This is a genomic window from Pantoea sp. JKS000250 (assembly GCF_003201065.1).
GTDB classification, from domain to species: Bacteria; Pseudomonadota; Gammaproteobacteria; order Enterobacterales; family Enterobacteriaceae; genus Pantoea; species Pantoea vagans.
Genome location: NZ_QICZ01000001.1, coordinates 1,312,093 through 1,542,778 on the forward strand (window position 1 = coordinate 1,312,093; position 230,686 = coordinate 1,542,778).

At 56.0% G+C, this 230,686-nt stretch carries 202 protein-coding genes, 9 tRNA genes, 3 rRNA genes, 1 other RNA gene and 1 other annotated feature (2 of these 216 running past the window's edge); of the genes, 80 read left to right on the forward strand and 135 right to left on the reverse strand.

Annotation, left to right across the window (positions count from 1 at the left end; translation table 11 throughout):
- The 5 genes from BY447_RS06280 to BY447_RS06300 all read left to right on the forward strand — a co-directional run.
- Positions 1-736, forward strand: the 3' portion of a protein-coding gene (locus BY447_RS06280) for a transglutaminase family protein (protein ID WP_110330783.1). The gene continues 47 nt to the left of window position 1, outside the view; only the last 736 of its 783 coding nucleotides appear in the window; its start codon lies off the left edge, out of view; the stop codon is at positions 734-736.
- 73 nt (positions 737-809) lie between these two features.
- Positions 810-1,538 (forward strand): proteasome-type protease, encoded by a 729-nt coding sequence (locus tag BY447_RS06285; protein ID WP_110330784.1) that lies wholly within the window; start codon positions 810-812, stop codon positions 1,536-1,538.
- Positions 1,539-1,652: 114 nt separating this feature from the next.
- On the forward strand, positions 1,653-1,898 hold the full coding sequence (locus BY447_RS06290; protein WP_013358782.1) for a DUF2543 family protein: 246 nt from the start codon (positions 1,653-1,655) through the stop codon (positions 1,896-1,898).
- Between the two features lie 194 nt (positions 1,899-2,092).
- Positions 2,093-2,581, forward strand: a complete 489-nt coding sequence (locus BY447_RS06295) for a cold-shock protein (protein ID WP_013358783.1) — start codon at positions 2,093-2,095, stop codon at positions 2,579-2,581.
- Between the two features lie 316 nt (positions 2,582-2,897).
- Positions 2,898-3,752, forward strand: a complete 855-nt coding sequence (locus tag BY447_RS06300; RefSeq protein WP_110330785.1) for a PA4780 family RIO1-like protein kinase — start codon at positions 2,898-2,900, stop codon at positions 3,750-3,752.
- 56 nt (positions 3,753-3,808) lie between these two features.
- Here the strand turns inward: BY447_RS06300 and mgtU are convergent, their stop codons facing one another.
- Both mgtU and mgtA read right to left on the reverse strand, forming a co-directional pair.
- Positions 3,809-3,895: a magnesium transporter protection protein MgtU gene (mgtU, locus tag BY447_RS23635; protein WP_368668636.1), complete on the reverse strand. Its 87-nt coding sequence runs from the start codon at positions 3,893-3,895 to the stop codon at positions 3,809-3,811.
- Positions 3,896-3,905: 10 nt separating this feature from the next.
- Positions 3,906-6,608 (reverse strand): magnesium-translocating P-type ATPase, encoded by a 2,703-nt coding sequence (mgtA, locus tag BY447_RS06305; RefSeq protein WP_110330786.1) that lies wholly within the window; start codon positions 6,606-6,608, stop codon positions 3,906-3,908.
- Positions 6,609-7,266: 658 nt separating this feature from the next.
- Here mgtA and BY447_RS06310 point away from each other — a divergent pair.
- From BY447_RS06310 to speG, 6 genes are all read left to right on the forward strand, one after another.
- Entirely contained in the window at positions 7,267-8,835 is a 1,569-nt protein-coding gene (locus tag BY447_RS06310) for an ABC transporter substrate-binding protein (RefSeq protein WP_110330787.1), read from the forward strand.
- On the forward strand, positions 8,835-9,887 hold the full coding sequence (locus BY447_RS06315) for an ABC transporter permease (protein WP_110330788.1): 1,053 nt from the start codon (positions 8,835-8,837) through the stop codon (positions 9,885-9,887). Before BY447_RS06310 ends, BY447_RS06315 begins: the two co-directional genes overlap by 1 nt.
- Positions 9,884-10,741 carry an ABC transporter permease gene (locus BY447_RS06320; RefSeq protein WP_033733571.1) on the forward strand — a complete coding sequence of 286 codons (858 nt, stop codon included), beginning with the start codon at positions 9,884-9,886 and terminating at the stop codon, positions 10,739-10,741. The genes BY447_RS06315 and BY447_RS06320 overlap by 4 nt, the downstream gene beginning before the upstream one ends.
- Positions 10,731-11,561 carry an ABC transporter ATP-binding protein gene (locus BY447_RS06325; protein ID WP_061063185.1) on the forward strand — a complete coding sequence of 277 codons (831 nt, stop codon included), beginning with the start codon at positions 10,731-10,733 and terminating at the stop codon, positions 11,559-11,561. The genes BY447_RS06320 and BY447_RS06325 overlap by 11 nt, the downstream gene beginning before the upstream one ends.
- On the forward strand, positions 11,554-12,231 hold the full coding sequence (locus tag BY447_RS06330) for an ABC transporter ATP-binding protein (protein ID WP_013358790.1): 678 nt from the start codon (positions 11,554-11,556) through the stop codon (positions 12,229-12,231). The genes BY447_RS06325 and BY447_RS06330 overlap by 8 nt, the downstream gene beginning before the upstream one ends.
- A 212-nt stretch (positions 12,232-12,443) precedes the next feature.
- Positions 12,444-12,989 (forward strand): spermidine N1-acetyltransferase, encoded by a 546-nt coding sequence (gene speG / locus BY447_RS06335; RefSeq protein WP_003850356.1) that lies wholly within the window; start codon positions 12,444-12,446, stop codon positions 12,987-12,989.
- On the opposite strand, the gene BY447_RS06340 is transcribed toward speG, so the two are convergent.
- The 4 genes from BY447_RS06340 to BY447_RS06355 all read right to left on the reverse strand — a co-directional run bounded on the left by BY447_RS06340 (position 12,990) and on the right by BY447_RS06355 (position 16,301).
- Positions 12,990-13,409, reverse strand: a complete 420-nt coding sequence (locus BY447_RS06340; RefSeq protein WP_003850357.1) for a hypothetical protein — start codon at positions 13,407-13,409, stop codon at positions 12,990-12,992. It lies immediately after the preceding gene.
- Between the two features lie 85 nt (positions 13,410-13,494).
- Positions 13,495-14,430, reverse strand: a complete 936-nt coding sequence (gene mmuM, locus BY447_RS06345; protein ID WP_110330789.1) for a homocysteine S-methyltransferase — start codon at positions 14,428-14,430, stop codon at positions 13,495-13,497.
- On the reverse strand, positions 14,420-15,829 hold the full coding sequence (mmuP, locus tag BY447_RS06350; RefSeq protein WP_033783938.1) for an S-methylmethionine permease: 1,410 nt from the start codon (positions 15,827-15,829) through the stop codon (positions 14,420-14,422). The genes mmuM and mmuP overlap by 11 nt, the downstream gene beginning before the upstream one ends.
- 136 nt (positions 15,830-15,965) lie before the next feature.
- A complete protein-coding gene (locus BY447_RS06355) occupies positions 15,966-16,301 on the reverse strand; it encodes a DUF2002 family protein (RefSeq protein WP_003850360.1) in 336 nt (111 codons plus the stop codon).
- Positions 16,302-16,455: 154 nt separating this feature from the next.
- Between BY447_RS06355 and BY447_RS06360 the strand changes: the two genes are divergently transcribed.
- The 9 genes from BY447_RS06360 to emrB all read left to right on the forward strand — a co-directional run bounded on the left by BY447_RS06360 (position 16,456) and on the right by emrB (position 25,998).
- Complete coding sequence (locus BY447_RS06360; RefSeq protein WP_110330790.1) at positions 16,456-16,773, forward strand: DUF883 family protein; 318 nt, start codon at positions 16,456-16,458, stop codon at positions 16,771-16,773.
- A 296-nt stretch (positions 16,774-17,069) separates the two neighbouring features.
- On the forward strand, positions 17,070-17,312 hold the full coding sequence (nrdH, locus tag BY447_RS06365) for a glutaredoxin-like protein NrdH (RefSeq protein ID WP_033783939.1): 243 nt from the start codon (positions 17,070-17,072) through the stop codon (positions 17,310-17,312).
- 4 nt (positions 17,313-17,316) lie between these two features.
- Positions 17,317-17,730, forward strand: coding sequence for a class Ib ribonucleoside-diphosphate reductase assembly flavoprotein NrdI (nrdI, locus tag BY447_RS06370; protein WP_013358795.1), 414 nt, complete (start codon positions 17,317-17,319; stop codon positions 17,728-17,730).
- On the forward strand, positions 17,700-19,838 hold the full coding sequence (gene nrdE, locus BY447_RS06375; protein WP_110330791.1) for a class 1b ribonucleoside-diphosphate reductase subunit alpha: 2,139 nt from the start codon (positions 17,700-17,702) through the stop codon (positions 19,836-19,838). Before nrdI ends, nrdE begins: the two co-directional genes overlap by 31 nt.
- A 9-nt stretch (positions 19,839-19,847) precedes the next feature.
- On the forward strand, positions 19,848-20,807 hold the full coding sequence (gene nrdF, locus BY447_RS06380) for a class 1b ribonucleoside-diphosphate reductase subunit beta (RefSeq protein ID WP_110330792.1): 960 nt from the start codon (positions 19,848-19,850) through the stop codon (positions 20,805-20,807).
- Positions 20,808-21,101: 294 nt separating this feature from the next.
- Complete coding sequence (locus tag BY447_RS06385) at positions 21,102-22,289, forward strand: MFS transporter (protein WP_041457253.1); 1,188 nt, start codon at positions 21,102-21,104, stop codon at positions 22,287-22,289.
- Between the two features lie 303 nt (positions 22,290-22,592).
- On the forward strand, positions 22,593-23,123 hold the full coding sequence (mprA, locus tag BY447_RS06390; protein ID WP_003850381.1) for a transcriptional repressor MprA: 531 nt from the start codon (positions 22,593-22,595) through the stop codon (positions 23,121-23,123).
- 150 nt (positions 23,124-23,273) lie between these two features.
- The gene (gene emrA / locus BY447_RS06395) at positions 23,274-24,446 is read left to right on the forward strand and encodes a multidrug efflux MFS transporter periplasmic adaptor subunit EmrA (RefSeq protein WP_110331919.1); all 1,173 of its coding nucleotides are present in this window, start codon (positions 23,274-23,276) and stop codon (positions 24,444-24,446) included.
- A 16-nt stretch (positions 24,447-24,462) separates the two neighbouring features.
- Positions 24,463-25,998 carry a multidrug efflux MFS transporter permease subunit EmrB gene (gene emrB, locus BY447_RS06400; protein ID WP_033783940.1) on the forward strand — a complete coding sequence of 512 codons (1,536 nt, stop codon included), beginning with the start codon at positions 24,463-24,465 and terminating at the stop codon, positions 25,996-25,998.
- Between the two features lie 36 nt (positions 25,999-26,034).
- Here the strand turns inward: emrB and BY447_RS06405 are convergent, their stop codons facing one another.
- Positions 26,035-27,219 carry a tRNA/rRNA methyltransferase gene (locus BY447_RS06405; RefSeq protein ID WP_110330793.1) on the reverse strand — a complete coding sequence of 395 codons (1,185 nt, stop codon included), beginning with the start codon at positions 27,217-27,219 and terminating at the stop codon, positions 26,035-26,037.
- Positions 27,220-27,378: 159 nt separating this feature from the next.
- On the opposite strand from BY447_RS06405, the gene trxC reads away from it, so the two are divergent.
- The 4 genes from trxC to pssA all read left to right on the forward strand — a co-directional run bounded on the left by trxC (position 27,379) and on the right by pssA (position 32,827).
- Complete coding sequence (gene trxC / locus BY447_RS06410; RefSeq protein WP_013358802.1) at positions 27,379-27,798, forward strand: thioredoxin TrxC; 420 nt, start codon at positions 27,379-27,381, stop codon at positions 27,796-27,798.
- A gap of 81 nt (positions 27,799-27,879) precedes the next feature.
- Positions 27,880-28,557 (forward strand): tRNA-uridine aminocarboxypropyltransferase, encoded by a 678-nt coding sequence (locus tag BY447_RS06415; protein ID WP_110330794.1) that lies wholly within the window; start codon positions 27,880-27,882, stop codon positions 28,555-28,557.
- A gap of 139 nt (positions 28,558-28,696) precedes the next feature.
- On the forward strand, positions 28,697-31,354 hold the full coding sequence (locus BY447_RS06420; RefSeq protein WP_110330795.1) for a GNAT family N-acetyltransferase: 2,658 nt from the start codon (positions 28,697-28,699) through the stop codon (positions 31,352-31,354).
- A 117-nt stretch (positions 31,355-31,471) separates the two neighbouring features.
- On the forward strand, positions 31,472-32,827 hold the full coding sequence (gene pssA / locus BY447_RS06425) for a CDP-diacylglycerol--serine O-phosphatidyltransferase (protein ID WP_110330796.1): 1,356 nt from the start codon (positions 31,472-31,474) through the stop codon (positions 32,825-32,827).
- Between the two features lie 331 nt (positions 32,828-33,158).
- On the opposite strand, the gene BY447_RS06435 is transcribed toward pssA, so the two are convergent.
- The 9 genes from BY447_RS06435 to rluD all read right to left on the reverse strand — a co-directional run bounded on the left by BY447_RS06435 (position 33,159) and on the right by rluD (position 44,959).
- Positions 33,159-34,448 (reverse strand): MFS family transporter, encoded by a 1,290-nt coding sequence (locus BY447_RS06435; protein ID WP_110330797.1) that lies wholly within the window; start codon positions 34,446-34,448, stop codon positions 33,159-33,161.
- Positions 34,449-34,725: 277 nt separating this feature from the next.
- Positions 34,726-34,841: ribosomal RNA gene (gene rrf, locus BY447_RS06440) — 5S ribosomal RNA — on the reverse strand.
- Between the two features lie 213 nt (positions 34,842-35,054).
- Positions 35,055-37,964, reverse strand: a 23S ribosomal RNA gene (locus tag BY447_RS06445).
- A gap of 207 nt (positions 37,965-38,171) precedes the next feature.
- Positions 38,172-38,247, reverse strand: a tRNA-Ala gene (locus BY447_RS06450).
- 141 nt (positions 38,248-38,388) lie between these two features.
- Positions 38,389-38,465: transfer RNA gene (locus tag BY447_RS06455), tRNA-Ile, on the reverse strand.
- 73 nt (positions 38,466-38,538) lie between these two features.
- Positions 38,539-40,080 (reverse strand): 16S ribosomal RNA (locus BY447_RS06460).
- The 16S, 23S and 5S rRNA genes sit together here with 2 tRNA genes alongside, the layout of an rRNA operon.
- A gap of 473 nt (positions 40,081-40,553) precedes the next feature.
- Entirely contained in the window at positions 40,554-43,139 is a 2,586-nt protein-coding gene (gene clpB, locus BY447_RS06465; protein ID WP_199226924.1) for an ATP-dependent chaperone ClpB, read from the reverse strand.
- A gap of 114 nt (positions 43,140-43,253) precedes the next feature.
- Entirely contained in the window at positions 43,254-43,982 is a 729-nt protein-coding gene (yfiH, locus tag BY447_RS06470; RefSeq protein WP_110330799.1) for a purine nucleoside phosphorylase YfiH, read from the reverse strand.
- Complete coding sequence (gene rluD / locus BY447_RS06475; protein WP_013358810.1) at positions 43,982-44,959, reverse strand: 23S rRNA pseudouridine(1911/1915/1917) synthase RluD; 978 nt, start codon at positions 44,957-44,959, stop codon at positions 43,982-43,984. The genes yfiH and rluD overlap by 1 nt, the downstream gene beginning before the upstream one ends.
- Before the next feature lie 129 nt (positions 44,960-45,088).
- Between rluD and bamD the strand changes: the two genes are divergently transcribed.
- From bamD to pheA, 4 genes are all read left to right on the forward strand, one after another.
- Complete coding sequence (gene bamD / locus BY447_RS06480; RefSeq protein ID WP_009086788.1) at positions 45,089-45,820, forward strand: outer membrane protein assembly factor BamD; 732 nt, start codon at positions 45,089-45,091, stop codon at positions 45,818-45,820.
- 281 nt (positions 45,821-46,101) lie between these two features.
- A complete protein-coding gene (raiA, locus tag BY447_RS06485) occupies positions 46,102-46,437 on the forward strand; it encodes a ribosome-associated translation inhibitor RaiA (RefSeq protein WP_013358812.1) in 336 nt (111 codons plus the stop codon).
- 88 nt (positions 46,438-46,525) lie between these two features.
- Positions 46,526-46,650, forward strand: a sequence feature (Phe leader region).
- Positions 46,527-46,574 carry a pheA operon leader peptide PheL gene (gene pheL / locus BY447_RS23365; RefSeq protein ID WP_187507180.1) on the forward strand — a complete coding sequence of 16 codons (48 nt, stop codon included), beginning with the start codon at positions 46,527-46,529 and terminating at the stop codon, positions 46,572-46,574. It overlaps the preceding feature by 48 nt.
- A gap of 22 nt (positions 46,651-46,672) precedes the next feature.
- On the forward strand, positions 46,673-47,836 hold the full coding sequence (gene pheA / locus BY447_RS06490; RefSeq protein WP_013358813.1) for a bifunctional chorismate mutase/prephenate dehydratase: 1,164 nt from the start codon (positions 46,673-46,675) through the stop codon (positions 47,834-47,836).
- A 62-nt stretch (positions 47,837-47,898) separates the two neighbouring features.
- On the opposite strand, the gene tyrA is transcribed toward pheA, so the two are convergent.
- Positions 47,899-49,020, reverse strand: a complete 1,122-nt coding sequence (tyrA, locus tag BY447_RS06495) for a bifunctional chorismate mutase/prephenate dehydrogenase (RefSeq protein ID WP_013358814.1) — start codon at positions 49,018-49,020, stop codon at positions 47,899-47,901.
- Between the two features lie 5 nt (positions 49,021-49,025).
- A complete protein-coding gene (locus BY447_RS06500; protein WP_033783948.1) occupies positions 49,026-50,105 on the reverse strand; it encodes a 3-deoxy-7-phosphoheptulonate synthase in 1,080 nt (359 codons plus the stop codon).
- A 288-nt stretch (positions 50,106-50,393) separates the two neighbouring features.
- On the opposite strand from BY447_RS06500, the gene BY447_RS06505 reads away from it, so the two are divergent.
- The gene (locus BY447_RS06505; protein WP_110330800.1) at positions 50,394-50,930 is read left to right on the forward strand and encodes a GNAT family N-acetyltransferase; all 537 of its coding nucleotides are present in this window, start codon (positions 50,394-50,396) and stop codon (positions 50,928-50,930) included.
- A 96-nt stretch (positions 50,931-51,026) separates the two neighbouring features.
- Here BY447_RS06505 and rplS read toward each other — a convergent pair whose 3' ends face one another.
- The 5 genes from rplS to ffh form a co-directional block, all read right to left on the reverse strand.
- Positions 51,027-51,374: a 50S ribosomal protein L19 gene (gene rplS, locus BY447_RS06510; protein ID WP_003849035.1), complete on the reverse strand. Its 348-nt coding sequence runs from the start codon at positions 51,372-51,374 to the stop codon at positions 51,027-51,029.
- A gap of 42 nt (positions 51,375-51,416) precedes the next feature.
- Complete coding sequence (gene trmD / locus BY447_RS06515) at positions 51,417-52,181, reverse strand: tRNA (guanosine(37)-N1)-methyltransferase TrmD (RefSeq protein ID WP_013358817.1); 765 nt, start codon at positions 52,179-52,181, stop codon at positions 51,417-51,419.
- A gap of 35 nt (positions 52,182-52,216) precedes the next feature.
- Positions 52,217-52,765: a ribosome maturation factor RimM gene (rimM, locus tag BY447_RS06520; protein WP_013358818.1), complete on the reverse strand. Its 549-nt coding sequence runs from the start codon at positions 52,763-52,765 to the stop codon at positions 52,217-52,219.
- 18 nt (positions 52,766-52,783) lie between these two features.
- Positions 52,784-53,032, reverse strand: coding sequence for a 30S ribosomal protein S16 (rpsP, locus tag BY447_RS06525; RefSeq protein WP_003849041.1), 249 nt, complete (start codon positions 53,030-53,032; stop codon positions 52,784-52,786).
- Between the two features lie 141 nt (positions 53,033-53,173).
- Positions 53,174-54,535: a signal recognition particle protein gene (gene ffh, locus BY447_RS06530; RefSeq protein ID WP_013358819.1), complete on the reverse strand. Its 1,362-nt coding sequence runs from the start codon at positions 54,533-54,535 to the stop codon at positions 53,174-53,176.
- Between the two features lie 165 nt (positions 54,536-54,700).
- Here ffh and BY447_RS06535 point away from each other — a divergent pair, with 165 nt between their 5' ends.
- Positions 54,701-55,501 carry a cytochrome C assembly family protein gene (locus BY447_RS06535; RefSeq protein WP_013358820.1) on the forward strand — a complete coding sequence of 267 codons (801 nt, stop codon included), beginning with the start codon at positions 54,701-54,703 and terminating at the stop codon, positions 55,499-55,501.
- Between the two features lie 15 nt (positions 55,502-55,516).
- Positions 55,517-56,803 carry an HlyC/CorC family transporter gene (locus BY447_RS06540; protein ID WP_013358821.1) on the forward strand — a complete coding sequence of 429 codons (1,287 nt, stop codon included), beginning with the start codon at positions 55,517-55,519 and terminating at the stop codon, positions 56,801-56,803.
- A gap of 61 nt (positions 56,804-56,864) precedes the next feature.
- On the opposite strand, the gene luxS is transcribed toward BY447_RS06540, so the two are convergent.
- The 14 genes from luxS to tam form a co-directional block, all read right to left on the reverse strand.
- The gene (gene luxS / locus BY447_RS06545; RefSeq protein WP_003849049.1) at positions 56,865-57,380 is read right to left on the reverse strand and encodes an S-ribosylhomocysteine lyase; all 516 of its coding nucleotides are present in this window, start codon (positions 57,378-57,380) and stop codon (positions 56,865-56,867) included.
- A 150-nt stretch (positions 57,381-57,530) separates the two neighbouring features.
- On the reverse strand, positions 57,531-59,138 hold the full coding sequence (gene gshA, locus BY447_RS06555) for a glutamate--cysteine ligase (RefSeq protein ID WP_110330802.1): 1,608 nt from the start codon (positions 59,136-59,138) through the stop codon (positions 57,531-57,533).
- A gap of 31 nt (positions 59,139-59,169) precedes the next feature.
- The gene (locus tag BY447_RS06560) at positions 59,170-59,598 is read right to left on the reverse strand and encodes a YqaA family protein (RefSeq protein ID WP_033783952.1); all 429 of its coding nucleotides are present in this window, start codon (positions 59,596-59,598) and stop codon (positions 59,170-59,172) included.
- Positions 59,595-60,161 carry a fructose-1-phosphate/6-phosphogluconate phosphatase gene (yqaB, locus tag BY447_RS06565; RefSeq protein ID WP_110330803.1) on the reverse strand — a complete coding sequence of 189 codons (567 nt, stop codon included), beginning with the start codon at positions 60,159-60,161 and terminating at the stop codon, positions 59,595-59,597. Before yqaB ends, BY447_RS06560 begins: the two co-directional genes overlap by 4 nt.
- A 591-nt stretch (positions 60,162-60,752) precedes the next feature.
- Positions 60,753-60,829 (reverse strand) — tRNA-Arg (locus tag BY447_RS06570).
- A gap of 219 nt (positions 60,830-61,048) precedes the next feature.
- Positions 61,049-61,125, reverse strand: a tRNA-Arg gene (locus BY447_RS06575).
- Between the two features lie 211 nt (positions 61,126-61,336).
- A tRNA-Arg gene (locus tag BY447_RS06580) sits at positions 61,337-61,413 on the reverse strand.
- Between the two features lie 8 nt (positions 61,414-61,421).
- Positions 61,422-61,514 (reverse strand) — tRNA-Ser (locus tag BY447_RS06585).
- 282 nt (positions 61,515-61,796) lie between these two features.
- Positions 61,797-61,982, reverse strand: coding sequence for a carbon storage regulator CsrA (csrA, locus tag BY447_RS06590; RefSeq protein ID WP_008927091.1), 186 nt, complete (start codon positions 61,980-61,982; stop codon positions 61,797-61,799).
- Between the two features lie 250 nt (positions 61,983-62,232).
- Positions 62,233-64,860, reverse strand: a complete 2,628-nt coding sequence (alaS, locus tag BY447_RS06595) for an alanine--tRNA ligase (protein WP_110330804.1) — start codon at positions 64,858-64,860, stop codon at positions 62,233-62,235.
- Between the two features lie 133 nt (positions 64,861-64,993).
- Complete coding sequence (locus tag BY447_RS06600) at positions 64,994-65,512, reverse strand: regulatory protein RecX (protein WP_013358827.1); 519 nt, start codon at positions 65,510-65,512, stop codon at positions 64,994-64,996.
- A gap of 121 nt (positions 65,513-65,633) precedes the next feature.
- Positions 65,634-66,704 (reverse strand): recombinase RecA, encoded by a 1,071-nt coding sequence (gene recA / locus BY447_RS06605; protein ID WP_013358828.1) that lies wholly within the window; start codon positions 66,702-66,704, stop codon positions 65,634-65,636.
- Between the two features lie 95 nt (positions 66,705-66,799).
- Positions 66,800-67,294 carry a nicotinamide-nucleotide amidase gene (gene pncC / locus BY447_RS06610; RefSeq protein WP_110330805.1) on the reverse strand — a complete coding sequence of 165 codons (495 nt, stop codon included), beginning with the start codon at positions 67,292-67,294 and terminating at the stop codon, positions 66,800-66,802.
- Between the two features lie 105 nt (positions 67,295-67,399).
- The gene (gene tam, locus BY447_RS06615) at positions 67,400-68,176 is read right to left on the reverse strand and encodes a trans-aconitate 2-methyltransferase (protein ID WP_041457043.1); all 777 of its coding nucleotides are present in this window, start codon (positions 68,174-68,176) and stop codon (positions 67,400-67,402) included.
- A 165-nt stretch (positions 68,177-68,341) separates the two neighbouring features.
- Between tam and BY447_RS06620 the strand changes: the two genes are divergently transcribed.
- Positions 68,342-69,229: a dihydrodipicolinate synthase family protein gene (locus tag BY447_RS06620; RefSeq protein ID WP_110330806.1), complete on the forward strand. Its 888-nt coding sequence runs from the start codon at positions 68,342-68,344 to the stop codon at positions 69,227-69,229.
- Positions 69,230-69,262: 33 nt separating this feature from the next.
- Here BY447_RS06620 and BY447_RS06625 read toward each other — a convergent pair whose 3' ends face one another.
- The 7 genes from BY447_RS06625 to BY447_RS06655 all read right to left on the reverse strand — a co-directional run bounded on the left by BY447_RS06625 (position 69,263) and on the right by BY447_RS06655 (position 79,106).
- A complete protein-coding gene (locus BY447_RS06625) occupies positions 69,263-69,598 on the reverse strand; it encodes a zinc ribbon domain-containing protein YjdM (protein ID WP_110330807.1) in 336 nt (111 codons plus the stop codon).
- 80 nt (positions 69,599-69,678) lie between these two features.
- Positions 69,679-70,761 (reverse strand): lytic murein transglycosylase B, encoded by a 1,083-nt coding sequence (mltB, locus tag BY447_RS06630; RefSeq protein WP_033733598.1) that lies wholly within the window; start codon positions 70,759-70,761, stop codon positions 69,679-69,681.
- A gap of 150 nt (positions 70,762-70,911) precedes the next feature.
- A complete protein-coding gene (narI, locus tag BY447_RS06635; RefSeq protein WP_110330808.1) occupies positions 70,912-71,589 on the reverse strand; it encodes a respiratory nitrate reductase subunit gamma in 678 nt (225 codons plus the stop codon).
- On the reverse strand, positions 71,586-72,314 hold the full coding sequence (narJ, locus tag BY447_RS06640) for a nitrate reductase molybdenum cofactor assembly chaperone (protein WP_110330809.1): 729 nt from the start codon (positions 72,312-72,314) through the stop codon (positions 71,586-71,588). Before narJ ends, narI begins: the two co-directional genes overlap by 4 nt.
- Positions 72,311-73,855 carry a nitrate reductase subunit beta gene (narH, locus tag BY447_RS06645; protein ID WP_110330810.1) on the reverse strand — a complete coding sequence of 515 codons (1,545 nt, stop codon included), beginning with the start codon at positions 73,853-73,855 and terminating at the stop codon, positions 72,311-72,313. Before narH ends, narJ begins: the two co-directional genes overlap by 4 nt.
- Entirely contained in the window at positions 73,852-77,613 is a 3,762-nt protein-coding gene (locus tag BY447_RS06650; RefSeq protein WP_110330811.1) for a nitrate reductase subunit alpha, read from the reverse strand. Before BY447_RS06650 ends, narH begins: the two co-directional genes overlap by 4 nt.
- A gap of 101 nt (positions 77,614-77,714) precedes the next feature.
- Entirely contained in the window at positions 77,715-79,106 is a 1,392-nt protein-coding gene (locus BY447_RS06655; RefSeq protein WP_110330812.1) for a NarK family nitrate/nitrite MFS transporter, read from the reverse strand.
- A gap of 311 nt (positions 79,107-79,417) precedes the next feature.
- Here BY447_RS06655 and narL point away from each other — a divergent pair, with 311 nt between their 5' ends.
- Together narL and mutS are read left to right on the forward strand one after the other, a co-directional pair.
- Complete coding sequence (gene narL, locus BY447_RS06660; protein ID WP_110330813.1) at positions 79,418-80,065, forward strand: two-component system response regulator NarL; 648 nt, start codon at positions 79,418-79,420, stop codon at positions 80,063-80,065.
- A 305-nt stretch (positions 80,066-80,370) separates the two neighbouring features.
- Positions 80,371-82,932 carry a DNA mismatch repair protein MutS gene (gene mutS / locus BY447_RS06665; RefSeq protein ID WP_110330814.1) on the forward strand — a complete coding sequence of 854 codons (2,562 nt, stop codon included), beginning with the start codon at positions 80,371-80,373 and terminating at the stop codon, positions 82,930-82,932.
- 133 nt (positions 82,933-83,065) lie between these two features.
- Here the strand turns inward: mutS and rpoS are convergent, their stop codons facing one another.
- The 13 genes from rpoS to cysG all read right to left on the reverse strand — a co-directional run bounded on the left by rpoS (position 83,066) and on the right by cysG (position 94,427).
- Complete coding sequence (rpoS, locus tag BY447_RS06670) at positions 83,066-84,058, reverse strand: RNA polymerase sigma factor RpoS (RefSeq protein ID WP_009086923.1); 993 nt, start codon at positions 84,056-84,058, stop codon at positions 83,066-83,068.
- A gap of 57 nt (positions 84,059-84,115) precedes the next feature.
- Positions 84,116-85,216, reverse strand: a complete 1,101-nt coding sequence (gene nlpD, locus BY447_RS06675; RefSeq protein ID WP_013358860.1) for a murein hydrolase activator NlpD — start codon at positions 85,214-85,216, stop codon at positions 84,116-84,118.
- A 162-nt stretch (positions 85,217-85,378) separates the two neighbouring features.
- On the reverse strand, positions 85,379-86,005 hold the full coding sequence (locus BY447_RS06680) for a protein-L-isoaspartate(D-aspartate) O-methyltransferase (RefSeq protein ID WP_013358862.1): 627 nt from the start codon (positions 86,003-86,005) through the stop codon (positions 85,379-85,381).
- Positions 85,999-86,760 carry a 5'/3'-nucleotidase SurE gene (gene surE, locus BY447_RS06685; protein WP_110330815.1) on the reverse strand — a complete coding sequence of 254 codons (762 nt, stop codon included), beginning with the start codon at positions 86,758-86,760 and terminating at the stop codon, positions 85,999-86,001. The genes BY447_RS06680 and surE overlap by 7 nt, the downstream gene beginning before the upstream one ends.
- Before the next feature lie 191 nt (positions 86,761-86,951).
- Positions 86,952-87,992 (reverse strand): tRNA pseudouridine(13) synthase TruD, encoded by a 1,041-nt coding sequence (gene truD, locus BY447_RS06690; protein ID WP_110330816.1) that lies wholly within the window; start codon positions 87,990-87,992, stop codon positions 86,952-86,954.
- Positions 87,989-88,471 carry a 2-C-methyl-D-erythritol 2,4-cyclodiphosphate synthase gene (gene ispF, locus BY447_RS06695; protein ID WP_110331920.1) on the reverse strand — a complete coding sequence of 161 codons (483 nt, stop codon included), beginning with the start codon at positions 88,469-88,471 and terminating at the stop codon, positions 87,989-87,991. Before ispF ends, truD begins: the two co-directional genes overlap by 4 nt.
- On the reverse strand, positions 88,471-89,187 hold the full coding sequence (gene ispD, locus BY447_RS06700) for a 2-C-methyl-D-erythritol 4-phosphate cytidylyltransferase (protein ID WP_033783964.1): 717 nt from the start codon (positions 89,185-89,187) through the stop codon (positions 88,471-88,473). Before ispD ends, ispF begins: the two co-directional genes overlap by 1 nt.
- Before the next feature lie 3 nt (positions 89,188-89,190).
- A complete protein-coding gene (gene ftsB / locus BY447_RS06705) occupies positions 89,191-89,508 on the reverse strand; it encodes a cell division protein FtsB (RefSeq protein ID WP_013358867.1) in 318 nt (105 codons plus the stop codon).
- A gap of 168 nt (positions 89,509-89,676) precedes the next feature.
- Complete coding sequence (locus tag BY447_RS06710; protein WP_013358868.1) at positions 89,677-89,997, reverse strand: DUF3561 family protein; 321 nt, start codon at positions 89,995-89,997, stop codon at positions 89,677-89,679.
- A gap of 52 nt (positions 89,998-90,049) precedes the next feature.
- Positions 90,050-90,655: an adenylyl-sulfate kinase gene (cysC, locus tag BY447_RS06715; protein WP_013358869.1), complete on the reverse strand. Its 606-nt coding sequence runs from the start codon at positions 90,653-90,655 to the stop codon at positions 90,050-90,052.
- The gene (gene cysN, locus BY447_RS06720) at positions 90,655-92,082 is read right to left on the reverse strand and encodes a sulfate adenylyltransferase subunit CysN (RefSeq protein WP_033783965.1); all 1,428 of its coding nucleotides are present in this window, start codon (positions 92,080-92,082) and stop codon (positions 90,655-90,657) included. Before cysN ends, cysC begins: the two co-directional genes overlap by 1 nt.
- 11 nt (positions 92,083-92,093) lie before the next feature.
- Positions 92,094-93,002 (reverse strand): sulfate adenylyltransferase subunit CysD, encoded by a 909-nt coding sequence (gene cysD, locus BY447_RS06725; protein WP_013358871.1) that lies wholly within the window; start codon positions 93,000-93,002, stop codon positions 92,094-92,096.
- Positions 93,003-93,011: 9 nt separating this feature from the next.
- Positions 93,012-94,427 carry a siroheme synthase CysG gene (cysG, locus tag BY447_RS06730; protein WP_013358872.1) on the reverse strand — a complete coding sequence of 472 codons (1,416 nt, stop codon included), beginning with the start codon at positions 94,425-94,427 and terminating at the stop codon, positions 93,012-93,014.
- A 365-nt stretch (positions 94,428-94,792) separates the two neighbouring features.
- Between cysG and BY447_RS06735 the strand changes: the two genes are divergently transcribed.
- Together BY447_RS06735 and BY447_RS06740 are read left to right on the forward strand one after the other, a co-directional pair.
- Positions 94,793-95,806 (forward strand): aminopeptidase, encoded by a 1,014-nt coding sequence (locus BY447_RS06735; RefSeq protein ID WP_110330817.1) that lies wholly within the window; start codon positions 94,793-94,795, stop codon positions 95,804-95,806.
- A gap of 9 nt (positions 95,807-95,815) precedes the next feature.
- A complete protein-coding gene (locus BY447_RS06740) occupies positions 95,816-96,100 on the forward strand; it encodes a YciI family protein (protein ID WP_013358874.1) in 285 nt (94 codons plus the stop codon).
- 59 nt (positions 96,101-96,159) lie between these two features.
- Here the strand turns inward: BY447_RS06740 and BY447_RS06745 are convergent, their stop codons facing one another.
- The 3 genes from BY447_RS06745 to cysJ are packed head-to-tail and all read right to left on the reverse strand — an operon-like array spanning position 96,160 to position 100,423.
- On the reverse strand, positions 96,160-96,894 hold the full coding sequence (locus BY447_RS06745) for a phosphoadenylyl-sulfate reductase (protein ID WP_004571209.1): 735 nt from the start codon (positions 96,892-96,894) through the stop codon (positions 96,160-96,162).
- The gene (gene cysI / locus BY447_RS06750) at positions 96,891-98,612 is read right to left on the reverse strand and encodes an assimilatory sulfite reductase (NADPH) hemoprotein subunit (protein ID WP_110330818.1); all 1,722 of its coding nucleotides are present in this window, start codon (positions 98,610-98,612) and stop codon (positions 96,891-96,893) included. Before cysI ends, BY447_RS06745 begins: the two co-directional genes overlap by 4 nt.
- Positions 98,612-100,423: an NADPH-dependent assimilatory sulfite reductase flavoprotein subunit gene (gene cysJ, locus BY447_RS06755; protein WP_110330819.1), complete on the reverse strand. Its 1,812-nt coding sequence runs from the start codon at positions 100,421-100,423 to the stop codon at positions 98,612-98,614. Before cysJ ends, cysI begins: the two co-directional genes overlap by 1 nt.
- Positions 100,424-100,721: 298 nt before the next feature.
- Between cysJ and queD the strand changes: the two genes are divergently transcribed.
- Positions 100,722-101,081 carry a 6-carboxytetrahydropterin synthase QueD gene (gene queD / locus BY447_RS06760; RefSeq protein ID WP_013358878.1) on the forward strand — a complete coding sequence of 120 codons (360 nt, stop codon included), beginning with the start codon at positions 100,722-100,724 and terminating at the stop codon, positions 101,079-101,081.
- 90 nt (positions 101,082-101,171) lie between these two features.
- Here the strand turns inward: queD and queE are convergent, their stop codons facing one another.
- The 6 genes from queE to rlmD all read right to left on the reverse strand — a co-directional run bounded on the left by queE (position 101,172) and on the right by rlmD (position 109,748).
- Positions 101,172-101,843, reverse strand: coding sequence for a 7-carboxy-7-deazaguanine synthase QueE (queE, locus tag BY447_RS06765; RefSeq protein WP_110330820.1), 672 nt, complete (start codon positions 101,841-101,843; stop codon positions 101,172-101,174).
- A gap of 149 nt (positions 101,844-101,992) precedes the next feature.
- Positions 101,993-103,288 carry a phosphopyruvate hydratase gene (gene eno / locus BY447_RS06770; RefSeq protein ID WP_013358880.1) on the reverse strand — a complete coding sequence of 432 codons (1,296 nt, stop codon included), beginning with the start codon at positions 103,286-103,288 and terminating at the stop codon, positions 101,993-101,995.
- A gap of 76 nt (positions 103,289-103,364) precedes the next feature.
- Positions 103,365-105,002, reverse strand: a complete 1,638-nt coding sequence (pyrG, locus tag BY447_RS06775) for a glutamine hydrolyzing CTP synthase (protein ID WP_013358881.1) — start codon at positions 105,000-105,002, stop codon at positions 103,365-103,367.
- Between the two features lie 230 nt (positions 105,003-105,232).
- A complete protein-coding gene (gene mazG / locus BY447_RS06780) occupies positions 105,233-106,021 on the reverse strand; it encodes a nucleoside triphosphate pyrophosphohydrolase (RefSeq protein ID WP_033783970.1) in 789 nt (262 codons plus the stop codon).
- A 149-nt stretch (positions 106,022-106,170) separates the two neighbouring features.
- Complete coding sequence (gene relA, locus BY447_RS06785; RefSeq protein ID WP_013358883.1) at positions 106,171-108,402, reverse strand: GTP diphosphokinase; 2,232 nt, start codon at positions 108,400-108,402, stop codon at positions 106,171-106,173.
- A 29-nt stretch (positions 108,403-108,431) separates the two neighbouring features.
- Positions 108,432-109,748, reverse strand: a complete 1,317-nt coding sequence (gene rlmD, locus BY447_RS06790; RefSeq protein ID WP_110330821.1) for a 23S rRNA (uracil(1939)-C(5))-methyltransferase RlmD — start codon at positions 109,746-109,748, stop codon at positions 108,432-108,434.
- A gap of 93 nt (positions 109,749-109,841) precedes the next feature.
- On the opposite strand from rlmD, the gene barA reads away from it, so the two are divergent.
- A complete protein-coding gene (barA, locus tag BY447_RS06795; protein WP_013358885.1) occupies positions 109,842-112,577 on the forward strand; it encodes a two-component sensor histidine kinase BarA in 2,736 nt (911 codons plus the stop codon).
- Between the two features lie 173 nt (positions 112,578-112,750).
- On the opposite strand, the gene BY447_RS06800 is transcribed toward barA, so the two are convergent.
- The 6 genes from BY447_RS06800 to BY447_RS06825 form a co-directional block, all read right to left on the reverse strand.
- Entirely contained in the window at positions 112,751-113,890 is a 1,140-nt protein-coding gene (locus tag BY447_RS06800; RefSeq protein ID WP_110330822.1) for a glycerate kinase, read from the reverse strand.
- 73 nt (positions 113,891-113,963) lie between these two features.
- Positions 113,964-114,848 carry a 2-hydroxy-3-oxopropionate reductase gene (garR, locus tag BY447_RS06805; RefSeq protein ID WP_013358887.1) on the reverse strand — a complete coding sequence of 295 codons (885 nt, stop codon included), beginning with the start codon at positions 114,846-114,848 and terminating at the stop codon, positions 113,964-113,966.
- A gap of 19 nt (positions 114,849-114,867) precedes the next feature.
- A complete protein-coding gene (gene garL, locus BY447_RS06810; protein WP_013358888.1) occupies positions 114,868-115,638 on the reverse strand; it encodes a 2-dehydro-3-deoxyglucarate aldolase in 771 nt (256 codons plus the stop codon).
- A 45-nt stretch (positions 115,639-115,683) separates the two neighbouring features.
- Entirely contained in the window at positions 115,684-117,015 is a 1,332-nt protein-coding gene (gene gudD / locus BY447_RS06815) for a glucarate dehydratase (RefSeq protein WP_110330823.1), read from the reverse strand.
- 10 nt (positions 117,016-117,025) lie between these two features.
- Positions 117,026-118,372, reverse strand: a complete 1,347-nt coding sequence (locus BY447_RS06820) for an enolase C-terminal domain-like protein (RefSeq protein ID WP_110330824.1) — start codon at positions 118,370-118,372, stop codon at positions 117,026-117,028.
- Positions 118,369-119,730 (reverse strand): MFS transporter, encoded by a 1,362-nt coding sequence (locus tag BY447_RS06825; RefSeq protein ID WP_110330825.1) that lies wholly within the window; start codon positions 119,728-119,730, stop codon positions 118,369-118,371. Before BY447_RS06825 ends, BY447_RS06820 begins: the two co-directional genes overlap by 4 nt.
- Positions 119,731-120,295: 565 nt before the next feature.
- On the opposite strand from BY447_RS06825, the gene garD reads away from it, so the two are divergent.
- Positions 120,296-121,855 carry a galactarate dehydratase gene (gene garD / locus BY447_RS06830; protein ID WP_013358892.1) on the forward strand — a complete coding sequence of 520 codons (1,560 nt, stop codon included), beginning with the start codon at positions 120,296-120,298 and terminating at the stop codon, positions 121,853-121,855.
- 49 nt (positions 121,856-121,904) lie between these two features.
- Here garD and BY447_RS06835 read toward each other — a convergent pair whose 3' ends face one another.
- From BY447_RS06835 to syd, 4 genes are all read right to left on the reverse strand, one after another.
- Entirely contained in the window at positions 121,905-122,351 is a 447-nt protein-coding gene (locus tag BY447_RS06835) for a flavodoxin (RefSeq protein ID WP_013358893.1), read from the reverse strand.
- A gap of 12 nt (positions 122,352-122,363) precedes the next feature.
- Complete coding sequence (gene truC / locus BY447_RS06840; RefSeq protein ID WP_110330826.1) at positions 122,364-123,143, reverse strand: tRNA pseudouridine(65) synthase TruC; 780 nt, start codon at positions 123,141-123,143, stop codon at positions 122,364-122,366.
- The gene (locus tag BY447_RS06845; RefSeq protein ID WP_110330827.1) at positions 123,143-123,472 is read right to left on the reverse strand and encodes a YqcC family protein; all 330 of its coding nucleotides are present in this window, start codon (positions 123,470-123,472) and stop codon (positions 123,143-123,145) included. Before BY447_RS06845 ends, truC begins: the two co-directional genes overlap by 1 nt.
- 588 nt (positions 123,473-124,060) lie before the next feature.
- Positions 124,061-124,609, reverse strand: coding sequence for a SecY-interacting protein (gene syd / locus BY447_RS06855; protein WP_110330828.1), 549 nt, complete (start codon positions 124,607-124,609; stop codon positions 124,061-124,063).
- Between the two features lie 62 nt (positions 124,610-124,671).
- On the opposite strand from syd, the gene queF reads away from it, so the two are divergent.
- The 3 genes from queF to xni all read left to right on the forward strand — a co-directional run bounded on the left by queF (position 124,672) and on the right by xni (position 127,841).
- Positions 124,672-125,517, forward strand: a complete 846-nt coding sequence (gene queF / locus BY447_RS06860; RefSeq protein WP_013358897.1) for an NADPH-dependent 7-cyano-7-deazaguanine reductase QueF — start codon at positions 124,672-124,674, stop codon at positions 125,515-125,517.
- 169 nt (positions 125,518-125,686) lie between these two features.
- Positions 125,687-127,051 (forward strand): nucleotide 5'-monophosphate nucleosidase PpnN, encoded by a 1,365-nt coding sequence (ppnN, locus tag BY447_RS06865; protein WP_013358898.1) that lies wholly within the window; start codon positions 125,687-125,689, stop codon positions 127,049-127,051.
- A 34-nt stretch (positions 127,052-127,085) separates the two neighbouring features.
- Positions 127,086-127,841 (forward strand): flap endonuclease Xni, encoded by a 756-nt coding sequence (gene xni / locus BY447_RS06870; RefSeq protein ID WP_110330829.1) that lies wholly within the window; start codon positions 127,086-127,088, stop codon positions 127,839-127,841.
- 24 nt (positions 127,842-127,865) lie between these two features.
- On the opposite strand, the gene rlmM is transcribed toward xni, so the two are convergent.
- The 4 genes from rlmM to BY447_RS06890 all read right to left on the reverse strand — a co-directional run bounded on the left by rlmM (position 127,866) and on the right by BY447_RS06890 (position 130,878).
- Complete coding sequence (gene rlmM / locus BY447_RS06875) at positions 127,866-128,966, reverse strand: 23S rRNA (cytidine(2498)-2'-O)-methyltransferase RlmM (RefSeq protein ID WP_110330830.1); 1,101 nt, start codon at positions 128,964-128,966, stop codon at positions 127,866-127,868.
- Positions 128,959-129,354, reverse strand: coding sequence for a DUF423 domain-containing protein (locus tag BY447_RS06880; RefSeq protein ID WP_110330831.1), 396 nt, complete (start codon positions 129,352-129,354; stop codon positions 128,959-128,961). The genes rlmM and BY447_RS06880 overlap by 8 nt, the downstream gene beginning before the upstream one ends.
- A 50-nt stretch (positions 129,355-129,404) precedes the next feature.
- Positions 129,405-130,322 (reverse strand): transcriptional regulator GcvA, encoded by a 918-nt coding sequence (locus BY447_RS06885; RefSeq protein ID WP_003854641.1) that lies wholly within the window; start codon positions 130,320-130,322, stop codon positions 129,405-129,407.
- Positions 130,323-130,656: 334 nt separating this feature from the next.
- Complete coding sequence (locus BY447_RS06890) at positions 130,657-130,878, reverse strand: YgdI/YgdR family lipoprotein (RefSeq protein WP_003854643.1); 222 nt, start codon at positions 130,876-130,878, stop codon at positions 130,657-130,659.
- A gap of 209 nt (positions 130,879-131,087) precedes the next feature.
- Here BY447_RS06890 and csdA point away from each other — a divergent pair, with 209 nt between their 5' ends.
- Both csdA and csdE read left to right on the forward strand, forming a co-directional pair.
- Positions 131,088-132,296 carry a cysteine desulfurase CsdA gene (csdA, locus tag BY447_RS06895; protein ID WP_110330832.1) on the forward strand — a complete coding sequence of 403 codons (1,209 nt, stop codon included), beginning with the start codon at positions 131,088-131,090 and terminating at the stop codon, positions 132,294-132,296.
- A 2-nt stretch (positions 132,297-132,298) separates the two neighbouring features.
- A complete protein-coding gene (gene csdE / locus BY447_RS06900; RefSeq protein WP_095706740.1) occupies positions 132,299-132,754 on the forward strand; it encodes a cysteine desulfurase sulfur acceptor subunit CsdE in 456 nt (151 codons plus the stop codon).
- Here csdE and tcdA read toward each other — a convergent pair.
- Together tcdA and mltA are read right to left on the reverse strand one after the other, a co-directional pair.
- Entirely contained in the window at positions 132,733-133,545 is an 813-nt protein-coding gene (tcdA, locus tag BY447_RS06905; RefSeq protein ID WP_013358904.1) for a tRNA cyclic N6-threonylcarbamoyladenosine(37) synthase TcdA, read from the reverse strand. The two genes, csdE and tcdA, sit on opposite strands and share 22 nt — an antisense overlap.
- Positions 133,546-133,593: 48 nt before the next feature.
- On the reverse strand, positions 133,594-134,742 hold the full coding sequence (mltA, locus tag BY447_RS06910; RefSeq protein ID WP_110330833.1) for a murein transglycosylase A: 1,149 nt from the start codon (positions 134,740-134,742) through the stop codon (positions 133,594-133,596).
- A 203-nt stretch (positions 134,743-134,945) separates the two neighbouring features.
- Between mltA and BY447_RS06915 the strand changes: the two genes are divergently transcribed.
- From BY447_RS06915 to BY447_RS06925, 3 genes are all read left to right on the forward strand, one after another.
- A tRNA-Met gene (locus tag BY447_RS06915) sits at positions 134,946-135,022 on the forward strand.
- Between the two features lie 65 nt (positions 135,023-135,087).
- Positions 135,088-135,164, forward strand: a tRNA-Met gene (locus tag BY447_RS06920).
- A 54-nt stretch (positions 135,165-135,218) separates the two neighbouring features.
- A tRNA-Met gene (locus BY447_RS06925) sits at positions 135,219-135,295 on the forward strand.
- A 110-nt stretch (positions 135,296-135,405) separates the two neighbouring features.
- Here the strand turns inward: BY447_RS06925 and amiC are convergent.
- Positions 135,406-136,650, reverse strand: a complete 1,245-nt coding sequence (gene amiC / locus BY447_RS06930) for an N-acetylmuramoyl-L-alanine amidase AmiC (RefSeq protein WP_013358906.1) — start codon at positions 136,648-136,650, stop codon at positions 135,406-135,408.
- Positions 136,651-136,882: 232 nt separating this feature from the next.
- On the opposite strand from amiC, the gene argA reads away from it, so the two are divergent.
- Positions 136,883-138,211 carry an amino-acid N-acetyltransferase gene (gene argA, locus BY447_RS06935; RefSeq protein WP_013358908.1) on the forward strand — a complete coding sequence of 443 codons (1,329 nt, stop codon included), beginning with the start codon at positions 136,883-136,885 and terminating at the stop codon, positions 138,209-138,211.
- A 49-nt stretch (positions 138,212-138,260) separates the two neighbouring features.
- Here the strand turns inward: argA and recD are convergent, their stop codons facing one another.
- From recD to rppH, 12 genes are all read right to left on the reverse strand, one after another.
- A complete protein-coding gene (recD, locus tag BY447_RS06940; RefSeq protein ID WP_095706739.1) occupies positions 138,261-140,102 on the reverse strand; it encodes an exodeoxyribonuclease V subunit alpha in 1,842 nt (613 codons plus the stop codon).
- Positions 140,099-143,638, reverse strand: a complete 3,540-nt coding sequence (gene recB / locus BY447_RS06945; protein WP_110330834.1) for an exodeoxyribonuclease V subunit beta — start codon at positions 143,636-143,638, stop codon at positions 140,099-140,101. The genes recD and recB overlap by 4 nt, the downstream gene beginning before the upstream one ends.
- A complete protein-coding gene (gene ptrA / locus BY447_RS06950) occupies positions 143,635-146,526 on the reverse strand; it encodes a pitrilysin (RefSeq protein WP_110330835.1) in 2,892 nt (963 codons plus the stop codon). Before ptrA ends, recB begins: the two co-directional genes overlap by 4 nt.
- Before the next feature lie 108 nt (positions 146,527-146,634).
- Positions 146,635-150,012, reverse strand: a complete 3,378-nt coding sequence (gene recC, locus BY447_RS06955; RefSeq protein WP_110330836.1) for an exodeoxyribonuclease V subunit gamma — start codon at positions 150,010-150,012, stop codon at positions 146,635-146,637.
- 101 nt (positions 150,013-150,113) lie between these two features.
- Positions 150,114-150,353: a prepilin-type N-terminal cleavage/methylation domain-containing protein gene (locus BY447_RS06960; protein ID WP_033733820.1), complete on the reverse strand. Its 240-nt coding sequence runs from the start codon at positions 150,351-150,353 to the stop codon at positions 150,114-150,116.
- Positions 150,354-150,399: 46 nt separating this feature from the next.
- The gene (locus tag BY447_RS06965) at positions 150,400-150,804 is read right to left on the reverse strand and encodes a DUF2509 family protein (protein WP_013358914.1); all 405 of its coding nucleotides are present in this window, start codon (positions 150,802-150,804) and stop codon (positions 150,400-150,402) included.
- Entirely contained in the window at positions 150,801-151,328 is a 528-nt protein-coding gene (locus BY447_RS06970; RefSeq protein WP_110330837.1) for a prepilin peptidase-dependent protein, read from the reverse strand. The genes BY447_RS06965 and BY447_RS06970 overlap by 4 nt, the downstream gene beginning before the upstream one ends.
- Complete coding sequence (locus tag BY447_RS06975) at positions 151,325-151,795, reverse strand: prepilin-type N-terminal cleavage/methylation domain-containing protein (RefSeq protein WP_110330838.1); 471 nt, start codon at positions 151,793-151,795, stop codon at positions 151,325-151,327. The genes BY447_RS06970 and BY447_RS06975 overlap by 4 nt, the downstream gene beginning before the upstream one ends.
- A gap of 188 nt (positions 151,796-151,983) precedes the next feature.
- Positions 151,984-152,778 carry a thymidylate synthase gene (thyA, locus tag BY447_RS06980; protein WP_110330839.1) on the reverse strand — a complete coding sequence of 265 codons (795 nt, stop codon included), beginning with the start codon at positions 152,776-152,778 and terminating at the stop codon, positions 151,984-151,986.
- Positions 152,775-153,656, reverse strand: a complete 882-nt coding sequence (lgt, locus tag BY447_RS06985; RefSeq protein WP_033733822.1) for a prolipoprotein diacylglyceryl transferase — start codon at positions 153,654-153,656, stop codon at positions 152,775-152,777. Before lgt ends, thyA begins: the two co-directional genes overlap by 4 nt.
- Positions 153,657-153,794: 138 nt before the next feature.
- Entirely contained in the window at positions 153,795-156,041 is a 2,247-nt protein-coding gene (gene ptsP / locus BY447_RS06990) for a phosphoenolpyruvate--protein phosphotransferase (RefSeq protein WP_033783993.1), read from the reverse strand.
- A 12-nt stretch (positions 156,042-156,053) separates the two neighbouring features.
- Positions 156,054-156,581 carry an RNA pyrophosphohydrolase gene (rppH, locus tag BY447_RS06995; protein WP_009087042.1) on the reverse strand — a complete coding sequence of 176 codons (528 nt, stop codon included), beginning with the start codon at positions 156,579-156,581 and terminating at the stop codon, positions 156,054-156,056.
- 684 nt (positions 156,582-157,265) lie between these two features.
- Here rppH and mutH point away from each other — a divergent pair.
- The 4 genes from mutH (at position 157,266) to BY447_RS07020 (ending at position 160,271) form a co-directional block, all read left to right on the forward strand.
- Entirely contained in the window at positions 157,266-157,943 is a 678-nt protein-coding gene (mutH, locus tag BY447_RS07005; protein ID WP_110330840.1) for a DNA mismatch repair endonuclease MutH, read from the forward strand.
- Positions 157,944-158,043: 100 nt separating this feature from the next.
- Entirely contained in the window at positions 158,044-158,754 is a 711-nt protein-coding gene (locus BY447_RS07010) for a TerC family protein (RefSeq protein WP_003853954.1), read from the forward strand.
- A 118-nt stretch (positions 158,755-158,872) separates the two neighbouring features.
- The gene (locus BY447_RS07015) at positions 158,873-159,091 is read left to right on the forward strand and encodes a YgdI/YgdR family lipoprotein (RefSeq protein WP_013358922.1); all 219 of its coding nucleotides are present in this window, start codon (positions 158,873-158,875) and stop codon (positions 159,089-159,091) included.
- A gap of 139 nt (positions 159,092-159,230) precedes the next feature.
- Positions 159,231-160,271, forward strand: a complete 1,041-nt coding sequence (locus BY447_RS07020) for an NADP(H)-dependent aldo-keto reductase (RefSeq protein ID WP_013358923.1) — start codon at positions 159,231-159,233, stop codon at positions 160,269-160,271.
- Positions 160,272-160,310: 39 nt separating this feature from the next.
- On the opposite strand, the gene BY447_RS07025 is transcribed toward BY447_RS07020, so the two are convergent.
- Together BY447_RS07025 and lysA are read right to left on the reverse strand one after the other, a co-directional pair.
- Positions 160,311-160,760 (reverse strand): GNAT family N-acetyltransferase, encoded by a 450-nt coding sequence (locus BY447_RS07025; RefSeq protein ID WP_095706730.1) that lies wholly within the window; start codon positions 160,758-160,760, stop codon positions 160,311-160,313.
- A 3-nt stretch (positions 160,761-160,763) separates the two neighbouring features.
- Positions 160,764-162,020, reverse strand: a complete 1,257-nt coding sequence (gene lysA, locus BY447_RS07030) for a diaminopimelate decarboxylase (protein WP_110330841.1) — start codon at positions 162,018-162,020, stop codon at positions 160,764-160,766.
- Between the two features lie 102 nt (positions 162,021-162,122).
- Here lysA and BY447_RS07035 point away from each other — a divergent pair, with 102 nt between their 5' ends.
- Positions 162,123-163,043, forward strand: coding sequence for a LysR family transcriptional regulator (locus tag BY447_RS07035; protein WP_110330842.1), 921 nt, complete (start codon positions 162,123-162,125; stop codon positions 163,041-163,043).
- Here BY447_RS07035 and BY447_RS07040 read toward each other — a convergent pair.
- A complete protein-coding gene (locus tag BY447_RS07040; RefSeq protein WP_033783996.1) occupies positions 163,040-164,203 on the reverse strand; it encodes an MFS transporter in 1,164 nt (387 codons plus the stop codon). The genes BY447_RS07035 and BY447_RS07040 overlap by 4 nt on opposite strands.
- A 361-nt stretch (positions 164,204-164,564) precedes the next feature.
- On the opposite strand from BY447_RS07040, the gene BY447_RS07045 reads away from it, so the two are divergent.
- Entirely contained in the window at positions 164,565-165,191 is a 627-nt protein-coding gene (locus BY447_RS07045; protein WP_013358928.1) for a serine protease, read from the forward strand.
- Here the strand turns inward: BY447_RS07045 and BY447_RS07050 are convergent.
- The 6 genes from BY447_RS07050 to xerD all read right to left on the reverse strand — a co-directional run bounded on the left by BY447_RS07050 (position 165,188) and on the right by xerD (position 172,028).
- Positions 165,188-165,682, reverse strand: coding sequence for a cupin domain-containing protein (locus BY447_RS07050; RefSeq protein WP_110330843.1), 495 nt, complete (start codon positions 165,680-165,682; stop codon positions 165,188-165,190). The two genes, BY447_RS07045 and BY447_RS07050, sit on opposite strands and share 4 nt — an antisense overlap.
- A 123-nt stretch (positions 165,683-165,805) precedes the next feature.
- Positions 165,806-167,326 carry a lysine--tRNA ligase gene (gene lysS / locus BY447_RS07055; RefSeq protein WP_013358930.1) on the reverse strand — a complete coding sequence of 507 codons (1,521 nt, stop codon included), beginning with the start codon at positions 167,324-167,326 and terminating at the stop codon, positions 165,806-165,808.
- 2 nt (positions 167,327-167,328) lie between these two features.
- Positions 167,329-168,427 (reverse strand): peptide chain release factor 2 gene (gene prfB / locus BY447_RS07060; RefSeq protein ID WP_098052461.1). Its coding sequence is split into 2 segments (ribosomal slippage): positions 167,329-168,351 and positions 168,353-168,427, totalling 1,098 coding nucleotides; the frame shifts between segments, so codons are not numbered across the junction.
- A gap of 232 nt (positions 168,428-168,659) precedes the next feature.
- Positions 168,660-170,396 carry a single-stranded-DNA-specific exonuclease RecJ gene (gene recJ, locus BY447_RS07065; protein ID WP_107320073.1) on the reverse strand — a complete coding sequence of 579 codons (1,737 nt, stop codon included), beginning with the start codon at positions 170,394-170,396 and terminating at the stop codon, positions 168,660-168,662.
- A 3-nt stretch (positions 170,397-170,399) separates the two neighbouring features.
- Positions 170,400-171,113: a bifunctional protein-disulfide isomerase/oxidoreductase DsbC gene (gene dsbC / locus BY447_RS07070; RefSeq protein WP_013358933.1), complete on the reverse strand. Its 714-nt coding sequence runs from the start codon at positions 171,111-171,113 to the stop codon at positions 170,400-170,402.
- Between the two features lie 21 nt (positions 171,114-171,134).
- Positions 171,135-172,028, reverse strand: a complete 894-nt coding sequence (gene xerD, locus BY447_RS07075) for a site-specific tyrosine recombinase XerD (protein ID WP_013358934.1) — start codon at positions 172,026-172,028, stop codon at positions 171,135-171,137.
- Between the two features lie 102 nt (positions 172,029-172,130).
- Between xerD and fldB the strand changes: the two genes are divergently transcribed.
- A complete protein-coding gene (gene fldB / locus BY447_RS07080; RefSeq protein ID WP_110331921.1) occupies positions 172,131-172,649 on the forward strand; it encodes a flavodoxin FldB in 519 nt (172 codons plus the stop codon).
- A 72-nt stretch (positions 172,650-172,721) separates the two neighbouring features.
- On the opposite strand, the gene BY447_RS07085 is transcribed toward fldB, so the two are convergent.
- A complete protein-coding gene (locus tag BY447_RS07085) occupies positions 172,722-173,132 on the reverse strand; it encodes a protein YgfX (RefSeq protein ID WP_095706727.1) in 411 nt (136 codons plus the stop codon).
- The gene (gene sdhE, locus BY447_RS07090) at positions 173,107-173,373 is read right to left on the reverse strand and encodes an FAD assembly factor SdhE (RefSeq protein ID WP_013358937.1); all 267 of its coding nucleotides are present in this window, start codon (positions 173,371-173,373) and stop codon (positions 173,107-173,109) included. The genes BY447_RS07085 and sdhE overlap by 26 nt, the downstream gene beginning before the upstream one ends.
- A gap of 226 nt (positions 173,374-173,599) precedes the next feature.
- On the opposite strand from sdhE, the gene ygfZ reads away from it, so the two are divergent.
- Entirely contained in the window at positions 173,600-174,586 is a 987-nt protein-coding gene (gene ygfZ, locus BY447_RS07095; RefSeq protein ID WP_110330844.1) for a tRNA-modifying protein YgfZ, read from the forward strand.
- A gap of 49 nt (positions 174,587-174,635) precedes the next feature.
- On the opposite strand, the gene trhA is transcribed toward ygfZ, so the two are convergent.
- The gene (gene trhA, locus BY447_RS07100; RefSeq protein WP_013358939.1) at positions 174,636-175,301 is read right to left on the reverse strand and encodes a PAQR family membrane homeostasis protein TrhA; all 666 of its coding nucleotides are present in this window, start codon (positions 175,299-175,301) and stop codon (positions 174,636-174,638) included.
- 170 nt (positions 175,302-175,471) lie between these two features.
- Here trhA and BY447_RS07105 point away from each other — a divergent pair, with 170 nt between their 5' ends.
- Both BY447_RS07105 and BY447_RS07110 read left to right on the forward strand, forming a co-directional pair.
- Positions 175,472-176,191: a MurR/RpiR family transcriptional regulator gene (locus BY447_RS07105; RefSeq protein ID WP_013358940.1), complete on the forward strand. Its 720-nt coding sequence runs from the start codon at positions 175,472-175,474 to the stop codon at positions 176,189-176,191.
- A 115-nt stretch (positions 176,192-176,306) separates the two neighbouring features.
- A complete protein-coding gene (locus tag BY447_RS07110; protein WP_110330845.1) occupies positions 176,307-177,746 on the forward strand; it encodes a 6-phospho-beta-glucosidase in 1,440 nt (479 codons plus the stop codon).
- An 18-nt stretch (positions 177,747-177,764) separates the two neighbouring features.
- Here BY447_RS07110 and BY447_RS07115 read toward each other — a convergent pair whose 3' ends face one another.
- The 8 genes from BY447_RS07115 to BY447_RS07150 form a co-directional block, all read right to left on the reverse strand.
- The gene (locus BY447_RS07115; protein ID WP_033784003.1) at positions 177,765-178,508 is read right to left on the reverse strand and encodes an SDR family oxidoreductase; all 744 of its coding nucleotides are present in this window, start codon (positions 178,506-178,508) and stop codon (positions 177,765-177,767) included.
- 66 nt (positions 178,509-178,574) lie between these two features.
- A complete protein-coding gene (gene gcvP / locus BY447_RS07120; protein WP_110330846.1) occupies positions 178,575-181,448 on the reverse strand; it encodes an aminomethyl-transferring glycine dehydrogenase in 2,874 nt (957 codons plus the stop codon).
- A gap of 80 nt (positions 181,449-181,528) precedes the next feature.
- Positions 181,529-181,915 (reverse strand): glycine cleavage system protein GcvH, encoded by a 387-nt coding sequence (gcvH, locus tag BY447_RS07125; protein ID WP_033733675.1) that lies wholly within the window; start codon positions 181,913-181,915, stop codon positions 181,529-181,531.
- Between the two features lie 23 nt (positions 181,916-181,938).
- Entirely contained in the window at positions 181,939-183,036 is a 1,098-nt protein-coding gene (gcvT, locus tag BY447_RS07130; protein ID WP_033784006.1) for a glycine cleavage system aminomethyltransferase GcvT, read from the reverse strand.
- A 432-nt stretch (positions 183,037-183,468) separates the two neighbouring features.
- A complete protein-coding gene (ubiI, locus tag BY447_RS07135; RefSeq protein WP_033733677.1) occupies positions 183,469-184,671 on the reverse strand; it encodes an FAD-dependent 2-octaprenylphenol hydroxylase in 1,203 nt (400 codons plus the stop codon).
- A gap of 13 nt (positions 184,672-184,684) precedes the next feature.
- Complete coding sequence (ubiH, locus tag BY447_RS07140; RefSeq protein WP_110330847.1) at positions 184,685-185,863, reverse strand: 2-octaprenyl-6-methoxyphenyl hydroxylase; 1,179 nt, start codon at positions 185,861-185,863, stop codon at positions 184,685-184,687.
- The gene (gene pepP, locus BY447_RS07145; protein WP_110330848.1) at positions 185,860-187,182 is read right to left on the reverse strand and encodes a Xaa-Pro aminopeptidase; all 1,323 of its coding nucleotides are present in this window, start codon (positions 187,180-187,182) and stop codon (positions 185,860-185,862) included. The genes ubiH and pepP overlap by 4 nt, the downstream gene beginning before the upstream one ends.
- A gap of 46 nt (positions 187,183-187,228) precedes the next feature.
- Positions 187,229-187,807 (reverse strand): YecA family protein, encoded by a 579-nt coding sequence (locus BY447_RS07150; RefSeq protein ID WP_033733679.1) that lies wholly within the window; start codon positions 187,805-187,807, stop codon positions 187,229-187,231.
- Positions 187,808-187,977: 170 nt separating this feature from the next.
- Here BY447_RS07150 and zapA point away from each other — a divergent pair, with 170 nt between their 5' ends.
- From zapA to BY447_RS07165, 3 genes are all read left to right on the forward strand, one after another.
- Positions 187,978-188,307 (forward strand): cell division protein ZapA, encoded by a 330-nt coding sequence (gene zapA, locus BY447_RS07155; RefSeq protein ID WP_008925677.1) that lies wholly within the window; start codon positions 187,978-187,980, stop codon positions 188,305-188,307.
- Between the two features lie 40 nt (positions 188,308-188,347).
- Positions 188,348-188,531, forward strand: a non-coding RNA gene (ssrS, locus tag BY447_RS07160) — 6S RNA.
- A gap of 92 nt (positions 188,532-188,623) precedes the next feature.
- Positions 188,624-189,217 carry a 5-formyltetrahydrofolate cyclo-ligase gene (locus BY447_RS07165; RefSeq protein WP_110331922.1) on the forward strand — a complete coding sequence of 198 codons (594 nt, stop codon included), beginning with the start codon at positions 188,624-188,626 and terminating at the stop codon, positions 189,215-189,217.
- Positions 189,218-189,568: 351 nt separating this feature from the next.
- Here the strand turns inward: BY447_RS07165 and serA are convergent, their stop codons facing one another.
- Both serA and rpiA read right to left on the reverse strand, forming a co-directional pair.
- Entirely contained in the window at positions 189,569-190,807 is a 1,239-nt protein-coding gene (serA, locus tag BY447_RS07170; RefSeq protein ID WP_033733680.1) for a phosphoglycerate dehydrogenase, read from the reverse strand.
- A 279-nt stretch (positions 190,808-191,086) separates the two neighbouring features.
- Positions 191,087-191,746 carry a ribose-5-phosphate isomerase RpiA gene (gene rpiA, locus BY447_RS07175; RefSeq protein WP_013358954.1) on the reverse strand — a complete coding sequence of 220 codons (660 nt, stop codon included), beginning with the start codon at positions 191,744-191,746 and terminating at the stop codon, positions 191,087-191,089.
- Positions 191,747-191,928: 182 nt separating this feature from the next.
- On the opposite strand from rpiA, the gene BY447_RS07180 reads away from it, so the two are divergent.
- Positions 191,929-192,834 (forward strand): LysR family transcriptional regulator ArgP, encoded by a 906-nt coding sequence (locus tag BY447_RS07180; protein WP_010248822.1) that lies wholly within the window; start codon positions 191,929-191,931, stop codon positions 192,832-192,834.
- A 344-nt stretch (positions 192,835-193,178) separates the two neighbouring features.
- Here BY447_RS07180 and BY447_RS07190 read toward each other — a convergent pair whose 3' ends face one another.
- From BY447_RS07190 to tkt, 7 genes are all read right to left on the reverse strand, one after another.
- Complete coding sequence (locus BY447_RS07190) at positions 193,179-193,901, reverse strand: oxidative stress defense protein (RefSeq protein WP_110330850.1); 723 nt, start codon at positions 193,899-193,901, stop codon at positions 193,179-193,181.
- A gap of 144 nt (positions 193,902-194,045) precedes the next feature.
- The gene (argO, locus tag BY447_RS07195) at positions 194,046-194,669 is read right to left on the reverse strand and encodes an arginine exporter ArgO (protein WP_095706716.1); all 624 of its coding nucleotides are present in this window, start codon (positions 194,667-194,669) and stop codon (positions 194,046-194,048) included.
- A gap of 133 nt (positions 194,670-194,802) precedes the next feature.
- Complete coding sequence (mscS, locus tag BY447_RS07200; protein WP_033784011.1) at positions 194,803-195,678, reverse strand: small-conductance mechanosensitive channel MscS; 876 nt, start codon at positions 195,676-195,678, stop codon at positions 194,803-194,805.
- 190 nt (positions 195,679-195,868) lie between these two features.
- Positions 195,869-196,948, reverse strand: a complete 1,080-nt coding sequence (fbaA, locus tag BY447_RS07205) for a class II fructose-bisphosphate aldolase (RefSeq protein ID WP_013358958.1) — start codon at positions 196,946-196,948, stop codon at positions 195,869-195,871.
- Positions 196,949-197,053: 105 nt separating this feature from the next.
- The gene (gene pgk, locus BY447_RS07210; RefSeq protein WP_110330851.1) at positions 197,054-198,217 is read right to left on the reverse strand and encodes a phosphoglycerate kinase; all 1,164 of its coding nucleotides are present in this window, start codon (positions 198,215-198,217) and stop codon (positions 197,054-197,056) included.
- 51 nt (positions 198,218-198,268) lie between these two features.
- Entirely contained in the window at positions 198,269-199,288 is a 1,020-nt protein-coding gene (gene epd / locus BY447_RS07215; protein WP_033733686.1) for an erythrose-4-phosphate dehydrogenase, read from the reverse strand.
- Between the two features lie 313 nt (positions 199,289-199,601).
- Entirely contained in the window at positions 199,602-201,596 is a 1,995-nt protein-coding gene (gene tkt, locus BY447_RS07220; protein ID WP_013358962.1) for a transketolase, read from the reverse strand.
- A gap of 271 nt (positions 201,597-201,867) precedes the next feature.
- Between tkt and BY447_RS07225 the strand changes: the two genes are divergently transcribed.
- A complete protein-coding gene (locus BY447_RS07225) occupies positions 201,868-202,623 on the forward strand; it encodes a M48 family metallopeptidase (RefSeq protein ID WP_013358963.1) in 756 nt (251 codons plus the stop codon).
- Positions 202,624-202,687: 64 nt separating this feature from the next.
- Here the strand turns inward: BY447_RS07225 and BY447_RS07230 are convergent, their stop codons facing one another.
- The 3 genes from BY447_RS07230 to speA form a co-directional block, all read right to left on the reverse strand.
- The gene (locus BY447_RS07230; protein WP_033733689.1) at positions 202,688-203,098 is read right to left on the reverse strand and encodes a YidB family protein; all 411 of its coding nucleotides are present in this window, start codon (positions 203,096-203,098) and stop codon (positions 202,688-202,690) included.
- A gap of 194 nt (positions 203,099-203,292) precedes the next feature.
- The gene (speB, locus tag BY447_RS07235) at positions 203,293-204,213 is read right to left on the reverse strand and encodes an agmatinase (RefSeq protein WP_110330852.1); all 921 of its coding nucleotides are present in this window, start codon (positions 204,211-204,213) and stop codon (positions 203,293-203,295) included.
- 170 nt (positions 204,214-204,383) lie between these two features.
- Positions 204,384-206,360 carry a biosynthetic arginine decarboxylase gene (speA, locus tag BY447_RS07240; RefSeq protein WP_071242808.1) on the reverse strand — a complete coding sequence of 659 codons (1,977 nt, stop codon included), beginning with the start codon at positions 206,358-206,360 and terminating at the stop codon, positions 204,384-204,386.
- 840 nt (positions 206,361-207,200) lie between these two features.
- Between speA and metK the strand changes: the two genes are divergently transcribed.
- Together metK and BY447_RS07250 are read left to right on the forward strand one after the other, a co-directional pair.
- Complete coding sequence (metK, locus tag BY447_RS07245; protein WP_010248851.1) at positions 207,201-208,352, forward strand: methionine adenosyltransferase; 1,152 nt, start codon at positions 207,201-207,203, stop codon at positions 208,350-208,352.
- Between the two features lie 533 nt (positions 208,353-208,885).
- Positions 208,886-210,283 carry a sugar porter family MFS transporter gene (locus BY447_RS07250; protein ID WP_013358968.1) on the forward strand — a complete coding sequence of 466 codons (1,398 nt, stop codon included), beginning with the start codon at positions 208,886-208,888 and terminating at the stop codon, positions 210,281-210,283.
- 81 nt (positions 210,284-210,364) lie between these two features.
- On the opposite strand, the gene BY447_RS07255 is transcribed toward BY447_RS07250, so the two are convergent.
- Complete coding sequence (locus tag BY447_RS07255; RefSeq protein WP_323859484.1) at positions 210,365-211,633, reverse strand: O-antigen ligase family protein; 1,269 nt, start codon at positions 211,631-211,633, stop codon at positions 210,365-210,367.
- Positions 211,623-212,768: a glycosyltransferase gene (locus BY447_RS07260; RefSeq protein ID WP_095706712.1), complete on the reverse strand. Its 1,146-nt coding sequence runs from the start codon at positions 212,766-212,768 to the stop codon at positions 211,623-211,625. The genes BY447_RS07255 and BY447_RS07260 overlap by 11 nt, the downstream gene beginning before the upstream one ends.
- A gap of 209 nt (positions 212,769-212,977) precedes the next feature.
- Between BY447_RS07260 and BY447_RS07265 the strand changes: the two genes are divergently transcribed.
- From BY447_RS07265 to ruvX, 6 genes are all read left to right on the forward strand, one after another.
- The gene (locus BY447_RS07265; protein ID WP_051926533.1) at positions 212,978-213,490 is read left to right on the forward strand and encodes a SprT family zinc-dependent metalloprotease; all 513 of its coding nucleotides are present in this window, start codon (positions 212,978-212,980) and stop codon (positions 213,488-213,490) included.
- A 76-nt stretch (positions 213,491-213,566) separates the two neighbouring features.
- The gene (gene endA / locus BY447_RS07270) at positions 213,567-214,271 is read left to right on the forward strand and encodes a deoxyribonuclease I (protein ID WP_107320079.1); all 705 of its coding nucleotides are present in this window, start codon (positions 213,567-213,569) and stop codon (positions 214,269-214,271) included.
- 71 nt (positions 214,272-214,342) lie between these two features.
- Positions 214,343-215,074 carry a 16S rRNA (uracil(1498)-N(3))-methyltransferase gene (gene rsmE, locus BY447_RS07275; protein ID WP_110330854.1) on the forward strand — a complete coding sequence of 244 codons (732 nt, stop codon included), beginning with the start codon at positions 214,343-214,345 and terminating at the stop codon, positions 215,072-215,074.
- 106 nt (positions 215,075-215,180) lie between these two features.
- Positions 215,181-216,125, forward strand: a complete 945-nt coding sequence (gshB, locus tag BY447_RS07280; protein WP_110330855.1) for a glutathione synthase — start codon at positions 215,181-215,183, stop codon at positions 216,123-216,125.
- Positions 216,126-216,212: 87 nt separating this feature from the next.
- Positions 216,213-216,776: a YqgE/AlgH family protein gene (locus BY447_RS07285; protein WP_013358975.1), complete on the forward strand. Its 564-nt coding sequence runs from the start codon at positions 216,213-216,215 to the stop codon at positions 216,774-216,776.
- A complete protein-coding gene (gene ruvX / locus BY447_RS07290; protein ID WP_013358976.1) occupies positions 216,776-217,195 on the forward strand; it encodes a Holliday junction resolvase RuvX in 420 nt (139 codons plus the stop codon). Before BY447_RS07285 ends, ruvX begins: the two co-directional genes overlap by 1 nt.
- Before the next feature lie 5 nt (positions 217,196-217,200).
- On the opposite strand, the gene BY447_RS07295 is transcribed toward ruvX, so the two are convergent.
- Entirely contained in the window at positions 217,201-218,196 is a 996-nt protein-coding gene (locus BY447_RS07295) for a type IV pilus twitching motility protein PilT (RefSeq protein WP_110330856.1), read from the reverse strand.
- A gap of 14 nt (positions 218,197-218,210) precedes the next feature.
- Here BY447_RS07295 and BY447_RS07300 point away from each other — a divergent pair, with 14 nt between their 5' ends.
- The 4 genes from BY447_RS07300 to hemW are packed head-to-tail and all read left to right on the forward strand — an operon-like array spanning position 218,211 to position 221,232.
- Entirely contained in the window at positions 218,211-218,918 is a 708-nt protein-coding gene (locus BY447_RS07300) for a YggS family pyridoxal phosphate-dependent enzyme (protein WP_095706708.1), read from the forward strand.
- A 12-nt stretch (positions 218,919-218,930) separates the two neighbouring features.
- Complete coding sequence (locus BY447_RS07305; RefSeq protein WP_013358979.1) at positions 218,931-219,485, forward strand: YggT family protein; 555 nt, start codon at positions 218,931-218,933, stop codon at positions 219,483-219,485.
- A gap of 21 nt (positions 219,486-219,506) precedes the next feature.
- Entirely contained in the window at positions 219,507-220,100 is a 594-nt protein-coding gene (locus BY447_RS07310) for an XTP/dITP diphosphatase (protein WP_110330857.1), read from the forward strand.
- Entirely contained in the window at positions 220,093-221,232 is a 1,140-nt protein-coding gene (hemW, locus tag BY447_RS07315) for a radical SAM family heme chaperone HemW (RefSeq protein WP_110330858.1), read from the forward strand. The genes BY447_RS07310 and hemW overlap by 8 nt, the downstream gene beginning before the upstream one ends.
- A gap of 49 nt (positions 221,233-221,281) precedes the next feature.
- Here the strand turns inward: hemW and BY447_RS07320 are convergent, their stop codons facing one another.
- The 3 genes from BY447_RS07320 to trmB form a co-directional block, all read right to left on the reverse strand.
- Complete coding sequence (locus tag BY447_RS07320; protein ID WP_013358982.1) at positions 221,282-221,998, reverse strand: DUF2884 domain-containing protein; 717 nt, start codon at positions 221,996-221,998, stop codon at positions 221,282-221,284.
- A gap of 65 nt (positions 221,999-222,063) precedes the next feature.
- Positions 222,064-222,390 (reverse strand): YggL family protein, encoded by a 327-nt coding sequence (locus BY447_RS07325; RefSeq protein WP_003853403.1) that lies wholly within the window; start codon positions 222,388-222,390, stop codon positions 222,064-222,066.
- A complete protein-coding gene (trmB, locus tag BY447_RS07330) occupies positions 222,390-223,109 on the reverse strand; it encodes a tRNA (guanosine(46)-N7)-methyltransferase TrmB (RefSeq protein ID WP_010248887.1) in 720 nt (239 codons plus the stop codon). Before trmB ends, BY447_RS07325 begins: the two co-directional genes overlap by 1 nt.
- Before the next feature lie 154 nt (positions 223,110-223,263).
- Between trmB and mutY the strand changes: the two genes are divergently transcribed.
- The 4 genes from mutY to BY447_RS23370 all read left to right on the forward strand — a co-directional run bounded on the left by mutY (position 223,264) and on the right by BY447_RS23370 (position 226,298).
- The gene (gene mutY / locus BY447_RS07335) at positions 223,264-224,349 is read left to right on the forward strand and encodes an A/G-specific adenine glycosylase (protein ID WP_110330859.1); all 1,086 of its coding nucleotides are present in this window, start codon (positions 223,264-223,266) and stop codon (positions 224,347-224,349) included.
- A complete protein-coding gene (locus tag BY447_RS07340) occupies positions 224,349-224,621 on the forward strand; it encodes an oxidative damage protection protein (RefSeq protein WP_003853409.1) in 273 nt (90 codons plus the stop codon). Before mutY ends, BY447_RS07340 begins: the two co-directional genes overlap by 1 nt.
- Before the next feature lie 54 nt (positions 224,622-224,675).
- Positions 224,676-225,755 carry a membrane-bound lytic murein transglycosylase MltC gene (mltC, locus tag BY447_RS07345; protein WP_013358985.1) on the forward strand — a complete coding sequence of 360 codons (1,080 nt, stop codon included), beginning with the start codon at positions 224,676-224,678 and terminating at the stop codon, positions 225,753-225,755.
- 384 nt (positions 225,756-226,139) lie between these two features.
- On the forward strand, positions 226,140-226,298 hold the full coding sequence (locus BY447_RS23370) for a hypothetical protein (protein ID WP_199226926.1): 159 nt from the start codon (positions 226,140-226,142) through the stop codon (positions 226,296-226,298).
- Positions 226,299-226,702: 404 nt separating this feature from the next.
- Here BY447_RS23370 and BY447_RS07355 read toward each other — a convergent pair whose 3' ends face one another.
- The gene (locus BY447_RS07355) at positions 226,703-228,856 is read right to left on the reverse strand and encodes an ornithine decarboxylase (protein WP_110330861.1); all 2,154 of its coding nucleotides are present in this window, start codon (positions 228,854-228,856) and stop codon (positions 226,703-226,705) included.
- A gap of 564 nt (positions 228,857-229,420) precedes the next feature.
- On the opposite strand from BY447_RS07355, the gene BY447_RS07360 reads away from it, so the two are divergent.
- Positions 229,421-230,404: an MDR family oxidoreductase gene (locus BY447_RS07360; protein WP_013358989.1), complete on the forward strand. Its 984-nt coding sequence runs from the start codon at positions 229,421-229,423 to the stop codon at positions 230,402-230,404.
- Positions 230,405-230,435: 31 nt separating this feature from the next.
- Here BY447_RS07360 and BY447_RS07365 read toward each other — a convergent pair whose 3' ends face one another.
- Positions 230,436-230,686 carry the 3' portion of a CinA family protein gene (locus BY447_RS07365; RefSeq protein ID WP_110330862.1) on the reverse strand. 247 nt of this gene lie beyond the right edge of the window, so 251 of the gene's 498 nt are visible here — the last part of the coding sequence; its start codon lies off the right edge, out of view; its stop codon occupies positions 230,436-230,438.

Below are 230,686 nucleotides of genomic sequence, written 5' to 3' on the forward strand. Positions count from 1 at the left end.
AGTGCAACGGAGTATCCAGTACCTGCGTCTGACGCCTCAAGAATCGCCTCATCAACGCATACTTTCCTGGCAACTGACCTTGCCGGAGAAGGCGGTCTGCACCACGGATGCCTTCGGCAACATCATGCATGTTCTGACACTCGATGAACCGCATGAGTCCATCACCATTCAGGTACATGGCGTGGTAGAGATTGAACACGGCATTGAAGATCAGGCTCAGGGACATCTGTCGCCGCTGGTTTTCCTGCGCCACAGTCCGCTGACCCAGCCCGATGCGGCGATTCAGGCGTTTGCCCTGCGTTATCATCAGCCTCAGGCGATACTGGCCGCCCTGGAAAACCTGATGGGAGACCTGCTGCTCAGGATGCCTTACACCCCAGGTTCTACCCTTGTGACCGACAGTGCCGCGGAGGCTTTCGCCGCCCGTACCGGCGTCTGCCAGGATCATACGCATGTCTTTCTGAGCTGCTGTCGTAGCCTGAATATACCGGCCCGCTACGTCAGCGGTTACCTGCACAGCAAAGATTCTACCCATGTCGCGACCCATGCCTGGGCCGAAGTCTGGGTGGAAGACCGCTGGCACTGCTTTGACGTCACCAACAATACTCGCATGCCTGATCAACATCTTAAGCTTGCCGTCGGCATTGATTACCTGGATGCCTGTCCGGTGCGCGGTTTACGGATTGGCGGTGGATACGAAGATATGTGCGCGATTGCTGCCGTACAAATGATGTAAATCGCGACTTGCTGATGGTGAAAACTTCATGCACGCTGATGGCGTGCAAATCTTTTTTTGAAGGAAGTGTGGTATGACCTATTGTGTGGCCATGCGCCTGTCATCCGGGCTGGTCTTTGCATCCGATTCACGGACTAATGCTGGCGTGGATCATATTTCCACCTTCCGTAAACTGCACGTGTTTCATCAGGACGGCGATCGTACGCTGGTGCTTCAGACTGCCGGTAATCTGGCGACCACGCAAAGTATCATCAGCTTGCTGCGACACCGCAGCAGGAATGCCGATTGTCCCAATCTGCTGAATGTCTCCAGCCTCTACGAGGCCGCGTCGCTGATAGGCGAAACGGTTCGTGAGGTGATCCAGCGTGACAGTGAGGCGCAACAGAATGGCAGCACGACAGACTTCAGTTGCAACCTTCTGCTCGGCGGGCAAATCAACGGGGATGATATTGGCCTGTTCCATATTTATCCTCAGGGTAATTTCATCGAAGCCACCCGCGATACGCCCTATTTCCAGATTGGTGAAAGCAAGTACGGCAAACCGATTATTGACCGGGTGCTGCACTACGACATGTCTCTGGAGCAGGCGATGCAATGCGCGCTGATTTCACTGGATTCGACCCTGCGCAGCAATCTGTCCGTTGGTCTGCCGCTCGACGTGATGATCTACCCGTGTGACAGCTACAGCGATGCCCGGCAATACCGCATTACCGAAGACCACCCGTACTTCAGTACTATCCGTAAAGGCTGGGGAGAAGGCTTAGTCAACACCTTCAGACAGCTACCGCCGCTGGTTCTCTAGTCAGAACCAGGCATCCTGTTCCCCTTTACAGCCCCAACCCAAACACGAAATAATACCTCCACAAGCCGGGTCAGAATCCGGTCGCTACTTACTTTCAACTCTGCGGATCCCCTTATGAACAACGAAATTTCTCTCAAATATTATGATGTCGCAGACGAGTACGCGACGGAGGCGGCTAAGTCGGTCAGCGAAGCAGAGCGTACTCCGCTGGCGCATTACTTCCAGCTGCTGATTACCCGTCTGATGAACAACGAAGAGATCAGTGAAGAGTCGCAGCAGGATATGGCGCGCGAAGCGGGTATCGATGAGCAGCGTATTGATGATATCGCCGAGTTCCTGAACCGCTGGGGCAACGAGTAAGAGATATGCACCGGCAGACGAGCGTTGCGCCGTCCGCCGGTTAACCTTTCTGACTACCGCATTCACCTCCGCGTCGGGCATCCGCCCCAGCCTCTTGCCCGGCCGTAAATTATCATCCAGACTTATATAGTCTGCGCAGGCATTGTGTTTTACACTGCGCGCTGTAAAAAACTGAGTAGATTAAGCAGGCAAAAATGGCGATGAACGGAACGATCACAACCTGGTTTGAAGATAAAGGTTTTGGCTTTATCAAAGATGAAAACGGTGATAACCGCTATTTTCATGTGATTAAAGTCGCCAATCCTGATCTGATTAAGAAAGATGCGGCGGTGACATTTGAACCCACCACCAACAACAAAGGCTTATCCGCCTATGCGGTGAAGGTCGCGCCGACCAGCAAATACATCTATATCGCAGGTGAGCGGCTGAAGATCACTTCGATTAAGTCTTACCTGGTTTACAACGAAGACGTCCCGGTTGATGCTGGTGTCGATAAAGAGAACGCGGTGCTTTCAGTGGGCCTGTTGCTGAATAATATCCGTCCGAAGTCTGACCCGAACGCCAGTGAGATGCGCTCGCTGAAAAAGCTGGCGGTGACCACTTTCCAGGGAACGACGCTGATCTTCTCCGAAGATGAGATCGACATCGAAAGCACGGTTAAAGTGCTTAAAGGTCTGAAGTAATCCCGCAGGCAGGCCGGGATTCTGTGAGCAGGATTTCGGCCTTTATGCCCGCATCCGCCTGCCATTCAGGCACATCTCTCTGACATGATGCTGCCCGGTGCCGTGAAAAAGCGAATCTCTGGCAGATAAAACCGCCCTGCTCTCCCGCCTAATCCGTTGTTTATGATAAAACAAAGGTCAAAAGCACAACACATCAAGGTTCATCCCCACAACACGTCTTTCCAGGGTAGAATCAGATACTTTGTTCAGTCATTGCCAATGTTTTCCATCATCGCAAAGTGATACGAAAAGCGGGTGAAATAAGGTATAAAGCCGCATGAAAATCCCAAACAGAATCCAGCCCCTGGTCGATGACGGCCTCATTGACGATGTGCTGCAGCGGCTGAAAAGCGGCAAAGAAGCAGACGTCTATACCGTGCTTTGCGGCGGTAAAGTGCAGTGCGCCAAAGTTTATAAAGAAGCGACCCAGCGTAGCTTCAAGCAGGCGGTGCAGTATCAGGAAGGACGTAAAACCCGCAACAGCCGTAACGCCCGCGCCATGCAGAAAGGCACGAAGTTTGGCCGTAAGCAGCAGGAGGAGTCCTGGCAGACTGCCGAAGTAGACGCCCTGTTCCGCCTGGCTAATGCCGGTGTTCGCGTGCCCCAGCCTTATCTCTGCATTGACGGCGTGTTACTGATGGAGCTGGTGATCGACGCCAATGGCTCTGTCGCGCCGCGCCTCAGCGACGTCACGCTTTCCGAAGAAGAGGCGATCACCGACTTCCACACCATGATTCGCAACATCGTGCGTATGCTCTGTGCCGGTATCGTCCATGGTGACTTATCCGAATTCAACGTGCTGCTGGACGAGCAGGGACCGGTGATTATCGACCTGCCACAGGCGGTCGATGCGGCAGCCAATAACCATGCTGAGTCGATGTTCGAACGTGACGTAGACAACATTACCTCCTACTACGGTCAGTTCGCTCCGGCGCTGCTGAAGACGCGCTATGCCAAAGAGATCTGGCAGCTTTATGAAGATGGCAAGCTGACCCCGGAAACACCGCTGACCGGACAGTTTGTTGAAGAGGAGCGCGTGGTGGATATGGATTCGCTGATGGATGAGATCATCACCGCAGAAGATGAATACTACGAGCGCCAGCGCGCCAGCCGTGAGCGCGACGAAGATTAGAAAAAAGGCAGCGAGTTGTCTCGCTGCCTCTGTGCTACCGCACTATCACAATCCTTTCATCTAACGACGACCGTCAGCGCAATCAGAGTTAAGCCGATGATCATCACGCCGACAAATACCGTATCAAGCCTGCCTTTTTTCATCTTTGCCTCCCTAGAACCACTGACCAAACCGACGGATATAGAAACGTTTCATGCCCTGCGCCACCAGACAGTAGCTGAACAGCGTCAGCACCAGCCACGGGAAATATTGCCATGGCAGCGGCACCAGACCGACCATTGCACCCAGCGGTGAGAACGGGATCAGGATGCCCAGCGCTATCACCGCCAGCGTGGTCAGCATCACCGGTAAAGTGGCACGACTCTGGATAAACGGAATCTTCCGGGTACGCAGCATATGTACCACCAGCGTCTGTGACAGCAGTCCCTCGATAAACCAGCCAGACTGGAACAGCGACTGCACGCCTGCATGGTTAGCGCCGAAAACGAACCACATCAGCGCAAAGGTGGTGACGTCAAAAATTGATGACGTCGGACCCATCCACAGCATGAAGCGTTTAATGTTGCCGGCATCCCATTTACGCGGCTTATTCAGAAACTCACGGTCAACCTTGTCCCACGGCAGCGCCAGCTGGGAGACGTCATACATCAGGTTCTGAATCAGCAGATGAATCGACAGCATCGGCAGAAACGGAATAAAGGCACTGGCCACCAGCAGCGAGAACACGTTGCCGAAGTTGGAGCTGGCGGTCATGTTGAGATATTTGATGATGTTGCCAAAGGTCTCGCGTCCTTTGAGTACCCCCTCATTCAGCACCTGAAGATCTTTCTCCAGCAGGATGATGTCCGATGAGGCTTTCGCCACATCCGCCGCGCTGTCCACAGAAATACCGGTGTCAGCCGCCCGCAGGGCAGGCGCGTCATTGATACCATCGCCGAGGAATCCGACAGTGTGACCGTTCTGCTGCATCAGGCGCACCAGACGTGATTTCTGCAACGGCGTCAGCTGGGCAAACAGGGTGCAGCGCTCTGCTTCCAGTGCCAGCTCATCATCGTTCATCGCCTCAATCTGATCGCCGGTCAGCATGGCCGGATCGGTCAGCCCGACATCGGCACAGACCCGCAGCGTCACCAGCGGATTGTCACCGGTCAGTACTTTCACCGTTACACCACTGTCGCGCAGGGCTTTAATCGCCTTACCGGCACTGGCTTTTGGTGGATCGCGGAAGGTCAGCATGCCCTGGATAACCAGATCGCGCTCATCACTATCGCTGAGCGGCGCGTGCAGCTCGCCATCACGGGTTGCCACCAGCAGCACGCGATAACCCTGCTGATGATAGCGTTCAGTCTGCGCCAGCAACGCCGCACGCTGTGCCGCATCCAGTGCAACGACCGCATCACCCTGCCGCACGGCAACGCTGACTGCCAGCATCTCTTCAACTGCGCCTTTGCAGATCAGTTGCGAGCGATGATGAGTCAGATTTTCCACCAGCACCGACACGCGACGGCGGGTAAAATCAAACGGCAGCTCATCAACCAGCTGATACTGACTGCGCTGAGTCTGTGAAATGACTTTATCGCCTGCGCAGAGCACGGCGCGATCCATCAGGTTTTTTGCGCCACTCTGGCTGCCACTGTTAAGCCAGGCCAGCAGCAGGACCTGCTCATCTTCACTGCCCTGCGCATCCAGATGATGCGCCAGCAGGATAGTGTCTTGAGTGAGCGTGCCGGTTTTATCGGTGCAGAGCACATCCATCGCGCCAAGATTCTGAATGGCGTTGAGCTTTTTGACGATCACTTTGCGCCGGGACATCGCAATGGCGCCTTTGGCCAGATTAGCGCTGACAATCATCGGCAGCATTTCCGGGGTCAGCCCGACCGCGACCGCCAGAGCAAACAGCGTGGCATCCATCCAGTCCCCTTTGGTGAAGCCGTTAATTATCAGCACCACAGGAACCATCACCAGCATAAAGCGGATCAGCAGTTTACTGACGCTGTTCACCCCACGGTCAAACGCAGTCTGTGGACGACTTCCGGTCAGCGATGAGGCCAGTGAACCAAACCAGGTTTCGCCTCCGGTCGCAACGATGACGGCGCTGGCTGTGCCGCTGGCCACGCTGGTGCCCATCAGGCAGATGTTCGGTGACGCCAGCAGCTCCTGGGCAGTCTGCTCTTCAGCATCAATACCCGCATCGCTGCTGTGTTTCTCGACCGGCAGCGACTCGCCAGTCAGCACCGCTTCACTGATAAACAGATTGCGGGAACTCAGCAGACGCACATCGGCAGGCACCTGATCGCCGGTGCTGAGCAGAATAATGTCGCCCGGCACCAGCTCACTCATATCCACATCCTGACGCTGCGCGGTTTCACTGCCCGCTTCCCGCCGCAGCACGGTGACCTGGCTGCGAACCAGTGACTGCAGCGCCTGCGCCGCACAGTTGGTGCGAAACTCCTGCCAGAAGCGCAGCAGCCCGCTCAGCATCACCATGGTGCAGATGATGATGACGCCGGAGAGATCGGTCTCCTGACCGGCGCGCAGCGGCAATATATAGTCGGTAAAGAAGCTCACCAGCGCCAGGACCAGCAGGACGTAGATAAACGGGTTATTAAACGCCATCAGCAGCTGAATCAGCGCCGGTGGTGCTTTCTCATGTGCCACTTCATTGCGGCCATACAGAGCCAGTCGTTTCGCCGCTTCAGCCTGAGTCAGACCCTGACGCTGACTGCGCAGGTTCGCCAGCGTCATCTCAACGTGCTGGCCTGCCTGCTGTGCGACAGCAAATATTTTTTTACTTTTTTTATCGTTACGGTTGCCGGATGAGGTGATCGCAACCTGTTCCAGTTTCATGTCGCTCATTTCGACATCTCCCTGATTTAAAGCAATAGTTGTCCTGCACGCAAAATAAGGTGCATGGATAAAACCTGGCGTGGCCGGGTTATTTAATAAGGTGACCTTTGGGAATAATGACGTTATTCCGCCTGCGTGAAAAATAATGACGCGCGCAGGATGACGTAACGCCTGTTAAGCGCTGCGTTTTAAAGGTCTGATATCGGCGTTCGGGCGCAGCCTGAGCTACGCCAGTCGGGGTGGAGGAAAAAGGGCTAGGATAAACAGCAGCATAACGTGCACTCCTGTAGCTGACAGGATTAAAAACAAGGAGCGCGATCGTTAATTAAAGCGGGGATCGCTGCTCGCCGGTTGGCAAGCAGCAGAGAAAATTCAGCTTGCCAGAATTAAAATTAATCTAGGGTGACTGTCCAACTGAATTCTCCTGAAGTTATTTGCCGCTATTATAGAGAGAGGAATATTGGGGTAAAGCGATTCAGAAATAAATAACCGCTTCGTTGAGGATTTGTTTCTGCTCAGGTTGCCGCTTCGGTTACAACATGGCGATCTTCTTATAACCACAACCTAATACTTATAACCTTTTGGCATATGGTTAGCCTATATTAGACTATTCTTCGCATCGGCGCTTTCGTAAACTCGCGTAACTTTTTAGAGGCAAGGAAATTTCATGAAAACTATAATTCCATCACTGCTGGCGCTGACGCTGGCTGCCGCCTTCACAGCACAGGCCGCAACACCAAAAGATACGCTGGTGATTGCCCAATCTACCGACGACGCCGACAGCTTCGACCCGGCCAAAGGGTTTGAACTGACCAGCGTTCAGGCTTTTACGAATATCTATCAGCGTCTGGTACAGTCTGACCCGCATAATCCGGTGGACCTGAAACCGACACTGGCCACTTCGTGGCAGCCCGGCAGCGATAACCGCAGCCTGACCTTTGAACTGCGCAAAGATGCGAAATTCTCCACCGGTAACCCGCTGCGTCCGGAAGATGTGATCTTCTCCCTGGGCCGCGTGGTGAAACTGAATCTCGATCCCTCTTTCATCCTGACGCAGCTCGGCTGGACCAAAGATAACGTCGATGGCTTCCTGAAGAAGGTTGACGACAATCATGTGCAGATCAGCTGGACCGCTAACGTCAGCCCGACTTACGTACTGAGCCTGCTCTCTGCGCCGGTCTCGTCCATTGTCGATGAAAAAACGGCGATGGCGAATGCGAAGAACGGCGACTTCGGTAACGCCTGGCTGGCAACCCACTCAGCGGGCAGTGGTCCGTATCAGATCCGCAAAGTGGTGATGCATCAGGTGGTGCTGCTCAGCGCCAACCCGACCTCACCGGCGGGCGCACCAAAAATGAAGAACATCCTGATCAAGAACGTACCGGAACCGGCGGCGCGTCGTCTGCTACTGGAACAGGGTGATGCCGATATCGCCCGTAACCTGGGTGCCGATCAGATTGCTGCGCTAAACGGCAAACCTGGCGTGAAGACAGAAGCGATTCCAATGGCGTCGCTCTACTACATCCAGTTCAACATCGGCGCGAACGACACGATGAAGAACCCGGCCTTCTGGGAAGCGGCACGCTACCTGTGGGATTACAAAGGTATTGCTAATGAGCTGCTGAAAGGTCAGTTCGACGTGCATCAGAGCTTCCTGCCGAAGGGCTTCCTGGGCGCAATCAACGACACGCCATACAGCTACGACCCGGAAAAAGCCAAAGCGATTCTGAAGAAAGCGGGCCTGAACAACGTCACCTTCAAGCTCTCCACCAGCAACCAGCCGCCTTATCTGGATATTGCGCAGGCGCTGCAGGGCAGCTTCGCCAAAGCGGGCGTGAAAGTGGAAGTGGTGCCCGGCCTGAGCTCCGAAGTCTCAACCAACGTTAAAGCGCATAAATATGAAGCGACGCTGAACGCCTGGGGCTCCGACTACTTCGATCCCAACACCAACGCCGCCTCGTTTGCTTACAACCCGGAAGATGGCAGCAAAACCATCGCTTACCGCTCAGACTGGCACATTCCTGAGCTGAACAAGCAGGTAATTGCGGCGACGGCGGAAAGCGATCCGAAGAAGCGCATCGCGCTGTATGAAGCGATGCAGCGTGAAGTCATGAAGAACTCCCCTTACGTGATTGGCATGCAGGCGAAGAACCTGATCGCCGTGCGCGACAACCTGAAAGGCTATGTCCAGGGCATTAACCCTGACATGGTGTATTACTCGCAGGTCACTAAGTAATGGCACAGTCTGTTTCTTCAGCCGGGTTCGCCCGGCTTTTTTGGCAGCGTGGCGGACGGCTGATCGGTAGCGTGTTGTCGCTGCTGGTCACGCTGCTTGGCCTGCTCGCCTTCACCTTTATGCTGTCGCATCTCTCGCCGATTGATCCGGTGCAGCAGATCGCTGGCGATCACGCCAGTGAAGCAACCTATCAACAGGTACGTCACGACCTGGGGCTCGATCAGCCGGTGCTGATGCAGTTCTGGCGCTACATCGAACATCTGGCGCAGGGCGATCTGGGTGTCTCCCGTCTGACCAATCAGTCGGTGAGTGGCGACCTGATGACCACCTTCCCCGCTACCATTGAGCTGGCGACCTGCGCGATGATCTTCGCGGTGGTGTTCGGTGTCACGCTGGCGCTGCTGGCGGCATGGAAACCGGGCAGCTGGATCGACAACCTCGCCCGCTTTATCTCGCTGCTGGGCTACTCGGTGCCGGTGTTCTGGCTCGGCCTGCTGGGCCTGCTGCTCTTTTATGCGGTGCTGCACTGGTCCGCCGGACCGGGACGGCTGGATGATATCTGGGTTTATACCCTGGAGCCGAAGACCGGCTTTGTGCTGATCGACAGCTGGCTGTCGGGTGAACCGGAGATGTTCCGCAATGCGATTGCGCACCTCTGGCTGCCGGTGGTGATCCTCGGCCTGCTGGCGATGGCGGGCATTACCCGCCTGCTGCGTGCTGCGCTGCTGGAAGAGAGCAGCAAAGAGTATGTGGTGCTGGCGCGTGCCAAAGGCGCGGGTCGGGTGCGCATCCTGCTGCGCCATATCTTCCCTAACGTGCTGGGCACGCTGGTCACGGTGATCGCCCTCTCCTACGCCACCCTGCTGGAAGGCTCGGTGCTGACTGAAACCGTCTTCGCCTGGCCGGGTGTGGGTCGCTACATGACCAATGCGCTGTTCTCCGGCGATGTACCGGCGATTCTGGGCTCCACCCTGTTGATCGGCAGCTGCTTTATTCTGATTAACGCCCTGGCGGATGTTTTAACCTGGTTAACCGATCCGAGAACCCGATGACGCAACAACTTTCTGAACTCGAAACGCTGCGACCACGCCGTCGCCGTCAACGCGTGACCTCGTTAACCGTTGGGCTGACGCTGGTGGCGATTCTTATCCTGATGGCGCTGCTGGCACCGCTGATTGCGCCATTCGATCCGAATATGCAGACCATGTCGAGCCGCCTGCTGGCACCGTCGGCGCAGCACTGGTTTGGCACCGACGGCTTTGGCCGCGATCTGTTGTCGCGCGTGATTTACGGCGCACGTCCTACGCTGCTGCTGGTGTCGCTGATTCTGGTGCTGACCATTCCGGCCGGGCTGCTGATCGGCATCACCGCCGGTTACGTTGGCGGCTGGACTGAACGCCTGCTGATGCGCATTACCGATATCTTCCTGTCGCTGCCGAACCTGGTGATCGCGCTGGCGCTGGTGGCGATTCTCGGCCCTGGCCTGATGAACGGTGCGCTGGCACTGGCGCTGACCAGCTGGCCGCCGTTTGCCCGTCAGGCGCGCGCTGAAACGCTGGCACTGCGCCGCAGCGACTACCTTGCCGCTGCGCGGATGCAGGGGATTACGGGCTTTCGCCTGATGTTTGGTCATATCCTGCCGCTCTGTATGCCGACTGCGGTGGTCCGCGCCGCGCTGAGCCTGGGCGGGATTATCCTGGCCGCGGCCGGTCTTGGCTTCCTCGGCATGGGCGTTCAGCCGCCGACGGCGGAATGGGGTTCAATGGTCGCCGAAGGCAGTAAAGTGATCTTCGATCAGTGGTGGGTTGCTGCCGCACCGGGCGCGGCCATTCTGTTTGCCAGCCTGGCCTTTAACCTGACAGGCGATGGCCTGCGCGACCGACTGGATACCCGTCATGCAAAATAATCTGCTCCATGCCGAAGGGCTGACCATTCGCAGCGATGATGCGCTGCTGGTCGATAACATCAGTTTTTCCGTGGGCCGCGAGCGTGTGGCGCTGGTGGGTGAGTCCGGTTCCGGCAAGTCACTCACTGCCCGCAGCCTGATGGGCTTGCTCTCGCCCGCGCTGCATCTGCAGGCCAGCCAGCTTCAGGTCGCCGGTGAGAATGTGCTGACGCTGAGTGAGCGCCACTGGAACCAGCTGCGCGGTAACCGCGTGGCGATGGTAATGCAGGACCCAAAGTATGCCCTTAATCCGACGCGTACGATTGGCTGGCAGGTAGAAGAGCCGCTGATCCTGCATCGCCGTCTGAGCCGTGCCGAGCGCAAAGAGAAGGTGTGCGAGATGCTGGATGCGGTCGGCCTGCCCGATCCGCGTCGTCTGATGCAGCACTATCCGCATCAGCTCTCTGGCGGTATGGGCCAGCGTGTGATGCTGGCGATCGCACTGATCACCGATCCGGACTTCCTGATCGCCGATGAACCGACCTCCGCACTGGATCACGCCATGCGCGATCAGGTGCTGGCGCTGATCCGCGGTCTGGTGGAAGCGCGCAACATGGGTCTGCTGCTGATCAGCCATGATTTGCAGCAGGTCTCGGAACATTGCGAGCGGGTGATGGTGATGTACAAAGGCCGGTTGCTGGATACGCTGCCCGCCGCCGATCTGCCGCGCGCGACCCATCCCTATACCCGCACGCTGTGGGCCTGCCGCCCGGGCAAAGCGACTCACGGACAGGCTTTACCGGTGCTGGATCGCGCTGCGCTGGAGGCGAATTATGATTGAGTTACACAATCTCAGCGTCGCCCATAAACAGGGTTACGAACTGCGCACCGTGGTGCATGAGGTCAACCTGAAGGTTAACGCTGGCGAGTGTTTTGGTCTGGTAGGACCTTCAGGCTGCGGCAAATCGTCGCTGCTGTGGGTGCTGGCAGGTCTCAATCCACACTGGCAGGGCCAGATGCAGCTTGCCGGTCACGAGGTTCAGCCGGGCAAAGCCTTTACCGGCGCACTGCGTCAGGAAGTGCAGATGGTGTTTCAGGATCCTTATGCCTCGCTGCATCCACGTCACCGCCTGCGTCGCACGCTGGCGGAGCCGCTGAAGCTGCTGAAACGCGACAATATCAACGATCGTATCGATCAGGGCTTCCGTCACGTCGGACTCGATCCTGCGCTGGCAGATCGCTATCCGCATCAGCTCTCCGGCGGTCAGCGTCAGCGCGTCGCTATCGTGCGTGCCCTGCTGCTGCAGCCGAAGATCCTGCTGCTGGATGAGCCGACGTCAGCGCTGGATATGTCAGTGCAGGCCGAGATCCTTAATCTGCTCAACGATCTGAAACGACAGGATGGTCTGACGATGGTGCTGGTCAGCCACGATCCCGATGTTATCGATCACATGTGCGATCGCGCGGTGCGTATGGCGCAGGGTCGCATCATCGAGCAGATCTCTGCCTGAACTCAGGCCGGACGGCGTTCACCTGCCGTCCGGCGCTATTGTTTTCTCCCGCCTGTCTTAACACGCCTCTATGCCCGCCGTTAACCTCTCTTCTCCCCTGCCGGAACGGCGCACTGTTCGCTGAAGCCAGCAACCGTATGCGACTGCGCAAATCGCAGCACCAGGCTGATGCGGTATACTCGCCGCAGTTTCTTTAAAAAAGGAGTCAGGTAATGACGGTAAAACTGCGTCCGCTGGAGCGGGAAGATCTGCACTTTGTCCATCAGCTGGATAACAACGCCAGCGTGATGCGCTACTGGTTCGAGGAGCCTTATGAGGCATTTGTGGAGCTGTCCGATCTCTATAATAAACACATTCACGATCAGACCGAGCGCCGCTTTGTGGTGGAACACAGCGGGCAAAAAGCGGGATTAGTGGAACTGGTCGAGATTAACCATGTGCACCGCCGCGCTGAGTTTCAGATCATTATCGATCCGGCGCATCAGGGCAAAGGGCTGGCCACGCAGGCGGCAAAGCTTGCGATGGATTATGGCTTTTCAGTGCTGAATCTTTATAAGCTCTACCTGATTGTCGATCAGGAAAACGAAAAAGCGATCCACATCTACACCAAGCTCGGCTTCGAGATCGAAGGCGTGCTTAAGCATGAGTTTTTCATTAACGGGGAGTACCGCAACACCATCCGCATGTGCATTTTCCAGCATCAGTATCTGGAACGCCATAAAACGCCAGGCGGAATGGTGAAGCCAACCGCGCAGTAATCAGCCGCGCGCGCCAACCGGGTTCATAAAGGGACGCGGATGTTCCGGCTTGAGGTCGTACATGCCGCCATAGAAAGGATCGACCAGCAGCCAGCCGGGGAATCCACCCAGCGGAATGTTGCCCAGCAGATACCAGAGGTTAGCGCGCGCCTCAATCGGCACCGTGACCGGCACGTAGCCCGGGCTTTCCAGCATCAGCAGGTAGTGCTTTTTGCCGAAGTAGCGACCGGTCGATTTAGCCAGCTCAACGGTCTGCGGCGTGAAACCCTGCGCCACTGCATAGCCACGCTCATCCTGCACGGTAAAGCGCGCGCCCTGCGGCAGAGAGTCGATGCGTACCATCTGGGTTTCAGTGCCGACAATGGTGGCACAGCCGCTAAGCAGCAGTGCGGCGGCCAGAGCCAGAATTCGCTGTTTCATGAAGGGGTCCACAGAGTGATCAATGATCAGAGTGTAGACCGCCCTTTCAGACTCAATCGGGCTATCATCGCCCGATTCAGCCAGCTTATTGCGGTTGACAAGCGCGGGCGATAGCCGCGATGTCGTTGGGAGAGGTACGGCAGCAGCCGCCAATCAGCTTCGCGCCCGCCTGTTGCCACTCGTCCAGCTTGTCATGCAGCGTGCAGCCCGAGGGCGCTGAATGCCAGGTTTTGCTGTCGGCATCATACTGTTCGCCGGAGTTGGGATAGACCACCAGCGGTTTGTCGGTCAGCCTCTGCAACTGGTGTAGCGCAGGCGTCACGCTCTCAAGTGCCACGCAGTTGATTCCCATGGCCACCACCTGTGGCTGCTGATTCAGCCAGCTCACCACCTCTGACAGCGGCGTGCCGTCGCTGATGTGTCCGGCATCACGCAGGGTAAACGTAAACCAGGCGCGGCTTTCAGGAAATTCAGCCAGCAGCTTCACCAGCGCCTGCGCTTCAGCAAAGGAAGGCAGGGTTTCACAGGCCAGCAGATCGGCACCCGCCGCCAGCAGCGCCTGCACGCGCGGGCGGTGAAACGCCATCATCTCCGCTTCAGGCAACGCGTAGTCGCCGCGATATTCCGAACCATCCGCCAGGAAGGCACCATACGGCCCCACCGATCCCGCCACCAGCAGCGTTTTCGCATCGGGCCGTACCGCCAGGTAATCGTGACGGGCGCGGCGCGCCAGTTCGACGCTCTGGGCGATCAACGCCAGTGACTGCGCCTCATCGAGACCGCGTGTGGCAAAGCCCTGCGGCGTCGCCTGGTAGCTGGCAGTGATGGCACAGCGCGCCCCGGCAACAAAATAATCGTAGTGAACCTGGTAGATCAGCTCAGGATTTTCCATCAGCACTTTCGCTGACCAGAGCGCATCGGCCAGATGGCAGCCGCGGGCTTCCAGCTCGGTGGCCAGCGCGCCATCCAGAATCAGCAATGGCGACTCCGTTAAAGCCTGCGCGACAGGGTTATGCGACATCTTTGGCCTCCTCAGGCTTCGGGGATGATTTGTGGGTCAGATGGTAAGCGGCATAGCAGAACAGCACAAACGGGATGCCACACCACAGCGCGATACGCTGGGTCGGATCAAACGCCAGCCCGAGACAGGCCAGCAGGCAGAGCAGAAAGCCCAGAACCGGCGTCAGCGGATAGAGCGGCGCACGGTAGCCCAGCTCTGCCAGCGATTTGCCCTGCTGAAGATGACGGCGACGGAAAACAAAATGCGAGGCGCAGATGCTGAGCCAGACCGCGACCACCGCAAAGCCGGAGATGGCCGACAGCGCCACAAATACCGTGTCCGGTGCGACCACGCTGGAGACCAGCGCCAGTAAGCCACCGATCATGCTGACGGTGATGGCCAGCAGAGGCACGCCGCGCTTGTTGACGCTGGCAAAGGCGCGCGGCAGTGTATTTTCATTAGCCAGCGACCAGAGCATGCGCCCGGAGGCATACAGGCCCGAGTTGGCCGCAGAGAGGATAGCGGTCAGGATCACAAAGTTAATGATGTCAGCCGCATAAGGAATGCCGATCTTTTCAAACACCAGCACAAACGGGCTTTTCACAATCCCCGCCTGATCCATCGGGATCAGCGCCGCCAGCACAAATACGGTGCCGATAAAGAAAATAATCAGTCGGGCCACCGTCGTGCGGATCGCCAGCGGCAGCACTTTCTCCGGCTGCTGAGTTTCACCGGCAGCAATCCCGATCAGCTCGGTGCCGGAAAAGGCGAAGTTCACCGCTACCATCGTCATCAGAATCGGCAGTACGCCATTGGGCAGCCAGCCGTGCGCGGTGAGATTGCTCAGGCCCGGCGCGGGCGTGCCATCTTTCATCGGGATAAAGCCAAACATTGCCGCGCCGCCCAGCACGATAAAGGCGACAATCGTGACGACTTTTATCAGTGAGAACCAGAACTCTCCTTCCGCGAAGAAGCGGGTTGAGATGACGTTGAGCAGATAGATGGCGCAGCAGAAGACCAGGCACCAGATCCACACCGGGATCTGCGGGAACCAGTACTGCATACAGAAACCTGCCGCCGTCAGGCTGGAGCCAAGCGCCACCGTCCAGGTCAGCCAGTAGAGCCAGGCCACGGTGTAGCCGGTTGCCGGGCTGAGATAACGCGCGGCGTAGACGTGGAACGCGCCGGTTTCCGGCATCGCTACGGAGAGTTCGCCCAGGCAGACCATCACCAGCCAGACCACCAGCGCGCCAATCAGATAGGCGAGCAGCGTTCCCGCCGCGCCGGTGGTTGAAATGATATAGCCGGTGTTAAAAAACAGGCCGGTGCCGATCACGCCGCCCAGCGATAACATCACCAGATGGCGCACTTTCATGGTGCGTTTAAATTGTTCCTGCGAGGGAGTTGGCTGTTCGCTCATCACTTTTATCCGTATGGACGTCTAAACATCTATAAGGGACAAATTTATACGCGTCACAGCCGGTAATTGCAACGGCAGGGTAAACAGGGAGGATGGTCAGGTGGTTCAGTGCCCCGTCGCGGCGGGGCCTGATGCGTTAGCCGAAAACGCTTTGAATATAGCGTTCCAGCGCCATGCGGGAACTGAATCCGTGCGGGATGCCGTAATGTTCCTGTGAATCACCCGCCAGGTAGAGAGGGAATTGGGTGTAGTGATCGCAGGTCTTCATTTCTGAAGCAGGTTCAGCGAACGGCTGGCTTTTCTCTTTCAGCGTCGGGTGAATCACTAAAGCCATGCGCCCCATGCGCGCTTCGCGATTCACATAAACGTAGTTTTCACCACGGCGATAGCCATAGGCCCGTGGGGTAATTTCATCGACTTCGAAACCCGCTTTTTCCAGTACGCGCGCTACCTCATCTGGTCGTAAATACATGCTCGATCCTCTCCTCTTTCAAAAGCTTCGCAACCTTACATCAGCATGACAGAGTGGGCATTCGGAATTTTCCCTAAAGAACACTCCCGCGTCTCGTTTATCAAAAAGGTCGTCTACACTAGTATTACGTTTTTAAATCAAAGGGAGCTAAAAAATGTTTAATCGCACTGTAAAAAACGATGACATTGATATCAATCAGGATGTGAATGAGCTGGCCGATTCACTCGAAGCGCTGTTGAAATCTTATGGCAGTGACGCCAAAGACGAAGTGGATTCTGCCCGCAGTCAGGCAGAAAAACTGCTGAAGCAGACCCGCTCTAAACTGAACGGTGGCAGCAACCGCGTATCTCAGGTTGCACGTGATGCTGGTGCACAGGTTGATTCCTACGTGCATGACAAACCATGGCACGGTGTCGGTGTCGGCGCCGCGTTTGGTATCGTAGTGGGTATACTGCTGGCTTCACGCCGCTAAGTACAAAAAATCCCCGAGCCCTGCCCCGTGCGGGGCTTTTTTTTGCCCTTTTTCCGGCCTGCGACATTTACAAAATAATTTTCCAGGCGGCAGGGCGCATCCCTGCTGGCTTTGCCTGAGTTGCGCAAATGCAAATCATAAAACCCTATATCTGGTGGGCTTGACCCCTCAAACCACTACATCTAGTATTTACCTCATCAGCACGAAACCACATGCCCGCCCGAATGAAGGCCGCAACAGGCTGCATCAGCTTTATTTCCGGGCATCAGAACCGTATACAGAGGGAAATACGAATCATGCGCATTATTATTTACACTAAAGATAACTGTGTCCAGTGCACGGCGACCAAAAATGCCATGGACCGCCAGGGTCTCGCCTATCAGCTCATCAATCTCGACAGCCAGCCGGATGCGATCGATAACCTGAAAACACTGGGCTACCGCCAGGTACCGGTCGTGATGGCGGATAACGATCACTGGAGCGGCTTCCGCCCGGACAAGATCGCCACGCTGCGCCAGCTTGCCGCTGTCGGAGGCTAACCGCATGTTCCCGCTGGTCTATTTTTCCAGCCAGTCGGAAAACACCCACCGGTTTGTGACACGTCTCGGCCTGCCCGCCCGGCGCATCCCGCTGGATGCGCGGGAGGCGCTGCATATCGACCAGCCCTATATTCTGGTGGTGCCCAGCTACGGCGGTGGCAGCAGTCGCGGTGCGGTGCCCCGTCAGGTGATTCAGTTTCTTAATGATGAGGCGAACCGGCGCGGTATTCGTGGCGTGATCGCGGCCGGCAACCGTAACTTCGGTGCCGGTTACTGCCTGGCGGGCAGCATCATTGCAAAAAAATGTCAGGTTCCCTGCCTCTACCGCTTCGAGCTGATGGGAACGCCTGACGATATTGCGAAAGTTAAAGCGGGAGTAACCCAATTTTGGCAACAACAGATACCCTCAACGGCGTGACGCTCGATTATCACGCCCTTAATGCCATGCTGAACCTCTATGACGCGGATGGCCGCATCCAGTTCGACAAGGATCGCGAAGCGACACGTCAGTTTTATCTGCAGCATGTACAGCCCAATACGGTTTCCTTCGCCAGCAACGCTGAGCGTTTACGCTATCTGGTGGCAGAGAGCTATTACGAAGCGGACATGCTGAACCAGTACGATTTTGATTTCCTGCTTGCGCTGCATGAGGTGGCGGAGAACCGGGGATTTGAGTTCAAAACCTTTCTCGGTGCCTGGAAGTACTACACCAGCTATACGCTGAAGACCTTTGATGGCAAACGCTATCTGGAAACCTTCGAGCAGCGCGCCTGTATGGTGGCGCTGACGCTGGCCCAGGGCGATGAAACGCTGGCGCGGGCGCTGCTGGAGGAGATCCTCAGCGGCCGTTTCCAGCCCGCCACCCCCACCTTTCTGAACTGCGGCAAACAGCAGCGCGGTGAGCTGGTCTCCTGCTTCCTGCTGCGTATCGAAGACAATATGGAGTCGATTGGTCGCGCCGTGAACTCGGCACTGCAGCTGTCAAAACGGGGCGGCGGCGTCGCCTTTTTACTGTCCAATCTGCGAGAGTCCGGCGCGCCGATCAAGCGCATAGAAAATCAGTCGTCGGGCGTGATTCCGGTAATGAAAATGCTGGAAGATGCCTTCTCTTATGCGAATCAGCTTGGCGCACGTCAGGGCGCTGGCGCGGTGTGGCTCAATGCGCACCATCCCGATATTTTTCGCTTTCTGGATACCAAGCGCGAAAATGCCGACGAGAAGATCCGCATCAAAACCCTGTCGCTGGGCGTGGTGATCCCCGATATCACTTTCCAGCTGGCGAAAGAGAATAAACCGATGGCGCTGTTCTCGCCCTACGACGTGGAGCGGATCTACGGTCAGGCCTTTGGTGATATCAGCATCAGCGAAAAGTATGACGAGATGCTGGCGGACGATCGCATCCGAAAAACCTATATTCAGCCGCGTGATTTTTTCCAGACGCTGGCCGAAATTCAGTTTGAGTCGGGCTATCCCTACATCATGTATGAGGACAGTGTGAACCGCAGCAACCCGATTGCCGGTCGCATCAATATGAGCAACCTCTGCTCTGAGATCCTGCAGGTAAACAGCGCCAGCGAGTACAACGACGATCTCAGCTATCGCCGCGTCGGCAAAGATATCTCGTGTAATCTCGGCTCACTGAATATTGCGCACGCCATGGATTCGCGCGATCTGGCGCGCACCGTGGATGTGGCCGTTCGCGCCCTGACGTCGGTGTCGATGATGAGCGAGATCGGCTCGGTGCCTTCCATCGCCGAAGGCAATCGCCGCTCGCACGCCATTGGCCTGGGTCAGATGAACCTGCACGGCTATCTGGCGCGTGAAGGCATCGCCTACGGTTCGCCGGAAGCGCTGGATTTCACCAATCTCTACTTCTATTGCATCACCTACTATGCGCTGCGTACCTCTAATCAGCTGGCGCAGGAGCATCAGCAGACTTTCGACGGCTTTGCGGATTCGGACTACGCCAGCGGCGTTTATTTCGATAAGTATCTGCAGCGCGCGTGGCTGCCGCGTACTGAACGGGTAGCTCAACTGTTTGCCGATGCCGGACTGACGCTGCCCACGCAGGCAGACTGGCAGGCGCTGCGTGATGCGGTGATGCAGCACGGGTTGTTTAATCAGAACCTGCAGGCGATCCCGCCGACCGGTTCGATCTCCTACATCAACCACGCCACCTCCAGCATCCATCCGATTGTCTCCCCTATCGAGATCCGCAAAGAGGGCAAAACCGGCCGCGTCTACTATCCCGCGCCATTTATGACCAATGAGAATCTTCACCTCTATCAGGATGCGTATCAGATTGGGCCGGAAGCAATTATTGATACCTACGCAGAAGCAACGCAGCACGTCGATCAGGGACTGTCGCTGACGCTGTTCTTCCGCGATGACGTCACCACCCGTGACATCAACAAAGCGCAGATTTACGCGTGGAAAAAAGGCATCAAAACGCTCTATTACATTCGACTGCGTCAGATGGCGCTTCAGGGCACGGAGGTTCAGGGCTGCGTTTCCTGCTCCCTGTAATGAAAAACGATGAAACTTAAACAGATTCAGGCCATTAACTGGAACCGCATTCAGGATGATAAAGATCTTGAGGTGTGGAATCGCCTTACCAGCAACTTCTGGCTGCCGGAAAAGGTGCCACTCTCCAACGATCTGCCCGGCTGGCAGACGCTGGATAAACAGCAGCAGCAGCTGACTATCCGGGTCTTTACCGGCCTGACGCTGCTCGACACCATTCAGAACGTGATCGGCGCGCCGGGACTGATGGAGGATGCGATTACCCCACACGAAGAGGCTGTGCTGTCGAATATCAGCTTTATGGAAGCGGTACATGCCCGCTCCTACAGTTCGATCTTCTCAACCCTGTGCAACACGCAGGATGTGGATGCCGCCTACCAGTGGAGCGAAGAGAATGGGCCGCTGCAGAACAAGGCGCGCATTATCCTGGAGCACTACCGGGCAGATGATCCGCTGAAGAAGAAGATCGCCAGCGTCTTCCTGGAGTCGTTCCTGTTCTATTCCGGCTTCTGGCTGCCGATGTACTGGTCAAGCCGGGGCAAGCTGACCAATACCGCAGACCTGATTCGCCTGATTATTCGCGATGAAGCGGTGCACGGTTACTACATTGGCTATAAATATCAGCAGGCGCTGGCCAGCGCTGACGATCTGCGTCGCGAAGAGCTGCAGCAGTTCGCTTATGATCTGCTGCTGGCGCTGTATGAAAACGAAGTGGCTTACACCGAAGCGCTTTATGCCGATGTCGGCTGGGTGGAAGAGGTAAAAACTTTCCTGCACTACAATGCCAACAAAGCATTGATGAATCTGGGCTATGAGGCACTATTCCCGGCGGAGCTGACGGCCGTCAATCCGGCGATTCTGTCGGCACTGTCACCCAACGCTGACGAGAACCACGACTTCTTCTCGGGTTCAGGCTCCTCCTATGTGATGGGCAAAGCGGTCGAAACTGAAGACGAAGACTGGAATTTCTGATAGTCGGGCAGGTCGTCCTGATCTGAAAGCGTTTCTTCATTCAGACGGCACCAAAACTTAAAGCGATGGGAACATACGCCTGTAGCAAAGCATAGCGGGCCATGGATGGCATCTTTCACGTCTTTGCGAAAGGCGTATGCTTCCTGAGCCTGTTCGCATAACGTCACCCGTAAATCCTCTACCGTGGTTTAAACCTCTTGTTATGACTGGTATGGCCTGTTAATAAACATGCGTGTGAAATAGTTTTTTGAGTTATTATTAACCTCAAATGATTATTAGCGACCGATGCTGTTTATGAATGCGACTCGCCAGGGTCTGACGCCTGCTTTAGTAATGCTGATGTCGGTAGCTACCGGCCTCTGTGTAGCCAGTAATTACTACGTTCAGCCACTGCTCAATACCATCGCCCAACAGTTTGATCTCTCTGTGAGCCTTGCCGGGTTTATTGTCACCACGGCGCAACTCGGCTACGCCTGCGGTCTGCTGTTGCTGGTGCCGCTGGGCGATCGCTTTGAACGACGCAGCCTGATTGTGACGATGATCCTGCTGGCTGCGACGGGCATGGTGATTATCGCCCTGTCGCACACGTTCCTCTTTTTACTGCTGGGCACGGTCATGACCGGCCTGTTTTCGGTCGCCGCACAAATTCTGGTGCCGCTGGCCGCCACGCTGGCTGAGCCGGAGCGACGCGGTAAAATTGTCGGAACGGTAATGAGCGGTCTGCTGCTGGGAATTCTGCTGGCGCGTACCGTGGCAGGCGGCCTGGCACAGCTTGGCGGCTGGCGCACCGTCTACTGGACCGCCAGCCTGCTGATGGTGATTATGGCGCTGGCACTGTGGCGCTCGCTGCCACGCGTGAAACAATCCGTGCCCATGAGCTATCCGCAACTGCTGGCGTCCATCTTTCGTCTGTATGCAGGCAATCGGGTGATCCGCACTCGTGCCTGGACCGGCTGTCTCTCCTTTGCCAATTTCAGTCTGCTCTGGACCTCGATGGCGTTTCTGCTCTCCGGCGCGCCCTATCACTTCTCAGAAGGCAAAATTGGCTTGCTGGGCCTGGTCGGTGCCGCGGGTGCGCTGGCCGCACGTCAGGCGGGTTCACTGGCCGACAAAGGTAAAGCGAAGCTGACGACCCGACTGGGCCTGCTGCTGATGCTGCTGTCGTGGGCCGCCATCGCGTGGGGTGCAGAGCAGCTTGTGCCGCTGATCGTCGGCATCCTGCTGCTGGATCTGGCGGTGCAGGCTGTACATATCACCAATCAGAGCGTGATTTATGCGCAGATGCCGGAGGCGCGTAACCGTCTGAATGCCGGTTACATGACCAGCTACTTTATCGGCGGTGCGGCGGGCTCGCTGCTCTCCGCTACCGCTTACCATCTTGCGGGCTGGTATGGTGTCTGTATCGCTGGCGCGTTACTGACTTTGGTAAATCTGCTGATCTGGGCGGGCGGATCGCGCTTTGAGCCGGAAAAAATTAACTGAAGGCTGTCCGGACAGTGCATTGGTCTGGTCACAAATGGTTAGGTTTGTTATGGTTAGTAACAAACCTATTCACTTCAGTTATTTTTCCTCGCGATATTATTAAATTTGCCCCCTTTTTGATAACGTCCCGGCACTGCGGCTGCCGCCGGGCGTACGGGTTTTTGACCCAGGGCCAGGGAATGGCCTGGAATACCTTTGATGGTGCAGCGTGCGAGTCTGTCAGCGACCACCTGCCAAAAAGTGACTACGCTTAGCCTGTCACCATAGTTATTATACAAGTTGCAATTAGTGAGGTTTTTTTTAATGGAAAGTTCGTTTACTCCCATTGAGCAGATGCTAAACATCCGTGCCAATCGCCATAAGGATTTTCCGTTGCAGGAAATTATTCTGACGCGTCTCTGTATGCATATGCAGGGTAAACTGCTGGACAATCGCAATAAGATGCTGAAAGCACAGGGTATTAATGAGACCCTGTTTATGGCGTTGATTACACTGGATGCGCAGGAAAATCACAGCATTCAGCCTTCTGAGCTCAGCTCTGCCCTTGGCTCTTCACGCACCAATGCCACGCGCATTGCTGATGAGCTGGAAAAGCGCGGCTGGATTGAGCGCCGCGAAAGCGATCACGATCGTCGTTGTCTGCACCTGCATCTGACCGATAAAGGGATGGAGTTCCTGCGTCAGTTGCTGCCACCTCAGCATCAGAGCCTGCAGTACCTCTGGTCGTCGCTGTCAGTCGATGAGAAGTCTCAGCTCGAAGGCATTACCCGTAAGTTGCTTAATCGTCTTGATAAAATGGATGAAGATCAGCTGATCGCCTCGCTGTCCCGCTAATAGCAATAAGTGCGACACAATCACCTGTCGAAATCGTTATTTTAATTTCCTTTTTTATCTGGCCAGCGCTCAGTCGCTGGCTTTTTCGACTCGGGCGCTGGCAGAAAAGGATTTCTGCCGCCCGACTAAATGGAAAACGTGGAGAAAGTCATGAGTGCAACGGCAGAAGCACAAAGCCCGCAACCGTCAGCCAGCAAAAAGAAGAAGCGCAAAAGCGTGCTCATTGTGCTGGCGCTGATCTTTGTGCTGATTGGTATTGCCTGGGGCGTTTACTGGTTCCTGGTCCTGCGCCATTTTCAGGAAACCGATGACGCCTACGTTGCAGGTAATCAGGTGCAGGTGATGGCCCAGGTCTCCGGTAGCGTGAATAAAGTCTGGTTTGAAGATACCGATTTCGTCAAAAAAGGCGATGTGCTGGTGTCGCTCGATAAGACCGATGCCGAGCAGGCGTTTGAAAAAGCGCAGACGGCTCTGGCCACCAGCGTGCGTCAGACGCATCAGCTGATGATTAATGGCAAACAGTATCAGGCCAGCATTACGCTGCAGCAGACCGCGCTGGCGCAGGCAGAAGCCGACCTGAAACGTCGTGAGCCATTAGGTGCGGCTAACCTGATTGGCCGTGAAGAGTTGCAGCACGCCCGTGACGCCGTGGCAACGGCCAAAGCGCAGCTGGACGTAGCCATTCAGCAATACAATGCGAATCAGGCTATGATCCTCAACACCTCGCTGGAGAATCAGCCTGCCGTGCAACAGAGCGCGGCTGAGCTGCGTGACGCCTGGCTGGCGCTGCAGCGCACCGAAATCCGCAGCCCGATGGATGGCTTTATCTCCCGTCGCAGCGTACAGGTCGGTTCGCAAATCTCTACCAGCACCCCGCTGCTGGCTGTCGTACCTGCCACCAATCTGTGGGTCGATGCGAATTTCAAAGAGACGCAGCTGGCAGGCGTCCGTATCGGTCAGCCTGCCACCGTGGTCGCCGATATCTACGGTGACGAAGTGGTTTATCAGGGCAAAGTCGTGGGGCTGGATATGGGCACCGGCAGCGCCTTCTCTCTGCTGCCCGCACAGAACGCCACCGGTAACTGGATTAAAGTGGTTCAGCGTCTGCCGGTTCGTATCGAACTGAATCAGGACGATATCGCCAGGCATCCGCTGCGCATCGGCCTCTCCACGCTGGTTAAAATCGATACCACCAGCAAAGAGGGTAGCGCGCTCGCCACCAGCGCCCGTCAGCAGGCCGCTTACAGCAGCAACGCGCTGGCGATTGACCTTGCGCCGGTCAATCAGCTGATCACCGATATCGTCCGCGCCAACGCCGGATGAGAACGCGGAGTCTGTAATGGCACAAAAACCGCTTGAAGGGATGCCGCTGGTCCTGATGACCATTGCGCTGTCGCTGGCGACGTTCATGCAGGTTCTGGACTCGACCATCGCCAACGTGGCTATCCCCACCATTGCCGGGAACCTGGGGGCGTCGAACTCTCAGGGCACATGGGTGATCACTTCGTTTGGCGTCGCCAATGCGATCTCGATCCCCCTGACCGGCTGGCTGGCAAAACGCATCGGTGAAGTGAAGCTCTTCACCTGGTCGACCATTCTGTTTGCTATCGCCTCCTGGGCATGTGGCATGTCAGATAGCCTGGAGATGCTGATCTTTTTCCGCGTCATTCAGGGGATCGTCGCGGGTCCGTTGATTCCGCTGTCGCAAAGTCTTCTTCTCAACAACTATCCCCCGGCCAAGCGGAGTGTTGCGCTGTCGCTGTGGGCGATGACAGTGATTGTTGCGCCGATCTGTGGCCCGATACTGGGTGGCTGGATCAGCGATAACTACCACTGGGGCTGGATCTTCTTTATCAACGTGCCCATTGGTGTGGCAGTAGTCATACTGACGCTGCAGACCCTGCGTGGCCGGGAAACCAAAACAGAAATCCGGCCGATCGATATGGTCGGTCTGGTGCTGCTGGTGGTGGGGATCGGCTGTCTGCAGGTGATGCTGGACCGCGGAAAGGAGCTTGACTGGTTTAACTCGTCCGAGATTATCGTGCTCGGGGTCGTGGCGGTGATTGCGCTGTCAGTGCTGCTGGTGTGGGAGCTGACGGACGATCACCCTATCATCGACCTGTCGCTGTTTAAATCGCGCAACTTCACCATTGGCTGCCTGTCGATCAGTCTGGCTTATATGCTTTACTTCGGCTCGATAGTCCTGTTGCCGCAACTGCTGCAGGAGGTCTACGGCTACACCGCAACCTGGGCGGGTCTGGCATCTGCGCCGGTGGGGATTTTGCCGGTAATCCTGTCGCCGATTATTGGTCGCTTTGCGCATAAGCTCGACATGCGACGGCTGGTCACGTTCAGCTTCATTATGTATGCCGTCTGCTTCTACTGGCGCGCGTATACGTTTGAACCGGGCATGGACTTTGGTGCCTCAGCCTGGCCGCAGTTTATTCAGGGCTTTGCCGTGGCCTGCTTCTTTATGCCGCTGACCACCATTACGCTGTCGGGACTGCCGCCGGAGCGCATGGCCGCCGCATCCAGCCTGTCGAACTTTATGCGAACCTTTGCCGGTTCAGTGGGAACGTCGATTACCACCACCATGTGGACGAACCGCGAGTCGATGCATCATAGCTATCTGACGGAGTCGATTACCCCGTATAACGTCAATTCACAGCAGATGTATAGCCAGCTGGAGAGCATGGGGATGACGCAGCAGCAGGCGTCAGCTTATATCGCGCAGCAGATTACCAATCAGGGACTGATTATTTCAGCGAATGAGATCTTCTGGGCATCGGCAGGAGTATTTTTGATCCTGCTGGTGCTGATCTGGTTTGCCCGTCCGCCGTTTGGGGCAGGCGGTGGTGGTGGTGGCGCGCACTGATGTCACACAGCAAAACGGGCCTTTCGGCCCGTTTTTTTATGCGTTCTGACGCCACCATTCGGCAAGCAGTACGCCGGTTGCGACCGAGACATTGAGGCTTTCCACGTTACCGGTGCCGCCAATCGACAGGCTCATATCACCCTGCTTGAACGCGGTGTCAGAAAGACCTTCACGCTCCTGACCTAACACCAGCACCATTTTCTCCGGCAGCTGAGCCTGCGCCAGCGGCGTACCCTGATGGCTGGAGGTGGTCACGATGGTGTAACCCGCTTTACGGAACGCTTCCAGACCTTCGCTGAAGGTTGCGCCGCTGATCGCCTGCACATGCTCAGCGCCGCCTTCTGCGGTACGCACGGCTGCACCTGACTCCAGCAGTGAAGCGTCATTCACCAGCAAACCTTTTACGCCAAAGTGCGCGCAGCTGCGCATAATTGCGCCGAGGTTATGCGGGTTGCTGACATCTTCCAGTGCCAGTACGCAATCTTTGGTATTTGCCTGGCTCAGCCATTCAGATACCGCCATGCCCATACGCTTTTTGATCAGGAAGCAGACGCCGCCATGATGCTCAGTACCTGACGCTTTGGTGATCTCAGCATCTTCTACCACGTGATAGGCTTTGCGGTTAGCCGCCAGCCAGCGCAGCGCTTCGCGGAAACGCGGTGTGACTTCCTGCACGAACCAGGCGCGAACAATCGCTTCCGGACGGCTCTGGAACAGCGCCTGACAGGCGTTCTCGCCATAGACGCGGGTCTCTTCATTACGCTGACGGCGGATCTGCTCAGGATCGACGAAGCTCTTGCCGCTGATGCCGCCGTGATCCGGCTTATCGCTCTCAGGGGATGACGCACGATCGGCGAATGGTGCGCGTGACACGGTGCGCCACGGGGAATCGCTGCTGCCATAGGCGCCGCGGCTGTCATCACCACGATCGTTGCGGCGACCTGCGCCATCGTCTGAACGGCGTGGTGCGCCACGTCCGCCTTCATCACGACGTGGTGAACTGCTGCGACCGGTGTCGTCACTACGACGACCAGCGGAGCGACCGCCTTCCTGAGTGCGTTCAGTGCGGGGGCCAGATGAACGACGATTATCATCCTGGCGGGCAGCAGAGTGACCACCTTTGCCTGTACGAGGATTCGGCGCGCGCGCGCTTTTATCGTCCTCGCCACGCACGTACATCACCTTAACTTTGCCGCTCTTGCCTTTATATTCGTCGTTCATGTCTTCCTCCTGCATTTAGAGCGCGCAGATTACCTGATGTGCTGACGCTTAGCTATCAACTATTGAACCTATAGAGCAATCCAGATTGAGCGAAAATCCGTCCCCTTTCATAATGGACAACTATTACCAGACTGACACTTTTCAACATCAGAGGTTCCTATGAATACGGTATGCGCTTCATGTCAGGCAACCAATCGCGTTCCTGACGAACGCCTTGCCGACGTGGCGAAATGTGGTCGCTGTGGAAATGAGCTGTTCGATGGCGAAGTGGTGAATGCCACCAGCGCCAACTTTGACAAATATCTGCAGGATGATCTGCCGGTAGTGATCGATTTCTGGGCGCCCTGGTGCGGCCCCTGCGTCAATTTTGCGCCGGTGTTTAAAGATGTCGCTAGTGAACGCAGCGGCAAGGTCCGCTTTATTAAAGTGAATACCGAAGCGGAGCCCGCCCTGAGCGCCCGTTTCAACATTCGCAGCATCCCGACCATCATGCTGTTTAAAAATGGCGAGCGGGTCGACATGCTGAACGGAGCTATGCCCAAAGCGCCATTTAACGAATGGCTCGACGAATCACTTTAAACTTCAAAGGCCAGCCAGTCTGGCCTTTTCCTTTTCATCTGCGCTTCGATTACACTGACGTTTTTCCTGCCCTGAATACTCATGTCTGATAATGCCGTTTTGCGCTTGCGCACCCAACGCCTGGCCCGTGCCACCCGTCCTTTCCTCGCGCGCGGAAATCGGGTCATTCGCTGCCAGGGCTGCCTGCTGCCAGAGGCCAACTGCCTCTGCAGTCAGATCGTGCCGCAGTCTGCCCGCAGTCGCTTCTGCCTGGTGATGTTTGATACCGAGCCAATGAAGCCGAGTAACACCGGTCGTCTGATTGCCGATATTCTGCCGGATACCCAGGCATTTGGCTGGTCACGCACCGAACCGGATCCGCTGCTGCTGGTGGCCGTGCGCAATTCCGATTATCAGCCGCTGGTCGTCTTCCCGGCTTCCTATGCCGATCCCGGTCGCGAGGTGCTGACAACGCCGCCCATCAGCGGCAAGCCGCCGCTGTTTATTATGCTGGATGGCACCTGGACCGAAGCGCGCAAGATGTTTCGCAAAAGTCCCTGGCTCGATGCCCTGCCGGTGATGTCGCTGGATGTCAGCACGCCTTCGCGCTATACGCTGCGTGAGGCCCACGGTGAAGGTCAGCACTGTACCGCTGAAGTGGCAGCGGCACTGCTGGCACAGGCGGGCGATCGGCGGGCGGCAGAGGCGTTATCTCACCATTTCGATCGGTTCCGCACGGCTTACCTGGCAGGAAAGCCGCATCACGCCGGGCAGGCTTAACCGCATCCCTCTCTGGCTGGCAGGCATGAGCCTGCCCTGACAGTTTGCAGGATCCGGATGTTCAGCCTGCGATCTGCCCGGAAGCACGGTCAGCAAAAAGCGTTTACAATCACGCAAATCCCGATCTCTGGAGGGCGAGATGAGCCAACGCGGACTGGAAGCGCTGTTACGACCTAAATCAATTGCGGTGATTGGTGCCTCGGTCACGCCCGGGCGTGCCGGCTACTTTATGATGCGTAACCTGCTGGCTGGCGGTTTTAGCGGACCGGTGCTGCCGGTGACGCCAAAATACAAAGCGGTCAGCGGCGTGCTCGCCTGGCCCACTATCGACAGCTTACCTTTCGCGCCTGACCTGGCGGTGATCTGCACCCACTCAAAACGTAACCTCGAATTGCTGCAACAGCTCGGCGAGAAAGGCTGCAAGGCCTGTATTATTCTCTCTGCGCCTGCCAGCCAGTCGGCGGAACTTAAAGCCTGCGCCAGCCAGTGGCAGATACGTCTGCTGGGACCGAACAGTCTTGGTCTGCTGGCCCCCTGGCAGGGACTCAATGCCAGCTTCTCGCCGGTACCCATAGAGAAAGGCCGTATCGCGTTTATCTCCCAGTCCGCCGCCGTGTCGAATACCATTCTCGACTGGGCGCAGCAGCGTAATCTCGGTTTTTCGTGGTTTATCGCGCTGGGTGACAGCCTGGACACCGATGTTGATGACCTGCTCGACTTCCTGGCTCGCGACGGTAAAACCAGTGCCATCCTCCTTTATCTGGAGCACCTCAGTGACGCACGTCGCTTTGTTTCCGCCTCACGCAGCGCCTCCCGTAATAAACCGATTCTGGTGATCAAGAGTGGTCGCAGCCGTGAAGCGCAGGCGCTGCTTGGCACCCACAGTGGTCTGGACGCGGCCTGGGATGCGGCCATTCAGCGCGCCGGATTGCTGCGGGTTCAGGATACCCATGAGCTGTTTTCCGCCGTTGAATCGCTGAGTCATATGCGGCCACTGCGCGGTGACAGGCTGATGATCATCAGTAATGGTGCGGCGCCCGCCGCGCTGGCGCTGGATGAGCTTTACGCCCGCAACGGGAAACTGGCGCAGCTCAGCGATGAAACGCGTCAGCAGCTTGAGGCTATTTTGCCTGCTGGTGCGGGTCGCGGTAATCCGCTGGATTTAAAAGATGACGCCACCGCTGAGCGCTACGCTGCCTGTGTGGAGATCCTCCTCGACAGCCATGAACTTGATGCCTTAATGATCATTCATGCGCCAAGCGCGGTCGCGCCTGCGACTGAAACAGCCGCTCATCTGATCGATACCGTGGCCCGCCACCCGCGCGGCAAGCTGGTGACGCTGCTGACCAACTGGAGCGGCGAGTTCTCTTCACAGGCTGCGCGTCGTGCCTTTACGCAGGCGGGTATACCGACCTGGCGCACGCCGGAAGGCACTGTCACCGCTTTTATGCATCAGGTTGAGTACCGGCGTAATCAGAAGCAGCTGCGCGAAACGCCTGCCCTGCCCGCCACGCTGAACCAGGATAGTGCACATGCTCACCAGCTGCTGTCACAGGCGCTGGCGCGCGGCATTACCTCACTGGATACTCACGAAGTGCAGCCGGTGCTGCAGGCTTATGGGCTGGCCACGCTGCCAACCTGGATCGCCAGTGACAGTGCGGCAGCGGTAGCCATTGCCGACCAGATTGGCTACCCGGTGGCGCTGAAGCTGCGTTCACCCGATATCGCCCATAAGTCAGAGGTTCAGGGTGTGATGCTCTACCTGCGCAATGCCAGTGAAGTGGAGCATGCCGCCGAAGCTATTTTTGATCGGGTAAAGCAGACGCTGCCGCAGGCACGTATTGAGGGGCTGCTGGTTCAGAGCATGGCAAGCCGTGCGGGCGCGCAGGAACTGCGGGTTGTGGTCGAACAGGATGCACTGTTTGGCCCAATTATTATGCTGGGTGAAGGCGGAGTTGAATGGCAGACTGATAAACAGGCTGCCGTTGCCCTCCCCCCGCTGAATATGACGCTGGCACGCTATCTGGTAATCCAGGCGATCAAGAGCGGAAAAATCCGCAGCCGCAGCGCCCTGAATCCGCTGGATATCCCCGGCCTGAGTCAGCTGCTGGTGCAGGTCTCTGATCTGGTCGTGGATTGCCCGGAGATCCAGCGACTGGATATTCATCCGCTGCTGGCGGCGGGCAATGACTTTACCCTGCTGGACGTGACCCTGACGCTGGCCCCGTTCCACGGCGATAACGAAACACGACTGGCCATTCGCCCTTATCCGCAGCATCTGGAAGAGCAGGTAGAGTTAAAAGATGGGCAATTCTGCCTGTTCCGCCCGATTCTGCCAGAGGATGAGCCTTTACTGCGCGATTTTATTAGTCAGGTTACCAAAGAGGATCTCTACTACCGCTACTTCAGTGAGATCAACGAGTTCACGCATGATGACCTCGCCAATATGACTCAGATCGATTATGACCGAGAGATGGCGATTGTGGCGGTCCGTCAGCATCAGGGGCGCCCCGAAATCATTGGCGTCACCCGCGCCATATCTGACGCTGATAACATTGATGCAGAGTTTTCAGTGCTGGTCCGTTCGGACCTGAAAGGGTTAGGTATGGGCCGTCGTCTGCTGGAAAAGATGATCCGCTATACCCGACATCACGGCTTGCAACAATTGAACGGTATCACCATGCCCCATAACCGCGGCATGATTACCCTGGCCCGAAAACTCAATTTTCATGTTGATATTCAACTGGATGACGGTATTGTCAGCCTGAAATTGTCTTTACAGAATGAGATCAGCTAACCTTGTAGAGAAAGGTAAAAAACGTTCGAATCAACGAAGTTGATGTTATTATTTATGGTTATAACCCTGATTTGATGGCAAAAGGCCATGCAATGAACAGAGAAGAAGTGCACTGTGATGTTGTCTAAATTTAAACGTAATAAACACCAACAACACCTCGCAGAGCTGCCGAAACTGTCACAATCCGTTGCGGATATGTCGACACTTTACTCGCCGGCCGAATTTCGTCAGACGTTGCTGGAGAAGATTGCGGCAGCGCAGACCCGCATCTGTATCGTTGCGCTCTATCTGGAAAACGATGACGCCGGACGTGCCGTCATGGATGCGCTTTATCATGCGAAGCAGGCGCGACCGGAGCTGGATATCTCAATTCTAGTAGACTGGCATCGTGCGCAGCGTGGGCGAATTGGGGCAGCGCGAGGCGTAACCAATGCCGACTGGTATTGCGAAATGGCGACGCGTTATGCCGATATTGCCATCCCGGTGTATGGTATTCCGGTTAATACCCGCGAAGCCCTGGGTGTACTCCATCTTAAAGGTTTCATTATTGATGATACGCTGCTCTACAGCGGCGCCAGCATCAATGATGTTTACCTGCATCAGCATGACAAGTATCGCTACGATCGCTACCAGGTTATCCGCAATTCGCAGCTGACCGATACCATGTATGACTGGATCACGCTCAATCTGAAGCCAGCAGAAGCGGTTAACCGGCTCGATTTTGCTGAGCGCCCTTCCAGCCCTGAAATTAAAAATGAGACGCGCCAGTTCCGTCAGGATCTGCGTGGCTTCAATTATCAGTTTGAAGGGAATGCCGGCAACGATGAACTGGCGGTCACGCCGCTGGTCGGTCTGGGTAAGCATAGCCTGCTTAATAAAACCATTTTTCACCTGATGCCCTGTGCAGAACAGAAGCTGATTATCTGTACACCCTACTTCAACCTGCCCGCCTTGCTGGTGCGTAATATCATTAACCTGCTGCGCCAGGGAAAACAGGTAGAGATTATCGTCGGTGATAAAACAGCCAATGATTTCTATATCGCGCCCGATCAACCGTTCAAAATTATCGGCGCGCTGCCATACCTGTATGAAATCAATCTGCGCCGTTTCCTTAGCCGGTTGCACTACTACGTTACGACCGGCCAGTTGGTCGTAAGACTGTGGAAGGATGGCGAGAACAGTTATCACCTTAAAGGGATGTGGGTCGATGATGAATGGCAGCTGATTACCGGCAATAACCTCAATCCACGTGCATGGCGGCTCGACCTGGAAAATGCGGTGCTGATCCACGATCCTCATCAGCAGTTAGCAGCGCAGCGTGAAAAAGAGCTGACGCTAATCCGTCAGCACACCACGGTAGTGACGCATTTCCGTGAGCTTGAAAGTATTGCTGATTATCCGGCCAAGGTGCGGAAACTGATTCGTCGTCTGCGCCGGATACGTATCGATCGTCTGATCAGCCGTATTCTTTAATCCCTGCGGCCATGAAGGCATCCATTATGCGAAGCGTGCTGCCTGCTTTGCTGTTGTGTAGTGGAAGTGCCCATATGGCGGAAGATCAATGAACAGGACGGGATAAAGCAGAACACGTTGTCGCCTCCGGCAGTGAATATGGACATCGCCAGCACCTTTCTGGCCAGCAAAGCAGGTCTGTCAGCATTCTGTTTTCTTTAAGCCCTGGGGCGGGAAAAGAGCTGTATGACAGCCGCCCGAATGGCAGCGGCTGGAGCTGGAAAGATTTCGCCTGGGATGCCGCCGGTGCAGCCAGCGGCATTGCCCTGTGGAATCTGAGTCAGTAGCTGTTTTAAAGCTTAATCCCCTTACCACGCTTGTGCAGCAACAGCGACACCAGAAACGCCACCGCACCCATCGCTGAGACATACCAGAAAAAGATGGTCTCAATCCCCTGCTTCTTCATCAGCAACGCGACATACTCTGCCGAACCACCGAAGATGGCATTCGCAACAGCGTAGGAGAGCCCGACACCCAGTGCGCGCACCTGCGGCGGAAACATTTCGGCTTTAAGGATTCCGCTGATAGCCGTGTAGAAGCTGGTAATCAGCAATGCCAGCATAATTAACAGGAAAGCCACGCCGGGACTCTGCACATTTTGGAGCAGCGTCAGAACTGGCACGGTACAGATAGCCGCGCCCGCACCAAAGATCATCATCGAGGTGCGACGACCGATTTTATCTGACAATGCACCAATAATCGGCTGAATCAGCATAAAGACCAGCAGCGCACCGGTCATCAGCCCGCTGGCCGTTTTAGGATCCATACCCGATGTATTAACCAGATACTTCTGCATGTAGGTGGTGAAGGTATAAAAACTCAGGGAACCGCCTGCGGTGAAACCCAGCACCATCAGGAAAGGACGGGTATGGTTGCGCAACAATCCAATTACGCTTCCCGCATCGCGATGTTCGCGGCTGGTCTTGTCTGACGTTTCTTCCAGAGAGCGCCGTAACCATAATGCGACAACCGAGAGCAGTGCGCCGAGGAAGAAGGGGATTCGCCAGCCCCATCTGCGTAGCTCCGCGTCAGTGAGCAGAAATTGCAGCACCACCACCGTCAGTACCGCCGCTAACTGGCCACCGATCAGCGTGACATACTGAAATGAGGCGTAGAATCCTTTGCGCCCTTCCAGTGCCACTTCGCTCATGTAGGTTGCGCTGGTCCCATATTCCCCACCCACCGATAATCCCTGAAACATACGCGCCAGCAGCAGAATGACGGGAGCCGCTACGCCTATCGTTGCGTAACCAGGCAGGCAGGCAATGACCAGCGACCCGAAACACATCATACAGACCGAAACCAGCATCGAATTTTTTCGGCCATGTTTGTCGCCGATATAGCCGAACAGCCAGCCACCAATCGGACGCATCAGAAATCCTGCCGCAAAAACGCCCGCAGTCTGTAACAACTGCGTGGTGGTATCGCCCTGCGGAAAGAAGATGTGCGCAAAGTAGAGCGAGAAGAATGAATAGACATAGAAGTCGAACCATTCAACCAGGTTGCCCGATGACGCGCCGACGATAGCCCAGATGCGTTTCCTTGTATCATCCGGCTGAATTTTATTATTTGTTGTTGTCATGCCTTACCTCTGTTCCTTGCTGATCAACAGCGTTTAAAGGATTGAGTAAAGCATTTAAGTCTACTGAAGGTAAAGGCGGGGTAATCTGAGATTAATATTGTGAGCCATATCGCCAATTAGCGAAAAATCAGCGAGTTGCTGGTGATTCTTGAGAGAAGCATGGGGGTTGCGAGGGCTGCTGGAAATGGAATTGCGGTCACTATTTCTACTTAATGTCGCAAAATCTGGACGTAAAAAAGCCCCGCACTCGCGTGCGGGGCTTCTTCACTTATTTGATGCCTGGCAGTTCCCTACTCTCGCATGGGGAGACCCCACACTACCATCGGCGCTACGGCGTTTCACTTCTGAGTTCGGCATGGGGTCAGGTGGGACCACCGCGCTACAGCCGCCAGGCAAATTCTTTGTGCTCTGTCCTGTGTCTTCTGTGCTGATGCTGCGTTGGCCGCCCTCGCGCTGCTCAGTCACATACGTCAGTATGCTCCTTCACATCGGTCGGTTGCCGCCTTGCCTCAGCGCAGAATCCTTCGGACTTCAGTCCGCAGGATACAACTATTATCCGGTAACAAAGCTGAAAATCGTGTCTCTCAAAAACGCCTCTGGCGTTGTAAGGTTAAGCCTCACGGGTCATTAGTACCGGTTAGCTCAACGCATCGCTGCGCTTACACACCCGGCCTATCAACGTCGTAGTCTTCAACGTCCCTTCAGGACCCTCAAGGGGTCAGGGAGAACTCATCTCGGGGCAAGTTTCGTGCTTAGATGCTTTCAGCACTTATCTTTTCCGCACTTAGCTACCGGGCAATGCCATTGGCATGACAACCCGAACACCAGTGGTGCGTTCACTCCGGTCCTCTCGTACTAGGAGCAACCCCCCTCAATTCTCCAGCGCCCACGGCAGATAGGGACCGAACTGTCTCACGACGTTCTAAACCCAGCTCGCGTACCACTTTAAACGGCGAACAGCCGTACCCTTGGGACCTACTTCAGCCCCAGGATGTGATGAGCCGACATCGAGGTGCCAAACACCGCCGTCGATATGAACTCTTGGGCGGTATCAGCCTGTTATCCCCGGAGTACCTTTTATCCGTTGAGCGATGGCCCTTCCATTCAGAACCACCGGATCACTATGACCTGCTTTCGCACCTGCTCGAGCCGTCACTCTCGCAGTCAAGCCAGCTTATGCCATTGCACTAACCTCACGATGTCCGACCGTGATTAGCTGACCTTCGTGCTCCTCCGTTACTCTTTAGGAGGAGACCGCCCCAGTCAAACTACCCACCAGACACTGTCCGCAGCCCGGATCACGGGCCTACGTTAGAACATCAAACATTAAAGGGTGGTATTTCAAGGTTGGCTCCACGCAGACTGGCGTCCGCGCTTCAAAGCCTCCCACCTATCCTACACATCAAGGCTCAATGTTCAGTGTCAAGCTGTAGTAAAGGTTCACGGGGTCTTTCCGTCTTGCCGCGGGTACACTGCATCTTCACAGCGAGTTCAATTTCACTGAGTCTCGGGTGGAGACAGCCTGGCCATCATTACGCCATTCGTGCAGGTCGGAACTTACCCGACAAGGAATTTCGCTACCTTAGGACCGTTATAGTTACGGCCGCCGTTTACCGGGGCTTCGATCAAGAGCTTCTCCTTGCGGATAACCCCATCAATTAACCTTCCGGCACCGGGCAGGCGTCACACCGTATACGTCCACTTTCGTGTTTGCACAGTGCTGTGTTTTTAATAAACAGTTGCAGCCAGCTGGTATCTTCGACTGGCTTCGGCTCGGGGAGTAAATCCCTCCACCTACGCGCCAGCGTGCCTTCTCCCGAAGTTACGGCACCATTTTGCCTAGTTCCTTCACCCGAGTTCTCTCAAGCGCCTTGGTATTCTCTACCTGACCACCTGTGTCGGTTTGGGGTACGATTCTGTGTTACCTGATGCTTAGAGGCTTTTCCTGGAAGCAGGGCATTTATCACTTCAGCACCGTAGTGCCTCGTCGTCACGCCTCAGCGTTAATAAGGGACCGGATTTACCTGGACCCTCCGCCTACACGCTTAAACCGGGACAACCGTCGCCCGGCTGATATAGCCTTCTCCGTCCCCCCTTCGCAGTAACACCGAGTACAGGAATATTAACCTGTTTCCCATCGACTACGCCTTTCGGCCTCGCCTTAGGGGTCGACTCACCCTGCTCCGATTAACGTTGAACAGGAACCCTTGGTCTTCCGGCGAGCGGGCTTTTCACCCGCTTTATCGTTACTTATGTCAGCATTCGCACTTCTGATACCTCCAGCATGCCTCACAGCACACCTTCGACGGCTTACAGAACGCTCCCCTACCCAACAACGCATAAGCGTCGCTGCCGCAGCTTCGGTGCATGGTTTAGCCCCGTTACATCTTCCGCGCAGGCCGACTCGACCAGTGAGCTATTACGCTTTCTTTAAATGATGGCTGCTTCTAAGCCAACATCCTGGCTGTCTGTGCCTTCCCACATCGTTTCCCACTTAACCATGACTTTGGGACCTTAGCTGGCGGTCTGGGTTGTTTCCCTCTTCACGACGGACGTTAGCACCCGCCGTGTGTCTCCCGTGATAACATTCCTCGGTATTCGCAGTTTGCATCGGGTTGGTAAGCCGGGATGGCCCCCTAGCCGAAACAGTGCTCTACCCCCGAGGATGAGTTCACGAGGCGCTACCTAAATAGCTTTCGGGGAGAACCAGCTATCTCCCGGTTTGATTGGCCTTTCACCCCCAGCCACAGGTCATCCGCTAATTTTTCAACATTAGTCGGTTCGGTCCTCCAGTTAGTGTTACCCAACCTTCAACCTGCCCATGGCTAGATCACCGGGTTTCGGGTCTATACCCTGCAACTTAACGCCCAGTTAAGACTCGGTTTCCCTGCGGCTCCCCTATACGGTTAACCTTGCTACAGAATATAAGTCGCTGACCCATTATACAAAAGGTACGCAGTCACCCTGATAAATCAAGGCTCCCACTGCTTGTACGTACACGGTTTCAGGTTCTGTTTCACTCCCCTCGCCGGGGTTCTTTTCGCCTTTCCCTCACGGTACTGGTTCACTATCGGTCAGTCAGGAGTATTTAGCCTTGGAGGATGGTCCCCCCATATTCAGACAGGATACCACGTGTCCCGCCTTACTCATCGAGCTCACAGCACGTGTGCTTTTGTGTACGGGAGTATCACCCTGTACCCTGCGACTTTCCAGACGCTTCCACTAACACACATGCTGATTCAGGCTCTGGGCTGCTCCCCGTTCGCTCGCCGCTACTGGGGGAATCTCGGTTGATTTCTTTTCCTCGGGGTACTTAGATGTTTCAGTTCCCCCGGTTCGCCTTGCAGCACTATGTATTCATGCTGCAATGATGCACAGAGTGCACCGGGTTTCCCCATTCGGACATCGACGGCTGTAGCGGTTCATATCACCTTACCGTCGCTTTACGCAGATTAGCACGTCCTTCATCGCCTCTGACTGCCTGGGCATCCACCGTGTACGCTTAGTCGCTTAACCTCACAACCCACAGGCGTTTTTCAACGCTGCGAGCTGCAAGCATTTGAGAGACTCGGACGCATCGTATTTTTCATTCTTATTACGGAGAATGAAAACGACACGTCGTTTCAATTTTCAGCTTGTTCCGGATTGTTAAAGAGCATAATACTTCGCAGCACACCGTTGCCGGTACGCTCTGAAGTATTCAGAAAAACAGTTAAAACGGTATGGTGGAGCTAAGCGGGATCGAACCGCTGACCTCCTGCGTGCAAGGCAGGCGCTCTCCCAGCTGAGCTATAGCCCCATACAGTTACTGCAGAGACCACTACTACCAGGAGTAACATTCTTTATGTAAAGAATGCGATTTTTTCTCAGGCAGGGCGTGTCGATGCGAAGCATAGTGAACTATGCGAGCCGTCGACACAACGCAGCATGAGGACAAATCTGGTAGGCCTGAGTGGACTTGAACCACCGACCTCACCCTTATCAGGGGTGCGCTCTAACCACCTGAGCTACAAGCCTGTAGAGGTTTTTTCTGCTCGTTACTTTTTATCAGACAATCTGTGTGGACACTGCGCGGGAAGGTATCTTCAGGTAAGGAGGTGATCCAACCGCAGGTTCCCCTACGGTTACCTTGTTACGACTTCACCCCAGTCATGAATCACAAAGTGGTAAGCGCCCTCCCGAAGGTTAAGCTACCTACTTCTTTTGCAACCCACTCCCATGGTGTGACGGGCGGTGTGTACAAGGCCCGGGAACGTATTCACCGTGGCATTCTGATCCACGATTACTAGCGATTCCGACTTCACGGAGTCGAGTTGCAGACTCCGATCCGGACTACGACGCACTTTGTGAGGTCCGCTTGCTCTCGCGAGGTCGCTTCTCTTTGTATGCGCCATTGTAGCACGTGTGTAGCCCTACTCGTAAGGGCCATGATGACTTGACGTCATCCCCACCTTCCTCCGGTTTATCACCGGCAGTCTCCTTTGAGTTCCCGACCGAATCGCTGGCAACAAAGGATAAGGGTTGCGCTCGTTGCGGGACTTAACCCAACATTTCACAACACGAGCTGACGACAGCCATGCAGCACCTGTCTCAGAGTTCCCGAAGGCACCAAAGCATCTCTGCTAAGTTCTCTGGATGTCAAGAGTAGGTAAGGTTCTTCGCGTTGCATCGAATTAAACCACATGCTCCACCGCTTGTGCGGGCCCCCGTCAATTCATTTGAGTTTTAACCTTGCGGCCGTACTCCCCAGGCGGTCGACTTAACGCGTTAGCTCCGGAAGCCACTCCTCAAGGGAACAACCTCCAAGTCGACATCGTTTACGGCGTGGACTACCAGGGTATCTAATCCTGTTTGCTCCCCACGCTTTCGCACCTGAGCGTCAGTCTTTGTCCAGGGGGCCGCCTTCGCCACCGGTATTCCTCCAGATCTCTACGCATTTCACCGCTACACCTGGAATTCTACCCCCCTCTACAAGACTCAAGCCTGCCAGTTTCAAATGCAGTTCCCAGGTTAAGCCCGGGGATTTCACATCTGACTTAACAGACCGCCTGCGTGCGCTTTACGCCCAGTAATTCCGATTAACGCTTGCACCCTCCGTATTACCGCGGCTGCTGGCACGGAGTTAGCCGGTGCTTCTTCTGCGGGTAACGTCAATCGACGCGGTTATTAACCACATCGCCTTCCTCCCCGCTGAAAGTACTTTACAACCCGAAGGCCTTCTTCATACACGCGGCATGGCTGCATCAGGCTTGCGCCCATTGTGCAATATTCCCCACTGCTGCCTCCCGTAGGAGTCTGGACCGTGTCTCAGTTCCAGTGTGGCTGGTCATCCTCTCAGACCAGCTAGGGATCGTCGCCTAGGTGGGCCATTACCCCGCCTACTAGCTAATCCCATCTGGGTTCATCCGATAGTGAGAGGCCCGAAGGTCCCCCTCTTTGGTCTTGCGACGTTATGCGGTATTAGCCACCGTTTCCAGTGGTTATCCCCCTCTATCGGGCAGATCCCCAGACATTACTCACCCGTCCGCCACTCGTCACCCAAGGAGCAAGCTCCTCTGTGCTACCGTCCGACTTGCATGTGTTAGGCCTGCCGCCAGCGTTCAATCTGAGCCATGATCAAACTCTTCAATTTAAGTTTGATTTGCTTAAACAAGTTAAGCGGTGCTCATCTGTAAAACGTCATAATGAATTTCATTATGTGTTCACTCGTGAGGCTTTGATATTTTGTTGCGTCCTAAGACGCTGATATCAATCCTGCGAGTGCCCACACAGATTGTCTGATAAATTGTTAAAGAGCAGTGCGAACAGTGCGTTAGCGTCCTGTCGCGAGGTGGCGTATATTACGCTTTCCTCCTGCAGAGTCAACCTCTTTCTCAGAAGTTTTTCTCCGGCGGCGCAGTCTCCTGTGCCTCTCAGCCCGTTTCCCGTTGCCGGTGTTCCGTGTCGATGGAGGCGCATTATAGGGAACGGCTCAGATAGCGCAAGTGCAAATGATAACTTTTTTACTGACCGTTCAATTTGCACTCAAAAGGTATACTAAATAAGCAAAAACCCCGCAAAAGGGCAAAAAAAACGGGCCAGCGGCCCGTTTTTCGACTCACATCATTACTGATGTGCAGTAATGACGTCGTTTTCCACATCCATTTCGATGGTTTTGCCTGGCACCAGCGAACCGGCAAGGATCTGCTGAGCCAGCGGGTTCTCAATCTGCTGCTGTATCGCACGTTTGAGAGGTCGTGCACCATAGACCGGGTCATACCCGTTCTCGGCCAGCAGTTTGATTGCATCATCGGAGATGTGCAGCTGATAGCCACGTTCATCCAGACGTTTGTACAACCGCTGGAGCTGAATTTGCGCAATTGAAGCAATGTGTTTCTCAGCCAGCGGATGGAACACCACCACTTCATCAATACGGTTGACGAATTCCGGACGGAAATGCTGTCCGACCACACCCATCACAATATCTTTCATTTCCGGGTAGCTGAGATTGCCGAACCGTTCCTGGATTAAATCTGATCCCAGGTTAGAGGTCATGATCACCACGCTGTTACGGAAATCAACAGTGCGTCCCTGTCCATCCGTCAGACGCCCATCATCCAGCACCTGCAGCAGAATGTTGAAGACATCAGGATGCGCCTTCTCAACTTCATCCAGCAGAATGACCGAATAAGGACGACGGCGTACCGCTTCGGTCAGATAACCGCCCTCTTCATAGCCGACATAGCCCGGAGGTGCGCCCACCAGCCGCGACACCGAATGTTTTTCCATAAATTCGGACATGTCGATACGCACCATCGCATCGTCACTGTCGAACAGGAAGTTAGCCAGCGACTTACACAGTTCGGTCTTACCTACCCCGGTCGGTCCCAGGAACAGGAAAGAACCAATAGGCCGGTTAGGATCTGACAGGCCAGCACGACTACGGCGAATCGCATTGGATACCGCTTCAACCGCTTCATCCTGTCCGATGACCCGGCCATGCAGATCCTGTTCCATGCGCAGTAACTTATCGCGCTCACCTTCCATCATTCGTGCTACCGGTATACCGGTCCAGCGCGCCAGCACATCGGCAATCTCCACATCCGTTACGCGGTTGCGCAGTAGCTTCATGGTTTTGCCTTCCGCCTGGGTCGCTGCGGCTAGCTGTTTTTCCAGTTCCGGAATTTTACCGTACTGCAGTTCTGACATCTGAGCGAGGTCGCCCTGACGACGAGCCTGCTCTAAGTTCAGACGCGCCTGCTCAAGTTCAGCTTTAATATTCTGCGTGCCCGACAGCGAAGCTTTCTCAGTCTTCCACTCATCTTCCAGCTCGGCATATTCGCGCTCTTTCTGGTTCAGCTCAGTTTCCAGCATCTCCAGACGTTTGATACTGGCATCATCCGCCTCTTTCTTCAGCGCCTGCTGCTCCAGCTTCAGCTGAATGATGCGGCGCTCAAGACGATCCAGTGACTCCGGCTTCGAGTCCATCTGCATACGAATGCTGGATGCCGCCTCATCAATCAGGTCAATCGCTTTATCCGGCAACTGGCGATCAGCAATGTAACGATGAGACAGCGTCGCCGCTGCGACAATCGCCGGGTCAGTAATCTGCACATGGTGATGCAGTTCGTAACGCTCTTTCAGGCCACGCAGAATAGCGATGGTGTCTTCCACACTCGGCTCAGCCACAAAGACTTTCTGGAAACGACGCTCCAGCGCAGCATCTTTTTCAATGTACTGACGGTACTCATCAAGTGTGGTGGCGCCCACGCAGTGCAGTTCACCGCGCGCCAGCGCAGGCTTAAGCATGTTACCGGCGTCCATTGCACCGTCCGCTTTACCGGCGCCTACCATGGTATGAAGTTCGTCAATAAACAGAATGACGTTGCCTTCCTGCTTCGACAGGTCACTCAGCACGCCTTTCAGACGCTCTTCGAATTCACCGCGATATTTCGCCCCGGCCACAAGCGCACCCATATCCAGCGCCAGTACCCTGCGGCCTTTCAGACCTTCAGGGACTTCGCCGTTGATGATGCGCTGCGCCAGCCCTTCGACAATCGCGGTTTTACCCACGCCAGGCTCACCAATCAGCACCGGGTTATTTTTAGTACGGCGCTGCAGAACCTGAATGGTGCGGCGAATCTCTTCGTCGCGGCCGATGACCGGATCGAGTTTGCCCTTCTCGGCACGCTCGGTCAGATCAATAGTGTATTTCTTCAATGCCTGGCGCTGATCTTCAGCCCCCTGATCGTTCACGTTGTCTCCTCCCCGCATCTGTTCAATCGCACTGGTGATTTTTTCGCGCGTTGCGCCCGCTGCTTTAAGCAGATCGGCCAGTGAACCACGAGATTCAAGGGCGGCCAGAACAAATAATTCGGATGAAATAAAGTTATCGTTGCGCTTCTGCGCCAGCTTGTCACACAGGTTTAATACCCGGACGAGGTCAGATGAGGGTTGTACATCCCCTTCGCTGCCTTCAACTTGTGGCAGGCGATCGATGGCCTGCTCAACCTGAACGCGTAAGGGGGTAACGTTGACACCCGCAGAAGTCAGTAAAGGTGAAACCGATCCGCCCTCCTGTTTGAGCAACGCGCTCATCAGGTGCAGAGGTTCAATGAATTGGTTGTCGTGTCCCAGAGCCAGGGACTGCGCGTCGGCGAGAGCCAGCTGAAATTTGTTAGTAAGACGATCCAGACGCATAATTCCTCCCATTACAGGTCAAAATGCTACTGGAGATTAAATGAGGTCATCCCTCAAAAATTTCAAGGTTAATGACCTGAGATTTGAGTAAAAAATACGCTAACTGGACCGTCTTATGGCGTAAGGTTATAACAGCCAGATCAAAGTTGCCATACGCCCGGTGATCCCATCGCGGCGGAAGGAGAAGAAATCGTCGCGCTGCGTAAAGGTACAACGGCTGTCGGCACTGATTGATTTCACGCCCGCAGCCTGCAGTCGCCTGCGCGCCAGCAGCCAGATATCAGCGTAAAATTTCTCGCCTGAGGGGCGGAAAGCCTGCACGGCGCGAGGATCCTGAGCCATAAAGGCCTCACGTACTTCTGCACCGACCTCAAATGCATCGGGCCCGATTGCCGGACCCAGCCAGGCATGGATCTGATCCGATGGCGATCGAAACTGCGCCAGGGTATTTTCCAGTACACCCGCACACAGTCCGCGCCAGCCTGCATGTGCTGCCGCCACTTCCGTCCCATCCTGCGAACAGAACAGAACCGGCAGGCAGTCAGCGGTCATGATGGCGCAGACGACGCCGGGCTGATCGGTGATACAGGCATCGGCACGTAATGGCGTACCTTCTCCTGCAGCCAGACGCACAACATCAGTGCCATGAACCTGATCCAGCCACTGCGGCATCGCAGGCAAGCCCGCCTCTTCCACCAGCAACTGCCGGTTACGCGTTACCGTATCCGGAATATCCCCCACGTGCCCGCCGAGATTCAGTGCATCCCAGGGCGATGTGCTGATGCCACCCTGTCGCTGCGTCGAGCAGGCCCGAACGCGTGACGGAGCGGGCCATTGAGGCGTAATCAGATTCATCACCAGTTCATCTGGTCTTTAAATTCTTCGGTGTCTGCTTTTAACGCCGCGATCAGATCAACCATGTCCTGCGGAAGCGCCGCATGGAATTCCATTTCAATCCCGCTGATAGGGTGATAAAGACGCAGCATGGTGGCGTGCAGAGCCTGACGATCGAAACCGCGCAGCGTAGTGATAAATGCCTCTGATGCGCCTTTTGGCGGACGCGGACGGCCACCATAAAGCGGATCGCCCACCAGCGGATGGCTGATGTGAGACATATGCACACGGATCTGGTGAGTACGACCCGTTTCCAGGCGCAGACGCAGACGGGTATGCGCGCGGAAGTGCTCCATGATGCGGTAATGCGTCACCGCCGGCTTACCCATCGGGTGAACCGCCATGTGGGTGCGTTTGGTTGAGTGGCGGCTGATAGGCTGCTCAACCGTGCCGCCCGCCGTCATATTACCAATCGCGACCGCTTCATATTCACGAGTGATTTCGCGACGTTGCAGCGAGTCCACCAGATGCGTCTGAGCCGGAACGGTTTTCGCCACCACCATTAAACCGGTGGTGTCTTTATCCAGGCGGTGTACGATGCCCGCGCGTGGCACATCCATAATCGCCGGATAGTGATGAAGTAAGGCGTTGAGTACCGTGCCATCCGGATTACCGGCGCCAGGGTGAACCACAAAGTCGCGTGGTTTGTTGATGACAATAATGTCTTCATCTTCATAAACGATGTCGAGTGGCAGATTTTGCGGTTCCCAGCGCTGTGCCTCTTCGATCTCAGCGTCAATCGCGACCAGCTCGCCGCCCAGCACTTTTTCTTTAGGGGTATCGACCATGACGCCGTTTACTGTTACGCGACGGTCGAGGATCCACTCTTTTATGCGGGAACGTGAATAATCAGGGAACAATTCCGCCAAAGTCTGATCTAAGCGTTGTCCGAGTTGTGATTCGGATACCGTTGCGGTGAGTTGAACTTGTTGTGCCATATACAGCTTCTTCGTTAACGTTGGGTTTTCACGGCGATGCCGTTTAATATAATGTGCTATCGTACCTGGTCATTACCGGGAGCTATACGGACAGCTTCCGCCATAACATTTGAGGATAATCACTTCGTCATGACGCGTATGAAACATCTGGTGGCTGCTGCCACACTGAGCCTGGCACTTGTTGGTTGTTCCGGCTCAAATGACGCGGTACCGGACAGCCCGCCTTCTGAAATCTATGCTACAGCGCAGCAAAAGCTGCAGGACGGTAACTTTAAAGCCGCGATTAAGCAACTGGAAGCGCTGGATAATCGTTATCCGTTCGGTCCTTATTCGCAGCAGGTGCAGCTGGATTTAATCTACGCGTACTATAAAAATGCCGATCTGCCCCTGGCGCAGGCTGCCATTGCCCGCTTTATGCGTCTTAACCCCACACATCCGAACATTGACTATGTCATCTATATGAAAGGTCTGACGGACATGGCGCTGGATGACTCAGCACTGCAGGGCTTCTTTGGTATCGATCGTTCTGACCGCGATCCGACGCACGCTCGTGATGCCTTCCGCGACTTCTCCCAGCTGCTGCGCAGTTACCCGAACAGCCAGTATGCGGCTGATGCTCAGAAACGCCTGGTCTATCTGAAAGACCGCCTGGCGAAATATGAGCTGTCAGTGGCGCAATTCTATACTAAGCGTGAGGCGTATGTCGCGGTTGTTAACCGTGTCGAAGGTATGATGCGCGATTATCCGGATACTCAGGCAACACACGATGCGCTGCCGCTGATGGAAAATGCTTACCGCAATCTGCAGCTCAACGCTGAAGCAGACAAAGTGGCCAAAATCATTGCAGCGAACAACAGCTGATAGCCCGATAGTTTTTCAGCCATAAAAAAAGCAGCCTGCGATGGCTGCTTTTTTTTGCTCAAAGAACAGTCAGAAGTGGATCTGATGCCAGCGAGCTAACTCATCAAGCATGCCGTGTTAATCGTTTCGCTTCAAGCCATTTCAGCCAGTTTCTCAGCCTTTCTCACAGAATGTCGTGACTGACAAAAAGTGACATTTTTTCGTGATCGAAATCGCACATTCAACGCTTTTTCACGCTATGCTGAAAAGACCAAGACGGAAATGACAGAGAGGTAAGAACGATGATTCTGAACATTACCAGTAAACAAATGGAAATTACTCCGGCAATCCGAAGCCATGTTGAAGACCGTCTCGCCAAGCTCGAAAAATGGCAAACTGACCTGATTAACCCGCATATTGTCCTGTCCAAAGAGCCCAAAGAATTCGTGGCTGACGCCACCATTAACACACCTAACGGGACTCTGGTGGCCAGCGCCAAGCATGATGATATGTACACCGCGATCAACGATTTGATTGCGAAGCTCGAACGTCAGCTGAATAAAGTTCAGCATAAGTCTGAAGCACGCCGCGCCAGTGCCAGCGTAAAAGATATTATCCCCGCCGACGAAGAGTCCTGAGTTTGTTAACGCGCCTTCGGGCGCGTTTTTTATTGACAGCTTTTAAGCAGTACGGTTACTCTCAGGTCACTCTCTTTTCGGACATTCCCATGAAACTTGATCTGTTTTTCTTCGCTTTCTTTTTTACCTTCCCCTGAACGGGAGGCCATTCGTCGTGTGAAAATGAAAGCGAAGACGAACAACGAAGCCTCCCAACCGGGAGGCTTTTTTATTGGATAGCATACAGGTGAGCCCTATGAATCCCGACAATCCATTGCTGGCGCTACGCGACAAGATCAGCGCAGTGGATAAAAAACTTCTGACGCTGCTGGCCGAGCGTCGTCTGCTGGCAGTGGAAGTCGCGCAAGCGAAACTGGCAACGCATCGCCCGATTCGCGATGTGGAGCGCGAACGTGCGCTGCTGGAGAATCTGATTGTGCTGGGTAAAGCGCACAAACTGGATGCGCACTATATCACCCGCCTGTTCCAGCTGGTCATCGAAGATTCCGTGCTGACTCAGCAGGCACTGCTGCAGAAAAACCTCAACCATCCCCATGCGCATGCTGCCCGCATCGCTTTCCTTGGTCCGAAAGGCTCTTACTCACATCTTGCCGCACGCAACTACGCATCGCGCCATTTCGATAGCATGGTGGAATGTGGCTGCCTGAAGTTTCACGACATCATCAAACAGGTCGAGAATGGCGTGGCTGATTACGCCGTAATGCCGATTGAGAATACCAGTTCGGGCTCTATTAACGACGTCTACGATCTGCTGCAACAGACCAGCCTCTCTATCGTGGGCGAGCTGACATTACCTATCGACCACTGCGTACTGGTAAATGGTCCCACCGATCTGCAGCAGATTGAGACGGTGTACAGCCATCCTCAACCCTTCCAGCAGTGCAGCCAGTTCATTAACCGCTTCCCGCACTGGAAAATCGAATATACCGAGAGTACCGCAGCAGCGATGGAGAAAGTGGCTGCGCTCAACTCACCTAAGGTGGCAGCGCTGGGAAGTGAAGCAGGCGGCGAGCTCTATCAGTTGCAGGTGCTGGAACGTAATCTGGCCAATCAGCAGCAGAACCATACCCGCTTTATCGTGCTGGCCCGCAAACCAATTGAGGTGTCGGACCAGGTCCCGGCAAAAACCACGCTGATCATGGCAACCGGCCAGCAGGCGGGTGCGCTGGTCGATGCGCTGCTGGTTCTGCGTCAGCACAATCTGATTATGAGCAAGCTGGAGTCCCGCCCGATTAATGGCAATCCGTGGGAAGAGATGTTTTACATTGATGTGCAGGGCAATCTGCAGTCAGAGCGGATGCAGCAGGCGCTTCAGGAACTGCAAACCATGACACGCTCGCTGAAGGTGCTGGGCTGCTATCCCAGCGAGAATGTGGTGCCAGTTGACCCTGGCGAATAACCAGTTGACCCTTGCGAATAAAAAGAAAAGAAAAAAGGCATCCGATTGGATGCCTTCTTCATTTATGGACGGCTATCATTGGCCGAACGCAACAGACTGCGGCTTTCAACCAGGAAGCGTTTCGCGTGATCGCCAAACCATTGCTCTACCCGGTTAAAGCTGGCAATAAACGCCTGCTTGTCACCCTGCTCCAGCAGGGCTATTGCTTCGCCAAACCGCTGGTAATAGCGTTTGATCAGCGCCAGATTGCTCTCTGAGGACATGATGATATCCGCATAAAGCTGCGGATCCTGCGCGAACAATCGTCCCACCATCGCCAGTTCCAGCCGGTAAATCGGCGACGAGAGCGCCAATAGCTGATCGAGATTGACGTTCTCTTCAGCTAAATGCAGGCCATAGGCAAAGGTGGCAAAGTGACGGAGCGCCTGAATGAAGGCCATGTTCTGGTCATGCTCAACCGCGCTGATACGGTGCAGACGCGCACCCCAGACCTGAATCTGCTCCAGGAACCACTGGTAGGCTTCCGGCTGTCGGCCATCACACCAGACCACCACCTGTTTTGCCAGACTGCCGCTGTCCGGGCCAAACATCGGATGCAGACCCAGCACCGGGCCGTTATGAGCGGCCAGCATCGCCTGCAGAGGGCGGTTTTTCACTGACGCCAGATCGACCAGGATACAATCTTCAGGCAGTGGCGGCAGCTGAGCAATGACCTGCTCGGTCAGATGGATCGGAACACTGATGATCACCATACCGGCATCACTAAGCAGTGACTCAGCCTGTGGCCAGTCCTCTTTATCCAGCGTTTTGACCGTGTAGCCTGACAGCCCGAGCATTTTTTCAAACAACCGGCCCATCTGGCCCTTGCCACCGACGATCACCACCGGGCGCAGTTCAGGACAGAGGGTTTTAAAACCTTTGTCATTTTCGCTGGTATAGGATTCGCGCATCACACGACGCAGCACATCCTCTATCAAATCCGGTGGTACACCGAGCGCCTCAGCCTCTTTGCGACGGGAAGCCAGCATAGACGCTTCCCGTTCAGGGACATAGATAGGCAGTCCGTAACGGCTCTTAACCTCCCCGACTTCCGCTACCAGCTCCAGCCGTTTAGCCAGCAGATCCAGCAGCGCTTTATCAACACTGTCAATTTGATCGCGTAACGCGGTCAGTTCAGCCACCATTGCTCTTACACCTCTTGTGACAGACGCGCCGACAGCACTCCCTGCAGATCCTGATGCATCTCACGCAGCAACGTTTCGGTCACTTCCCAGTTGATGCAGGCATCAGTTACGGAAACGCCATACTTCATTTCGCTGCGTGGCTGTTCAGAAGACTGATTACCCTCATTGATATGGCTTTCCAGCATCAGACCAATGATTGAACGGTTACCGTCTTTGATCTGCGCGATAGCGGATTCCGCTACGCCAGGCTGACGGCTGTAGTCTTTGTTCGAATTGCCATGGCTGCAATCTATCATTAAGGCTGGACGCAGTCCCGCTTTGAGCATCTCTTTTTCACACTGCGCGACATCTTCAGGACCGTAGTTCGGCGCTTTGCCACCACGCAGAATCACGTGACCATCCGGATTGCCCTGCGTCTGCAGCAGGCAGACCTGACCAGCCTGATTGATCCCGACAAAACGGTGCGGCATTGCAGCAGCACGCATGGCGTTGATTGCCGTTCCCAGACTGCCATCGGTGCCGTTTTTAAAGCCGACCGGCATAGACAGGCCCGAGGCCATTTCACGGTGCGTCTGAGATTCTGTCGTCCGTGCGCCAATGGCAGACCAGCTGAACAGGTCGCCCAGGTATTGCGGGCTATTCGGATCCAATGCTTCAGTCGCCAGCGGCAGGCCCATTTCAACCAGGTTCACCAGCAGCTGACGCGCAATGTGCAGACCCGCTTCCATATCAAACGAGTTATCCATGTAAGGATCATTAATCAGCCCTTTCCAGCCGACAGTCGTACGAGGCTTTTCAAAATAGACGCGCATCACGATATAAAGCTGATCTTTCAGCTCTTCAGAAAGGGTTTGCAGACGATGAGCATATTCAAGCGCCACTTCAGTATCGTGAATCGAGCAGGGTCCGCACACCACCAGCAGACGCGGATCGCGGCCGGCAATAATGTCAGAGATAGTCTGGCGGGACGCCGCGACCTGCTCCTGCTGTTCAGTAGTCAGTGGAAACTTCGCTTTCAGCTCTTCAGGCGTAATGAGTACCTGTTCACCGGCGATATGCACATTGTTCAGCGCGTCTTTTTGCATGATGGCGATCCTTTAGCTCGTATTAGCTGATTGTGGCTCCTCATTGAGGAATGCAAATACTGTATCACAGGCAATACATAGTGCAATATTATATGTACACATTTATTACCACAGATCAAACACTGCCAAGCTTACCAATTAAATAACCTTTAAATTCATAACATTAATTAAGAAACGCAAAAAATGGCGAGCCACCATAATGTAATTATATGTTTACACATGCATATGTTGCGTTTCTGCTCCCCGCAGGCAGAATGAAAGAATTATTCTGATAAAACTGAGAGAGTTATGCGCCCATCGCTACAGAAAATTTATCTGCGACCGTTTGAGCTCAGTGATATAGCCGCATTTACTGCTGCGGTTAATGCCTCTCTGGACAGCCTGATCCCCTGGATGGTCTGGGCGCATCACGATTATCAGCCTCACGAAGCAGAAAGCTGGATTCGCTTTACTCACTGGCAGCGGATGAAGGAGGAAGCAGAAGAGTTTGCGATTGTCGATCAGCATGACCAACTGCTGGGTGGCGCAGGCATACGCTTTGCCCGTCCTCCGGGTGACACCAGCGCAATTGGCTACTGGGTTCGCAGTGATGCACAGCGTCAGGGGATCGCGAGCCGCGCGGTAGCAAAGCTGCTGCCGCTGGGATTTTCACGCCCGGAGACACGGGTGATTGAAATTCTGGCCGCTGAGGAAAACCTGGCCAGTCGGGGCGTAGCGGAGAAGTGCGGCGGCCAGTTTATTGGCTGTCGCTATGGCCTGATCGTATTAGAGGCGGGGCCGGTGAATACCGCGATTTATCATTTTCAGCGGCCGGATGCCGGTTAACTGCTGCCATCTGGTTGTCATCAGGACAAAAAAAGGGGCTGGCAGATGCCAACCCCTTGTTTGCTATTAACTTTTAGATGTCGCGTTAGCGATACCTTAGTTAAGACGCTCTTTAATACGAGCAGACTTACCAGTACGCTCACGCAGGTAGTACAGTTTGGCTTTACGCACAGCGCCACGACGTTTAACAGCGATGCTGTCAATAACAGGTGAATGAGTCTGGAATACACGCTCAACGCCTTCGCCGTTAGAAATTTTGCGAACAGTGAATGCAGAGTGCAGACCGCGGTTACGAATAGCGATAACCACGCCCTCGAATGCCTGCAGACGTTTTTTAGAACCTTCAACGACCCATACTTTCACTTCCACGGAATCACCCGGGCGGAAGGAAGGTACGTCCTGTTTCATCTGCTCTTGTTCAATTTGCTTGATAATGTTGCTCATAATTAAATCTCATATCCTGGGTAAACTGATAGTCGGGGAAGATCACTCTTCCACATCATCGTTTTGTTGCTGCTGAGATTCCCGCTGGAACTCATTCAGCAACCTTGCTTGCTCTTCAGTCAGAGCCAGGTTTTCCAGAAGTTCAGGTCTTCTCAGCCAGGTACGGCCTAGCGACTGCTTCAGACGCCAGCGGCGAATATCAGCATGGTTACCTGACAGTAATACTGCCGGGACCTCCACGCCGTCTAACACTTCAGGTCGGGTATAGTGCGGACAATCCAGCAAGCCATCAGAGAACGAATCCTCATCGGCTGACGCCTGCTTGCCGAGTACGCCTGGAATAAACCGGGCAACTGCGTCAATCATCGTCATTGCTGGCAGTTCCCCGCCGCTGAGAACGTAATCACCGATTGACCATTCTTCGTCAATTTCGGAATGAATTACGCGCTCATCAATCCCTTCATAACGGCCACAGACCAGAATTAACTTGTCCCGTGCCGCCAGTTCGCAAACGCCCTGTTGGTCCAGTTTGCGACCCTGAGGTGAAAGATATATCACTCTGGCGCCATCACCTGCCGCTGCTTTCGCTGCGGAGATGGCATCCCGTAAGGGTTGTACCATCATCAGCATTCCCGGTCCGCCGCCGTAAGGACGATCATCCACGGTACGGTGCCGGTCGTGCGTGAAGTCACGAGGACTCCAGCTCTGAATGCTGAGCAGACCGTTTTTTACAGCCCGGCCAGTTACCCCGTAATCGGTAATAGCGCGAAACATTTCTGGAAACAGGCTGATAACACCAATCCACATTGTATTCGCCGTTACGTTACCGTTCGATTCGGAGATCAAAAACCAGGATCCCAATCTACCTCAATGACGCCAGTAGAGAGATCGACTTTCCTGATAACCTGTTCATCAAGAAACGGAATTAACCGCTCCTGAGCACCGAATGCATCTTTCAGGTTTGCCTTAACGACGAGTACGTCGTTCGAGCCGGTTTCCATCATATCGATGACTTTACCCATCTCGTAGCCTTCAAGGTTAACTACCTGGCAACCCATAAGGTCTTTCCAGTAGTAGTCGCCCTCTTCAAGCGATGGCAACTGCGTCGAGTCAACCTGAATTTCGCAATTGGTTAACTGAGCCGCCGCATCCCGATCGTCAATGCCTTTGACTTTGATGATCAGGTCCTGATTGTGGTGCTTCCAACCTTCCAGTTCGACCTGCTGCCATTTACCGGCGCGCTGGATGAACCAGGGTTGGTAGTTGAAGATGCTTTCAGCGTCTTCAGTGGAGGAAAACACTTTGAGCCAGCCGCGAATACCGTAGGCGGCTCCCATCTTACCCAATACAATCGGGTTAACAGGAGGCTGTGCGGCAAGTTGTCTGCTCATGCTCACCACCGTGACAGATTAAGCTGCTTTCTTAGCTTCTTTGACCAGCGCGTTAACGCGATCAGAGAGTGTTGCGCCCTGGCCAACCCAGTGCTCGATACGGTCCAGATCCAGACGCAGACCTTCAGCCTGACCAGATGCGATCGGGTTGAAGAAACCAACGCGCTCGATGAAACGACCGTTGCGTGCATTGCGGCTGTCAGTAACGACGACCTGATAGAACGGACGCTTTTTAGCGCCGTGACGTGCCAAACGAATTGTTACCATAACATCCTCTTCAGTTAATAAAACACCCGGCCCCCATCGAGGAACGGGGTCCGGGTGCTGTATAAAAAGCCCGAAAATTTTACTCATTTTGGCGAAAAAAGCAACCTAAACCGTGCCTTTCCGGGCTTTTTTGTGGAACGCTTAGCGGCCGGGGAATCCTGGCGGCATCATACCCTTCATGCCGCGCATCATTTTCGCCATACCGCCCTTCTTCATTTTCTTCATCATACGCTGCATGTCGTCGAACTGCTTCAATAAGCGGTTAACGTCCTGCACCTGCATTCCGGAGCCGGTTGCAATGCGGCGCTTGCGCGAGCCTTTAATGATTTCTGGTTTCTCACGCTCTTTGCGCGTCATCGAGTTGATGATGGCTTCCATGCGTACCAGCACTTTGTCATCCATCTGCGATTTCACATTGTCAGGCAACTGTCCCATACCCGGCAGTTTACCCATCAGGCTGGCCATGCCGCCCATGTTGCGCATCTGCTTCAGCTGCTCAAGGAAGTCATTGAGATCAAAACCGTCGCCGGTTTTCAGCTTCTTGGCCAGTTTCTCCGCCTGGTCGCGGTCAACCTTGCTTTCGATATCTTCGATCAGTGACAGCACGTCACCCATGCCGAGGATACGTGACGCAATACGGTCAGGATAGAACGGTTCAAGCGCTTCGGTTTTTTCACCGACACCCATGAATTTAATCGGCTTGCCGGTGATATGGCGAATCGACAGCGCTGCACCACCGCGGGCATCGCCGTCGACCTTGGTCAGGATAACCCCGGTCAGCGGCAGCGCTTCATTAAAGGCTTTCGCCGTGTTTGCGGCATCCTGACCGGTCATGGCATCGACCACAAACAGTGTTTCTACCGGTTTAATCGCGGCATGAACCTGTTTGATTTCGTCCATCATCGCTTCGTCAACGTGCAGACGACCGGCGGTATCCACCAGCAGCACATCGTAGAACTTCAGGCGGGCTTCACGCAGCGCATTGTTAACGATATCGACCGGCTTCTGACTGAGATCGGACGGACAGAAATCCACGCCAACCTGCTGTGCCAGTGTTTCCAGCTGTTTGATTGCCGCCGGACGATAGACGTCGGCAGAAACCACTAAGACTTTCTTCTTATGTTTCTCACGCAGGAACTTACCCAGCTTAGCGACGCTGGTAGTTTTACCGGCACCCTGCAGGCCCGCCATCAGTACTACGGCTGGTGGCTGAGCTGCCAGGTCGAGTGCATTGTTCTCTGCACCCATCGCCGCAACCAGCTCGTTACGAACGATTTTGATGAACTCCTGACCTGGCGTCAGGCTTTTATTCACATCATGGCCGACCGCGCTCTCTTTCACACGGTTGATGAAGTCACGCACCACCGGCAGTGCAACGTCAGCTTCAAGCAGCGCCATGCGCACTTCACGCAGGGTCTCTTTGATGTTCTCTTCAGTCAGCCTTCCGCGGCCGCTGATATTTCGCAGGGTTTGCGACAAACGATCGGTTAAATTATCAAACATGGTCTCTCACTAAAAAAAAGATCGCGAGGTGCCTGATCGGCAGAATGCGGCGGATTATAACACGAAGCCTCGGCGATCTCTGCAATTGCCCCTCAGATCGTTTGGAGCCTGCTTCGGCTGGCGCTATACTGCCTTTTTCCTTATCTGACTGACCTGAAAGGATCTATGTTCGTTTTCGCGATAGTGGCGCTATTCGCCTACTCCTTAAGTCTTGCCCTTATCATTCCCAGCCTGTTGAAACGTAACGGCGGCTGGCGGCGAATGGCGATGTTCTCTGCCTGTGTGGCGCTGGTGACACACGCGGTCGCCCTGCAGCAACGCATATTTGCGGTTGATAGCGGACAGAATTTAAGCCTGCTCAACATTGGCTCGCTGGTGAGCCTGTTGATCTGCGCCATCATGACCATTGTGGCGTCACGCAACCGTGGCTGGCTGCTGCTGCCGATTGTCTACAGCTTCGCGCTGATTAATCTGGCCTTCGCCACTTTCGTCCCCAATGCGTTCATTACCCATCTGGAAACCACGCCAGGCATGATGATCCATATCGGCCTGTCGCTGTTCGCCTATGCGACGCTGATTATTGCCGCGCTCTATGCGCTGCAGCTGGCGTGGATTGATTACCAGCTAAAAAACAAGCGACTGGCATTTACCCAGGATATGCCGCCGCTGCTGACCATCGAACGTAAGATGTTTCACATTACCCAGGTGGGCGTCGTGCTGCTGACGCTGGTGCTCTGCACAGGTCTGTTTTATATGCAGGATCTCTTCAGCGCAGAAAACGTCGATAAAGCCGTTCTCTCCATCATTGCGTGGTTTGTTTATATCGTTTTGCTCTGGGGGCACTATCATGAAGGCTGGCGTGGTCGCCGCGTCGTCTGGTTTAACTGCAGCGGTGCGGTGCTGTTAACCATGGCTTACTTCGGCAGTCGCATCCTGCAGCATCTGCTTGTCCCTACCTCTCGTTAAAAAGGAAGTTCTGCGTTGGAGAATGTTTCAACCACCACGCTGATTATTATTCTCTGCGTCATGGTCCTGGTTTCCGCCTGGTTTGCCGGGTCGGAAACCGGAATGATGACGCTTAACCGCTATAAGCTGCGCCATCAGGCAAAAAACGGTAATCGCGCCGCACGCCGGGTGGAGAAGTTACTGCGTCGTCCTGACCGGCTGCTCAGTCTGGTTTTAATCGGTAACAACCTGGTCAATATTCTGGCCTCCGCCCTTGCCACCATCGTAGGCATGCGTATTCACGGTGATGAAGGCGTCGCGATTGCGACCGGCATCCTGACCTTTGTGGTGCTGGTCTTTGCCGAAGTGCTGCCGAAAACCGTGGCGGCGCTCTATCCAGAGCGCGTCGCCTTTCCCAGCAGCCTGCTGCTGGTCCCGCTGCAATACATCATGCTGCCGCTGGTCTGGCTGCTCAACACCATTACCCGGCTGCTGATGAGAATAGCGGGTATCCGCGCTGACGGTGCCATTAACTCTGCGCTGAGCAAAGAGGAGTTACGTACCATCGTCTATGAGTCGCGTAGCCTGATGTCACGCCGGAACCAGGACATGCTGCTCTCTGTGCTCGACCTGGAGAAAGTCAGCGTTGACGACATCATGGTGCCGCGTAATGAGATCGTCGGCATCAACATCAACGATGACTGGAAGTCGGTCGTACGTCAGCTGAGTCACTCGCCACACGGCCGCATCGTGCTGTTCCGGGATTCGCTGGATGACTGCGTCGGCATGCTGCGGGTACGCGAAGCCTGGCGCATGATGACGGAGAAAAAAGAGTTCACCAAAGAGACACTGCTGCGTGCCGCCGATGAGATCTACTACATCCCGGAAGGTACACCGTTGAACACTCAGCTGGTGAAGTTTCAGCGCAATAAAGAGAAAGCGGGCGTAGTGGTGGATGAATATGGCGATATCAAAGGGCTGGTGACAATTGAGGACATTCTGGAGGAGATTGTTGGTGACTTTACCACCTCCATGTCACCGTCGCTGGCAGAGGAAGTAATGCCGCAGAATGATGGCTCGGTACTGATTGAGGGCAGTGCTAACGTGCGTGAAATCAACAAGGCATTTAACTGGCAGTTGCCAGAGCAGGAAGCCCGCACCATCAACGGCATGCTGCTGGAAGCGCTGGAAGAGATCCCCGCCATCGCCACCCGGGTTCAGATCGGCCATTACAACGTCGATATTCTGGACGTGCAGGACAACATGATCAAACAGGTGCGCATCACGCCAAAGACGCCGCTGAAAAAATCGGTCGGTTCCTGAAGCCATAAAAAAACGCCGCAATCGAATCGATGCGGCGTTTTTTTTAGCAGAGAAGTCCTGACTAGATGTGCAGTTCTTTCAGCTTTTCAGCAGGCAGTTTCAGATCGTCGTTGCGGTTAACGCCGATCTCATGCGCCAGCACATTGCGGGCGATCTGCTGCGCTTCGTCCAGTGAGTGCAGTTTGTAGCTGCCACACTGGTATTCATTAAGCTCAGGGATCTGGTTCTGATCTTTCACTTTCAGAACATCTTCCATCGCCCCTTTCCACGCTTTCGCAACGCGCTGCTCGTCTGGCGTACCAATCAGGCTCATGTAGAAGCCGGTGCGGCAACCCATCGGCGAGATATCGACGATTTCCACACCGTCACCATTCAGGTGGTCACGCATGAATCCGGCAAAGAGATGCTCCAGCGTATGAATGCCACGCTCAGTAAGGATATCAATGTTCGGGCGGCAAAAACGCAGGTCAAAGACGGTAATCGTATCGCCATGCGGAGTCTTCATGGTTTTTGCAACGCGTACTGCCGGTGCGCCCATGATGGTGTGATCAACGGTAAAACTGTCCAGTAGTGGCATACGTCACCTCCTGTTCTGAGAATTTTTTTTAAAACGATGAAACTTTTCTGTTCGCCCAACGTCTGAATATATGAAAGACGCGCATTTGTTATCATCATCCCTGACAACAGAGATGTTAATTTGGCCACATTGATGTGGCCTTTTTCTTTTCTACCCTTCCCGGCTCGCCAGATACGCTTCAAAATCCAGCTTATCATTCGCTTCCAGCTCTTGCTGTGCAGCAACAGATTCCTGCGCCTGACGCGTGAAATCGTCTTCTGTCAGCACTTCCAGCGGCTCTTCGCAGAGCAGATGGCGGTACTGTTCAGCCAGCGCCACGCCCGTTCCGGTGACACCATTGTCCTTCATTGCCTGAAGGATGCGCGCCGAGTAGGTTAGCTCAGGATCGTCGAATGATGCTACCAGTTGATCGCAAACCTGCTGATATTCCGTGCTGTCCTGATTATTGCTGTCTAAGACTTCAGCAACGCGACGCAGATCGGCAAACAGGGTCTTGCCTACTTCCACCAGCGAATGCTCCGCATCTCCACAGCCCACAGCAATTTTCTGATCCGGTTTACGCCCTTCCAGCACCACCCGGTTCCAGTTTTTGCGGGTGCACTGCAACTCATCGGCACTCATTTCCGGCGCATCCGCCAGGGTACACCAGATCAGGAACAGGTCGAGGAAGCGAACCTGATTCTCATCAACGCCGATGGCAGAGAACGGGTTGATATCCAGCGAGCGCACTTCAATGTATTCAATGCCGCCACGCAGCAGCGCATCTGAAGGTGCTTCACCCGAGCGTGTCACACGCTTAGGGCGGATTGGTGCATAAAGCTCATTCTCAATCTGCAATACGTTAGTATTGAGCTGCAGCCAGTTACCGTCAGCATCTTTGGTGCCCATCGCCGCATACTCTTCAGATGGCGTTCTGATCGCATTCTTCAGCGCAGTGACATAGCCTTCCAGAGAGTTAAACGTGATGCCCAGTGAGCTCTGCGATTTATTGGTGTAGCCTAAATCGCTCAGACGCAGCGAGGTGGCGTAAGGCAGCCACATGGTATCTTTGTCATTGGTTTCGAACGGCAGCGCACTCTCACGGCCCTGCAGGAAGCTGGAGCTGATAGCCGGCGATGCGCCAAACAGATACGGGATCACCCAGCCGAAGCGATAGTAGTTGCGGATCAGCCGCAGGTAGCCCGCTGAGATAGTCTCTTTGCCGCTTTCCTGATCTTTCACGTCAGCCCACTCCTGCCAGAATGAAAGCGGCAGCGAGAAGTTATAGTGAATGCCGGAGATGGTCTGCATCAACGCGCCGTAACGGTTTTTCAGGCCTTCGCGGTAGAGCGTCTTCATCTTGCCGATATTGGAGGTGCCATATTGCGCCAGCTCGATATTGTCCGCGTCGTCAATCTCGCACGGCATACTGAAGGGCCACATGCGTTCATCACCCAGTTCACGGGCAACGTGACGGTGGATATCGCGCAGGAAAGCCAGCATATGATCGATGCTGTGATGCACTGGCGTAATAAATTCCAGCAGTGTTTCGGCAAAGTCAGTGGTGATCCAGTCATGCTTCAGCGCCGAGCCCAGAGATTCAGGGTGGCCGGTTTTTGCCAGATCGCCATTTTCCTGTACACGCAGCGTTTCACGCTCGATGCCACGGCCAATCCCTTTCAGGGCATTGGGATGCGCTTCCAGCCAGGAGAGCGCTTTAGATACGTCCGGGATCACATTACCCCCCCGCTGTGATAATAATTTATTTTTGTTCAGCATAATGTTAACCGTAGCCTCGAATCTGTGCGAATCAATGCCACCATTGCATACCCTGTAATGTGGCAGTCGCGATAACGATATAACGCAGTGTTTTGCCGACGGCGAGAAACAGCATCGCAGGTAGCCAGGCGAAACGTAACCAGCCTGCGAGAACGCAGAGCAGATCACCTACCACCGGTAGCCAGCTGAATAAAAGTGCTGCAGGTCCCAGTCGGTGCAACCACGTCATTGCTGTGTCATGCCATCGCCCCTGACGTTTTAGCGGCAGCAAGCGACCAATAAGAATGTTGGTTAAGCCGCCCAAGGTGTTTCCCAGGGATGCGGCCAAAAGCAACCCGTAAACTGATGTCTTTTTTGCTATCAATAGTGCTATCAGCAGTGCTTCTGAACTTCCCGGCAGGAGCGTCGCACTCAGAAAACTGCTGCCGAACATCGAGGCATAGGCGAGAACGTCACTCACAGTAAGCGGACATCCACCACGTCCATGCCCGCCGCCTTCGCGGCCTGAATCCCAAAGTCCGCATCCTCGAACACCACACAACGTGCCGGCGCCACACCCAGCAGCTCAGCGCAGCGTAAGAAGGTTTCAGGCTCAGGTTTATGACGCTGAACGTCGTCAGCGCCGACAACTGCTGAGAAGAGCTCACGCACGCCCAGCTGCGTCAGTAACGCCTCTGCCATGCTGTGTTCGCTTCCGGTACCCACCGCCATCGGACGACGCCCGTGATACGCTTTTACCACCTCCATTAATGGCAGTGGCCTGACGTTTTCCAGCAGCATCGCTTTCACAGCAGCCGTTTTTTCTGCAGCAAGAAGATGAGGGTCGAGTGACGACTGATTGGATTCAATGATGAACTGCGCCAGCCGCCAGGCGGGAGCGCCATTGAAGTCGATAATACGCGCTTCATCCAGCGTTAATCCATGACGCGCCAGTACCTGACGCCACGCTTTTCGATGTGTCGGCTCAGTATCAAGAATCGTGCCGTCCATATCGAAAATCAGGGCGTCATATTGATCGTACATTGTCACTCCGGACATTCACCAAATGAGACATTACTTTAGCCTAATGTGGACAGGTTGTCGCCAGGGGGGATGAACAGCAAATGCTTTGAAAGCATTAGCAATTTTTGTTTTCAGATAAAGGTGATCGTGCGCGGCCAGGGATAACCGTACGAATTTGCAGCGATTTTTTAACATTATTTTGGCAGACAGGCGGCGGCGGACGGGCGTGAGCAGCAAAACAGAGAGTGCTGACACGTGAAACAGGCGCTGTAATTCGCTTAAGTCAGAATGATGAATCAGTGAGGCGGGTTAAGCAGAAAAACAGTATGGGTAAAGCCAGAGAGAAACCGCAGGGGTTATAAGGAAACTTGCTTAACTTTGGGTCATGGGCGGTAAATGATGCAAAAGAGTGGTGTCAGGCACAATCTTAGCGATAATCACGCCACGATAAATTGAGGGATTTTTGAAAACTAAAAGATGGTGCATCCAGGAGGATTACTCAGCTTGCGCTTCGCCCTGTGGGCCGTTGCTGAAGCAACGTTATCCTCCTTAGTGAGACCTGAACGCTATTCACGTCATGACACACTGAGGTACTAATCATATTGGAAGATATGGTGCATCCAGGAGGATTCGAACCTCCGACCGCTCGGTTCGTAGCCGAGTACTCTATCCAGCTGAGCTATGGATGCATTGGGGTCTATCTTTTGGGGTCTGTCTTTCGAGGTACAACTTTTTATGGACTTACAGAAACCAACCTGAGGATGTTACAAAGAATGGTGCATCCAGGAGGATTACTCAGCTTTCGCTTCGCCCTTCGGGCCGTTGCTGAAGCAACGTTATCCTCCTTAGTGCGGCCTGAACGCTAATCACGTCATGACACACTGAGGCACTGACCATATTGCAGAATATGGTGCATCCAGGAGGATTCGAACCTCCGACCGCTCGGTTCGTAGCCGAGTACTCTATCCAGCTGAGCTATGGATGCATAAATCTGATTCTTGTACAACGCAGGGTGCTAACTACTCACCATGAAAGGAATTGCTAATTCACTTTGTTTTTCGATGGTGCATCCAGGAGGATTACTCAGCTTACGCTTCGCCCTGCGGGCCGTTGCTGATGCAACGTTATCCTCCTTAGTGCGGCCTGAACGCTAATGCGTCATGTCACACCGAGGCACTTCTCCATATTCGAAAATATGGTGCATCCAGGAGGATTCGAACCTCCGACCGCTCGGTTCGTAGCCGAGTACTCTATCCAGCTGAGCTATGGATGCATCGAAAATGGCGGTGAGGGAGGGATTCGAACCCTCGATACAGCTTTTGACCGTATACTCCCTTAGCAGGGGAGCGCCTTCAGCCTCTCGGCCACCTCACCTTACGCTTTCTTTCGAACCGTGCTTCTGAACTTGTTTCTGCTCATCGGCACTGCGTGGCGCACATATTACTTTCCCGGACTTTTAAGTCAAACAATTTTTCCGAAACTTTGTTTGATTGAGCAAATCACACACAATTGGGACAAAATGGCGACAAAAAGAGTGAATTATCAACAATGAAAGATGATGTCGTTAACGAAACAGGGAAGAGAAAGCAGAAAAGAAAAGGCAGGATTTTTACAGAAAGCGGTAGCGCCTCGCACAGGTGCGAGACGCTGAATCCGTTAAACGCTGGTTTGTTGCGTTTTTTCAGCCTGGATGCGTTGATAGATCTCTTCGCGATGCACAGACACTTCTTTCGGCGCGTTAACCCCTATGCGAACCTGGTTACCCTTAACACCCAGCACCGTTACAGTTACCTCATCACCGATCATGAGGGTTTCACCAACTCGACGAGTTAGAATAAGCATTCTTTGCTCCTTGAAAGATTAAAAGAGTCGGGCTTGTACAGGCTCCCGGCATTATCCATCATTTAACGCTGCACATTGACTATGAGAAATACACCAATGCACATCGATGCGCCAATACATTCTGCTGATAGTTAGTTTAGCCGAAATACACTACATCAACCTGACTTTGTCATTTGTTGCTTTAGCATCGTATTAAAAAGCGCCGGAACCGGGGTTCTGACGCTTCAGACAATGCCTTGTTCTGTTTACATTACAGGCGGCTGTTAACCCAGCTCTCGACCCCTGCCAGAGCGCCTTTCAGCGCGTCAGCATCAGTACCACCAGCTTGTGCCATATCAGGACGACCACCGCCCTTCCCGCCAACCTGCTGTGCCAGACCGGCAATCAACTCACCCGCTTTAACACGGTCAGTCAGATCTTTGGTCACACCCGCAATCAGCGACACCTTACCTTCAGCAACTGTCGCCAGCACAATAATCGCCGATCCCAGCTGATTCTTAAGATCATCAACCATGGTACGCAACATTTTAGGCTCGACGCTGTTGAGCTCACTGACCAGCAGTTTCACACCCTTAACGTCGATAGCATTGCTGCTCAGTGAGGCGCTCTCCTGCGCGGCCTGCTGATCGCGCAGTTGCTGCAACTCTTTCTCGAGAGCACGCACGTGATCGATCAGACCTCGCACCTTCTCGTTCAGGTTGCTGCTGTTTGCTTTAACCAGCTGCGCAAGATCCTGAAGCTGGCTGCTCTGCGCATTGACCTGCGCCAGCGCGCCTTCACCGGTAATCGCTTCGATACGACGGATACCGGCTGCTGTTCCTGATTCAGCCTGAATACGGAACAGGCCGATATCACCGGTGCGCGCAGCATGCGTACCCCCGCACAGCTCAACCGAGAAATCACCCATGGTCAGAACGCGTACGCGCTGATCATATTTCTCGCCAAACAGTGCCATTGCACCCTTAGACTTCGCCGCGTCAAGATCCATCACTTCAGTTTCAACCGGCAGGTTGCGACGAATCTGCGCATTGACAATATCTTCGACCTGACGAATCTCCTGAGGTTTCATCGCTTCGAAATGCGAGAAGTCGAAACGCAGGTATTTGTCATTAACCAGCGAGCCTTTCTGCGCCACATGTTCACCTAAAACCTGACGCAATGCGGCATGCAATAAGTGGGTCGCAGAGTGGTTAAGACGAATGCGCGCACGACGTGCCGCATCAACCTGGGCCTCAAGGCGATCTCCGATACGCAACTGCCCTGCGGTCAGCTTACCGACATGACCGATTGCCTGACCATATTTTTGTGTATCCTGGACGCTAAATTCAGCATTCTTCCCTTTCAGCAGACCGGTATCGCCGACCTGACCACCGGATTCGCCATAGAATGGGGTTTCATCCAGCACGACTACGGCATCCTGACCTGCGGTCACTTCATCAACCGCCTTGCCCGCAACGTAGAGCGCTTTCACCGTGGCAGCCAAATCAAGCTGGTCGTAACCTTTGAAAGAAGAGGCGGCATCAATGCGGATAACGTTGCTGTAGTCAGCGCCGAAGCCACTTGCTTCACGTGCACGCTGACGCTGCTGTTCCATCGCCTGCTCAAAGCCCGCTTCATCAATTTTCAGATTGCGTTCGCGGCAGACGTCAGCCGTTAAATCAGCCGGGAAGCCAAAGGTATCGTAAAGACGGAAGACGATTTCGCCATCCAGCGTGTCGCCCTGCAGTTTTTCCAGCTCTTCGTCCAGCAGCGCCAGTCCACGCTCCAGCGTTCTGGCAAACTGATCCTCTTCGCTTTTCAGCACCTGCTCAACCTGAGCCTGCTGGCGCTGTAACTCTTCGCCCGCAGCACCCATGACTTCAACCAGTGGCGCAACCAGCTTATAGAAGAAGGCCTCTTTGGCGCCCAGCATGTTGCCATGACGTACGGCGCGACGAATGATACGACGCAGCACATAGCCACGGTTCTCATTCGATGGAATCACACCATCGGCAATCAGGAAAGCACAGGAGCGGATATGGTCGGCAATCACGCGTAGCGATTTATTACTCAGATCGGTTGCGCCGGTAACCTGTGCCACAGCCTGAATCAGTTTCTGGAACAGGTCGATTTCATAGTTGGAGTTGACGTGTTGCAGAACGGCAGAAATACGCTCAAGGCCCATTCCGGTATCAACCGACGGTTTTGGCAGCGGCAGCATAGTGCCGTCAGCCTGACGGTTGAACTGCATAAAGACGATGTTCCAGATCTCAATATAACGATCACCATCTTCTTCCGGGCTGCCTGGCGGGCCACCCCAGATGTGATCGCCATGATCGTAGAAAATTTCACTGCATGGACCACAAGGACCGGTATCGCCCATCTGCCAGAAGTTATCTGACGCGTACGCGCTGCCCTTGTTGTCGCCGATGCGAATAATGCGCTCGCGTGGCACGCCGATTTCATCCGCCCAGATATTGTAGGCTTCATCATCGGTTTCATAGACCGTCACCCACAGACGCTCTTTCGGCAGGCTGAACCACTGCTCGCTCGTCAGCAGTTCCCAGGCAAAACCAATCGCCTCTCTCTTGAAGTAGTCACCAAAGCTGAAGTTACCCAGCATTTCAAAGAACGTGTGGTGACGCGCGGTGTAGCCGACGTTTTCAAGATCGTTGTGTTTACCGCCTGCGCGAACGCAGCGCTGTGACGTGGTCGCACGTGTGTAATCACGTTTGTCCTGACCGAGGAACACATCTTTAAACTGGTTCATCCCGGCGTTGGTAAACAACAACGTTGGATCGTTATTCGGTACGAGGGAGCTGCTGGTTACAACCTCATGTCCCTTGCTATGAAAAAAGTCGAGAAACGCTTGACGGATCTCAGCAGTGCTCTTGCTCATAAATGTCCTGGAATCACGCTAACGAACGTTCCCTCTGATCGGCGCGGCCACATTCTCGTGGTGCCTGATTAGCGGAACAAAAAGTGGGAATAAGATAAATTTTCTTCAGTGGGAAGTAAAATTACATCGGCTTTTAGTCATCAAAATTTCTGAAAATAGACTGGATATCGTCGGTCTGAAAGCCCTTTGACTGCAGATAGCGTAGTACTTTCGCTTTCTCTTTCCACTCTGTGGGCAGCGGATGTCCGAATTTTCGTTCAGCCAGCTGTGCAGCGCAGGCTGCCCAGTCAACATCCGTCTCTTCCATTGCAATATCAATAGCTTCACGATCGATGCCTTTCTGGGCCAGTTCAAGCCGTACGCGTTGCGACCCAAAACCTTTACGGCTTCGGCTCTGAATAAACCGATCGGTGAAACGCTCGTCATTTAACCAGCCGCTTTCCTGACACCAGTCCAGTACCTGCTCCAGCAGCGCTTCAGTGATAATTTCAGGCTCTTTTTTCTGCGCCCACGCGGCGCGCTGAGCTGACTGTTGCAGCTTACGGGATAATTCTGCACGGCTGTGATCGCGCTGACCCAGAATGCGCATCGCACGGTCAAGCAGACGAGAATAAGAGACAACATTGGGTTGGGGCTGAGAGGATTCAGTCATACTGCGCACCTTCTACAAACAGAGGGAGATTATGGCGACAGAACAGGACAGAGGGAAGGCAGGAAAGGTATCAGGGGGGATAAAACAGCGGGAGAGGCTTTTGCCCCTCCCACATCATAAATCAGAAGTCTTCGTTCGCTTCACTTGCCGCGTCTTCTTTCTCAGCAGACTTATCGGCTGCTGCGAGTTTCTCATCCGCGCCGTTGAGCAACATCTCACGTAACTTCAGATCAATTTCGTTTGCCACAGCAGCATTCTCTTTCAGGAAGTTGCCGGCATTCGATTTACCCTGACCAATCTTGTCGCCATTGTAGCTGTACCATGCACCCGCTTTTTCAATCAGCTTGTGCTTCACGCCCAGATCGACCAGCTCACCAAAGGTATTGATACCTTCGCCGTACATAATCTGGAATTCAGCCTGTTTAAATGGCGCAGCGATTTTGTTTTTCACTACCTTAACGCGGGTCTCACTGCCCACCACGTTATCGCCCTCTTTGATGGCACCGATACGGCGGATATCAAGACGGACAGACGCATAGAACTTCAGCGCGTTACCACCGGTAGTGGTTTCCGGGTTACCAAACATCACACCAATTTTCATACGGATCTGGTTGATGAAGATCAGCAGCGTATTGGACTGCTTAAGGTTACCGGCCAGTTTACGCATCGCCTGGCTCATCATACGTGCCGCGAGGCCCATATGTGAGTCACCGATTTCACCTTCGATTTCCGCTTTCGGCGTCAGCGCCGCAACGGAGTCGACGATGATGACATCAACGGCACCAGAGCGCGCCAGGGCATCACAGATTTCCAGCGCCTGCTCACCGGTGTCGGGCTGAGAACAGAGCAGGTTTTCAATATCTACGCCCAGTTTCTTGGCGTAAACCGGATCAAGCGCATGCTCAGCATCGATAAAGGCACAGGTTTTGCCTTTACGCTGTGCAGATGCGATAACCTGCAGGGTCAGCGTGGTTTTACCGGAAGACTCTGGTCCGTAGATCTCAACGATACGGCCCATTGGCAGACCGCCTGCGCCCAATGCGATATCCAGCGAGAGCGAACCGGTAGAGATGGTTTCCACATCCATTGAGCGGTCTTCACCCAAGCGCATGATGGAGCCTTTACCAAATTGTTTCTCAATCTGGCCCAGCGCGGCAGCTAAAGCCTTCTGTTTGTTTTCATCAATCGCCATTTCAACTCCTAATCAAGCCGGGTAAACACGCACTCAGGGTGCCTGCACTCTTTCTGTTGCCGACAATTATACTGTATAATCATACAGTATCAAGTTTAATTTGTCAGAAATTCGCCATACAGTTTCTGCAGGGCCCATGCCACCGACTGGCGGCGGACGGCATCACGATCGCCGCTAAAATGCTGCTGAAAAGTCAATACGTTATCCTGCGGCCCGGCAAAGCCAAACCACACCGTGCCGACCGGTTTTTCTTCACTGCCGCCATCGGGGCCGGCAATGCCGCTGACGGAGATCGCGTAGTCAGCATGGGCCGCCTTGCGGGCACCCAGCGCCATCTCACGCACCACCGCATCACTCACCGCGCCATACTGCGCCAGCGAGTCGGCCTTAACATCCACCAACTGCTGTTTCGCCTCATTACTGTAGGTGACAAAACCGCGTTCGAACCAGGCGGAGCTGCCGCTGATATCGGTAAAGACTTTGGCAATCCAGCCGCCGGTGCAGGATTCCGCACAGGTTACGGTGGCATTACGCTGCTTCAGCTTCTCACCTATCTGCGCGCTTAACGCCTGCAATTGCTGATCGTCCATTACAACTCTCCCTTTGCTCGTGGGTTGAAGGTGGTGCAGAAAAACCACTTTTTCAAGGGCTCATATCATTATTGCCCTGATTTTGCGGCCTGCTTTCCAGCGCCCTCACCTTTTTTTCACTGCAACCATAAAAAGTCGCGGGAAGGCGAGCAGAACCTGACCATCGGCCTGAGCCGGATAAGCGGTAAGTAAGCGCTGATGATAATCAGACAGAAAAGACGTCTGTTCAGACTCATTCAGCGTCGCCAGGAAAGGCCGTAAGCCGGTCGCCTGCAGCCAGCTGATAATCGCCTGCGCATCGGCCATCACGTGATAATAGGTGGTTCGCCAGATATCCACCTCACAGCCGGCCTGCGTTAGCAGATCGTAGTACTCGCCTGTGGAAAGCAGCTGTGTACGTTCAGCGGCACTGGCATTAATCCGTGACGACCAGCGATTGTCAGCCGCCACCTCGCGCATCAGCTGGTGCGACGGCTCATTGAGGTTATCAGGCATCTGGATCGCCAGCACGCCACCGGGTGCCAGCTGGCTGACCAGATGAGGAAACAGCGTGGCGTGATTATCCAGCCATTGCAGAGACGCGTTGGCATAAATCACCTGCTGCGGCGCATCCGCCTGCCATGTGCGAATATCGGCCTGGACAAAACGGCAGTGCGGCAGACGTTCACGGGCCTGAGTTAGCATCGTCGCTGAACTGTCGAGCCCGGTGATCTGCGCCAGCGGCCAGGCATCGGCGAGCAGCTCGGTGCTGTTGCCGGGTCCGCAGCCCAGATCGGTCACCTGCTCAACCTGTTCCAGACTGATGCGCGCCAGCAGCTCGCGGGCCGGACGGGTTCGTTCCGCTTCAAATTTGCGATACAGCACGGGATCCCACTCTTTCATCATCACCTCTCGCTCAGTTGTCAGAAGCATCCGCTTACTGAGACGAACGAAAAACGAAAAAGTGCGACCCGTTGCTCACTTTTGAATCATGCGCTGGCAGAGACTGACTGGAGCCATTAAGTTAAAACACTGTTTCATTTTTAACATTTGCTTCAGGAGTCAGCTATGCGTGAAAAATCGGCCTTTACCGGTGTCTGGTGCCCTACCGTCACCCCGTTCAATGCACAGGGCGGCCTTGATATCGACGCGCTCGGGCGACACTTCTCCCGCCTTAATGACTCCGGTATCGACACCCTGCTGGTGATGGGCAGCATTGGCGAGTTTGCCTCCCTGACGCAACAGGAGCGTTTACAGCTGATTCAGGAAGCCAGGCCCCTGTCACCGCTGAAGATGGTAGCGAACGTCTCGGCGACCTGCGTGCCTGATATGCTGGCGCTGGCCGAAGCCGCGTGGAAAAACGATTTTGATGCGGTAATGGTCCTGCCGCCCTACTACTACGGCCAGACGCAACAGCAGCTGATGCACTACTTCGAAGCACTCGACGCGCAGCTGGGCGGAAAATGGTTTGCCTACAACTTCCCGGCTCGCACCGGCTGCGATCTGACGCCCGCGCTGATCGCCGCTCTGGCGGCAAAGCTGCCCAACTTTATCGGCATCAAAGATACGGTGGATTGCCTGTCGCATAACCGGGCGATGATCGAAGAGACCCGCAAGGTACGCAGTGATTTTGCCGTGCTGTCAGGGTATGACGAATACCTGCTTCCCAATCTGCTGGCGGGAGGTGCCGGGGTGATTTCAGGCCTGAATAATATTGTGCCGGAGTACTTTGCCGAGATGATGGCGGCATGGCGAACAGGCAATCTGCCTGAGCTGACGCGGCTGCAGCAGCAGATCGGCCGGCTGATGGCGATTTACAGTATTGGCGATGATTTTGTGACCACGATTAAAACGGCCGTGGCGCGACGTTATGACTCAATGAGCAGTAACTCGCGTAATTACGGTGGTGATCTGAACGCGGAACAGTGCGCCGCAATTGATCGGCTGTTCAATTAAAAGAAAGGCGGGCGCATCCCTGCGCCCCGGATCTCAGTTCTTTTTCACGAACTCAGATTTTAATTTCATCGGGCCAAAACCGTCGATTTTACAGTCGATGTTGTGGTCCCCTTCAACCAGGCGAATGCTTTTCACTTTGGTGCCGATCTTCAGCGATGAGGAACTGCCCTTCACCTTAAGATCCTTGATCACCGTGACGCTGTCGCCATCTGCCAGCAGATTACCGTTGGCATCACGCACTTCCAGCGGTCCGTTGCTGCTGTCACCCTCTCCCTCGGTCCAGATATGACCGCAGGAGGGGCAGTTGAGGTTTTCGCCATCTTGCCAGGTGTAATCGGCGTGACAGGCTGGGCAGGCAGGTAAAGACATAACGACTCCAGAGATATCAGTGGCTGTGTGGCCTGAAAAAGGGCGTCATCATATAACCTTACAGTTAACAAGGATAGCCTTTATAACAGGCCGCCCTGCCGTGCCTTGCTCACCGCCTCGCCCAGCTGCCATACCGCCATCGCATAATGGGTACTGTGGTTGTAGCGGGTAATCACATAGAAATTGGGTAAGCCGTACCAGTACTGATAGCTGGTGCCTAAATCAAGACGCAGCAGACTGACCTGATTGTTACCGTCCAGCGAGCCCTGCGGTGACAGGCCTGACGCCGCCAGCATGCTCACGCTGTAACTGGTTTTGAAGCCATCTTCCAGCATCGGTGCCTGACCGCTGGCCGGGACCGCCACATTTTCACCGCTGCGCCAGCCATGCTTCTGGAAGTAGTGCGCCACGCTGCCGATCGCATCCACCGGATCCCACAGGTTTGCATGGCCGTCGCCATTGAAATCAACCGCGTAATCATTGTAAGAGGAAGGCATAAACTGGCCATAGCCCATCGCTCCCGCGAAAGAGCCTTTCAGCGCCAGCGGGTCATCCTGCTCTTTACGCGACATCAGCAGGAAGGTTTCCAGCTCGCTGCTGAAGTACGCCGCACGGCGCGGATAGTTAAACGATAAGGTTGCCAGCGCATCCAGAATCCGCGTTTTCCCCATCACGCGGCCCCAGCGGGTTTCTACGCCAATAATGCCGACAATGATTTCCGGCGGCACGCCATAGACCTGCTGCGCGCGTTGCAGCGCATCCTGATACTGGTTCCAGAACGCCACGCCGTTTTGCACGTTATCCGGCGTAATGAACTTGTTCCGATAGCGGATCCAGGCCCCGTTAGGGCCCGGCGCTGGCGTATAGCTCGGTGCCTGACGATCCATCAGCCGCAGCACATAATCCAGTCGCTTAGCCTGACCAATGATGTTGTGCAGTTGCTCACGGTCGAAGTCATGCTTCTCAACCATCTTATCGATAAACTGCTCTGCGGCCGGGTTACCGGCAAAGTCGCCGAACATCGCCTGTCCGCTGTGCGACGGCTGCAGTAAAAAACCGCCCTGCGGCGCAGCCAGCATCTTCTGCTGGGACGGAACGTCAGGTTTGCTGCTGCAGGAGGCCAGAAGCGGGATGAACGCAAGGAGGGCTAGCTTAAGACGCATCGGTTATCCATAAACGAGGGGTAAATTCAGATGCGGTAATAGTAGTCGTTCAGCGCATTGACATACAGTCCGGAATCTTAAAAAAACGTCAACGCAGCCGTGGGGTGAAAAGGGCTGCGGGGCAGTATCTTCCCCGCAGCCATCCGGCGTTTAGCGGCGGTTTCTCACCAGCTGATAACGGCGGGTCAGATACTCAACCGGCGCACTCCAGATATGCACCAGACGGCAGAACGGGAACAGCAGGAACAGCGTCATGCCCAGTACCATATGCATGCGATAGATAAACGCGACGCCCTCAAGATGCTGCGATGCACCACCATGGAAGGTCACCACCGCCTGCGCCCAGCCCACCAGCTTCATCATTTCACTGCCGTCCATATGCTGGGCGGAGAAAGGAATAGTCAGCAGACCCAGCGTGACCTGAGCCACCAGCAGCGTCAGGATCAGAATGTCGCCGACGCTGCTCGTCGCCCGCACCCGAGGATTGGTCAGACGGCGCTTCAGCAGCAGCGCGCCGCCCGCCAGCGTCATCGCACCAAACAGGCCACCAGCAATCATCGCCAGCTTCTGCTTAACGTCGATCGGCAGGAACGATTCATACATCCAGTGCGGGGTGAGCATCCCGACGATATGACCGAAGAAGATCCCGATGATGCCGATGTGGAACAGGTTAGAGGCAAGCCGCATTCCTTTTTTGTCCAGCATCTGACTGGAACCGGCCCGCCAGCTGTACTGCCCGTAGTCATAGCGCAGCCAGCTCCCGACCAGAAAAACCGTTCCGGCCAGGTAAGGGTAAATATCGAAGAAGAAAGTGTTAATAAAATTCATGCTGATTCTCCTGTCGTGCGCGCCGTCGCCGCGGCGATATCCAGATACTGCGGCGCGACCGCATCGGCGAAGCGACGCTGATGCATCGCCTGCTGCGCCGAGGCACAGCCCTGTTCGCCGAGAAATTTAATCTGCTCCTCTTCCCAGACCGCATCGAGTGCGGCCGGGGTATCGTCGCGCGCTTCCTGCGCTACCTGGGGCTTGAGGGCCGCAGGATCGACCGCGCTGCCGGACAGCGTCAGTAACACCGTGAACAGGTCAGCATAAGGGCTCTGACGCGCTTCCAGTCGCGCGGCCAGCAACGCCAGGATCGGCACGATGTCGTCCAGCCCCTGACGCGCCGCCTCATCGCTTTTACAGGCGAGATATTCCAGGTAGAGGGGCAGATAATCGGGCAGTTCTTTGCTGTCCAGCTCGAGACCGTCGGCCCGGTACTGTTCCAGCAGATCAACCATCGCCTGACCGCGATCGCGGGACTCTCCGTGCACATGTTCAAACAGCAGCAGCGAGGTGGCGCGGCCGCGATCAAACAGTTCGCAGTAGTCAGCCTGTACGTCCAGCAAGGGCCGGGTGCAGAGCTGATTAATAAAGCGCACCAGCCGTGCGCTCTGCTGCAGGTTGAATTCGCTGGCCTCTTCCAGAGCCGCGATCAGATCGGGAGAGTGGGTAAACAGCGCCTCGTCCGGATAGTCCAGCAGGCGCGACACAATACGCAGCGTGATCATGAGGCATCCTCCGGACGCGTGGTTTTCCTGCTGACGTCGATGGCATCAATTCGGCGGCTGTTGAACAGGTTAAATTTGCTGTCGCTGCCGTGGCAGCCATCGCCAAAGCTGAAGCCACACCCTTTGCTTTCCGGGAAGGCTTCACGCGCCAGTTCACGATGACTTGAAGGCACCACAAAGCGATCTTCATAGTTGGCGATCGCCAGATAGCGGTACATCTCCTGCGCCTGTGCTTCGGTCAGACCGACCTGCTCCAGCGCCCGGATATCATGCTCACCCTCCACGCTTTCTGCGCGCTTGTAATGGCGCATCGCCAGCATACGTTTCAGTGCCAGCAGCACTGGCGCGGTGTCGCCAGCGGTCAGCAGGTTCGCCAGGTACTCCACCGGAATGCGCAGGCTTTCCACATCCGGCAGCACGCCGGTGTGCGCCAGCGCCCCGCCATCTACCGCCGACTGAATCGGTGACAGTGGCGGCACATACCAGACCATCGGCAGCGTGCGGTATTCAGGGTGAAGCGGCAGCGCCAGCTTCCACTCCATCGCCATTTTATAAACCGGTGAACGTTGCGCGGCGTCGATCACGCTCTGCGCGACGCCATCTTTCAGTGCCTGGGCGATCACGGCAGGATCGTGGGGATCAAGGAAGATATCCAGCTGGCGCTGATAGAGATCTTTCTCGCTTTCCGCTGCGGCCGCCTGTTCAATGCGATCCGCGTCATAGAGCAGCACGCCAAGATAACGGATACGGCCGACACAGGTTTCCGAGCAGACGGTGGGCTGGCCCGCTTCGATGCGTGGATAACAGAAAATGCATTTTTCTGACTTGCCGCTTTTCCAGTTGAAGTAGATCTTCTTGTACGGACAGCCGGTGAGACACATCCGCCAGCCGCGACATTTATCCTGGTCGATCAGCACGATGCCATCCTCACCGCGCTTGTAGATCGCGCCGCTCGGACAGGTCGCCACGCACGCCGGGTTGAGGCAGTGCTCACACAGGCGTGGCAGGTACATCATGAAGGTGTGCTCAAACTGGCCGTAAATCTCCTTCTGGACGTTGTCGAAGTTCTTATCCTGTGAGCGTTTAGCAAACTCGCCGCCGAGGATCTCTTCCCAGTTCGGGCCGTTTTCGATCTTTTTCATCCGCTGACCGGTGATCAGCGAGCGCGGACGCGCAATCGGCTGATGTTTACCGGCAGGCGCGTTGTGCAAATGCTGATAATCGAAATCGAACGGCTCGTAGTAATCATCCAGCGCAGGCACATCCGGGTTGGCGAAGATCTTCGACAGCAGGCCGACGCGACTGCCCATACGAGGCTCCAGCTTGCCGTTAATCTTACGGATCCAGCCACTCTTCCACTTCTGCTGATCTTCCCAGGCGTGCGGATAGCCGACGCCAGGCTTGCTTTCGACGTTGTTGAACCAGGCGTATTCCATGCCCTCGCGGCTGGTCCAGACGTTTTTACAGGTCACCGAACAGGTGTGGCAGCCGATACATTTGTCGAGGTTCAGCACCATGCCGACCTGTGAACGAATTTTCATGGTTTTACCTCCTGCTGGCTGCCCTGGCAGGCATCGTTGCCTTCCCCATCTAACCAGTTAACGTTGTTCATTTTTCTCACCACCACGAACTCATCGCGGTTAGAGCCGACGGTGCCGTAGTAGTTAAAGCCCCAGGAGAGCTGGGCATAACCGCCGATCATATGGGTCGGTTTCGGACAGGTTCGCGTCACGGAGTTATGGATGCCGCCGCGCTGGCTGGTGATTTCCGAACCGGGGATATTCACGATACGTTCCTGTGCGTGGTACATCATGGTCATACCGGCCGGGACACGCTGGCTCACCACAGCACGCGCGGTCAGTGCACCATTGGCATTGAACGCCTCGATCCAGTCGTTATCCACAATGCCCAGCTCGCGGGCGTCATCTTCACTCATCCAGACAATCGGGCCGCCGCGTGACAGCGTCAGCATCAGCAGGTTGTCGCTGTAGGTGGAGTGAATGCCCCACTTCTGGTGTGGCGTCAGGAAGTTAAGCGCCTTCTCCGGATTACCGTTGGGCTTGCTGTTCAGCAACGGCTTCGCCGCGCGGGTATCGATTGGCGGACGATAGACCATCAGGCTCTCACCGAAGGCGCGCATCCACTCATGATCCTGATAGAGCTGCTGACGGCCGCTCAGGGTTCGCCACGGGATCAGCTCATGAACGTTGGTGTAGCAGGCGTTGTACGAGACATGTTCATCTTCCAGACCTGACCAGGTCGGGCTGGAGATAATTTTGCGCGGCTGCGCCTGAATATCGCGGAAGCGGATCTTCTCGTCTTCTTTGTTCAGTGCCAGATGCGTGTGGTCACGACCGGTAATCGCGCCCAGCGCCTGCCAGGCTTTCACCGCCACCTGACCATTGGTTTCCGGAGCGAGCGCCAGGATCACTTCGGCTGCATCAATCGCCGTGTCAATATTCGGCCGCCCCGCTGCCGGGCCATCCGCTTTGACATAGTTAAGCTGTTTGAGGAAATCGACCTCTTTGCTGGTGTTCCAGCTGATCCCTTTACCGCCGTTACCCAGGGTATCCAGCAACGGCCCCAGCGAGGTAAAGCGCTCCCAGGTCGCCGGATAGTCGCGCTCTACCACCATAATGTGTGGCGCGGTTTTGCCCGGAATCAGGTCGCACTCGCCTTTTTTCCAGTCTTTTGCTTCAAACGGCTGTGCCAGTTCGGCGGGCGAGTCATGCAACACCGGCAGCGTCACCACATCCGTTTCAACACCTAAATGGCCAGGACAGATATCGGAGAAGGCTTTGGCGATACCTTTGTAGATCTCCCAGTCACTTTTTGAGTCCCAGGCCGGATCAACAGCGGCCGAGAGCGGATGAATAAACGGATGCATATCCGAAGTATTCATATCGTCTTTTTCATACCAGGTAGCGGTTGGTAGCACGACGTCAGAGTAGAGACAGGTGCTCGACATGCGGAAGTCGAGTGTGACCACCAGATCCAGCTTGCCTTCGGCGCCCTGATCCAGCCATTCCACTTCTTCGGGTTTCACGCGGCCCTGCTGACCTAGATCTTTACCCTGAATGCCGTTTTCGGTGCCCAGCAGGTACTTCAGCATGTACTCATGCCCTTTACCTGAGGAACCGAGCAGGTTGGAGCGCCAGACAAACAGGTTGCGCGGGAAGTTCTGCGGGTCGTCCGGCTGTTCAGCGGCAAACCGGATAGTGCCCTGCTTCAGGCTCTCCACGGTGTAGTCCAGCGGTGACTGACCGGCGGCTTTCGCCTGCGCCGCGATATGCAGCGGGTTGACGTTAAGCTGCGGCGCGGAAGGCAGCCAGCCCATGCGTTCGGAACGGACGTTAAGATCGATTAGGCTGCCGCTGTAGCGGCTTTTGTCCGCCAGCGGTGACAGTAGTTCGCTGGTGGCCAGGGTTTCATAGCGCCACTGACTGGAGTGGTTGTAGAAGAAGGAGGTGCTGTTCATCTGACGTGGCGGACGCTGCCAGTCCAGGCCAAAGGCCAGCGGTGTCCAGCCGGTCTGCGGACGAAGTTTCTCCTGACCGACATAGTGCGCCCAGCCCCCGCCGCTCTGACCGACGCAGCCGCAGAAAATCAGCATGTTCATCAGGCCACGGTAGTTCATGTCCATGTGATACCAGTGGTTCATACCGGCACCGACGATGATCATTGAGCGGCCACGGGTTTTTTCAGCGTTTTCGGCAAATTCGCGGGCAATGCGGATGATGTTCTGACGGGAAACGCCCGTAATCTGCTCTGCCCAGGCCGGGCTGTAGGCTTTAATCTCGTCATAGCTTTGCGCGCAGTTGGCATCATCCAGACCACGAGCCAGACCGTAGTTCGCCAGCGTCAGATCGTAGACGCTGGTAACCAGCGCTTCACTGCCATCCGCCAGCTGCAGGCGTTTCACCGGCAGCTTGTGCAGCAGAATCTCATCCAGCGCGACGCTGTTAAAATGCTCGCGGGTGATGCCGCCAAAGTAAGGGAAACCGACCTCAACCACCTCATCGTGGCTGCCGAGCAGGCTGAGCTGCAGCTCCACTTCTTTTTGCGACAGGCCGTCGCGCTGCTCCAGGTTCCATTTGCCTTTTTCGCCCCAGCGGAAGCCGATAGAGCCCTGCGGGGCAATCAGTTCACCGGTCGCCTGATCCAGCGCCACGGTTTTCCATTCCGGATTATTCTCCTGACCCAGGCCATCCACCAGATCGCTGGCACGCAGCTGACGGCCTGCGGCGTAGTAACCGCCCTCGCGTGGCTCCAGCATGACCAGCATCGGCATATCGGTGTAGCGGCGCACGTAGTCGCGGAAATAGCCGACTTCGCGATCAAGGTGAAACTCTTTCAGCATCACATGGCCCATCGCCAGCGCCATCGCGCTGTCAGTGCCCTGCTTCGGACTCAGCCACTGGTCGCACAGCTTCGCGACTTCGGCATAGTCCGGGGTAATGGCCACGGTTTTTGTCCCTTTATAGCGGACCTCCGTGAAGAAGTGCGCATCCGGGGTACGGGTCTGCGGCACGTTCGAGCCCCAGGCAATAATGTAAGAGGAGTTGTACCAGTCGGCCGACTCCGGCACGTCGGTCTGCTCGCCCCAGGTCATCGGTGACGCAGGTGGCAGATCGCAATACCAGTCATAGAAGCTCAGGCAGGTGCCACCAATCATTGACAGATAACGTGCGCCCGCAGCGTAAGAGACCATCGACATCGCCGGAATCGGCGAGAAACCCATAATACGGTCAGGGCCGTAGGTCTTCGCGGTGCAGATGTTCGCAGCAGCGATCATCTCGTTCACTTCCTGCCAGCTGGAGCGGACAAAGCCACCGCGTCCGCGCGCCTGCTTGTAGCTTTTCGCCTTTTCCGGATTGCTGATAATGGATGCCCAGGCCTCTACCGGATCGCTGTGCTGCGCTTTCGCGTCGCGCCACAGCTGGATCAGCTTCCTGCGCATCAGCGGATATTTCAGGCGGTTAGCGCTGTAGAGATACCAGGAGTAGCTCGCTCCGCGTGGGCAGCCGCGCGGCTCATGGTTGGGCAGATCGGGACGAGTACGTGGATAGTCGGTCTGCTGGGTCTCCCAGGTGACCAGACCATTTTTGACGTAGATTTTCCAGCTGCAGGAGCCGGTACAGTTAACACCGTGGGTGGAGCGCACGACTTTATCGTGCTGCCAGCGGCTGCGGTAGCCATCTTCCCAGTCGCGGTTACTGTTTAAGGTCTGCCCATGCTGGCCGGAAAAGGGCTCAGCCAGCTGTTTGAAATAACGAAATCGATCAAGAAACTTGCTCATCCGGAATACTCCTGAAGGCCTGGTATGACATTGCTGACTCTGCATCTGTCGCGACACAGAAAGGAAAATGGTGCCGGTGCGCCACACCGGCTTTGTCGTTATCAGGCGCGGGCTTTTCGTCCGTAAACCAGCCAGGTCACGGCGATGCAGCAGAGATAAAAGACCAGGAAGATTTTCATCGCGCCAGCGGGTGAACCGGTCATGGCGAGCGACAGGCCAAAGGTCTGTGGAATAAAGAAGCCGCCCAGTGCGCCAATAGCGGAGATAAAGCCCAGCGCAGCCGAGGTTTCTGTCGCCGCTTCACGCTGCGCATGCGCATCGTCGCCACCTTCAGCTTTAATACGTTCCAGCGTCAGCTTGCGGAAGATCACCGCAATCATCTGGTAGGTGGAGCCACTGCCCAGACCGGCAGTCAGAAACAGGCCCATAAACACCGCGAAGAAGGCGATAAACGAGCCATCATGTCCGTCCCCCGGCAGCGTGAGAAACAGCAGCGCGGCAAACAGCGCCATCAGGATGTAGTTGACCAGCGTGACGCGGGTCCCGCCGAGGCGGTCAGAAACAATGCCGCCTGCTGAACGGGCCAGCGCACCAATCAGCGGGCCGAAAAAGGCGTAATGCATGATCACCACATCCGGAAACTGCGTTTTCGTCAGCATGGCGAAACCGGCAGAAAACCCGATAAAGGAACCGAAGGTCGCCAGGTAGAGCAGCGCCATGATCCACAGGTGTGGACGTTTCAGCACCGGCAACTGCTCACGCAGCGAGGATTTCGCCGCCGCGAGATCGTTCATGCCGAACCAGGCCGTCAGCGTGCCGACCGCCAGGAACGGCACCCAGATCCAGGCCGCATTTTCCAGCCAGAGGCTGTCACCGGTGACGGTGGTATGACCCACATCGGCAAAGCCAAAAATGGCACAGGAGATTGCCAGCGGTGCGACAAACTGCATCACGCTGACGCCAAGATTACCGAGACCACCATTGATACCCAGCGCGCCGCCCTGATGGGCTTTAGGGAAGAAGAAGCTGATGTTGCCCATGCTTGACGCGAAGTTAGCGCCACCAAATCCGCACAGCAGGGAGATCACCATAAATGTCGCGAATGAGGTCTGGCTGTCCTGTATCGCAAAGCCGAGCCACAGGCAGGGAATGATCAGGATACCGGTGCTGAAGGCGGTCCAGCGGCGGCCACCAAAGATGGGGATCACAAAAGAGTAAGGCACACGCAGCAGCGCGCCGGACACCGACGGCAGCGCGGTCAGCAAAAAGAGCTGCTCCGTTGTGAAGCTAAAGCCGACTTTATTCAGGTTAACCGCGACGGTGCTGAACAGCATCCAGACGCAGAAGCCCAGCAGCAGGCAAAAAACAGAAATCCACAGATTACGGCTGGCGATACGCTTGCCGCGCGCCTGCCAGAACGCCTCGTTTTCCGGTTGCCAGTCCTGGATTAATGCGCCGCGCGTCGGGGTTTGCAGTGGGGCAGATTGGGTCATAAATCTCTCATCAGCAGAATAATAATTGTGCATATCCTGCGCATCCGGCCTGGCGGCTTGCTTGATACAAATCAACGGCAATGCAGGTTACAAAGGCGTGGCAATCTCTGATTATCCTGGTTAAGTAGTTAACTGAATGCAGATAACCCTTATAAATCATGCGGTTTAATTACTGCTGCGAACCCCTTCAGCAAAAGGGCATCTGAATGGAAATAAAGGAGTAGTCCTTTGGGGGTATATAGCGACCCCGCTTCACCGCTAAGATAGGCACCTTCGCCCGCACAGGGCCGGCGTACAGGACAGGAAAGATTGTGACGGCAGAGAAATTTACGCTCTTATTAATCGATGACCACCCTATGCTGCGCAACGGGCTGAAGCAGTTGATTGCGCTGGATGAACGACTGCAGGTGATGGCCGAAGCGGGTAACGGCATTGATGGTCTGGCGCTGGCACAACAGCACGATCCCGACCTGATCCTGCTGGATCTTAATATGCCGGGTCTGAACGGGCTGGATACTCTTACCCAGCTGCGCGAAATCACCCTTTCTGGCCGGGTAGTGGTGTTCAGCGTTTCCGATAATGAAGAGGATGTGGTCAGCGCACTGAAGCGCGGCGCGGATGGTTATCTGCTGAAAGATATGGAACCGGAAGCCTTGCTGAAAGCGCTGCATCAGGCGGCCGCCGGGAAGATCGTACTTAGCGAAGCGTTAACCCCGATTCTGGTTGCGCGGTTGCGCGAATCGCAGCCTGCACAGACGCGCGATATCAGCCAGCTAACCCGACGTGAACGCGACATCCTGCAACTGATCAGCGATGGAATGACCAATAAAGCCATTGCCCGCAAACTGGACATCAGTGAAAGCACGGTTAAGGTTCACGTCAAATATCTGCTGAAAAAAATGAACCTCAAGTCCCGCCTTGAAGCCGCCGTCTGGGCGCTGCAGAACGGGCTGCACTGAGCATTTTTCTTCTGCTGTGCGCTCTGGCGCCGCTCCGCACACCGTAAACTGACGCAGAAATCGCGAGCCTCCTCGCAGCACCGCGCCAGAGTAATGAAAAACGCCACTTTTCTGTCGCCAGCCGTCGCCACATTTGCCAGGATGCCTGTCAGGTTACACCCGGTCAGGATCAGGACGTTTATCAGGCTGGCATATGCCCTGCCCTATTCGTTATCATCTGGTTATCCTGCGTGCCTGGAATCCCTTTCGGTTTCATGGGCGTTGACCGCCAGAAATTTACCGCATTAAAGATGAGTTAAAACCTTATGCAAGAGCCAACCGAAAAGGACTTTCCTTCCCATACGCCCATGATGCAGCAGTACCTGCGCCTCAAGGCGGAGCATCCTGATATTCTGCTGTTTTACCGGATGGGTGACTTCTACGAGCTGTTTTATGACGACGCCAAACGCGCCTCGCAGCTGCTGGAGATTTCACTTACCAAACGCGGGGCGTCCGCGGGCGAACCGATCCCGATGGCGGGTGTGCCCTATCATGCGGTTGAAGGCTATCTGGCTAAGCTGGTGCAGCTGGGCGAATCGGTTGCCATCTGTGAGCAGATAGGCGATCCGGCGCTGAGCAAAGGCCCGGTGGAGCGCAAAGTGGTGCGCATCGTAACACCCGGCACCATCAGTGATGAGGCGCTGTTGCAGGAGCGGCATGACAATCTGCTGGCGGCGATTGTGCAAAGTCCGCGCGGTTTTGGCTACGCCACGCTGGATATCAGCTCAGGCCGTTTTCGCTTAAGCGAACCGGCGGATGCTGAAACCATGGCGGCAGAGCTGCAGCGCACCAACCCCGCCGAGCTGCTCTATCCCGAGGATTTTCAGGCAATGTCGCTGATCGATCAGCGTCGTGGCCTGCGCCGTCGTCCGCTGTGGGAGTTTGAGATCGATACCGCGCGCCAGCAGCTGAACCTGCAGTTTGGCACCCGCGACCTCAATGGCTTCGGCGTGGAGAACGCGCACCTCGGGCTGAGCGCGGCGGGCTGCCTGCTGCAATATGTCAAAGATACCCAGCGCACCACACTGCCCCATATCCGCTCGCTGAGCATGGAGCGGCAGCAGGATAGCATCATCATGGATGCCGCCACCCGCCGTAATCTGGAGATCACCCAGAACCTGGCAGGCGGCACCGACAACACCTTAGCGGCCGTGCTGGATAAAACCGTTACGCCAATGGGCAGCCGGATGCTGAAGCGCTGGCTGCATATGCCGCTGCGCGATGTGCGCATCATTAACCAGCGTCAGGAGTCGATTGCTGAGCTGCAGAATCTCAGCGAAGTCCTGCAACCGGTGCTGCGTCAGGTTGGCGATCTGGAACGTATCCTGGCGCGACTCGCACTGCGCACCGCCCGTCCGCGCGATCTGGCCCGCATGCGCCATGCGTTTCAGCAACTGCCAGAACTGAACCAGCTGCTGGCCGACGTAAAAGCGCCACAGCTACAAAAGCTGCGCACGCAGATGGGCGAATTCACCGCACTACGCGAGCTGCTGGAGCAGGCGGTGATTGAGTCACCGCCGGTGCTGATTCGTGACGGCGGCGTGATCGCGCCCGGCTACAATGCAGAGCTGGATGAGTGGCGCGCGCTGGCCGATGGCGCAACCGACTATCTGGACCGGCTGGAGATCCGCGAACGCGAGAAGCTGGGACTGGATACGCTGAAGGTCGGCTTTAACGGTGTGCATGGCTATTACATTCAGGTCAGCCGTGGCCAGAGCCATCAGGTGCCGATGCACTATGTCCGTCGTCAGACGCTGAAAAATGCTGAACGCTACATCATCCCGGAACTGAAAGAGTACGAAGACAAAGTCCTCACCTCGAAGGGCAAAGCGCTGTCGCTGGAGAAAAGCCTGTATGAGGCGCTGTTCGATCAGCTGCTGCCGCACCTTGAAGCGCTGCAGCTGAGTGCCGCCGCGCTGGCCGAACTGGACGTATTGAGCAACCTGGCCGAACGTGCCTGGACCCTGAACTACTGCCGTCCGGTGCTGCAGGATAAAGCCGGAATTAAAATCAGCGGCGGTCGCCATCCGGTGGTTGAGCAGGTTCTGAAAGAGCCGTTTATTGCTAACCCGCTGTCACTGGCACCACAGCGCAGAATGCTGATCATTACCGGTCCCAACATGGGCGGTAAAAGTACCTATATGCGACAGGCGGCACTGATTGCACTGATGGCATGGATCGGCAGTTTTGTTCCTGCTGATGAGACGCTGATTGGCCCGCTGGATCGCATCTTTACCCGCGTCGGTGCAGCTGACGATCTCGCCTCCGGGCGCTCGACCTTTATGGTGGAGATGACCGAGACCGCTAACATCCTCCACAACGCCACTGAAAACAGTCTGGTGCTGATGGATGAGATTGGACGCGGCACCTCAACCTACGACGGTTTATCGCTAGCCTGGGCCTGTGCTGAAAACCTGGCGAACCGCATCAAGGCAATGACACTGTTTGCCACTCACTACTTCGAGCTGACAACATTGCCGGAAAAAATGGAAGGCGTGGTCAACGTTCATCTGGATGCGGTTGAGCATGGCGACACCATCGCCTTTATGCACAGCGTTCAGGAAGGGGCTGCAAGCAAGAGTTATGGTCTGGCCGTCGCCGCGCTGGCCGGTGTGCCTAAAGAGGTGATCAAGCGGGCGCGGAACAAGCTGAAAGAGCTGGAGACCGTTTCAAACCACTCGGCATCATCAACGGTAGAGGGTTCTCAGCTGCCGCTGCTGGTTGAAGAGACCTCACCAGCGGTGGAGGCGCTTGAGGCGCTGGATCCGGATACGCTGACACCGCGTCAGGCACTTGACTGGATTTATCGGCTTAAATCGCTGGTGTGATAGCACGCCGTATCGTGTAAAAGCACGGTGCGGCACTGGCATTTCTTTGTAAATCACTTTTCTGCAGGCATAAAAAAAACGGTGGTTTTCACCACCGCTTTTTGCATTCGAACTCAGACCATCTTACAGACGATTATTCACGAAACAGTGCTTCAATGTTGAGACCCTGCGCCTGCAGGATTTCGCGCAGACGGCGCAAACCTTCAACCTGAATCTGACGTACACGCTCACGGGTTAAGCCGATTTCACGACCCACATCCTCAAGCGTTGCCGCTTCATAGCCCAACAGGCCGAAACGACGCGCCAGCACTTCACGCTGCTTGGCGTTCAGTTCGAACAGCCACTTGACGATACTTTGTTTCATATCATCGTCCTGCGTGGTGTCTTCCGGGCCGTTATCTTTCTCATCGGCCAGAATATCCAGCAGCGCTTTTTCAGAATCACCGCCTAATGGCGTATCAACTGAGGTAATGCGTTCGTTGAGACGTAACATACGGCTTACGTCATCAACTGGTTTATCAAGCTGCTCGGCGATCTCTTCCGCACTTGGCTCATGGTCGAGCTTGTGGGAAAGTTCACGCGCGGTACGCAGATAAACATTCAGTTCTTTAACAATGTGAATCGGCAGACGAATGGTACGGGTTTGATTCATGATCGCCCGTTCAATAGTCTGACGAATCCACCAGGTGGCGTACGTTGAGAAACGGAACCCACGCTCCGGGTCAAATTTCTCTACGGCGCGAATCAGGCCGAGGTTACCTTCTTCAATCAGGTCCAGCAGTGCTAAACCACGATTGCTGTAACGACGGGCGATTTTCACCACCAGGCGTAAGTTACTTTCGATCATGCGACGACGGGAAGGGATATCACCCCGCAATGCACGGCGAGCGAAGAAAACTTCTTCCTCTGCCGTTAACAACGGAGAATAGCCAATCTCCCCAAGATAGAGCTGCGTCGCATCTAATACACGCTGCGTCGCACCCTGTGATAGCAACTCTTCTTCCGCTACGTCGCTATCACTGGCTTCATTTTCAACAAGGGCCTTCTCGTCAAAAATTTCAGCTCCGTTCTCATCGAATTCCGCGTTCTCATGTAACTCGTTTACTTTCAGCGTATTCTGGCTCATAAGCGGCTCCTACCCGTGATTCCAGGGCAGAACATAAAAAGGGTTTGTTCTGCCGGATTATCGCTGCGGTAAATAACGCAACGGGTTTACGGATTTCCCCTTGTAACGAATTTCAAAGTGTAATCTGACTGAACTGGTTCCGGTGCTACCCATGGTAGCGATCTTTTGCCCCGCCTTAACTTCCTGTTGTTCCCGAACCAGCATTGTATCGTTGTGGGCGTAGGCGCTCAGGTAATCATCGTTGTGTTTAATGATGATTAAATTACCGTAACCCCGGAGTGCGTTACCTGCGTAAACCACTCGTCCTGAAGCAGTGGCAACCACAGATTGTCCGCGCGTCCCGGCGATATCGATACCTTTATTGCCACCTTCGGCGGCAGAGAAGTTATCGATAATCTTCCCGTCAGTCGGCCAGCGCCAGCTTCCGACCGGCGTTGAACTGTTGGTAGTACTGCTAACCGTTGGGGGTGCGGTAACCACCGGAGCTGTTGTCGTTGCAACATTTGCTCCTTTCGAAGGCAACAATTTGCTGCCACCCGAATTACCTGAATCATCAGAATACGTAATAACAGGTTGCTGTGCAACAGCAGGCGATTTAATTTGTGGCGCCGCCGGAACGCCGCCCTGCGTTGCATCAGCAACGGTAATGGGATTGCCACCGGTAATCGGCTGACCCGACCCGTTACCAATCTGTAAAGTCTGACCCACATTCAGGCTGTATGGCGCAGCAACGTTGTTGCGCTGGGCTAAATCACGGAAATCATTGCCGGTAATCCAGGCAATATAAAACAAGGTGTCTCCGCGCTTAACGGTATACGTTTCACCGGAGTAGCTACCCTTAGGAATATTCTGGTAACTGCGGTTGTACACGATCCGGCCGTTCTGCGTCTCAACATTACTGTTGGTACTAACCATTCCGCCATTGCTGGGGACGGATGCTGAATTTCTGCTTAACATTTGTCCCTGAGACGGCGCGGCAGGCACACCACCCGAAACCGGGCCTGCGCCAGCCTGGCTGTTCATCATGCCGCCATCATCGCCAACGCGGCTGATCGGTGCCTGTGAGTTGTCGCCAGAGCTGCAGCCTGCCAGCCAGAATCCTACCAGTGAAAGTGCCGCCAGACGGCGTAACTGAAAAAGTGTGCTTCCCGTGCTCATTAATCCCCCGTGATGGCAACGCTGATCTATCTGTTTCACTGTACCCGCCAGCAGAATGCTCTGCGCGGCGCGATAAAATCTGTGTTTTCGTTGAATGAACTGGATAGTAACAATATCAACCAGGTGGTGCCATGAAACAGTTGTGAAGAAATACGAAGAGCGTCAGGCGAGATCGCCCTGTACGAGCGGAACAAAACGCACCGGTTCAATGATCTCTTCCGTGACCTCTTCGCCCTGACGGCGCAGGCGCTTCAGTACCTGCTGATCTTCGCCAACCGGCAGCACCATAATGCCGCCTTCTGCCAGTTGTGCTATCAGCGCAATCGGAATTTCCGGTGGAGCGGCGGTAACAATGATGGCATCGAACGGACCGCGAGATGGCCAGCCCTGCCAGCCATCGCCATGGCGGGTTGATACATTATGCAGATCCAGCTGTTTCAGACGGCGTTTGGCCTGCCATTGCAGCCCTTTGATGCGTTCCACTGAATAGACATGGTCGACCAGATGGGCAAGAATCGCTGTCTGATACCCGGAACCCGTACCAATCTCCAGTACACGCGAATGCGGATTCAGCCCGAGCAACGCGGTCATCCGCGCGACCATATAAGGCTGTGAAATCGTCTGACCGGAGCCGATAGGCAAGGCCACATTGTCCCAGGCTTTATGCTCAAACGCCTCGTCGATAAACCGTTCGCGCGGCACCTCGCTGATGGCTTTCAGCAGGTTTTCATCATCAATACCCTGCTGACGCAGTTGTGACAGCAGTGTCTCAATACGCCGATTCACCATGCCAGGTTCACCTCAGCTTTAGCCAGCCAGTCACTAAGCACGTTCTGCGCACTGTGTGCCGTTAAATCGACATGCAGTGCGGTGACAGAAACGTAACCCTGATCCACGGCGGCAAAGTCCGTATCCGGGCCCGCATCCAGTTTTTCGCCCGGCGGGCCAATCCAGTAGAGGGTATTGCCACGCGGATCCTGCTGCGCAATCACCTGATCCGCCGGATGGCGACTGCCACAGCGCGTCACGCGGATGCCTTTGAGTTCGGTCAGCGGCAGATCGGGGACATTGATGTTGAGAATGCGGCCGGTGCGCAGCGGTTCATGCGTCAGCGCACTGAGGATCGCGCAGGTCACCGCTGCCGCGGTGGCATAGTGCTGATGGCCGTTAAGTGAAACCGCTATCGCCGGTAAACCAAGATGCCGCCCTTCCATCGCCGCCGCCACCGTGCCGGAGTAGATGACATCATCGCCCAGATTGGGGCCGGCGTTGATGCCTGACACGACAATGTCGGGACGCGGCTGCATCAGCGCATTCACCCCCAGATAGACGCAATCGGTCGGGGTACCCATCTGAACCGCGATATCGCCGTTTTCATGGGTGAAAGTACGCAGGGGTGTTTCCAGCGTTAAGGAGTTAGAGGCACCGCTTCGGTTACGATCGGGAGCAACAACCTGCACGTCAGCAATCTGCCGCAGAGCGTTTGCCAGAGTCTGAATGCCTGGCGCATGAATGCCGTCATCGTTGCTGAGCAATATCCGCATTTCGTTCTGACCTTTTTTAATTCGACTGGTCGCCGTGACTGAACCTGTTTGAACGGCATGGCAACAGGTGATGAATGGACAGCGATTTTTGCATTCTAGCGAGGCACGCAAGGAAGTGGTAGGCGTAAATCACACGACGGTGGGGGTTTGCCGCAACATTACCCACAAGTCGGGTCATGTTGCAGCGAAGATTACTCATCAGGCTGATCGGGCGAATCCGTTTGAGTCAGCAGCTCCCGGACTACGCTGGTGGCAAAGCTACCCGCAGGCAGCCAGAACGACACTTCCAGCGTGACGTCATCCCACCAGCTCCACTGCATATCGCGCGGCACCACCAGCATAGCGCGGCGGGCTGCATCAACCTTCTCACGTTCGATCAATCCCAGCAGCAGCGACTCATCCGCCAGCGCCTGCTGTTCAAAGGCCAGCGCGTCAGCCTGCGGGCCCGGCTCGCCGCGTCCCGGCAGCGGCGCGGTAATGCGCAGCGCATGCTGTTCAACCCGGCGCTGTGACTCTGCCAGTTCATCAGGCTGGGCGACAAACCAGCTGCCACGGCCAGTCAGCTGCAAAGCATCGCCGTTGAGCACCTGCGTCAGGCTGCTCTGCTGTTGCAGACGCGCGCTGGTCACCTGATTAAACAGCGCACTGCGTGCAGCAGAGAGCATCAGGCTGCGCTTGTTGCGGTCGCGAATGATAATTTCATTGCGTGCCCACTTCTCTGCCATCACCAGGTTATTGCCGCCGCGACCAAAACGCTGTTCACCAAAATAGTTGGGCACTCCCGCATCGCGAACCTGCACCAGACGCGTTTCAACCGCATCGCGGTCGCTGATCTGGCGGATAACCAGCCGGAATGCATTCCCCGCCAGTGCGCCGATGCGCAGCTTACGCTTGTGGCGCACCACCTGCAGAATGTCGACGCCGTCAAGCGAAAAACCGCGCAGATCGGGCATCGCATTACCTGGCAGACGAAAACAGAGAGTCTGCTCCGTGACCGCATGGCGGTCTTTCATCCCGGCATAGCTCATGTCGCGCTGATGAATACCAAGATACTTAGCCAGCGCCTCCGCCACAAAGCGGGTATTGGCCCCGACTTTGCGGATGCGCACCAGTAAGTGCTCACCTTCACCATCCGCGCCATACCCGAGGTCTTCCACCACCACGAAATCTTCCGGGTTGGCTTTGATCACGCCGACGGCTGTGGGCGTGCCGTGCAGGTAATTCAGCGTCATTGGCTGCCAGCTTTCAGGACTAATGCGACCGCTTCACAGGCGATCCCTTCGCCGCGCCCGGTAAAGCCGAGCTTCTCGGTGGTGGTCGCTTTGACGTTGACCGCATCCATGTGGCAGCCTAAGTCTTCTGCAATGTTGATACGCATCTGTGGCACGTGCGGCAGCATTTTCGGTGCCTGAGCAATAATCGTGACGTCGACATTACCGATACGATAGCCTTTGGCTTCGATACGACGCCAGGCCTCACGCAGCAGGCCGCGGCTGTCCGCCCCTTTAAAGGCCGGATCGGTGTCGGGAAACAGCTTGCCGATATCGCCCATCGCTACTGCGCCCAGCAGTGCGTCAGTCAGCGCATGCAGCGCCACATCGCCATCGGAATGGGCGATAAAACCGTGTTCAAACGGGATCCGCACACCGCCAATCACTAACGGACCTTCTCCGCCAAAGGCGTGAACGTCAAAACCGTGACCGATACGCATCATGCGCTCTCCTTTAATTGAATCTGACTCAGATAAAAAGCCGCCAGCGCCAGATCTTCTGGCCGGGTGACTTTGATGTTATCACTGCGTCCGCTGACTAACAGCGGATGGTAGCCGCAATACTCCAGCGCCGAGGCTTCATCGGTGATGGTCGCGCCTTCTGTCAGCGCCCGCGTCAGGCAGGCGGTAAGCAGCGCATGAGGGAAAAATTGCGGCGTTAAGGCGTGCCAGAGATCGTCACGTTCTACGGTATGGGCTACTGCCGCTTTGCCCGGCTCGCCCCGCTTCATGGTGTCACGCACTGGCGCAGCCAGAATTCCGCCTACGTGGCTCTGTTCGCGCACGTTGAGCAGTTGCTGGAGATCGTCGGGATGCAGACAGGGACGCGCAGCGTCATGCACCAGCACCCAGGCGGAACCCTGTGCGGCCTGCAGTCCGGCCAGCACCGATTCGGCACGGGTTTCTCCGCCTGTCACCCTGAGCACACGCGGATCGCGCGCCAGCGGCAGGGAAGCAAAGTGCTCGTCATCGGGGCTGAGGGCAACAATCACCTGTCTGATGGCGGGATGGGAAAACAGACGTGCAATGCTGTGTTCCAGAAGGGTGTGCTGACCAATGGTCAGATACTGCTTCGGACAGGTTGCCTGCATGCGGCTGCCGATCCCGGCAGCGGGCACCACGGCAATCACATCCGCAAGGGAGGCCAGAGTGTTCATGGTTTATCGTTGTTGGTTTTGCGCTGCTTGTTGCGCGTTGCGTTTGTTCTGGTCAGGCACCAGACGATAGAAAGTCTCACCGGGCTTAATCATGCCCAGTTCATTGCGTGCACGCTCCTCGATCGCTTCCGAGCCGCCATTGAGGTCGTCAATTTCGGCAAACAGCTGATCGTTTCGCGATTTCAGTTTGGCATTGTTTGCCTGTTGCACCGCGACATCATCATTGACGCGCGTATAGTCATGGATGCCATTTTTCCCCAGCCACAATGAATATTGCAGCCAGCCTAGCAGCACCAATAACAGTAACGTCAGTTTTCCCATCCCGCCCCCTAAAAACGGCCCAATCATCCCATAACTTTGCACAGGACTCCACACCAGCGGCGAAAATGGCATGCTTTGCTGCGCGTATGCGTAATGAGTCCCGATTCTGGCGGGAAAAGATTTGTAACCTGCCGATGCGTTTGCACATCAGCACGGGCGCAGTGATGGCTACCAGCCGGAGAGAAAGGAGAACATTAACCAGAAGAGCGTGACCACCATAATCACAGTGGCGAGCGCGGCCCAGAGCCACTGTCCGCTCAGCAGCGTATTCAGTGCAATACCCGTAACCACGGCGACCGGCAACAGCGCCAGAAAGAATGGCCAGGTATAGAGAAAGAAAAACAGCGTGTTAGAACCGAACAGCAGGAAAGGGATCGCCAGCGCACACCCGTAAGCAAGAAAACCGATAACGCCGCCCGGCAGCAGTGAGCGTGGCTCATCCGGGGCGGAGTCATCTTTACGGGCGAGCATTGGGGTAATGTTCTGCATAGGCATCCTGTTGGCGCGAGGGCGGCAGATCAGACGATCTGCCGCTGTCTCTTCAGGATCTGATGATATCGCGGTCGCGCAGCAGGTCTAACAATTGGGCGGCCAGTTTTGTAACCAATTGTTCGCCATCCAGCTGGATTTCCGGGCTGTCTGGCGCCTCATAGACGCTGTCGATGCCGGTGAAATTACGCAGCTCACCGGCGCGCGCTTTACGATATAACCCTTTCGGATCGCGCGCTTCACACACGGCTAACGGCGTATCGACAAACACCTCGATAAACTGCCCTGGCTCCAGCAGGTCGCGCACCATCTGACGCTCGGCGCGATGCGGCGAAATAAAGGCGGTGAGCACCACGAGTCCGGCATCCACCATCAGTTTCGCCACTTCACCGACCCGGCGGATGTTTTCCTTGCGGTCATCATCGCTGAAGCCGAGGTCACGACAGAGGCCGTGGCGCACATTGTCACCATCCAGCAGATAGGTGCTGACACCGATGCGGTGCAGCGCCTGCTCCAGCGCACCTGCGACGGTGGATTTCCCCGAGCCCGAAAGCCCGGTGAACCACAGCACCACGCCCTGATGGCCGTGCTGCTGCTCGCGAGAAGCGCGTGTTACCGGATGGTCATGCCACACCACGTTGTCATCGTGCTGCGCCATTATTGACCGCCCAGCAGGTCGCGCGCGTTCCAGTGTGGGAAGTGACGACGCACCAGCGCATTCAGTTCCAGCTCAAACGCGCTGAATTCACCACTGTTAACCGGCGCATCATGATTTGGCTGATGGATCATACCGGCACCCACGGTGACGTTGCTCAGGCGATCGATAAAGATCATGCCGCCGGTTACCGGATTCTGCTGATAGCTGTCGAGCACCATCGGTTCGTCAAAGGTGATCTCAATGCGACCAATACCGTTCAGCGGCAGCGAATCGACCTGACGTGTCTCCAGCGAGTTGATCTCAACCTGATGCAGCACCTTCTCAACGCGACCACGGGTTTTCTTACCGGCGATTTTCAGATCATAGCTCTGACCGGCCTGCAGCGGCTGTTCCGCCATCCAGACCACATCAACACTGGCAGACTGCACCGCCGACAGCGCTTCGCTGGCATCGACCAGCAAATCGCCACGGCTGATATCAATCTCATCCTGCAGCACCAGGGTGATCGCTTCACCTGCACCCGCTTCCTGCAGATCGCCATCAAAGGTGACAATGCGGGCAATCGTCGACTCCACGCCAGACGGCAGCACTTTTACGCGCTGGCCGACCTGCACGCTGCCTGACGCCAGGGTACCGGCATAGCCACGGAAATCCAGGTTCGGGCGGTTCACATATTGCACCGGGAAACGCATCGGCTGATGATCGACAACGCGCTTCAGCTCCACGGTTTCCAGCACATCCAGCAGAGTCGGGCCGCTGTACCACGGCATAGTCTGGCTGGCGGAAGCGACGTTATCCCCTTCCAGCGCTGACATCGGCACAAAGCGGATATCAAGATCTTCCGGCAACTGGGCAGCAAAGTCGAGGTAATCCTGTTTGATCTGCTCGAAGCGTGTCTGCTCGTACTCCACCAGATCCATCTTGTTGATCGCCACCACCAGGTGCTTGATGCCCAGCAGCGTCGAGATAAAGCTGTGACGGCGGGTCTGATCCAGGACGCCCTTACGCGCATCGATCAGCAGGATCGCCAGATCGCAGGTTGACGCGCCAGTCGCCATGTTGCGGGTGTACTGCTCATGTCCCGGCGTATCCGCGATAATAAATTTACGCTTTTCGGTCGAGAAGTAGCGGTAGGCCACATCAATGGTAATGCCCTGCTCACGTTCCGCCTGCAGGCCATCCACCAGCAGCGCCAGATCGAGCTTCTCGCCCTGGGTGCCGTGACGTTTGCTGTCGTTGTGCAGTGATGAAAGCTGATCTTCATAGATCTGACGGGTGTCGTGCAGCAGACGACCAATCAGGGTACTTTTTCCATCGTCAACGCTGCCGCAGGTCAAAAAACGCAGCAGGCTCTTATGCTGTTGAGCGGTCAGCCAGGCTTCAACGCCGCCCTGGTCGGCAATCTGTTGTGCAATTACGGTATTCATCTGGCGTCTCCTTAGAAATAACCCTGGCGTTTTTTCAGTTCCATCGAACCGGACTGATCGCGATCGATCATGCGACCCTGACGCTCGCTGGTGGTGGAGACCAGCATCTCTTCGATGATCTCCGGCAGCGTCTGCGCTTCGGACTCTACCGCACCGGTCAGCGGCCAGCAGCCGAGCGTACGGAAACGGACCATCCGCTGGGTGATCTCTTCACCCGGCTGCAGGTTAATGCGATCGTCATCGATCATCATCAGCATGCCATCACGCTCCAGCACCGGACGCGGCGCGGCGAGATAGAGCGGCACGATCTCGATGTTTTCCAGGAAGATGTACTGCCAGATATCCAGTTCAGTCCAGTTCGACAGCGGGAAGACGCGGATGCTTTCGCCCTTGTTGATCTGGCCGTTGTAGTTGTGCCACAGCTCAGGACGCTGGTTTTTCGGATCCCAGCGGTGGAAGCGGTCACGGAAGGAGTAGATACGCTCTTTGGCGCGTGACTTCTCTTCATCACGACGTGCGCCGCCAAAGGCCGCATCGAAACCATATTTGTTCAGCGCCTGCTTCAGCCCTTCGGTCTTCATGATGTCAGTGTGTTTGGCACTGCCGTGGACAAAGGGGTTAATCCCCATCGCCACGCCTTCCGGGTTGCGGTGAACCAGCAACTCTGCGCCCATCGCTTTCACGGTGCGGTCGCGGAACGCGTACATTTCACGGAATTTCCAGCCGGTATCCACATGCAGCAGCGGGAACGGCAGCGTGCCCGGATAAAAGGCTTTACGCGCCAGATGCAGCATCACCGAGGAGTCTTTGCCGATAGAGTACATCATCACCGGATTGCTGAACTCCGCCGCCACTTCGCGAATGATGTGGATACTCTCCGCCTCCAGCTGACGCAGATGAGTGAGTCGTTTTTGGTCCATGATTTTCCCTCAAGCCAGATTGACAACGGCGGACTCGCGAGTCCCCTGCTGTGCTGAATGTTTAAACCAGGCGAGTTGCCCGTGCAGATTAACCACCTCTCCGATCACCAGCAGCGCCGGAGTAGGTGCCGAGGCGGCCAGCGCCTCAAGTTGTTCTAAGGTGCCGGTCAGCACCTGTTGATCCTGACGGGTGCCACGACTGATCACCGCCACTGGCGTTGATGGCGCGCGACCGTGCTGAATCAGCGCCGCGCTGATAGCAGCCGCCTTAACCGTGCCCATGTAGATCGCCAGCGTCTGACGCGCGCGCGCCAGCGATGGCCAGTCGATATCATCGCCATCGGGACGGCAGTGACCGGTAATAAACATCACGCTCTGCGCGTAATCGCGATGGGTCAGCGGAATCCCGGCATAGGCCGTCGCACCAGCAGCCGCGGTCACGCCCGGCACCACCTGGAACGGCACGCCCGCCTGCTGTGCCGCCTGCAGCTCTTCGCCGCCGCGGCCAAAGATAAAGGGATCGCCACCCTTGAGGCGGACAACGCGCTTACCTTTCAGCGCCAGTGAAACCAGCAACTGATTAATCTCTTCCTGCGGTAACGTATGCGCGCTGGCGCGTTTACCGACGCAGATGCGGTCGGCGTCGCGACGCACCAGGTCCAGCACCTCTTCGCTGACCAGATGGTCGTAGAGCACCACATCAGCTAACTGCATTACCTGCAGGCCACGCAGCGTCAGCAGGCCGCTGTCGCCCGGCCCGGCACCGACCAGAAAGATCTCGCCCTGACGGGTTGGCTCTTCCAGCAGTTCACGGTCCAGCGTGCGCTTCGCCTCTTCGACGTTACCGGCTGACATCTGACTGGCGAACAGACCGTCGAAGGCCCGCTCCCAGAAACGCCGACGATCGGACATGCGGCTGAAGCGCTGTTTGACCTTATCGCGCCAGAGTCCGGCTACCTCCGCCATCTGACCAAGACTGGCAGGCAGCAGCGTTTCGATTTTTTCGCGCAACATGCGTGCCAGCACCGGCGCGGTGCCGCTGGAGGAGATCGCCACTACCAGCGGTGAGCGGTCAACAATCGACGGGAAGATAAAGGTGCATTTTGGCTGGTCGTCGACCACGTTAACCAGCTTATGCCGCGCGTTTGCGGCTTCAAAAACCTGGGTGTTGAGATGGTTATCGTCGGTGGCAGCAATCACCAGGAAAACGCCATCCAGCTGGGACGGATCAAATTCGGTCGCCACCCACTCCAGCTCCTGCTTATCCAGCAGTGCCTGCAGTTCCGGGCAGAGTTCACGAGAGGCGATCTGAACGCGCGCGCGCGCGCGACGCAGCAGTTCAATTTTTCGCGCCGCAATATCTCCACCGCCGACAACCAGAACCGGGCGGCCAGAGAGATCGGCAAAAAGAGGCAAATAGTCCACGTTAACCCTGATGATTTAACTTTGTATTAACGCGACTATACGTCGCTGAGTTTATCCAGATGAAATTACGAATTGGAATGAGTAGTTACCGAATGGAATAACGGCACCGCAAAGCACAGAACAATTTGATCTTAGCAGATGAAATTTAATGGCTTTTTCGTGAACAGGCTCACACATTCCGGTCAGCGCCTGCGCCCGCAAAAGCAGATAAGTGCCAGCGATAAATATGCGTAGGTGCTTTCCCTCTCAGCAGCGCCCGATTCCGCTAACCAGCTCGCAGAACAAAAGGGGTATAATGCGCGCGGCATGAGCAGGCCTGGCCCGCATGCCTGTTGGCTCCCGGATAATGAAAAAAAGGATGCATTATGTTTTGTTCCCTCCGCCTGAGGGTCGCGACAGTTTTGTTGAGCGCACTCATTTCCCCGCAGGCCCTGGCCGCGCCAGCGGGTCAGTTTGCCGAACAGCAGGTCCGGCACATCGCCACTTATTTTCCTGGCCGCATGAGTGGTAGTCCGGCTGAGTTGATGGCCGCTGACTATCTGCAACAGCAATTTACCGCGCTGGGGTATAAAACCGATACCCGCCAGTTCAACACCGGCTATAAGTGGCAGGAAGATGACGGCACGCAGCGCTGGCATAAGCTCACTGCCACCTCGGTGATTGCTGCGCGCGCCGGCAGCGTGCCGCAGGAGATTCTGATCGTGGCACATCTGGATACCTGGACGCCGCAGAACAGCAGCCAGGTCCATCATAATCTGGGCGGCTTACGTCTGCAGGGCGTCGACGATAATGCGTCGGGTCTTGGCGTGATGCTGGAGCTGGCGCAGCAGCTGAGTCGTAAACCGCTGCACTACGGCATCCGCTTTGTGGCACTCAGCGCCGGAGAAACCGACCTGCACGGCATGGATGATTACGTTGAGCGGATGAGCACGCGTGAAAAGAAGAACACGCTGCTGGTCATCGATCTCAATAGCCTGATCACCGGCGATCATCTCTATTTCAACAGCGGCATGAACACGCCCCGGGCAGTGCGCAAGCAGACCAGCGATCGCGCGCTGCTACTGGCCCGTCAGCAGGGCATTCCCGCTGCCAGTCATCAGCTGACTCGCAAAGACTTCAACGGTCTGAATGCCTTCGACAGGGCGGGCTTTCCGCTGCTCGATGTGACCGCCAGCAACTGGACGCTGGGGAATAAAGATGGCGCATTACAGCGTCATCGCAGCCACCACTTTCCGGATGGCGTGACCCGTCATCAGACTGACCTGGATAATCTGAGCTATCTCGACCGCTGGCTGCCGGGCCAGATAGCCCTGCGAACCCGCGACAGCGTCCGCGTGCTGCTGCCGCTGATCAGCGAACTGACCAATCCTAAAGTGTGAGGATCTGACATGTACGTAGTTTTTCTGAATTATGTTCGTCCGGTAGAAGAGGTTGAAGCGCTGCTGGCAGGCCATATCGACTGGCTCGATCGCTATTTTGATGCGGGCTTTTTTATTGCCGCGGGACGTAAAGATCCACGCACGGGCGGCATGTTGCTGGTCAGAGAGATGGAACGTGAAAAGCTGGATGCGATCTTAGCGGAAGATCCATTTGTTGCCGTGGCGGAGTATGAGGTGACGAAGGTGAATGTGACGCGCGAAGCGGAGGCGTTTGCCGGATTAAAAGGCGTTTAACTTCCTGACTGACTGCGTGAAGACATTCTCTCCCCCTCGCGGGGGAGAGGAGAACGTCATCAGCCTTCGTGCAGACCACACTCGCGCTTAAGACCGAAAAAGCGCGTCTCTTCTTCTGCCATACCCGGCTCCCATTTACGGGTGGTATGGGTATCACCTACTGAAAGATAGCCTTCATCCCACAGCGGATGGTACTTCAGCTTGTGCTGTTCCAGGTACTGATGAATCTGGCGGTTATCCCAGTCAATAATCGGCAACAGCTTAAAGACGCCACGCTGCACGCCCAGCACCGGCAGATTTGCCCGGCTGCCGGACTGGTCACGGCGCAGGCCGGCAAACCAGGTCTGGGCACCCAGGGTTTCGATAGCCCGGTTCATCGGCTCGACTTTATTGATCTCGTTATATTTCTCAATCCCCTCGACGCCCTGCTCCCACAGCTTGCCGTAGCGCGCTTCCTGCCAGGCCGGTGAGGTTTCGGCGCGGAACACTTTGAGGTTGAGATTGAGCTGGTCCGCCAGCTCATCAATAAAACGATAGGTCTCCGGGAACAGATAGCCGGTGTCGGTGAGGATCACCGGAATATCGGGCTGCTGACGCGTCACCAGATGCAGCGACACCGCCGCCTGAATACCGAAACTGGAGGAGAGCACGTAGGCGCCCGGTAAATTCTCCAGCGCCCAGCTGACCCGCTCTTCTGCTGATGACTTCTCCAGTTGTGCATTGGTCGCGGCCAGCGCCATCGCACGCTGGACTTTGGACATCTCATTCAGTGCTGCGAGGTCGGGCTGACTCATTTTGCTTCCTCCCAGAAGTCGCGTGCCGGGTCCAGCACCGGCGCAACAATGCCTGCGCGGATGGTGAAGTCACCAAAGCCTTCAGCGGCCTGGCGCTCGGTGGCCCAGCGTCCCACCAGCTCATCAATGGTGGCGAGAATTTCGCTTTCGTTAATGTTTTCACGGTACATACGGGGAATACGCGTTCCGCTGCGGTTTCCGCCCAGATGCAGGTTGTAGCGGCCTGGCGCTTTACCCACCAGACCCAGCTCCGCCAGCATGGCACGGCCGCAACCGTTCGGACAACCGGTAACGCGTAACACTATGTGCTCATCACCAACGCCATGCGCGTGCATGATGCCCTCGACTTTGGTCACAAACGCGGGCAGGAAGCGTTCGGCTTCTGCCATCGCCAGCGGACAGGTCGGGAACGCAACGCAGGCCATGGAGTTTTCGCGCTGTGGCGTCACATGATCCATCAGACCATGCTCGCGGGCGATCGCTTCAATCTGCGCTTTTTCGCTTTCCGGCACGCCCGCCACAATCAGGTTCTGGTTGGCAGTCAGGCGGAAGTCACCCTGATGGATTTTCGCAATTTCCGCGATACCGCTTTTCAGCGGTCGGCCCGGATAGTCGAGCAGGCGGCCATTTTCAATAAACAGCGTGAGGTGCCATTTGTTGTCGATGCCTTTGATCCAGCCAATGCGATCGCCACGGGTGGTGAACTCATAGGGACGGATCGGCTCAAACGTCAGGCCAGCGCGCTTTTCAACTTCCGTTTTAAAGGTCTCGACACCAACACGTTCAAGGGTATATTTGGTTTTGGCGTTTTTACGATCGGTACGGTTACCCCAGTCACGCTGCGTCGTCACGACCGCCTCGGCAACATCAAGGATCTTCTCAACCGGGAAGTAACCAAATTCGCTGGCGGTACGCGCGTAAGTCGCTTTGTTACCGTGCTCGATCGAAAGGCCACCACCCACCAGCAGGTTGAAGCCCACCAGCTTGCCATTCTCGGCGACGGCGACAAAGTTCAGATCGTTGGCGTGCAGATCCACATCGTTGTGCGGCGGGATCACTACCGTCGTTTTGAATTTACGCGGCAGATAGGTTTCACCGAGAATCGGCTCTTCGTCTGTTGTCGCGACTTTTTCTTTATCCCACCAGATTTCTGCATAGGCACGGGTGCGCGGCAGCAGATGCTCGGAGAGCTTCTTCGCCCACTCATACGCTTCCTGATGCAGTTCCGACTCAACCGGGTTCGACGTACAGAGCACGTTACGGTTGACGTCGTTGGCGGTCGCCAGCGCATCCAGCCCCACTTCATGCAGCATCTGATGCGTCGGCTTGACGTTCTTCTTCAGAATACCGTGAAACTGGAAAGTCTGACGGTTGGTCAGACGGATGCTGCCATAAATGGTTTTATCGGTAGCAAATTTGTCGATGGCCAGCCACTGCGTCGGCGTGATGATCCCGCCCGGCAGTCGGCAGCGCAGCATCATGGCGTGGCGAGGCTCCAGTTTCTGCTCTGCACGTTCGGCACGAATGTCGCGATCGTCCTGCTGGTACATGCCGTGAAAACGGATCAGCAGGAAGTTATCGCCGGTAAAGCCGCCGGTCAGACCTTCTTCCAAATCTTCTTTGATGGTGCCGCGCAGATAGTTGCTCTGCTTCTTCAGACGCTCAGCGTCTGCTAATTTGCCTTCTACAACCAGCGGTCCAGGGTGTTTATCGCTCATTAGTAAACGTCTCGCTGATAACGGCGCTCAATGCGCAGCTCACTTAAAAATTCGTCGGCCGTTTCACGATCCATTCCGCCGTGTTCGACCACCACATCCAGCAATGCCTGCTCGACGTCTTTTGCCATACGATTCGCGTCGCCACAGACATACAGATGCGCGCCCTCTTCAATCCAGCGCCAGACTTCAGCCCCTTTCGCGCGGATCTTATCCTGTACGTAAATCTTCTCGGCCTGATCGCGTGACCAGGCGAGATCGATATGGGTCAGCAGCCCATCCTTCACATATTTCTGCCACTCCACCTGATAGAGGAAATCGTCGGTGAAGTGCGGATTACCAAAGAATAGCCAGTTTTTGCCGCTGGCACCGTCGTTGTCGCGCTGCTGCATAAAGGCGCGGAACGGCGCGATGCCGGTGCCCGGGCCAATCATGATCACCGGCGCGTCCGGATTAGCCGGCAGGCGGAAATTATCGTTGTGCTCAATGAAGACACGGACTTCGCCCTCTTCTTCAATGCGATCGGCCAGCCAGGTCGATGCACCGCCGCCGCGCTGGCGACCTTCAATATCGAAGCGCACTGCACCCACGGTGATGTGCACTTCGGTGTCGGTTTCGGCCTGCGAAGAGGCGATAGAATAGAGTCGCGGCGTCAGCGGTCGCAGCAGGCCGGTCAGCTGTTCTGCCGTGAGTTCAGCCGGAGCCAGACGCACCATATCCACAATCGGATAGTTCTGCGCATAGTGCTGCAACCGGGCTTTATCATCCACCAGCGCCAGCAGCTCCGCATTACGGGACAGCTGGGCGTACTGCGCGACGATCTGCGCGGTGTTCACCGTCAGCTCGAAATGCTTTTGCAGCGCCTCCGCCAGCGGCAGGGTTTTGCCCTGAATCTCTACCGGCTCATCGCCTTTCAGCCAGACCAGCTCCAGCAGTTCACTGACCAGTGCCGCGTCATTTTCATACCAGACGCCCAGCGCATCGCCCGGCTGGTAGCGCAGACCGGAGTCGCCCAGATCGATTTCGATATGGCGCACATCTTTATCTGAGTCACGTCCGGTAATTTTCTGATTCACCGCCAGACTGGCGCTGAGTGGAGACTCTTTGCTGTAGGGGCTGGTGGTCACTTCATTAACGCTGCCTGCCGCTGTCGCCGCAGCCTGCGCCGGAGATTCGGTGGGCACGCGCTGTTTCAGAATGTCGGTCAGCGCACTGCGCCAGGCGGAAGCCTGCTCTGCATACTCGACATCCGCATCAACGCGATCCAGAAGGCGTTCGCCGCCCAGCTCAGCCAGACGATTGTCAAAATCTTTGCCCGCCTGACTGAAGAATTCATAAGAGGTGTCGCCCAGGCCAAACACCGCAAAGGCCGCACCCTCCATTTTCGGTGCCTTCTTCGACATCAGGAATTTATGCAGCGCTACCGCCTCTTCCGGCGGCTCGCCTTCGCCCTGAGTAGAGGTTACGACCACCAGCATTTTTTCCTGGCCAATCTGCTTAAACTTGTAATCACCGGCATTCACCAGGTTTACGTTCAGCTTCGCGGCCAGCAGGTCATCACGCAGCTGCTCAGCCAGACGACGGGCATTGCCGGTCTGGGAAGCAGAAAGCAGGGTAATAACCGGCGTTTCAGCGGCGGGCGCGGACGGTGCGCTGCTGGCGACGGCGCTACCCGGCGTCTGCTCTACCCGGCCCCAGAAATAGCCTGACAGCCACGCCAGTTGAGTCGGGGAATAATCTGTCGTCGCCGCCTGTAAGCGGGCGAGTTGTTCCGGGGAGAGCGGAAGCAGTGAACCAGGTGCCTGAGTCGTCATCGCGTTAAAAATTCCAGTATCAGAAGTCCGGACCGTAAAGTGGCGGAAGAGTGCGTAGGTTACCGGGCTGTATATTAACGATTAAATACGCCTTCGACATATCAAATAACCAAAATGACTAAGTGGTTTTTCTGGTAGAGCTAATCGTTAAAACTGGTAAGTAAACGGATGATTTATCAGTTAATTAGCTGGACACGATCCGGCAATCGGATGTGAAAGTATCGCTTTGTGCGGCGCGGGTGCGAAAAAAGCGGTAATCAGGTAGAATTCAGCGGTTTTTTAATGTCTGAGAACCACTATGTCTACCACCTTGTTTAAAGAGTTCCAGTTCGAAGCCGCGCACCATCTTCCGAATGTGCCGGCCGGACACAAATGTGGCCGTCTGCACGGTCATTCGTTCCTGGTTCGTCTGGAGATTACCGGCGAAGTGGATGCGCATACCGGCTGGGTTATGGATTTTGCTGAACTGAAGGCGGCGTTTAAGCCTCTGTACAATCGGCTGGACCACTACTATCTGAATGATATTCCTGGCCTGGAAAATCCCACCAGCGAAGTGCTGGCAAAATGGATCTGGGATCAGATGAAGCCGCAACTGCCGCTGTTAAGCGCGGTCATGATCAAAGAAACCTGCACCGCAGGCTGCGTTTACCGCGGCTAAGCCTGTCGGATCGAGCCTTTCGATCCGACGCTGTTTCGCTTCTATCCCGCATAAGCCCCTTCCCTGTGGTTAACCGCTCTGCACACTCTATCAGGCGATATTGAGATATTTATGGGTCTGCATCGACAGACGCCAGTTGCGTGCAATACAGGTTTCAATACAGAGTCGTGTAGCATCGTCTTTGCGGCTGATAGGCTGCAGAGCGATGATTCGGGCTTTGGTGTCGTCAATCCCCGCCAGCAGCCCATCCAGTGCGTCCACATCACGCTGACGCGCCACCGGATGTTTAATTTCATTGGCCCGGCTCAGCGCCTGGGGCAGCACATCGTAGCCGCCGCGCATGTTGACCTTCGGCGAGACAGTCACCCAGGTCTGCTCAGAACAGTGGATCTCGTGAGTGCCGCTGGTCTCAATCTGGCACTGGAAACCGTGCTGTTCCAGAATCGTGGTTAACGGACGCAGGTCGTAAATCGCCGGTTCACCACCGGTGATCACCACATGACGCGCCGTCCAGCCCTGCTGTTCGATGCTACGAAGCAGTGTGACGGCATCGGCATCGCCCCAGGCGTCGCTCTCCACCGTTTTGATCAAAATATCACCCAGAGACGTTTCCCGATCTGCCCGCTTTTCCCAGGTGTGTTTGGTATCGCACCAGCTACAGCCCACCGGGCAGCCCTGCAGGCGGATGAAAATGGCAGGCACGCCGGTGTAATAACCTTCGCCCTGCAGTGTCTGGAACATTTCGTTAATCGGGTAGAACATTTTTTACTCGCCTGGATAAATCGGGGCGCTGATTATGCCAGCGTGTGTCGCACAACAACAGCTGCGCGACACGAAAAAGCAAAAGCCCCGCACAAGGCGGGGCTTTCAGCGTATGCGATGCCGCTTAATGCGCCATCAGCACAGGGTCATTACTGACCTTTAACTTCTTTCAGACCGTTGAATGGCGCTTTAGAACCCAGCGCTTCTTCGATACGGATCAGCTGGTTGTACTTAGCAACACGGTCAGAACGGCTCATTGAACCGGTTTTGATCTGGCCCGCTGCAGTACCTACCGCTAGGTCAGCGATGGTTGCATCTTCAGTTTCGCCTGAACGGTGAGAGATCACGGCAGTGTAGCCCGCGTCTTTCGCCATTTTGATCGCAGCCAGGGTTTCGGTCAGAGAACCGATCTGGTTGAATTTGATCAGAATGGAGTTGGCGATACCTTTATCGATACCTTCTTTCAGGATTTTGGTGTTGGTTACGAACAGGTCGTCACCCACCAGCTGGATTTTGTCGCCCAGCACTTTGGTCTGGTAGGCGAAGCCGTCCCAGTCAGATTCATCCAGGCCATCTTCGATAGAGACGATCGGATACTGTTTAGTCAGATCTTCCAGGAAGTGGGTGAACTCTTCAGAGGTGAACGCTTTACCGCCTTCACCGGCCAGAACGTATTTGCCATCTTTATAGAACTCAGATGCCGCACAGTCCATCGCCAGGGTGATGTCTTTGCCCAGCTCGTAGCCTGCTGCTTTTACCGCTTCAGCGATAACTGCCAGCGCTTCGGCGTTGGAACCCAGGTTAGGTGCGTAGCCGCCTTCGTCACCCACTGCCGTGCTCATGCCTTTGCTTTTCAGCACTTTTGCCAGGTTGTGGAATACTTCAGAACCCATACGGATAGCTTCTTTAACGTTAGAAGCGCCAACCGGCTGGATCATGAATTCCTGGATGTCGACGTTGTTGTCGGCATGTTCGCCGCCGTTGATGATGTTCATCATAGGCAGTGGCATAGAGTATTTGCCTGGGGTGCCGTTCAGCTCAGCGATGTGCTCATACAGCGCCTGACCTTTAGAAGCTGCCGCTGCTTTAGCCGCTGCCAGTGAAACAGCCAGAATGGCGTTAGCACCGAAGTTAGATTTGTTCTCAGTACCGTCCAGGTCGATCATGATCTTATCGATGTTCGCCTGATCTTTCGCGTCTTTGCCTTTTACCGCTTCAGCAATCGGACCGTTTACTGCAGCAACGGCTTTGGTTACGCCTTTGCCCAGGAAACGTGATTTGTCACCGTCACGCAGTTCCAGCGCTTCGCGTGAACCGGTAGAGGCACCTGATGGCGCAGCGGCCAGGCCTACAAAACCGCCTTCCAGATGCACTTCAGCTTCAACAGTCGGGTTACCACGTGAGTCGATAATTTCGCGACCGATGACTTTTACGATTTTGGACATTACGATTTTCCTCAGTACAAGTTAGTCAATCCTAAGACAGACAACGCGCGAAAAGTTCGCGCGTTGTCTGTGAAACTTACTTCGCTAAACGCTTCTGATGCTCATGCGCGGCTTTAACAAAGCCGGCAAACAACGGATGGCCGTCGCGTGGGGTCGAGGTAAACTCAGGGTGGAACTGGCAGGCCACAAACCACGGATGGTTCGGGATCTCGATAATCTCAACCAGTTGATCATCACCCGAGCGACCTGCTACGCGCAGACCGGCTGCTTCAATCTGCTTTAACAGCATATTGTTCACTTCGTAGCGGTGGCGATGGCGCTCAACGATGGTGTCAGAGCCGTAGAGCTGGCGAACCTGGCTGCCCGGCGTTAACTGACACTGCTGGCTGCCCAGACGCATGGTGCCGCCCAGATCGCTCTGCTCGCTGCGGACTTCGACGTTGCCTTCTTCGTCACGCCATTCGGTGATTAATGCCACCACCGGGTATTTACAGTCTGGCACAAATTCAGTGGAGTTGGCGCCCGGCATGCCCGCGACATTGCGCGCGAACTCCATCAGCGCGACCTGCATGCCCAGACAGATGCCGAGGTACGGCACGTTGTTTTCACGTGCGTACTGGGCGGTCATCAGCTTGCCTTCCACACCACGGTAGCCGAAGCCGCCTGGGATCAGAATCGCATCCAGATCTTTCAGTAATTCGACACCGCGGGATTCAACATCCTGCGAATCGATCAGTTTGATGTTCACGGTGACGCGATTTTTCAGGCCACCATGTTTCAGCGCTTCAATCACTGACTTATAGGCATCCGGCAGCTCAACATACTTGCCCACCATACCGATGGTGACTTCACCACCCGGATTGGCTTCTTCGTAGATTACCTGCTCCCACTCGGCCAGGTTGGCTTCCGGTGCATTCAGGTTGAAGCGCTTGCAGATGTAGTCATCCAGGCCCTGCGACTTGAGCATGCCTGGAATCTTGTAGATGGAATCCACGTCTTTCAGCGAGATAACTGCTTTTTCAGGGACGTTACAGAACAGGGCGATTTTGGCGCGTTCGTTGGCCGGAACGGCACGATCAGAACGGCAAATCAGCACGTCTGGCTGGATACCAATCGACAGCAGCTCTTTTACGGAGTGCTGAGTCGGTTTGGTTTTCACTTCACCGGCCGCCGCCATGTAAGGCACCAGCGTCAGGTGCATATACATGGTGTGTTCGCGGCCCACATCCACGGCCATCTGGCGAATCGCTTCCAGGAACGGCAGTGATTCGATATCCCCTACTGTGCCGCCGATTTCGACCAGCACTACATCATGACCTTCACCGCCTTCAATAATGCGCTCTTTGATGGCGTTGGTGATGTGCGGGATAACCTGAATGGTTGCGCCCAGATAGTCGCCACGGCGCTCTTTGCGCAGGACTTCTGAGTAGATACGGCCGGTGGTGAAGTTGTTACGGCGCGACATTTTGGTGCGGATGAAGCGCTCGTAGTGACCCAGATCGAGATCGGTTTCAGCGCCGTCATCAGTGACGAAAACTTCGCCGTGCTGGGTCGGGCTCATGGTGCCTGGATCCACGTTAATATACGGGTCCAGCTTCATGATGGTCACGTTCAGACCACGAGCTTCGAGAATGGCTGCGAGGGAGGCGGCGGCAATGCCTTTACCCAGAGAGGAAACGACCCCGCCGGTCACAAAAATATAATTCGTTGTCATGCTGAACCTGAGAGTTTAGGTTTAAAGACGGTGGAATAACCAGGACGGGAAAACAGTATACTGGAAACCGCTATCAGCCACAATTGATGAATCACAGCCATCCTCCAACGCATTGCTGCGTCCTAACATAGCGGATAGCTGCCAATGAAATGTTGATGTGCGTCACAAAGTTGTAGCCACGCTGAAACGAGTAAGCATATCTGGCGACTTTATGCACAGCGCTGGAATAATCAGCGCTTCTCGCCCTGTTTCACCTGCTGCCAGGCCGCTTCCATCTGCTCCAGCGTGGCACCCGGCATGCTTAACCCCTGTGCTGCGATGATTGTTTCCACTTCACGGAACCGACGCTCGAACTTGTCGTTCGCCTTTTGCAGCGCCGTTTCCGCTTTACTGCCAAGATGACGCGACAGGTTAACTGTGGCAAACAGCAGGTCGCCAATCTCCTCTTCCAGCTTTTCGCCGTCCACCACGCTCTGCTGCGCCTCGTGCATCACTTCATCAATCTCTTCATGCACTTTTGCCACTACCGGCCCCAGCGTGGTCCAGTCGAATCCCACATTGTGACAGCGCTTCTGAATCTTATGGGCACGCATCAGTGCGGGCAGCGCTTTAGGAATGTCATCCAGCGCCGAATGCTGGGCTTTATCAGCCCGCTCGGCGGTTTTAATCGCTTCCCAGTTTTTCAGCACGTCATTGCTGGTTTCTGCCGTGGCATCGCCAAAAATGTGCGGATGACGGCGCTCCAGCTTGTCACTGATGGCGTGACAGATATCCTCAAAATTAAAGCGACTCTGTTCGCTGGCCATCTGCGCGTAGAACACCACCTGAAACAGCAGATCGCCCAGTTCGCCGCGCAGATCGTCAAAATCTTCGCGCTGGATGGCGTCCAGCACTTCATAGGTCTCTTCCAGCGTATAGGGCGCGATAGAGGTGAAGGTCTGTTCACGGTCCCACGGGCAGCCATGTTGGGGATCGCGCAGGGTTTTCATGATGCCAAGCAGGCGCTCAATAGCGTTCATTCAGACGGGTCCTTGAGTAGTCAGGTGACAGGCAGCGGGCAAGGAGGCGAGGCGTATAACAGTGCCGGACGGGGTGAACCGCGTCCGGCACGCTCAGGTACCGCAGAAAACGTCCGCGCAACCTCCGGTTGCCGCAGTGCAGCTGAATATCAGTGCAGGCGGCGGGCGTCAATAATATCAGAGACCTGGTTCAGGCGCGCCAGGACACGTCCCAGTACCTGATGGTTGTAGATCTCAATATCCATGTCGATGGTCGCCAGCTGCTTTTTAGTGTCGCTGCGGCTTGAGACGCCCAGTACATTCACTTTCTCGTTGGCAAGAATGGTGGTGATGTCACGCAGCAAGCCGCTGCGATCGTTGGCGGTGACGCGCACCACCAGCGAGTAACCGCTGGAGTAGCTCTCGCCCCATACGGCATCGACGATACGTTCCGGCGCATGTGAAATCAGTTCAGAGAGCTGGTCGCAGTCGGCGCGGTGAATGGAGATGCCGCGCCCCTGAGTGATGAAGCCGACAATATCATCGCCCGGAATCGGCTGACAGCAGCGGGCAATGTGGTGCATCAGATTGCCCACACCCTCGACGACCACGCGCCCACTCTCTTTGCGTGCAGGCTGCGAGTACGATTTCTGGGTCAGCTGCCGCAGCGCTTCGCGATCTTCCTCTTCAGCACTCGGCTTGTTCAGCTTCGCCTGCAGGAAGTTAACCATCTGGTTAAGACGAATATCGCCGCCGCCAATCGCCGCCAGCAGCTCTTCCAGTGAGGTCACGTTGTAGCGCGGCAGCAGCAGTTTCTCTGCTTCGCGCAGGCTGATATCAAGCTGATTCAGTTCGTTATCCAGAATCTGCCGTCCGGCGATAATGTTCTTGTCGCGATCCTGCTTGCGGAACCAGTTGTGGATCTTCGAGCGTCCACGGCTGGTCGTGATATAGCCCAGATTCGGGTTGAGCCAGTCGCGGCTCGGGTTCGGCTGTTTCTGGGTAATCACTTCGACCTGATCGCCCATCTGCAGCTGATAGGTGAACGGCACGATGCGACCACCGATTTTTGCACCGATGCAGCGGTGACCGATGTCACTGTGAATATGATAGGCAAAGTCGAGCGGCGTCGATCCGGCCGGCAGATCCACCACGTCACCTTTCGGGGTAAAGACGTAGACCCGGTCGTCGAATACCTGACTACGGACCTCTTCCAGCAGCTCGCCGGAGTCGGCCATCTCTTCCTGCCAGCTAATCAGCTTACGCAGCCAGGCAATACGCTCTTCGTGACCCGCGGCGCCGCGCGCGCTGCTGGAGGTTGGCCCCTCTTTATATTTCCAGTGCGCCGCCACGCCCAGCTCGGCATCTTCATGCATCTGGCGGGTACGGATCTGGATCTCCACCGTTTTGCCCTGCGGCCCTAACACCACCGTATGAATCGACTGATAGCCGTTGGGTTTTGGGTTAGCGACGTAGTCATCGAATTCGCTGGGCAGATGGCGATAGAGGGTATGCACCGTGCCCAGCGCGCCGTAGCAATCCTGCAGGCGATCGGCCACGATGCGCACCGCACGCACGTCAAACAGCTCATCAAAGGCCAGCGATTTTTTCTGCATCTTGCGCCAGATGCTATAGATGTGTTTCGGACGACCGTAGACTTCGGCGCGCACGCCCTCTTTGACCATCTCTTTGCGCAGATTGTTAACGAAGTTATCGATGTACTGCTCACGATCGATGCGACGCTCATGCAGTAATTTAGCAATGCGCTTATATTCGTCGGGATGCAGATAGCGGAAGCAGTAATCTTCCAGCTCCCATTTGAGCTGTCCAATACCGAGACGGTTGGCCAGGGGCGCATAGATGTTGGTGCTCTCTTTGGCGGCCAGCACCCGCTCATCTTCCGGCGCATCTTTCATTTCGCGCAGGTTCATGATGCGTTCGGCCAGCTTGAGCACCACGCAGCGGAAATCTTCCACCATCGCCAGCAGCATGCGGCGGACGTTATCGACCTGTTCAGAGGCCATGGAGTCGTTGTGGATTGCTTTCAGCTGGCGGATGGCGTCCATATCGCGCACGCCGTGAACCAGCGAGACGATGCCTTTACCGACGGCGGTTTCCAGCTCCTCTTCACTCACCACTTCATCGTTAGCCAGCGGGAAAATCAGCGCCGCACACAGGCTTTCAATATCCATGCTGAGCATGGAGAGGATTTCCACCATCTCGATACCGCGCCACAGGAGCAGCGACTGATCGGGATGGCCTTGCGTCTGCGCTTCGCAGTAGCGCCAGGTCTCAGCAACGCGTTGACAGGATTGCGGGTTGGCAATACCGAGACTGGCGATCCACTGGTCGAGGGCGAAATCCCCCTCAGTATTTAAATGCGCACTTCTGACCGCAACCATAACCTCTCCTGCACAACGACATTCATCGCTTATGTTTTTCTGAACAGCACCATGGATTCGAGATGACGGGTATGTGGGAACATATCCAGCATCGCGACCCTTTCCAATTGGTAGCCTGCCGACAGCAATGTCTGGCTGTCGCGGGCGAGTGTTGTGGGATTACACGAAACATAGACCACGCGTTCTGGTGCAAGTTTAACCACATGCGCCATGACGCCCGCAGCCCCGGCGCGTGCCGGATCGAGTAATACCTTGTTAAATCCCTGTGCCGCCCACGGCTGGCGCGACACCTCTTCTTCCAGATTATGCTGAAAGAAACTGACATTTTTAAGATTATTCAAATCAGCATTATACGCTGCCTGCCGCACTAATGCTGCAATCCCCTCCACACCAACGACATTTTGTACGAAGATTCCTACAGGAAGTGTGAAGTTTCCCATGCCGCAAAACAGATCCAGCACCCGGTCTTCCGGCTGCAGGTCGAGCCAGGCGATCGCCTTCGCGACCATCTGCTGATTAACCGCATCGTTAACCTGGATAAAATCCTGTGGGCTGAAGGTGAGCTTAAGCTGGTGCGAGTGATAAAACGGCACCGACTCACTTAACGCCGTCAGCTCTTCTTCCCCTGCATCCAGGAATAGCATCAGCTGATGCTTATGCGAAAACTGTTCCAGTTTTTCACGATCATCGGCATGCAGCGCATCAAGATGGCGCAGAATCATCAGCGGGCCGTTATCCGCCAGCACCAGTTCCACATGTCCGAGACGCCTGACGGCGCGCAACGCACTGAGGCACTGGTGCAGCGGAACCAGTAACGCTTCAAGTTCGGGCGCTAAAATGGGGCAGTGCTGAATATCGACCAGATCGTTGCTGGCTTCCTGACGGAAGCCCATCTGTAAGCGTTGCGCTTTATTTTTCCATTGAAGGCCCAGACGGGCGCGTCGGCGGTAGCCCCAGGGCTGACCGGCGATCACCTCATCTACCACCACGTTCTGTGCTGCGGCCCTGCTCAGCATCCGGCTCAGCGCCTGGGCTTTGCTCTGCTGTTGCAGCGTCACATCCGCATGCTGCTGCTGACAGCCACCACAGCGTTCATAGTGCGGGCAGCGCGGCGTAACGCGGTCCGGACTGCGGCTAATCAGTCGTGTCACTTTCGCCCGGGCAAATTGACGTTTATCCTCTGTCAGCACGACCTCCGCCTGTTCACCTGGCAGAGCACCCGTGACAAAAAGGGTTTTGCCCTTGTGACGCGCCACGCCCTGTCCGAACGGATCGAGTTCATCAATGGTGACGGTGATCCGTTGTTGCGTCGTCACGCGCTGTTTTGCAACGTAAAATTGCGCCATAGTGTTATTCATTCTCTTTATCGAAAACGGCCTGCATCGTTTTGTCGACCGCATGCACAGGGACGTTAATGCCGGAGTAGCCAGGCGACTATTATGACCAAATACAGCCTGCGGGCGCGAATGATGATTTTAATCCTGGCACCCACGCTGATGGTTGGCCTGCTGCTCAGCTCATTTTTTGTGGTGCACCGCTACAACGAACTGCAGCGCCAGGTGATCGATGCCGGGGCTAACATCATCGAACCACTGGCAATCTCCAGCGAATACAGCATGACCTGGCACAATCGGGATGCCATGCGTGAGCTGGTCAGCCTGCTGCACCGCCGCCATTCCGGCATCGTCCGGGCCATCTCGGTGTTTGATAATCATAATCAGCTCTATGTCACCTCTAACCACAAGCAAAACCTCAGCCTGCTGCAACAGGATGATATCCGCGCCCTGCCTGACGATGTCTCAATGGAGCGCCACGGCAGCCTATTAATTCTGCGCACGCCGATTACCTCCGAGCGTTACGATGTAGACGAATTACCGGATGAAGATGCCAAGCCCGCGGGCAATCCGCTGGGCTATGTGGCGATTGAACTGGATCTGCAGTCGGTGCGCCTGCAGCAGTACAAAGAGGTGTTTGTTGCCACGCTGATGCTGCTCTTCTGCCTCTGTCTTGCCATGCTGTTTGCTTATCGTCTGATGCGCGATGTTACCGGCCCGATCCGCAATATGGTCACCACCGTTGACCGCATCCGTCGCGGCCAGCTCGACAGCCGCGTTGAGGGCTACATGCTGGGAGAACTCAACATTCTGAAAAACGGCATTAACGCGATGGCGATGTCGCTGACCGCCTATCACGAAGAGATGCAGCACAATATCGACCAGGCAACCTACGATTTAAGAGAGACGCTGGAACAGCTGGAAATTCAGAACGTTGAACTGGATCTGGCGAAGAAACGCGCGCAGGAAGCCGCGCGTATTAAATCTGAGTTTCTGGCCAATATGTCGCATGAACTGCGAACGCCGCTCAATGGCGTACTGGGTTTTACCCGGCAGATGCTGAAAACCCAGCTGCGCACCACGCAGCGCGACTATATGCAAACCATTGAACGCTCAGCCAATAATCTGCTCAGTATTATCAACGACGTGCTCGATTTTTCGAAGCTGGAAGCGGGCAAGTTGATGCTGGAGGCGATCCCCTTCCCGCTGCGTGCCACGCTGGATGAAACCCTGGTGCTGCTGGCGCCGTCGGCGCATGAAAAGGGGCTGGAGCTGACGGTGGTGTGTGACAGCAGCGTGCCGGACAACGTGATTGGCGATGCACTGCGACTGCAACAGATACTGATCAACCTGATTGGTAACGCCATCAAGTTTACTGAGAAAGGATACATCGGCCTGCGCGTCGGACAGCGGGTGATTACCCAGTCGCGCGTCGAGCTGGAGATTCAGGTTGAGGATAGCGGCATCGGCATCTCTGAGCAGCAGCAGACACAGCTGTTCCAGGCGTTCCGTCAGGCTGACGCCAGCATTTCGCGGCGTCATGGCGGCACCGGGCTGGGTCTGGTCATCACCCAGAAGCTGGTGCGGGAAATGGGGGGGGAAATTACCTTCAGCAGCCAGCCGGATCAGGGTTCGACCTTTATGATTCGCGTGCAGCTGGATCTCAATCCCAATGCGCCCGGTATGCCCCGCGTGCTGGAAACGCTGTCCCAGGCGCGTATTGCTTATGTGGAAGCGGATGCTAACGTTGCCAGCGCCGCGCTGGAGATGCTGAGCGCCACCCCATTGCAGATCGACTACAGTGAAACGCTGGAGGGATTGAAAGCGTCTCACTATCCGCTACTCCTGATGGCGATGCCGGTCGGTATCAGCCAGCCTGAACTGCTTAATGAGCGCCTGATCAATGGGCTGCTGGATCGGGCAGACAACGTGCTGATGGCCCTTCCCAGCCCGATGATGTTGCTGGCTGATGAACTAAAGGTACGCGGCATTGACGGCTGCATCGCTAAACCGATCTCTCTGACGCGGCTTCTGCCGATGTTACTGGATATCCATACCCGCCAGGTCAGCGAACTGCCGCTGTCACCGCGACTGCCGCTGACGGTGATGGCGGTGGATGATAATCCCGCCAACCTCAAGCTGATTGGCGCGCTGCTGGAGGAGCAGGTGCAGAATATCCTGCTGTGCAGCAGCGCTGAACACGCCATCCGCGAAGCGCGTCAGCAGTCGCTGGATGTGATTCTGATGGATATTCAGATGCCTGAGATTGATGGCATTCGCGCCAGCGAAATTATCCGGGGTCTGCCGCATCACGCAAATACACCGATTGTGGCGGTGACCGCACATGCGATTGATGGCGAGCGTGAACAGCTGATCAAGGCGGGTATGAATGACTATCTTGCCAAGCCGATTGATGAGAGCAAGCTGAGGCAGCTGCTGGCGCGCTATACGCCGCCGCCGGTGGTCTCCCTGCCGGAACTGCAGCCAATATTACCGACGCTGGACTGGCAGCTGGCGCTGCGTCAGGCGGCGAACAAACCCGAGCTGGCGCGCGATCTGCTACGAATGCTGCTGGAGTTTTTACCGGAAGTGCATGCGAAGATGGCGCAGTTTATGACGACCAATGAGGTCAACGCCCTGCGTGAAATTATTCACAAGCTGCACGGCAGTGCCAGCTACAGCGGCGTGCCGCGCATGAAGCAACTCTGTCATCAGCTGGAACGGGGGCTGCTGGAGGCCAGCGATATCGCCGCGCTGGAGCCGGAACTGCTGGAGCTGCAGGATGAGATGGAGAACGTCGCCAGAGAAGCCCGGCGACTGTTAGGGTTTGGGGAAGTCTGACCGGCCTGCTGCCACGCCAGCTATACGCGCAAACGCTAACCGGCAGGTGCTTTAGCTTCCGCTGACGCACCTGCCACCTGGATAAAGGGCTGACGCCGCAAAACTATGCCTGACCACCCGCATCACCCTCTACAGATTACGGCCCGCATTGCCTGGCCGGATAGTCCTGACGGTCAGTGGAATCCGGCCAGTTTCAGCGTCGCGGCCACGTTACGCGCCGTCATCTCGACATTCTTTCCGGCATTCGCGAGTGCCTCATCCAGCGTACAGATGCTGTAGAGCACGCTGAATACCGCATCAATCCCGTGCTGATGCACCACGCCGACATCCGCCGTCAGGCTTCCGGCGATGCCAATCACCGGCTTGTTAAAGCGCTTTGCCACGCTGGCGACCCCAATCGGTACCTTGCCATTGATACTCTGACTGTCGATACGCCCTTCACCGGTAATCACCAGGTCCGCATCTTTGACCTCTTCAGCCAGCCCCAGCGCCTCAGTAACAATCTCAATGCCGCGCCGCAGCTCCGCCTGACAGAAGGCGTGCAGCGCCGCGCCCATGCCGCCCGCTGCGCCGCCGCCGGGAATATGCAGCACATCGATATCAAGATCGCGGTGAATAATCGCGGCGTAATGGGCCAGCGCCTGATCGAGCTGCTGCACCAGCGCCGGGGTCGCCCCTTTCTGCGGACCGAAAATGGCCGATGCGCCCTCTTTGCCGGTCAGCGGATTGGTCACGTCACAGGCCACTTCGATGCGGCACTGATGGATACGGGCATCCAGGGCGTCAATATCAATGCTGGCGAGGTCAGAGAGCGCGCCGCCACCGTGACCAATCTCGCTGCCCTGGGCGTCGAGCAATCGGGCGCCCAGCGCCTGCATCATCCCGGCACCGCCATCGTTGGTGGCGCTGCCGCCGATACCAATAATGATGTGAGCAACGCCTTTATCCAGTGCATTCCTGATCAACTCGCCGGTGCCAAACGACGTCGTTATCAGCGGATCACGCAGTGAAGCGGGCACCCGCTCCAGTCCGCTGGCCGCCGCCATTTCGATATAAGCGGTGCGTTCATCTCCCGACAGACCGTAAAAGGCATCAACCTGCGTGCCCAGCGGACCTGTCACCTTCAACCTGACGATCTTTCCCTTCGTCGCCGCCACCATCGCTTCTACCGTGCCTTCGCCACCGTCGGCGACCGGTATTTTCACGTAATGCGCATCGGGGAAAATGTCACGGAAACCCGCTTCAATCGCCGATGACACATCCAGGGCGGATAAACTCTCTTTATATGAATCCGGTGCGATTACGATTTTCATAGGCAATCCGAGCGCAGTTGAGTAATTGAAACGGCTCTTAACCAGTCCGGTTTCAGGAAACCGGCACCGGGTTTTAGCGGGCGATTTCAACCTTCGCTAACTTCTCATAATAGCAGGCCAGCGCACTGTGGTCGGCAGTACCCTGACCCTCGTTGCGCAGCGCCTGCATCATCTCCATCACCGCCGCCGTCAGCGGCAGATGCGCGCCGATGCTGTGCGAGGTATCCAGCGCGTTCGCCAGATCTTTGATATGCAGGTCGATGCGAAAGCCCGGTTTGAAGTTGCGGTCCATCACCATCGGCGCTTTGGCATCCAGCACCGTGCTGCCCGCCAGGCCACCGCGAATCGCCTGATAAACCAGATCCGGATTCACACCCGCTTTCGTCGCCAGCGACAGCGCCTCAGACATGGCCGCAATGTTCAGCGCCACAATCACCTGGTTTGCCAGTTTGGTGACGTTACCTGCACCGATGTCGCCGGTATGCACGACCGATCCCGCCATTGATTTCATGATGTCGTAGCAGGCATCGAACACCGCTTTATCGCCACCGACCATCACAGAGAGCGTGCCTTCAATCGCTTTAGGTTCGCCGCCGCTGACCGGCGCATCCAGCATTTTGATGCCTTTTTCTGCCAGCGCATCATGGACTTCACGGCTCGCCAGCGGCGCAATCGAACTCATGTCGATCACCACCAGGCCCGGCTTCGCCCCTTCGACAATGCCATTTTTACCCAGGCAGACCTCGATCACCTGCGGCGAGTTAGGCACCATGGTAATCACCACGTCGCACTGTTCCGCCACCTCTTTAGGCGATTTCGCCACGGTCGCGCCCAGTTCCGTCAGCTCCGCTTCGTTTTCGGCGTTGTGATCGCGTACCACTAGCGAATAACCGGCTTTCACCAGATTTTTACTCATGGGTTTGCCCATAATGCCCAGGCCAATAAATCCAATTTTCATTGCGTTTCTCCTTGATCGATTAGCGCTTAAATTTGTCGCATAACGCCTGCGAGGCGTTGCGGAACATTCCGACATCGCTGCCGACGGCCACAAAGGTGGCTCCCCACTCCAGATAGCGACGCGCGTCCGCTTCCACCGGTGCCAGAATGCCGCTCGGCTTACCGGCCGCTTTGGCACGTTCAAAAATGTGTTTAATCACTTTCAGCACTTCAGGATGTGCAGGCTGGCCGAGATAGCCCAGCGCAGCGGAGAGATCGCCCGGCCCGACGAAAATACCGTCGACGCCATCCACCGCCGCGATAGCGTCAATGTTGTCGACCGCCTGCTGGGTTTCGATCTGCACCAGCACCGTGATGTTGTCGTTAATGGTGCTGTTGTAATCCGGCAACGTGCCGTACATGTTGCTGCGGTGCGACACCGAGACACCGCGAATCCCGGCGGGCGGATAGCGGGTTGAGGCGACGGCACGCAGAGCTTCCTCTTCGGTTTCGACAAACGGCACCAGGAAGTTGTTAAAGCCGATATCCAGCAGACGCTTAATGATCACTGGCTCGTTGCAGGGCGGACGCACCACGGGGGCGCTGTGGCTGCCTTTCAGCGCCATCAGCTGCGGCACAAAGGTCGTGATGTCGTTGGGCGCGTGTTCGCCATCCAGTACCAGCCAGTCGAAACCGGCCAGCCCCAGGATTTCAGTTGAGATCGGGCTGGCCAGCGCACACCAGCTGCCAATCAGGGTGTCGCCCGCTAAGAGGCGACGACGAAATCCATTGGGCCAGGCTGCATTACTCATGGTTGAACTCCTGTGACGGTGGCTCCGCGGCGGGAGCCAGAAAGGTTAACGTACCAGGCACGGGCGTTTATTGTCGAAAGTCCATCCCGGCACTAAAAATTGCATCGCTTCAGCATCGTCACGCGCGCCCAGCCCCTGCTTCTGATAGAGCGCATTGGCCTGCATCACCTGATCCATATCCAGCTCTACGCCAAGACCCGGCTTCTGCGGCACCTGCACCATGCCGCCTTTAATCTGGAACGGCTCTTTGGTCAGGCGCTGATTGCCCTCCTGCCAGATCCAGTGGGTATCAATGGCGGTGATCGCGCCCGGTGCGGCGGCGGCAACATGGGTGAACATGGCCAGCGAAATGTCGAAGTGGTTATTGGAGTGCGAACCCCAGGTCAGGCCGAAGTCGTGACACATCTGCGCCACGCGCACCGAACCCTGCATGGTCCAGAAGTGCGGATCGGCCAGCGGAATGTCCACCGACTGCAGCGACAGGGTATGCCCCATCTGCCGCCAGTCGGTGGCGATCATATTGGTGGCGGTGGGCATGCCGGTCGCACGGCGGAACTCCGCCATCACTTCACGCCCTGAGTAGCCCTGCTCTGCGCCACAGGGATCTTCTGCGTAGGCCAGCACATCTTTGAGCTGTTTGCCGAGCATGATCGCCTCGTTGAGTGACCAGGCCCCGTTGGGGTCGAGGGTAATGCGAGCTTCAGGAAAACGTTTTGCCAGCGCCGTAACCGCTTCGGCCTCTTCACCGCCGCGCAGCACGCCACCTTTAAGTTTGAAGTCGTTAAAACCATATTTCTCATAGGCCGCTTCCGCCAGACGCACTACCGCATCCGGCGTTAACGCCTCTTCGTGGCGCAGGCGATACCAGTCGCACGGATCATTCTGCTGGTTCTGATAAGAGAGCGAGGTTTTAGTGCGGTCGCCGATGTAGAACAGGTAACCGAGCATCTCAACACGGTCACGCTGCTGCCCGTCACCCAGCAGCGAGGCGACGTTGACGCACAGGTGCTGACCCAGCAGATCAAGCAGCGCCGCTTCGATGCCGGTTACCACATGAATCGTGGTGCGCAGATCAAAGGTCTGGTTGCCGCGGCCACTCGCATCGCGGTCAGCAAAAGTACTGCGCACCAGACTGAGGGTATTTTTGTACTCACCCAGCGTTTTGCCGATCACCAGCGAGGCGGCATCTTCCAGCGTCTGACGGATTTTCTCGCCGCCCGGAATTTCACCGACGCCGGTATGTCCGGCGTTATCTTTGATAATCACAATGTTGCGGGTAAAGAATGGCGAGTGAGCGCCACTGAGGTTCAGCAGCATGCTGTCATAGCCTGCGACCGGAATAACCTGCATGGCGGTCACTTTCGGTGTTGAACTCATCTCCTGCTCCTTATGCTGTTTTCCGGCCGAATGCCGGGCGCTTGCGATCAAAAGTCCAGCCGGGGATCAGATACTGCATCGCCGTCGCGTCGTTACGTGCACCGGCGGGCAGTGACTGATAAAGCTGATTGGCTTTGTTTACCTGGTCCCAGTCGAGCTCAATGCCCAGACCCGGTGCATCCGGTACGGCGATTTTTCCATTGCGGATTTGCAGCGGATTTTTCGTCAGGCGCTGATCGCCCTCCTGCCAGATCCAGTGGGTATCAATCGCGGTGGGATTACCCGGCGCCGCCGCACCCACATGGGTGAACATTGCCAGGGAAATATCGAAGTGATTATTGGAGTGGCAACCCCAGGTGAGGCCCCACTCATCGCACAGCTGGGCGACCCGCACGGCACCGCTCAGCGTCCAGAAGTGCGGATCCGCCAGCGGAATATCGACCGCATTCAGCATCACCGCGTGGTTCATCTCGCGCCAGTTGGTGGCGATCATGTTGGTGGCGACCGGCAGGCCGGTGGCACGCCGGAACTCGGCCATGACTTCACGCCCCGAATATCCCTGCTCTGCGCCGCAGGGATCTTCGGCGTAGCTCAGCACATCCTGCATCCCTTTACACAGCGCTATCGCCTCATCCAGCAGCCAGGCCCCATTGGGATCGACTGTGATACGGGCGTCGGGAAAGCGCTGCTTGAGCGCTGCCGCCGTGGCGATCTCCTGCTCACCCGGCAGCACGCCACCTTTGAGTTTGAAATCTTTAAAGCCGTACCTATCCTGTGCTGCCTCAGCCAGCCGCACCACGGCATCGCTGCTTAGCGCTTCCTGATGGCGCAGGTGATACCAGTCGTGACTGGCCTGCTCACCAGTGAAATAGGGCAGATCGGTTTTGCGCCGATCGCCGAGATAGAAAAGATAGCCCAGCACCGTCACTTCATCACGCTGTTTGCCCGGCCCCAGCAGCTCAGCCACCGGGACGCCCAGACACTGTCCCAGCAGATCGAGCAGCGCCGCTTCGAGCGCGGCCACCGCATTGACGCGCAGCTCAAAAGTCCAGGCACCGTTGCCAAAAGTGGTGAAGTCAGCCGACTGATTCCCTTTGTGTACCTGCTGCACCAGCCTGTTCATGCGGGCAATCTGCTGGCCTAAAACCCGCGGAATCGCCTCCACCAGCGTCTGATAGATGGTGTCACCGCCGGGCGCTTCACCCACGCCGGTGTGGCCGGCGCTGTCGGTGAGGACCACAATGTTGCGGGTAAAACAGGCGTTGTGGGCACCGCCAATATTAAGCAGCATGCTGTCGTAACCGGCGACCGGGATAACCCGCATCTCCGTGATTACCGGGGAACTTTGCGTATTCATGATGCATCCTTACCATGCCAGGATTTCAGTTCGACACGTTTGATATCACCGGCAATCACCAGGAAGCTGAATGCCGCAACAAAGGCATGAATGCCGACATAGACCAGTGCACCTTCAAAGGAACCACTGGTGGCGATGATGTAGCCGATAGCAATGGGGGTCACGATGCCGGAGAAGTTACCGAACATGTTAAACAGGCCGCCGCTGAGTCCGCTGATCTCTTTCGGTGCGGTATCCGCCATCACCGCCCAGCCCAGCGCACCAATGCCTTTACCAAAGAACGCCAGTGCCATAAAGAACACCACCACCCATTCGGTCTCGGTGTAGTTACACATCACCATCGAGATGGAGAGCAGCATACCGAGCACGATTGGCGTTTTACGTGCGATATTCAGCGAGCCGGTTTTACGCATCAGCCAGTCGGAGATGACTCCGCCCAGCACGCCGCCCAGGAAGCCGCACACTGCCGGAATCGAAGCAATAAAGCCCGCTTTCAGAATCGACATGCCGCGCGCCTGCACCAGATAGACCGGGAACCAGGTGATGAAAAAATAGGTTAAGGCGTTAACACAGTACTGACCGAGGTAGATACCCAGCATCATGCGTGACGTCAGCAGCTGCCTGATCTGGAACCACTTCTCGCTCCAGCTGACTTTGCGGCTATCCTTTTTCACATCCATGTTGATCAGCGCACCGCCCTGTTCCATGTACTCCAGTTCAGCTTTATTCACGCCGGGGTGATCGGTGGGATCGTGGATCACTTTCAGCCAGATAAAGCTGAGAATGATGCCCAGGCCGCCCATGAACCAGAATACGTGCGCCCAGCCCACTTCAGAGACCAGCCAGCCCATGATGGGTGCAAAGATCACGGTGGCGAAGTATTGCGCCGAGTTAAAGATCGCCACTGCCGTGCCGCGCTCCTGCGCCGGGAACCAGGCGGCTACAATCCGGCTGTTGCCTGGGAAGGAAGGCGCTTCAGCCAGACCCACCAGGAAACGCAGGATAAACAGCGACATGATGATGCCGAAGCCGCTGAACAGATCGACAAAGCCCTGCAGCAGGGTAAACAGCGACCAGGTAAAGATGCTCCAGAAGTAGACGCGTTTTGAGCCAAAACGATCGAGCAGCCAGCCGCCCGGAATCTGGCCAATAACGTACGCCCATGAGAAGGCAGAGAAGATATAGCCCAGTCCGACCGAATCGAGGCCGATATCTTTGGACATCGCGGAACCGGCAATCGAGATGGTTGCGCGGTCACCGTAGTTGAATGAGGTGACGATAAATAACATCACCACAATCCAGTAGCGGGCATTGGTGCGCTTCTGCACCGTTTCCGCGGTCTGGCTGAAACTATTCATGATGCACTCCTGAAATATAGCGTGAGCTACATTCGCTCTGACTGCATACACATCGCGTTGGGTATCAGAGAGAAGTTGGGTTAAACACGGCGATCTTTTTGTTGTGGCAAACCTTTATTTATCCATCTGCGAGGTGGCAGCCAATGCGCTTCTGCGACCTCTGCGGATGAGTAATACGTCGTGACAGATAACCTGACTTTGGCTAACGGAACCCAGTATAAGAACAGCCTGAAGCGAGCACATTGGCACATCGCCCTGGAATAATGTCCGTGCAGAAGTGATTGTGTGGCGGATGCACAAAACCCTGCGGGATGGCTCACGAAAGCGGCAAATAACTGAGCAATAACCGCCTCAGGTAACGCTTTCCCCCGCTGTTTGTGAGGCTCTTCACTTGCTTCTGGATAATCGCCCCAAATCGATAAGGCGAATTGTCTCAATGGTGGTCATTTGCACAATGCGCGCCTTGTTCCGCCTCCCTATACTGAAGATGGCAAACAAACGTGTGACAGGTCAGAACATTACAGCGTGCCGCACAAGTACGGCACGACAGACGGGAAGGTGAGCGATGTACCCCAAAACAGATGAACAACCGCTCTATATCAAAGTCCATGAGCACGACAATGTGGCGATAGTGGTTAACAGCCTGGGCCTGCCGGCTGGCACGCAGTTTGCGGATGGCCTGACACTCACGGAGCATGTGCCACAGGGTCACAAAGTCGCGCTGCGCGCGATTAACCAGGGTGCAGAGATCGTGCGTTACGGCGAAGTCATCGGCTATGCATTACGGGATATTGCCCAGGGCAGCTGGATTGATGAGTCGCTGGTCGCGTTGCCGGAAGCGCCTCCGCTGGCGAGTCTGCCGTTAGCCACGCAGGTTCCGCCTGAATTGCCGCCGCTGGAAGGCTATACCTTTGAAGGTTATCGCAATGCGGATGGCAGCGTCGGCACACGTAACCTGCTCGGCATCACCACCAGCGTCCACTGCGTGGCCGGTGTGGTGGATCATGTCGTACAGATCATTGAACGGGATTTACTGCCGCGCTACCCGAATGTGGATGGCGTAGTCGCGCTCAATCACCTTTATGGCTGTGGCGTGGCGATTAATGCACCGGCGGCGGTGGTGCCGATTCGCACGATTCATAACCTGGCGCTGAATGCCAATTTCGGTGGCGAAGTGATGATCGTCAGCCTGGGCTGTGAGAAGTTACAGCCGGAGCGTCTGCTGACCGGCACGCCCGACGTGCAGGCGATTTCGCTGGACGATCATGACATTGTGCGCCTGCAGGATGAGAAGCTGGTCGGTTTTGGTGCGATGGTAAATGAGATTCTGCAGGTAGCGGAGCGCCATCTCCAGCGGCTGAATCAGCGCCAGCGCGAAACCTGTTCTGCTGCAGAACTGATTGTCGGCATGCAGTGCGGTGGCAGCGATGCATTCTCAGGCGTAACGGCGAATCCGGCGGTGGGCTTCGCCTCTGATTTGCTGGTGCGCTGCGGTGCGACGGTGATGTTTTCGGAAGTCACAGAAGTGCGTGATGCGATTCACCTGCTGACGCCGCGGGTGATTAATCAGGAAGTTGGTAAGCGCTTACTGGAGGAGATGGCCTGGTATGACAACTACCTCGACCAGGGTCAGACCGATCGCAGCGCGAATCCGTCGCCGGGCAATAAAAAAGGCGGACTGGCGAACGTGGTGGAAAAAGCGCTGGGATCGATCGCCAAATCGGGGCGCAGCGCCATTGTCGAAGTGCTCTCGCCCGGTCAGCGACCTACGCGACGTGGCCTGATCTACGCGGCGACGCCCGCCAGCGATTTTGTCTGCGGTACGCAGCAGCTGGCATCCGGTATCACGCTACAGGTGTTTACTACCGGCCGCGGAACGCCCTACGGTCTGGCTGCGATTCCGGTCATCAAGATGGCAACGCGCAATGCGCTGGCCGAGCGCTGGCACGATCTGATGGATATTAATGCCGGCACGATTGCGACCGGTGAAGAGAGTATTGAGCAGGTGGGCTGGCGATTGTTTGAGTTGATTCTGGATATTGCCAGTGGCAGGAAGCAGACCTGGTCCGATCGCTGGGGCATCCGTAATCAGCTGGCGGTGTTTAACCCGGCACCGGTGACCTGATATCGCACGCCAGGCTTATCCTTATGCTGCGATAAGCCTGGCGTTGCCATCAGAGCTGCGCCCCCCAGGCTTCAACCCACGGAGAGGTCACCGCTTCCGGCTCAGGATTTTCGGTGGCATCAACCAGTAACACCTCACCGACCCGCTGTGCGCCTTGCTCCTGCAGCAGCGCATCGAAAGTTTTACCCGCGCCACAAAAATGGTCATAACTGCTGTCACCCAACGCAATCACGCCGTAGCGCAACGCAGGCTGATGACCGAGCTTATCTTTAACCGCATGGAACAGGCCTGAAATCGTATCGGGAAAATCGCCCTGTCCGGTAGTTGAGGTGACAATTAACGCCACGTCGCTGGCATAGTTCTGCCAGTCTGCCAGCGTCGGATCGTCAAACACGGTGACGCTATGACCCTGCTGCTGCAGAAGGGGCTCTGCTTCTTCCGCTACCAGCAGCGCATTGCCGTATACCGTCCCTACAAAAATGCCAATCTTTGCCATCTGCTTTCTCCCTTATTCTGAAACGTTATCCTGTCCTGGCGCTGCGTTAAACTCAACCCGCGGCACCTCAGGAATGCGATCCTGCCAGCCAAACTGGTTCATCACGTTCTGCCAGACGCCATCCAGCCCGGCACGGATCAGTAAAGGTTCACCGGTCACCGGATGGGTGAGTGCCAGGCTGCTGGCGTGCAGCATCAGCCGGTTAGCGCCAAAGTGTTCAGCAGCCCCCCGGTTCTGGCGCAGATCGCCGTGCGCCGAATCGCCAATAATCGGATGACGCAGGTGCGACATATGACGACGCAGCTGATGTTTGCGGCCGGTTTTAGGGGCCATTTCAACCAGGCTGTAACGCGAAGTAGGATAGCGGCCAATGCCGACCGGCATCTCGACCGTCGCCAGTGACTGATAATCGGTGACGGCGGGCTGTGCGGTGCGCGCTTCAGTGGCGTGCCTGTCAGCAATTTTATCCAGCTCTTCCACCAGCGGATAGTCGAGCGTTCCGCTGCTCTCCAGCCAGCCGCGTACCACGGCATGATAGGTTTTCTGCATCTGATGCTGTTCGAACTGCAGGGAAAGCAGACGACCGACTTCGCTTGAAAGCCCCATCAGCAGTACGCCTGAGGTGGGTTTGTCCAGGCGATGCGCGGTAAACACATGCTGTCCAATCTGGTCGCGAACGGTCTGCATCACAAACACGGTTTCATGGCGATCCAGCCAGCTGCGGTGAACCAGCCAGCCGCTGGGCTTGTTGACGGCAACCAGCCACTCATCCTGATAGAGTATCTCCAGCATCAGTGGGCTGCATCCTTGACTAACGCGTCAAGCTGACGCAGGGTCAGCAGCAGCGGCGCAATACCGGGCTGGTCAGGCACCAGCGCAACCTCGTAGTAAGGAGCAACCGCAAAATTTTGCGGTAACGGATGCTGAGCAGCAATCAGGGCATGCATCCGCGGGATCAGCACCCACTGGAGCCACTGCAGCGGCTCCAGCGTATCCAGGCAAAAGGGTTCACGGCTCTCGAGCGCGTCTTCGGCCGGAGGGGTACTCTGCCAGAGATGGTGCTCACGCATCACCGCTTCCAGTTGCTCCAGCCGTTGCGTAATCAATTGTTCAGGCGTCATGCGCCACCTCCGGCAAGCAGTCAAAAATGGGCGGCAAGCATATCACTTGTTGGCACAGGCACAAAAAAAGGGAGCACTGTATAAACAGTGCTCCCGGTTCGTTTGCAGCCATCCTGCTACGTTTTTGCTCCCTGCTCTTCCATGACAACTTGTCCAGTGCGAACTCCTGTCGCGCATCGTCCTGATGTATCCTTAGCATCCTGGCCCACCACCTCTTCTGAGGGGGTTCTCATTCTCCATCCTGGAGGTGTCCCTTGCTCACTCCTGAGCGATCCTGTTTCATCCTGAAACCTTCCGTGTGCCGTAAGCTCCGTTACGTTCCTGCCTCATGGCTTATCATCATCCTGACGATATCTGTTTCCTGAGCATCCTGCAGTGAGAAACATTTTGACAGAACTCGTTACGCGCACAAGGTACTTACAGCGAAACTTTACGAAATGTGCTGCACAAATTCAGATTAACGCCATTAAGTTGATGATTCACAATATTTTTACATCATGGCCTTCCGGATGTCTCAACTGTTATATGGCGATCTCTCACAGTATATGTAAGAGATGTCTCACAAGCCAGGCGGCAAATCACTGCAATTCAGATGATAACCGGTTGTAATGACTTAAGAAATATCTCAAGACTTTCTGCCAGTACCACGCGCTGTTTACGACCAGGCTGCTCCAGAATTACTTCGCCGCTGAGATTAGACAGGGAGATGATCTCCTCCTCTGAATCGGTGGTGGCAATGAATAGCGTAGGCGACTGTCTGAGGCGGCGCTGCATCACCAGATGCCCAATCAGATTCTCCTGTAATCGCAGGAAATCCTCTTCACTCCACACCTGCAAAAGGGTCAGCTGATTCTCACCAAAACGGGCCTGCATATCGCCGGCAAACTGCGTGGTATAGAACGCCGTGATCGGCGGCTGAAGCTGGATGTCGACCGCCCGCTCAATCGCATCCAGCGTCGTTGGCAGACTAAACGGCTGCGGCTGCCAGATGACCCGCTGCTCGCGATCTTCAAGTGCACAGGGCGAAGGAACGCCATAGAGATCGCTGCTGGCCGGCCCATGTCCCGCCTGCTGAAGCCAGTGCTGGCAGTATCGGGTGGTAAAGTCGCGCAACGCGGCGGCAGTTTGCTGCATCATTCATATTCTCACTTCTGATAGGTTACACTTAGCCACTTTGATTAATTTTGGTGGTAACCGCAATGACTACTCACGAACAGGATCAGGCGCTCAGTAACCTGACGCTGGGCAAACCCACAGCCTATCACGATCGGTATGACAACAGCTTACTGCAGGCGGTGCCGCGCAGCCTGAACCGTGAACCGCTTGGCCTGTTTCCCGACAGTCTGCCCTTTACCGGCAGCGATATCTGGACCCTGTATGAACTCTCGTGGCTCAACAGCAAAGGTCTGCCACAGGTTGCCGTTGGCGAAGTAGTGTTGGATGCGCAAAGCCGTAATCTTATCGAGTCGAAAAGCTTCAAACTCTACCTGAACAGTTTCAATCAGACCCGCTTTGCCGACTGGGGTGAGGTTCGTCAGACGCTGGAGCGGGATCTGAGTGCCTGCGCTGAAGGGGAAGCGCGGGTCGCGCTGTTCCGTCTCAATGAAATAGAAGGTCAGCCGATTGGTCATTTTGAGGGTTGCTGCATTGATGAGCAGGATATCGCCATTGAGGATTACCGCTTCAATGCTGACTATCTGGCGGATGCCGCAGGCAGCGAAATCGTTGAAGAGACGCTGGTCAGCCATCTGCTCAAGTCGAACTGCCTGATTACCAACCAGCCCGACTGGGGCTCGGTGATGATCCGCTATAAAGGCCCGCGTATCGCGCGTGAAGCACTGCTGCGCTATCTGGTCTCATTCCGTCAGCACAACGAATTTCACGAGCAGTGTGTTGAGCGCATCTTTAATGATGTGATGCGATTCTGCCATCCGGAAGCGCTGACGGTCTATGCGCGCTACACCCGTCGTGGCGGGCTGGATATTAACCCGTGGCGCACCAATGTGCCCTTCTCGCCCGGTTTTTCGCGGCTGGTCCGTCAGTAGTTTGCGAGACTTCTCTCAGGCTGGGTGCCGTAAGCGCAGTTCCGCTTGAGCTGTGCGGGCCGACAAGGCTACTCTGGTGAAGGCGGCAATCTGCGGGTTGCCGACCAGGGATTTTCGTCACTGCCATTGCAGTGCCAATCAGCACCCAGGCGGGTGCAAAGGAGTTCATTTGATTACCCATATCAGCCCACTTGGCTCAATGGATCTGCTCTCGCAGCTGGAAGTCGACATGCTCAAGCGCACAGCCAGCAGCGACCTCTACCAGCTGTTTCGCAATTGCTCTCTGGCCGTGCTTAACTCCGGCAGCCAGACTGACAGCAGCCACGAACTGCTCTCCCGCTTTGAGAATTTCGACATCAACGTGCTGCGCCAGGAGCGCGGCGTCAAACTGGAACTGATCAATCCGCCAGAAGAGGCGTTCGTGGATGGCCGCATCATCCGCTCACTGCAGGCTAACCTGTTTGCGGTGCTGCGTGACATCCTGTTTGTCAGCGGCCAGCTCAACATACCGGGCCGGTTAAGCGCCGCCGAAGAGAATGATTCCGCCACTATCACTAACACGGTGTTTTCCATTCTGCGTAATGCGCGGGCTCTGCACATCGGCGAGGATCCGAACACCGTAGTCTGCTGGGGTGGTCACTCAATCAACGCCGTTGAGTATCAGTATTGCCGCAATGTCGGTACGCAGCTTGGACTGCGTGAGCTGAATATCTGTACCGGCTGCGGGCCGGGCGTGATGGAAGCGCCGATGAAAGGCGCAGCAGTTGGCCATGCTCAGCAGCGCTATCGCGACAGCCGCTTTATCGGCCTCACCGAACCCTCAATCATTGCAGCTGAACCGCCGAATCCACTGGTGAATGAGCTGATCATCATGCCGGACATTGAAAAACGTCTGGAAGCGTTTGTGCGTATCGCCCACGGCATCATCATTTTCCCTGGCGGCGTCGGTACGGCTGAAGAGCTGCTCTATCTGCTGGGCATCCTGATGAATCCGCAGAACAACAATCAGGTGTTGCCGCTGATTCTGACCGGGCCGAAAGAGAGCGCCGATTACTTCCGCGTGCTGGATGATTTCATCGTTAACACACTGGGTGAACAGGCGCGTAAGCATTACCAGATCATCATTGATGACGCGGCAGAAGTGGCGCGTCTGATGAAGAAAGCGATGCCGCAGGTGAAAGAGAACCGTCGTGAAACCGGCGATGCGTACAGCTTTAACTGGTCGATTCGCATTGAGCCCGATCTGCAGGTGCCGTTCATGCCAACCCATGAAAATATGGCCAACCTCAATCTCTATACCAATCAGCCTCCCGAGAAGCTGGCTGCCGACCTGCGCCGCGCCTTCTCAGGTATCGTCGCCGGTAATGTTAAAGAGATGGGCATCCGCGAAATCCGCGAGAAGGGACGCTACAGACTGCATGGCGATCCCGACATCATGCACCGCATGGATGAGCTGCTACAGGGATTCGTTGCCCAGCAACGCATGAAACTGCCAGGCACCGCCTACATCCCCTGCTACGAAATTATCAAATAACCCAGGAGGCAGCCCCCGGGCTGCCGATACGCTCATGGCTCTTCATCTTGTTATTGTTGACGCGCTGAATCTGATTCGCCGTCTGCATGCGGTACAGGGCTCACCCTGTGTTGACGGCTGCGTGGCTGCGCTGCGCCAGGTTCTGGGCCACGCCCGTCCGACTCACGCTGTCGCAGTATTTGATGGCGAGGCACGTCATCAGGGCTGGCGACATCAGCTGCTGCCCGATTACAAAAGCGGTCGCCCGCCGATGCCAGACGATTTACAGGCAGAGATGCCGGCGTTGCAGGAGGCCTTTCGTTCGGCAGGTGTAAGTTGCTGGATAGCGGGCGAGGATGAGGCAGATGATTTAGCGGCGACGCTGGCGGTGAAAATGGCACAGGCCGGACACCAGGCCACCATCGTGTCCACCGACAAAGGTTACTGTCAGCTGCTGGCCCCCGAAATCCGCATCCGCGACTACTTCCAGAAACGCTGGCTCGATCTGCCTTTTATCGAGGCTGAATTTGGCGTTGCACCCCAGTTACTCCCCGACTACTGGGGATTATGCGGCATCAGCAGCAGTAAAATTCCAGGCATCACCGGCATCGGCCCGAAAAGCGCGAAACAGCTGCTGGCAGAGTTTCACACGCTTGAAGGGATCTATCAGCAACTGGATCAGGTGCCCGCTAAATGGCAGGAAAAGCTTGCAGAAGGCCAGCAGATGGCTGAGATCAGCCGTCAGGTGGCCACGCTGAAGCGGGATCTGGTATTGCAGGGCAATCTGAATACGCTGCGTTATACCGGCTGAGTGCAGCTGCACTCAGCCCGGCGATTAACGTTCGTCGCGACGGCCACCGGTCGCTGCCCACATACGACGCACATGAACCGTCACCTCTTCGCGGTCATGATAAAGCTGGCGGGCACGAATCTGCACGTTGATGCCATTATCATCAAAGCGCTCCTGCATCATGGCCAGATTCTGCGTCACCTCTTCATAACGCTTTTTCATCGGCAGCTTCAGGTTGAAGATCGCTTCACGGCACCAGCCGTTAACCAGCCAGTCGGTCATCAGGTTAGCCACACGCACCGGCTTCTCGACCATGTCACACACCAGCCAGCTGATATTGGTGCGGGGTGGACGGAATTTAAACCCATCGGCTTTCTCGTGCATCACCTGGCCGGTATCCATCAGACTCGGGGCCATCGGTCCGTTGTCCACCGCATAGACCATCATGCTGCGCTGGACCAGCTGCCAGGTCCAGCCGCCCGGACAGGCACCCAGATCCACAGCGTACATGCCGCTGGCTAAACGCTCATCCCACTCATCCGCAGGAATAAAGACGTGAAACGCCTCTTCCAGCTTGAGGGTCGAGCGGCTTGGTGCATCGGAGGGGAACTTAAGCCGTGGAATACCCATGTAAAACGGTGAGCTGTTTTCCCGGATGGAGTAACCGACGTAACAGGTGCCTGGCGCGATGAAAAACACATGGACGACCGGGCGTTTCGGACTTTCATAGTTCAGCAGAATCTTGCTTTCACGCAGTGCTGAACGCAGCGGCACGGTGAACTTACGGCAGAATTTGGTCAACTCTTTGGCTTCGTTCGTGTCCGGCACTTCAACACGCAGTTCGCCGCCCTTCTCCACCACGCCGGTCAGCATGCCGACGATCGGGGTGATGCGATCTTCCTGCGGCAGGTCACGCAGCATTTCACCGACAACCAGCATCTGCCGGGCAAAGATCAGCTCGTCAAACGGTAACTCACGCGCCAGACGCTCAGCATCTTCAAACTGATAGCACTCAAACAACACGTAGCCGGAGTCATCTTTAACCCGCGGAAAGCCGTAGATTTCACGTTCCGCTGCTTTGGCACTGATTTCTGCCGCACACTCTTTTTCAAAACCGGGACGACAATAGAGTAAAACTTTATTCATGGCGTTCTGCCTTTCGTTTAAGACGCAGCGCGCCAATCAACATCAATACCCAACCGGCAAGGAAACAGATCCCGCCTACCGGTGTGATAAAAACCCAAAACTTCAGATGTGACAGCGCCAGACAATAGAGGCTGCCACTGAACAGCACGGTGCCGAGCGCCATCAGCGCACTGCTCCAGTAAAACCAGATATTGGCGCGGCGTAACATCGCGGCACCCAGTCCCGTCACCGCTAGCGTGTGATAAGCCTGATATTCCAGCCCGGTATGAATCCAGGCCATCTCAGCCGCGCCCAGCGACTGACTTAAAACGTGGGCACCAAATGCGCCAAAAGCCACCAGCAGAAATCCGCTGATAGCCGCAAAAACAAACATGGCACGACTGGACATTAACCTATCCTCAGGATGCTTTTGCATCGTAATGCAAATAAATCAAGATGTTATTGTTGATAGCGAAAGCGGAATTTTTCTTGTTCGGTAGCAGCTTTTTCCAGGATCCACTGTCGGAAGGCGGCTATTTTACCCAGTTCTGCCTGACTGTCATGACAAACCAGATAAAAAGCGTTTTTACTGACTAATACATCATTAAACGGGCAGATTAATCGACCGGCCTCTATTTCGCTCTGCGCCATGACGTTGTTGGCCAGCGCCACGCCCTGACCATGAATCGCCGCCTGCAACACCATGGCGCTGTGGCTGAAAATCGGTCCCTGCTGCACGTTGATATGCTGTAAACCCAGCTGGCGGATATACGATTGCCAGTCACGGCGGGAGGCGTCATGCAGCAGGGTAAAGCGCGAGAGATCCATCGGGGTTTTCAGCGGATTATCGCCGGTCATCAGTGATGGTGAACAGACCGGGAGCAGATATTCGGCATAGAGTTTTTCAACCCGCAGGCCGGGCCAGTTGCCGCGTCCGTAGAAAATTGCCACGTCGACATCGTCGGCCAGCTTCTCTTCATCGCGGTCAACGGCCTGGATACGCACGTCGATTCCCGGATAAGCCATATTAAAGCTGGAGAGGCGGGGAACCAGCCACTGAATAGCAAAGCTCGGCAGTAAACTGACGGTCAGCGCGCCCTTGGCACTGCGCGCCTGCAGTTTGCGGGTCGCTTCGTTAATTGCCGAGAAAATCTCTTTGATGTCGAGATAGTAGCTTTGCCCTTCTTCGGTCAGTAACAGCGAACGATTCCTCCGGCGAAACAGCTTTAACCCCAGAAAATCTTCCAGAGATTTAATCTGATGGCTTACGGCAGCCTGGGTGACAAACAGCTCTTCAGCGGCTTTGGTAAAGCTTAAATGGCGCGCAGCGGCATCAAAAACCCGCAGTGCGTTAAGAGGAGGAAGGCGTTTCGACATGGTTTTCCGTATCCGGATCGGCGAAAAATACGCAGGCTTATACAAAGCGTTTACGTATTAGAATTTTTAATCCGAGGCATTATAATTTGTCCGTTGAGGAACCTCCAGCAAATACCTATAGTTGCCGCACTTCCTGAGCCGGAACGAAAAGTTTTTAGATTTGTGAGTGAGTTCGCAGATTTTCTGAAAGCTTTTGGCTTGTGGTCGTGATGTTGTGTTTGCAATTTTTGATCCGACGATTGCGGATCGAACTCTTAATTCCTGTAGATTTACCCTGTCTGTCCATAGTGATTTTTAAATAGCACCGCAAATTGCGGTGCTTTTTTTTTGCTGCTTACTTTGACTCGACCATCTCTTTGACATCAGAGCGATTGATCTGCTGCTCGTTGCCATTCGCATCTTTATAGCTGATCATGCCGGTATCGTTATCAACTTTAGGCTTGCCGGCAGCCACGATGGTACGACCATCGTTGGTATGCATGACATAATTGCTTGAACAGGCACTCAGGGTAAAAGCCAGAGTACACACGGCCAGGACTGCGGTAAGTTTTTTCATCTGCTATCTCCTTGTAGATTGATTGCATCAAACCACCCGCGTTACGCTAACCAGAGGCAGCCGATAAGTGAGATCGACTATTAAACGTCCGATCGTTATGCGGGTTTGGTTCAAACCTTGCAATATTCAGCATAACGCGCTTTTCCAGCTTTGCCAGACGCAGACCATTCTTTCAGTGTGGTCCTAATTTTTCTTATCATGGACCCGGCATGACCGCATTTAATCCCACCGCATTCCGCCAGCAGTTTCCCGCGCTCGCCGACGCCGGCGTCTACCTCGACAGCGCCGCGACCACGCTGAAGCCGCAGGCCGTGATTGACAGCACGCAGCAGTTTTACAGCCTCAGCGCGGGTACGGTTCATCGCAGCCAGTTTGCTGCTGCCCAGGCCTTAACCCAGCGCTATGAGCAGGCGCGCAATCAGGTTGCCCGCTGGGTTAACGCCGCGGACGATCGAGAGATTGTCTGGACGCGTGGCACCACCGAAGCGATAAACCTGGTGGCGAACAGCTGGCTGCGTCCGCGCCTGCAGCCCGGTGATGAGATCGTGGTGAGTGAGGCTGAGCACCACGCCAACCTGGTTCCCTGGCTAATGGCTGCGCAGGCGTGCGGTGCCCGCGTCGTAAAATGGCCGTTAGGGCCAGATCGTCTGCCCGATATCAGCCTGTTACCCGCTCTGCTTAACAACCGCACCCGCCTGCTGGCTGTAGGTCAGATGTCGAACGTCACCGGGGGATGCCCCGATCTCGCACAGGCGATTTCACTGGCACATGCCGTGGACGCGAAAGTGATGGTCGATGGCGCGCAGGGGGTGGTGCACTGCCCGCCTGACGTACAGGCGCTGGATATCGACTTTTACGCTTTTTCCGGCCATAAAATTTACGGCCCGATGGGCATTGGCGCGTTATATGGCAAAGCGGAGCTGCTGGAGGCGATGGCGCCCTGGCAGGGCGGCGGTAAGATGATCACGGATGTCGACTTCAATGGTTTCACGCCGCAGCCGGTACCGTGGCGTTTTGAGGCTGGCACCCCGAATGTGGCTGGGGTGGTGGGATTGAGTGCGGCACTAAGCTGGCTGGCGCAGTACGATCTGCCCGAAGCCGAGCGCTGGAGTCAGCAGCTTGCCTCGCTGGCGGAAGAGCAACTGGCAGAACTGCCCGGCTTTCGCAGCTTCCGCTGTGGCAATGCCAGCCTGCTGGCCTTTGAATTCGCAGGTCTGCATCACAGTGACCTGGTAACGCTGCTGGCCGAGCAGGGAATCGCACTGCGCGCCGGTCAGCATTGCGCGCAGCCCTTGCTGGCGGCGCTGGGCGTCAGTGGCACGCTGCGCGCCTCTTTTGCACCCTATAATAATCTGCAGGATGTTGATGCGCTGGTGCGCGCCATGAAGAGCGCCATCGCGCTGTTATCGGAGTTTTGATTATGTGTTCATCGCGGTTAGCGCCACACCCGTTTGGCGAACAGATTACCGTTGCCAGTCTGAAAGAGAGCTTTGGCCGCTTTCATCAGTGGGAAGATCGTTATCGTCAGCTGATCCAGCTGAGCCGCCAGTTACCTGCCTTGCCGGAGGAACTGAAAACAGCGGAAATTGAACTGAGCGGGTGTGAAAACCGGGTCTGGCTGGGCAGCCAGCTGTGTGAGGATGGCTCACTGCATTTCTATGGTGACAGTGAAGGACGGATCGTGCGCGGCCTGCTGGCCGTGCTGCTGACCGCCGTTGAGGGCCAGACGCCGCAGCAATTACTGGCCACCGATCCCTTAACCCTGTTTGATGAGCTGGGGCTGCGCGCCCAGCTCAGCGCCTCACGCAGCAGCGGCCTGCAGGCGCTGGCTGCTGCGGTAGAGCATGCCGCGCGTCAGGCGCTGACCGCATCCTGACGGGCGGCGCGTGCCAGAAACTTCTTCAGCGCATGCGAAACGGCCACAAAGCCGAACGTCGCGGTCACCATGGTGGCCGCGCCAAAGCCGGATGTGCAATCCATTCTCTTCGGACCCTCTGCGGTGCTGCGTGAAGCACAAACGCTGCCGTCGGCCTGCGGATAGACCAGCGCTTCGGTAGAAAAAACGCAGTCGATGCCAAGTTTGCCCTTGCTGCTTTTCACCACGCCCAGGCTTTTCAGGCGTTCGCGCAGCTTCGCCGCCAGCGGATCCTGAATGGTTTTCGCCAGATCGGCGACCTGAATCTGGGTCGGATCAATCTGTCCGCCCGCGCCACCGGTGGTGATCAGCGGGATCTTATTCCGGCGACACCACGCGATCAGCGCCGCTTTAGGGCGTACGCTGTCGATCGCGTCGATCACATAGTCGAAACCGGCGGCCATCAGTTCGGCGGTGTTCTCAGGCGTAATAAAGTCATCAATGCAGATCACGTCGCAGTCCGGATTGATCGCCCGTAGCCGCTCCGCCATCACCTCCGTTTTGGCTTTGCCGACGTTGCCCTGCAGCGCATGAAGCTGTCGGTTGGTGTTGGTAATGCAGACGTCATCCATATCTATCAGGGTGATTTTACCAATGCCGGTGCGCACCAGCGCTTCCGCTGCCCAGGAACCCACGCCGCCGATACCGATGACGCAGAAGTGCGCGTCAGCAAAACGTTGCAGCGCATCCTGGCCATAGAGACGCGCCGTGCCGCCAAAGCGCTGATGCCAGGCGTCATTTAACACTTTCATAGTTGAACCTGTTACGTCGTGCGGGCCCGGAGGCCCGCAGAGAAGACATTAGTTAGCGCCGAGAAGCAGTGAACCATTATTACCGTTTTGCGGGCTGGAGAACAGCGGCTGTCCGGCACCCGGTGCGGCTTTGATTACCCAGACGCGTCCGTAGTGATTATAGAAGCCCGCCAGATGCGCGGCATCCGGGCCGATACCCTGATAGATATCAAAGTGTTGTCCCTTAATCGCGCCACCCACATCGAGCGCCACCATCAGGCGCATCTCATATTTGCCGTTGAATTTGCCCTTCTCATTTAACTGCGGCACTTCCGCCAGCAGTACGGTACCGGCCGGAATAATTGAGCGGTCAGAGGCCACCGAGGCTTTCGCTACCAGCGGAACGGCGCTGGCACCGCGCACCGGCGTAAACGGCTCAGCCTTAAAGAAGACGAATGACGGGTTGGTTTCCAGCAGCGCGCGCACCTCCTGCGGTGAGTGCTCCTGCGCCCACTGGCGAATCGCCTGCATCGACATATCTTCGCGCTTCACTTCACCACGGTCGATCAGCTCTTTACCAATACTGTGGTAGCCCCAGCCATTTTTACCGGCGTAACCAAAGAAGGTCATCGGGCGGCCATCGCCAAAGTCGACGTAACCACTGCCCTGCACATCCATCATGAAGTTATCAATCAGCGAGTTGCTGTAGGCAATGACGTAGCGGTCATCAAGTCCGCCACTATAGATAGAGGCGCGGCTCGGTAATTTCTCTCCGCGTTTGCGCGGCGGCATACGGTAGATCGGATACTGGAATTCGCCCTGACGGGTGTAGCGCGCTTCCACGACCGGCGTGTAGTAACCGGTGAACTGCACGTTACCGTAGTTGTCCGTGCCCTCCATCTGCCAGGCGTTCAGGCCATACTGGCGAAGCTGCCGGGTGTCGGCGCCTGCCATCAGCCAGCTTTCAATCGCGCTGTAGGTGCCGTTCTGACGACTATAAAGAGCAGATGAGGCGGACTGAATCTGGCGCACCTGATCGCCAAAGTCTTTGCCATTAACCGGCGCGCCTTTAGCATTGGGCTGATTCACCAGCGCCAGCGGCTGTTCCAGTTTGCCATCTTTATATTGCTGACCGCGATCGGTCGGTTTAGAGCTACAGGCCGCCAGCAGCGTGATTAACGCGCCAGTAAGTGCATACTTCACCCAATGTGATTTCATTCTCTTCTCTTTTTATAACTGTTCGCCCCGCGACGATAGCAAAGCCCCCGACAGAATGAAATGCATCCGCTTTGACGCAACGCATATCAGTTCAATAATTAACCAGATGGCTGAATCCTTCAGCAACTGGCTGTTAATTTGGCTTTTATCTTTAAAAAGGGGTTGCATGAATTAGCGCGGAGAGTATAGTGCGCTTCCACGGACGCGGGGTGGAGCAGCCTGGTAGCTCGTCGGGCTCATAACCCGAAGGTCGTCGGTTCAAATCCGGCCCCCGCAACCAATACTTCTGCAGCGGTTTTACAGAAGTCACAGTGTGAGAAGTAAAAGTAATAGAAGCAATACGGACGCGGGGTGGAGCAGCCTGGTAGCTCGTCGGGCTCATAACCCGAAGGTCGTCGGTTCAAATCCGGCCCCCGCAACCAATACTTCTGCAGTTGTTTTACAGAAGTCACAATGTGAAATAAGTATGATACGGACGCGGGGTGGAGCAGCCTGGTAGCTCGTCGGGCTCATAACCCGAAGGTCGTCGGTTCAAATCCGGCCCCCGCAACCAATCATTTAAACACCTGAAAGGGTGTTTTTTTGTTTCTGACGTTCGCGAATTCCTCTTAAACCTCCCTCTCGCAGATAAATGCGCGGATAGCCGTGACTACCCGCACTCCTTTACCGATGGGCCAGTGCCGCCCCACTCTCTACATACGCTTTGATACCGTTCAGAATCGCCTCTGCCACCTGATGCTGATAGCGGGTGGTTCGCAGCTTCCGCTCCTCTTCCACATTACTGATGAACGCGGTTTCTACCAGGATTGACGGGATATCCGGGGCTTTCAGCACCGCAAAGCCAGCCTGATCCACGGTGCGTTTGTGCAGATGGTTGATGCGCCCCATACGATGCAGCACCTCTTTACCAAACTTCAGGCTGTCGTGAATCGTCTGCCGCTGCACCATGTCGAACATGGTGTGATCAAGATAGCGGTCGCCGCTTTTGCTGACGCCGCCAATCAGGTCTGATTCATTCTGGGTCTGCGCCAGGAAACGGGCGGCGGCTGAAGTGGCACCGCTGGTGGATAAGGCAAACACCGAAGAGCCGCGTGCTGCCCGACTGGTAAAGGCATCCGCATGGATAGACACAAAGAGATCGGCACGCTGTTTACGGGCTTTAGCGACCCGGACGCGCAGCGGAATAAAGACATCTTCATTGCGCGTCATATAGGCTTTCATGTGGGGCTCTTTATCGATCAGCGCTTTGAGCCGCCGTCCGATCTTCAGCACAATATCTTTCTCACGGGTCTTATATTTGCCGTGCGCGCCAGGGTCTTCTCCACCGTGACCGGGATCGATCATGATGATAATCGGACGATCGCGTCCCGCTTTGCCGGGTAACGGTGCCTGCACCCCTTCATCCTTGTCCAGATCGCCCTGATTATAATCTTTCAGCAGAGCCAGCAGCGGATCGTCTTCCACATGGTTCTGGGTCGGATAGAGATCGACCACCAGCCGGTGATTGATCCCGGCGACCGGTGCCAGATTAAAGATCTTCGGTGCGACGTTGCGCTTCAGCTCCAGAACAACGCGCACCGTGTTGCTGTCGAACTGGCCGACCCGGGCATTTTTGATAAAGGGATCGTCGACCCGTACCTGCTTATCCACCCCTTTCAGGGCCGAATTAAGATGCAGGCCCTGAATATCTATGACGAGACGTTCGGGATTGCTCAGCGCAAACTGCTTGTATTTCAGCGCGACACTGGACTCCAGCGTCATACGCGAATAGGTGGATGAGGGCCAGATACGCACCGCCACAATGTGGTTTTTTGCCGCCAGGCCTGTGCGGCTGACGCTCAACAGCAGTAAGGCGCCTGTCCCCTGTAAAAAACGTCTGCGTGAAAAATGGGAATTACCGTCTGACATGCCGCTCCAGCTGCTGTGTTATGTCTAAAAAAGCGCCAGTTAATCAAATGGCGGCGAAAACTTTATCCAATCCGCAGGATGATGTCACCCCGGAAACCCTAAATAATGCAGGCTGTTAGCGGCTTTGACACCCATAAAAACGTAAATTTTCGTCAGGATTAAGACTTGCAAAATCGGGCGTAAAAGCATAAAAATACAGAAAATACGAATAAACATTCACTGAGGGTTGGCCGTGAAGGAACGTAGTACCGAACTGGTTCAGGGTTTTCGCCATACCGTTCCCTATATCAATGCCCACCGGGGTAAAACCTTTGTCATCATGCTGGGTGGCGAAGCGATTGAGCATGAGAACTTCTCTGGCATCGTTAACGACATCGGCCTGCTGCACAGCCTGGGCATCCGCCTGGTGGTGGTTTATGGCGCACGGCCACAGATAGACGCCAGCCTGGCTCAGCAGCAGCTGGAACCGGTTTATCATAAATTTACCCGGGTGACCGACGCGCAATCGCTGGAGTTAGTGAAGCAGGCTGCCGGTCGGTTGCAGTTAGATATCACTGCCCGCCTCTCAATGAGTCTTAACAATACCCCACTGCAGGGCGCGCATATCAATGTGGTCAGCGGCAACTTCATTATTTCGCAGCCGCTGGGCGTGGATGATGGCGTGGATTACTGCCACAGCGGGCGTATCCGTCGTATCGATGAAGAGGCGATTCATCGCCAGCTGGATAACGATGCCATCGTGCTGATGGGACCGGTGGCGGTCTCTGTGACCGGCGAGAGCTTTAATCTGACTTCAGAAGAAGTGGCTACCCAACTGGCGATTAAGCTCAAAGCCGAAAAAATGATCGGCTTCTGCTCCGAGCAGGGTGTGCTGAACAGCGACGGTGAAATCATTTCCGAGCTGTTCCCGAACGATGCGCAGGCCCGCATCGACGAGATTGAAAAAGAAGGTGATTATCTTTCTGGCACGGTCCGCTTCCTGCGCGGTGCGGTGAAAGCCTGCCGCAGTGGCGTGCGCCGCAGCCATCTCATCAGCTACCAGGAAGATGGCGCACTGTTGCAGGAGCTCTTCTCACGCGACGGTATCGGTACGCAGATTGTGATGGAGTCGGCCGAGCAGATTCGTCGTGCCAATATCAACGACATCGGCGGTATCCTCGAACTGATCCGTCCGCTGGAGCAGCAGGGTATTCTGGTGCGTCGCTCACGCGAGCAGCTGGAGATGGAGATCGATAAGTTCACGATTATTCAGCGTGACAATCTGACCATCGCCTGTGCCGCCCTCTATCCGTTTATGGATGAGAAGATTGGCGAGATGGCCTGTGTGGCGGTTCATCCTGACTATCGCAGCTCCTCACGCGGAGAAATGCTGCTGCAGCGCGTGGCATTACAGGCGAAGCAGATGGGACTGCAAAAGCTGTTTGTGTTAACCACGCGCAGCATCCACTGGTTCCAGGAGCGCGGCTTTACGCCGGTTGATATCGAGTCACTGCCCGAGAGTAAAAAAGAGATGTACAACTATCAGCGCCGTTCCAAGGTGCTGATGGCCGACCTCACCTGATTCAATCATGAAGGGACAGACCACCTGGCGTGGACTGTCCCCCTTCTTCTCAGCCGGTTTCACCCAGTCGTTCCACCAGACCGCTGCGTCGCTGCGTCTGCAGCTGCACGGCGCGCTGAAATACGCCCGGTTCGCTGTAAATGGTCAGTTGCTTACGTGCGCGGGTAATCGCGGTATAGACCAGTTCTCGGGTCAGCACCGGCAGAAACTGCGTCGGCATCACCAGCGCAGTGTGGTCGAACTCCGACCCCTGCGATTTATGCACCGTCATCACCCAGGCCGTTTCATGTGAAGGTAACCGGCTCGGCTGGATCGCCTTGATTGACCCATCCGGCAGCGGGAAAAAGACCTTCAGGTTACCCTCTTCATCCCGCAGCGTAATGCCGATATCACCGTTAAACAGGCCGAGCGCACTGTCATTTCGGGTGATCATCACCGGACGTCCGGCATACCAGCGACTGCCGATACCAGGACGCCGGATGCGCTGCAGCTGCATCAGTCGCTGCTCAATACGCTGGTTCAGGCCCTGCACGCCAAATGGCCCGTCACGTAACGCACACAGCAACTGATAACGGCCAAAGGCGGCAATCACCTCAGCAGGATCCGCCTGCTGTCGGATAAGCTGCAGGAAGGGCTGATAGCCCTGTGCGACCTCATCCAGCATCACCTGATACGCTTCCGCGCTGTTCAGCGTCTGGTAACTGACATCGTCATGGGCCGCAGCAAATACCGCCCTGACCTGCTCTGCATCACCAAGGTTGATCGCTTTTGCCAGCTGGCCGATGCCGGATGAAGCGTCAAAACGATAACTTTTTTGCAGCAGGCAGATGCTGTCGCGCACGACCGGTGCCTGTCCATCGTCACTGCCCTGCAGCGTACAGCCGGTCAGCAGGGCGAGCTGTTCGGCCCGCGCCAGGCTGTAGCCGCTTTCCGTGCAGCGGCAGATATCGCCCAGCACCGCACCGGCTTCAACGGAGGCGAGCTGATCGCGGTCGCCCAGAAACACCACGCGGGCATGGGCAGGCAGCGCGGCGATCAGTTTTGCCATCATCGAGAGATCGACCATCGACGCTTCATCCACTACCAGCACATCAAGATGCAGTGGGTTACCGGCATGGTAGCGTAACCGCTGGGTATCGGGCTGTGCGCCCAGCAGACGATGCAGCGTGGTGGCTTCGGCGGGAAAACGCCGCCGCTCTTCGTCGCTGACCGCCAGATCCTGCAGCGCCCGGCCCAGCGACTCGGTCAGTCGCGCAGCGGCTTTGCCTGTCGGTGCTGCCAGCTGAATCCGCAGCGCGCCGGGATTCAGGCGAATCAGGGCAGCGAGGAGTTTCGCCACGGTGGTGGTTTTACCGGTGCCCGGCCCGCCGGAAATGACCGCCGTCTTGCGGGTCAGCGCCACGGCCGCAGCAATTTTCTGCCAGTTCTCCGGCTGGTCACCAAACAGACTGTTCAGCACGTCACCCGCGGCACGCATATCAAACGCGGTTTTCACGTCCTGCGCAGCAAAAAAGTCGGCGACCCGGCCTTCACTGTGCCATAGCCGATGCAGATACAAACGTTGGTTGCTCAGCACCAGCGGCGTCACCCGACTGCCATTACTGACCGCCGACCAGTCTGCCAGGAGTGATGGCCAGTCATCCGGCTTACCCGCTGCCTGCCAGATGGCCTGGGCCAGCGCAGGCTGACGCCCGGCAAACAGACTGTCTTCACAGAGGTTGCTCAGCGGCAGACAGACGTGACCTTCTCCCGCCTCTGCGCTGATGCAGGCAGCCGCAAGCAGCAGCGCAGGTTGTGATTCTGTCGCCACCAGACGGGCAAACTGAATATCCAGCGGCCGCAGGAGACGCTTCTCAACCGCCTGCAGCAGCAGACTCAGCATGTCACTCATAGCATCTCCCCGGTTTCACCAAACAGCGCATCAATCTCTTCCACAAAAGCTTCGGAAGGTCGGGTGGCAAAAATGCCGTTGTCCGGCGAGCTGCCATCCATCCCGCGTAAAAACAGATAAAACACCCCACCAAAATGGTGCTGATAGTCATAGTCCGGCAGGCGATGCTGCAGATAGCGATGCAGCGCCAGCGTATAGAGCTGATACTGCAGATCGTAGCGGTGGCCAATCATCGCCTGCGCCATCGCCTCGGGCGTATAAGCGGCGTGACTTTCCCCCAGCCAGTTCGATTTGTAATCCAGCAGATAATATTTTCCCTGCCAGCGGAAGACCAGATCGATAAAGCCCTTCAGCATGCCGCGCACCTGGCGGAAATCCAGCGGAGCGGCCTGCTGAGAGAGTGTATCGTGACGACGCAGCAGATCGTCAAGATCCGCCGCCGTCAGCAGATTGTTGATCGGCAGATAAAACTCCATCTCGATGAGCCGTTCGCTGCTTTTGATTGCCGACAGCGTCAGCCCCTCGACGTTGAGCGGGGTATGTAATACCCGATCAATCCACTGTTCAATGACCGGTAACCAGCTCAGCGAGTAACCATTGTGCTGCAGCTGATCTTCCAGCCAGATGCGATCCGGCGGTTCGGTAAAGTCGATCGACTCAAACAGACCGTGCAGGAAGGTGCCGGGTGCCGCTCCGCGAGGAAAGTGATGCGGCGTCAGTGCCGCTTCTTCACCATTTTCTTCTTCGCCCGCTGCGTCGATATCGAAGTTAGGGAGCGCATCCAGCAGTGGCGAACTGTGATGCTGTTGAAGACCGGAGTAACTGGTTACCCGCCAGACATCCGCCAGGGCGCGGGTCACGTCGCGGCTGCTTAGCGCCTCATCACCCTGCTCAGCGTCCCGCCACATTTCGCCCGGCAGCAGATCTTCTTCAACCAGTGCAATCCCTTCACCGGTTAATGCATTGAGTCGCTGGCTGAGCTGCTGCGCATCGGCCGCCTGCCCCTGCTGCACCAGGTAGCCCAGTGCGCTCTTGTGGAGATCGCTTTCGCCCTCTTTTTTACGGGTGCCTTTGATCAGCGGTGCAATGCCAACGCTGCAGTGATAAACGGAACGGGTCAGCGCCACGTAGAGCAGACGCAGATCCTCTGCCAGACGCTCCTCTTCGGCCAGCGCCAGGCTCTGCGCATCACCCTGCACATCGAGCAGCGCCGTGAAGTTGTCGCGATCGTGATAGAGCGCGCTGGCCGCCTCGCGGAACCCGGCAGCAAACGGCAGCCAGACCAGCGGATACTGCAGCCCTTTTGATTTATGGATGGTGATGATCTGCACCAGATGGCGGTCGCTTTCCAGACGCAGCTGCTGGCTGGAGGCCTGGCTGTTTGGCCGGGCAATCTGCTGCGCCAGGAAGCGTACCAGCGCGTGCGGACTCTCCAGCTGCACCGAGGCCTCCTGCAGCAGTTCACCCAGATGCATCAGGTCAGTCAGGCGACGTTCACCGTTCTCCGAGGCCAGCATATTCTCCGCCAGTTGCCGCTTGATCATCACATCACGCAGCATCGGTAACACGCCGCGCTGATGCCACAGCTGCTGCCAGACGGCAAACTGCTCCACCAGCGCATCCCACTCGCGCTCATTCTGTGTCAGCGCGTCCAGCGTCGCCGCATCGATGGCAAAAATAGAGGTCGCCAGCGCGCTACGCAGCAGCCGTTCCTGTTCCGGTGCCTGTATCGCCTGCAGCAACCAGAGTAATTCGCGCGCTTCCGGCGTGGTGTAGACGCTGTCCCGGCTGGAGAGATAGACCGACGGAATCGACAGTGCATTCAGCGCGTCGCGAATTAAGCCGGCCTCATTGCGACTGCGCACCAGCACAGTGATATCGGAAGCCCGCACTGGCTGCAGCGCCTCACCTTTACCCAGCCAGGCTCGTCCCTGCTGTCCTGCCACCAGCCAGCGGCTGATATCGGCGGCACACTGCTGCGCCATAAACTGCTGGTAGTCACTGTTGCCGACCCCCTCGCCAGGCTGCAGCCAGAAACGTAATGCCGGTTGCTGCTGCTCATCAAAAATCAGCTTCAGTGACTCGTTGGGCGCAGCAGGTTTCACCGGCAGAAAGGGAATCGCCGAAAACAGGAAAGGTGAATCGAGCTGAGAAAAAAGGCGGTTGACGCTCTCTACCATCTCAGGTGAAGAACGCCAGTTAGTATCCAGTGTGTAGTGAGCACTGACTTCGCTTCTGGCCCGCAGATAGGTAAAAATATCCGCGCCGCGAAACGCGTAGATTGCCTGCTTGGGATCGCCAATCAGAAACAGCGCCTGCTCCGGCTGATTTATATAGAGCGTGCGGAAGATGCGATACTGCTGTGGATCGGTATCCTGGAATTCATCAATCAGGGCCACCGGGAAACGCGCCCGGATGGTTTCTGCCAGCAACACGCCGCCGGGCTGCTGCAACGCCTCATCCAGTTTACTGAGCAGATCGTCAAAGCCTAACAGCGCGCGTAACCGCTTTTCACGCTGTACCGTGGCACGCACATCGGTCAGCGCCTGCGCGATAACCACATCGCGCAGCGACAAGGGTTCTGCCAGAAACTGATCGATCGCCTCAAACAGCGAGTGTCGCGGGGCGTCGCCTTTTTTGGTTTTCTCATCCAGCACCTGCTGTCCAAAGCGCTCCAGCTCTTTCGGCAGCTGATAATCCAGCGTCTCACTGCTGGCCCACTGCGTGACTTTTGCGACCCAGTTGGGCAGATGTTTACTGCTGTAGCTGCGCTTATCCACGCCAGAAGCACTAATCATGCCTTCAACATCGGCGCTAAGCGCCTGCCACTGCTGCTTGATGGCCTCAATGCGCGCCAGGTTACGGGCGTGACGTGATGCCAGCGTCTCATCGGCTGCGGGCGGACGTTTCAGGCTGGGTGATTCTCCCTGAAGCCAGGGACGCAGCGTGGTCAGCAGGCTGTCGGGCCCACTCCACTCCGCGGCAATGATCCGCGCGACATCCAGACTCAGTGGATAGCACTGACGACGCCAGAAGTCGGCAGTCGACTGTTTCAGCAGCGCCTGCTCATCTTCAATTAACTCCTGCTCAAACAGCATGCCCGATTCAAAGGCGTTGAGATTGAGCATCCGCTGACAGAAGCCGTGAATGGTGAAGATGGCAGCTTCATCCATCTGCCGTTCAGCAGCCAGCAGTTGCGCGGCGGCCTGACTCAAATCGGGCATCTGCTCCAGCAGTAACTGGTGCATCGGGTTGCTGCTTTTGCCGCGGATACAGGCCAGACGCAGCTGATGAATATTCTCGCGGATGCGCCCGCGCAGCTCCGCAGTGGCGGCCTCGGTGAAGGTCACCACTAAAATTTCTTCTACCGAAAGCGGGCGGCTGTAGGCGTTTTCTCCGCCCAGCCCCAGCAGCAGGCGCAGATAGAGCAGACCAATGGTAAAGGTTTTTCCGGTGCCCGCTGACGCCTCAATCAGCCGCTCGCCTCTGAGCGGCAGCGTTAAAGGATTCAGCGAGATGGGCGGTAACTGCGTCATTGGGTCTCACTCTTTACCGGCAGCGACTGCTGCAGTTGCGCCACTTCATTCCAGGTTTTCCAGCCGGGCTGGCGGGCAAATTCAGTTTTGCCGGTGCCGGTGCCGGCAATCTGCGAGGTCATTACCATGCCCTTGTGTTCAATCACAGCCTGCCGGAAAAAGTCTGCCAGGCTGGCCGGGGTTAACTGCTGAACCTGCTCGATCACTTTTTGCCGGGTATTAAAGTGATCATTCTGCCGATCAAAGTCGCGGCTAAAACGATCCGCTTCCTCAAAAAGCGTCTGAGGACGCTGCTGCAAATCGTTGATCATCGCCTGCTGGTACTGGGCAAAATCTGCCTTACTCATGCTGCGTAATCGTTTTTCTGCCTGTGGATAGAAGGCCTTATAACGCTGCAACAGCCAGTCCGGTTGTTTGCTGTTACTTTGCAGCAGGAAGCCGACACCCCACTGTCGGCCCACCGGCATCTGGAAGGCAAACACCGCATAGCCGAGCTGCTCTTTAGTACGCAGCTGATTGTAGAACCACGGCTGAACGATCTGGCTCAGCATCGAGCTGTGCGCCATGCTCTGATATTCACCATATCCCAGTGGAACATAAAGAGCGGCAAGAGCGGAGTCGGTGCTGCTACCCTGCTGTTGCAGGTTGGCTTTCAGCGGTTTTTTAATCGTCACATACTGACTGTGCCAGTCGCGGGTTGCATTACTCTGCATCTGCTGTTTAAGCTCATGCCCCAGTTGCGTCACGCTGTCAGCACTGAGATTACCCACCACCAGCATCTCTGGCGTCGCATCGCGGAACAGCGTATCGCGATAGGTCGTCACATCCTTAAGTGAGATTGTGCTGACCAGCTTGCGGCGGGTCTCGCGCTGGGTATAAGGCAGCTGCGACAGCAGTTGCATCGGCTGAATCGCCTGCTCAAACGCTTTGCCTTTTTCCGCCGCGTCCAGCCGCTCCAGATACCAGGATTTGGCCTGCTCCAGCTGCTGTTCTGTCGGCTGGAAGGTGGCATAACCCTCTACCAGTTTCTTCAATAGCGTCGGCAGACGTTGCGTGAAACCGTTGGCGCTGAACACCAGCCCCTGATCTTCACCGGTTGAAAAGCTGATGCCGCCCACCGAGGCCTGCGAGTTAAGCTCGTCCAGTGCCAGGCTAGAGAGGTAGTCATTCAGGCCAAACAGCACCTGCTGACGGGCGTCGCTGATGGCATTTTTATTGCGTAACGCCAGGGTTATCGCCGCTTTAGGCTCGCTGGCGTAATAACGACTGGGCATCCAGTAAATGCGCATACCATCATGGTTATCCAGCTTCACCGGGTGCTGATACGTTTTTCCGTCCGACGGCAACAGGGTGAAGTCGTCCGGGATATAGGGGTTCAGCACGGGCATCGCCAGCGTGATCTGGCTGGCGCGTTGCTGCCAGTCGGCAAAGGTTTGTGGCGTGATCTTCTCAACCTGATAAGGCGCATCCACAAAATAGGCGGTTTTGTTATGCGGCTCCTGCGGGCTGATATACCAGATGCGCGCATGCTGCGGGGTCATCTCGTCCAGCCGGGCCTTGATCGCGGCGGCATCGTACTGATCCGCCAGATAGGGCGCATCCAGCGTGTGTTCAACCGGCACGCGCAGCATGGTATCAACCAGCCATTCGATGTAATCCATATCGCGGGTGATAGAGGGATAACGGAAGTCGAGCGCCAGCACATGTGAAACTTCATCGAAATAGCGCTTATCATCGGCCTGCTGACGCAGCAGATTGATGTAGCTGAATATGGCCGCTACCACTTCGTCACGCTGTGCCAGGCCTTTATCGGTGAGTGACGCGGTAATCGCAAATACCCCACTGTTACGCTCGGTCATCGGGTCAGCGCCCGCATTGACCCCGTCGGCCAGCCCCTGCTTTTGCAGCCAGTCAGTCAGCGTGTTTTTGCTGCGGTTACTGATTAAATAGCTAATCAGCGTGTCCGTCTTACTGCGGAAGCTGCCGCTGTTATTGGCAATGCGGAATTCAATTTTGAGCTGCTTGCGCGGCTGGGCCGGAACGTAATGAATGATGACGCCTTGCTGTGCATCCGTCACCACCGGCACCGTAATCTCCGGCACGCTGGCGTCATGATTTTGCACCCGGCCAAAGGTTTTAGCCGCAATCGATGCCATCTCTGGCAGCGGTTTGTTGCTGTAGATCACCGCCTTCATCAGGTTGGCGGAGTAATGCGTGTGATAAAAATCCAGCAGCGCCTGATGCAGTTTGCTGCCGGGCTTATCTTTCAGTGTTTCAAGATTGCCGCCCGAGAAACGTGACGCCGGATGCGCCGGGTTCAGGGTTTCAGCACCCACCTGGGCCATGCGCAGGCCATCGCGCGAGCGCGCCATGGTCAGCTCGGCGTTCACGGCGTGGCGTTCTCGATCGGCGTTAACCGGATCCAGCAGCGGCTCAGCCACCGCATCCGCCAGGCGATCAACCGCCGGTTCCAGCGAATCGTTTTCCACTTCCAGGTAAAAAGCGGTGCGGTAAGAAGCGGTGCTGGCGTTATGGCTGCCGCCATGCTTTTTCAGAAATTCGGCCAGGTTGTCCGGCTGCGGGTAGCGCTTTGAGCCCATCAGCACCATATGCTCGAGGTAGTGTGCCAGTCCCGCCTGCTGATCGGGATCGTCCAGCGATCCTATCGGTAGCGTCAGCGCCGCCAGCGATTTCGGTGCCACAGGATCGGAAACCAGTAACACCGTCATCCCGTTGTCGAGCCGGATCGCCTGATAGTGGCGCGGATCCTGTTCACTTTTGCGAATAGTGTCGTTAACTGGCTGCCAGCCTGATGATGTCTGCGCCTGTGCTGTGCAAGCCACCAGGCTTAACAATAGCGCCGCTATCCAGCGTGCATGTACCCGCATGTAAACCCCTCTCGTTTCCCGATAAACCGCCAATCTCTGACACGGCGGCTCAAAGCAGAGCAAAATTTCTGTGTAATAAGCCAGCTAGCAAAAATGCCTTCTGACCTGCTATTCATCATCCTGATGTGCAGCCAGCACCGGTAAATACCAGCGCTGTGCCGCCTCAGTTATCTGCTGCAGTTGTGGCTCATCAAGCACACGGCAAAGACGCTGCAGATAGGGATCGCCGCCCTCGCCCTCAACCTGATAGTTACCCTGCCAGGCGGTCAGCAGTCGATTACGCGCTTTGAGCTGCGTCGCTTCATCGGTCAGCAACTGCTGGCTTTTTTTGTCATAGCTGGCGGTCAGCCACGCGCCGCCACTCTTGTTAAGCAGCATCAGCGGCTGGCGCATACCGGCGAGATAGCCTGCGACGTATTCATTCAGCGCAGCGATCGCCTCAGCCTGCGGTACGGCGAGGAAACACCAGCGGCTCTGCTGTCGGCCAAACATCCGGCTGCTGCCGGTGCCGCCCAGCGCGCAGTAGACCAGATGCTCCAGCCAGAGTAACAGTCCGTCGTTCATATTGAGCACGCCCGGCCGCCAGCGCAGTAATCCGTCACTCTGCACCTGCGTCAGCCAGCCGGTTAAGCTGACCTGCTCCAGCTGCAGGTTTACTTCCCAGCTCTCGCCATCACTGCGCTGAGTGACCACTTCAGCAGCCACTTCCTGCATCTCATCACGCTGCGCCTGCCAGAACAACTCACCGAACGCGCCGTAAGGCAGATTACCGGCCGCGCGATGGTGCGCATAAAGCCGCTGGGTGTCCTCGCCTTCGACCAGGGCATTCAGCAGCTGCGCGTTGATCTGGTAACGCTCCAGGTTGTCGAGCGCAAACGGCTCGCTGTCGGGCAGTTCGTTCTCCTCCAGCCAGAAACTCACGCCGAGCCGCTGGTGGAACCAGGCGCGGACCGGATGCCGCCAGAAACGCAGAAACGCTTCCAGCGTCAGCGCATCAATTAACGGCGCTTCCAGCGGCTGAACAAAATCGGGTTGCGGCTGCCCTGCTCCCTGCGCCGCAGGCAGCCACTCACGGGCAAAACTCTGCAATCTGGCAGTGGGCTGGAAGTTCTCTGCAGCAAAGGGCATCCGGCTGTGCAGGTGCTGCAGGTGCATCCGCACCCGTTCGGCACTTTCATCCAGCTCAAGATGACCGTCGCCTTCCAGATAAAAACTCTGTCCAATGTAATCCAGCAGTTCTGTGACCAGCACCGACGGGTAGCGTTCCGTATTATCCTGAATCGCCCGGCCGATATAACTGATGTAGAGCTGCTGCTGTGCCGAAATCATCGCCTCCAGGAAGAGGTAGCGATCATCATCGCGGCGGCTGCGATCGCCTTTGCGGGACTGCTGCTGCATCAGGTCAAAGCCTAATGGTGCCAGGGTCCGGGGATAAACGCCGTCGTTCATGCCAAGCAGACAAACCAGCTGAAAAGGAATGGAGCGCATCGGCATCAGGGTGCAGAAGTTAATCTGTCCGGCCAGAAAACGCTGGCTGATGCGCTGCTGATCAAGGCGGCTACGCAGATCATCGCGCAGCAGCGCCACCGGAATCGCCTCTTCAAAGCGCGCATCCATCCCATATTCGATCAATTGCTGCCACTGCTCTTCCACCAGCAGCAGGGCAGCCTCGGTTTCTGCATCGGGGCTGAAAAAGGCGTTCAGCAATTCCCGGCACAGTGGCAGCCAGGCGACCAGCGGACGGGGTTCGGCCAGCAGCTGTCGCCAGTGATTAAGCCGGGAGAGCAGCTCAGCCAGATGTCCCGCCAGTTCCCCCACCAGACCACTCGACTCGTCATAAGGCAGAATTCCTTCCCAGTCACCGTTGTGGCTCTCCATTGCATAACCCAGCAGCATGCGCTGCAGGCCAAAGCGCCAGGTGTGCTGGCCGGTAATCGGGAGTGACAGCGCTTCTACGCTGGCATCATCCAGCCCCCAGCGCACACCCGATTCGCTGACCCAGCGCCGGAGTAAGCGCAGGCCGCTTTCATCAATAGAGAAGTGAGCAGCCAGCGCCGGAACATCCAGCAGCGCCAGAACATCCTCTGAGACAAATCGGCTGTCCGGCAGTGCCAGCAGATTCAGAAATGCCACAATGGCCGGATGCGCCTGACTGGCCCGCCGGTCTGAAATCGCAAACGGCAGGTAGCGATCGGCGGGTGCGTTGGCAAACACCGCCTGAATAAACGGCGCGTAGGCGTCGATATCGGCCACCATGACGATAATGTCACGCGCTTTCAGCGTCGGATCGGCCTCCATCATCGCCAGCAGATGATCCTGCAATACTTCGACTTCACGCTGGGCGCTGTGGCAGACCTGAACCGCAATGGAGCGGTCCTCCGGATCAAGGCAGCGCTTCTGATCGCTGTGCGCCAGTTCCGCCGCATTCAGCCCGATGACGGCGTTATCCTGCAGGTTGAGAAGATCGTGCTGCATGCAGTGCAGCAGGTTATCTGGCTCCACATCCACAAACGCATCAATATCGTCGTTTGACTCCATCTGACTGAGCAGAAACAGGTTATCGCGCCCCAGCTTGCCCCATGAGGCAAGCAGCGGGTTAGTGAGCTGCTGTTCACCAGCGTCGTTAAACAGCGCCGGAGCCTGCTCTGCGTCCCGGAAAAGTCCGCGTGATTCATCGGCACCATGACGTCGGCGCTGACGGCTCTGCAGTTTCGCCAGAAACGCATAGTCCTGAATGTCGCCCCAGTAGTCGCGGCAGGGATTGGTGAACAGCAGATGGATGTCGATGTGTCGTCCCAGCGCCTGCAACGCCTGCAGATAGACCGGCGGTAGCGCAGAAATACCACAGATGAAGACCCGTTTCGGCAGATTTTCCGGCGTAGTTTTCGCCTGCTCCAGCGTCTGGATAAATCGCGAATAGAGGTTGGCACGGTGCCATTCGGGCTGCCGCAGCGCCTGGGTATAACTTACCAGATCGCGCCACAGTGCGGCCTGCCAGCGCTGCGCTTCGCCCAGTCCGTCAATGGTTTCGCCACGCTCCCAGCTGTTGAGCCAGTCGGCACGATAAACCAGATACTGGTCGAACAGATCGGCCACGCGTGAACTGAGCTGATACAGTTTTCGCTTGTCGCCGTCGTCATGGAGATAGTGGCGTAAAGAGACAAACTCTTCCTGTTCGAGCATCACCGGCAGCCGATGCATCAGCTTCCAGCCCATGCTGGCCTTGCTGAAAGCACTTTCTACCGGGATATCGGGCAGTACGCGGACGAACATCTCCCAGATAAAACTGGCAGGCAGCGGGAATTCGATATTGGCCGCAATGCCAAAGGTTTGCGCCAGCTCCATCTGCAGCCATTGCGCCATTCCCGGGCTCTGTACCAGCACCATTTCTGAGGCGAAAGGATCATCAAGAGGATCATGTTTAATCACCGCCGCCGCCAGAATCTTCAGCACATCAAGCTGATTTGAGTGATAAACGTGAAACATGAAAACTCCTGTGATAACTCAGAACGTGACTACGGTATTGCGGCTCTATCACTTTACCGCGTATCGCGGTTGAAACCCATCAAAAGGGCGACCCGCGACCTTTAACATCGCAGCCGTGTCAGAGTAGCGCGGCGCTGATAAGGCCCCGTCACGTCAGCCCGCTCCAGGGTGCAGCCTGAAGGGCCGCTCTGCTGCTGCAGCGTCGATGTCCAGCCCGCAACGTCATGCCCTGCCAGGCGCTGCTCAGCCACCCGCCATGCCTCGCGCTGATACCACTGCTGACTGAATCCCAGCGCCAGTGCGCGATGATAGTGCAACAGCGTGCTGCTGCTTAATGCCATTAACAGCAGAGCAAACAACACTTCCGGCAGACTGAATCCGCCGCATTTACTGGCAGGTTGCCGGGGACGTGAGCGGACAGTAATCAATCCAGCCGTGCGGCAGCGCACTAATCTGATTGCCCCGTAAATGCACCCAATGCCATACCGCCATGCCACTGCCGCTGGCCTCACCTTTAAGCAGACCTTCATCCCTTTCACCTCGCTGTAAACAGCTGCGCCAGCCCTGACGATCATCCTGCTGACACAGGGCTGACTCCGTCGCTGGCCAGCTCAGGGAAAGTCCCCATTGCAGCGCCGACTGCGCCCGCCAGAAATCCTGAATAAACTGCTGCTCATCCGCCAGCAGTCGCATTCCCTGCTCAGACATCTTTCGGCTGGCATGCAGCGTAAAGCTGCCGATCACCATAATCATCAGCACCATGCCCAGCGCACTGCTGCCTCGCTGCTTCACAGGTTCACGCCCTCTATCCAGCTCTCCACCGTTTCAAGCCAGCGTCCGGCCCGTCCCTGCAGCACGATCCTGACCTGTGTACCCTGCTGGCTGATGCCGAACTGCTCAACTGTCATGAATGCGGGATCGGAGAGCCGTTCCCAGCCCGCTGACTGACACTGGTCAACACCGCGCTGCATCTCAAGCTGCTGCTGGCGCAGGCGAAAGCCGTAATAGTCACTCTCCGTATGGCCCACCGGTTCCCATTTACCGTTGCTGTTTTCATCCCACCGCAGCAGCAGGCAGTTCTCGCTGATTTTCAGCGCACCACTACCGCACTCACCGTGACAATAACCGGCACGCCGAACCGCCTTTTCCAGTGTGGCTATCATCTGTTGTAACTCCTGACGCAGCTGCGCCTGTTGCAGTACGCCAGCACTCTCCGCCAGCAGTAGCGGCAGAAAACGCCCGGTACTTAACATGACGACCGCGCTGATTGCCATGGCGATTAGCATCTCCAGCAGGCTGAATCCGGCGATCTTCAACGGCACGTCTCCTCATCCATCATGCAGAGGCGAATACGGGCTTTGGCTGAGATAATCAGCCGCATGCGTCCGGCGCTGTTCCCCAGCTCTATACTGCCCGCCTTAGCGACATTGCGGCGGCCATAGAAACCCGGCTCGCCCCGAATGTCATAGAGCGCCACGCCCGCGTGCGGCGCGATGAAATGTAGCCGTTTCCCGTGAATACACCCCGCAACGGGGCGGCTGCCGGCACCGATGCACCAGGGATCGCCAGGCTGTGACCATAATACCAGGTCGCTATTTTGCCGGTTGGCCTGGGCACGCAGTCGTAGCAGGAATCCCTGCAATTGCTGAGCGCTGTCGCGCAGTTGCTGCCGCTGTTGCCAGCGCTGCCAGCCGTGTAGCGCGGCAAGGCTTAGAATGCCGGCAATCACCATTACCAGCAGCAGCTCCGGCAGGGTAAAACCGCGTAAGTGTGCTGTTTTCATGGCGTCAGAGTGCGGGTGATGAACAGTCGAAACAACAGGTGTTGTGACAGGCTGGAAAGCGTGTCGCAGAGAATTTTCGCCCGTACACAGGCAGTGTCAGAAGCGTGCGAGGGGTGCCGCAGATTTACCGGTGTGCAGGCAAAAAAAAACCCCGGCGAAGTTGCCAGGGCGTTATCTTTTAGTGCGGATTAGATGGCGACAGGTGCTTTGATCGCGGGATGCGGATCGTAGCCTTCAATCTCGAAATCGTCGAACTGATAGTCAAACAGTGATGCTGGTTTGCGTTTGATCACCAGCTTTGGCAACGGACGCGGCTCGCGGGTCAGCTGCAGGCGCGCCTGCTCCAGATGGTTGCTGTAGAGGTGCGTATCGCCGCCGGTCCAGACGAAGTCGCCCACCTGCAGATCGCACTGCTGCGCCACCATATGCACCAGCAGCGCATAGCTGGCGATGTTAAACGGCAGACCCAGGAAGATGTCGCACGAGCGCTGATAAAGCTGGCAGGAGAGCTTGCCATCCGCCACATAGAACTGGAAGAACGCATGGCAAGGAGCCAGCGCCATCTCGCTGAGCGCACCAACGTTCCAGGCAGAAACGATAATCCGCCGCGAATCAGGATCGCGCTTCAGCTGCTCCATCACCTGGCTTAACTGGTCAATTTCCTGACCGCTGGCCGTGCCCCAGCTGCGCCACTGTTTGCCATACACCGGGCCGAGATCGCCATTCTCATCTGCCCACTCGTCCCAGATGGAGACGTTATTTTCCTTAAGATAACCGATGTTGGTGTCACCTTTCAGGAACCATAGCAGCTCATGAATAATGGAGCGGATATGGCATTTCTTGGTGGTGACCAGCGGAAAACCATCCTGCAGATTGAAACGCATCTGGTGACCAAAAATTGAAAGCGTACCCGTGCCGGTACGGTCAGCTTTTGGTGTGCCTTCGTGCAGCACATGTTGCATTAAATCCAGATACTGTTTCATTTTTCCTCGCGAAATTGTGGCTGCGGGCGACGACGATACGCCCAGATCATCATAATAATACCGGCAACAATCATCGGCACAGAGAGGATCTGTCCCATACTGATTCCGCCTTCAAACAGGCCAAGCTGGGCATCCGGCTGGCGGAAGAACTCAACGATGATACGGAAGGCACCGTAGCCGATCAGGAACAGGCCTGAGACGCTGCCCATCGGGCGCGGCTTGCGAATAAACAGGTTCAGAATGATAAACAGCACCACACCTTCCAGCGCCAGTTCATAGAGCTGCGAAGCATGACGTGGCAGTACGCCGTAGGTGTTAAGCAGTTCCTGATATTGCGGATTGGTGGCGGCCAGCGCGACATCTTCGCTGCGGGAGCCGGGGAACAGCATGGCGTAACGGAAGCCCGGATCGACACGTCCCCACAGCTCGCCGTTAATGAAGTTGCCGAGACGACCGGCACCCAGACCAAACGGGATCAGCGGCGCAATGAAATCCGAAACCTGGAAGAAATTACGTTTAGTGCGGCGGGCAAAGATCAGCATCACCACAATCACCCCGATCAGGCCACCGTGGAACGACATGCCGCCATCCCAGACTTTGAACAGATAGAGAGGATTTTCCAGGAACAGCGGTAAGTTGTAGAACAGGACATAGCCGATACGGCCGCCCAGGAAGACGCCCAGGAAACCGGCGTAAAGCAGGTTCTCAACTTCCTCTTTTTTCCAGCCGCTGCCAGGCTGATTGGCGCGGCGTACTGCCAGCCACATGGCGAAAACAAAGCCCACCAGATACATCAGACCGTACCAGTGCAGCGAAACCGGTCCGATCGAGAAGATCACCGGATCGAACTGCGGAAATGCAATATAGCCGTTATTCATCATTCACCGTCTATTTTTCAACCCTGAAAAGGGGCGTTGTCAGGCACATAAATTAAGGCTGCGCATCATAGCACAGCCGGTTTTGTGAATTGTCTTGCAAATGTAAACGCGGATAACGCGTTAAGCCTGCTTCAGCGTCTAACGACCACCACGGATAAGCCCACCTAATCCGCGTCGCTCCATAAAGGCCGAGACCAGATGGCGAACTTCGGTGGCAGTGTCGGCATTCATTCCCTGCTCGCTGAGCTTCTGTACCTCTTCATGATCCAGATGACGCAACAGGTACTTAACGCGCGGTACGTTTTTACCGTTCATGCTGAGATGGTGATAACCCAGGCCGACCAGCAGCGCGACGCACATCGGATCACCTGCCATTTCACCACACAGGCACAATTCCAGATTGGCCAGGCGGGCTTCCTGCGCAATCGCATTCAGTGCGCGCAGCATCGCCGGATGCAGCGAGTCGTACAGGTTCGCGACGCGGGTATTGTTACGATCCACCGCCAGCAGATACTGCGTCAGGTCGTTGGTGCCGACCGAGACAAAATCGACCCGGGACGCCAGATGCGGGATCATAAACAGCATCGACGGCACTTCGATCATGATGCCGATACGCGGCGCGGGAATCGCATAGCCCAGCATCTCCTCCACTTCGCGTCCGGCGCGATCGATCAGCTGTTTCGCGTCATCGATCTCGTCGATATGACTGATCATCGGCAGCAGGATACTGAGGTTGCCGGAGGCGGCATTGGCGCGCAGCATCGCGCGCACCTGCACCAGGAAAATTTCCGGCTGGTCGAGCGTCAGGCGGATGCCACGCCAGCCCAGGCAGGGGTTCTCTTCACTGATCGGCATGTAGGGCAGCTGTTTGTCTGCCCCCACATCCAGCGTTCGCAGCGTTACCGGCTTATTGTGGAACAGCTGCAACATGCCCTGATACTGCGCCACCTGCTCCTCTTCCGACGGGAAGCCGTTCTGCAGCATAAACGGGATTTCGGTACGATAGAGGCCGATACCATCCACCCAGCTGCCCAGCGCCTGTTCATGTTCCGGGCTTAATCCGGCATTGAGCATCACCTGCACGCGTTCGCCACTTTTCAGCTCACCCGGCTGATCGACCACGCCTTCCGCCATTTTGCTCAGCGCGTTCTCTTCGCTGATCAGCCGCTGATACTCCTGCACCAGCACCGGCTCGGGATCGATCAGCAGCTCACCGCGATAGCCATCAACGATCAGCAGGCGTTTGTTGAGCTGATGAGGCTGGATGTCAGCGCCCATCACCGTCGGGATGCCCATAGCACGGGTCAGGATCGCCGCATGGGAGTTAGCCGCGCCGTCACGCACTACCACACCCGCCAGCCGCTCCTGCGGCAGCTCCGCTAAGGTAGTGGCAGTCAGCTCATCGGCGACCAGCACAAAGCGTTCCGGCCAGGCATTCGTGCCGACCAGAGTATCATCGAGGTGAAACAGCAGACGCTGACCCAGCACCCGCAGATCGCCTGCGCGTTCACGCAGGTAGTTGTCAGTCAGGCTGGCGAACTGTTCAGCAAACTTCTCGATCACCTGTTTCACAGCCCACTCCGCGACCGATCCGCGCTCGATCTCGTCGAACAGATCTTTCTTCAGCCGGGCATCGGTTAACAGGTGAGAGTAGAGATCGAAAATGGCCGCGCTCTCTTTCTGTGCGCTGGCGCTGAAACGTTTGCTGAAGCGGCGGAATTCACTGGCCGCTTCGCTCATGGCAAGTGACAGACGCTCACGTTCACGCTGTACATCCAGCGTCGAGGCGGCCGAAACCTGATCGAGCAGAGGCTGCGTCTCATCGACCCAGCCGGGTGCCACCGCTACGCCAGGCGCTGCTGCAATGGCGCGCACCCGCGTCTGCCGGAACTGACCAAACAGCTGACCCATCTGAGACTGCGACAGCAGCGCCGCCATCTGGGTGGCGAGCGTCACCAGGAATGACTCTTCGCTTTCATCAAACTGACGGTGTTCGCGCTGCTGCACCACCAGCACGCCAAGAAGCTGGCGACGGCTGATAATGGGCACGCCGAGGAAGGAGCGATAACGCTCCTCTTTGACTGCGGGGATATATTTAAAGCTGGGGTGACTCTGGGCGTCAGCAAGGTTAATCGGTTCGGCCAGACGGCCCACTAAACCGACGATACCTTCGTCAAACGCCAGCGTCACGGTGCGGCCACGCGGTTTTTTGAGGCCGCGCGTCGCCATCAGGTAATAGCAGCGACGATCGTGGTCGGCGAGGTAAACGGAACAGACTTCCGTATCCATCGCCAGACAGATCTCATTGACCAGGATGTCGAGTGCTTCATTGAGACGCGGCGCACTCGCCACTTTTTCTACAATTTCGCGCAACTGAGTGAGCATAAAGGGCGTGGCCTATCCTCTCTTACGTCGATGGGCAGGATTATTTCGCTGCCCCGCACTCTCCTGCATAGACATCACCACGCCAGCGAATTCCTTCATTACCCGACGATAGACATCGCGCTTAAAGGAGACAACCTGACGCACCGGATACCAGAAACTGACCCAGCGCCAGCCGTCAAATTCCGGCGTGCTGCTGTGCTGCACATTGATATCCGCGTCATTACACATTAACTGCAGAAGAAACCACTTTTGTTTCTGGCCGATACATACCGGCTTTGTGTCCCAACGCACCAAACGTTTTGGCAACTTGTAACGCAACCAGTTACGGGTAGAGGCAAGTATTCGAACATCTTTCCGGTGTAATCCGACCTCTTCGAACAGTTCGCGATACATCGCCTGTTCTGCGGTTTCACCGGGATTGATGCCTCCCTGAGGAAATTGCCAGGAGTGCTGTCCAAAGCGCCTGGCCCATAACACTTGTCCCTGCCGGTTACAGATTACGATACCAACATTCGGGCGGTAGCCATCATCATCGATCACCGGACTACCTCAAAGCAAAATTTGAATGGCCTGATTGTTTCACACTCCTTACAGGCGGTAAACCACTGGATTCATGGGGGGTTGAGCCATCAATAGCGGGATAACTCACAGAAAAGGGCAAAGTTATAAACAAAGACCGCAAAAAAGATCGATCTTATTCACCTTTTCTGTGGATAGCTTTGTGCAGAACGCGGGAGTTAACTGAATAACCCTGCCATCACACCTGGGAATGCCAAAAAGAGTTAGTTTGTTATCTTACTGATTAAAAATGAAATTAATGCAGAATCTTGCTTCATCGGCTTTTTATAAACAGCGAATATTTTTACGCCTACTGACAATTGGCTAAATTATAAGCACAGCGCTTTTTATCCACAGATAATTGCTCAGGGTTAGGTCATGGCGGTGAAAATTTGGTCAAATAGCGAAAAGTCAAGGCTGTAAATGGAACCAGTACCGCAAACATAAGGGGGTTATCCCACTTTTCTGTGGATAACCGGGCTGGAGATCCTGTTCATTGTTGCGGGTAAGCTGGGATAACCCTGGCCTACTGCGGATAGCGCGAGGGCAATCCACCTAAAAAAGCATGATCTATCATGTTATTATCGATCCCGGACACGATTTATTTTAGCGGGACAACTTAGCTACCCGCAGCTGTACAAATTTTAACCATTGCGAGTTATCAACATGCGTTATCCCCCAGGACCACCCGAAGATGAAGCCAGCCTGCTGGCACGCGCGCAGGATTTAGCCGGATTACCTATGGAAACGCTGGCTGCGCGTGCCGGTCTGCCCATGCCTGCGGATCTTAAACGCGATAAAGGCTGGGTCGGCATGCTGCTGGAGTGGCATCTTGGGGCGAGTGCGGGCAGCAAAGCGGAACAGGACTTTGCCCATCTCGGTATCGAACTGAAAACCATCCCGATTGATGCACAGGGTAAACCGCTGGAAACCACCTTTGTCTGCGTCGCACCGCTGACCGGTAACAGCGGCGTGACCTGGCTCACCAGCCATGTGCGTCACAAGCTGGCGCGGGTGTTGTGGATCCCGGTTGAAGGCGGGCGTGAGATTCCGCTGCGGGAACGCCGTGTCGGCGCGCCGCTGTTATGGAGCCCAAATGCGGAAGAAGATGAGATGTTGCGTCAGGACTGGGAAGAACTAATGGATATGATCGTGCTGGGGCGCGTTGAGCAGATTACCGCACGGCATGGTGCCTGGCTGCAAATCCGGCCTAAAGCCGCTAACAGTAAGGCACTGACCGAGGGAATCGGCGATCAGGGCCAGCCCATCATGACCCTGCCGCGCGGCTTCTACCTGAAGAAGAGCTTCACCGGTCCCCTGCTGGCGCGCCATTTTCTCCTGTAAATCGCTTATCCTGCGCGACCATCGTCGCAATTTTGTGGGAGATTGGCGAATTCAATGCGTATAATCGCCGTTTACTTTTCGTTTAGGATTGAATGCCGGTATGTTTGAGTGGATTTCCGATCCCAACGCCTGGCTGGCGCTGGGCACCCTGACCATCCTTGAGGTGGTGCTGGGTATTGATAACATCATTTTCCTGTCGCTGGTGGTCGCTAAACTGCCAAAGCACCAGCAAGCCAGTGCACGCCGCATTGGTCTGATGGGCGCGATGTTAATGCGTCTTGGCCTGCTGGCTTCCATCGCGTGGGTCGCCCGCCTGACTAATCCGCTGTTTACGCTGATGGATCATGCGTTCTCGGCGCGCGATCTGATTCTGCTGTTTGGCGGTCTGTTCCTGCTGTGGAAATCGAGCATGGAGATCCATGAAACGATTGAAGGCAGCGAAGGCGAACACAATACCCGCGTTCATTCGTTCCTTGGCGCGATTGTGCAGATCATGATGCTCGACATTATTTTCAGCCTCGACTCGGTGATCACTGCCATCGGCCTCTCCGATCATCTTTTCATTATGATGGCAGCCGTTGTGATTGCGGTGCTGATGATGATGTTTGCCGCACGCGCTATTGGTGAGTTCGTCGAGCGCCATCCGTCAGTGAAAATGCTGGCACTCTCCTTCCTGATTCTGGTCGGTTTTACCCTGATTCTGGAGAGTTTCGCGGTCCACGTACCAAAAGGTTACATTTATTTCGCTATGTTCTTCTCCATGGCGGTTGAGTGCCTTAACCTTATGCGCAGTAAGAAAAAGCACGCCTGAGAAAGTCAAGGGCGAGCCTGCTCGCCCGGTTATTTTCAGAATCCTACGATTAACCCTGCCGGCAAAACCATTTATTACTACACTTTTTGCACTTAACGATTTGTGAGGAAGAGGCGTGATGAAAGGGTTGGCAGGCGTAGCACTGGTGATGGTAACCGCAGCGTTACTGAGTGGATGCAGTTCTGATTATGTCATGGCGACTAAAGATGGCCGGATGATCATGACCGAGGGCAAGCCGAGCATTGATAAAGAGACCGGCCTGGTGCAGTACACCGACCAGACGGGTCACGAGGTGCAGATTAACAGCGATGAGGTCTCAACGATCATTGAACGTTAAGTGCCCGATTTAATGACCTGCCACCGATTCCGCGCTGGCAGGTGATTTCCCCGACTTTTCCCCCTTCCTTCCCCGCCGTTGCTCGCGCTATAGTCCCTGAGGACACAACATTCCATTCCATAAAAAAAGGAAGCTGGCAATGCACTATCATCGTATTCCCCACAGCACGCTGGAAGTGAGTCAGCTGGGGTTGGGCACTATGACGTTTGGCGAACAGAACAGCGAAGCCGACGCCCATGCTCAGCTGGATTTAGCTATCCGTTCCGGCATCAACTTTATTGATACCGCTGAAATGTATCCGGTGCCACCGCGCCCGGAAACCCAGGGTCTGACCGAACAATACATTGGCAGCTGGCTTAAACAGCGCGGCAGCCGCGATAAAATCATTCTGGCCAGTAAAGTGGCGGGTCCGTCACGCGGCAATGATGCGTCGATTCGCCCGGATATGGCACTGGACCGTAAAAACATCCGCGCCGCACTCGATGCCAGCCTGAAACGTCTGAACACCGACTACCTTGATCTCTACCAGCTGCACTGGCCGCAGCGCCAGACCAACTATTTTGGCAAGCTGGGCTATCAGTACAGCGAGACCACGGCCCAGGTGACGCTGCTGGAGACGCTGGAAGCGCTGACCGAGCAGGTGCGCGCCGGTAAAATCCGTTATATCGGCGTGTCGAACGAAACCGCGTGGGGCGTGATGCGCTATCTGCAGCTGGCGGAGAAGCATGAACTGCCGCGCATTATCAGCATTCAGAATCCTTACAGCCTGCTGAACCGCAGCTTTGAAGTGGGTCTGGCCGAAATCAGCCAGCATGAAGGCGTCGAGCTGCTGGCGTATTCCAGCCTGGCGTTTGGTACGCTGAGCGGTAAATATCTGAACGGTGCGCAGCCTGCGGGCGCACGTAACACGCTGTTCAGTCGCTTTACCCGGTATAGCGGCGAGCAGTCTCAGAAGGCGATTGCCGAATATGTGGCGTTAGCGCAACAGCATCAGATTGACCCGTCGCAGATGGCACTGGCCTATGTGCGTCAGCAGCCGTTTGTGGCCAGCACGCTGCTGGGCGCCACAACGCTTGAGCAGCTGCAGATTAATATCGACAGCTTCAATCTGACCTTAAATACAGAGATTCTGGAAGGTATTGAGGCAATCCACCGCCGTTATACCTATCCTGCGCCATAAATACTCTGTTGCCAGCTGCCGCAGGGCGGCTGGCCTCTCTCACAGGTCACGATAATAGAGTTTCACCGGCTTATCGGGATACTCCAGCGCCTCTCCCTGCGCCAGCCAGCCAGACCGTTCATAATATCCCCCAAACGTTGACCATAACCACAATCGTGGATAGCCGCGAGCCTGTGCATAAGCCATGACATGCTGCTGCAGCGCCTCACTGACACCTTTGCCGCGCGCCGACTCATCCACATACAGCGCCGCCAGCCACGGATAGAGATCCTGACGGCTGATCAGATCGCAGCGCCAGAATCCCGCCGTGCCGATTGCCCTGCCCGCCTCTACAGCGACAAACGTCACCGGAAAATCAGCGCCGGTCAGGCTGCTGTTTACCACACTGGCGAAGAACGCCCGGCTGCTGGCTTCGCCAAAAGCGCGCCACTGCCAGTCGGTGATCTGATCGGCAAACTGCGGCACATCGCTGAGCGGGACGATTTTCATAAGTTAATCGATTTCCAGCGCCAGCAACGACTCAATCGTCTGCGCGCGACGGATTTCGCGCGGCTGGCCCTGCTCAAACAGCACTTCCGGGATCAGCGGACGGCTGTTGTAGTTTGAGGACATAGAGGCACCGTAAGCACCGGTGTCGTGAAACACCAGATAATCGCCCACTTTTGCTGCCGGCATCGCGCGCGGTTCGACCATGCCGCCCTCCAGCTGGGTAAAGACATCGCCCGATTCGCACAGCGGACCGGCCACTACCGTGTCGATGGTCTGCTGCTCATCAATCGCCCGTTCATCGCCCGCCATCAGCGAAATATGGTGATAGCTGCCATACATGGAGGGACGCATCAGGTCACTGAAACCGGCATCGACCAGCACGAAATGACGGCTGCCCATCGACTTCACTGCCCGCACCTGCGACACCAGCACGCCCGCTTCGGCCACCAGGAAACGGCCCGGTTCGATCTCCAGTTTGACCGCATGACCCAGATGCTGAGCGATACGCTGACGCGCCGCGTCCCACAGTCCAAAGTAGTGATCGGTATCGATCGCCTCTTCGCCGTAGCGATAAGGAATAGAAAGGCCACCGCCTGCAGAGATCGCAGTCAGATCCTGACCCGATTCCATCACCAGTTCCACCATCGCATCACAGACCTGCTGCAGATGCGAATAATCCACGCCAGAGCCGATGTGCATGTGAATACCCACCAGCTTCAGGCCGTGCTGTTTAATGGCCGCCAGCGCCTCGTCTAAGTCGTCGTGCCAGATACCGTGCTTGCTGTTTTCGCCGCCAGTATTGGTTTTCTGACTGTGGCCATGACCAAAACCTGGGTTGACCCGCAGCCACACCGCATGTCCCGGTGACACCGCGCCGAGCTGATGCAGCATATCAATCGAACCGGCATTGACCGGCACCTTCAACGCAGTAATCCGCGCCAGTGTCGGCTGATCGAACAGATCCGCAGTGAAGACGATCTCGTCACCGCCAGACTGGTAGCCAGCAGCCAGCGCACGTTCGATCTCACCCAGCGATACCGAATCCACTTTCACACCCGCTGCACGCATCAGGCGCAGGATATGAATATTTGAGCAGGCTTTCTGCGCAAAACGCACCACATCAAACGCCTGCAGCTGAGCAATACGCGCCTGAATAATCTGTGCGTCATAAGCCCAGAATGGACCGGCATAACGGCGTGCCAGCGGCAGCAGGTTAGTGGCGTTGAGGGCGGTGTCGGTACTCTGTAATGAACGTGGCATAGCAATTCTCCTGTGGCGATAACCGCATTAAGCCAGAATCATGCCATAGCGAAAAATATCTGTTTTAATAGCATCTATTCAGAATAGATATAGGAAGGCGGCGTGGCGAACATTAACTGGCGGCATATCGAAATTTTTCATGCGGTGATGACCAGCGGCAACCTGACCCAGGCTGCTACGCTGCTGCATACCTCACAGCCGACCGTAAGCCGGGAGCTGGCACGACTGGAGCAGCAGCTGGGATTAGCGTTGTTCGGGCGGGTACGCGGTCGCCTGCAGCCGACGGTACAGGGGTTACGTCTGTTTGAAGAGGTACAGCGATCCTGGTATGGGCTGGATCGCATCATGGAAGCGGCAGAAGGGTTGCGTCAGTTTCGTCAGGGTGAGCTGTCGATCGCCTGCCTGCCGGTTTTTTCGCAGTCGCTGCTGCCACCGCTGTGTCAGCCTTTTTTACAGCGCTACCCGGATGTGAGCCTGAATGTGATTCCGCAGGAGTCGCCGCTGCTGGAGGAGTGGCTGTCGGCACAGCGCTACGATATCGGCTTAACCGAAACCCAGCACGCGCCGGCTGGCACTGACCGCCTCGCCCTGCTGACCTGTGATGAAGTATGCGTATTGCCACAGCAGCATCCTCTGAGTCAGCGTGCAGAACTGACACCGCACGACTTTGCGGGCGAACAGTATGTCAGCCTGTCGCGCAACGACAGCTATCGTCAACTGCTGGATGCGCTGTTTCAGGATCAGGGCGTCGAACGGCGGCTGGTGATGGAGACGCACAGCGCCGCGTCGGTGTGCGCGATGGTCAGAGCGGGCGTGGGTATTTCGATTGTGAATCCGCTGACGGCGCTGGATTACGCCGACAGCGGTGTGGTGATGCGAAAATTCAGCGTGGCGGTGCCGTTTACCGTCAGCCTGGTGAGGCCACAACACCGTCCCGCGTCAGCGCTGGTCGATGCCTTTGTCAGCCATCTGCAGCAGCAGGTGGCTGACTTTCCGGCACGTATTGCCGCCCGCCTGGCTTAAGCGCGAACTCTGGCGGCTGCGCTGCCCGATTTACGGAAGGTGATCAGGCAGATCAGCAGGCCGATAGCGGCCAGCGCAGCTGCCGCAACCGGCACCGCCGTCAGGCCAAAACCACGGCCAATGACTGCCCCGCCGACCCAGGCACCCAGCGCATTACCGACGTTAAACGCCGAAATGTTCAGGGTTGAGACCAGATTAGGTGCCTCTTTGCCGTGACGGACCACGTTGATCTGCAGGCCCGGTACCGTGGCAAAGGTCGCCATTGCCCACAGGAACAGGGTGAGCTCCGCCAGCCACAGCGCATGGCTGGTCCAGCTGAACAGCAGCGAGAAGATGGCGATCAGAGAAAAGCTGAGGATCAGACTGAAGGAGACTTTCCAGTCGGCCAGTTTGCCGCCAAGAATGTTACCCACTGTCAGGCCCGCGCCAATCAGGAACAGCGTCCAGCTGACACCCCGATCGCTGATGCCCGTTACCTCTAACAGCAGCGGCGCAATGTAACTGAACAGGGCAAACATCGCCGCGGCAAAGAACACCGTCATCAGCAGCGAGAGCCAGAGTTTGCCGTTGGCCAGCGCACCGATTTCACTCGCCAGATGAACCGGCTTCTCTTCTTTATTGTTCGGCAGACTCACGATCAGGGCGATAAACGCCAGCACGCCGATCACTGCTACGCCCCAGAACGTAGCGCGCCAGCCAAACATCTGTCCGAAGCTGGTTCCCAGCGGAACGCCCAGCACGTTAGCCAGGGTCAGCCCGGTAAACATCAGCGCCACAGCAGAAGCCTGACGACCGGCCGGCACCAGGCTGGCGGCCACCACCGCGCCGATACCAAAGAAAGCACCGTGACAGAGTGCGGTGACGATTCGCGCCAGCATCAGCAGGTTGTAGTTGTAAGCCAGCGCACACAGCAGGTTGCCGACAATAAAGATCACCATCAGCAGGATCAGCGTTTTTTTGCGCGGCAGTCTGGCGGTGAGCAGTGCCATAATCGGCGCACCAATCGCCACTCCCAGCGCATAGCCACTGATCAGCCAGCCCGCCGACGGAATCGACACCTGAAGGTCACGTGCCACTTCCGGCAGCAATCCCATAATGACAAATTCGGTGGTTCCGATGGCGAACGCACTCAACGCCAGCGCCATTAATGCTACAGGCATAACACTCTCCCGGTTTTATTTGCAGGTGAACCGCGCAGACGCGCCGCCCCTCGACGCTTGTTAGAATTTGATCTGCGTCACGTTGAGTATTACAGCACAGCGCTGATTTGCGACATAGCCTGCGTGCAGCAAAGGATTATTGCCGCCGCCGCAATAATCCTGATGCCTTACTGAAACACCTCTCTCTGCCTATCTGCGGATTAAAGCCCAGAAAAGCCGCAATACCCACGCCTGGGTTGTGATTTTCCGCTCACCGGTTACGCTTTTTAATGCGGAATTAATTAATAAATCTTTAACGTTGCCGATATATCCCTAATCAATTGCCAGGTGATGTAATCAACTTCTGACGCAGGGAGAGAGAATGCAACGACTCATAGCCTTAATGGTGTTTGGCTTAACCGGCTGCTCGGTGGGTCATTATGAGTACAGTAAAGAGGCTGAAAAACGGGTTGATATGACCGTCACCGGCATTCCCACCGTGCTGGGCTTTGGTACGCTCGGTACCACTATCCCGCTGACGCCGGAGTACAGTCTGACCGCCGCGCACGTGGCGAAGTTTTCACTTTACCGCGTCAAAGCCTGGCATCCGCAATGCGATCTGGCGGTGGTCTACCACAAAAACAGCGAAATGAACCTGCCACCCAGCTTCCGCAACAGTCATATCGGCGACCAGGTGAATCTCTACGGCTACAGTTTTATTTCGGCCATGCCGGTCAGCTCCAGCGGACAGAACCTGATTAATACCACGCTGGCAAACAGCTGGAACAAGCCAGACTGTGTCGTCGTCGCGGCGAATGCGGGTGTGGTGAAAGGGATGTCGGGCGGCGCGGTCTATAACGCCTCAGACGACACGCTGGCAGGTGTAATTATTGGCTACAGCAATAACATCAATGACAATGCCAGCGGTAAGACGCTGTATAAGAACGTTGCGCTCTATGTGCCCTATTCACGGTTCCAGACCTGGCTGGATCAGGCGATAAAATCTTAAGTTTTTTTGTCGGGCAAACCGGGATGGTTGCCCATAGGATGTTCGGGCGGATTCAGCCATCTGTCTTTACGGGTTGCTTCGTAATCCGGGTTAAGAGGATAAGTAATACGATTTTCAGGCTTGCTGGTCTCCCCCACCACTAAAAAGCGTGCCTCGTGCTCGCTGTTATTGATAAAGGTGTGGCAAATGCCCGTGCCCGCCGGAAAGGCCACTGCATCGCCCGGCGACAGTGGATAAAGCTCGCCGTTAATCCAGGCGTCAGGATGTCCTTCAAGCACAAAAATGAACTCTTCTTCCGCGCTCTCCGCGTGGGGATAAGACAAGCGGCGTCCGGGCAACAGCCTTTCATGGTGAATGCCAAGGCGGGTTAATCCCAGCAATCTCCCCAGTGGCGCACCAATCGACATGCGCTCATCGCTGTCGGCATAGTGTTCGTTATCTTCGCCTTCCAGCGCCTGCCAGTGGCGAATACAGTCGGGACGTTGCGTCATGATGATGGCTCCAGGTTGAGACATTCAGCCTGGCAGAGGAAGCGGCATGACTCAAGCATGGCGAGGCGAACAGCAGATATAAAAAAGGCCGGGATGCCCGGCCTTTTCTGAGAACAGTCAGACTTACTTGCTGCCTGGACGCAATGCCGGGAACAGGATCACATCACGGATAGTGTGGCTGTTGGTAAACAGCATCACCATACGGTCAATACCGATGCCCAGCCCCGCGGTTGGCGGCAGACCGTGTTCCAGTGCGGTGACATAGTCTTCGTCGTAGAACATCGCTTCGTCGTCACCCGCATCTTTGGCATTCACCTGCTGCAGGAAACGCTCAGCCTGATCTTCCGCATCGTTCAGCTCAGAGAAGCCGTTTCCGATTTCACGACCACCAATGAAGAACTCAAAACGATCGGTGATTTCCGGGTTCTCGTCGTTACGACGGGCCAGCGGAGAGACTTCAGCCGGATATTCAGTGATGAAGGTCGGCTGAATCAGATGCGCTTCTGCGGTCTCTTCAAAGATTTCGGTTACGACGCGGCCCAGACCCCAGCTCTTCTCTACTTTGATGTGCAGGGATTGTGCAATCGCCACGGCTTTGTCGAAGTCTTCCAGATCGGCCAGATCCGTTTCCGGACGGTATTTCTTAATCGCTTCACGCATGGTCAGTTTTTCAAACGGCTTGCCGAAATCAAACTCCTGCTCGCCGTAAGGCACAACCGTGCTGCCCAGCACATCCTGCGCCAGCGTACGGAACAGGCTTTCGGTCAGCTCGATCAGATCTTTGTAATCCGCATAGGCCATATAGAGTTCCATCATGGTGAACTCTGGGTTATGACGTGGCGAAATACCTTCGTTACGGAAGTTACGGTTGATCTCGAACACGCGATCGAAGCCACCCACCACCAGACGCTTCAGATAAAGCTCTGGCGCGATACGCAGATACATGTCGATATCCAGCGCATTGTGATGGGTGATAAACGGACGCGCAGAGGCGCCGCCCGGGATCACCTGCATCATCGGAGTTTCCACTTCCATAAAGTCGCGGCCCACCATGAACTGGCGAATACCGGCCATGATCTGCGAACGAATTTTGAAAGTGTTGCGAGACTCTTCGTTGGCGATCAGATCAAGGTAACGCTGACGGTAACGGGTTTCCTGATCGGCCAGGCCGTGAAACTTGTCCGGCAGCGGGCGCAGTGCTTTGGTCAGCAGACGCAGTTCTGAACAGTGAATCGACAGTTCGCCGGTTTTGGTTCTGAACAGTTTGCCACGCGCACCCAGGATATCGCCGAGGTCCCATTTCTTAAACTGCTCGTTGTAGATGCCTTCCGCCAGATCGTCACGTGAAACGTAAAGCTGAATCCGGCCGCCCACATCCTGCAGGGTGACGAAAGAGGCTTTACCCATGATACGGCGGGTCATCATGCGGCCGGCGACGCTGACTTCGATACCCAGCGCTTCCAGCTCTTCGTTGCTCTTCTCGCCATAGCTTTCCAGCAGCTGGTTCGAAAGGCTGTCACGACGGAAATCGTTGGGAAACGCCAGACCGTTGGCACGCAGCGCGCTCAGCTTTTCACGGCGCGTTTTCAGTTCGTTATTTAACTCAACGGCGGCATCAGCGCTCTGCGGTTGTTGTTCAGACATGTCTATAACCCTGCTTTTAAACTAGCTTCAATGAAACGATCCAGATCGCCGTCCAGCACCGCCTGGGTGTTACGCGTCTCTACGCCGGTGCGCAGATCTTTGATGCGTGCATCATCGAGAACGTAAGAACGGATCTGACTTCCCCAGCCAATGTCGGACTTGTTGTCCTCCAGCGCCTGTTTCTCAGCATTTTTCTTTTGCATCTCAAGCTCGTACAGCTTCGCTTTCATCTGCTTCATTGCCTGATCTTTGTTCTTGTGCTGAGAACGGTCGTTCTGACACTGGGTGACGGTACCGGTTGGAATATGGGTAATACGCACCGCAGATTCGGTCCGGTTAACGTGCTGACCGCCCGCACCCGACGCACGATAGACGTCAATGCGCAGATCGGCCGGGTTGATGTCGATATCAATATCGTCATCCACTTCCGGGTAAATAAAGGCGGAGCTGAAGGAGGTGTGACGACGGCCGCCGGAGTCGAATGGGCTCTTACGCACCAGGCGATGCACGCCCGTTTCGGTGCGCAACCAGCCAAAGGCGTAGTCGCCTGACACGCGAATGGTCACAGATTTGATGCCCGCAACTTCACCTTCAGACTCTTCGATAATTTCGGTTTTGAAGCCTTTCGCTTCGGCCCAACGCAGATACATACGCATCAGCATGCTGGCCCAGTCCTGCGCTTCGGTGCCGCCGGAACCCGCCTGCAGATCGATGTAGCAGTCGGCGCTGTCATATTCGCCGGAGAACATGCGGCGGAATTCCAGTTCGCCCAGCTTGCCCTCAAGGACATCCAGCTCGGCAACGGCTTCGTTGAAGGTCTCTTCGTCTTCCGCTTCTACGGCCAGCTCAAGCAGACCCTGCACATCTTCCAGGCCCTGCGACATCTGTTCCAGCGTCTGCACGATGGCTTCCAGCGAGGAGCGCTCTTTGCCCAGCGCCTGAGCACGCTCAGGTTCGTTCCAGACATCGGGCTGTTCCAGCTCGGCGTTTACTTCTTCGAGGCGTTCTTTCTTGGCATCGTAGTCAAAGATACCCCCGAAGAACGTCGCTGCGCTCACTGAGGTCCTGAATACGGTTTTTGACCGGGTTGATTTCAAACATGGCTTTAGCGTCTTTCTTATGTTCGATGGGACAGGAAAATTAACGCACAAGTTTACCCGAAACTGGCGGCAGATTGTAGCGCTGAGACAGCGGGCGGATGCCGGGGTTGTGTGACGTGTCGCATTTGCGTCTTGCAGCGCGTCGACATGCTCGCAGGTAGCGGGCTAATGCAGGGGATAATCAGGCTGTCGCGCCTCTGCCGTGGCCGGAGAGTCGCGACAGCCTGTCTGACTCAGTTCAGCGGCCAGATATGGTCGATGATCAGCTGCACTGAGCGGTTACCGCGATACTCATTAATATCCAGCTTATACGCCAGTTCGACCTGACGAATGCTGCTGTCGGGCCAGAGCGTGGTATCGACATTAAAGGCAATGCCATCGATGAGCGGCCCACCATTCAGCGGCTCGACCATCACTTTCAGATGTCGCTCGCCCACCAGACGCTGTTGCAGCAGCTTAAATTTGCCGTCAAACGCGGGTTCCGGGAACGCCTGGCCCCAGGGACCGGCTTCGCGCAGCATCTCTGCGGTCTGCAGCGAAAACTCCTGCGGCTGTAACGCGCCATCGGACCAGATGATGCCCTGCAGGGATTCGCCATCCAGCCACTCTCCGACCAGGTCGGCAAAGCGCTGACGAAACTCCTCGTAGCGCGCGGTTTCCAGCGATAAACCGGCCGCCATGGCGTGACCGCCGAACTTCAGCATCAGGCCTGGATTCAGCGTATCCAGACGCTCCAGCGCGTCGCGCAGATGGAGACCGGCAATCGAACGGCCCGAGCCTTTCAGCGTGCCGTCGCCCGCCGGCGCAAAGGCAATGACCGGACGATGGAAACGCTCTTTCAGACGAGAGGCAAGAATGCCCACCACGCCCTGATGCCATTCGGGGTGATAAAAGGCCAGTCCCAGCGGCAGATCGCTCTGCTCACGCTCCAGTGCCTGACACAGCGCCAGCGCTTCGCTCTGCATGCCCTGCTCTATCTCTTTGCGCGTCTGGTTCAGCGCGTCCAGCTCGCTGGCCAGCATGCGCGCCTGGCTGAGATCGTCGGTCATTAACAGTGCTACGCCCACCGACATATCGTCGAGGCGGCCTGCGGCGTTGAGCCGCGGCCCCAGCGCGAAACCGAGATCGCTGGCCGCCAGCTGACGCGCATCGCGATTCGCAATCTCCAGCAGCGCCCGGATGCCTGGCCGACATTTTCCGGCCCGGATACGGCTGAGCCCCTGCCACACCAGAATGCGGTTATTAACGTCGAGCGGCACCACATCGGCTACCGTGCCGAGCGCCACCAGATCCAGCATCTCCGCCAGATTCGGTTCAGTGCGGGTAGCGCCAAACCAGCCCTGGGTACGCAGATGGGCGCGCAGCGCCAGCATCAGATAGAACGCGACGCCCACGCCCGCCAGCGCGCGTGAGGGAAAGTTGCAGTCCGGCAGATTGGGATTCACGATCGCTTCAGCGGCCGGTAAGGTTTCGCCCGGCAGATGGTGATCGGTAATCAGCACCGGAATACCGTGCTGATGTGCGCATTCCACACCGGCATGAGAGGAGATGCCGTTATCGACCGTCAGGATCATTGCGGCACCGCGCGCACGCGCCTGCTCAACCACTTCCGGACTGAGGCCATAACCATCTTCAAAGCGGTTAGGCACCAGATACTGCACGTTGCCGCCACCCATGCTGCGCAGCGCCATCACCGTCAGCGCGGTACTGGTCGCACCATCGGCATCAAAGTCGCCCACAACCATAATGCGGCGCCCATCCAGCAGCGCCTGGTGCAGCAGCGCCACGGCGCTCTCAATCCCGCTTAAGGACTGATACGGCAGCAGGTTTTTCGCACCGCGCTCCAGCTCCGCGGCGTCGCACACGCCGCGTTGCAGATAGAGTCGTTTCAGCAGCGGCGGCAGCGTAGCCGGCAGCGCATCGTCAACCGTCACCTCACGGCGACGCAGTTCCACTTCCTGTTTTAACACCGATTAACCACCACGCTTCTGATTGTCCAGCACCTGCTTCAGCTCCTGCGGCGACTGATAACCCGGGATCATCATGCCGGTGTCGGTCAGCATCGCGGGCGTGCCCTGAATACCGAACAGCACGCCCAGTTTGTAGTGCTGAGCAATATCGATTTTGCAGCTGTCCGGCGCGGCCATCTTCGGCGCATTACCTTTCATCGCTTCATCGAACGCTTTATTGCGATCAGCGCTGCACCAGATCGCTTTCATCGCTGGTTCGATCTGACCATTCAGCCCTTCACGCGGAAACGCCAGGTAGCGCACGGTGATGCCCAGCGCATTGTAGTCCGCCATCTGCTCGTGCAGCTTGTGACAGTAGCCACAGGTGATGTCGGTGAAGACCGTGATCACATGCTGCTCTTTTGGCGCTTTGTAGACGATCATTTCCGGCACCAGCGCCTCGACTTTTTTGTCCAGCAGCTGGTTGGTGACGTTGACCGGCTGTTTGCCGCTGACATCATAGAGCGGGCCCTGAATCATATGCTTGCCGTCATCGGTCACATAGAGCACGCCGCTTTCCGACAGTACGGTTTTAAACCCTGGCAATGGTGACGGGCTGATCTCCGTCTGGTTCAGACCGAGCTTTTTAAGGGATTGCTGAATGGCGCTGTCATCGGCCTGTGCCAGACCGGAAAAGGCGCTGGCTAACAGGGCCAGCATGGCAAAATGCTTGTTCATTTTTATCCTTATGGCCGCGAATCAGGCTCGCGGATGGTGTTGTTGATGCAACTGACGCAGGCGCTCAGTGGCGACGTGCGTATAAATTTGGGTGGTAGAGAGATCGCTATGTCCCAGCAGCATCTGTACGACACGCAGATCCGCGCCGTGGTTCAGCAGATGGGTCGCAAAGGCGTGACGCATCACATGCGGCGATAACTTTTCGCTGTCGATCCCCGCCAGCGTGGCGTAATGCTTGATGCGATGCCAGAAGGTCTGGCGCGTCATCTGCTGTGCCCGATTACTGGGAAACATCACGTCCAGTGTCTGACCATTGAGCAGCCATGGGCGACCATGTTCCATATATTGCTCCAGCCAGTAAACCGCTTCTTCACCTAACGGCACCAGCCGCTCTTTATCGCCTTTACCGATAACCCGCACGACGCCCTGGCGCAGGCTGATGTCGCTGAGCGTCAGTCCAGTCAGTTCAGAGACGCGCAGGCCGGTGGCATAGAGCACTTCCAGCATCGCCTTGTCGCGCAGCTCCAGCGGAATGTTGGTATCCGGTGCCTGCAACAGCCGCTCAACCTGGGCTTCACTGAGATCTTTCGGCAGACGCTGCGGCAGTTTTGGCGCGGACAGCAACGCGCTGGGATCGTCCGGGCGCAGCTTTTCGCGATAAAGATACTGGAACAGGCGACGCATCGCGCTGAGCAGCCGCGCTGAGCTGGTCGCCTTGTAGCCGCCCTCCAGCCGTTCGGCCAGGAACTGCTGCAGATCCAGCGGCGTCACGCTGAGCAGCGTCAGCTGGTGATGCGTCAGCCAGCCGGTCAGCGTCTGAAGATCCTGACGATAAGAGGAGAGAGTATTCTGCGCCAGATTGCGTTCAATCCAGAGCGCATCAAGAAACTGTTCTGTCAGTTCGCTGTCCTGCACGTTATCTCCGCCGTCTGGTGTAAAATCATGCTCATTATGCCTGATTCAGCGGTGCTTCTGGTACAATTGCGCCAAAGTCAGTATTTACAGAGTGTTATCTGCATGAAAATCGGTCTTTTTTACGGTTCCAGTACCTGTTACACCGAAATCGTAGCGGAAAAAATTCGCGATTTTATTGGCGAAGAGTTAGTAACGCTGCATAACGTCAAAGATGACGACCCGCGCCTGATGGAGCAGTACGACTTGCTGGTCATGGGCATCCCGACCTGGGATTTCGGTGAGTTGCAGGAGGACTGGGAAGCCATCTGGACGCAGCTGCCCGCGCTGAATCTGCAAAACAAGATTGTCGCGCTCTATGGCATGGGCGATCAGATTGGCTATGGCGAGTGGTTTTTAGATGCGCTCGGCATGCTGCACGAGTTGCTCCAGCCGATGGGCGTGCGCTTTGTCGGCTACTGGCCGCTTGAAGGCTATGAATTTACCAGCCCGAAACCGCTGAGTGCCGATGGCGCGCAGTTTGTGGGGCTGGCGCTGGATGATGTGAATCAGTTTGAGGTCACCGATGAGCGTGTTGAGCAGTGGTGTGAACAGGTGTTAACCGAAACCGCCGCACTGCTCTGACCGGTCAGGCGCGCTGGTTTGCTGTTGTTGAACCCATGCGCCAGCAGACGATGATTGCCAGCCCTGTTGCCGTTAATGCCGCGCCTTACTGAAGCAGCTGGCGCGTAACGCCCGCCATTCGTCCGGCTGCATATTATCCTGCATCAGCCACCAGCGCAGCGCAGCCCCCTGCTCGCTCTTCGCTACCAGCAGTACGCCAATCGGTAACCACCGCAGCGGCTGGGTGGGCCGCCAGCGTTTTCCCTGCCAGATCCAGCAATGAACGCTTTCCCGCTGCAATGTGCCGTGTCGCCGAATCAATCGCCGGTAACAACGCCAGCCTTCAGCCAGCATCAGCAGAATAACCGGCGTTTTAATCAGCCAGCCGCCCACAGGCAGCGTCATCAGGATTACACCAGGAACGGCAGCCACCAGCCAGGCGCACAGACATCCGCACGCCAGGCGAGAGGGTCGCAGCTTACATTGCCACCGGGCCGCGATCATGGTTACGCTGCTGGATCAGTTTTACCATCCGCTTAAGCTCCGGATCGGCTGGCTCGCCATGATTCATGAGCCAGTTAAACAGATCGGGATCGTCACTCTTCAGCAGGGCAACAAAGACCTGCTTATCCGTGTCGTTCAGCGTGTCATACTCAAATTTGAAGAACGGCATAATCGCCACATCCAGTTCCAGCATGCCGCGACGGCAGGCCCACTGAATACGTGATTTATCATTAATATCCATGCGTCAATTTCCACAATTCACAACGTGGCCGCTAGTGTAACCTGGTTTACTGCGGCTCGCAGGCGCAGCGTCGCAGGCTGTGCAACCTGCCACATTCCAGAACGCGCGTTTTCAAGGTTATCACGCCTTTTGTGCGCCGTTTTCCGTAAACAGGTTGCATTGCCAGTCGGCTCTTTTAACATTGAAGACAATGTTCCGGATGAAGCTTCTTATACAGGATACCTCCATGCCCACTTTTACTTTACCGCCGCGCCAGCCTGCCGCGTCGTCTCGTCTGCCGTTAACCCTGATGTCACTGGATAGCTGGGCGCTGGTTTCCATTACCGGTGCCGACAGCACCGCTTACCTGCAGGGTCAGTTAACGCTGGATGTCGCGGCGCTGGATGCAGACCACCATTCGCCCGCCGCACACTGCGATGCTAAAGGCAAAATGTGGAGCAATATGCGCCTGTTCCATCGCGGCGAAGGCTATGCCTATCTGATTCGCCGTGACCTGCGCGACACCCAGTTGACCGAGTTAAAAAAATACGCGGTGTTTTCGAAAGTGACGATGGCGGCTGACGATGAGTCCGTGCTGCTGGGCGTTGCCGGTTTTCAGGCACGCGCCGCGCTGGCGAATCTGTTTGATAGCCTGCCCGACAGCGAGAAACCGGTCGTGCAGCAGGGAGAAACGACGCTGCTGTGGTTCGCCCATCCGGCCGAGCGCTTTCTGATTGTTACCTCGCAGGCACAGTCTGAGACGCTGAAGCAGAAGCTCAACGATGATGCACAGTTCAATGACAGTCAGCAGTGGCTGGCACTGGATATTGAAGCGGGAATTCCGGTGATCGATCCGGCCACCAGCGTGCAGTTTATTCCGCAGGCCACTAACCTGCAGGCGCTGGATGCCATCAGCTTTAAAAAGGGCTGCTATGCCGGTCAGGAGATGGTCGCCAGAGCGAAATATCGCGGTGCCAATAAACGCGCGCTTTACTGGCTGGCGGGTCAGGCCAGTCATCTGCCCGAAGCCAACGCCCCGCTGGAGTTGCAGATGGGTGAACGCTGGCGTCGTACCGGCAGCGTGCTGGCTGCGGTGCAGTTAGATGACGGCATCAGCTGGATTCAGGTGGTGCTGAATAACGATCTGGAGCCGGATAGCGTGCTGCGGGTTGAAGGTGACGAGGGCGGGCATCTGACCATTCAGCCACTACCCTACTCGCTGACTGAAGAGTGATGTAACGTCCAGGCCCTTCCTTTAACGGAAGGGCCATGCCGCAATCTACTCAGCGCACATAGAAGTAGATAGCGCAGAAGTGGCAGAGACTGCCGCCCAGCACGAACAAATGCCAGATAGCGTGGTTATAGGGAATGCGGCGCGCCACATAGAAGATCACCCCCAGCGAATAGATAATTCCGCCTGCGGCCAGCAGCCAGATGCAGCCCGCTGGCAGGATCATCGCCAGCTGATAAACCACAATCAGCGACAGCCACCCCATACAGAGATAGGTCACCAGCGACAGCGCTTTAAAGCGATGTGCAATCGTGAGCTTGAACAGAATCCCGGCCAGCGCCAGCCCCCAGATCACCGCCATTAATCCATATGCCAGCGGCGTCCTCAGCCCGACCAGCAGAAACGGCGTATAGGTGCCCGCAATCAGCAGATAGATGGCGCAGTGATCCAACTTTTTCAGCCAGGGTCTGGCCGGTCCATCCGGAACCGCATGATAGAGCGTCGAGGCCAGAAACAGCAGGATCATGCTACCGCCATAGAGGCTGTAACTGATAAAAGTGAGGGTGTCCGCCTGCCGCGCAGTGGCCTGGTTGATCATCAGTATCAGCCCGACGATACCGAACAGGCAGCCAAGGCCGTGACTGATACTGTTGGCAATTTCTTCAGCAACTGAATAACCCGCAGCGGGCCGGTGTTTTTGAGAGAGTGTAGTGGTCATATCCGGTTCCTGAACAGCGCCATAGCAGTCATAACTGTTACCCAGCGTAGCCAATAATTTTTTCAGTGTACACGTGTACGCTAAAATTATTTAGCTGAAATTCACTCTCCGTTAAACCCGGTGCTGAATCTGGTAAACTGACCGCCGGTCAACTGTTCAATGAGCCATCCATGTTTTCGCATCGCGATCTTGCCCGCCTTAACGATCTGGAAATGCAGGTCTATCAGTTCATCATTAAGCATCGCGAAGGCGTCAGCTACATGACGATCCGCGAGCTGGCTGCGCAGGCTGGTGTCTCCACCACCACCGTGCTGCGTTTCTGCCGCAAGATGGACTGCGAAGGCTGGTCGGAATTCCGCATCCGCCTGCGCTTAAGCGAAAAACAGAGCGCGCCATTGCTCAACACGGCGGGCGTCAGCGAGATGCTGAGCTTTTTTAAAAGTATTAATAACCCGGAATTTGAACAGCTCATCGCCCAGGCCGCGCAGAAAATTAATCAGGCTGAGCGGGTCTTCTTTATTGGTGTCGGCACCTCCGGCAGCCTGGCAAAATATGGCGCGCGCTTTTTTTCCAATCTCGGTAAATTCAGTCATGCGATTGACGATCCCTATTACCCGGTCGCTCCCGATCTCTATGAAAATGCCATTGCCATTATTTTATCCGTCTCTGGTGAAACCGAAGAGATCCTGCGTATTGCCAGCCAGTTCAGTCTGAACAAGTGCAGAATCATTGCGATAACCAATACGGAAAGCTGCTCGCTGGCGAAGATTGGTGATTTCAACCTCTGCTACCATGTGCCGATTATCCGTATGGCGGACAACACGGATATTACGACGCAGGTGCCAGTGACCTATATTATTGAAGCGATCGGCCGCCAGCTGGGCAAATAAAACAGCCTGTTTTTCAGGTGTAACAAACGCAATGACTGGCGCGCTGTTATATCGTGACTTTCATTATTGCCTTGCTACACTCAGCCCAATTTCAATATCCGCAATGGGGTGGAGCATGAGTGCAGAATTGCAGTTACCAAAAGGCTTTCTGTGGGGCGGCGCGGTGGCGGCGCATCAGGTTGAAGGCGGCTGGGATCAGGGCGGCAAAGGCGTCAGCATTGCTGACGTGCTGACCGGCGGTTCGCATGGCGTTGACCGGGTGATCACCGACGGCGTGCAGCCTGGCCATTTTTATCCGAACCACAAGGGCGTGGAGTTTTACTCCCACTACAAAGAGGATGTCGCGCTGTTTGCCGAGATGGGCTTCAAATGCTTCCGCACCTCCATTGCCTGGACCCGCATCTTCCCCAACGGGGATGAGCAGCAGCCCAACGAAGCGGGTCTGCAATTCTATGACGATCTGTTTGATGAACTGCTGAAGTATGGCATTGAACCGGTTATCACCCTTTCGCACTTCGAAATGCCTTATCACCTGGTCAAAGAGTATGGCGGCTGGCATAACCGTAAAGTGGTCGACTTCTTTGTGCGCTTCAGCGAAGTGGTGCTGAATCGCTATAAGAACAAAGTGAAATACTGGATGACCTTTAACGAGATCAACAATCAGCGTAACTGGCAGTATCCGCTGTTTGGTTACTGCTGTTCAGGCGTGATCTTCACCGAACACGAGAAGCCTGAAGAGGCAATGTATCAGGTGATGCACCACCAGTTTGTTGCCAGCGCCAGAGTGGTCAAACTCGGTCACGATATCAATCCTGACTTTCAGATTGGCTGCATGATCGCCATGGTCCCGGTCTACCCGTTTTCCTGCCATCCGGACGATGTGGTGCTGGCCCAGGAGTCGATGCATCAGCGCTATGTGTTCAGTGACGTGCAGATGCGCGGCTACTATCCGGCGTACACCCTGAAAGAGTGGGCGCGCAAAGGGTATAACATCCAGATGGAAGCGGACGATGCCGAGACGCTGCGCCAGGGTTGCGCCGACTATGTCGGCTTCAGCTACTACATGAGTAACGCCGTGAAGACCGATGCCAGCGGCGTTGACGACCCGATTACCGGCTTTGAAGGCGTGGTGAAAAACCCGCATGTGAAAGCGTCAGACTGGGGCTGGCAGATCGACCCGGTGGGCCTGCGCTATGCCATGAACGAGATGTACGAGCGTTATCAGAAGCCGCTGTTTATTGTGGAAAACGGCTTTGGTGCTATCGATAAGCCCAATGCCGACGGGCTGATTGAAGATGATTACCGTATCGACTATCTGCGTGCGCACATCGAAGAGATGAAGAAAGCCGTGACATATGATGGCGTCGAATTAATGGGCTATACGCCGTGGGGCTGCCTGGATTGCGTTTCGTTTACCACCGGCCAGTACGACAAGCGTTACGGCTTTATTCATGTGAATAAAAACGATGATGGCAGCGGCGATTTTTCTCGTTCGAAGAAGAAGAGCTTTAGCTGGTATCAGCAGGTTATCGCCAGCAACGGCGAAAACCTCTGATTCATTACTGAAACTCTGTTAACGCCCACCGGCAGCGTCAATGATGCTGCCGGTGACGTAAGAGGCCGCGTCGCTGGCCAGCCAGACGATCGCTTCCGCCACCTCTTCTGCCTCACCGCCACGTCCCATCGGGATAATGCTGGCAAGCCGATCCACCCTGCCTGGCTCGCCGCCATCGGCATGCATCTCTGTATAGATGAATCCCGGACGGACGCCGTTAACCCGAATCCCCTGCTGCGCCACTTCCAGCGACAATCCTTTCGTCAGCGTATCCATCGCCCCTTTTGAGGCGGCGTAATCGACATATTCACCAGGCGCACCGGTACGTGACGCGGCCGACGAGACGTTTACGATCGCGCCGCCCTGACCGCCGTGATGGGTGCCCATCCGCTTCACCGCCTCACGACAACAGAGAAAGGTCCCGATGACGTTGGTGGCAAAGACCTTATGCAGGCGCGCCGCATCCAGCTGCTCTGTACGGCACTGCTGAAACAGAATCCCGGCGTTGTTCACCAGCAACGCCAGCGGCACAGACTGCTGGTCGAGCTGCGCAAACATTGCCATCACCTGGGCTTCATCACTGATATCCGCCTGAACCGCAAAGGCTTCACCGCCCTGCTGCTGGATCTGTGCCACCAGCTGTTGCGCTTCTGCCTCGCGCTGACGGTAGTTCACCGCAACCCGATAACCCCGCGCGGCCAGTAACAGCGAGGTGGCCCGTCCGATACCGCGGCTGCCACCCGTAACCAGTGCCAGTTTCATGCTGATTCTCCAGAAAAAAGGGCCGACGAAGCGGCCCCTGATGGTTAATGCTTGTCTGTGCGAAGATTACTGATAGTCGCTCATCGGCACGCAGGAGCAGAACAGATTACGGTCGCCAAATACATCATCCAGACGTTTCACCGTCGGCCAGTATTTGTTGTGGCTGCCCGCCGGGAAGACGGCCAGTTCGCGGCTGTAAGGATGTGACCACTCACTGACGATTTCCAGCTGGGTATGCGGCGCATTCACCAGTGGATTGTCGTCCAGCGGCCATTCACCTGCCGTAACCCGGTCAATTTCCATGCGGATCGCCAGCATCGCGTCGATAAAGCGATCCAGTTCGATTTTGCTCTCTGACTCGGTCGGCTCCACCATCAACGTGCCTGCCACCGGGAAAGACATGGTCGGTGCGTGGAATCCGTAATCGATCAGGCGTTTAGCGATATCCAGCTCACTGATTCCGGTCTGCTCTTTCAGCGGGCGGATATCGAGAATACACTCATGCGCTACGCGTCCGTCACGGCCGGTGTAAAGCACCGGATAGGCGGACTGCAGGCGGCTGGCAATATAGTTGGCATTCAGAATGGCGACTGAACTGGCCTGCTTTAGCCCTTCCGCGCCCATCATGCGAATGTACATCCAGCTGATCGGCAGAATCGAGGCGCTGCCAAACGGCGCTGCGGAGACCGCGCCCTGCTGCGTCAGTACACCGTCGATCTGCACCACGCTGTGCCCCGGAACAAACGGCGCCAGATGCGCTTTCACGCCAATCGGTCCCATACCCGGACCGCCGCCGCCGTGCGGAATGCAGAAGGTTTTATGCAAATTGAGGTGCGAGACATCCGCGCCGATGTAACCCGGCGTGGTAATGCCGACCTGCGCATTCATGTTCGCGCCATCCAGATAAACCTGTCCGCCGTACTGATGCACAATCTGGCACACCTCACGGATGGTCTCTTCGTAAACGCCGTGGGTGGACGGATACGTCACCATGATGCAGGAGAGCTTATCGCCCGCCTGTGCCGCCTTTTCACGCAGGTCGCCGAGGTCGATGTTGCCCTGTTTATCGCAGGCCACCACCACCACGTCCATGCCCGCCATCTGGGCTGAAGCCGGGTTCGTACCGTGCGCCGAGCTCGGTATCAGGCAGAGATGACGATCGCCCTCGCCGCGGCTTTCGTGATAGCGGCGGATCGCCAGCAGCCCGGCATATTCACCCTGCGCGCCGGAGTTCGGCTGCATACAGAGTGCGTCATAGCCGGTAAGCTGCACCAGCCACTGTGAAAGCTGGCCGATCATCTGCAGATAGCCGGTCGCCTGTTCCGCCGGGCAGAACGGATGCAGCTCCGCAAATTCCGGCCAGGTGATCGGGATCATTTCGGCAGCAGCATTCAGCTTCATGGTGCAGGAACCGAGCGGGATCATCGCCTGATTCAGCGCCAGATCCTTTTTCTCCAGGCTGTGCATGTAACGCATCATCTCGGTTTCGCTGTGATGACGGTTGAACACCGGATGGGTCAGGATTTCGCTGTGGCGTTGCAGGCCAGCCGGAATCGCGTGACTTTCACTGGCGACTTCGCTGTCGAGCTTTTCCAGATCCTGGCCGTGCTCATCACCCAGCAGAATAGCGAACAGCGCCAGAATATCGTCGCGGCTGGTGGTTTCATCCAGCGTGATGCCAACGGCGTTATGGATGTCGCTGCGGAGGTTAACGCCAAAGCTCAGGGCGCGGTTCAGCACGGCGGCTTTATCCGCCACTTCCACCGTCAGCGTATCGAACCAGTGCTGATGGCGCAGCTTCAGGCCGCCCTGCTGCAGTCCGGCTGCCAGAATATTCGTGAAGCGGTGAATGCGTGAGGCAATGCGTTTCAGACCGGCCGGGCCGTGGAACACCGCGTAGAGACCGGCGATGTTGGCCAGCAGCACCTGCGACGTACAGATGTTGGAATTAGCCTTTTCACGGCGGATATGTTGTTCGCGGGTCTGCATCGCCATACGCAGCGCCGTATTGCCCGCGGCATCACGTGACACACCGATGATGCGGCCTGGCATGGAGCGTTTATGCTCATCGCGGCTGGCGAAGAAGGCGGCATGCGGGCCGCCGTAACCCATTGGCACGCCGAAGCGCTGAGCGGAACCAAAGACGATGTCTGCGCCCTGCTTACCTGGCGCTTCCAGTAACACCAGCGACATAAAGTCCGCCGCCACGCTGACCACGACTTTACGTGCTTTCAGCCCGGCAATCAGCGCGCTGTAATCGTGCGCTTCACCCGTTGTGCCCACCTGTTGCAGCAGCACGCCAAACAGGTCGTCGTGATCGGATGCCTTGTCGGCGCTGTCAATGATCAGTTCGAAGCCGAACGTCTCCGCACGTGTACGGACCACATCCAGCGTCTGCGGATGAATATCGTCGGCAATGAAGAATTTATTGGCGTTTTTGAGCTTACTGACGCGTTTTGCCATTGCCATCGCTTCGGCGGCGGCAGTGGCTTCATCCAGCAGTGAAGCAGACGCGATATCCATGCCGGTGAGATCCAGCGTCAGCTGCTGGAAGTTCAGCAGCGCTTCCAGACGGCCTTGTGAAACTTCAGGCTGATACGGCGTATAGGCGGTGTACCAGCCTGGATTTTCAAGCATGTTACGCAGGATAACCGGCGGGGTAATAACCGCGCTGTATCCCATACCGATCCAGGATTTGTACCGCAGATTCTGGCTGGCAATGGCTTTCAGTTCGGCCAGCGCCTGCTGTTCCGTAGCGGCTTCGCCCACCGCGGGCGGGCCAGGCAGCTGAATGTCTGCCGGCACAATCGTGCTGATTAACGCGTCCAGCGAACGGGCACCAATCGCGTCAAGCATCTGCGCCTGCTGCTCAGGTGAAGGACCAATATGGCGCTCGATGAATGCACCGTTGTGTTCTAGCTGGCTGAGAGTCTGAGTCATTAGCAGTAAATCCTGAATCGGGCTGGGGGAACCGGAGAGCAAACAGAAATCTGCGGCCTCTGCACGAGGCCGCCTGACGACTACTCGTCGATGGAGGCTTTGTAAGCATCCGCATCCAGCAACGTGTCGATTTCAGACGCGTCGCTGGCTTTGATTTTGAATAACCAGCCGCCGTCATAAGGCTCGCTGTTGACCTGCTCCGGCGAGTCGGTCAGCGCTTCGTTGACCGCCACAATCTCACCGCTGATCGGCGCATAGATGTCTGAGGCCGCTTTAACGGATTCAGCCACCGCGCACTCTTCACCGGCAGCAAACGTCGCGCCCACTTCAGGCAGATCAACAAACACCATGTCGCCCAGTAACTCCTGCGCATGTTCCGTAATCCCCACCGTGTAGCTGCCATCGGCTTCTTTGCGCACCCATTCGTGGCTGTCGCGGTACTTCAACGTATTCGGCACATTGCTCATTGGCCATTTCTCCTGAATAAAATTTACTGGGCGACCGGCTTACCGGCGCGGACAAAAACGGGACGGGTAACCTGAACCGGCATCTGTCGGTTACGGATCTCAACGATGGCAGTGCTGCCGATAGAGGCCGGAACACGCGCCAGGGCGATGCTGTAACCCAGCGTCGGTGAGAAAGAACCACTGGTGATGATGCCTTCCTGCAACTGCCCCTGGTCATCGGTGAAACGCACCGGCTGGCCGTTACGCAGCACCCCTTTTTCTGTGAGGATCAGCCCCACCAGTTTTTCGGTGCCACGTTCACGCTGCAGTTCCAGCGCTTCCCGGCCGATGAAATCGCGATCGGCGGGTTCCCAGCAGACGGTCCAGCCCATGTTGGCGGCCAGCGGTGAGACGCCTTCATCCATCTCCTGACCATAAAGATTCATACCCGCCTCCAGACGCAGCGTATCGCGTGCGCCAAGGCCAGCCGGTTTTACACCAGCGGCCAGCAGACGCTGCCAGAAATTGGCCGCTTCTTCTGCGGGCATCGCAATTTCATAGCCCGCTTCGCCGGTGTAGCCGGTCGTAGCGATAAACAGGTCACCTGACTGCACACCGAAAAACGGCTTCATGCCAGCGACAGCCAGACGCTGTTCTTCGCTGAACAGGGTCTGCGCTTTCTGCTGCGCCTGCGGCCCCTGCACGGCAATCAGCGCCAGGTCATCACGTTCAGTGAGCGTAATGCCATAGCCCTCTGCGTGTTGGGTAATCCAGGCGAGGTCCTTCTCACGGGTCGCGGAGTTCACCACCAGCCTGAAGAACGTTTCGCTCATAAAGTAAACAATTAAATCATCAATGACGCCACCTGAAGCATTCAGCATGCCGGTGTAGAGCGCTTTACCCGGCTGCGTCAGTTTTGCCACATCATTTGCCAGCAGGTAGCGCAGGAATTCGCGGGTACGCGGACCTGTCAGGTCAACAATGGTCATGTGAGAGACATCAAACATACCGGCGTCGCTGCGCACCACATGATGTTCATCCATCTGGGAGCCATAGTGCAGCGGCATCATCCAGCCATGAAAATCTACCATGCGGGCACCGCAGGCCTGATGCTGTTCAAACAGAGGTGTTTGCTGAGTCATAACCATCCTGTGCAGAAGCGGTTGAGTGCAAAAGTGCGCCGGAATTAAGGGCCGACGCAAACGTTCTCTTACGGCTGACGTTACCACCGAATCTGACGATTAACCATAAGCAAACCGGGGTCGAAAGCAGATGCACAGCCTAACCAGGAACAGCTGACCACAGGATAAAAAACTGCAATTTTGTGATTAATCGCGCAATAAATGCAGGGCTTTTAAATATACGCAGCAAATTTATGCGGGATGGCATTCAGGATGTTAAAAAAATTCCGCACCCTGCCAGGAGATGAATGAGAAAAAGTAATGCGAATTCGGCCGCAAAATTAGAATAAATCAAACGAAGATCCCTGATGGTGCAGCGTTGCCTTTTGGTGGTGCAGAGGGGTTAAGGGATAAAAAAAGCCAGCAGATGCTGGCTTATCAGAAGGTGTGGATTTAGCGTAGCCAGGCGGGCAAATCATTCAGGCCCATCGCCTGCTTCAGCATCATCGGTTTGACACCCGGCAGGCGATCAGCCAGCTTCAGGCCGACGTCGCGCAGCAGTTTCTTCGCCGGATTGTTACCGGCGAACATTTCACGGAAGCCCTGCATTCCCGCCAGCATCATGGCGGCACTGTGCTTACGGCTGCGCTCGTAGCGACGCAGATAGAGGTGCTGACCAATATCTTTACCCTGCTGATGCAGACGGCGAATTTCACCAATCAATTCGGCGGCATCCATAAAGCCAAGGTTAACGCCCTGACCCGCCAGTGGATGAATGGTGTGGGCCGCATCGCCCACCAGCGCCAGACGGTGTGCCGCAAAGTTGCGGGCATAGCGCGCCACTAGCGGGAACGACTTACGCTCGCTCTCGAGCTGGCACAGGCCAAGGCGCATATCAAACGCCACCGAGAGCTGCTGATTGAACAGCGCTTCCGGCATGGTTTCCAGACGACTCGCTTCCTGCGGCGAGAGCGACCAGACGATGGAGCTCAGATGGGGATCCTGCATCGGCAGGAAAGCCAGAATGCCGTCGCCGTGGAACACCTGGCGCGCTACCGCATCGTGAGGCTTCTCAGTGCGGACGTTAGCCACTAACGCATGGTGATCGTAATCCCAGAAGGTCAGCGGAATATCGGCTTTATTACGCAGCCAGGAGTTAGCCCCGTCAGCGGCAATCATTAATCGCGCGCTTAACATGCTGCCATCCTGCAGAGTAATAAAGGCTTCGTTGTCGCCAAATGCCACCTGCTGTAACTGCGAGGGTGCCATCAGCGTTACGTCACTGCAGGCGCTGGCGCGTTGCCAGAGCGCGTTATGAATCACCGGATTTTCGATGATATGGCCCAGATGCGACAGGCCCTGCTGCTCATCATCAAAGGCGATGGTGCCGAAACTGTCCTTATCCCACACTTCCATGCCGTGATATGCGCGGCAGCGCAGCGAGAGAATGGTCGACCAGACATCCAGCTTCTGCAGCAGCCGTTCGCTGGCAGCATTGATTGCCGACACGCGAATGGACGGAGACGCACTCAGCGCCAGCGGTGGCTCCGGCGATTTTTCCAGCACGGCGATGCGCAGCCCGCTGCCCTGCAAGCCGCAGGCCACCGCCAGCCCCACCATACCGCCACCGGCAATCACCACATCAAAAGTTTGCATCTGAGCCTCTTTATTAACGCTTAACCCAGCCAAGCGTACGCTCAGCCAGTTGATTTCGTAACCACGGCAGATGATCCATCGCCAGCAGACCCAGGTTGCGACCGGCCACCATCGGGCCATAGCGATTCGCAAAGACACGAACCAGACCGTCGGTAATACCGATAGTCGCGGCGCGGTCGGGCTGACGACGCTGCTGGTAATGGTTCAGCACCGCATAGCTGCCGGGGTCCTGCTGCTGGCGATGGGCGGCGGCCAGGGTTTCGGCCAGCGACATCACATCCCGCAGGCCAAGATTGAAGCCCTGACCAGCAATCGGATGCAGCGTCTGCGCCGCATTGCCTACCACCACCACTCGATGCGTTACCGGCGACATGGCCCGGTGCAGCGCCAGCGGGTAATACTCGCGCTGGCCGGTATGAGTGAATTTGCCCAGGCGCCAGCCAAAGGCACGCTGAAGCTGGCTCAGGAATTCGGCCTCGCTCCACTGCTCAATGCGTTCACGCTGCGAAAGCGGATGACACCAGACCAGTGACAGACGGTTGCCGGACATCGGCAGCAACGCCAGTGGGCCATGTTCGGTGAAACGCTCGAATGCCCGGCCCTGATGAGGCAACGCAGTGGTGACATTGGCAATCGCTGCGAGCTGCTGATAGTCGTCCCGCTGCCACTGAATACCGCACGAGGCGGCCAGCGCAGACCGCGTGCCATCCGCCGCCACCAGCAGTTTGCCGCTCAGTTGCTCGCCACTGTCCAGCGTCACCTCTACCTGCTGCTCGCTGCGTTGGGCATGCGTGACGCGCGCCGGACAGCGCAGCGTCACGCCTGGCGCTTTTTTAAGTTCAGCAAACAGCCGCTGACCGACGTCAAACAGTTCGACCACCTGTCCCAGCGCCGGAATCGCGTAATCAGCCGCTGCCAGCGACACAAAGCCAGCGTGCCCGCGGTCGGAAACATGGATATCGGTAATCGGGGTGGCACAACTGGCGATGCGATGCCACAGGTTGATGTCCGCCAGCTGCTGGCAGGTGCCGGCAGAGAGCGCAATCGCGCGGCCATCGAAACCAGGATGCGCCCGACTGCCAGGCTCACTGCTTTCAATCAGCGTCACCGGCAGTGTGCCCTGAGTAAGATGGGAGATCGCCAGCGCCAGCGTCGCCCCGGTCATGCCGCCTCCGGCAATCAGAATCGTCATGCCTGTTTTGCCGCCGCCATCAGTGCTTCAATCTCATCGGCCTCTTTCACCACGCTGTCGGTGAGATTTTCGATACCCTCTTCCGTGATCACTATGTCATCTTCGATTCGGATACCGATGCCGCGATACTGTGCGGGCACGTCCGCATCCGGCCCGATATAAAGACCCGGCTCGACGGTTAACACCATACCTGGCTCCAGGATCCTGTCGCGGCTCGGCGTGCCATAGTGACCAACATCGTGCACATCCAGTCCCAGCCAGTGCCCCAGGCCATGCATGTAAAACTGGCGATGCGATTCTTCAGCGATCAGGGTATCAACGTCGCCTTCAAGAATGCCCAGTTCAACCAGACCGGTGATCATGATGCGTACTACTTCATCATTCACTTCACGGATGCTGACGCCAGGGCGGAACATCTCAAGCGATCGGTTCAGCGAAGCCAGCACGATGTCGTAAATCGCGCGCTGCGCCGGGCTGAATTTGCCGTTAACCGGGAAGGTGCGGGTGATATCGCCCGCATAGCCGTAGAATTCGCAGCCTGCATCGATCAGCACCAGATCGCCGTCACGCATCTCACTTTCGTTTTCGGTGTAGTGCAGAATGCAGCCGTTCTCACCGGCCCCCACAATGGTGTTGTAGGAAGGATAACGCGCGCCGTGGCGGGTAAATTCGTGATGAATTTCACCTTCAAGCTGGTACTCAAACATGCCTGGCTGGCAGGTTAGCATCGCGCGGGTATGCGCCAGTGCGCTGATTTCCCCGGCGCGACGTAACAGCGCAATCTCCTCTGCATCTTTGAACAGACGCATCTCATGCACCCACGGTCGCCAGTCAGTGAGGGTAGCGGGCGCACTGAGATTCTGACGGAAACCGCGACGCAGCTTGTCCAGCGCACTGAACACCAGCGTATCCGCATGGGCATATTCGCCCTGCGCATGGTAAATGCCGTCAAGGCCATTCAGCAGCAGGTGGAGTTGTTCACCGATATCACTCCAGGGTAAGGCACGATCAACGCCCAGTTTTTCGGGAGCCGCCTCCTGGCCCAGCCGACGGCCAGACCAGACTTCTGCTGCCGGGTCACGCACGCGGTTAAACAGCACGCTGTGATTATGATTTTCATCGCTTTTGATCAGCACCAGCAGTGCCTGCGGCTCGTTAAAGCCGGTGAAATAGCTGAAGTCGCTGCTCTGGCGGAACGGGTATTCCGTGTCATTACTGCGCGTCACTTCGGGCGCAGCAAAAATTAGCGCTGCGCTGCCAGGCGCCATCTTTGCCAGCAGCGCCTGACGACGCTGCAGGTATCGTTCCAGTGAAATCATCTCTGCACTCCCTGTAAACTGACCGGTTAAACGCGTTGACCTGAAATTAGTGTAGCGTCGGTTTTTGCACTTCTGGCGCGGTGGGCTGGGGACGGGTAAACGTATCGTGGCACAGCAGTGCGGCGACACGTACATACTCGATCACCTCTTCCAGCGACTGCTCCAGCTCTTCCTGGTCTTCATCTTCTTCGTAACCAAGCTGGGCGATAGTGCGCAAATCGTCGATTGCTTCGCCGGTTTCGCCGGTGACCTTATCCAGTTTAGGCTGTGTTACGCCCAGGCCGAGCAGAAAATGGTTAACCCAGCCTGCCAGTGCATCTGCGCGGTCAAAGACAGTGATGTCATCGTCAGCAGGAAGCATCAGCTGAAACAGGAAGCCGTCATCTTCCAGCGTGGTGGCCGTGTGCTCGTGCAGCGCCGCCAGCGGCACGGCAAGAGTGTGTGAAAACGCCATGCCTTCGTTAGCCAAATCGTGTACCAGCGTCTTCCAGCTGGTGTCCTGGTTACCGCCACAGAGGATCCCGCTCAGCAGGCCATGCATTTCCGCGGGCGTCATGCCAACGCCCTGCTGGGAGAGCACAGCCGCGAGCGCGTTGTAATCGGGGGTTGCGTTCTGTAAGGACATAAGTTTTCATCGTCGTTGGCAGAATAAGTTCGTGTTATGCTACCACTAGCTGCCTCAAGGTTTCCAGAAAAGGGGTTGTATCTTATTTCGTGGGTCTATATAGTTGCCCGCCTCCCAAGCCATTGACTGCTAAGGGAGTTGCGAGCGAAGTAATCAGTCAGGAAGGTGGCATGTCTGCACAACCGGTAGATTTACAAATTTTTGGTCGTTCGTTGAGAGTGAATTGTCCGCCAGAGCAGCAAGATGCGCTCAATAGCGCGGCTGAAGATCTCAATCAACGGTTGCAAGATCTAAAAGTTCGCACTAGAGTCACAAATACAGAACAACTGGTGTTCATCGCCGCGTTAAACGTCTGCCACGAGCTGGCGCAAGAGAAAGTGAAAACGCGCGATTATGCTGCTAATATGGAACAGCGTATTCGTATGCTGCAGCAGACGATAGAACAGGCACTGGTTGAGCAAGGTCGCATCTCTGAGCGTGAGGGTGCGAAGTTCGAATAAAACTTCATGGTTGCTATCGTTACAGCAACGGTGAGGTAAATTTTCTCTGAGATGTTTGCATGTGGGCCAGTCCCCTGAGCCGATATTTCGAAAAAACAGAATGTGACGCTCTGTAACCTGTGTGCATGCTCGGTTCGTCCGAGAAGCCTGATGGTTACGACGGCATGTTCACCTTGAACCAAGGGTTCAAGGGTTACAGCCTACGGCGGCATCTCGGAGATCTCCCTTCCTGTAGTCCTGCTTTTTTCCCCGGACCGACATGTTATAGTCGCTGCACAGCGGCTTATCCGGCGGGGAAATCATGTCTGAACCTTCCATGTCATCACCTTCAATGTTACAGCGTCAGGAAATTCGTCAGCAGGTGCGCCATCTGCGTCGTACCATGACGGATGAGCAGCAGGCTCAGGCGGCCGAACAGCTTGCTGAACTCGCCCTTAACTACGCCCCGCTCTCAGCCGCACGCCATATTGCCCTGTTTTTATCGGTTGATGGTGAGCTGAATACCCGTCCGCTGATTGCCCGGCTCTGGCATCTGAAGAAAGCTGTCTATCTGCCGGTTTTACACCCTTTCTCCCCCGGTAATTTATTGTTTCTGCGTTACTCGCCCGATACGCCACTGCTCCCGAATAAACTGCGCATTCCTGAACCGCCGCTCGATATCCGACAGTTGATCACACTTGATCAATTGGATCTGATGCTGGTGCCGCTGGTGGCCTTTGATCAGCATGGGCAGAGGCTGGGGATGGGAGGCGGCTTCTACGACCGCACGCTACAGAACTGGCGGCAGCACGGTTTTTTGCCCGTCGGTCTGGCACACGACTGTCAGCAGGTGGATAGCCTGCCGGTTGCAGAATGGGATGTGCCTTTGCCAGCGGTGATGACGCCGTCAAAGCTCTGGCAGTGGGAGTAGAAGAAGCACTGTTAGGGGATTTTCAGACGGCTTAAACCCATATTTGGGCGCAACTGGCAGCAATGAAATAGCTCAATGCGCAGGGAAGATGGTCAGAAGAGGAAAGCGTCCCGCGCAAGGGACAAAAACGCCGGGAGCGTTTTGAACAGCGCAAAGCGTTGGCCCGTTCACGGGCGCACCTCAGGGATGAGGTGCGTAATCGCGTGGGCCGGGCATGCCATGGATGGCGGCTTTTGCGTCTTTCCGATCTGACCGTGTTCTCTTCGCAGTCTCGGTCTTACAGCAAATCGGGACAGCCTGTATTAACTACCTGAAGAGACACGACTAAGCGCCTATTCAGGTTGGTATCACTTAGTAAAGCAAACGCGCGCGGATAGTACCCGGTATCGCCTTCATCAGTTGCAGCGCGTTCTCTGCCACTTCTGGCTCTGCATCAATGTCGATAACCACATAACCCATAAACGGCGAGGTCTGCAGATACTGCGCGGCGATGTTGATACCCTGCTCTGCGAATATCTGGTTGATGGCCGTCAGCACGCCGGGACGGTTTTCATGGATGTGCAGCAGACGACTGGCGCTGATACCGTGAATCGGCAGTGACACTTCCGGGAAGTTAACCGCTGAGAGAGTCGAGCCGTTATCGGAATATTTCGCCAGCTTACCCGCTACTTCAATTCCGATGTTCTCCTGCGCTTCTTCTGTCGAGCCGCCAATGTGCGGTGTCAGGATCACGTTGTCGAACTCACTCAGTGGAGAGATAAACGGCTCGCTGTTGGTGGCAGGCTCGGTCGGGAAGACATCGATGGCTGCGCCACCCACATGCTTGCTGGCCAGGGCATCACACAGCGCCGGAATATCCACGACGGTGCCACGTGAGGCGTTAATCAGCAGCGCACCGGGTTTCATCTGCGCCAATTGCTCTGCACCGATCATATCCTGTGTAGAGGCGGTTTCCGGCACGTGCAGGCTGACAACGTCGCTCATGTTGAGCAGATCGGCCAGATGGCGTACCTGGGTGGCATTACCCAGCGGCAGCTTGTTTTCAATGTCGTAGAAGAAAACATGCATACCCAGGCTTTCTGCCAGCACGCCCAGCTGCATCCCGATATGACCGTAACCGATAATACCCAGCTTTTTACCACGCGCTTCAAATGAACCTTTGGCAATCTTATTCCAGATACCACGGTGTGCTTTCGCATTCGCTTCGGGGATGCCACGCAGCATCAGCAGCATCTCACCAATGACCAGCTCTGCCACCGAGCGGGTATTCGAGAACGGCGCATTGAATACCGGAATACCCCGGCTCGCAGCCGCCTGCAGATCAACCTGGTTAGTGCCGATACAGAAACAGCCAACGGCAACCAGCTTTTCAGCCGCCGCAAAAATCTCTTCAGTGAGCTGGGAGCGGGAACGGATACCAATGAAGTGCGCATCGCGGATCGATGCTTTTAACGCGTCGGAGTCCAGTGCGCCCTTGTGGAATTCGATGTTGGTGTAGCCTGCAGCCCGCAGATTCTCCAGCGCGCTCTGATGGACACCTTCCACCAGCAGGAACTTAATCTTATCTTTTTCCAGTGATACCTTTGCCATTTCCCGATCCTATTCAGCATTCAATGAGGACTACCATAAGCCAGCCTTCTGTCAAAATATCAAAAAAATCGCGTCCGGCAATACAAACGATTGCCCGGCAGCCAGCACGGCAATGGCTGACAGCAGCACATTGCCGGACAAAATCATGAGGTCAGCGATGAAGAGAGAACGAACCTACTGTCGATGACGGTTATGTGACATAAGTCACCAAATTTCACCGACGTGAGAAAAGATGATTTGCAGGCAGAAATAACCGGCGCCTTTACAGCGCCAGACAGATCATTTTTTGATGGTTTTCACGCCATCAGGACCGCCAATCAATGCGATATCGGCACCGCGCGCGGCAAAAAGACCAACGGTAACGACGCCCGGCAAGGCATTGATGGTTTTTTCGAGCTCAATCGGATCGAGAATGCGCAGATTATGCACATCGAGAATAATGTTGCCGTTATCGGTCACCACGTTCTGACGATACTCAGGTAAGCCGCCCATTTTCACCAGCTGACGCGCCACGTAACTGCGCGCCATCGGAATCACTTCGACTGGCAGCGGAAAACGCCCCAGCACATCGACCTCTTTTGAGGCGTCAGCGATGCAGATAAAGGTCTCGGCCACCGCGGCTACGATCTTTTCACGCGTCAGCGCTGCGCCGCCGCCTTTGATCATCTGCATCTGTGGGTTGATCTCATCCGCGCCATCAACGTAAACCGACAGCAGGTCAATCTCGTTCAGATCGAACACCTGAATGCCCAGGCTTTTCAGCTTCTGGGTAGAAGCGTCGGAGCTGGAGACGGCACCTTCGATCTGATGCCTGACCGTGGCCAGCGCATCAATAAAGTGGGCAGCGGTGGATCCGGTGCCTACGCCAACAACGGTGCCCGGCTGCACATAGTCAAGTGCAGCCCAGCCAACGGCTTTTTTCAGTTCATCCTGGGTCATGGTATGTTTAAAACCTGTGCGACAACGAAGTGCGCGTAGTATAAAACAAGGCTTGCTGAAAATGCTCGGCTGTCCGACGTGGATTTAACGCTTTGGAAGCCAGCCCACAAAAAACAAGCGAGCCATCACAGGTGACACTTTTGTGGCATAGTGACGTCCACCCTGAAGGAGAGAGAAGAAGAATGAAACGCCCGGATTATCGAACGCTTCAGGCGCTGGATTCAGTGATCCGCGAACGCGGCTTTGAGCGTGCCGCACAAAAGTTGTGTATCACCCAATCGGCGGTTTCACAGCGTATCAAGCAGCTGGAGAATCTGTTTGGTCAGCCGCTGCTGGTGCGCACCGTGCCGCCGCGTCCGACTGAACAGGGGCAAAAACTGCTGGCGTTACTGCATCAGGTAGAGCTGCTGGAAGAGGAGTGGCTGGGCGATGAGAACAGTGGCACCACGCCGCTGCTGCTGTCGCTGGCGGTCAATGCCGACAGTCTGGCGACCTGGCTACTGCCTGCGCTGAAAGATGTGCTGGCAGATTCCCCTGTCCGTCTGAATCTGCAGGTCGAAGATGAAACCCGCACTCAGGAGCGTCTGCGTCGGGGTGAAGTAGTGGGTGCAGTGAGTATTCAGCCGCAGCCGCTACCGAGTTGTCTGGTGGATCAGCTCGGTGCTCTCGACTATCTGTTTGTCGCGTCACGCGACTTTGCCGATCGCTTCTTTCCTAACGGCGTCACCCGCTCAGCCCTGCTGAAAGCGCCTGCGGTGGCGTTTGACCATCTTGATGATATGCATCAGGCCTTCCTGCAGCAGAACTTTGATCTTTCACCCGGCAGCGTGCCCTGCCACATCGTGAACTCCTCTGAAGCCTTTGTGCAGATGGCGCGGCAGGGTTCAACCTGCTGTATGATCCCGCATCTTCAGATTGAGCGTGAGTTGGCAAGCGGTGAGTTAATCGATTTGACGCCGGGATTGTGTCAGCGCCGGATGCTCTACTGGCATCGGTTTGCGCCGGAGAGCCGCTTAATGCGTCGGGTGACCGATGCGCTGATTGCGCATGGACATCGGGTGCTGCGGCAGGATGACGTGGCAGCCTGAAAACAAAAACGGGGCGAAAGCCCCGTTTTTGTTGCTGACAAATCGGGATAACCAGGAGTCTTACAACAACAGAAAAGTTAAACGCGAAGGGAACAGGGTCAGAAGAGGAAAGCGTCCCGCGGCCTGGGACAAAAACGCCGGGAGCGTTTTTGAACAACGCAACGCGTTGGCCCGGTCACGGGCGCACCTCAGGGATGAGGTGCGTAATTGTGCGGGCCGAGCGGCCAGGGATTAGCCTTAGCGACTTTCCGATCTGACCCTGTTTCCTGTGCAGGCACCGTCTCACAGCGAACCGGGCCAGGTTTTGTCGACAATCTCAAACGGGACATCAGCCACGTTTTGCATTATGGCGTGTTGGGCTGAAGCTCAAACACCACATCGACCTGATCGTCAAAGTTGATGCTCTGCTGATCGTAGGTTTCCTGCGCCGACGTATCTGCCGCGGCTGCCGCTTTATACATGCGGTTCATTGGCATCGGCTGATAGTTGGCAACCTGATAACGAATGCTGTAGATGGATCCCAGCTTCGCGTTGAAGCCTTCAGCCAGCTGTGAGGCCTGCTGAGTCGCGTTCTTAATCGCGGCTTTACGCGCCTGCTCTTTGTAGCTTTCCGGGTTTGCCACGCCTAACTCAACGCTGCGTACCTCATTCAGACCAGACTTCAGCGCCCCGTCCAGCAGATCGTTCAGCTTGTCCAGTTGACGCAGGGTGACCTGCACCTGACGCACCGCGCGATAGCCTTTCAGTACCGATTTACCCTCTTTGGTGTAATCGTACTCAGGCTGTGTGCTCAGGTTAGCTGCATCGATATCTTTCTTCTCAATGCCGTTTTTCTGCAGAAAATCGAAATATTGCGCAACCCGGTTATCCGCCTGCTTTTTCGCATCTGCAGCATCTTTCGACGACACGTTCACCACGATTGAGAGCGTCGCGATATCGGGACGGGCATCGACCGTTGCCTTGCCTGAGGTCACCACGTGCGGTCCGTTCGGTAACTCATCAGCGTGTACGCCAGGCAATGCCCCGGCGCTCATGATTGCGGCCAGAGCCAATGCTTTCAGTTTCATGAAAGTCCTCCTTGAAAAGGTCACTATGACGGCTTCCAACCGGCGAAGCCCAAAAGCGCATCGGTATGCGCCATGCTTTGAGTGGTCATTATGGCAAAAGTTCGCCTGCGGTGCGGCAATTACTGGCGCGGATCGCAGCCGGGATCAAAAACCGGCAATGCCCTGGCGCGCCAGCTGCAGGGCGATAAACCACATTACCGCACCCACCAGCAGGTTAATAATGCGCTGGGCTTTCGCGGTACGCAGGCGCGGTGAGAGCCACGCGGCCAGCAGGGCCAGGCCAAAGAACCAGAGGATCGACGCACTGATGGTGCCCAGCGCGAACCACTGACGCGCCGTGGTAGTCGGCAACTGACCGCCAAGACTGCCCAGCACCACAAAGGTGTCGAGGTAGACGTGCGGATTGAGCCAGGTTACCGCCAGCAGCGTCGCAATGATGCGTCCCCTGCTCTGCTTTAACGGCGCACCATCCGTCAGATCGGCCTCACCGCGAAAAGCACTGCGCAACGCGCCCCAGCCATACCACAGCAGAAAAGCCACGCCCGCCCAGGTGATGACCATCAGCAGCAGCGGAGACTGGCTCAACAAGGCGCTGCCGCCAAAGATGCCGCCGCATATCAGCAGAATATCGCTCAGCGAGCAGAGTGCCGCCGTCATCAGATGGTACTGACGTTTTACACCCTGATTCATCACAAATGCGTTTTGCGGCCCCAGCGGCAGTATCAGCGCGGCGCCGAGGGCAAGCCCCTGAAAGTAGAGAGATATCACAGCATTACGTCCTCACATGGTCAGATGCGAAGAAGTATAAAGAGAGGAAATGATTAGCGGAAATTGAAAGAATTAATCTGCGATTAGCAAAATTAATGGGCGACGTTCGCCGCCCATTGATCGATTTTTATTGTCACTGAACCTGCGTTTCGACAGCTTCAGGCGCGGATTTCTGATGCAGATGCACATCCATCTGCGGATAAGGAATACCAATTCCTTTGCCATCCAGCGCACGTTTGAAGTTCTTCAGCAGATCCCAGTAAACGTCCTGCAGGTCTCCGCTGTTGCTCCAGCAACGCACCACAAAGTTCATGGAAGAAGCAGCCAGTTCGTTAAGACCAATTTGAATACCCTTCTCTTTCAATACACGGCTGTCGGCTTCAACGACCTGCTGCAGTAAGGCAATGACTTCATCCACATCCGCTTCATAAGCGACGCCAATGATAAATTCATTGCGACGAACCGGCTCACGCGAGAAGTTAACAATGTTTCCGCTGATGATTTTACCGTTTGGCACCACCACAATTTTGCCATCCCCGGTCCGGAGCGTAGTGGAGAAAATCTGCACATGCAGCACGGTGCCCATCACGCCACCCAGATCAACAAACTCGCCTGTACGGAACGGGCGGAAGGTGACCAGCAGCACGCCTGCGGCCAGGTTTGAGAGCGATCCCTGTAAGGCCAGACCAACTGCCAGACCAGCAGCACCCAGTACAGCAATCACCGAGGCGGTCTGTACTCCAATGCGTCCCAGGGCTGCGATAATGGTAAACGCGATAACGCCATAGCGCACTAGCGCGGAGAGGAAGTCTGCCACGGTCGCGTCGATATGACGGGCGCGCAGCAGGCGATTTACGGCATTAGAGATGATACGGGCGATGACCATCCCGATAATGATGATGGCGATAGCGGCAACGATATTTACGGCATAGCTGATGATCAGCGCCTGATTGCGAATCAGCCAGTTACCTGCGTTATTTAAGCCGTCGACGACGTGTAAATCTTCCATTAATAAGCCCTGTTGTTAGATTCCCATCGGGAATGAAAAAACTGCCAGATGACATCCGACACCCTGCCATCAAGGGTAATCAATTATCCCCTTAAGCGCCAAACCGTCGGGCTTTAAAGCGCGTTTTTACGAAAATTTTGCATAAAAAAAGGCCCTTTCGGGCCTTTTTTGTACGATAACTGAATGTCAGTTACAGCACGTCGACAGCGTTAAGCTCTTTGAAAGCCTGCTCCAGACGCACGACCATAGAGGCCTGGGCAGAACGCAGCCAGACACGTGGGTCGTAGTATTTTTTGTTTGGCTTGTCGTCGCCTTCCGGGTTACCCAGCTGCGACTGCAGATAGCCTTCGTTCTTTTTGTAGTACTGCAGGATGCCGTCCCAGGTTGCCCACTGGGTATCGGTATCGATGTTCATCTTGATCACGCCGTAGCTGATAGACTCTTCGATTTCTGCAGCTGAAGAACCTGAACCGCCGTGGAAAACGAAGTCCAGCGCGTTGTGCGGCAGGCCATGTTTTTCACACACATATTTCTGCGAATCGCGCAGAATGGTCGGGGTCAGTTTCACGTTACCTGGCTTGTAAACGCCGTGTACGTTACCGAATGAAGCCGCAATGGTGAAGCGCGGGCTAATCGCATGAAGTTTTTCATACGCGTAGTTCACATCTTCCGGCTGAGTGTAGAGTGCAGAAGCGTCCATGTGGCTGTTATCCACGCCATCTTCTTCACCACCGGTGCAGCCCAGTTCGATTTCCAGCGTCATGTCGAGTTTCGCCATACGCGCCAGGTATTTGCTGCTGATCTCGATGTTCTCTTCCAGAGACTCTTCTGACAGGTCGATCATGTGAGAAGAGAACAGTGGTTTACCGTTTTTCTGGAAATACTCTTCACCCGCGTCCAGCAGACCGTCGATCCATGGCAGCAGTTTCTTGGCACAGTGGTCGGTGTGCAGGATAACCGGCACGCCATACTGCTCAGCCATCAGGTGAACATGGTGTGCACCCGCGATAGCGCCGAAAATGGCCGCGCCCTGTGGTTTATCAGTCTTGAAGCCTTTACCCGCGATAAATGCAGCACCGCCGTTAGAGAACTGGATGATGATTGGCGCTTTAACTTTCGCAGCGGCTTCCAGTGCGGCATTGATAGAGTCGGTGCCGACGCAGTTTACGGCTGGCAGTGCGAATTTGTTCTCTTTCGCAACTTTGAAGATCTTCTGTACGTCATCACCAGTGACAACGCCGGGTTTTACGAAATCAAAAATTTTAGACATGATTGTGTCCTGTTTCGTGACCGTTGTTCCCGCTCGGGAACATCGATTTAAACGCCCAGACGGGCAAGACTTCAGGCGATGCCGCCAGGCATCGCCCCCAAAGGATTACTGCTTCGCACGCTCTTCCAGCATAGCAACTGCAGGCAGTTTTTTGCCTTCAACGAATTCAAGGAACGCGCCGCCGCCGGTAGAGATGTAGGAAATTTTGTCTTCAATGCCGAACAGGTCGATAGCCGCTAAGGTATCGCCACCGCCAGCAACAGAGAAGGCATCGCTGTCTGCAATGGCGTTCGCCACGATCTCGGTGCCTTTACGGAAGTTAGGGAACTCAAACACGCCCACCGGGCCGTTCCACAGGATGGTTTTAGCATCCTTCAGGATAGCCGCCATCGCCTGTGCGGTTTCGTCACCAAAGTCCATAATCTCTTCGTTATCCGCCACTTCCGAAACCTTTTTCACGGTCGCTGGCGCAGTTTCAGAGAATTCTGTGCCGACGCGTGAGTCAGTCGGAACCGGGATACCGTGCTGATCGCGCAGGCCTTTGGCCGCTTCAACGAAGTCTGGTTCATAGAGTGATTTACCGACATTGTTGTCGATAGCCACGAAGGTGTTAGCAATACCGCCGCCCACAATCACGGTGTCCGCGATTTTGACCAGAGACTGCAGCACGTCAAATTTGGTAGAGACTTTAGAACCGCCAACAACAGCCACCAGCGGACGTTCCGGGTTGCTCATAACTTTACCCAGCGCTTCCAGTTCTGCAGAAAGCAGCGGACCGGCACAGGCGACAGGAGCAAATTTGCCGACGCCGTGGGTAGACGCCTGCGCACGGTGCGCAGTACCAAAGGCGTCCATCACAAATACGTCGCACAGCGCAGCATATTTTTTAGACAGCGCTTCGTCGTCTTTCTTTTCGCCTTTGTTGAAGCGAACGTTTTCCAGCACCACCAGTTCGCCAGCGCCGACTTCAACGCCATCGAGGTAATCTTTTGCCAGGGTCACATTGGTGCCGCTCAGCTTCTCTTTCAGGTAGTTAACTACCGGCAGCAGCGAGAACTCTTCGTTGTACTCACCTTCGGTCGGACGACCCAGGTGGGAGGTAACCATTACTTTCGCGCCCTGTTTCAACGCCGCTTCAATGGTTGGCAGAGAAGCACGGATACGTGCATCAGACGTCACTTTACCTTCTTTAACTGGTACGTTCAGATCGGCACGGATCAGAACGCGTTTGCCAGCCAGATCCAGATCGGTCATCTTAATTACAGACATGGTGAACCCTCTCGTTGATTCTCATAAGTTTTGCCAGACGCAAACCGCGTCTTACCTGAAACCGCTTGCGGCCATCGCTAACGTCGTGTCGAGCATTCGGTTAGCAAAGCCCCATTCGTTGTCACACCAGACCAGGGTCTTGATAAGGTGTTGACCGCTGACCCGCGTTTGTGTTCCATCCACAATGGCACTGTGCGGATCATGGTTAAAATCTACTGAGACTAACGGTAATTCCGTATAGTCAACTATACCACGAAATGCCCCTTCTGCCGCGCTCCGCAACAGGGTGTTAACATCACACGCTGTCACCGCGTTATGCACAGAAACGCTGAGATCAATGGCCGTCACGTTAATCGTCGGGACGCGAACGGCTATCGCCTCAAAGCGATCGTTGAATTTCGGAAAAATACGGGTAATGCCAGCCGCCAGACGCGTATCTACCGGGATGATCGACTGACTGGCTGCACGTGTGCGGCGCAGATCGCTGTGATAGGCGTCGATCACCTGCTGATCGTGCATCGCCGAGTGGATCGTAGTGACAGTGCCGGATTCGATTCCAAACGCATCATCCAGCAGCTTAATCACCGGAATAATGCAGTTCGTCGTACAGGAGGCGTTGGAGACGATGCGGTCACTGGCGGTCAGTGCCTGCTGGTTAACGCCATACACCACCGTGGCGTCGAGATCGTTGCCGCCGGGATGAGAGAACAGCACTTTTTTAGCGCCAGCCTGCAGGTGCGCTTCGCCATCAGCCCGCGAGCCATAGACGCCGGTACAGTCCAGCACCACATCCACGTCGAGTTCACGCCAGGGCAAATCGGCAATGTCTGCACGGTGCAGAATACGCAGGGTATCACCCCCCACCCACATCACATCGCGCTCCTGACGGACGTCGAAAGCAAAACGGCCATGGCTGGTATCGTATTTCAGCAGATGCGCCATACCGGTGGCTTCTGCCAGCTCGTTAATGGCGACCACGGTGATCTCTGCACGCCGGCCCGTTTCATAGAGCGCGCGCAGGACGTTGCGTCCAATCCGGCCAAAACCATTTATCGCTACCCGTACCGTCATTTCTCTCCTGCCACGTCAGACTGAAAAAAACGTGCCGTTAGCCTGAGCGTTTCACTGCATTTTGTACAGGAGATTCTTACCCGGCATTGTCCGAAATCAGGGCGGTGTGCACAGCGACTGAAACGGTTCAGCCACAATAATAGAAGGAAGGAATAACAGGAATGACTGTGATCAATCTGACTGCTTAAATTTGGATCTGCGTCACAAATTCGGGCCATAGTCAGTTATTACTGGAGGAATAATAAATAAAGGGACGAAAATTTCGCCCCTCTTGTTTCACTGCCAGACGGGAACAGACCCGCCTGGCCGGTTTTTACGCCAGCAGCGCCTTCGCTTTAGCGACCACGTTGTCGACGGTGAAGCCAAACAGTTCAAACAGCTGATCCGCAGGTGCAGATTCGCCGAAGCTGGTCATACCCACGATAGCGCCGTTCAGGCCGGTGTATTTGAACCAGTAATCCGCGATGCCCGCTTCGATAGCGACGCGCGCGCTGACGGCTTTAGGCAGTACGGATTCGCGGTACTCATCGCTCTGCTTGTCGAAAGCATCCGTTGACGGCATAGAGACCACGCGCACTTTACGGCCTTCGCTGGTGAGTTTGTCCCATGCACCGACAGCCAGTTCAACTTCTGAACCGGTAGCGATCAGGATCAGCTCAGGGGTGCCGTCGCAATCTTTCAGTACATAACCGCCACGTGCCACGTTGGCCAGCTGTGCAGCGTCACGTTCCTGCTGCGCCAGGTTCTGACGAGAGAAGATCAGTGCTGTCGGGCCATCCTGACGTTCGATGGCATATTTCCACGCCACGGCAGATTCAACCTGGTCACAGGGACGCCACAGGCTCATATTTGGTGTGGTACGCAGGCTCGCCATCTGCTCAACCGGCTGGTGCGTCGGACCATCTTCGCCCAGACCGATAGAATCGTGGGTGTAGACCATGATCTGACGGATCTTCATCAGTGCCGCCATACGCGCTGCATTACGCGCATACTCAACGAACATCAGGAAGGTGGCGGTGTACGGCAGGAAGCCGCCATGCAGCGCCAGGCCATTAGCGATAGCGGTCATACCGAACTCGCGCACGCCGTAATGGATGTAGTTACCCGCTGCATCTTCGTTGATTGGCTTAGAGCCAGACCAGATAGTCAGGTTGCTCGGTGCCAGGTCGGCTGAGCCGCCCAGGTATTCCGGCAGAATTTTACCGAAAGCTTCGATAGCGTTCTGTGAGGCTTTACGGCTGGCGATCTTGGCCGGGTTCGCCTGCAGCTGCTCAACGAACTTCTGCGACTCTTCCTGCCAGTTAGCGGGCAGTTCGTTGCTAACGCGACGTTTGAACTCGGCAGCAAGTTCAGGATGTGCCTGCGCATACGCAGTGAATTTCTCATCCCATGCAGACTCTTTTGCCTGGCCCGCTTCTTTCGCGTCCCACTCTGCATAGATGTCAGAAGGAATAACGAATGGCGCGTGGTTCCAGCCCAGCTGTTTGCGGGTCAGTGCCACTTCATCATCACCCAGCGGTGCGCCGTGTGAATCATGCGTGCCCGCTTTGTTCGGTGAACCAAAGCCGATAACGGTTTTGCACATCAGCAGTGAAGGCTTGTCGCTGACGCTTTTCGCTTCGTCGATCGCTTTAGCAATCGCGTCCGCATCGTGACCATCAACGCCGCGCACCACGTGCCAGCCGTACGCTTCAAAGCGCTTCGCGGTGTCATCGGTGAACCAGCCATCAATGTGACCATCGATAGAGATGCCGTTGTCATCGTAGAACGCAACCAGTTTGCCCAGCTTCAGCGTACCCGCCAGTGAGCAGACTTCGTGCGAAATACCTTCCATCATGCAGCCATCACCCATGAAGACATAGGTGTTGTGGTCTACGATGTCATGACCCGGACGGTTGAACTGTGCGGCCAGCGTGCGTTCCGCAATGGCGAAGCCGACTGCGTTCGCGATGCCCTGCCCCAGCGGACCGGTGGTGGTTTCAACGCCCACGGTGTAGCCATATTCAGGGTGACCTGGAGTTTTTGAGTGCAGCTGGCGGAAGTTTTCCAGCTCGCTCAGTGGCAGATCGTAGCCGGTCAGGTGCAGCAGGCTATAGATCAGCATGGAGCCGTGACCATTAGACAGAACGAAACGGTCGCGGTCGGCCCACAGCGGGTTGGTTGGGTTGTGGTTCAGGTAGCCGCGCCAGAGTACTTCAGCGATGTCCGCCATGCCCATTGGGGCACCCGGATGTCCCGATTTCGCTTTCTGTACTGCATCCATACTTAACGCACGAATGGCGTTGGCAAGCTCTTTACGAGAGGGCATTTTCTACTCCAGGTCGGATTAATGCTTCGCGCCTTAACTTATTGTTATTAATGAGTTAGTGGGCAAAACAAGGAAAAAGTTGCCCATCAATGTACATGAAAATCGGGGCAAAAGTACATGCTGTAAAACGCTAAATGTAACCGCTTCGTATGGCTTTTCCGGCCAACTCTGCTAGCAAAGTGCAGACTGGCACGCTATAACCAAATCGTTTATTCACCTGACTGAGTTTCAGGTGTTTGTTTTTCTTACCTTGTTATGAATGGGATAGAGCATGAAAATCCAGAAAACGGTGTTAGCGCTTGGGCTGGCAACGCTGCTCAGCGGCTGTCAGGGTTTAGACAATAATGGACTGATGCAGTCGGGCGCGCAGGCGTTTCAGGCGTACACCCTGAGCGACGATCAGGTTAAGCAGCTGAGCGATAAATCCTGTGAGCAGATGGACAAAGATAATCAGGTTGCGCCTGCGAACAGTGAGTATCAGCAGCGCCTGAACAAGATCGCCGCCGCGCTGGGCGACAACATCAATGGCGTTCCGGCTAACTATAAGGTTTATCAGACCAAAGATGTCAACGCCTGGGCGATGGCAAACGGCTGTATCCGCGTTTACAGCGGCCTGATGGATATGATGACCGACAATGAAGTGGAAGGCGTCCTGGGTCATGAGATGGGGCACGTGGCGTTAGGTCATACGCGCAAGGCAATGCAACTGGCGTATGCCACCACCGCAGCCCGCACGGCAGCAGCCTCAGTGGGCGGCGTGATCGGTTCACTGTCGCAGTCGCAACTGGGTGAGATGGGGGAAAAACTGGTCAATGCGCAGTTCTCCCAGACACAGGAATCACAGGCGGATGACTACTCCTACGATTTGATGAAGAAGCGCAACATCAACCCGGAAGGCCTGGTCACCAGCTTTGAGAAACTGGCGAAACTGGAACAGGGACGTCAGAGCTCGATGTTTGACTCGCACCCGGCTTCTGAAGCGCGCGCCGAGCACATCCGCGAACGTATTGCTGCTGACGCGAAGTAATACGGACGGCAGGCGCGTGCATTGTGCATGCGCCTGCAGAGCGTGTCAGGTCAGTATCTGTGGCCTAACGTTTGAATATCTGATCCACCATCGAACCTAAATCGAGTTTGTTCTCGTGCAGTGAGGCTTCATCCATATGCCCCTGCGGTGACATCTTATCAATCAGCTGCGGCAGGATAACTGCCAGCGTGCCCGCTGCGCCTTTCACGTCGGTTCCCAGCTTATCCGCCAGTGACTGCAGTTCCGCCTCACCAAACGCCGAGTGGATGTCGCTGTGTTCTACAGGCTGATTCGTCCCGGTGCCGATCCACGAACCAAACACCTCACCCAGCCCGCCCTGCTGGAATTTTTGCAGCAGCACTTCGATGCCGCCCTGCTCCTGTACCCAGTGCCAGACCGCCTGCAACTGCCCAGGCAGATGCCCGTCGCTTTGGTTGCCCTGCAGCGCTCCCGCCAGTTCATCCAGAAAGCCCATAATTGCCTCCACGTTGAGAATTGATATCAGTCAGTTTAGTTGCTGATGCGTGGTTACGCCTGAGGCGCGTGCGCTATCAAAAGCGGGAGAAAAATCCGGAGGGGAAAAAGCGGATGGTGACCGTTACTGACACTGCGCCGCTTCAGGTGGCGGCGCAGTGCCTGCCGGGTTGACCCGGCAGGCTCAGGACGAGATTAGCCTTTGTTCACGGCCTGAACATGCAGCATATCCAGTGCCAGCGTCGCCGCCGCCAGTGCTGTCAGATCGGCGTGATCGTAACCCGGTGCCACTTCCACCAGATCCATGCCGACAATGTTCATGCCCTGCAGGCCACGAATCAGCTTGGTCGCTTTATCGGTGGTCAGGCCGCCAATGACCGGTGTGCCGGTGCCAGGCGCATGGGCCGGATCCAGGCAGTCGATGTCGAAGGTCAGGTAAACCGGCAGATCGCCGACGGTGCGTTTTACTTCGGCGAGGATATCGTCAACGCTGCGGTCATTAACCTGCGCCGCATCCAGCACGTTGAAGCCCAGGCTCCTGTCGAACTCGGTACGGATACCGATCTGCACGGAGTGCTGTGGATCGATCAGACCCTCTTTCGGCGCGTTAAAGAACATGGTGCCGTGGTCAAAGGTCGGGCCGTTGGAGTAGGTATCGGTATGGGCATCAAAATGCACCAGCGCCATCTTACCGAAATGTTTTGCATGGGCGCGCAGCAGAGGCAGCGTAACGTAGTGGTCACCGCCAAAGGTCATCATGCGCTTGCCATTGACCAGCAGTTTTTCCGCATGGGCCTGCAACTTGTCAGAGAGGTCCTGCGAGTCGCCGAAGGCGTAAACCAGATCGCCACAGTCGACGACGTTCAGGCGCTGACGCAGGTCGAAATCCCACGGCCAGCGGCAGCCTTCCCAGGCCAGATTAGTTGAGATCTGACGGATTGCGCCCGGACCCAGGCGGCTGCCCGGACGACCGGAAGTGGCGGCATCAAACGGCACGCCGGTGATAACCCACTCGGCGTCGCTGTCGTAAGGCTGGAAATTCAGCGGAAAACGCATGAAGCCAAAGGCGTTAGAAACCAGGGAGTTGTCGTACTGATTGCCAAGCGTGTTATACATAATTGCTCTCTCTATGTGCGTAAGTCGGGCCAGGCCCGCAAGCCATTAAGGTTGAGATGAAAAAAATCCCCTCCGCGTCGTTAGGCCCGACGAGGAAGGGATTGAGTGGTTCAGATTATCGACATAGTTAACGGCAACTGCAATATGCGATTGCGGGCTGCCGGGGCCGATTACTCATCTTCTAAATAGGTGTATCCGTAGAGGCCGCTCTCAAACTCTTCCAGGAACTGCGCGCGCAGTTCGTCGTCGAGATCGGACGCCTGCACCTGATTGCGGAACAGCGCCATCAGCTCGTTAGGATCAAGCTGCACATAACGCAGCATGTCAGCCACGGTGTCACCTTCATCCGAAAGCTGCACTTCGACTTCGCCATTTTCGCGTGCGTAGACATCCACCGCCTCGGTGTCACCGAACAGGTTGTGCATGTTGCCCAGGATTTCCTGATACGCCCCGACCATAAAGAAGCCCAGCATCGGCGGGTTATCAACGTCATATTGCGGCATCGGCATAGTAGTCGCGATACCGTCGCCATCCACGTAGTGATCGATGGTGCCATCTGAGTCACAGGTGATGTCGAGCAGTACGGCGCGGCGCTCCGGCTTCTTGTTCAGCCCTTCCAGCGGCAGGACCGGGAACAGCTGATCGATACCCCACGCATCCGGCATCGACTGGAACAGCGAGAAGTTAACGTAGATCTTATCCGCCATCCGCTCCTGCAGTTCGTCGATGATCGGACGGTGCGCACGGTTGCTGGGATCCAGATGCTGCTGAATGTAGTGGCAGATGCTCAGATAGAGCTGCTCAGCCCATGAACGCTGTTTGAGATCGTAAGTGCCGGACGCGTAGCCGGTGTGGATATCAGACAGATCCATCTGGCTGTCATGCAGCCATTCACGCAGCGAACGACGGGTGTCCGGCTCGTGCATCTCCTGCCAGGTTTCCCACATGCTGAGGATCGGGCGCGGCGCATCCGCATCCGGCGTTTCGGGTTCGCTGAACTCGTTACGCTCCACACCGATGATGTTGGAGACCAGCACCGTGTGGTGCGCGGTCACGGCACGACCGGATTCGGTGATCACCGTCGGATGGTCCAGACCGTGCTCATCACAGGCCGCACCAATCGCCCAGATCACATTGTTGGCGTACTCATTCAGGCCATAGTTGACCGAGCAGTCCGACTGCGAGCGTGTGCCTTCGTAATCGACGCCGAGACCGCCGCCCACGTCGAAACATTTGATGTTGACGCCCAGCTTCGCCAGTTCGACGTAGAAGCGCGCCGACTCACGCACACCGGTGGCGATATCGCGGATGTTGGACATCTGCGAACCCAGATGGAAGTGCAGCAGCTGCAGGCTGTCGATGCGACCCGCTTCGCGCATGATCTCAACCAGTTTCAGCACCTGGGTCGCGGACAGGCCAAACTTCGACTTTTCGCCGCCGCTCGACTGCCATTTACCGGAGCCCTGAGAAGCCAGACGCGCACGGATACCGAGACGCGGCACCACATTCAGACGTTCTGCTTCTTCCAGCACCAGTCGCACTTCTGTCATCTTCTCCAGCACCAGATAGACCTTGTGGCCCATCTTCTCGCCGATCAGCGCCAGACGAATATATTCGCGGTCTTTATAGCCGTTACAGACGATCACTGAACGGGTCTGTCCGGCGTGCGCCAGCACCGCCATCAGCTCTGCTTTGGAACCTGCTTCCAGTCCCAGCGGTTCCCCAGAGTGGATCAGCGATTCGATGACGCGTTTGTGCTGGTTAACTTTGATCGGGTAAACCAGGAAGTAGTCGCCTTTGTAACCGTAAGATTCACGCGCACGCTTAAAGGCGGCGTTAATCGAACGCAGACGATGCTGCAGGATCTGCGGGAAGCAGAACAAGGCGGGCAGACGCTGGCCCTGTGCTTCGCGCTCTTTCACCAGGCGGGCTAAATCGACGCGCACATCCGGACGGTCCGGATCGGGGCAGACACTGATGTGGCCCAGTTCGTTAACGTCGTAATAGTTGTTGCCCCACCAGGCGATGTTGTACGTACGCAACATTTTGCTCGCATCCTGATCGTTCATTGCAACCTCCTGCATGGAGCGGAGTGTACCCTGTTCGCCAGCTGACGAACCTTTGATATTCTTCATGTCGTCAGACATCGCGAACCTCAATTTTCCGTTGAAAGATAGAACTGTTAACCGGCTTTATGGCCGCTAATCTGAAAACCTGTTGCCACATTAAATGCACTGTCCTGTTCACCTGACATTGCCGTCAGCGCGATTTACGCATGAGAGTTAAGTGTAAAACACCCTGGCCATCTCCGTTGAAACAGAGAACATTTAACCGATCACTATTGACCATGGATAACCTGCGTCGTTCCGCTGCGCAGACGCAGAGAAGAGACAAACTTGCCAGAACAGAGATAGAGATTAGCCGGCGCCTGTGTCGGTAAAATTACCGCATCGGACGTCGTGTCGGCAGAAAAGAGAAACAGATGGGAAGCAGGAGAGAGCCAGCGCCACGCCGCAGCGCAGAGAACCGGAAAAAGAAAAAGCGTGGTTCATTACTTGTATCACCTCCGCATATGCCAGGGGCACATGGAAAACAACCTGGGTGAAAGCCAGATCAGAGTCCGACAGGCGCGACGCAGAGAGTGGCGTCATTCTTGCTGCACTCGAAGCAGCGGCGTTTTATACCGTTTATTGCCCGAAAATGCAAAAAGATTATCCGGGAATTGCGTGAAGTGTCAGCAAATTATGTCGATAACGATAACAGGTTAAATGCTGAAACAGAAAAAGGGCTGGTAATTGGTTTCCCCTCTATCTTAAAATAGCCGTCCAGATGGTTTTCCATCTAAACAGGTTACTATCCAGGCGGTGTTGGCCCGCTGTGCTGACATAACCTCACTGCTCGCGGCTTTGCCTGAAGGGGCGTCAGGTCAGACAACCTCACTGGCGCTATGCAGTCGTACTCAAACCATATTTAAGGTAAAGAACAGAATGGCTAAACACCTTTTTACATCCGAGTCCGTATCAGAAGGACATCCCGATAAAATCGCCGACCAGATCTCCGATGCTGTGCTGGATGCGATCCTTGAACAGGATCCGAAAGCGCGTGTGGCCTGCGAAACTTACGTTAAAACCGGTATGGTGCTGGTTGGCGGTGAAATCACCACCAGCGCCTGGGTCGATATCGAAGAGATTACCCGCAAGACCGTACGTGAAATCGGCTATGTTCATTCCGATATGGGCTTTGATGCCAACTCCTGTGCGGTATTAAGCGCGATTGGTAAACAGTCTCAGGATATTAATCAGGGCGTTGACCGTACCGATCCGCTGGAACAGGGCGCGGGCGATCAGGGCCTGATGTTCGGCTACGCCACCAACGAAACAGACGTGCTGATGCCTGCGCCGGTGACCTATGCGCACCGTCTGGTGCAGCGTCAGGCTGAAGTGCGTAAAAACGGCACCCTGCCTTGGCTGCGTCCGGATGCCAAGAGCCAGGTCACTTTCCAGTATGACGATGGCAAAATCGTCGGCATCGATGCCGTCGTGCTCTCTACCCAGCACGCGGAATCCATCAGCCAGAAAGATCTGCAGGAAGCGGTGATGGAAGAGATCATCAAGCCGGTTCTGCCAGCAGAATGGCTGAGCGCCTCAACCAAATATCACATCAACCCAACCGGTCGCTTTGTGATTGGCGGCCCGATGGGCGATTGCGGTCTGACCGGTCGTAAAATCATCGTTGACACCTACGGCGGCATGGCGCGTCACGGTGGCGGTGCGTTCTCGGGTAAAGATCCGTCAAAAGTTGACCGCTCTGCAGCCTATGCAGCGCGTTACGTGGCGAAAAACATCGTTGCAGCCGGTCTGGCTGACCGTTGTGAAATCCAGGTTTCCTACGCTATCGGCGTGGCGGAACCGACCTCCATCATGGTAGAAACCTTCGGCACCGAGAAAATCTCTACCGAACAGCTGACGCTGCTGGTACGCGAGTTCTTCGACCTGCGTCCATACGGTCTGATTCAGATGCTGGATCTGCTGCATCCAATCTATAAAGAGACCGCTGCTTACGGTCACTTTGGTCGCGAACATTTCCCGTGGGAAAAAACCGACAAAGCTGCCCTGCTGCGTGAAGCCGCTGGCCTGTAAGGTCAGCGACTGCTGATGAAAACCCTGCCCCTGCGGCGGGGTTTTTTATCGCCTTTTCAGCCCCATTGCTGACCAGAGAATGCTTTCTCACGCATGCAGGCTGCATGCTATATCCGCGCAGTTACTGGCGACCGTCAGTTATCAGAAAAACCAATCTGCCCGGCATCTCTTTCACTCTGCAGCAAATTTTCCATTCTCAGCTACACTTCCTTTCGCTTTTTATGACGACAAAATGTTAACGATTACAAATTGAAATGCTTTGTTTTTCCGACATTTAGGAATTAACGCACGTAGTTATTATGCTGAAAATGCGTTATTTTCAGCGTCGTCTGATAGCCACTAAATAGAGCATTGTCAGAAACTTAATGAGTGCTATACCTCACTGGTTAATTAATCTTTCCGGGAAAAATATGCTGAATTTCAGGGTTTCAGCGTGTGTAAGCGATTACACTGATGTGATCAGGCTCACTTTTTTCCCGCAAAAGGTTTTTTAACATTGATAAAAACAATGATGGATAAACCTGGAGGCTTCCATGCCTGGCAATACACACAAAAGCAGAACTTCAAATAAGGCAATGACCTTATTTGTCTGCTTTCTGGCGGCCCTTGCGGGACTGCTGTTCGGTCTGGATATCGGCGTTATCGCCGGTGCCCTGCCGTTTATCGCAAAGGACTTTAACGTCACCCCTCATCAGCAGGAGTGGATCGTCAGTTCCATGATGTTTGGTGCGGCGGTCGGTGCTATCGGCAGCGGCTGGATGTCATCCCGCCTGGGCCGTAAAAAAAGCCTGATGGCCGGTGCGATTCTGTTCGTTATCGGTTCACTCTGGTCAGCGATGTCGCCAAACCCGGAAATGCTGATCAGCGCCCGCGTTCTGCTGGGCCTGGCCGTCGGTATTGCCTCTTATACCGCCCCGCTTTATCTTTCTGAGATCGCTCCGGAAAAAATTCGCGGCAGTATGATTTCGCTTTACCAGCTGATGATCACCATCGGTATTCTGGGTGCTTACCTTACCGATACCGCCTTCAGCTTTACCGGCAACTGGCGCTGGATGCTGGGCATCATCACCATTCCGGCCCTGCTGTTGCTGATCGGTGTTTTCTTCCTGCCAAACAGCCCACGCTGGCTGGCGGCGCGAGGCAACTTCCGCGATGCGCAACGCGTACTGGATCGTCTGCGTGACACCAGTGAGCAGGCAAAACGTGAGCTGGAAGAGATTCGTGAAAGCCTGAAGGTCAAGCAGTCTGGCTGGGGTCTGTTCACCAGCAGCAGTCACTTCCGTCGTGCGGTCTATCTGGGCATCCTGTTGCAGGTCATGCAGCAGTTTACCGGTATGAACGTCATCATGTACTACGCACCAAAAATCTTTGAAATCGCGGGCTTCACCAACACCACCCAGCAGATGTGGGGTACGGTGATTGTGGGTCTGGTCAACGTACTGGCGACCTTCATCGCTATTGGTCTGGTGGATCGCTGGGGCCGTAAACCTACCCTGATTCTGGGCTTTATGGTGATGGCAGCCGGTATGGGCGTGCTGGGTACGATGCTGCACTTCGGTATTCACTCCGCGGGCGCACAGTACTTCGCGGTCGGTATGCTGCTGATGTTTATCGTTGGTTTTGCGATGTCAGCCGGTCCGTTGATCTGGGTGCTCTGTTCCGAAATTCAGCCGCTGAAAGGCCGCGATTTTGGTATCACGGTTTCCACGACCACTAACTGGATTGCCAACATGATCGTGGGTGCGACCTTCCTGACGATGCTGAATACACTGGGCAACGCAAATACCTTCTGGGTCTACGCACTGCTTAACCTGTTCTTCATTCTGCTGACCGTGATGCTGATTCCTGAGACCAAAAACGTCTCGCTGGAACACATCGAACGTAACCTGATGGCAGGTAAGAAACTGCGCGACATCGGTTCACGTGACTAATATTACCCGATAAAAAATGCGGTAAAAAAAACGGCGGGGTTTCTCTGGAAACCCCGCCGTTTTTATTTGTTCAATGCATGATTAAAGCGAGTTAGCCCGCCCTGCCGGCAATGGCTGCCGTATGCAGCAGAGTGCCAGCGCCATAATGAAAATAGTGGCTGTCTGATTATACGGCAGTACCGAATCGGTCAGTCCGCAGATAAACAGTGCCAGCATCGGCAGCGTCACGCCACGCAGATCGCACTTCTTAAGCCAGCCGCCAGGCACCGCCAGATAGAGCAGCGCCAGCGACAGCGTGCCCAGCCAGCCCTGCAGCGTCGTCACTTCCAGAAACTCATTGTGCATGTTGTACTTAACGTTGGTGTAGCCTTCACCATTAAGCGGATAGTGCGCCATGATGAACTCCCGCGCCTCCGTGGTGCGTGCATCCGGCGTAGCAAAACCGCCATGATGCTCAATAAAGTTGACCGCCCCGCCCCAGATAGCCACGCGTGCGCCCAGCGAGGTCGAGCTGTTTGACCCATAATTCTCAATATCCTGCATCCCTTCTACCCAGCGGTTACTGGTCATCAGGATCAGCACCGCCAGCACGCCCACCAGTAATGCGCTGATTCGCCAGTTGGTCAGCAGCGACAGCCGGTAGGTCTGCAACAGGAACAGCAGCCCCACGGCAATCAGTGCAATCAGCGTTACGCGGGTGCCGCACAGGTAGAGCAAGGCAAAGGTCACAGCCAGCACAGTGATATCGGCAATCTTCCAGTATGCGTGCGTCTCGTAACGGCTCAGCCACAGCCAGGTGCAGTAGATAAACAGAATCATGTAGGAGGACATCGAGGCCGCTTCGGTGGTGAGCTTGATGCGGATATTCTCGGTATAGAGATGCTCATGAATACCAAAGCCCAGCGTAATCAGCAGACCGACCAGAATTAACACTTTTCCAATGCGCAGCGTGGTTGCAGAAACCCGGTTGCCATAAATCGCCAGACTGAGCAGCACAAAGGCTCCCAGCAACAGCCGCTTCGCCCCCAGCAGATAGTTGGCGATATTGGTGATGGCATCGTTTGAGGGTGCGGTTTCAAGCCCCTTTGTGTGTATCGCCCAGAACAGACGGATCAGAGCGAAGAGAATCAGCACAGCAAACAGGACGACATAAAAACCGTTCTCTTTAAACGCCACTCGCCTGCGCACCAGGCCATACAACACAGATGCGACGGAGAGATAAGAGACCAGATAAAATATTTTTTGCGGCAGGCCGGAAACAAACATATTCAGTGACAGCGCCAGACAGAGCGCAATAACTGAAGCATTAACCATTAACGTTAATCCATTACGACTGCTTTTATTCGTCATGCTTAACCTCAGTCAGACGGTTAAACGCACTCATCAGGTGCTTCATATAATTTTCCTCATAAAAACCGGTGATGCTCGCTTTAATAACCTGATGATCGGGAAAGTGGAAATCCCGGCTCATGGCGTTGAGAATAGCGGCCAGCGCCATGCTGTCATTAGTAGGGTAGAGCTGACCATTGAGACCGTTCTGAATAATCTCTGACGGGCCACTGATGCAGTCGGACGAGACGCAGTAGACACCCCGTGACATCGCCTCCAGCAGGATCAGCGGAAAGCCTTCAAAGTTCGAGGTCATGATCAGACAGGTGACCTGTCTGATATGGCGGATGACGTACTCCCAGGCGTTCTCCTGCCAGCCATGCCAGGTAATACGATCCTGAATGCCGAGTTGCGTCACGTAGTGCTGACACTGCGTCAGGTCTTCTCCGTCACCTACAATCTCCAGCGTCCACGGCGCATCCAGATGCTTCAACGCATCAAACAGATCTTTAAGCTGTTTCTGCCGCTGAAAATGGACGCGACCGATATAGAGAAACTTCAGCCCCTGCGGCCTGCCGATAACCACATCATTACGCCGGATGGGGTTATAGATGACGTCAACGTCAGTAGCGGGTGCGCCCAGCTCCACCAGCTGCTCTTTGATCTGCTTACTGATGGCAAAATGGTGATCGGCCCGCAGCAGATAGTGGGGACGGTAGCGCTCCCGCGGTGGCAGGTGCATCCAGCTCGACAACACGATTTTGCGTCCTGAGAGCGTAATGGCCCGGCGCGTCATCAGACAGGGAATGGTGTTGAGGGTCAGAACATGGTCGGGCTGATAGCGACGAAAGAAGGCGGCCATTCTCAGCGTGTGAATAAGATTTTTTATTTTCTTATTACGCAGCGTGCAGACGCTCTCTGATAAAACGGCGTTGGCGGTCCAGGCACGGGAGAGGCTCTCCTCTCCGCTGTTGATAATAAACAGCCCTGCTTCCGTTCCGGGTTCCTTATTCAGGGCGGTAATCAGCTGGCAGGTCACATTCTCCATACCGCCGCGGCCAGCCATGAGATCGGTAACCAGCACAATACGCTGTTTCCTGATGTTATTATTTTTCATTGCGTTGTCCGTACACTGTGCCTTCCGCTTCTGATCCATTCACTCTGCAGTGAACATTATCAACAGGATATTCTAAAAAAGACCGTAACAATATTTAATCCAGAATTTTAACTAATCGCAGGGCTACGCCGGACCACACGAACACTGTGGATCGTATGGTTCGAAACTGGCGGATGAGTATAGTCGCTGCGCTGTCGTTTTCGCGGGTAACGTTGAGTTCCTGGGCGACGGCGATTATTCTGAGCGCCATGAAAACACCTCGTCTCCCCATTGCCCTGCAGCAGGCCGTGATGCGCTCACTGCGCCAGTCGCTTGAGCGTGCAAATCAGGCCCTGAAAACCCATTATCCGGAACCGAAGCTGCTCTACCAGCAACGCGGTACGGCAGCGGGCACCGCCTGGCTGACATCCTGGGAGATCCGCATCAATCCGGTGCTGCTGCTGGAAAACCAGCAGGCATTTATCGATGAAGTGGTGCCGCACGAGCTGGCGCATCTGCTGGTGTGGAAACAGTTTGGCCGCGTCGCACCGCACGGCAAAGAGTGGAAGTGGATGATGGAGCAGGTGCTGGGGGTGCCGGCACGCCGCACCCATCAGTTTGAGATCGCCTCCGTGCGCAGTAACACCTTTGCTTACCGCTGCCAGTGCCAGCAGCATCAGCTGACGGTTCGCCGCCACAATCGTATTCTGCGCAAAGAAAGTGAATATCGCTGCGTGCACTGCGGCAGCCTGCTGGTCGCAGGCGAGTTTGTCGCTTCCTGAGAACAATCCCCATTCCGCCCTATTCCACATTCTGTTAACCTGCCGCCCTTTTTCGTACCAGGAAGAAATCCGGAATATGTCTCGCATACTAAGTCTGGCGGTTGCGCTGCTGTTTGCACCTGCCGCTGACGCTCTTAATCTGAATAACTATCATCAAAATAACTTCCAGCAGGCCAAAACCTTTGCGGCGGCGATTAACGCCGATGCACCGGGTTCGTTCTACTGTGGCTGTAAGATTCAGTGGCAGGGCAAAAAGGGCATTCCCGATCTCAACAGCTGTGGCTATCAGGTGCGCAAGAACGCCAATCGCGCCGGGCGCATTGAGTGGGAACATGTGATGCCGGCCTGGGAGTTTGGTCATCAGCGCCAGTGCTGGCAGGACGGTGGCCGCAAAAACTGCAGCAAGGATCCCGAGTATCGCCGCATCGAAACTGATTTGCATAACCTTCAGCCCGCAGTGGGTGAAGTGAATGGCGACCGTGGTAACTTCGCCTACAGTCAATGGAACGGCAGCGAGAAGCAGTACGGTCAGTGTGAGATGAAGATCGATTTCAAACTTAAACAGGCGGAGCCACCCGCGCGGGCGCGCGGTGCCATTGCCCGCACCTATTTCTATATGCGCGACCAGTACCATCTGCGCATTTCGCGCCAGCAGACGCAGCTGTTTACCGCCTGGGACAAGCTCTATCCTGTCACAAAATGGGAGTGCGAACGCGACCAGCGCATTGCAAAGGTTCAGGGCAATCACAATCCTTATGTGCAGCAGGCTTGCCAGCGCTAAAATCCCTGCCCTACACTAGCTTTTTTTCCCCATGACGCCGCCGCAGCGCGGCGTCCGGTTTCAGGAACCTTATGCGCATACCTCGCATCTATCACGCCGGGCCATTAGAGATCGGCAGTGAAATTACCCTGGATGAAGATGCATCCAATCATGTGGGCCGGGTACTCCGGATGACGACAGGCCAGCGTCTGGAACTCTTTGATGGCACTAATCTGACTTTTGCAGCAGAGATCACGCATGTTGATAAAAAGCGTGTAAAAGTATCGGTCACAGAGAGCCAGCCGGACGATCGCGAGTCACCTTTGCATCTGCATTTAGGTCAGGTGATGTCGCGCGGTGAAAAAATGGAATTCACTATCCAGAAATCGATCGAACTGGGCGTGAATGTCATTACACCCTTGTTTTCCGAGCGCTGTGGCGTAAAGCTTGATGCTGAACGTCTGGCGAAGAAGATCCAGCAGTGGCAGAAAATTGCTATTGCCGCCTGCGAGCAGTGTGGCCGTAATCGCGTGCCGGAGATTCGTGAAGCGATGACGCTGGAAGCCTGGTGTGCAGAGGCTGACAGCGGTCTGAAGCTCAACCTGCATCCGCGCGCCAGCCACAGCATCAACACGCTGCCACAGCCTGTTGAGCGGGTACGACTGCTGATTGGCCCTGAAGGCGGTTTGTCTGCGGACGAGATTGCGATGACGGCGCAGCACGATTTTACTGACATTCTGCTTGGCCCACGGGTATTGCGTACCGAAACCACCGCGCTGACGGCCATTACGGCACTTCAGGTGAGGTTTGGCGACCTGGGTTAAGCGATACTTTCAGCGGAAAGAGCGCAGGCATGATGTCCTGACCGATCGGCCCACTGCAGACCGAACCAGACGAGGCGGTAAATACCGCCTCACCGAGGAGATAATAATGATTAAACTTGGCATCGTGATGGACCCTATTTCGTCCATCAATATTAAAAAAGACTCCAGCTTCGCTATGCTGCTGGAAGCACAGCGCCGTGGTTACGAAATTCACTACATGGAGATGCACGATCTCTCTATGCGCGGTGGCGTGGCCTCTGCCCGCACCCGCCTGCTGACCGTCGAGCAGAACCCTGAAAACTGGTATCAGTTCGGCAGCGAGCAGGTGATCCCGCTGGCTGACCTGAACGTGGTGCTGATGCGCAAAGATCCGCCATTCGACACCGAGTTCATCTATGCGACCTACATTCTGGAGCGCGCAGAAGAGCTGGGTACGCTGATCGTGAACAAACCGCAGAGCCTGCGTGACTGTAACGAAAAGCTCTATACCGCCTGGTTTGCCGAGTTCACGCCTGACACCCTGGTGACCCGCAGCAAAGCGCAGCTGCGTGCCTTCTGGCAGGAGCATGGCGACATCATCATGAAGCCGCTGGATGGCATGGGTGGCGCGTCTATCTTCCGCGTGAAGAAAGACGATCCTAACTTTGGTGTGATTACCGAAACCCTGACCGAGCATGAGAGCCGTTTCTGCATGGCGCAGAACTACATTGCGGCGATCAAAGAAGGTGACAAACGCGTGCTGGTTGTGGATGGCGAACCGGTGCCTTACTGCCTGGCACGTATCCCGCAGGGCGGTGAAACGCGTGGCAACCTCGCCGCCGGTGGTCGTGGTGAAGCGCGTCCGCTGAGCGAAAGCGACTGGGAAATTGCGCACCGTGTTGGCCCGACACTGAAAGCAAAAGGACTGATTTTTGTCGGTCTCGACATCATCGGTGATAAACTGACTGAAGTTAACGTGACCAGCCCAACCTGCATTCGTGAAATTGAGGCTGCGTTCCCGATCTCCATCACCGGCATGTTGATGGATGCCATTGAGAAGCGCCTGGGCTGAGCAAGAAGCCGGGGCGTGGCTCCGTGATCAACCCAATACCGGTGCGGCCGTCGCGTGCCGGTTATTTTTTTGGTACATCGTGTGAGAATGAATTTACAACATCACTTTTTGATTGCCATGCCTTCATTGCAGGATCCTTTCTTCAAGCGTTCCGTGGTCTATCTCTGCGAACATAACGAAGAGGGCGCAATGGGACTGATCATCAATAAACCCATGGAAAACCTGACGGTTGAAGGCATTCTGAAGAAGCTGAAAATCTCTGCCGACGATCGCGACCCGGCCATCAGGCTGGATAAACCGGTGTTTACCGGCGGCCCGCTGGCAGAGGATCGTGGCTTTATCCTGCACTCAGCACAACGCACCTTTACCTCCAGCATCCGTGTCTCAGATAACACCATTATCACCACATCCCGTGACGTGCTGGAGTCGATCGGCACCGCGTCTCAGCCCACCAATGTGCTGGTCGCGCTGGGATATTGCGCCTGGGAAAAAGATCAGCTGGAAAATGAGCTGATGGAAAATGCCTGGCTGACCACGCCAGCTAACAGCAATATCCTGTTCCAGACGCCGATTTCAGAGCGCTGGCGCGAAGCGGCGCGCAGTATTGGCGTCGATATTCACAACATGGCCAGCGACGCGGGACACGCCTGATGTCAACTCAGACTCTGTTAGGTTTCGACTTCGGCACCAAAAGTATTGGTGTCGCTGTAGGTCAGGAACTCACGGGCAGCGCCCGTCCGCTGACCGCGATTAAAGCGCAGGATGGCATCCCGGACTGGCAGGTGATTGAAAAGCTGCTGAAAGAGTGGCAGCCCGATTTCGTGGTCGTAGGCCTGCCGCTGAATATGGATGGCACCGAGCAGCCGCTGACCGATCGTGCGCGTAAATTTGCCAACCGCCTGCACGGTCGCTTTGGCATCCGGGTAGAGCTGCAGGATGAACGACTCAGCACGGTAGAAGCACGTGCTGGCCTGTTTGAGCGCGGCGGCTATCGCGCGCTCAACAAAGGGTCGGTCGATTCACAGTCCGCGGCCATCATTTTGCAGGACTGGTTCGAAAACCATTACTGATCTGCTTACTCAATCAGACCGGCGGCCTGACGCGCCAGCCGGCTCTGCTCAAACGTCTGCATACCGGCCTGCGCGCCGGTCTGCAGCAGCGCAGGGATTTGGTGCATCTTACCTTCCCGAATCAGATTAGTGATGCCGGGCGTGACGATCAGAACTTCAAACAGTCCGATGCGCGATCCGGAAATTGAAGGCACCAGCCGCTGCGCAATCACTGCTTTCAGGCTGCCCGCCAGCTGCGTACGCACCAGCTGTTTCTCCTCCGCCGGAAAGACATCCACCAGCCGGTCCACCGCCTGCGCCGCGCCGCGGGTGTGCAGCGTCGCCAGTACCAGATGACCAGTCTCCGCCGCCGTCAGCGCCTGACGGATGGTGTCGCTGTCGCGCAGTTCGCCCAGCAGGATGACGTCGGGATCTTCACGCAGCGCCGCCTTTATCCCCAGCGAGAACGAATCGCAGTGCAGGCCAATTTCGCGCTGCTGAATCAGCGACTGCTGGCTGTGATGGATAAATTCAATCGGGTCTTCCAGCGTAATGATGTGGCGCGCCTGCTGGCGGTTCAGCGCATCGACCAGCGCCGCCAGCGTGGTCGATTTACCGCTGCCGGTCGCACCGGTCACCAGAATCAGGCCATCCTGCTGCTCGAGCAGTGTCGGCACAACGGCGGGCAGTTGCAGGCTCTCCAGCGTCGGGCACGCGGTGGCAATGATACGCAGCGCCAGTGACAGGCCGTTGCGCTGCATAAACAGATTTGCACGCAGACGCTGGCCGCAGGTCAGGCTCAGGGCGAAATCGAGCTGCCCTGCATGCTCCAGCTGCTGACGCTGCGGGTCACTGAGCCAGCGGGTCATAAACTCTGCCATCCAGGCGGCAGAAAGTCTGGCTTGCTGCGGAATCACCTCCAGCCTTCCCTGCCGCCGCCAGTAGGGCAAATGTCCGCTGCAAAGGTGCAGATCAGCGGCATTATGCTTTACACTAAGCCCCACCATTTCATCCAGATTCATAATTTCTCCTGACTATGACTTCAATCCAGCAGAACCTACAGCAAGTGCGACAGCGAATCGCCGCCGCTGCCGCGCGTTGCGGCCGCGCTCCGGAAGAAATTACCCTGCTTGCAGTCAGCAAAACCAAACCTGCGAGCGCGGTCGAAGAAGCCTTTGCCGCTGGCCAGATTGCCTTCGGTGAAAATTACGTCCAGGAAGGGGTTGAAAAGGTTCAGGCACTGGCCGCACATCCTGAACTGGCGTGGCACTTCATCGGCCCGTTGCAGTCCAACAAAAGCCGTCTGGTGGCAGAGCATTTCGCCTGGTGTCACACCATTGACCGCCAGCGCATTGCGCAGCGGCTCAACGATCAGCGGCCCGCCTCGCTGCCACCACTGAATGTGTTAATTCAGGTAAATATCAGTGACGAGAACAGCAAATCTGGCATCATGCTGGAGGCCGTTTCCGGGCTGGCGGAGCAGATCGCTGCCCTGCCGCAACTGCGGCTGCGGGGATTGATGGCGATTCCGGCAGCGGAGAGTGATTACCAGCGGCAGCTGGCGGTGTGTCAGCAGATGGCGGAAGCCTTCCGGCAGTTGCAACAGCACTATCCGCAGGCAGATACGCTTTCGCTGGGAATGAGCGATGACATGGAGGCGGCAATCGCCGCAGGCAGTACGATGGTGCGTATCGGCACCGCCATTTTTGGCGCACGAGATTATGCACACAACTCACAACAATAACAGAGGAACTTCATGTTAACACTGACGTTTTTAGTAAAAACGCTGATCGATCTCTACGTCATGGTGCTGTTGTTACGCATCTGGATGCAGTGGTCCCGCTGCGATTTTTACAATCCAGTGGCGCAGTTTGTCGTAAAAGTGACACAGCCGATTGTTAAGCCACTGCGCCGCATACTGCCGGCTCTGGGGCCGATTGATACCGCCTCGCTGCTGCTGGCCTTTGTGCTGACCACGCTGAAATACCCGATTTTACTGCTGATTCAGGTAGGCGTGTTCTCGGTCGATCCGACGAATCTCCTGGTCGGTCTGCTATCGCTGGTGAAATCCGCCGGCTATCTGGTCTTCTGGGTCATCATCGTTCGCTCTCTGATGAGCTGGATCAGCCAGGGCCGTGGCCCGGTCGATTATCTGCTGGTGCAGTTGACCGAGCCGATGATGGCACCTATTCGCCGTATTCTGCCTGCGATGGGCGGCATCGATTTCTCAGCGATGATCGTCATCCTGGTGCTGTATGCCCTGAACTTTCTCGGCATGGACCTGTTCCCGGGTCTCTGGTATCTGCTGTAAATGAATCAAACTGGAACTGTTATGCAAAAAGTTGTGCTCGCAACCGGCAATCCCGGCAAAGTGCGTGAACTGGCGGAGTTACTCTCCGCCTTTGGTCTGGATATCGTCGCGCAGACTGACCTTGGGGTTGAATCGGCAGAAGAGACTGGCCTGACCTTTATTGAGAACGCGATTCTCAAGGCGCGTCACGCGGCACAGATCACCGGATTACCGGCCATCGCCGATGACTCCGGTCTGGCCGTGGATGCGCTGGGCGGCGCGCCTGGCATCTACTCGGCGCGCTACGCCGGTGAAGAGGCCAGCGATCAGCAGAACCTGGAGAAACTGCTGCAGGCGCTGGAAAACGTGCCTGACGGTCAGCGCCAGGCGCAGTTCCACTGCGTGCTGGTCTATCTGCGTCATGCGGAAGACCCGACGCCGCTGGTGTTCCACGGCAGCTGGCAGGGCGAGATTGCCCGCACCGCCTCTGGCGCCGGTGGCTTTGGTTATGACCCGATTTTCTTTGTCCCGGCGCTGGGTAAAACCGCGGCCGGGCTGAGCAAAGCGGAAAAAGGTGCAGTTTCTCACCGGGGTAAAGCATTGACGCTGTTGCTGGAAGCGATGCGTAATGCCTAATCTGCCGCCGTTAAGTCTCTACATCCACATTCCGTGGTGCGTACAGAAGTGTCCCTACTGTGATTTTAACTCCCACGCGCTGAAAGATGAGGTGCCGCACGTTGAATACGTGCAGCACCTGCTGCGCGATCTGGAGATCGACCTGCCGCTGATCAATGGCCGGGAAGTGCGCACGATTTTCATTGGCGGCGGTACGCCCAGCCTGCTGAGCAGCAGCGCGATGCAGATGCTGATGGATGGCGTGCGGGCGCGTCTGACGCTCGCCCCTGATGCGGAAGTGACCATGGAAGCCAATCCTGGCACCGTGGAAGCTGACCGGTTCAGCGCTTATCAGCGTGCCGGTATCAACCGTATTTCGATTGGTGTACAGAGTTTCAGTCCGCAAAAGTTGCAGCGTCTGGGCCGTATTCATGGTCCGGAAGAGGCCGTCCGCGCCGCCGAACTGGCAGAGTCGCTGTCGCTGCGCAGCTTTAACCTCGACCTGATGCATGGCCTGCCCGATCAGTCGCTGGAAGAGGCGCTCGACGATTTACGTCAGGCGATTGCGCTGAATCCGCCGCATCTCTCCTGGTATCAGCTCACCATCGAACCCAACACCCTGTTTGGCTCACGCCCGCCGGTGCTGCCAGATGATGATGCATTGTGGGATATTTTCGAGCAGGGCGATCGGCTGCTGCAGGCGGCCGGTTATCAGCAGTATGAGACCTCCGCCTACGCAAAGCCGGGATATCGCTGTGAACACAACCTCAACTACTGGCGCTTTGGCGACTACCTGGGGATTGGCTGTGGCGCACACGGCAAGCTGACCCAGCCGGATGGCCGCATTGTCCGCACGGTGAAAACCCGTCATCCGCGTGGCTTCATGCAGGGTAACTACCGCGAAAAGCAGTATGAGGTTGCCGATAGCGACAAGCCGTTTGAATATTTCATGAACCGCTTTCGCCTGCTGGAGGCCGCGCCGCGCGACGAGTTCAGCCGCTACACCGGTTTGTCAGAAGAGGTGATCCGTCCGCAGATGGATGCCGCGATTGCCGCCGGTTACGTGACGGAAACCGCTGAGCAGTGGCAGATTACGGAGAAAGGGAAATTGTTCCTGAATTCGCTGCTTGAGCTGTTCTTAGCGGAAGAGTGAGTGCGGAAGGGTAAAAAAGCGCCTCAGCCCTGCAGGCTGAGGCGTTGAACTATTTTTTCAGTGCGCCGGTAAGCTGTTTACGCTGATCTTCCAGCGAAATCACGCGATTACACACTTCGTGTCCGAAGTTCTGGAAATCCTGCTCCTGCTTGCTCCACTCAGCCTGAATCGACTGTTGCAGACCGCCCAGATTGCCCATAATCGCCTGCAGCGGATTACTGCCGCCACTGCCCTGCTTACTGCCCATCTCATTCAGACTGTCCTGCATCACGCCGCCCAGCGTTGACTGCACCAGCCTTTCGCCTTCGGCGCGCACCTGATCGATCGCCTGATGGTGGAACGTCAGACCGTCTTCACGGTGTTCAATGATGCGGTTCATCTGCTGTTTCAGCTGGCCATTCAGCGTGGTCAGGCGATTACGTACGTTGCTGTCGGTGCCCAGTTTTTCAACGATGACCCGATCCAGTGCCGCACGTCCTTTCTCCAGACGGGAGGTCGCTCCGCTGTCGATCCACGGCAGATCGCGCCGCAGCGCGTTCTGATAGTCGATCGCTTTCTGACGTTCAGCGATATCCAGCGAAACTTTCTGGCCATTGAACTGCACGTCGCCCTGCGGCGAGATTTCCATATTGCCGTTAGCACCGACCACCTGCACGCTCTGCGGTTTAATCACCACATCGTCCTGCGGCTTAACGCTGCATTCGTAGGCTGCCTGAGCCTGAGTTGCTGCCACCAGCAGCACAGCAAGAAGCGCTTTACGCATCATATCTACTCCCTAAGATCGGGTCTGAAACCCTCCGATCGGGCCGCAGCCCGACACTGTGTGACGACTTAGTCCCACCAGACGTCAAAGAGTTCCGTCATCTGCACATCCTGCAGCTTGCGGTCTTCCAGCCATTTGCGGACCAGCGCACGATGCTCATCGGTGCATTTGCCGGTTTTCTGCAGGCAAACCAGACCTTCCCACACCAGGTAGCCGCTGCCATCAAAGGCCAGGCCGTTAGGATCGATCGCTTCATTGATGAACTGGTTCAGCGTCTCATCAATTTCACTTTCGCTGGTGCCTTCCGGGAAACGCCAGGCAACGGAGAAGCCCAGTTCCTGAAACTCGTCAATGTGCAGTTTTTTACGTAAACGGCGGCTGCGTTGTGTGGCCATTATTTCACCCTCTCAAACATTAAATCCCATACGCCGTGGCCTAAACGCTGCCCGCGCTGCTCAAACTTGGTCAGTGGACGCGTCTCAGGACGCGGCACGTAATTCTGTTGCTCTGACTGATTGCGGTAGCCATCGATGCTGTTCATCACTTCCAGCATATGCTCCGCGTAGGCTTCCCAGTCGGTCGCCATGTGGAAAACGCCGCCCAGCTTCAGTTTACGCATCACCAGTTCGGCGAACGGCACCTGGACGATACGGCGTTTATTGTGACGTGCTTTATGCCACGGGTCGGGGAAGAAGAGCTGAACCATGCGCAGCGAGTTATCCGGAATCATTTTCTCCAGCACTTCCACCGCGTCATGGCACATGACCCGCAGGTTCTGCACGTCGGCTTCTTTGGCGGCGGCCAGACAGGCACCCACGCCCGGCGCATGCACTTCAATACCCAGGAAGTTCTGATGTGGCGTGTTCTGCGCCATGGTCACCAGCGATGCGCCCATGCCAAAGCCAATCTCCAGCGTGACCGGGGCTTCGCGGCCAAACAGCGCGGGCAGATCGACAGGCTCAGGCTGATATTCTACCCCCATGACCGGCCACAGGGTATCCAGCGCCTGCTGCTGGCCTTTGGTTAAGCGACCCTGGCGGCGCACAAAGCTGCGGATCCGGCGCAATGGCCGCCCGTTCTCATCAAATTCTGGGGTGATGACGTCATTAATCATGTAAAAGCCTGCTGGTTAGCCTGTTCCGGGAAACGGGCATTATGCAAAGTTCATAAGCAGAAGCAAGCCTTTGCAATCTTCCGGTTTACACCCAGGTGCGCATGTGCTGGAATTCCTGCCTGAGTGTAGAGTAAACACGGAAAATTTCCTTCTTATGATGCAAGCGCCGCAGTTCGCGCAACAGGTGCTGGACTGGTATCAGCGCTTTGGTCGCAAAACCCTGCCGTGGCAGCTGGAGAAAACGCCTTATAAGGTGTGGCTCTCCGAAGTGATGCTACAGCAAACCCAGGTTGCCACGGTTATTCCCTATTTTGAACGCTTCATGGCGCGCTTCCCCACGGTCACCGATCTCGCTGCGGCGCCGCTGGATGAGGTGCTGCATCTCTGGACCGGCCTCGGCTATTACGCCCGTGCGCGTAATCTGCATAAAGCAGCAAAGCAGATTGTCGAGGTTCACCGGGGCGAATTCCCGCGTAATTTCGATGATGTTTCTGCCCTGCCCGGCGTCGGCCGCTCAACGGCAGGCGCGGTCCTCTCGCTGTCGCTGGGTCAGCACTTCCCGATTCTGGATGGCAACGTTAAGCGCGTGCTGGCCCGCTGCTATGCCGTCAGCGGCTGGCCGGGTAAAAAAGAGGTCGAAAAGCGGCTGTGGCAGATCAGCGAAGAGGTCACACCCGCCGAGGGCGTCAGCCAGTTTAATCAGGCGATGATGGATCTGGGTGCGATTGTCTGTACCCGCTCTAAGCCGAAGTGTGAAATCTGTCCGCTGAACAGCGGGTGTGAGGCGTACGCCAGCAGCAGCTGGGCGAGCTATCCCGGCAAAAAGCCTAAGCAGGTGCTGCCAGAGCGCAGCGGCTGGTTCCTGATGATGCAGGATGGCGATGATGTCTGGCTGGAGCAGCGCCCGCCTGTAGGATTGTGGGGCGGTCTGTTCTGCTTCCCGCAGTTCACCACCGAAGCGACGCTGAATGACTGGCTGGCGGCGCGTGGCATCCATGCAAAACCGCAACAGCTTACCGCGTTTCGTCATACCTTCAGTCATTTCCATCTCGATATCGTGCCAATGTGGCTGTCGTGGCCTTCTGCCGGGGCGGCGATGGATGAAGCAGGCGGTCTCTGGTATAACTTAGCGCTGCCACCATCTGTGGGATTAGCTGCACCCGTTGAGCGCCTGTTACACGAGCTGCGCCATCCCCGACAACTGGCTTTGGACAGTTGTGAGATTAATGAGGAAGAGTAATGAGCCGCACCATTTTTTGTACTTTTTTACAGCGCGACGCGGAAGGTCAGGATTTTCAGCTCTATCCGGGCGACCTGGGTAAGCGCATTTACAACGACATCTCCAAAGAAGCCTGGCAGAAGTGGATGGCGAAACAGACCATGTTGATCAATGAGAAGAAGCTCAACATGATGAATCCCGAAGATCGTAAGGTGCTGGAGAAGGAGATGATCAATTTCCTGTTCGAAGGCAAAGACGTTCATATCGAAGGCTATACACCGCCAGAAGCGTAAACATTCCGGGCCTCATCGCTGAGGCCGGTTATCCAGGTCAGGCTTGCATTCCCAATGAATAAAAAATTAATCGCCCTGCTGGTGATAGCACCACTTTTGGTTTCCTGTTCCGGGTCAAAGAATCAGCAATCCCACGAGGAGTGGGTTAAAGACACCAACGGCTTTGATATTCTGATGGGCCAGTTTGCTCACAATATTGAGAATATCTGGGGTATCAATGAGGTCCTGATCGCCGGACCTAAAGATTACGTCAAATATAGCGACAACTATTACACCCGCAGCCACATCAACTTTGAAAGCGGTAAGCTGACCATCGAGACCATTTCTGGCACCGATCCGATGGCCAGTCTGCGTCAGGCTATCGTGACCACGCTGTTGATTGGCGAAGATCCGGGTAATGTCGATCTCTATTCTGACGCTAACGACATCGAGATCAGTAAAGAGCCGCTGCTCTATGGTCAGGTGCTGGATAACACCGGTCAGCCGATTCGCTGGCAGGGTCGCGCGGAAGCCTTTGCTGACTATCTGATTCAGAATAAATTAATGCGCCGCACCTCGGGTCTGCATGTGATTTACTCTATTTCGATTCCGATGGTACCGAACCACCTGGATAAGCGTGCGCACAAATACCTGCCGATGGTGCGTAAAGCCGCCGAGCAGTATGGTGTCGATGCTTCTTTAATCCTTGCGATTATGCAGACCGAGTCGAGCTTCAACCCCTACGCCGTAAGCCATTCTGATGCGCTGGGTCTGATGCAGGTGGTGCAGCATACCGCCGGTGTTGACGTGTTCCGCATGAAAGGTAAATGGGGCAAGCCGAGCCGCAGCTATCTGCTGGATCCGGAGAACAATATCGATGCCGGTACAGCTTATCTGTCGCTGTTGCAGCGCAGCTATCTGGGGGGTATTCAGGATCCGGTATCACGCCGCTATGCGGTGATCACCGCCTATAATGGTGGTGCAGGCAGCGTATTGCGCGTCTTCTCCAGCGATAAAGATCGGGCGTTCTCGATGATTAACGGCATGTCACCCAGCAAGGTCTATTCGACCCTGGCGAACCAGCATCCGTCGGCGGAGTCGCGTCGTTATCTGTATAAGGTGAGTACGGCGCAGAAGAGTTATCGGGGATTCTGATCGGAGCCGCTTAAGCGGGGGGTTGTTCGCTGCGCGAACGGGGCATGCTTCGCAGCGGGCTTGCTATGAAAAGGTTTCGCTTGCAGCAGGGTGGCACTGAGAAGGGTTTCGTTCGCCTGAGCAGTTGGGCAGTTTCAGACACGCCTCTGCAGGCGACCGACAAGGGGCGCCAGTCGCCGCGCCCCTTGACCCCCGGCTCCGGCCTGCTTCACCGCCGCTTCGCGGTTCCTTCGCTTCTTCAGGATTTCTTACGGACCGGCAGGACGCGCCATCCCTGGCGCGAACCCGCCTCTTCGCGACATCCCTGTCGCTCGTCCTGAAATCCCTCATCCGCTCAGCGGTTCAGATGGCCTCCCTGACCCCCTGCTGTTATTTCTTGTTCTTGTGTTGGGTATTTTATCGCTTTACGTTTCCGGGATTGGCTTTGGCTTTGGCTTTGGCTTTGGCTTTGGCTTTGGCTTTGGCTTTGGCTTTGGCTTTGGCTTTGGCTTTGGCTTTGGCTTTGGCTTTTCAGGTCAGCAGACAACACAGCACCACAGTTAAAACAAAGAAATCACAGGCGGGGGTTTTTCAGAGGCATCCGTAGCGCTGAGGAACAACCGGAGGCCAGGATGAGCCGACAGGACGTCGGCGAAAGGACGGTTCGCGCCAGGGATGGCGCGTCCGGACGGTCCGTCGGCCGCAGGGCGTGACGAAGGCACCCCGCAAAGCGGGGCGCGCAGGCTGCCGGACGCCGGGATTGTTAAGGGGCGGGCGTACGCCCCTTAACGCGTCCGCCTGCACCGGCACCCTGAAACTCCCGACCGCCTGGCGGGCGTAACCTTCTCAGAGCCCGCCCGCTGAAAAGCATGCCCATCTCGCCAGACGAACGAAACCCCTCTCATAGCCCGTTCGCGCAGCGAACAAAAAGGCCTGGCGGGCCGCTACCCGCCTCTGCCCCGCTCAGATCAGCGCCCCACCATCATATTGGCCACCAGATACTTACGTCCCTGCTCATCCTCTTCGGTGTAAACGCCCTGCAGCTCCGGCGAGAAGCCCGGCAGCAGATTAAGCCCCTCCTCCAGCGCCAGGAAGTAACGCTGCACCGCGCCGCCCCAGACTTCGCCTGGCACGACGCACAGCACGCCCGGTGGATAAGGTAACGCGCCTTCCGCAGCGACACGGCCTGCGGCCTCGGCGATCGTAACCAGCTCCACTTCGCCGCGAATATAAGCCTGATGTGCATCCTGCGGATTTACGCTGACAGGCGGGAACTCGGCGGCGCGGAACATCAGGCGCTGCAGATCCTTCACGTTATGACTGACGTAAAGGTCATGCATCTCCTGACAAAGGCGACGCAGGGTATACCCGGCATAACGTTCGGCGTTTTTGCGGTAAATCGTCGGCAGCACTTCGGCCAGCGGCGCATCCTCTTTGATGTGCTGCTCAAACTGCGCCAGCATCGCCACCAGATTCGCCATCTTCTCCGGGCTCTCAGCCGGGGTCAGCAAGAACAGGATCGAGTTGAGATCGCACTTCTCCGGCACGATGCCGTTCTCACGCAGGTAGTTCGCCAGAATGGTCGCCGGGATCCCGAAATCACTGTATTCCCCGCTTGCCGCATCGATCCCTGCCGTGGTCAGCAGCAGCTTGCAGGGATCAATCCGATACTGATCGCGCGCGTAACCGGCGAAACCGTGCCACTTCGCCTGCGGTTCAAAGCTGAAGTAGCGCAGATCGCGGGCGATCGTCTCAACAGGCGCATCCTGCCAGCGCTGTCCATCAACAACTTCCGGCACAAACGGCAGGATCATTTCACAGCGTTCGAGGATCGCTTTACGCGCCTCAATGCCCAGCGTGACGCACTCATCCCACATGCGACGCCCTGCTTCGCCCTGATGCATCCTGGCGTTGATATCCAGTGCGGCAAACAGCGGATAAAACGGGCTGGTGGAAGCATGCAGCATAAAGGCGTTATTCAGACGCTTGTGCGGGCAGAAGCGCCGCTGTCCGCGAATGTGATTATCTTTTTTGTGGATCTGCGAAGTCTGCGAAAAACCGGCCAGCTGCTTATGCACGGACTGGGTGACAAAAATGCCGGGATCGTTTTCATTCAGATCCAGGGTCAGCGGCGAACAGCCTTCCATTAGCGGAATGAACTGCTCATAGCCGAGCCACGCGGAATCAAACAGGATGTAATCACACAGATGACCGATGCGATCCACCACCTGGCGGGCGTTGTAGACCGTGCCATCGTAGGTGCCGAGCTGGATAATCGCCAGACGGAAAGGCCTCGCCTCTTCTGCGCGCTGAGGGGCGACGACCGCGATCTGCTCACGCAGATAAGCCTCATCAAAGCAGTGCGCGTCAATGCCACCAATAAAGCCGAACGGGTTACGTGCTGCTTCAAGATAGACCGGGGTCGCGCCCGCCTGAATCAGCGCGCCATGATGGTTCGACTTGTGATTGTTACGGTCAAACAGCACCAGATCGCCGCGGGTCAGCAGCGCATTGGTCACCACTTTATTGGCGCTTGAGGTGCCGTTGAGCACAAAGTAGGTTTTATCGGCGTTAAACACCTTTGCCGCATACTTCTGCGCATCTTTAGCCGAACCTTCGTGGATCAGCAGATCGCCCAGTTTGACGTCGGCGTTGCACATGTCAGAGCGGAAAACATTCTCGCCGTAGAAGTCATAAAACTGTTTGCCTGCCGGATGCTTTTTGAAGAACGCGCCGCCCTGATGTCCGGGACAGGCAAAGGTGCTGTTTTGCATATCGACATAGCGGGTCAGCGTTTCGAAAAAAGGTGGCAGCAGCGCCGCTTCATACGCCTGCGCAGCTGTTTCCAGCGCAAGCCACTCCTGCGGCTCGCCATTCAGCTCCCCGTTGACGCCGGGCAGGTGCATCACCTCTTCTTCAAACGCATTTGCGACAAATACCGGCAGATTAAAGCCGGTGTGACGCAGCAGCGCCAGCACGCCGCTGCGGGTATCCGCCAGCGAGACGACGACCGCAGCCACATCCGTAAAGTCGGTATTATCCAGCGTCACTACGTCACGCGCGGTGTTCAGGGTCAGGCTGGGCGCGACAGCGGCGCTGGCAGCAATTTTCAGTGGAGTCATAACAGGATCCCTAACGTCAGGGAGGAGGTGCCAGAAGCACAAGTATGGGGACAGCGCCCCGGCGAATAATTAAGCGTCAGAAGGCATAGTGCAGTGTGGCGAGCAGATCCACAGCCGCTGCCTGGCTGGCCTCACCGCATGGCGAATAACGGAGAGTGCGGAAAAGAGGAAAACCCGGTGAGCGCCGGAAAAAGCGAACGGTAATCCGGGCAGGTGCGCGGTGAACCGGACATGGCGACGTCCTCTGTAGTGAACAAGCAGGGGCCAAAAAGTGGCGGTCATAATGTCATCTTTTTTATGCACGAACAACCCGACCCAGGCAATTATTCAGTCACATAATAAAAAGATAACAACATGATTTTTATAGTCTATTTATCGTAAAAAATTCATGATACGACTAATTATATGAATTATATGCAGATTTATGCATGTAATTTGCTAGCGCTGTCAGCGCACTTTTCCCTGCCTGTTGCCTCCTTAAACCGAAGAGGCGGCCATTGCCCTACCGCATTGCCACTCACGAGCGTAAACTTACCCTCTAATTCACACTCTGCCGGAGGCTACATGTTTAAGGCACTGGTCATTGAAAATGACGAACAAGGTTACCGTTCCCTGCTGAAAGATCTCCCCGAATCCCAACTGCCCGACTATGATGTCACGCTCGACGTCAGCTACTCATCCCTGAACTATAAAGATGCCCTGGCTATCTGCAATAAAGGCCCGATTGTGCGCCAGTTTCCGATGGTGCCAGGTATCGATTTTGTCGGCCGCGTGACGGCCAGCCGTCATCCCGACTGGAAAGAGGATGATGTGGCGCTGCTGACGGGCTGGGGCGCAGGCGAAAAACAGTGGGGCGGCCTGGCGCAGAAAGCCAGCGTCAGTGGCGACTGGCTGGTGCGCGTGCCCGCTTCTCTTAGCCCGCTGCAGACCATGGCCATCGGCACAGCAGGGCTGACCGCAATGCTCTGCGTCATGGCGCTGGAAAAACAGGGCATCACGCCCGAACATGGCCCCGTGCTGGTGACCGGTGCCAGTGGCGGCGTCGGCAGCTATAGTGTCAGCCTGCTGGCGCGTCTGGGTTATCAGGTGATCGCCTCCAGCGGTCGCGCCAGTGACCATGCGTATCTTATCGATACGCTGGGCGCGGCATCGGTGATTGATCGCGAAGAGCTTTCCCATCCCGGTAAGCCGCTGGCAAAAGAGCGCTGGGCCGCCGCGATAGACAGCGTCGGCAGTCACACTCTGGCGAACGTGCTGGCCGGTATTCAGCGTGATGGGGTGGTGGCTGCCTGCGGTATGGCGCAGGGACTCGACCTGCCCGCCAGCGTCGCGCCTTTTATTTTGCGTGGCATCACGCTGGCGGGTGTCGACAGCGTGATGTGTCCGAAGCCGCTTCGTCAGCAGGCGTGGCAACGACTCGGTGAGCTGCTGGATAGCGATCGGCTCAGCAAACTGAGCCGGGTGATCCCGCTGAGTGAAGCCAGAGAAGGTGCGCAGGCATTGCTGGATGGCAGCGTACAGGGTCGTCTGATTGTCGACTGCCGCTAACCCGCGTTTATAAGGCGCGTACCGCGCGCCTTTATCGACTGGCTCGCTGCAGCCGTTTGATCAACCCTTCCAGCGCGAACTGCGTGCCCTGCTCCATCACGGATTTCGGATCGCCGCTGAACTGATGGCACTCCGCCTCGTCCCTGCCGTCCGGCAATACCCAGCCAAACCAGATAGTGCCCGCTGGCGTGCCATCTTCGCCACCATCGGGTCCGGCATAGCCGGTAATCGATAACCCTACCGGTTCGCCTGAACGGGCGCAGGCTCCCTGTACCATTTCAC

Bases quoted from the DNA above. Each gene is read 5' to 3' on its own strand.
- BY447_RS06285 (WP_110330784.1), top strand. From the start codon at position 810: ATGACCTATTGTGTGGCCATGCGCCTGTCATCCGGGCTGGTCTTTGCA.
- BY447_RS06290 (WP_013358782.1), top strand. From the start codon at position 1,653: ATGAACAACGAAATTTCTCTCAAATATTATGATGTCGCAGACGAGTAC.
- BY447_RS06295 (WP_013358783.1), top strand. From the start codon at position 2,093: ATGGCGATGAACGGAACGATCACAACCTGGTTTGAAGATAAAGGTTTT.
- BY447_RS06300 (WP_110330785.1), top strand. From the start codon at position 2,898: ATGAAAATCCCAAACAGAATCCAGCCCCTGGTCGATGACGGCCTCATT.
- mgtU (WP_368668636.1), bottom strand. From the start codon at position 3,895: ATGAAAAAAGGCAGGCTTGATACGGTATTTGTCGGCGTGATGATCATC.
- mgtA (WP_110330786.1), bottom strand. From the start codon at position 6,608: ATGAGCGACATGAAACTGGAACAGGTTGCGATCACCTCATCCGGCAAC.
- BY447_RS06310 (WP_110330787.1), top strand. From the start codon at position 7,267: ATGAAAACTATAATTCCATCACTGCTGGCGCTGACGCTGGCTGCCGCC.
- BY447_RS06315 (WP_110330788.1), top strand. From the start codon at position 8,835: ATGGCACAGTCTGTTTCTTCAGCCGGGTTCGCCCGGCTTTTTTGGCAG.
- BY447_RS06320 (WP_033733571.1), top strand. From the start codon at position 9,884: ATGACGCAACAACTTTCTGAACTCGAAACGCTGCGACCACGCCGTCGC.
- BY447_RS06325 (WP_061063185.1), top strand. From the start codon at position 10,731: ATGCAAAATAATCTGCTCCATGCCGAAGGGCTGACCATTCGCAGCGAT.
- BY447_RS06330 (WP_013358790.1), top strand. From the start codon at position 11,554: ATGATTGAGTTACACAATCTCAGCGTCGCCCATAAACAGGGTTACGAA.
- speG (WP_003850356.1), top strand. From the start codon at position 12,444: ATGACGGTAAAACTGCGTCCGCTGGAGCGGGAAGATCTGCACTTTGTC.
- BY447_RS06340 (WP_003850357.1), bottom strand. From the start codon at position 13,409: ATGAAACAGCGAATTCTGGCTCTGGCCGCCGCACTGCTGCTTAGCGGC.
- mmuM (WP_110330789.1), bottom strand. From the start codon at position 14,430: ATGTCGCATAACCCTGTCGCGCAGGCTTTAACGGAGTCGCCATTGCTG.
- mmuP (WP_033783938.1), bottom strand. From the start codon at position 15,829: ATGAGCGAACAGCCAACTCCCTCGCAGGAACAATTTAAACGCACCATG.
- BY447_RS06355 (WP_003850360.1), bottom strand. From the start codon at position 16,301: ATGTATTTACGACCAGATGAGGTAGCGCGCGTACTGGAAAAAGCGGGT.
- BY447_RS06360 (WP_110330790.1), top strand. From the start codon at position 16,456: ATGTTTAATCGCACTGTAAAAAACGATGACATTGATATCAATCAGGAT.
- nrdH (WP_033783939.1), top strand. From the start codon at position 17,070: ATGCGCATTATTATTTACACTAAAGATAACTGTGTCCAGTGCACGGCG.
- nrdI (WP_013358795.1), top strand. From the start codon at position 17,317: ATGTTCCCGCTGGTCTATTTTTCCAGCCAGTCGGAAAACACCCACCGG.
- nrdF (WP_110330792.1), top strand. From the start codon at position 19,848: ATGAAACTTAAACAGATTCAGGCCATTAACTGGAACCGCATTCAGGAT.
- BY447_RS06385 (WP_041457253.1), top strand. From the start codon at position 21,102: ATGAATGCGACTCGCCAGGGTCTGACGCCTGCTTTAGTAATGCTGATG.
- mprA (WP_003850381.1), top strand. From the start codon at position 22,593: ATGGAAAGTTCGTTTACTCCCATTGAGCAGATGCTAAACATCCGTGCC.
- emrA (WP_110331919.1), top strand. From the start codon at position 23,274: ATGAGTGCAACGGCAGAAGCACAAAGCCCGCAACCGTCAGCCAGCAAA.
- emrB (WP_033783940.1), top strand. From the start codon at position 24,463: ATGGCACAAAAACCGCTTGAAGGGATGCCGCTGGTCCTGATGACCATT.
- BY447_RS06405 (WP_110330793.1), bottom strand. From the start codon at position 27,219: ATGAACGACGAATATAAAGGCAAGAGCGGCAAAGTTAAGGTGATGTAC.
- trxC (WP_013358802.1), top strand. From the start codon at position 27,379: ATGAATACGGTATGCGCTTCATGTCAGGCAACCAATCGCGTTCCTGAC.
- BY447_RS06415 (WP_110330794.1), top strand. From the start codon at position 27,880: ATGTCTGATAATGCCGTTTTGCGCTTGCGCACCCAACGCCTGGCCCGT.
- BY447_RS06420 (WP_110330795.1), top strand. From the start codon at position 28,697: ATGAGCCAACGCGGACTGGAAGCGCTGTTACGACCTAAATCAATTGCG.
- pssA (WP_110330796.1), top strand. From the start codon at position 31,472: ATGTTGTCTAAATTTAAACGTAATAAACACCAACAACACCTCGCAGAG.
- BY447_RS06435 (WP_110330797.1), bottom strand. From the start codon at position 34,448: ATGACAACAACAAATAATAAAATTCAGCCGGATGATACAAGGAAACGC.
- clpB (WP_199226924.1), bottom strand. From the start codon at position 43,139: ATGGGAGGAATTATGCGTCTGGATCGTCTTACTAACAAATTTCAGCTG.
- yfiH (WP_110330799.1), bottom strand. From the start codon at position 43,982: ATGAATCTGATTACGCCTCAATGGCCCGCTCCGTCACGCGTTCGGGCC.
- rluD (WP_013358810.1), bottom strand. From the start codon at position 44,959: ATGGCACAACAAGTTCAACTCACCGCAACGGTATCCGAATCACAACTC.
- bamD (WP_009086788.1), top strand. From the start codon at position 45,089: ATGACGCGTATGAAACATCTGGTGGCTGCTGCCACACTGAGCCTGGCA.
- raiA (WP_013358812.1), top strand. From the start codon at position 46,102: ATGATTCTGAACATTACCAGTAAACAAATGGAAATTACTCCGGCAATC.
- pheA (WP_013358813.1), top strand. From the start codon at position 46,673: ATGAATCCCGACAATCCATTGCTGGCGCTACGCGACAAGATCAGCGCA.
- tyrA (WP_013358814.1), bottom strand. From the start codon at position 49,020: ATGGTGGCTGAACTGACCGCGTTACGCGATCAAATTGACAGTGTTGAT.
- BY447_RS06500 (WP_033783948.1), bottom strand. From the start codon at position 50,105: ATGCAAAAAGACGCGCTGAACAATGTGCATATCGCCGGTGAACAGGTA.
- BY447_RS06505 (WP_110330800.1), top strand. From the start codon at position 50,394: ATGCGCCCATCGCTACAGAAAATTTATCTGCGACCGTTTGAGCTCAGT.
- rplS (WP_003849035.1), bottom strand. From the start codon at position 51,374: ATGAGCAACATTATCAAGCAAATTGAACAAGAGCAGATGAAACAGGAC.
- trmD (WP_013358817.1), bottom strand. From the start codon at position 52,181: ATGTGGATTGGTGTTATCAGCCTGTTTCCAGAAATGTTTCGCGCTATT.
- rimM (WP_013358818.1), bottom strand. From the start codon at position 52,765: ATGAGCAGACAACTTGCCGCACAGCCTCCTGTTAACCCGATTGTATTG.
- rpsP (WP_003849041.1), bottom strand. From the start codon at position 53,032: ATGGTAACAATTCGTTTGGCACGTCACGGCGCTAAAAAGCGTCCGTTC.
- ffh (WP_013358819.1), bottom strand. From the start codon at position 54,535: ATGTTTGATAATTTAACCGATCGTTTGTCGCAAACCCTGCGAAATATC.
- BY447_RS06535 (WP_013358820.1), top strand. From the start codon at position 54,701: ATGTTCGTTTTCGCGATAGTGGCGCTATTCGCCTACTCCTTAAGTCTT.
- luxS (WP_003849049.1), bottom strand. From the start codon at position 57,380: ATGCCACTACTGGACAGTTTTACCGTTGATCACACCATCATGGGCGCA.
- gshA (WP_110330802.1), bottom strand. From the start codon at position 59,138: ATGCTGAACAAAAATAAATTATTATCACAGCGGGGGGGTAATGTGATC.
- yqaB (WP_110330803.1), bottom strand. From the start codon at position 60,161: ATGTACGATCAATATGACGCCCTGATTTTCGATATGGACGGCACGATT.
- csrA (WP_008927091.1), bottom strand. From the start codon at position 61,982: ATGCTTATTCTAACTCGTCGAGTTGGTGAAACCCTCATGATCGGTGAT.
- alaS (WP_110330804.1), bottom strand. From the start codon at position 64,860: ATGAGCAAGAGCACTGCTGAGATCCGTCAAGCGTTTCTCGACTTTTTT.
- BY447_RS06600 (WP_013358827.1), bottom strand. From the start codon at position 65,512: ATGACTGAATCCTCTCAGCCCCAACCCAATGTTGTCTCTTATTCTCGT.
- recA (WP_013358828.1), bottom strand. From the start codon at position 66,704: ATGGCGATTGATGAAAACAAACAGAAGGCTTTAGCTGCCGCGCTGGGC.
- pncC (WP_110330805.1), bottom strand. From the start codon at position 67,294: ATGGACGATCAGCAATTGCAGGCGTTAAGCGCGCAGATAGGTGAGAAG.
- tam (WP_041457043.1), bottom strand. From the start codon at position 68,176: ATGAAAGAGTGGGATCCCGTGCTGTATCGCAAATTTGAAGCGGAACGA.
- BY447_RS06620 (WP_110330806.1), top strand. From the start codon at position 68,342: ATGCGTGAAAAATCGGCCTTTACCGGTGTCTGGTGCCCTACCGTCACC.
- BY447_RS06625 (WP_110330807.1), bottom strand. From the start codon at position 69,598: ATGTCTTTACCTGCCTGCCCAGCCTGTCACGCCGATTACACCTGGCAA.
- mltB (WP_033733598.1), bottom strand. From the start codon at position 70,761: ATGCGTCTTAAGCTAGCCCTCCTTGCGTTCATCCCGCTTCTGGCCTCC.
- narI (WP_110330808.1), bottom strand. From the start codon at position 71,589: ATGAATTTTATTAACACTTTCTTCTTCGATATTTACCCTTACCTGGCC.
- narJ (WP_110330809.1), bottom strand. From the start codon at position 72,314: ATGATCACGCTGCGTATTGTGTCGCGCCTGCTGGACTATCCGGACGAG.
- narH (WP_110330810.1), bottom strand. From the start codon at position 73,855: ATGAAAATTCGTTCACAGGTCGGCATGGTGCTGAACCTCGACAAATGT.
- BY447_RS06650 (WP_110330811.1), bottom strand. From the start codon at position 77,613: ATGAGCAAGTTTCTTGATCGATTTCGTTATTTCAAACAGCTGGCTGAG.
- BY447_RS06655 (WP_110330812.1), bottom strand. From the start codon at position 79,106: ATGACCCAATCTGCCCCACTGCAAACCCCGACGCGCGGCGCATTAATC.
- mutS (WP_110330814.1), top strand. From the start codon at position 80,371: ATGCAAGAGCCAACCGAAAAGGACTTTCCTTCCCATACGCCCATGATG.
- rpoS (WP_009086923.1), bottom strand. From the start codon at position 84,058: ATGAGCCAGAATACGCTGAAAGTAAACGAGTTACATGAGAACGCGGAA.
- nlpD (WP_013358860.1), bottom strand. From the start codon at position 85,216: ATGAGCACGGGAAGCACACTTTTTCAGTTACGCCGTCTGGCGGCACTT.
- BY447_RS06680 (WP_013358862.1), bottom strand. From the start codon at position 86,005: ATGGTGAATCGGCGTATTGAGACACTGCTGTCACAACTGCGTCAGCAG.
- surE (WP_110330815.1), bottom strand. From the start codon at position 86,760: ATGCGGATATTGCTCAGCAACGATGACGGCATTCATGCGCCAGGCATT.
- truD (WP_110330816.1), bottom strand. From the start codon at position 87,992: ATGACGCTGAATTACCTGCACGGCACGCCCACAGCCGTCGGCGTGATC.
- ispF (WP_110331920.1), bottom strand. From the start codon at position 88,471: ATGCGTATCGGTCACGGTTTTGACGTTCACGCCTTTGGCGGAGAAGGT.
- ispD (WP_033783964.1), bottom strand. From the start codon at position 89,187: ATGAACACTCTGGCCTCCCTTGCGGATGTGATTGCCGTGGTGCCCGCT.
- ftsB (WP_013358867.1), bottom strand. From the start codon at position 89,508: ATGGGAAAACTGACGTTACTGTTATTGGTGCTGCTAGGCTGGCTGCAA.
- BY447_RS06710 (WP_013358868.1), bottom strand. From the start codon at position 89,997: ATGCAGAACATTACCCCAATGCTCGCCCGTAAAGATGACTCCGCCCCG.
- cysC (WP_013358869.1), bottom strand. From the start codon at position 90,655: ATGGCGCAGCACGATGACAACGTGGTGTGGCATGACCATCCGGTAACA.
- cysN (WP_033783965.1), bottom strand. From the start codon at position 92,082: ATGAATACCGTAATTGCACAACAGATTGCCGACCAGGGCGGCGTTGAA.
- cysD (WP_013358871.1), bottom strand. From the start codon at position 93,002: ATGGACCAAAAACGACTCACTCATCTGCGTCAGCTGGAGGCGGAGAGT.
- BY447_RS06735 (WP_110330817.1), top strand. From the start codon at position 94,793: ATGTTTTGTTCCCTCCGCCTGAGGGTCGCGACAGTTTTGTTGAGCGCA.
- BY447_RS06740 (WP_013358874.1), top strand. From the start codon at position 95,816: ATGTACGTAGTTTTTCTGAATTATGTTCGTCCGGTAGAAGAGGTTGAA.
- BY447_RS06745 (WP_004571209.1), bottom strand. From the start codon at position 96,894: ATGAGTCAGCCCGACCTCGCAGCACTGAATGAGATGTCCAAAGTCCAG.
- cysI (WP_110330818.1), bottom strand. From the start codon at position 98,612: ATGAGCGATAAACACCCTGGACCGCTGGTTGTAGAAGGCAAATTAGCA.
- cysJ (WP_110330819.1), bottom strand. From the start codon at position 100,423: ATGACGACTCAGGCACCTGGTTCACTGCTTCCGCTCTCCCCGGAACAA.
- queD (WP_013358878.1), top strand. From the start codon at position 100,722: ATGTCTACCACCTTGTTTAAAGAGTTCCAGTTCGAAGCCGCGCACCAT.
- queE (WP_110330820.1), bottom strand. From the start codon at position 101,843: ATGTTCTACCCGATTAACGAAATGTTCCAGACACTGCAGGGCGAAGGT.
- eno (WP_013358880.1), bottom strand. From the start codon at position 103,288: ATGTCCAAAATCGTAAAAGTCATCGGTCGCGAAATTATCGACTCACGT.
- pyrG (WP_013358881.1), bottom strand. From the start codon at position 105,002: ATGACAACGAATTATATTTTTGTGACCGGCGGGGTCGTTTCCTCTCTG.
- mazG (WP_033783970.1), bottom strand. From the start codon at position 106,021: ATGAACGCTATTGAGCGCCTGCTTGGCATCATGAAAACCCTGCGCGAT.
- relA (WP_013358883.1), bottom strand. From the start codon at position 108,402: ATGGTTGCGGTCAGAAGTGCGCATTTAAATACTGAGGGGGATTTCGCC.
- rlmD (WP_110330821.1), bottom strand. From the start codon at position 109,748: ATGGCGCAATTTTACGTTGCAAAACAGCGCGTGACGACGCAACAACGG.
- barA (WP_013358885.1), top strand. From the start codon at position 109,842: ATGACCAAATACAGCCTGCGGGCGCGAATGATGATTTTAATCCTGGCA.
- BY447_RS06800 (WP_110330822.1), bottom strand. From the start codon at position 113,890: ATGAAAATCGTAATCGCACCGGATTCATATAAAGAGAGTTTATCCGCC.
- garR (WP_013358887.1), bottom strand. From the start codon at position 114,848: ATGAAAATTGGATTTATTGGCCTGGGCATTATGGGCAAACCCATGAGT.
- garL (WP_013358888.1), bottom strand. From the start codon at position 115,638: ATGAGTAATGCAGCCTGGCCCAATGGATTTCGTCGTCGCCTCTTAGCG.
- gudD (WP_110330823.1), bottom strand. From the start codon at position 117,015: ATGAGTTCAACACCGAAAGTGACCGCCATGCAGGTTATTCCGGTCGCA.
- BY447_RS06820 (WP_110330824.1), bottom strand. From the start codon at position 118,372: ATGAATACGCAAAGTTCCCCGGTAATCACGGAGATGCGGGTTATCCCG.
- BY447_RS06825 (WP_110330825.1), bottom strand. From the start codon at position 119,730: ATGAATAGTTTCAGCCAGACCGCGGAAACGGTGCAGAAGCGCACCAAT.
- garD (WP_013358892.1), top strand. From the start codon at position 120,296: ATGTACCCCAAAACAGATGAACAACCGCTCTATATCAAAGTCCATGAG.
- BY447_RS06835 (WP_013358893.1), bottom strand. From the start codon at position 122,351: ATGGCAAAGATTGGCATTTTTGTAGGGACGGTATACGGCAATGCGCTG.
- truC (WP_110330826.1), bottom strand. From the start codon at position 123,143: ATGCTGGAGATACTCTATCAGGATGAGTGGCTGGTTGCCGTCAACAAG.
- BY447_RS06845 (WP_110330827.1), bottom strand. From the start codon at position 123,472: ATGACGCCTGAACAATTGATTACGCAACGGCTGGAGCAACTGGAAGCG.
- syd (WP_110330828.1), bottom strand. From the start codon at position 124,609: ATGATGCAGCAAACTGCCGCCGCGTTGCGCGACTTTACCACCCGATAC.
- queF (WP_013358897.1), top strand. From the start codon at position 124,672: ATGACTACTCACGAACAGGATCAGGCGCTCAGTAACCTGACGCTGGGC.
- xni (WP_110330829.1), top strand. From the start codon at position 127,086: ATGGCTCTTCATCTTGTTATTGTTGACGCGCTGAATCTGATTCGCCGT.
- rlmM (WP_110330830.1), bottom strand. From the start codon at position 128,966: ATGAATAAAGTTTTACTCTATTGTCGTCCCGGTTTTGAAAAAGAGTGT.
- BY447_RS06880 (WP_110330831.1), bottom strand. From the start codon at position 129,354: ATGTCCAGTCGTGCCATGTTTGTTTTTGCGGCTATCAGCGGATTTCTG.
- BY447_RS06885 (WP_003854641.1), bottom strand. From the start codon at position 130,322: ATGTCGAAACGCCTTCCTCCTCTTAACGCACTGCGGGTTTTTGATGCC.
- BY447_RS06890 (WP_003854643.1), bottom strand. From the start codon at position 130,878: ATGAAAAAACTTACCGCAGTCCTGGCCGTGTGTACTCTGGCTTTTACC.
- csdA (WP_110330832.1), top strand. From the start codon at position 131,088: ATGACCGCATTTAATCCCACCGCATTCCGCCAGCAGTTTCCCGCGCTC.
- csdE (WP_095706740.1), top strand. From the start codon at position 132,299: ATGTGTTCATCGCGGTTAGCGCCACACCCGTTTGGCGAACAGATTACC.
- tcdA (WP_013358904.1), bottom strand. From the start codon at position 133,545: ATGAAAGTGTTAAATGACGCCTGGCATCAGCGCTTTGGCGGCACGGCG.
- mltA (WP_110330833.1), bottom strand. From the start codon at position 134,742: ATGAAATCACATTGGGTGAAGTATGCACTTACTGGCGCGTTAATCACG.
- amiC (WP_013358906.1), bottom strand. From the start codon at position 136,650: ATGTCAGACGGTAATTCCCATTTTTCACGCAGACGTTTTTTACAGGGG.
- recD (WP_095706739.1), bottom strand. From the start codon at position 140,102: ATGAGTGACATGCTGAGTCTGCTGCTGCAGGCGGTTGAGAAGCGTCTC.
- recB (WP_110330834.1), bottom strand. From the start codon at position 143,638: ATGACGCAGTTACCGCCCATCTCGCTGAATCCTTTAACGCTGCCGCTC.
- ptrA (WP_110330835.1), bottom strand. From the start codon at position 146,526: ATGCGGGTACATGCACGCTGGATAGCGGCGCTATTGTTAAGCCTGGTG.
- recC (WP_110330836.1), bottom strand. From the start codon at position 150,012: ATGTTTCACGTTTATCACTCAAATCAGCTTGATGTGCTGAAGATTCTG.
- BY447_RS06960 (WP_033733820.1), bottom strand. From the start codon at position 150,353: ATGGCATTAAGCAGCAGCACGCTGTTGCACTATCATCGCGCACTGGCG.
- BY447_RS06975 (WP_110330838.1), bottom strand. From the start codon at position 151,795: ATGAAAACAGCACACTTACGCGGTTTTACCCTGCCGGAGCTGCTGCTG.
- thyA (WP_110330839.1), bottom strand. From the start codon at position 152,778: ATGAAACAGTATCTGGATTTAATGCAACATGTGCTGCACGAAGGCACA.
- lgt (WP_033733822.1), bottom strand. From the start codon at position 153,656: ATGAATAACGGCTATATTGCATTTCCGCAGTTCGATCCGGTGATCTTC.
- ptsP (WP_033783993.1), bottom strand. From the start codon at position 156,041: ATGCTCACTCAGTTGCGCGAAATTGTAGAAAAAGTGGCGAGTGCGCCG.
- mutH (WP_110330840.1), top strand. From the start codon at position 157,266: ATGCGTTATCCCCCAGGACCACCCGAAGATGAAGCCAGCCTGCTGGCA.
- BY447_RS07010 (WP_003853954.1), top strand. From the start codon at position 158,044: ATGTTTGAGTGGATTTCCGATCCCAACGCCTGGCTGGCGCTGGGCACC.
- BY447_RS07015 (WP_013358922.1), top strand. From the start codon at position 158,873: ATGAAAGGGTTGGCAGGCGTAGCACTGGTGATGGTAACCGCAGCGTTA.
- BY447_RS07020 (WP_013358923.1), top strand. From the start codon at position 159,231: ATGCACTATCATCGTATTCCCCACAGCACGCTGGAAGTGAGTCAGCTG.
- BY447_RS07025 (WP_095706730.1), bottom strand. From the start codon at position 160,760: ATGAAAATCGTCCCGCTCAGCGATGTGCCGCAGTTTGCCGATCAGATC.
- lysA (WP_110330841.1), bottom strand. From the start codon at position 162,020: ATGCCACGTTCATTACAGAGTACCGACACCGCCCTCAACGCCACTAAC.
- BY447_RS07040 (WP_033783996.1), bottom strand. From the start codon at position 164,203: ATGCCTGTAGCATTAATGGCGCTGGCGTTGAGTGCGTTCGCCATCGGA.
- BY447_RS07045 (WP_013358928.1), top strand. From the start codon at position 164,565: ATGCAACGACTCATAGCCTTAATGGTGTTTGGCTTAACCGGCTGCTCG.
- BY447_RS07050 (WP_110330843.1), bottom strand. From the start codon at position 165,682: ATGACGCAACGTCCCGACTGTATTCGCCACTGGCAGGCGCTGGAAGGC.
- lysS (WP_013358930.1), bottom strand. From the start codon at position 167,326: ATGTCTGAACAACAACCGCAGAGCGCTGATGCCGCCGTTGAGTTAAAT.
- dsbC (WP_013358933.1), bottom strand. From the start codon at position 171,113: ATGAACAAGCATTTTGCCATGCTGGCCCTGTTAGCCAGCGCCTTTTCC.
- fldB (WP_110331921.1), top strand. From the start codon at position 172,131: ATGAAAATCGGTCTTTTTTACGGTTCCAGTACCTGTTACACCGAAATC.
- BY447_RS07085 (WP_095706727.1), bottom strand. From the start codon at position 173,132: ATGATCGCGGCCCGGTGGCAATGTAAGCTGCGACCCTCTCGCCTGGCG.
- sdhE (WP_013358937.1), bottom strand. From the start codon at position 173,373: ATGGATATTAATGATAAATCACGTATTCAGTGGGCCTGCCGTCGCGGC.
- ygfZ (WP_110330844.1), top strand. From the start codon at position 173,600: ATGCCCACTTTTACTTTACCGCCGCGCCAGCCTGCCGCGTCGTCTCGT.
- trhA (WP_013358939.1), bottom strand. From the start codon at position 175,301: ATGACCACTACACTCTCTCAAAAACACCGGCCCGCTGCGGGTTATTCA.
- BY447_RS07105 (WP_013358940.1), top strand. From the start codon at position 175,472: ATGTTTTCGCATCGCGATCTTGCCCGCCTTAACGATCTGGAAATGCAG.
- BY447_RS07110 (WP_110330845.1), top strand. From the start codon at position 176,307: ATGAGTGCAGAATTGCAGTTACCAAAAGGCTTTCTGTGGGGCGGCGCG.
- BY447_RS07115 (WP_033784003.1), bottom strand. From the start codon at position 178,508: ATGAAACTGGCACTGGTTACGGGTGGCAGCCGCGGTATCGGACGGGCC.
- gcvP (WP_110330846.1), bottom strand. From the start codon at position 181,448: ATGACTCAGACTCTCAGCCAGCTAGAACACAACGGTGCATTCATCGAG.
- gcvH (WP_033733675.1), bottom strand. From the start codon at position 181,915: ATGAGCAATGTGCCGAATACGTTGAAGTACCGCGACAGCCACGAATGG.
- gcvT (WP_033784006.1), bottom strand. From the start codon at position 183,036: ATGACTCAGCAAACACCTCTGTTTGAACAGCATCAGGCCTGCGGTGCC.
- ubiI (WP_033733677.1), bottom strand. From the start codon at position 184,671: ATGCAAACTTTTGATGTGGTGATTGCCGGTGGCGGTATGGTGGGGCTG.
- ubiH (WP_110330847.1), bottom strand. From the start codon at position 185,863: ATGACGATTCTGATTGCCGGAGGCGGCATGACCGGGGCGACGCTGGCG.
- pepP (WP_110330848.1), bottom strand. From the start codon at position 187,182: ATGATTTCACTGGAACGATACCTGCAGCGTCGTCAGGCGCTGCTGGCA.
- BY447_RS07150 (WP_033733679.1), bottom strand. From the start codon at position 187,807: ATGTCCTTACAGAACGCAACCCCCGATTACAACGCGCTCGCGGCTGTG.
- zapA (WP_008925677.1), top strand. From the start codon at position 187,978: ATGTCTGCACAACCGGTAGATTTACAAATTTTTGGTCGTTCGTTGAGA.
- BY447_RS07165 (WP_110331922.1), top strand. From the start codon at position 188,624: ATGTCATCACCTTCAATGTTACAGCGTCAGGAAATTCGTCAGCAGGTG.
- serA (WP_033733680.1), bottom strand. From the start codon at position 190,807: ATGGCAAAGGTATCACTGGAAAAAGATAAGATTAAGTTCCTGCTGGTG.
- rpiA (WP_013358954.1), bottom strand. From the start codon at position 191,746: ATGACCCAGGATGAACTGAAAAAAGCCGTTGGCTGGGCTGCACTTGAC.
- BY447_RS07180 (WP_010248822.1), top strand. From the start codon at position 191,929: ATGAAACGCCCGGATTATCGAACGCTTCAGGCGCTGGATTCAGTGATC.
- BY447_RS07190 (WP_110330850.1), bottom strand. From the start codon at position 193,901: ATGAAACTGAAAGCATTGGCTCTGGCCGCAATCATGAGCGCCGGGGCA.
- mscS (WP_033784011.1), bottom strand. From the start codon at position 195,678: ATGGAAGATTTACACGTCGTCGACGGCTTAAATAACGCAGGTAACTGG.
- fbaA (WP_013358958.1), bottom strand. From the start codon at position 196,948: ATGTCTAAAATTTTTGATTTCGTAAAACCCGGCGTTGTCACTGGTGAT.
- pgk (WP_110330851.1), bottom strand. From the start codon at position 198,217: ATGTCTGTAATTAAGATGACCGATCTGGATCTGGCTGGCAAACGCGTT.
- epd (WP_033733686.1), bottom strand. From the start codon at position 199,288: ATGACGGTACGGGTAGCGATAAATGGTTTTGGCCGGATTGGACGCAAC.
- tkt (WP_013358962.1), bottom strand. From the start codon at position 201,596: ATGCCCTCTCGTAAAGAGCTTGCCAACGCCATTCGTGCGTTAAGTATG.
- BY447_RS07225 (WP_013358963.1), top strand. From the start codon at position 201,868: ATGAAAATCCAGAAAACGGTGTTAGCGCTTGGGCTGGCAACGCTGCTC.
- BY447_RS07230 (WP_033733689.1), bottom strand. From the start codon at position 203,098: ATGGGCTTTCTGGATGAACTGGCGGGAGCGCTGCAGGGCAACCAAAGC.
- speB (WP_110330852.1), bottom strand. From the start codon at position 204,213: ATGTATAACACGCTTGGCAATCAGTACGACAACTCCCTGGTTTCTAAC.
- speA (WP_071242808.1), bottom strand. From the start codon at position 206,360: ATGTCTGACGACATGAAGAATATCAAAGGTTCGTCAGCTGGCGAACAG.
- metK (WP_010248851.1), top strand. From the start codon at position 207,201: ATGGCTAAACACCTTTTTACATCCGAGTCCGTATCAGAAGGACATCCC.
- BY447_RS07250 (WP_013358968.1), top strand. From the start codon at position 208,886: ATGCCTGGCAATACACACAAAAGCAGAACTTCAAATAAGGCAATGACC.
- BY447_RS07255 (WP_323859484.1), bottom strand. From the start codon at position 211,633: ATGACGAATAAAAGCAGTCGTAATGGATTAACGTTAATGGTTAATGCT.
- BY447_RS07260 (WP_095706712.1), bottom strand. From the start codon at position 212,768: ATGGATCAGAAGCGGAAGGCACAGTGTACGGACAACGCAATGAAAAAT.
- BY447_RS07265 (WP_051926533.1), top strand. From the start codon at position 212,978: ATGAAAACACCTCGTCTCCCCATTGCCCTGCAGCAGGCCGTGATGCGC.
- endA (WP_107320079.1), top strand. From the start codon at position 213,567: ATGTCTCGCATACTAAGTCTGGCGGTTGCGCTGCTGTTTGCACCTGCC.
- rsmE (WP_110330854.1), top strand. From the start codon at position 214,343: ATGCGCATACCTCGCATCTATCACGCCGGGCCATTAGAGATCGGCAGT.
- gshB (WP_110330855.1), top strand. From the start codon at position 215,181: ATGATTAAACTTGGCATCGTGATGGACCCTATTTCGTCCATCAATATT.
- BY447_RS07285 (WP_013358975.1), top strand. From the start codon at position 216,213: ATGAATTTACAACATCACTTTTTGATTGCCATGCCTTCATTGCAGGAT.
- ruvX (WP_013358976.1), top strand. From the start codon at position 216,776: ATGTCAACTCAGACTCTGTTAGGTTTCGACTTCGGCACCAAAAGTATT.
- BY447_RS07295 (WP_110330856.1), bottom strand. From the start codon at position 218,196: ATGAATCTGGATGAAATGGTGGGGCTTAGTGTAAAGCATAATGCCGCT.
- BY447_RS07300 (WP_095706708.1), top strand. From the start codon at position 218,211: ATGACTTCAATCCAGCAGAACCTACAGCAAGTGCGACAGCGAATCGCC.
- BY447_RS07305 (WP_013358979.1), top strand. From the start codon at position 218,931: ATGTTAACACTGACGTTTTTAGTAAAAACGCTGATCGATCTCTACGTC.
- BY447_RS07310 (WP_110330857.1), top strand. From the start codon at position 219,507: ATGCAAAAAGTTGTGCTCGCAACCGGCAATCCCGGCAAAGTGCGTGAA.
- hemW (WP_110330858.1), top strand. From the start codon at position 220,093: ATGCCTAATCTGCCGCCGTTAAGTCTCTACATCCACATTCCGTGGTGC.
- BY447_RS07320 (WP_013358982.1), bottom strand. From the start codon at position 221,998: ATGATGCGTAAAGCGCTTCTTGCTGTGCTGCTGGTGGCAGCAACTCAG.
- BY447_RS07325 (WP_003853403.1), bottom strand. From the start codon at position 222,390: ATGGCCACACAACGCAGCCGCCGTTTACGTAAAAAACTGCACATTGAC.
- trmB (WP_010248887.1), bottom strand. From the start codon at position 223,109: ATGATTAATGACGTCATCACCCCAGAATTTGATGAGAACGGGCGGCCA.
- mutY (WP_110330859.1), top strand. From the start codon at position 223,264: ATGATGCAAGCGCCGCAGTTCGCGCAACAGGTGCTGGACTGGTATCAG.
- BY447_RS07340 (WP_003853409.1), top strand. From the start codon at position 224,349: ATGAGCCGCACCATTTTTTGTACTTTTTTACAGCGCGACGCGGAAGGT.
- mltC (WP_013358985.1), top strand. From the start codon at position 224,676: ATGAATAAAAAATTAATCGCCCTGCTGGTGATAGCACCACTTTTGGTT.
- BY447_RS07355 (WP_110330861.1), bottom strand. From the start codon at position 228,856: ATGACTCCACTGAAAATTGCTGCCAGCGCCGCTGTCGCGCCCAGCCTG.
- BY447_RS07360 (WP_013358989.1), top strand. From the start codon at position 229,421: ATGTTTAAGGCACTGGTCATTGAAAATGACGAACAAGGTTACCGTTCC.